This window comes from Legionella pelazae (assembly GCF_052527395.1).
Genome location: NZ_JBNVZS010000003.1, coordinates 57,672 through 267,542, shown reverse-complemented (window position 1 = coordinate 267,542; position 209,871 = coordinate 57,672). Strand labels below are relative to the sequence as shown.

Below are 209,871 nucleotides of genomic sequence, written 5' to 3'. Positions count from 1 at the left end.
CTTCGCTGCTTCTTAATGAACTCTGCCCCGAAGGCGTGATGCGTATTCTACTCATCTGCACCTCCTTGTCAAATACTTTTTTCCTTTTTTTTATTTTATTTATCCAGCGTGCTTTTTTAATAAGCGAACTTTTAGGAAAGTGCTTATTGCCCGGCTGGGATAAAATAAGGTTGAGTAGAGAAAATACTGCAGAAGGGTTGTTAATTCTTAATTTTTAATCCTTAACTTCTTAAACTTTACTGCATTATCAATGCTTTTATAGCACCCTAATAATATATAGACTTTGCTCTTTATTTTGTCAAGCTGATCAGATAAAAATTGTAAATAAATTCATCTTCCTTATATTATTATAGTCCTTCTTTAAAGAGGCTGTCCTGCTAGGTAAAACTATTAATTAAATCGCCTTTTAGCTTTGCGTCAAGCAAACTTTTGCAAAGCGTCTTTTTCCTATCTGCATAATATAGGTTTCATTAGGGCTTAATACTAAAGAAGGGTTACTAATTCGCTCATTATTAATCCGTACCGCACCCTGACCAATTAACCTAATAGCTTCTGAAGTACTTTTGGTCAAATTTAATTGCTTAAGAATTTGCGCAATGGTTAAATTTTCTAAGTACTCAAGTCTTTGCTCTTTTAAATCTTGTGGTATCTCACCTTTTTGGAACTGTTCTATAAAAGCTAGATGTGCCCGCTCTGCCTGATCTTTGTTATGGAAACGAGTAATAATCTCTTTAGCAAAATCTATTTTTACATCACGCGGATTTAGACCTTGCGCTACTTCTGTTTTCAATTTATTGACATGTTCAATTGAGTTAAAGCTCAGTAAATCTATATAACGCCACATTAATTCATCAGAAATAGACATTATCTTGCCAAACATACTCTCAGCGGGCTCTGTAATCCCTATATAATTATTTAGAGATTTAGACATTTTCTTAACGCCATCTAATCCTTCGATTAAAGGTGTCATAACGATGACTTGTGGTTCTAAGCCGTAATGCTTTTGTAATTCTCGTCCCATTAGCAAATTAAATTTTTGATCAGTACCGCCTAACTCAATATCAGCCTTTAAAGCGACTGAGTCATAACCTTGCACTAAAGGATAAAGAAATTCATGAATTGCGATAGGTTGTTCTGCTTTGTATCGCTTATTAAAATCATCACGCTCTAACATTCTTGCTACTGTTGATGTTGCAGCTAGGCGAATTAAGTCTGCAGCATTCATTTTGCCTAGCCATTGAGAATTATAAGTAACAATTGTTTTATCTGGATCTAGTATTTTAAATACTTGTTGCTGATAAGTTTTAGAATTTTCTAAAATAGTTTCTTGGCTTAATGGTACTCGGGTTACATTTTTACCGGTGGGATCACCAATCATTGCAGTAAAGTCACCGATTAAAAATACAATTTGATGACCTAACAATTGAAATTGACGCAACTTATTTAGTAAGACGGTATGTCCTAGATGTAAATCAGGCGCCGTAGGATCAAAACCTGCTTTAATAATTAATGGTTTATTTTTAGCTAACTTTGTTGCAAGTTCTTGTATTGGAATAATTTCTTCACATCCTCTTTGTAGCTCTTCGCTCACTGTTTCTGCAATAAACATACACGTAAAACCTTTTAATGATTGACCTGACTTCTTACAGCGGGTATCTTAGCCCGGTTATTACATTCTCGCTAGAGGACAAACACGCTGTTAGGATTTAATGATGAATGCTCTAAACCAAACGTGATTTATTATAGCTAATTTGTTAACAAAAATGCTATTAACTGGCTCATAAAGCAATTTGAAATAATAAACCAGGAAGAAATAAATCGATGCTCAAAATAATTAGATGTTGTATATACGCAATCATAACGAACGTTATGTATGATTAAAAAATAATATTTTCGTATGTGGGTATTCGGAAGAGAGGCAAATTATCTGCATGAGCTTTAAATCGACATTAAGGGTATGTGTTTTATTGTTTAGTCACAGCCAAAGTATTTAGTAGGTAGAGTTTTAAAAGAGCGCTACTAAACACTTTAAGAATAAACATAATAAGAGGTATACAAAAATGGCATGGCTCTTCGCATGGATTGTCACCCGGACTTACTTAATTACCATTTTACAGATGATAGTAGTAAAGGCGAAACATGGATCAACAACCCAATGTCTCATTAGATAAATCAAGTAAGCCTTCAAAAATATTGGCGTTAATGGCAATCTTAGTCGCATTTGCATTGCCTTTTATTTTAGTAAAAACATTTCATAATAAACAAAAACCACCTTCTAATGATCACGTTAATTTACCCTTACCTAGCATAGAACCTGTAATAGAAGAAACAGCTAAGCCGGCAGAACCGTCGCCAGAATCACCTATCGATACACCTGCAGAGGTTGCCGTCAATCCAACCGAGATAGAAAAATCTGCTTCATCGCCCACAACTGATAGAGATGCCGCTAAACCCCCGCCGTTAACAGCACCGCCTAAACAAGTAGTAACTGAAATAAAACACTCTGCATGGCAAATTGTCAAAACACGTGAGCGTGACTCGCTAGCTAATGTATTTAGCCGAGTTGGTTTAAGTGCTAAAACACTACATACCATTATGCAAGATGTTACACAAAAACAAGCGCTAACTAAGTTAAAGCCAAATCAGGAGTTACAATTTTTAATTAAAAATCAACTTTTAGAAAAAATGATTCTTCCCTATACTGATACCCAGTATTTAGTTATTTATCGCGATAACAAACACTATAAAAGTGAAATTAAATTACGTAAGATGAATAGCTATAATCATTTCTTGACAGCAACTATTAAAGGCTCTTTATACACTACTGCAAAAAGACAAAATATTCCCTATAAATTAATTCAACAAATGACAGAAATTTTCACTTGGGATATTGATTTCGCTAAAGACGTCAAAACAGGTGATCAATTTACAATTATGTATAAAGCATTCTATGTCGAAAATAAGCTAGTAGGTACAGGGGATATTATTGCTGTTTCTTATAGAAATGGTAATAAAACTTTTCAAGCAATTCGCCATACTACACGCTCAGGACAAACAGACTATTATACGCCACAAGGGACAAGCTTAAAAAAAGCGTTTACCCGTTATCCTTTGAAATTTAGCCATATTAGTTCCACTTTTAGCTTAGCTCGTTATCATCCTGTTTTACATTATACTCGTGCTCATAAGGGGATTGATTTAGCAGCTCGAATTGGCACGCCCATTCAAGCGACCGGTGATGGTCGAATAGAGATTATCGGCCGTCAAAATGGTTATGGCAATATGATTAAAATTAATCATAATAAACAATTTAGCACCATCTATGGGCACATGCTAAAATTTCAAAAGGGATTAAGTAAAGGCGATTTCGTTAAACGTGGGCAAATTATCGGTTATGTCGGTCAGACAGGGTTAGCTTCAGGCCCTCATTGTCATTATGAATTCCATATTAATAATCGACCTAAGAATCCAGCGACAGTAGATTTACCTCGCGGTAACCCCATTGCTGGAAAAGAATTAGCAACGTTTCGCTCGAAAGCAACCACACTGCTTGCGCAGTTAAAACTTTTTGAAGAAGCTCGACTTGCCAGCGTTACGAAAGAAGGATTAGCTAAAACTAATTCTAGTAAAGCTTAATCTTTATAATTATTTTAAGTACAGTTAAATAAATAGAAGTCGGCAAACCATAACACTTGCTATAACCCCGGCTAAATCAGCAAGAAGACCTGCAGCGATAGCGTGTCGTGTTCGTTTAATACCAATAGCGCCAAAATAAACGGCAATAACATAAAAAGTTGTTTCTGTGCTTCCCATCATAGTTGCTGCAGTTTTAGCAATAAATGAATCGCCACCATGTTGATGAATTAACTCAGCCATAATACCGGTGGCTGCACTACCAGAAAAGGGCCTTATTATTGCTAAAGGCAATAATTCCGTAGGCATTCCTAATTTTCCTAATAAAGGCGACAGTAAAGTATTTAATAGTGTAAAAAAACCAGATGCTCTTAACATACCAATGGCAACAATCATAGCAATTAAATAAGGCATAATATTTACACTGGTTTCAAAACCTTGCTTAGCTCCTTTTACAAAAGCGTCGAAAACGTTAATCTTTTTAATAGCAGCGTATAACGGTATACCTGCAACAAAACTTAAAAACAGGCCATTAGATAACTGATTAATAAGATTAATCATGCGCTTTTAACTCCTTTATTTGATAAACAGGAAGGCGTGCTAACCATTTCACAGCCACAATGGCAACAAGTGTGGAACAAATTGTTGCAAGTAGAGAACTAATGATAACGCTACTAGGATGCAAGCTACCATTAGCAGCGAGAAAGGCAATAGCCGTAGCAGGAATTAATTGTACGCTAGATGTATTAATTGCCAGAAAGGTACACATGGCATTGGATGCTTCATCTACATGAGTGTTTAAGCGTTGTAATTCTTTCATCGCTCTTAAACCAAAGGGAGTTGCTGCATTAGCAAGCCCTAACATATTAGCAGCAATATTTAATATCATAGCTCCCATTGCAGGATGTTCAGCAGGCACATCTGGAAATAAAGGACGCATAATAGGCTTAAGTAGGCGGGCAAATTTATTCACCAAGCCAGATTCGGCTGCTATTTCCATAATGCCTAACCAAAATGCCATAATGCCAGCTAAACCTAGTGCAATTTCAAAACCGAGCTTGGCTGAATCAGTGACCGCCTGCACAACCTGATCAAGGCGCCCTTGAATCATACCTACAATGACTGAAAGCAAAATCATACTTAACCATATTACATTCAGCATTCTTGCCCTCCAGATTTATCCTAGGTAAACTTGTTTACTTTAACTCTTCTTTGTAAAGATATGCCACTTACCTATCAATCAAAGTTTAAATACGTTGCTTTCTTGATTATTTTACTCATTTCTCTGCCGTTAGCTGCAAATGATATGGCAGAACAAGAAGCTAATGTAGCTATTAAGCAACTATACCATACCCTAAACAACAACATAAAATTGGATATGCCTTCCCGTATTGAGAAAATTAGTGCTTCTTTTCTAGGTAAGCCTTATATATTAGGCTCACTTGGAGAAGGAGCAACAGCCTTATTTGATCAATTTCCTCAATATCGTATTGACGGTTTTGATTGTGAAACTTATGTAACCACAGTAATTGCTTTAGCGCTTGCTAATCAATTGGATGATTTTACTCAATGTTTAAAGAAAATTCGTTACCATCAAGGTCAAGTTGATTACTTAACTCGGAATCATTTTACAGGTCTTGATTGGAATACTAACAATCAGCGACAAGGTTTTATTAAAGATATAACCGTTACCTTCAAAGATAAGAATAATAAACCTATAGCGCAAGTAGCAACAGCTTTAATAGATAAACCAGCCTGGTATCAATATAAGTCCCTAGAAACTATCCGTTTAAAACAACATGATGATAAGGAACAAGCAAAACGGCTCGATAAATTAAAGAAAATGGGTGGCCAACTTTCACGTAGTAAAGAACAGGTGCCCTATTTACCCCTTACAGCTTTTTTTAATGATGAAGGTAAGCCTAATTACGCCTTATTTAATCAGATTCCTAACGGAGCAATTATTGAAATTGTTCGGCCTAATTGGGATTTAAGCAAAAAAATCGGTACTCGGCTTAATATTTCTCACCTAGGATTTGCATTCCGAAAAGATGGCCAACTTATCTTTAGGCAAGCTTCTTCTGAATATGGCAAAGTTGTTGATGTTTCCTTAATTAGCTATTTAAAAAAAGCGACAGAAAGTCCCACGATTAAAGGTATTAATGTACAAATCATTATACCTAGAGAGCCATTAAATAATGGTTGCAGTTTATCTAAATAATTAGACTACTTTTTATCCGGAAGATATCTAAATTAAGCTTCTGATTGCGAAATTAGAAGCAATGCTTAATAATGGAAAAATTCACTTGTACAAGGAGTGGGGATGTTAAGTAGGTTCTTTTCCCAACAGTTAACTGTATTGAGCCTTATAACTCTAGTATTTATTAGTGGTTGCTCCCGTTACGAACCACCCTATAATAATTTTCAACCCTATAATCGTGTTGGTCGGGATTTTGCTGTTGGCGCAACTGCCGGTACTATTTTTGGCGCTGTTGTCGGTGGGACAGCCAGCACAACGCTCGCCGGTACTGCCATTGGTGCGGCCACTGTAGTTGGACATGGCCTTTATAAAAACAGTAAGCAATATATGTTAAGAGAGCTACAACGAGCAGATGTTCAATATATTAAATATGGCGATACAACGACATTAATTGTACCTACTGACAGGTACTTTCGCTTTAATTCACCTAGACTCAATGAGCTTTGTTACCGGGGATTAATGCTTATTGCCAGCGTCATTAAAATGTCTTGCCCTGTTGGCCCCGTTTATGTCGCTGGTTTCACCGATGATGTAGGTTCTCGTTATCATAAAAAGACGCTTACTCAAGCACGAGCAGAAGCCATGTTAACATTTTTATGGGCGAATAATATCCATGCTAGGCGCCTAAACGCTGAAGGCTACGGTGATAAATATCCAGTATCGGATAATCAGTTAATTCATGGCAGCGCGCAAAATCGTCGATTAGAAATTCAGTGCGCAAATACACCTATTATTTCTGCGCCGCCGGCCTATGTTGGAATGACAAAATAAAATTTTAACAGTGACTGGCTTTTAAATAACAACACTGTTAAGGTAGAGCCATACTTAATAAACTGGATCAATAATAAGAAGGATTTTTTACTAAGTAGTAGATATATGGTTAGTTGAGAGTTAAATGAATTTAAAGTTTATTGGTGGCGTCCTGCTTATTGTTGGTACATCTATTGGTGGCGGAATGCTAGCATTACCTGTTGCAACAGCAGCAGCAGGTTTTTGGTCCTCATCAATTTTTTTACTGTTATGCTGGGCTATAATGACTCTCGGTGCTTTATTTATTTTGGAAGCTAATTTATATTTACCCCCTGGTAAACATATGGTTTCTATGGCAGCTGCAACACTTGGTAATTCAGGTTTGTTAGTTGCTTGGTTAAGCTATCTTTTTTTGCTCTATACTCTCTTATCTGCCTACATTTCAGGTGGCGCAGATGTTATGGGTAGCCTGTTTTCTCAGGTTGGCATTTCTCTAAAGGAATGGCAAAGCAGCCTTTTATTCACTCTTTTATTTGGTTCAGTTGTTTATAGCGGCATACAAAAAGTCGATTTATTAAATCGAGCTCTTATGTTTGGCAAACTAGCTGTTTATTTGATTTTAGTTATTCTAATTGCACCACATGTTCATATGTCAAATTTAGCAGATGGCAATTACCGCTATATTAGTGCGAGTATTATGATTTTAATTACCTCATTTGGATTTGCCATTATAGTACCTAACTTACGAGATTATTTTAATGATGATCTTATTACTTTGCGAAAAGTCATTTTAATTGGCTCATTAATACCCTTAATTTGTTATTTAGCTTGGAATGCGGTTATTATTGGCTCCTTACCTTCGCAAGGTGATAAAGGACTAGCTGCTTTAATGCAAAGTGAGCATACTACCAGTGATTTAGCAGGCGTATTATCTACTACAGTAAAAAGTACAACAATCAATACTTTTTTTAATTTCTTCACCTCTATTTGTATGTTAACTGCTTTCCTAGGTGTTGCGCTTTGTTTAATTAGCTTTCTAGCCGATGGTCTTAAAGTAGAGCAAAAAGGCCGCAGCGGGTTATTACTATTTATTTTAACCTTTCTACCTCCGCTGCTAATTGTAATCTATTATCCAGGAGCCTATATTCATGCCCTCAATTATGCTGGAATAATTTGTGTTATTTTATTACTTCTTCTTCCAGCTTTAATGGTAGCGTATGGTAGAAAAAAGTTTACTGGGCGATACCAAGTGTTAGGCGGTCCTTATACTCCTTGGGCCATCGTAATTATTTCAATACTTCTTTTGCTTAATGCCATAACACAGTTGTTTTGATTATAAGTATTACTTAGGAAACAGTAATAAGTAGATTGACAATATAACAAATAAAAGATAGGATGTTGATTTAATGTTAAACAAAGAGATTAGTTTTGTGTCAAAGTCGAAGTTCATTGGAGGGACCTTATTAATAGTAGGGACTTCTATTGGTGGCGGGATGTTAGCATTACCTGTTTCAACAGCGGGTGCAGGATTTACAAATTCAATCTTTTTTTTAATATTCTGTTGGCTCATTATGACTATTGGCGCTCTACTAATTTTAGAAGTTAATTTGCGCCTTCCAGCTGGTAGTAATATGGTGTCTATGGCTAAATCTACTCTTGGTTTACCCGGACAAATTATCGCTTGGATTACTTACTTATTTTTACTTTATACACTTCTATCAGCTTATATTTCAGGCGGTAGCGATGTTTTTAATGGTCTATTACAGCGAGTAAATTATAATTTACCGGCCTGGATGACATCTTTGTTATTCACCTTCTTTTTTAGTTTAGTCGTTTATGCAGGCATTAGTGTTGTTGATTATGTTAATCGAGGGCTAATGTTCGGTAAATTAGGTATTTATTTATTGCTAATTATTATTATTAGCCCACATGTTGATCTTAGTTCATTAAGAGGCGGATCAGCGCAAGCTATCACCGGAAGCTTAATGATTTTAGTTACATCATTTGGTTTTGCATCAATTGTTCCAAGCTTAAGAGATTATTTTAAAGATGATATTACAAACTTAAGACGAGTAATCCTTATCGGTTCACTCGTTCCTCTTGTTTGTTATATTATTTGGGATGCTGTTATTATGGGTGTGGTCCAGAGGGACGGTGAAAATGGACTTTTAGCTCTTATGAATAGTGGCCATGCTACCAGTGGGCTTACTGAATCATTAAGTAGTGTTGTACATAGTTCTTGGATTACAGGTTTTTTTGGGTTTTTTACCTCTATTTGTATGATCACAGCTTTTTTAGGTGTATCAATAGGTTTATTCGATTTTTTAGCTGACGGATTGACGCTAAAGAAAACGGGCATACAAGGCAAATGGGTACTAGCCCTTACTTTTATTCCGCCCTTAGCAATTGTCTTAATAAATCCTGGTATTTACTTACACGCATTGAGTTATGCAGGCGTATGCTGCGTTGTACTTTTACTGCTGCTTCCTTCTGTAATGACCTGGCGCGCCCGTAAATTAGATGCAAACCAAAACTTACAAATAGTACCTGGTGGTAACTTTACATTAATTTTAGTTATGATTATTGCAATATTATTGCTTACGATTGCTGTTTAAACTTAAAAAGCTGCTTTAGAGCAGCTTTCTTTAGCTAAGCCCTAAATTATATTAATAAGGTTTAAATCATTTTTATGCCGTTAAGACTTGGCTTTCTAAAAAACTGGGCTCAAACATATCTTCTAAAGTGAGAAAATCGCACCAATAAGTTTGCAAAAATGATAGCGCTTTAAAACCCATTTCTACATTTTTATTTATTAATTGATCCAATAAAAGGACTAATTTCATATCTTGAGTCTTATCAAACGTTTTAAGAGGTACAGCTGAATCCGCAATCATCTTAGCAAACTGTCTATTGAAACAGTCTGCTAACATTTTTGGTGCTGGCGTATTACCATCAAAGATACGATGATCACCGCTTAGTGAAACAGGAAGCAAATCCTGCTCTTCAAATTCCTTACTGACCTTATTCCAAACTAATTTACGCTCTACTTCTAGTAGTGTCCATTTCATTGATTCATTACGACGTAGAGGCGATTTACATTGGACATACCCACAATTACCAATATTACTTACTGAAACTACTGGACTGCCTATAACTGGAAATCCATAAACATCATTGACATACTCATAGGCTGCATTCTCAACCAAAGCTTGAATTTGCTCATCACTTTTTTCTAATGCCTCTCTGCGCTTATAACAATAAACCATCATTTTTAAAGCAGCACGGATTTTCCCTGTTAACTCTTGGAAAGTCAGTAGGTGGCAATTTTCAAAAACTATAGTACCCACATGGTCGCCACAGTCAGGTAATTTAACAACTAAGCCCGTATAAGCACCTTGACTTCGATATAATCGCTTATAGCTCAGATAATGACGATGTGGATCATGCTCTAATAAAAGTAAGCTTACCGCTTGTAGCATAAGTACTGTCACCGTCTCAGCTGGATATTTTTTGTTAAAAAAATCTAGGCAATTAATATTGATATTAAAATGGCCAACCATGGTAGGATCTGTTGGATTATCCCACTGGGTCATGAGTACCTTACGAAGAGGGGACATTTCAATTTCTTGATTTTTTTTATTATAAGTTCTTATTTTCGGCAATAAAGCTTCCATAAATTGCATATGGTATTGCCAATCTTGACTAGGCTCTAACCCTAACTTAGCTAATTGCTCTCTATGCTTTTTACTTAATGATTCAATGAAGCTGATACTACCTTGCACATTTAATAGCGCTAAGAGAGAAACGATATATTTATGCTGCATAAATAGATTAGTAAATAGCTGCTCTTCTAAGAAGGCAAGCTTCTCTTTAACCTCTTCTAGATTAGGTAGCCCAATGCTCTTATATAAAACGGCTTCACATACATGGCGGTGCTCATCTTCGATAATGGTATCAAACACCTTAGGTGCAATACCTGCTCGTTTTAAACTATAAAAAATTTCTTCAATCCATCCCTCACCAACTAAATTAAGTAATACAACTGCTGTTCTAGGACATTCTTCACTTCTAATAAAGTTACAAATGACTTCAATATTAGAATTATAAGGCGGAGGAAAAGCATACGGTGCGCAAAGCATATATAAAATTTTGGTAAATACAATGCCATGGAAAATTTCATCTAAAAGCTGTAGTCGCATTCGCTTTTTATGCGTTCTCGAAATCATTTTACTTTCAAATTTTAAAGGGACTTGAATAGCAAGAACCTCTAACTGCGCTAAGAGAGAAAAGGCATAAATATATAAAAGTTTATCTTGCTTGACTTCAAAAGGTAAACCGTCTTGGAATAATTTATCAACTCGCGACTTAATTAATTGCTTTTCTTTGGCTGTAATTTGCTCCCAGCCTTCTAAAATCCACTGCTCAGACCCCCAAGAAGGCCTAAGCAATTCAGTAAGCTCATCCACACTTGTCACCTAAAAAACTTGATAAAGCAATCATACATATAGCGTACTTAAAGCGTCAACCATTGTTTATTTTACTTAACATTATCTTTGCAATCTTCTTATTAAGAAGGTTTATTTTGCCGATATTAAATGCTATTTTCCTGAAAAAATAATAAAAATCTAAGTAGTGGTAACTAGTTTATTGTTAGTTTATAAATTCTCACCACTAGTACCAAACTTATACTTAGTTTTTCTTGAGATAAATTAGTTAATATGACAAAAGTTAAGCCTTTTCTTAAATGGGCTGGTAGTAAGTTTCGCTGCCTTGATACTATCCTTTCTGTACTTCCTGAAGCTAAGCGTCTAATAGAGCCTTTTGCTGGCTCTGGCGCTATTTTTATTAATTCTAATTATTCTAATTATCTACTAGCAGAACAAAACCAAGATCTTATTCTTGTTTTTCAAACATTACAGCAAGAAGGATTAGGCTTTATAAACTACTGTGAGCAATTTTTTATCCAAGGAAATAATTCAGCTGACCGCTATTATCAATTAAGAGAACAGTTTAATCACTGTAAGCGCTCACGATTAAGAGCCGCTTTATTTCTCTATTTAAATCGACATGGTTATAATGGCTTGTGTCGCTACAATAAAAAAGGAATATATAATGTTCCTTTTGGGCGCTATACTAAACCTTATTTCCCACGCGCAGAAATGTTATTTTTTTACCAAAAAAGCCAAGCGGTAAAATTTTTACAGGGCGATTTTAGAGCAACTTTTAAGCTTGCAGAACCAGGCGATATTATTTATTGTGACCCGCCTTATGTACCGTTATCGTCTAGTGCAAACTTCTCCTCTTATACCCAATTTAAATTTAGTGAGCAGGATCATATAGAGCTTGCACAATTAGCAAAATACAGTGCCACACAAGGAATTACCGTTATTGTTTCTAACCATGATACAGCATTTACCCGATATCATTACCAAGACAGTAATATCATTTCTTTTCCTGTTAAACGCTTTATCAGTTGCCAATCATTAAACCGTAAACCTGCTCAGGAGCTTATGGCTATTTTTAAAGGTTATTCATAAAGCTAATAAACTGGCTTTCGAAGTATTCACTTAAACTGTATTTGAACGAAAATCTTTCATAAAAAATGCTAATATCGTCACTAATAATAATGAAATGGGTAGAACTGATAGAGCTAATTGATAATCAACAACGGTATAAATATGCTCGCCAGCAATAACGTTACTGTCCCCAAACATATCAAGCAATTTACCAACTAAAGGCTGAAAGATAACACCACCTAAGGTTACAATCATATTAACTGCTGCAAAAACAGTTCCTGATAGCTGAGCACCACTGTTTTCTTTGGCCATGATAAAAACAATAATTTCAGTGGAGCTAAAGACACCATATAAAAACAGTAATACATTAAGAGCAAAGTAAGATAGGCCTGGATAATACAACACTAAACTTATACAAATTAAACCCATAATAGCGCCGACTACCAATGGCAGTACACGCCGCCCACTTTGATCTGATAAATAACCTACTAAAGGAGCCCCTACAGCCCATCCTAAGAACATGGCTGAAACAGTTTTTGCAGCCTCAACCTTTGTTAAGTGATGAGCTTGCTCTAAGTAACTTTTACCCCATAGCTCACCGAAAACAGATAAGGAAGTATAAAGACATGCGCCCACAAACCCAATTAACCATACCTGTGGCGAAGATAGCACATGCCACACTTTCTTAAAAAATTCTGGCAAAGGATAACCATGCTTTCTATGACCAGTTGGGCCATCTCGTACTACAAGAGAAATAACTATTGTTAAAACAGCACCAATGATTATCATTAAACGAAGGACATGTAGCCAGCCAAAATCAACTGCAATATCCGTAATTTTCACTTCCCCATAAACTAGTCCTAACATTCCTAACGTTGTTATCAATCCGGCCATTAAGGAAAAATATTTTTTTGGTAACCAGCTCAATGCTAAAGATAAAACGCCAACAAATGCAAAAGAAGACCCAAAACCAACTAAAAATCGACCGCATCCAGCGACTAACATTGATGATATATCAGTAAACATCCATGAACCGAGAGTGCAACATAAACAAGCAAATGTTAATAACTTATGTGGCCCGTACCGATCCATTAGCATGCCTACAGGTAATTGCATTGGCGAATAGGCAAAATAGTAAAAAGCCGACAATTGTCCAAAAGTGGTTGCTGAGATATGACCAAAAGCAGCGCTCAATTCACTTTGAAGCGCGCCAGGTATAATCCTTAGAACAAATTCATAACAGTAAAAGAATGCGCCTACTGCACAAACAAGACTACCAAAAATAGCTTGGCTTTTACTGACAGTTTTAATCATTTGTAATTGCATAAGTCTCTTTCAAAAAAAAGGTTAAAATAGCAGCGATAATAATACCTAATGGAATTATCGATAATGCAAATTGATAATCATCGGCGGTGTAGATATTCTGAAGTTTATCAAAACCTAATTTATCCGTAGATACTACTATATTTGCATGAGAAGCCAGACTAAAATCTAACAATCGGCCTACTAAAGGCTGTAAAAACATGGCACCAAACATAACTATCATGTTTGTCAAAGCCATAGCCGTCCCAGCTGCTTTATTTGGACTAAGTTCCCTGCCAACGGCAAAAACAATACATTGTGCACTATATAGAAGGCCTAAAATAAACATTAGGATTTCAACACTTAATTCATTTAGATTAGGCATATAAAGTACAACCATCATAATGATAGCCGCACCTGAGGCGCCAATTAATAAAGGTAGTTTACGTCTTTTTATTTTATCTGAAATAAAGCCCATCAAAGGCGCACCAATAGTAAAGCCAAGGAAAAGAAGTGAGTTGGCAAAATCAGCGCTGGCAGATGTTAGATGATGGGCATGTTTTAAATAAGGAATGCCCCATAGCTCAGCAAAAACTGTCGTCGGTAAATAAACCAAGCAACCAATAGCGCCGTTTATCCACATTTGCTTATTTTTAATAATGATTCCAAGATCAGTCATACTTTTACGAAAGCTGGAAATAGTTCCACTAGAGCCTGCTGTTTTACTTTTATCGCGAATACCAAACCATAATACAAGTGCTAGAAATAAGCCAAAATAAGCCGTTAGCTCGACTGTAGAACGCCAACCAATTTTAGTTACAAATTCACCTAATAAGTTATCCCCCAACATAGCACCAATTGTGCCTAATGCTGCAGCAAGACCTGACACTAAGGCTAGCTTATCTTCTGGTAACCAAATAGTGGCTAATTTTAAAACCCCTACAAAGGCAAAAGCAGACCCAAAACCAACTAAAAAACGACCTAATGCTGCTACCCAGAGAATAGGCGTACTTGCAAATAGAAAAGTCCCAACAGCGCAAACAAGGCAAGCAAAAGTAATTAAACGCCTGGGACCAAAACGATCTAATAATACGCCAACAGGCACTTGCATGGGAACATAAGCGTAATAATAAAATGCTGATAAAAAACCAAAACCTGTTGCAGATAAGTGAAAATGGGCACGCAATGCAGGCTCCATCACACTGGGCGATATTCTTAATAAATATTCATAACTGTAATAAATAGCGCCAAGCCCGCAAATTAACCAAGCACTGAGAAAATACCTTTTACTATTACTATTATTACTATGCAAAATAAGCTCCTTAACGTGAGGTTAAGTACCATATCCCTTGGTTTAAAATCAAATTATATTAATACTGTTAGCCTTCCAGCTAATTACGGTTGTATAGAGCGGCTTACACCACTTGCTATTGCTGCTTTTGCTACAGCTTGAGTTACTCGTTCTCTTAAGCGAGGATCAATGGGCTTTGGAATAATATAGTTAGGCCCAAATTCCCATTCTGAAACACCAGGATAATTATCTTTAACAATTTGCGGCACAGGTTCTAAGACCAATGACCGAATTGCATCAACTGCTGCAATTTGCATCGTCCGATTAATGCATGTAGCGCGAACATCAAGTGCGCCACGAAAGATATAGGGAAAACAAAGTACGTTGTTAACTTGATTAGGATAATCACTACGGCCAGTTGCAATAATAAGATCATTACGAATCTGGTGAGCAAATTCTGGTTTAATTTCTGGATCAGGGTTAGATAAAGCAAAGATAACAGGTTTGGCTGCCATTAAGTTTAAAAGATCGGCACTCAAAAGATCCGGTTTAGCAACGCCAATAAATACATCAGCGCCTACTAAGGCGTCTGCAAGCGTACGCTTATCTGTTGTGCGAGCAAAAGCAAATTTATAAGCATTTAAATCTTCTCGACCTGCATGGACAATGCCCTTAGTATCAAGGAGATAAATATTTTCTTTACGTGCTCCTAATGCCACTAGCAACTGCATTGAAGCGATACCAGCTGCTCCTGCACCAATACATACTATACGTGCATCTTTTAGAGATTTATTTTGTAAATCTAAGGCATTGAGTAAGCCTGCGGCAACGACAATAGCTGTACCATGTTGATCATCATGAAAAACAGGAATATCTAATTGCTCCATGAGCGCTCTTTCAACTTCAAAACATTCTGGCGCCTTAATATCTTCCAAATTTATACCGCCAAAGGTTGGTGAGATACGCTTAATTGTTGTAATAAACTCCTGTGGATTTGCAGCCTCAATTTCAATATCAAACGCGTCAATGTCAGCAAATCGTTTAAATAATACTGCTTTTCCTTCCATCACAGGCTTACTTGCTAAAGCGCCTACATCCCCTAGTCCAAGAACGGCTGTACCATTTGTAATAACCGCAACTAAGTTGCCTTTAGAGGTATAGCGAAATGCATTATCTGGATTTTCTACTATTGCTAATACAGGTTCAGCAACACCTGGCGTATACGCTAACGATAAATCGTCTTGCGAATTAGTCGGTTTCGTAATATGCATACCAAGTTTTCCTGGTGTTGGAAATTCATGATAATGCAGTGCACGTTGAGCTAATAAATTTTTATCCAATGTGCTTACTCTCTTTTCATTGAACTCAGCGAAAAATCATATAGAAAAATAATAAATATGAACAGTCATTTTCAGGAAAAAGGCACATTTTATTGTGCCTTTAAAAGTGTATGTAAATATAACATACAAGAAACAGCTAATTTTTTACATTAGTGATTCAATTTTTGATCATAAAAGCTATTTCAATTAACACTATTTGAGTAAACTATGTCTACTTACGTAGATAAATTACTATGCTAAGTACGTTCGGCTTCACGTTTTTTGTACCGATCACGGAATTTTTGTACGCGACCACCTGTATCAACAAGCTTTTGCTTGCCAGTATAAAAAGGATGACATTCTGCGCACACTTCAACACTTAAATCGTGACATAAGGTTGAGCGTGTTTCAAAAGAATGGCCACAACTACAAGTAACTTTAATAGTTTCATATTTAGGATGAATTGAAGCTTTCATAGACGTATCTCTCTTACAAATCGAATATCGCCACCTGAACCTATGTCGGGCACCATACTCTTAATAAATGACGGCAGAGATTAGCAGAAATGGCATTATAAATCAATTTTTCAAAATTGTTTGCTAAATTAAGCACTAGTTTCTCTAATTGACTATCAGCTCCTCATTATTATAGTTCAATTTTTGCTCAATACTCTCGGGCAGCAGGACAAAAATTGAAGTACTGCTAAATAGGCTGATTTCCCTGCCAGCCAACGTTTCGCAAATAAGTCGTGGTGAGCTATTGGCGGAAGGTTAAATGGCTATTTAATTTAGATCTAGTTCGACTAACACAGGTGCATGATCAGATGGCCTTTCTACTTTTCTCGGAAGTTTATCGATATAAGCAGAAACACAATGTTTTGCTAATTCTGTGCTTAATAATATATGGTCTATGCGTAAGCCACGATTACGTCTAAATCCTGCGGCACGATAATCCCACCAACTAAATAACTTTTCTTCTTGCGGAAAAAGTCTAAAGCTATCATGTAAGCCTAATTCTAATAAAGCGACAAATTGTTGACGCTCTTGGGGACTAACTAAAACACTTCCCTCCCATTCAATGGGATCATGGACATCTTTATCCTCTGGCGCAATATTAAAATCGCCAACTACAGCAAGCTTAGGATAGTTTATTAATTCCTGACGAATATAGGCGTTCACCTTGCTTAGCCAGTTCAACTTATAGTGATACTTATCGCAGCCTACGGCTGCGCCATTAGGTACATAAAGATTAATTAATCGTAACTCTCCAATCGTGGTGATTAAGATGCGCCGTTGCGGATCATTAAAGTCGGGTATATCTTTTATAATATCCTTAATGGGCTGCCGACTTATAATAGCAACGCCATTATAAGTTTTCTGTCCAGAATAAACCGTGTAATATCCCCGCTCCATAAAAACCACATGAGGAAAATTTTCATCGGGAAGCTTAGTTTCCTGCAGGGCTAAAATATCAATTTGATTCTCTTCAAACCAAAGTAATACTTGTTCAAGTCGAATTTTAAGTGAATTTACATTCCAAGTGGCTAGTTTAAGCACACCAATCTCCTTGATAATCAATAATTAATGGTGCATGATCTGACCAGCGGTCTTCACGATGAATAGCGACTCGATATACACTATCGATTAAACCTGGGGTAATAACTTGATAGTCAATCCGCCACCCAACATTTTTCTCCCAAGCCCTACCTCTATGAGACCACCAAGTGTATTGCTCCTGCTCTTGATTAATTAACCGAAAAGCATCAGCAAATCCTAATACACCAAATAGCTCATCCATCCAGGCCCTCTCTTCTGGTAAAAAGCCAGAATTTTTTTGATTACTTCGCCAATTTTTAAGATCGATTTCTTTATGAGCAATATTATAGTCACCACAAATAATTAATTCTTTTCCTTGCTGCTTTAATGTAATTAAATGCTCTCGAAAATGCTTGAGAAAATTAAACTTAACTTCCTGACGCAGAGCGCCACTTGTTCCAGATGGCAAATACAGTGAAACAACACTTAATTTAGGGTAATCAAATTGGATGTATCGTCCTTCTTGATCACAAAAATCAAATCCCAATCCTTTTATAACAGCATGAGGTTTATTACGAGCATAAATAGCAACGCCACTATATCCTCTCTTTTGGGCATCATAATAGTCGCAATGATAACCACAGGGATAATAAGTTACATCAGATAATTGGTGAATTTGAGCTTTTGTTTCCTGAATACAAATGAAATCAGCCTCTTGCTGAGTTAACCACTCATAAAACCCCTTCCGGGCTGCTGATCGGATGCCATTGGCATTAAAAGTAATTACTCTCACAGTGACGCTCTTAGATGTTTAATTAATACAATTAAGCTTAACCGAAGAAGTTCTCATGCCTTGTTTGTAGAAACGCTTAACAATCTGTTAAGAAGTAATAATAAATTAGCATAGATTCCCATAGGCTTTATAAGCAGGCAAACTATAACAACATCTATTTAAGGAGTAAATGTAAGATATTTCTTGAGTTAGAAATATACTAATTAAGGCTCATTTAACATAGAAGAATCTTCATCTTTGCTATTGGGTTTAATATAATTGGCGGGTTTTAAATTAGAAAAATCAATAGTATCTGATACCTTATCAAAAATAAGCGTAATAAATTTTAATTTTTCAATTTTTAAAGGTTGGCCATTAAGCACTGAAATTTGATAACTTAAGGTCTCTTTAACCAGACTAGGATTAGCAATAATTGCACGAACGCTTTGTTGTCCATTTGCCGTCACCATCATAAGAACGGCCTGCGGTGGGTTATCAGAAAAATTGTTTCTTAAAGTTTGATTACGCCAAAGGGAGATGAAGTTCTCTAAGGCAATCAAACCAGTACTTTTTCGACTAGGCGTAAAATAAATAATGTAGTTAGCTGGCTTTTTTAAATTTAACATATAGTGGTTTTTATGCAGGGGCGCTATATCAGCATCTGATGATGTAAGAAAAAGCAATGAATTATTGGATAGAGCAGAAACACAGCTGCTTAACCCAAACAGTAAAAGCGCCATGATTGTCTTCATTATCGTCCTGTATTATTTTCTAGCCTATTTATTAGCTTAAGTTCCTAATGCAATGCTTAGTTCTACTAATTAGCCTTCCCTTCAACAAGCTTACTCTCTTCCTTAATTTTCTGAATCTTCATTAAATTAATATAGTTATTAAGTTCCTTTTTCTTCACAACCCAGATATTGGCTATCTTTTCAAGAGCTGTATAAATATTAATAATACGCATCATCTGCTCTTTCATCTTTTCTAAGACATTTAACTTTGTAGTTAAATCAATAATAGCTTGCTCTTCTTTTACTATTTCTTTCTTTGTTTTTTCAGCTTCTTCATCACGTAAGAAAAGTTTGTAATTACTATAAGCATAGGACAAGGCGTAATAAATTGTTAAAGAGACCGCAATACTAAATTCAATTAGCCGAGCACTTGGATTTCTTAGCGCTTGAGCGAGTGAATGTAGACCTAGTTCTCTAGCTAAGTTAGGTCCACCGGCAAGAAATACGAACATAGAGGCAAAGCCCCCCATTAAGGTTGGGATAACACCTGCAATTAGCGCTAATAAGTTTTTTCTTACCCACGATTTTTGTTTAATAAAAGGATCCCGCTTGTTAACAGGATTTGATAAAACTTGTATAAAGGAGCTGTTATCATCAGGTAGAGATAAACTCCAACCTTTCTTTTCCATTAAATCAACAACAGAAATATCGCCATCAGCATTAGTAATCCAATGAGTAGTTAATAACCCATTTAAGTTATTTATAATTTCATTAAGTCTATCGCCATAAAACTCATAAATGCTTTCTGATTTTACTTCCTCGCATTTCTTGTGAATTACAAAACATAAATCATTAATCCAATCAATAAAATCGCTATTTTCATTAAAATCACAATAATCGAGCGATGGATTACGACCTACGCTAGGTGTATTTTTGTAAAGATAGTTAAGCGAATGATTAAGGTATTTAGTTATTGACTCAATCTGTTCTTGCTTTCTATTTAAAATCAAGCGAGTAACATGTAATTGGACGTTAAGGATTTTCTGGGTATTAACTGCTGATTGCGCATTTTGTGCTGTTAGTTTAAAACTAAAGTATCCTACTAAGCTGCCTGTTAAAAGCGCAATAGATGTAATACCTGCAAGGATAATAAAAGAATTAAGATGAAGATCCATAAAACCTGAGAAACCCATCCAGGCGCCAAAGGTACTGGTAATAATACAATTAAGGACTAAGGCGACATTACCTGATTTTTCTCTACCATCAGATTGAATATTATTGCGTTGAGTAAAATTAAGAGAGCCTAATTGCAATAAGCTTTTAAATTGTCTTTTATTTAGGTTTTTCTTTAAATGAGCTTCGCCTAAACGTAAATGACCCAAGAGAATTTCAAGCTCAACAATATTTAAATCTTCTAAATTAACAACAGCCATTTTATACAACTAGCTTAATTGATTAAGTAATCAAAATAAAACAACAGTTTAACATAAAAAGAAACCTAATTTACAATGAATAATAAATTGTTAACTTATTAAGCTTAAATAAAATCTTAGCTTTTAAAATTATAGACATTATCAATCTAAGTAATTAATTGTAGCAACCTTCTATCCCTCTATCTACATACCGCGACTTGTTCGCGGTATGTAGGTGTAAAGATATGTTCTATTGACAGCAGTATCGTCTTGGATGCCGTGATCAAGCCGTAAGTTGCAATCGAATGTTAACAACTAAAAGCTACTTAGGTTCTTGTCTTGCAAGTAATTTCAGGGCAATAGAACCGAGCCGCTTACCTAACTGTTTAGCTAATACCATCTCATCCTCACTAATTGGGTAACTATTATCGATTCCTGCAACATGAGACATACCATATGGGCTACCGCCTGTTTTAGTTGTATTTAACACAGGCTCAGTATAAGGAATACCAACAAGGATCATGCCATGATGAAATAGCGGAAGCATCATACTTGTTAGGGTCGTTTCTTGGCCGCCATGAATAGTAGAGGTTGATGTAAAAACACAAGCTGGTTTATTAGCTAGCTCACCTGTGAGCCATAAAGCCGTCGTGCTATCTAGGAAATACTTAAGTGGCGCTGCCATATTGCCAAATCTCGTTGGACTGCCTAATGCAAGCCCACTACAATGCTGTAAGTCTTCTAAGGTAGCATAGGGCGCGCCCTGCTCAGGTATTGCTTTTTCTGTTGCCTCACAAACCGTGGATACAGGTGGTACTGTTCTTATCCGGGCTTCAATTCCTGCGACACTTTCTACTCCTCGAGCTATGTATTGCGCTAATTGTGCTGTTGCGCCATTTCTTGAATAGAATAAAACAAGAATATAGGGCTTCATTATACTTTATTTCCTTCCTCTTTAATGCTAAAAGCCTGATAAATTATAACGATATTATAATACTCTGTTAACTTTGTTATATGACTATTAAAGTAATAAATATCCATAATATTGCTTTAAGCACAATAATAGCAATTAATTTTTAGAGTAGCCCGTGTCGCAATTTTTTTACTAATATGAATCATAAATTAAGTTAAATCTTAGCCTAAATCGTTTTCATTTATTTCTATATGCTTAGTTAGAATCCTTACATTAATGGCCTAAAGTTAATTTTAAACTTACCAAGCCACCTATTGTCGTGTTGATATTTTTCCATATAAGTCCATAAATAATGTCTCTAGTTATCACTCCTCTTTGGTAATAGGTAACTTGAAGGAAATTTGGTCTATAAGAATAATTTCTAGTTTAATCTTTGCTTAACATAAAAGTGTTATACTTGTAATTATTTAAATCTAGTTGTTCATTATGAAATCAAAAGCAACATTATTTTTTACACCTGCAGACTCTGTCAACTGTAATCATATGCAAGGCTCGCCTTTAGATGAGATCAAAAAATACATTGACGCTCAAATTGAGTATAATGAAATCTTATTAAAGCAATTACAAGAAAGTGAAAATAAGCATGAAGCCTTTGAAATTATTGTGTCAAATTGTATAAGTTTATCTGAAATGCCCCAATCTTATACTTTACCTAATGATGATATACTAGAAGACATGAAACAAGGCTTTATAGGAGACATACAGAGAGATATAAAAGTTTACGAAAAACTTAAGGCGCAGTTAAATATAACTGATATCCAAAATGTAGATCATTTGTATTTAATCATTAATTTTGCCTACCAAGAGAATAAATTATTTGCTTTTAACACAAAGCCAGAGGGACTCAAACAAATATTTTCTTATGTTTATGGTAAAGATGCCGCAAAAAAGATTAATAGGGCCATAATAGATGCAAGGAGCTCCAAGTCTCCCCTGCTGACTGAAGCAAATACTTTAAAAGAAATGCTAGACATTTTAGTGCCTTATGTTAGCCAACATAGCCAACGGTTCAAAGATGATGCACAAATCACCTTAACAAAGAATTACTCCGTTTCAATCGCCCTAGGTGAAAGCGAGCATAGACCAAGTATTTATAAAAGATTGTGTAGCTTCTTAGATAAAAACCCTGATAATGTTGAAGCTCAAGCTTTAAAAAGAGAATATTTAGAGATCATAAAGGTCCTAAATAAAACAAAAACCGTATCTACAGATATGTGTGATATCTATAGAGAGTTATTTGAAAACTTGCAAGCTAAATATCAGATAGAAGATAAGATAACAATCTTTTTACGTGCAATCATTCAAAAGAAACTTTTAGAACAATCGTCTGATACTACAAAATATACAGAAAGTCAGTTGATACCGTCGCCAATAACGAATACAACAGTAAGGAGACCAGACTCTACTCCACATGTAAGTGAATTACATGAGAAAGAACAATCATCCACCTCTTTAAGTCCCATACTAACTCAGGATGAGCTGCCTAAAACAACAGCAGAGCAAATAGAACCGTCTCTATCGCCGGAAAATCCGAAAGTAGATATTAAAAATAAACATCACTTAACAAAGACTAATGAACTTGATGACTTTAGTACAACTTCATCACAGCTAGGCAAAGAGGAGGAAGGAAATGGGCAAGAAACAAGAGAAGACCAACTAGGAAATGAAAAAGAAGAAAAAGGATTAGAGAGTAATGAAAAAATAGACGGCGAGCAAAGTAAGTCTTCTTATAATGACTACCAACTCTTTCCTAAAAGTAAGAAAAAGAAAGCCAGAGCGCCTGCTAGTTCTTCAGTAGAGTCTAAGGTAGAAAATAAGCATAATACCTTAAATCTTAATAAAGAGCATCAAGACACTTTTAGAAAAATATGGTCATCGAAAGTAAAACACAACGCTAAAGGTGACCATGAGACAATTGATTTAAGGGCGCTGATTAGTCTTTTGCATAAACTCGGAGGAACATTAGAGACTACCGGGAGAAACCGAACCGTTTTGAAAATAAAAAATATTTATGCCCATCTATTAGTGCCTGCGGAGAAAGTAGAGGGCTGTAATACAGCGTCTGTGAAAATGCATGGTGGGGGGCATCGCAGTAAGCGCAGCCAAAATAGTGATAGCGCAGCACCTGGCTATCTTGTCGAGCAGACTCGAAAGGCTTTGGAGCGAGCAGGTTATACACCAGTTAATTTAGGTCTTATTGATGCTCAAACTACTAGTGAGACTTTGGTATATCAATATAATAGTTAACTTAATTTTAATTCTACTATTTAGGCAACATCCCTAAAGTTATTTTCAGGCTGCGGGATAAACTGGCCAAAGGAATGCTTCCCCTCGTCAAAATAAAGCTAGCTATTCTCCTCGATCAAGCAGTCAGTTTGTCTTATTAATTTCTCCCATTGCCCCCTCTGAAAGACTTTATAGACATTGGCTAGTCATCCCGAAAAATGTTTAGATAAAAATTAATTATTAATCTAATTCATATCTTTAAATTATCCCATCTAAATTAATGACATTTAAAAGGGCTTTCTGTACAATTAGAGCTCTAATTCTTACTTGGCTATATTGGAGTAGTGATATGGCACATCCATTAATTAATATTTCGCGGAAGCAAGCCCTATCTTTTGCTAGTTTTCTCGTGCTTTATCAATTTTTAACCTATATTGCCAATGATATGATCATGCCTGGTATGATTCAGGTTATTACTTCTTTCCATGGGCCTGAATCTGCAATTGCTACTTCATTAACGGCTTATATTTTAGGTGGCGCTAGTTTGCAACTTTTTCTTGGACCAATCTCCGATCGAATTGGTCGCAGGCCAGTTATGCTAACAGGAGCAATATTATTTTTTGTATTTACCGCTTTTATTGCCTGCTCTGATTCAATTGGCCAATTTTTATTAGCTCGTTATTTCGAGGGAATGGGCCTTTGTTTCATTGGTGTCATAGGTTATGCAACCTTACAGGAGATTTTTGATGAAATGGACGCTGTTCGACTAGTAGCAACGCTAGCAAATGTCGCATCATTAGCGCCCTTATTAGGCCCTCTGGCAGGTGCAACCTTTATTCTTTATTTTCATTGGCGTGGTATTTTCATTCTCATTGGCTCTTTTGCCTTGCTAGCATTATGGGGTTTATGGCGTTTTATGCCGGAGCCTGTTGGTGCGCAAAAGAAAGATGGGCAAATCATTCCGCGTATCTCCTTAGCGCCACGAATTGTTTTTAGAAACTATATACAACTGTTAACAAATCCGGGTTTTATGATAGGTGCTTTGGTTGCTGGTATGGTTGGTGTTCCCTGTGTTGCTTGGATTGCCATTTCACCTATTATTATTGTTGCTGACGCAAAATTAAGCGTTATTGCTTATGCTCTTTGGCAGTTACCTATTTTTGGTGCAGGATTATTAGGCAATTGGTATTTACATAAATTAACACGCAAGAAGGCACTCAAACCGATTATTTTCTTTGGCTCAATGTTATCTACAGCAGGCTTACTCGCTACATTTTTATTACCTAGCCTCATTAATTCGAACTTTGAATGGCTTTTACCTGGTTTAACTTTATATGGCTTTGGTTTAGGGGTGACAGCAGCACCACTAAACAGATATGTCTTATTTTCAACGCCCATAAGTAAAGGAACAGCTTATGCCATGATTAGTTTAATCAGCATGATAGCACAAGCTGTTGGTGTGGAAATTGCAAATCATATCTATGCTCAACATAATAACAATTATTTTGGCTTATACTGTGCAATAGCTGGTTTAATCTATTTATTAGGTTTAGTAGGCGTTTTCGCTTTGTCTTTAAAGTCAAAAGAAGAGCTTTCTATCTCTGCACCAGCCGTTTAAGTGAGCTAAGGAGTATGGCCTTAGCTTCTGCAACTTCAAGGGAAATAGAAATCTAGAATACTCATATATACATCAAATAAGGGCTAAGTACTTCCAGCATATAATAAGTAACTAAGTCAATAGATATTATATGCTTCATATTGTTAAAATGATGAAAACATTTAATCAAATCAATAAAATTTAACCCAATTTGCTCTAAAATAAAACTTTATTGTTATTTATTAAATTTTGTTTTATGAAACATAGACAGCTTATTGGAATTTGCCAAGCGCTCGGATATACACAACAAACCTCAGAAGGGATATGTCATGGTTTCTCTGCTATGTGGGCCCAAGCTGTATGTAGTAATGATTTAGCTACTTTTAATAAGAGACTAAACTATCTAGAGCGCTTTAAGGATAAACCTGAGCACTTAAAAGACCTTATTGAACAAGCTCAGAGAAATGTTGCCAAAGGTAAATTTAATGATAATGATGAATTTTTAATTGAAATTCAGGCTTTCTTTCAAAATGTGGCCCTACATTTGGCTCCATCCACAGGTATTAATATATTTAATAAGGCCTACCAGCATAATGAAGTTAAAATAGCTCCCTATACGCAATCCGCTTCTTTAGAGAAAATGGGTGGCTTATCTCGAACCTTTTTTCGCGTAGATCAATATAATGAAACCACCCTTAAAAATTATTTAGTTAATTTAAGTGAGCAATTAAAAGATAAAAATAATGCAGCTATTTTATTAAGTGCTAATCGACATACTGTCAGTGTACGCGTTCTAGGCAAAAATCAGTTCGAACTATTGGATACAAATTACTTAGACGAAAGAGGCAAGCGATACACAGCTGAAGAACTGGCGGCTAAGTTAGATTACCAAAGTTTTAACAATAATAATCGATTAATAAGCTGGCTTACTGGTACGAAAAATCCGTTAGTTATGAAGACTGCTGTTTTTACAGCTGAAGATAATCAATTTGAGCTGGATATTCCAGCAACTGAAGTAGAAGTAAAAATCCTTCATCCTTCCTCTGGTTCTCTTTTACTACATACAGCCGCTTTTAGTAATGATGTAGCTACTTTGAAGCATATAAATTTTAATTGTATTGATGTTAATTTACCAAACTCAGAGGATATGTCACCTTTAGCAATTGCTTGTGGGACAGGCTCTAAAGAGGCGGTTGAATATTTATTAACTATTCCTGATATCAATATTAATCTTGAAACTAAAACAGGTAGAACCCCACTTTCCTTCGCTATTGAATCAGGAAATGAAGCAATTGTAGCATTACTTTTAAACAGAGGTGCGAAAGTTAATAAAATTGATTCCTTAGGCTATACCCTACTACACCAAGCGCTGTTAAGCGGCAACCCGCGATTAATTGAAGAGATGTTAGATGATCCTGATATTTCGATTAATCAAAAAACAAATAGGAATTTAAGAACGCCTTTACACCTAGCCTGTTATATAGGAAACCGAGATATTGTACAAAAATTAATATCTCGACCAAATATTGACTTTAATGCACTTTGTTCAGAGGGCCTTACGCCTTTAATGGTCGCCTGTAGAATGAACCATTCTGAATTAATTCCTCTTTTAATCGATAAAACAGATTTATCTATTAAAGACATTGCGCCTGACTCACCATTAATAAAGTTAATACCAACTTGTCATCCTGAAATTCAATTAAAATTTTTACAGAAAGCCATTAGTTGTTATATTGCTCATCGACAAAAAGAAGCAGTTTACACTAATCAATGGCAGCGGGGATTTTCAAGGGAAGAGAAACTTACGGCAGCTGAAGCCTTACGTGATATTGTTGATGGTAAAAAGGTAGATATTACTAGTCACGAAAAGGTATTAAGTAATGGGCGTTTAGCTGCTTTATATAATTTATATACTAATAATCTGCAAGGACTAGAGCTTGATAAAAAACCAAAACAAACCTACGTTTCTGTAGGAGAAAGTTTAGGCGTCACTAAGCAACAAAATAAAACTTCTAAATTAAGTGATAATACATCTACAAGGAGGCACCCTGCGGTGACATCCACTTCAAGTGCAGATGACCCCAATATTTTATTATTAACAGAATGTGACTCTAAAAGCGCTCCTGATTCTGAGAAATCTCTTTCACTGATATCTTCACCAGAGACAATAAGCCCAACTGTGTCAAGAACACCTACACCTTTCTCTTTTAAGCCTGAGCTTGTAAAGTAAATTCTCTATTTAGGGCTATAATAACAAAGCTATTATACCAGCTTAATGTAAAATAAATTACAACTATGATTCACAAGGCAAGACTTATCAAGTGCGTTTAAATTTGCAGTAAAATTTACCGTTGAGGATCAAACGGACCTTTATGTATCCTCCTGATCACTTAAGGTACTTTATCAGCTCAAATAAATCTCTCTTGTGTATTTTTTGCCTTACTGTTATAAAATTTGTTTATAGAAGAGATAGAATTAAACTAATTGCAATTTAATATCCAAATTAACTTTAAATAATTAACAAGATGAGCAATGAAAATAGGCAATAAGAAGTTAATATAAGGTCCGGATTTTTTACAATACTTTGTAAGCTTCTTATTTCAGATCCAGATTATCGAGTGCCTCATTAAGGCAAAAGAGCCTACAAGGCGATATAAAACTTAGTATACATATAAAAGAGCCTATTTATTCTATAAAAATAAATTACTCTATTACTTAAATGGAAATAGTTATGGATTGGAGAAGAGCCATCAATTTAAGGTGGGATAGGTTAGAGCGATTTATTCGCTTTGTTGTTAATCATTTTATTGAGGATGATTGTGCTTATCGTGCTTCTGCCCTGGCTTTTACTACATTATTAGCCATTGTCCCCTTAATGACAGTCGGTTTTTCCATCCTATCTTCTTTTCCGGTATTTCATAACTTTAGTGGTCCTGTCCAAGATTTTATCTTTGAAAATTTTGTCCCTGCTACTGGTAAAATAGTGCAAAATTATGTTCAAGATTTTTCAACGCAAGTTTCTAAACTTTCCATATGGGGTGTGGCTTTTTTATTTATAACAGCCATACTTGTTATGGTTACTATTGAGCGTGCTATGAATAAAATATGGCGTGTATCTAGCGCTAGAAAAGGTGTAGCTGCTTTTTTATTATATTGGGCTATATTATCACTTGGCCCTATTTTTTTAGGTTTAAGTTTAGCAGCTAGCTCTTATTTGATTTCTATTCCTTTCCTAAAAGAGCAACAAGCGCCTTCTTTTATTTTAAGTATGCTGCCTTTTTTGCTTTCACTTACAGGTTTTACTTTTTTATATGTCATAGTTCCTAATCGCCCTATTCTGTTTTGGCATGGCTTCCTCGGTGGTTTATTTGCAACAATTTTATTTGAATCAGCTAAACAGGCATTTGCTTATTATTTATCACACTATGATACCTATCAATTACTTTATGGTGCTTTTGCCATTGTACCAATTTTCTTTGTTTGGATTTATTGGGTCTGGTTTATTACCTTATTAGGGGCAGAGGTGAGCTATGCACTTTCTGTTCATCATAAAAGACGTAGCGGAAAACCCATTGACGGCTTTTCACATGCCTTACTTTGGTTACAATTACTATGGTTAAAACAAAAAGAAGGCCAAGGGCTATGTCTTGATGAACTCATTCAAGCAAGCACTCAACCTTTTGAAATTGATAGTGATCATATGATTAGTGAATTACAAAGAATCAATTTAATTCATATAGGGATTGATGGACAATATTTATTAAGTCGAGATTTAAATGAGATTTCTTTATACTGGTTAAGTAAGCATCTACCCTATAATTTGCCCGATCAATATGATTTTGAAGGCATAGCAACCACATTCCCTTGGGAAAATATATTCAAAGAAAATGATAAGCTTTTACAACAGTCTTTATCAATAAGCTTAGCCAAATTATTTAGCAGTGGCCCACCTACCAACAAGAATATAGTGGTTGTTAATCGATCTGATACTTGATAGGTAGAGCGGATAAATAAGTCGCCGCTTTTGTTAAAACCTTAGGAATAATAGATTTTAAGAGCAGGGATCTAAAAATATAAAAGCTTAACCTAGATCAATTGTAGGTAGAAATAGCTAGATTCCCGCAAGGGAATCTTAACTATAAAATGTATCGAGCTAAATCTTCATCTTCTACTAATTTACCGAGATGGGCGTCAACGTAAGCTTTATCAACATGAACAATTTCACCCGCTTTATCTGTTGCTTCAAAGGATACAACCTCTAAGAGCCGCTCCATCACCGTGTAAAGTCGACGAGCACCAATATTTTCTGTACGCTCATTAACTCGCCAAGCAACTTCAGCAATTCTTCTAATTCCCGTTTCATCAAACGTTAACTGTAATCCTTCAGTAGCCATGAGTGCAATATACTGCTCCGTTAAGGAATTGCTAGGTTCGGTTAATATACGCACAAAATCGTCTACAGTTAAGGCGCTTAATTCTACCCGAATTGGTAGACGGCCTTGTAACTCGGCGATTAAATCAGAAGGTTTGGCAACATGAAATGCACCTGATGCAATAAATAATACATGATCAGATTTAACAGGTCCGTATTTAGTTGAAATGGTTGAGCCTTCAACTAAAGGTAATAAATCTCGTTGAACTCCTTCTCGAGATACATCGCCACCACTACCATGTTCGGCGCGCTTAGCGACTTTATCTATTTCATCTATAAAGACAATGCCATTTTGTTCAACACTTTCGATTGCTCGTGACTTGATATCTTCTTCATTAATGAGTTTTGCTGCCTCCTCTTCGCGTAGTAACTTCATTGCTTTAGCAATTGTTAATTTGCGAGTCTTTGTCCGATTACTACCGACCTGATGAAACATAGCTTGTAATTGACTGGTCATTTCTTCCATACCAGGAGGAGCCATAATTTCTATGCCGACTGGCGTTGCAGCTAAATCAATCTCGATTTCATTATTATCCAGCGCACCTTCACGTAATTGTTTACGAAAAGCCTGCCTTGTTGTACTGTCTTTTTCTGCAGGCGTTAAACTACCTCGTGGTGGCGGTAAAAGGGCATCAAGCACACGATTTTCAGCAGCTTCTTCCGATAAGTGCTCAACCTTTTTCATCGCTAATTGTCGCTCTTGTTTGATCGAAACATCGACCAGATCACGCATAATTGAATCAACATCACGACCTACATAGCCTACTTCAGTAAATTTAGTTGCTTCTACTTTAATAAAAGGTGCTTGTGCCAACTTTGCTAAGCGCCTTGCAATTTCTGTTTTGCCTACGCCTGTGGGCCCAATCATTAGAATATTTTTAGGCATTATCTCATTACGTAAATCAGGATCTTTAATTTGCATACGGCGCCAACGATTGCGTAGAGCAATGGCTACAGCACGCTTTGCTTCCTCCTGCCCAATGATATGTTTATTTAACTCCTCAACAATTTCACGCGGAGTCATAGTCATCGTGGTAATCATATTATTCACTGTCACTTTCCAATTCTTCAATAGTTAACTGATGATTAGTATAAATACAAATTTCACCTGCTATATTTAGACTTTTTTCTACTATTTCTCTAGCGGACAAATCCGTATTTTTTAATAAAGCCCTCGCTGCAGCCTGAGCAAAAGGCCCACCTGAGCCAATTGCTATTAATCCGCCTTCTTCTGGCTCAATAACATCACCATTTCCTGTGATAATTAAAGATGCTTTATTATCTGCTACTGCTAGCAAGGCCTCTAAGCGGCGTAACATTTTATCTGTACGCCAATCCTTTGCTAACTCTACAGCAGCTCGTACCAAATGGCCTTGATGCATTTCAAGTTTGCGTTCAAAGCGCTCGAAAAGTGTAAAAGCATCTGCGGTACCACCTGCAAACCCTGCAATTACTTTATCTTTATATAAACGTCTAACTTTACGAGCATTTCCTTTCATGACCGTATTACCCATAGTGACCTGACCATCCCCTCCAATAACGACTGTATGTCCTCGCCTTACTGATAGGATAGTTGTACCGCGATATTGTTCCAAAACTATTACCTCTAGATTAAGTTAAATTCATCAAGTGGGGACTTATTATAAAAATTCAATAGGATATGGTAAAAATTTCCACTATTTGAACATTAAGCTCATAAACATAAATTAAGCTTTCTCCTTATCCCAACACCTTTTACAAATCCCTTTGAGTTCAATAGCTTCCTTGCTTATTAAAAAATCATTCACTTTAGCTAAACTCTCTACAACACTTAATATTTCCTTATCATGAACTTCATTCACTTGATGACACTGGCTACATACCAATAAAAGCTCTACAGACGCCTGTTTAATAGGTGTATGACAAAGCATATAGGACTGAATTGATTCAATTTTATGTACAATGCCACAAGCAATAAAATAATCAAGAACACGATAGACAGTTGAAGGCTTGGAATTACCTTTTATCTGTAATAAATAATCTAAAACTTCATAAGCTTTTAAAGGTTTTTTTGTATGCCATAAAATATATAAGACAGTTTTACGCAAAGACGTCATTTTGTGTCTAATTAATTTACAGTACTCAATAAAGGAAGACGGGTAAATCATATTATATCGCCTTCATAAAACGAATAACTCTAAAATATTCAAACTTAATCCTTAAATAAAAGATACCCCATGTAATAGAGGTTCTATCTCTAAATAGTGGGCTAAACTTTGGCCAATATCAGCAAATGTTTCTCGTCGTCCAATAAATTTGCTCTTTATTTTAGGGCCGAAAGCTAAAACAGGAATATGTTCACGTGTATGGTCTGAGCCTGGAAAAGTAGGATCACATCCATGATCAGCTGCAATAAGAACTAGATCATTAGGCTTTAATTTTGCTTGTAGTTCTGGAATTCGAGCATCAAATTCTTCCAGTGCATGAGCATAGCCAGCAATATCTCTTCGATGCCCATAAGAAGAGTCAAAATCTACAAAATTTGTGAAAATTAAACTCCCGCCAGGTGCTCTATCTAAAGCACCTAAAGTAGCATCAAATAAGGCCATATTGCCCTCAGCTTTAACTGTTTCAGTTAGACCTTGATGAGCAAAAATATCAGCTATTTTACCAATAGCAATGACGTCTCGGCCCTGTTCTTTTAAGAAGTCAAGCAAGGTAGGTGCAGGAGGAGGCGTTGCATAATCGTGGCGATTACCTGTGCGTTTAAATGAACCCGGCTTACCTATAAATGGTCTTGCAATCACTCGGCCAATGTTATAGTCATCAACAAGTTTACGAGCAATTTCACATACTTTATACAGTTTATCTAAACCGAAATGTTCTTCATGCGCCGCAATTTGAAACACACTATCTGCAGAAGTGTAAACAATAGGTTTTCCAGTTTTAATATGTTCTTCGCCGAGCTCTTCAATAATAACAGTGCCTGAGGCATGCTTTTGGCCAAGTACACCGGGCAGGCCTGTTTGCTCTAAGAAGTCAGAAATTAATTTTGCAGGAAAGCAAGGAATAGTTTCTGGAAAATAGCCCCATTCAAACAGGACTGGGACACCGGCTATCTCCCAGTGGCCGCTAGGTGTATCTTTTCCTAAACTCTGCTCAACAGCATAGCCATAATACCCAGACGGTTCAGCCAATTCATCAAGCGATAATAACTTAACACCTGTGCTTGCTAAAGCGGCATGATAAAGACCTAGTTTAGTTAAATTAGGGATAAATAATGGCCCTTCTCGAAGGCCATTAATGTTAGCCTCTCCTTTTTCGCAAGCCAGATGAATATGACCAAACGTATTAGCGCCCGTATTACCATAACGATGAGCATCTAGACTTGCGCCAAGTCCAAAAGAATCCATTAATAAAATACATATCCTTCTTTCTGTCATGAATTAATCTTCCAAATTCTTTCCATATGTTTCTCTTAAACCAAATAAACCAAGGAAAGCAATTATAAGGCCAATAGGTAACATACAAGCAGCAAACTGATAATCACCTAAAGAATATACAGGAATATTATTTAAAAACTTAACTTCGCCATGGCGGATTAAAAAGTAGCTATATAAATTTTGATAAAGAATATAGCCTCCTTGTACTAAAACAGATACTGAACTTACTGCTGTTGCAGTCATAGTGCTAGGGCTATTTTCAGCAACTACAGCATAACTAATAATCTGTGCTGCGGTAAAAAAGCCCAGTAAGAAAAAAAGAATCTTCATCACTTGAGCACTTAAAGGGAAATATAATATTAGACAAAGAGTTAATAAGGATAACAGTGCCGCTATCTTCATCGGTAAGATGCGTAGTCCTTGTTTATCAGATATCCAACCTATGAATGGCCCGCCTATGATAGCACCTAAAAACAACATAGAGTTAATAACAGCAGCGTCCTCTTTCGTAATATCTAGCCGCTGCATTAAATATAAAGAACCCATCATTGCACCAAAAACAGCAATAGCCATATTCATTAAGCTTGCATACAAAGCAGCACGAATATTTTGGCTATTTAGATAAGTCTGCTTTGCAATTATTAATAATTCTTTTCCATTTTTTACTGCTACGGGCGGGTTAATATTTTTCTTATCGACAATACCAAAATACATAACAATAAGCATGCCTAAGCCAAGCCAGCCAACTTGTAATAGCGAATCTCGCCAGCCAATTTGACCTACCAATTTAGCTAATGGATACTGCGCTAGCATACCGCCAGTCATAGCAATTGTTACGATAATGCCGGTAATCATGGCCATTCGCCTTGGTGGAAACCATCGTGATGCAATGCGAACGGGCCCAAGGAAACAGAATGCACTACCAACTCCTGTTATAAAGCGACAAAGTAATGCTAAATAAAAAGAGTGCGCATGCGCTAAAACAAATGTACTTAATATACAAAGTAACATGGCTACTAAAATTGTATTTTTAGCAGAATACCTATCAAGAATAACACCAGCCACTAATAGAAAAACGACATTTGCTAAATAATAAATGCTTGATAAGTAAGCCATCTTATCTGCTTGAATATGAAAATCTTGCATAATGTTGTCAGCAATAGAGGCAAACATATTACCTTGAATACATTCATAAAAGAAAAATAATGAGGCACTAAAACAAACAACCCATGGCCATAACTTACTTCCAAAATTAGCTACTTGATTAGATTGCTGTGCGATGTGCATTACATTTTCCTCTATCATTGCCACTTTTAACTACAGTTATTATTCTTTGCCTTTACAGTTTGTTTCTTTAGCTAACAACACTGCAATCAATGCAGCGATAGCTGTTAGAGGAAACATCCACATGGCGTATTGAAAATCAGCGACAGAATAATGATTACTAGCTAAACCAGCATGATGCTGCATTAGTATACCAAATAAAACTTGGCCAATCCCTCCTCCGCCCATAATTAGGACTGAAGCAAGTCCAGTTGCAGCGCCCGTATTGTCCTTTCTATTACTTTCCGCGATTAAAGGATAGCTAATGACTTGCGTGCTTGTAAAAAAGCCTAAAGTAAAAAACAGAATACTTAATTGCAACTGGCTAAGTCTAATACCCAGGAAAAAAGGCAATACAGTAATTAAAGTGACTAATGCGCCTAATATCATCAGTGGCTTTCGCTTACCTTGATGATCAGATAACCAGCCTGCAAGTGGACAACCAATGATGCTACCAATAAATATTAAGCTGACGATATTGCTCGCTGCAAGTTCTGAAACTTGATGAACGACCTCTAAATAACTTGCGCCCCAAAGCGCGCAGAGAACCATGATAGGTAAATTTAAGAGAGAAGTGTAAAGTCCTGCTAACCAGTTTTGCCGATTTTTTAAAGCACGTACAAAGCTTGTCATAATATGCGTTTGTACTTCTCCTTTGATTACTGCTCTTCCTTTAGGTCTATCCTGGACGATGGCAGCAATCCATCCTAGTAATAATATGCCTAAAGCACCATCGAGTAATAAGGAATTACGCCAACCATATAACTCATTTAAACGGGCAAATGGCGTATGGGCCATCATACCGCCTAAAAAGGCCATTGTTACAAGCAAACCAATTACAAATGCTTGCCTTCGAGGTGGAAACCAGTTAGAAACTAAAACAACGCAAGCTAAGAAACAAAATGCATTACCAATGCCTGACAAAAAATGAAAAAAACAAGCCCAGTAAAAAGAGTTAGTAAGTGCAAAGCCAAAAGTACCTATAATGCATAGAAACATTGCAATAAGAATAGTAAGGCGTGTTGAGAATCGATCTAAAATAATGCCTGCTGGCAGTAAGAAAAGTATATCAGCCCATAAATAAGTACTAGACATCCAGCTAAGTTCAGTAGCGTCTAGATGAAAATCATGACGCAGGGGCAGATTGATTACATCAAAAATATTAAGCTGAAAAAATTCATAAAAGAAAAATAGGCCAGCCGATAAACAAACAAGCCATGCCATTATACTACTTCGAGGTAAAACATCCCCCGCATCAATTGTCACTGAACTAGACAATAGCTACTCCTTCGCATGGTCTGCAAAAATTGCCCAGCATTATAACAAATCACCATTAAATTTGGTATCTTTTTTGAACAAAAAAAAATGACTGCCTGAATTCATCTGTAGAAAACTTTATTTAAGGATCGCATAAGATTTTATCGATTAATAAGTATACATTGTTACTGATATTAACGAAGGTACTCATTTAGAAGAGAAGTCTACCCTTCTATATTATCTTTATTACTTTCTAGTATTAGCTTTAATATAGCAAAACCTCCCTTTATCACTTATAGTGCTAAAAGATTAATTTATAGAGGATGACTTATGATAAAAGCAAAAGGTTACGCCGCCGAGACAGCTAAAGCACCCTTAACACCTTTTTCTTTTGAACGCCGAGATGTTGGTGATTATGACATTTTAATTGATATTCACTATTGCGGTATTTGCCACTCAGATATTCATCAGGTACGAGACGAATGGGGTGGCGCCATATTTCCTATGGTCCCCGGGCATGAAATTATTGGGACTGTTGCTCAAGTTGGCTCTGCTGTAACCAAATTTAAAGAAGGTGATAAAGTAGGCGTCGGTTGCCTTGTCGATTCTTGTAGACACTGTGCGCCCTGCGATAATCACTTGGAACAATTTTGTATAGAAACGCCAACGTGGACTTACAACAGTATGGAGCGTGATGGCAGTAAACTTACGCACGGTGGCTATTCAACTTGTATAGTAGTTGATGAAAATTTTGTTCTACATATTCCTGAGAATCTGTCTATGGCAGAAGCAGCGCCCTTATTATGCGCTGGTATTACATTATATTCGCCTTTACGCCACTGGCAAGCCGGACCTAATAAAAAAGTTGCTATTGTTGGCTTAGGCGGTCTAGGACATATGGGCATTAAGCTAGCTCATGCAATGGGAGCTGACGTATCGGTTCTAAGCCATTCACCCTCTAAAGAAGAAGATGCTAAACGACTTGGTGCTGATCATTTTTATGCTCTAAATAGTGAGCAAGCTTTTCGTGAGTTACACAACGCCTTTGATCTGATCATTAACACTGTTTCTGCGCCCATTGATTGGAATAAATATCTACAGCTATTAAAATTAGAGGGAACCATGGTTTTAGTTGGTGTGCCAGAGAAAGATATTCCTGTTAGTGCAGCTACATTGATTGGAAATCGACGTAATTTAGCAGGGTCCTTAATTGGCGGTATTAAGGAAACGCAAGAAATGTTAGATTTCTGTAGTCAACATAATATAGCAGCCGATATTGAAATTATCCCTATTCAACAAGTTAATGAAGCTTATGAACGTGTACTGAAAAGTGATGTACGTTATCGCTTCGTCATTGATATTGCTTCTCTTAAAAACGATTAATTCTCACTATTTTACCGCAAGTCATTTTTCACTTACTTGCGGTTTTACTAAAATTAATGATATGCAAGCTAAGCACGCAACTACAATTAGATAAAAAGCAGGTGCTGTACTTATACCTGTATAATAAATAAGAGAAAATGAAATAAAGGGTGTCAAGCCGCCAAAGAAAGCAAACCCTAAATTATAACTCACTGCGATGCCACTGTAGCGAATAGAAGTTGGAAATAGTCTACTTAAAAAACCAGGAATAGCGCCTGCCGAAAATCCCATTAAAAGTGCACTGAGTAATAATGATATGATGTAATATGGCGTTAAATACACATAAATAGCAAAAATAGGATAAGCCAATACTATTAATAAAATACTAAGCATTAAAATTAATTTTTTAGTATTAAATTTATCACTAAGAAAGCCAAAAGGGATAGCAAGACAAGAACCTAGAGCTACTGAAGCTGTACGTTCCCAAAGGTAAGTAGTTGCAGATAAGTTTAATACTTCATTAAAAAAAGAAGGAATAAACAAAAAAAGAGAAGTAATAATTGCAGCACAAAGTGCCGTAAGAAAGGCTCCGTTTATAGTATTTTTACCTTGCTCTCTTATAACAGTCAAAAGAGGAATTTTTTCTGTTTGCTTCTCAATTGCTTGAAATTGCAATGACTCATGTAACTTACGCCGCATTCTATAACTAAATAAACCCATTATACCGCCCATAATGAATGGCAATCTAAACCCGTATGTTTGCATCTGAACATCATTAAGTAAGCTTACGATAACTGCATAAACTATCGAACCTATAACAATACCCATTGTTAAAGCACAAAAAATTATTCCACAAGCAAGTCCCCTTTGGTCCGGTATAGATTCGCTAACATAAGTAATAGCGCCTGGGATTTCTCCACCAACAGACAAACCCTGTAAAATTCGAAAAATTAATACTAATATGGGTGCACTAAGACCTATTTGATTATAAGCAGGCGTACAACCTATCCCCAAGGTGGCTATAGCCATTAAGAAAATAGAGATAGTGAATGTACTTTTTCGGCCGAAGCGATCGCCAAAATGGCCAAAGATAATGCCACCAATTGGCCTAACAATATAGCCAATAGCAAATGTAGCAAAAGTAATCATTAAACTAACAAGAGGATGTGTTACAGGGAAGAAAACTACTGCTAGATAGCTAGCAAAAAGAGCATAAATGATAAAATCATAAAATTCTAAGACGCCCCCTAAACTAGAGAGAAATAATAGTCTTTTTTGGCTTTTGGTCATATATCCCTATGTTTATAGTAAATCCCTTTTGCGAAAGACAAACAGTCAACTTTAACCTAAAGACTTCCCCAATCTGGCACTGGCACTGTTTGCTTTATAACAGAATCAATTAATCTACAATTTAATAAAACTAATATCATTAAAAGAAAAATAATGTAGCGGTTCAAATAATACAGGAATCCTCGATGCTGGGATTCGACAATATAATTATTTTGTAGCCAGTTAAATATGGCAACACATACGGGTAGATAAATTAAAACAACGATTTCAGCAAAGATGCGAGTCTCTGCAACTAATCCTACGAATAGCAATCCTAAAAAATATAAAAAAGTAATATAGCGAATAGGACGATACTTTACTGGAATATAGTCGTAAAATCCAAACCAAAACAAGGGTAATCCTGCAAATGCAAACATAAACATAAGAATATTCTGATTGGCAAAAAGCCACTGCATATTAACTAAAAAATTAGTTAATGAAGTACCGTACCGATGCCAATGGGTGTATGAGCCTGGTAGATTTAAGGTCAAGTAATAGATGCACAAACGAGCTAAAATATAAGCGCCTAAACTCGAAAAAAATGGCATTAATAATTTAAACGCATCTTTTAAAGAGCGCAGATATAAGGCTGGAGTTAACAGGACAATTAAAATACTACTTTCGCGGTTTAAGGTTGCAAAAAAAACACATATTACCAACCAAGACCAGTTTTTTCTTAAACATACATAAAAGCCAAAAATAATAAAAAAGAGAGATGACGTGTCATAAGGATAAAAAATAGCAGCCTCGCCGCTTTGTAAACTAAATCGATAATTTATAATCGTACACAAAGGTAACAAAAGAAAAAAAAGCCAACTGAGCAAAAGAGCTAATTTATTATTAAATTCTAACTGTAATAATTTTTGTAGAGCAAAAAATGTTAAAATAACGAATAAAAGTTCTAAAATAGAAAAAATTTCATAGGCCTGCAATGAAGTCACGTTCAATAGTAAGCGAGCTAAAAATGGAACAAGCTGACGCTGGCCGAAAGGAAGGGGCGCTGTGAAATCTAACCAACTCTCTAGCGGTATTTTATAGTAAAGACCTGTTAATTTCACATGAATATAAGTATACCCTACTAGTAAAGCACCTGTAATAAACCAACGTTTATAACGCAAGATATCTCTATTTAAGCTTTCCGTCGTTTCTGCCATGGTTTAACCCTGAATTCCTTTCCCTTAGCATAAAGCAAATAAATTAGTTTTTCATAGAAAAAGAGAACTTCAATACTTAAATTTGATTTATTAAATAACTACTTACATAGTTGCTATGACATGTAATTTAATATTTCTATAATAAATTAAGTATCCATAGCGATATCTATCTTATTTAACCACACAAATAAAATATTTATTTTTATAAAAAGATATGTTATTGCTTAGCAAAAGCCTAGACAGCAAATAAGATGATTAGCTTAGAAAATTATTTACAGAAAATAAATGTTAGTGCGAAGCCCCTCACCTCTTTGCCTTCTACCGAAAAAATTAAATTTCTGGAGGAGATTTATTTTGCGCATTTAAAGGCGTTTCCTTATGAGAATTTTGAATTAAGATCCATCGCCAAACAACATCTTTTAAAAAGGAATTCATTAAATTTCTTTAGTTACGGTAAGCTACTTAGTGATAATCGAGGTGGCTACTGCTACCAAACAGCTATGCTTCTTTATGATGCTTTAACTCAGATAGGCTTTTCTATTAAACCTTGTATTGCTCGTATATTAAATGGCGCGCCGGTTAATGCTCCTCAAATTTTACAATTACCTGCCACCCATATGTTTTTAGTCGTGTGTATTGAAAACCAAGAATTTTTACTTGATCCAGGTCTCGGTGCAAGCGCGCCAAGGCAGCCGCTCTTAATTACACATTCTGAGCAAATAGTTACTCAATACCCTGATCAATTTAAATTCTATCCCATCGATGATCTTTATATCCTTGAACGGAAAATTAACGGAGAATGGATGAGATTGATGCAGACTGATTTACAAGAGGCAAGTTTAAAACAACTACAATGTAACCTATTAAAACTTGAACGTTATCCATCTATTTTACCCATTCGTGATGAAAAAACACTCGTTGGCGTAATAACCAACGAAGGCCGCAAATCTCTAATATGGGATGTTAGCTCAAATGAATTAAAATTTTCAAAACAAATAGGGGAACTCTATATTAAAGAAACATTGCCAAATTTTGAAAGTGGACAAAAAAAACTAGTTGACGAGTTTAATATTACCTATATTTCTGTATCTGCTTTAAAAGATTATTGTAAAGAAACAATCTTACCAAAACCTATTCGCCGTTGGGAAATCAATTTACCTATCGAAGAGACAGAGATAGAGAGCTTAGAAAAGAACTTAAGTTTTAGATGATAAAATATTTGAGTAAGTACTAAAATGCTTGTTTAGTTCTGGGCTAAACATAGTTATCAGGAGGCTGCGGAACTTCTCTAAGCTCATTTAAATAGATAAAGTGGTTAAATAAACTATTTACCGTTTTAAGTTCCCTAGTCGAGATTAACGCATCTTCTAAATTCCCCCGGTATTTCTTGTCTCTTAATAAATTTCCAATCGTCGCTATAAATCCTGGGTCTCTTTTCAAGATTTCTCCATCTTCTTTAGAAAAAGAAGACGGCTTTCCTTCCAATGCATTAATAAGTTCTTCCGCTGCACTTTTTTTACTCTGAGCACTATCGCGGTGAAAAAAGAGAGGAGGAGAAGATTTTTTATCTTCTTTAATGGATTGCTCAATACAATGTCTAATTACTTTAATTAAAGTAGTAATAGGCTTTTGATTTGCTCCCTTAATAATTTCTTCTAATTTTGTATCATTCAGCCGAACATCGTCATTAGGCTCTCCTTCTACAGGCCTTGCAGCTTTACTACCCTCTTCTTCCCAACGGTCAGACAAAGTAATAATATATTTAGCCACTTCTTTAGGAATTCTAGCTTCAGAAGCAATTAACATACTTATAACTTGCCATGAATCAACACTCATTCGATGATCTAAATCTTTTAATACCTCTCTTTCCAAATTATCTATTAACTCTTTTATTAACTCTCTTTCCAACCAGTTTACTATGTCGCTAGGGAGATTAGATAGAAGTTCATCTCTTTTAGGCACATCGAGGTCAACCAGTTGTAATTCAATTTCTAACCTTTCTATTAATTTGATTGGGAAATCAGATAAACGTAAATTTTTATGTATTAGTTCACCTTCTTCTGTGGTAATTAGGAGAGTGGAAAGAGATGAATTTTCCGGTGAGATTGCCAATAATTTTTGCTTATAAGCCGCGTCTATAACATCTTTATTGTTCATATCGACGCTATCCTCAGCTATTTTAATATATACAACCATTAGCCCTAACATGTAGGTAGCAAAATCATCAAAAGACACATTTTCTTCGTTTGCAAATTTTTTATATGCCTTTTCAATAACGCCAAAATAAAATTCTAGTTCCAATTCTACCTGTAATTCTTTATCTACAACTAAACCCAAGCCTAAAACTGCATCTGCATCAGGATCTAAATTTGCATTTAAATTACAAGCTGGATCTGGACTTATATCTGAATCATTCTCGGACATATCTGTATACATCTGCTTAGTTCGAGCCTCAATTAAAACATTGAAGCAAGCATCTAAAAATTGAGCTGCTTCCTTTCTTTGATGGGGAGATATTTTATCAATCACAGGCTGTAATGCTGCAGTATACCAAGGCATAATAATTTATCTGACTGTCACAATATATATTTAGTTTAGTACAAATAAATTTTACTGTTTTTAAATTGAACAAGTGCTGAAAAATTAAAGAAATATTGCATTAATTTTGATAATAAACTTTAGTATACCCTGTTAGCAAAAATTTAGGCTAAATTAAGTTATTTAATAATTTCTTAATATTTTGTTTTTATAATGCCCACAATATCCTCTATTTAGCCACAAGATGGAAACATTTGAGCATAAAGCTGCGGGTGATCAAATACGAATTGAAACATTCAACAATCCTTATCTGCGCGGAAGTAGCACTCTCAATCCAAATCCTCGCAATAAATTAGATATTATTGTTATGCAGATGGTAGATGGCGTTCCTGTACCTCTTAATTTAAATTTAAGTGCAGGAGATATCGTGGCCCTCGCTGGTGATTATTATACTAAAACAGGATGGGGTAATGAATTAAAGCTTCCATGTCGCCTAAATCAAGGTTCCAATATTGATGAAAACAGGCAATTAATTGATTTGCCTATCGGATTATCAGAACAAAACGCCTTTAATGAAGCCTACCATGATTTAGCCTCTCCTTTTGTAAAAAAAACTGATATAGAGCGTATTTATAAAATAGAGGAAACGCTACCCAGCTTACTTCAACAACTGGTCTACTCCTTTACTGTCAGAAATTATGGCGCTAAATTAGAAAATAATGAGGCTCATTTTGCACCTTGGTCCCTGCGAGCCTATTTAGTTGGCCATAACGCGACCTTAAAGATGGCGCGCTTCGCTTACATTTGTGGGCAATTAGCTAAAGGAGAAATAACTTTAGAAAGCGACGTTATTCCTTTAGAAATAAAAGAGACAATTCACAAAATCAAGTCTAACCCAAATAAATACCAAGTTAAATTAGAAAATTTAGATGACAGTTTAATTTATGAGGAATTAAAGAACCGTTATCACGCTTTAGCTGTCAGCTACGAATTATTTACGCTTCATTTCTACTCCGATCACTTTGCTGGTGGGCACTTAAGCCGTATAGGCTTACTGCGCCAGACAATGCCCAAACAGTTTGGTATTTGGGGCAGTATTTTAATTAACAATATGCATAACGAAGATAATACAGATGGCGTCACAACAACGAATTCGTTTCAATTTGTAAAGTATAGAAAGCATAAAAGATTTCTCGGCAGTCATCATCAGGAAGATTCTTTTGTAGCACTTCATGCAGATTGCCAAGCTTATGGTGATGGAACATATTCAAAGCGAAATAATGACGAGAATAGTAATATGTTAATTAATGGGATGGATAACTCATTAGGAGACATTGCCCATGTTATAACAACTGGACATGTTCGGAAACCTGAAGCCTATGGCGGCTTAACCTTTTTACCTGAAATTGACTATACCAAGCGCCAAGCTCAACCACTGCTTATTCAAGGAAAAGATGGAAAAGTGTATTTTCGTAAAGATGTCCGAACGATCAAAATACTCTCACCTACAGAATATAAAGATATGCTAGATAAACCCGGTAATTATGGTTATCGAGAATTAACAAAATTTAGAGCATTTCTCCTTGTCTTTAAATTAAGAGTACTTAGTTTTTATTATTCGCCTAAAGTAAGAGACTTCACTTCTGTTAGGGAAGCTACAGTTGAAGCGCATGAGCAAAAACAAGCAAAACCTAAGCCTCTAGGCATAGAAGCTGATTTTAAAGTTCGCCGCAGTAATCCGATATCAATACCTAGACAATCTGTTAAACAATCAAACGCATTACCAACACCAAAAGCCACCCAAATTTTAGCTGGATTTCATCCGTTTTGGCGCCCTCATACTGATTATCTTAGTAAAACGCCAGTGCCATTAATAAAATCACAGCAAGAAGAGGATAGCCTAAGTCATCCTGGGCCAATATAAATAATACTCTAATTTATCATCTAGTGTACGTTTTAACTGGTCAAAATTAACACTATTTTATCATTCATAACATTTATGGTTTATAGTTTTGTTAAGAGATCTTATTAAAGGATGAAGATATGAATGGTGCAGAGCTCGTTGTTAAGTGTCTCGAAGCTCATGGGGTTGAATATGTTTTTGGCTTACCAGGCGCCAAGGTTGATGGAATATTTAACGCACTACTTGATTCAAAAATTAAGCTTATTTTATGCCGGCATGAACAAAATGCCGCCTTCATGGCTGCAGCCTATGGCCGGCTTACCCAAAAGCCAGGTGTCGTTTTAGTTACTTCGGGACCTGGGGTAGCCAATCTGGCTACAGGGCTATTAACAGCTACAACAGAAGGTGATCCAGTTGTTGCAATTGGTGGCAATGTAGCACGTGCAATGCGCTTTAAAACATCACATCAAGCGGCGAAAAATACCAAATTAATGGAAGCTGTTACAAAATATAGTGTAGAGGCAATGAGTACAAGTCATATTGCTGAAGTGATAGCAATGGCCTTTCAGCATGCTGTAATGCCTCGTGCTGGCGCTTGCTTTATCAGCTTTCCGCAAGATGTACTTCATGAAGATGCACCAGAGGTTGCTATAGCGCCACGTTCCGAACCTGAAATAGTATTGGCCTGTGAAAGTACGATTAAAAAAGTAGCTAATGTCATCGCCAAGGCCAAATTTCCTGTTCTTTTTCTAGGCGAAGAAGCAAGTCAGCCCCAGAATGCCGAAGCAATCCGTTCTCTACTTAACCAAACTAAATTTGCAACTGTCAGTACCTATCAAGGCGCAGGGGTTATTTCGCGCGAACTTTATCCCTGCTTTGCGGGGCGTATAGGTTTATTTTGTAATCAGCCAGGCGATCAAATGCTAGAACAAGCAGATGTTATCATTACCATTGGTTATAACCCTGTTGAGTATGATCCTGAAGTTTGGAATTCGCAAGCTGATAAAGTAATTTTACATATTGATGCAATATCACCTGATGTTCGCTACTGTTATCAGCCTCAGTATGAAATCTTAGGCTGTATTGCTAGAAATATAATTTTACTCAAAGAAGCGCTTGCCCAATTAAAGGTTACTGGCGATATTACCCAGGCTAAAAGCTTTCATGAAGCGCTTAATAAAAAAATTGCTCAAGGAAAAAAAGAAACAGGGTTTCCTATTCATCCTCTACGCTTTATCTATGATTTACGCCAATATTTAGATGATGAAACAATTGTAACTTGTGATATCGGTACTGTATATATCTGGATGGCGCGCTATTTTCTTTCTTATCAACCTCATCAATTACTATTTAGTAATGGTCAACAAACGCTAGGTGTAGGTCTTCCCTGGGCAATAGCAGCTAAATTTGCTTTTCCTGATAAGAAAGTTATTTCTATTTCCGGCGATGGCGGATTTTTATTCTCAGCTCAAGAGTTAGAAACCGCTGTTCGTGAAAAAATTCATTTTGTTCACTTTGTGTGGCGGGATAGTAGTTACAATATGGTGTTAGAACAAGAAAAAATAAAGTACCAGCGCGTTAGCGGCGTTTATTTTGGCGATGTTAATTTAATTCATTATGCTAAGGCCTTTGGCGCTAAAGGCTATGAATTAGAAAGCGCTGATGAACTTATTCCAATCCTAAAAGAAGCACAACAACAAACGGTGCCTGTTCTTATCGATGTCCCTATTGATTATCGTGATAATTCAGCCCTATTCGCTATGGTTAACCCAGATAGTCTACATTAGGAGCTTATTATGTCTATAATAGCCTGGATAGTTTTGCGTTTTGTTTTCGCTGGCTTTTTTTTATATCCTATTTATGGATTTCTTCAGAACTGGGAAGGTGCGAAGCAAACTGTGCTCCTACTTTATCCTCGCTATGCAGATTTACAGGTTGTACTGATGGTTATTGTAATGATTATTATTAGTATATCTATTTTGTTTGGAATCTATGGCCATATTGGTGGCTTGCTTGCTTTTGTTTATTGTTTATTTGGCATACGAGTACATTTGGCTTTAGCAGACAAATTAAAAGCCGCGAGCTTATCTCAGCAAGCAACAGCTGAAGATCAAGCTATGTTAACCGATGTTGTCTCAATTGGTAGAGTAGGCCATCTTACTTCTGCTCAAAAAAATATTGTTATTGCCGCTATCGCTTTCTTTTTTATGTTACAGGGTACAGGGCCACTTAGTCTAACTACTTAGGGAGAGCAGATATGAATCGATATGAAAAGGGTCTAGAAGTAATTCGTGAACATTTAGGGAAAAAAGAAGCTGACGAATACATAGAAAAAATTAAGGAAGTCGCCCCTTTTTTTGCTACAGTAAATGTAGAATTTCCTTTTGGAGAGCTCTATGCTCATAAAAGCAGCTTAGCTTCGAGCACCAGAGAACTAGCTACTATTGCTGCTTTAACAGTATTGGGTTATGCCCATCCACAATTAAAATTACACATTAAAGCTGCGTTAAATTGTGGCGCGACCAAAGAAGAAATCGTTGAAGTTATTACGCAAATGATTGCTTATTGTGGTTTTCCAGCCGCAACTAACGCTATCTTACTAGCAAGAGAGGTGTTTAACTCTCTAGATAATAAATAAAATATACCTAAACTCTTTAAACTATAAATATTTAGTTTATTAGTGATAGGAACTAACTAATATATTTTATTAGCTTTTGCTTAATTAAATCTAATTAACTGTAGAAGCTGTTTATTGTCTAATTAAGCGCTTATTCTTATCAATATTTAAAGTATTTTCTGTGGATCGATAAGGATTAATATCTAAACCACCTCGCCTTGTATAGCGCCCATAGACAGTTAGTTTTTCAGGCTTGCAATAAGTCATAATGTCCACAAAAATCCGCTCAATACATTGCTCATGAAACTCATTATGATTTCGAAAAGAAATAAGATATTTTAATAGGCCCTCGCGATTAATTTTCTTACCTTTATAGGCAATCTGTACACTACCCCAATCTGGTTGGTTGGTAACTAAGCAATTTGATTTTAATAGATCAGAATAAAGTATTTCTCCTACTATTTCATCCGTGACCGATAAAAAAGAAGGCTCAACCTGATAAATAGAGCATTCAATATCAAGATTATCAATAGTTTCACCATCAAAAGATTCAATAATTTTAAACTGTCTTGCCTCTTCAAGTGAATAAATAGTCACTAAAACTTCAGCATCAATTCGTTTTTCTAAATCACTTTTTACAATATTTTCTAGCGCGAATTTATCTTTAATTTTTGTATTATTAAATGAATTAAAATAGAGCTTAAGCGATTTAGATTCAATTAATTTAGGTGAGTGACAATCATAAATAATTTCAGCTACACCAACCATTGGTTTTCCTTTTTCATTAAGCCAAGAAACTTCATAATGATTCCAACAATCAAAACCAAAAAAGGGCAAATCAGTTGGATTGAGACCTATTTCTCGCCGTTTACCAGCTCGCGGTATTGGATAAAGCCTATCGGGATTATAAGTCAAATCATAGTCTGATTTTTTTCCTAACTCTGATTCTCTACTAATCGCCTCGTATTTGCTAAGTATTTGATTACTCATTGTATTTAACTCCAACATTTCAATAATTTTTGCTGTGCTTTGCCAATTTACCGAGCTGCCCATTTCTATTTGACTAGCAATATACGTTAGTAATGAGGCAGCTTCATTGATTCTTGCGGCTTTTGCGCGTAATTCATCGGCTTGAATTTTAAGAGAAGCATTTAAATTAAAATTAGGATTTTCAATAAACTTTTTTATTTCATCTAAAGAAAATCCCAAGTATTTTAAAGTTATAATTTGCTGTAGAATTAATAAATCTTTTTCAGAATAAAGACGATAACCGGAAACTGACCGTTTTGTAGGCCGCAGTAAACCAATCTCATCATAATATTGTAGCGAACGAACAGTAAGGGATGTCATCCGACTAACTTCTTTAACCTGATAATATTTCATACAGCCCTCTCTTTTATACAAATTTTAACCTATTACGCCACGTGAGGGTCAATGGTTTTTAAAAATGTCCAATAACTTTATGAGTTATAGTAAGATAGCTGAAAAGACAGGCTTCTTCAGCTAAAAATGAGAGTAGTAGGAATATCACTAAATGATTGAAGCAATTATTTTTGATTTTGATGGCGTTATTTTAGATAGTGAACCATTACATTATAAAGCATGCTGCCAAGTCTTAGCGCCTTTAGGCCTAACTTTAAGCTATGACGATTATCAAAAAAACTATTTAGGCCTATCTGATAAAGAAATGTTTCCTCAATTAATGCATGATATAAATTATGCTATTTCTATAGAAGATATTGCCGAGTTAATACGTAAAAAAGTTGCAGCTTACCAAGAAATAATTTCACATTGCCCTGCCTTACCTATTATTGATGGATTTCCAGAATTTCTAAGCAAGATTGCAACACAAGTTAAAAAAATAGCAATTTGCAGTGGTTCTACCAAAAATGAAATAAACTCAGCTTTGGCAAGAATAGTGCAAGGTAAATTACAAACTTATTTTAATACAATTGTAACTTCTGAAGATGTAAGCCATGGCAAGCCTTCTCCAGAAGGTTATCTATTAACCGCGCAGAGAATAAACATTACTCCCAAGCACTGTTTAGTTATCGAAGATACCCCTTTTGGTATACAAGCAGCTAAAGCTGCAGGAATGCAAGTTATTGGACTACTTACTAGCTATAAGAATAAATATGATTTAAAGGTAAATAAAACTGCCAGCAATTTTAATCAGTTACTGCAAGAAAATGTTTTAAATTTAATTTAGAAGTGATGCTGTTAAACATGGTAAATAGATTACGCTAAATAACGCGTAATCTATTTATAAACTAGATAGCAAAATTATAAGATGAAGAATAAGGCTGCTCTTCCTTAGGTTGGCTAACTTTATCTTTAATAGTGGTAAAACTACGAGTACCTAACTTTATTAGGTTCTCAGGCGCTGAGACTGCTGTCATAATTGCTAAAGCAACTGTTCCTATTGCAGATACGCCAGCTAAAATACCTAGTTGTTTTGAAATTGACAGATAACCTGAAGACGCTTCTTTTTTTCCTGCCAAACGAGCACCACCAGACATGATTAGGTAACCTACGCTTGCAAGAGCACTTACGGCTGCAACTGCTGCTACAGCAGCACTAAGCACACCCCAAGCTAGAGGCGCATAAATAGGTGATGTAATTGCCTTTGCAACATCTGTAAGGCCTTTATAGGGCGCAAAGAAATTAGAAGTAGTATTAGAACGGACAGGACCTGTTAAAAAATTATAAGCTGGGATAACAAATTTTTGTGCTTTAAAGTTTTTATTAAGCTTAAGATTTTCTAGTGTCTCAGGATTAATATATTTATCAAGCCTAACGTTAGCCATGTTAATTCTCCTTATTGAAATTTGGAATCACAGTGTGCATTATGAAGGCAAGTCAGTCAACCTAATCTTTTGTTAAATATATTAATTAATAGTCAAATCTAAGCTTTAATTAAAATTAAATTAGCTTGGGTTAAAATATGAAAATCATGGGAATAATTTTAAGAACAATTTTAATTTCAATCATCCTGACACAAGATAAATAAAGCCTGTAACTTTATAGCTATACTTAATAAGGAACTTTTTTATGCAGGAAATTAAACTCTATTAGTCATAAGCTGCAGGTTTTTTTCTTAATGACTTTATTTGGCTTTGCTTGGATTTTTCCGCCAATATTTTTTGTTTTGTTCGTCTTGATCGGCGCTTCTTTTGGCGCTTTATTTTCTCAATCTCTTGCTGTATTTTAGATTTTTCATCACTATAAATAGCATCTAATTTTTCACAAAGCCTTATTCTGGCAAAATAGCGATTGTCCTCGCGGCTGCGTGTTTCTTGGCATTTTATTTCAATACTTAAAGGCAGGTATTTTAAATAAACTGTCGAAGCAGTCTTATGTAAATTTTGGCCACCTTTGCCACTACCGATAATAAATTTCTCAATTAGCTGGGAATCTCGAACGTTAAGCTTTTGCATCCAATGTTTCAAATTATCCCACTTTTCTTTACTGATCATGACTCCTCATTCCTAGAATGATTTATTAAACTACGAAATTTATTTACCAACGCTTTTAAATTTTTAACATCTTTGAGAAATTTAGTCTAATCTAATAAAACTTAACTATGATATAAAGCTAATAATTCCTTGCTGGTGTGACAGCCTAGTTTTTCCATCACTTTAGCTAAAATGCCTTCTACTGTCCGATAGGAAGTTTTTAATTCTTTAGCAATTTCTTTAGATGCTTTACCTTGAGCCAATAATTTAACGCATTTTGCCTGCTGTATAGTTAAAGGAATGGGTATATGCAGGGTCTTATGAAATAGAGTTAAATCTTTTTTTTCTAAATTTACCTGTGTACTTGGCTTAGTGGATTTAATATCACTTATACCTTCTTGTATGGTACAAATGTGATGTTCTAGATTGTTATCATCACTATTAACCGTAAGCATTGCTAAGTTCTCATACAATGTATCACGTTGGCGATGGAGAGCTTGAAGAAAACAGCTAACTTCTGTGGATTTTAGCAGTAGCGGCACTGGACTGCGTGATAACCGCTCTACTTGGGTAGAGAAGCTTACTTGTAAATAGATTAAGTATTCTTTTTCTAAAAGTTTAGCAATCTCTTTGCTTTCTATAATACTTGCATCAGTCACTACAACAATATTCTCTCTTTTTAAGAGATTAGATAAAACACCCTTTTGACAACTAAGGAAAGAAGCTGCCCCTTTAGGTCCCATAATTTCATGCACAGTACGGCCAATTTGATACTCTAACCCTAAATCTGCATCAATAAAGTCCCAACCAAGCCTAGTTGCTAATGTCTGCGCAAGCAATGTTTTCCCTGCGCCTGGGTGTCCTATAATAAAGATACGTGCGTATTTTTTCATTTCATTAACCTCAAATTAATAACTTTAAATATTGTTTATTATTTAACCAATATTATAATTATTAATACAAAACAACTGCAATACGTAGAACTACGTATCCTTTTATGATGCTAATAGAATTTATCTCAATTTAAATAATCCATTATTAAGTTTAATAGCTTAATGCTAATATCGGGGCAATTGAAGTCATAGATCCACAAGAAAGATCATACCTTTCAAAAGATACTTATACCGTGCTTGCAATCTTAAAAAATCATGCTTAAGCGCTGTTTCCTGTTTTCTTGTTACATAGCTTTTTATATTCGATTTCTAATTGCTTTAACTCTTCATCATTCAATTTATCTAAATCAATCGAAAAATTATTAGCACGGTGATTCGATTTAATTAATTCATCTAGTTTTAAATTTAAAATTTTTGTATCTCGATTTTGAGTATGTTGAATTAAAAAAACCATTAAGAAGGTAATAATAGTTGTACCTGTATTAATAATTAGCTGCCAGGTATCTGAATATTTAAAAATAGGGCCCGTTATCGCCCAGATAATAATTAATACCAATGCAACGATAAATGACCAAAGGCTACCTGCTATTTCGCATGTTACTGTAGCAAATTTATTAAATACTTCATTAACTTGCTTATCCTTATTTGTATTTTTCATAAATTGGCTATTAAAATTAAACTTATACTTTAATCTTTATATAAAATAATTTTCAATAGCGTTAAGGTATATTTATACTAAATATCTTACAGCTATAAATAATGTAATCTAACAGTTTAAGGAAGAACAACTTTATGACAATAATCACATACCAGTCAAAAAGAATAGGACCTGTTGTCGTTAAAATAGAAAACAATCAAGCAACAATTTACTCTCAGCGTTTAGAACTTAAATCGCTTAACCAATGTGATGTATTAAATTTAATTGAGCAATATAAACTCCTTTTATCTAATCCTGAAAACACAGAATTATTTGGTAGAGGCAAAGTCTGGAGCACCCAAGAAGTAGAAGCATTTATCTTACAAGAAATAAAGCACTGGAATGAAGGAAAGAATTTTGGCGTTTTTAATGTCTATGATGCAAAAACAAAAACCTTTCTTGGAAGTTTATTTCTCCATCAAGCAATAAATGACTTTGCTCATATTGGTGCTGGCCATAATCAGGCCATGGAGATTGGTTATATGATTGATAAACAGTTTAATGGTAAAGGCTATGGAACAGAAATCGCTATCTTAGGAAAAAAATACATAAAATACCTTGCTGCAAGAATAGCAAATCAAAATGAAACAAATAAAATCAAAGAAATTGTTGCTACTGTTCACCCACTGAATATAGGCTCATTAAAGATTTTACAAAAGACGCTTAAACAACAAGAGCCAGAAGAATTTAAAAAATTCGGCGGCCAACCACGGCTATTATTTTTTAAACCCTTAAAAGCAGAAAAAATAGCTCCTATAGGGTTAGAATGTAGCGCAAAACTGTAATAGCGTAATAAATTACGTTTAGCTACCAAGATATTCAACTTTTTCGGAGATCTAGTATTAAGTTGCCATTGATAATTCTTAAGGCAAATGCAGAATGATGACGTAGCCTTAGTCGAGCAGATTGTTAACGTTCTTAGGGAAGTAGATTACGCCTGGAACATGCAGGAGATGCAAGTTAGGTTAGGTCTGCAAGAGCCTTGGGAGAAGCAAATTTTTTATGAAGAGGTGTGTGTTGCTTTTGGTTCCGATAAATTACAAGCATCTACTCCAATACCTAGTAAACTAGAACAATTTCAATCAGATGTTAAGGAGGCAGTTCAATTAATTACTGCAGCTGATTCTAAGTTTGCTCATGAAATAGAAACCTTTGTTTCTACACTTTATTTAGTTGATAGTAAAGTTAATGTAGGCGCAACCTCGCCTAAATTTTTTGGTGCTATCTACCTTTCGTTACCAAGTAGCAACTTAGCCGATTACTCTATGCTTTTTCTATTAGAGCTTTTAATTCATGAAACCTCTCATTTATTTTTAAATACAATTATCGCCTACGATCCACTTATATTAAATGAGGAAACAGAGCGATTTAATTCTCCTATAAGAACTGACTTAAGACCTTTGCTTGGTATTTATCATGCTACTTTTGTATTAAGTAGAGTATTAAGATTATTTAAAAAAATAAAAGAATTAAATTTGTTTTCCAATCATTTAATACTTACAGAGGCAATTATAAATTTAGCTAAAAAATATGAAGCAGCCTATAAGATAACTTACCAAAAAGCTAAATTTACTCCTGTAGGCAAGAGCATTTTTTTAACTACAAGAGAATGTGCGCTACTAAGCTAATTGCATGTGTTGAAAAGCTAATGACATTTAAGAATAGTGAATAAATAACTAGCTGTTAATTATCAAAAATATATTTTATTTTTAAGGCTTCATAGTAGCAATTTGCTCACGTAAATCTAGCGGCAAACTAGAAATTTTATCATTTGAAAAAAAGTTTATATTGTTTTGGATATACGTAGAGAGTTCTTCTTTTAATGATGATACTGCTAGTGTGAATTTTAAATCATTATTAAGTTTTAAAATCTCTTTTAAGGATTGCACCATTTGCGAAGAAAAGGAGTGAATCTTACTAATTTCGATTAATATAATCTCTAATTGTTCTTTGGTAGCAACCAACCCATTATCATAAATAGTACAACGTAAAAATTGAGCAGGCCAACCATTTTCTTTAGTATGCCACGCAATACTATTTGCTGATATTCTATTTACTTCGCAAGGTATATCTAATTTAACCAAACTAGCTATTAAACTATTTAATTGCTGCTCATCATTAGTAGAGAATGATAAATAAAATTTTCCTGTTGCAAATTTTACTAATTTTAACGTATTTAGTGATGCAGGTAATTTTAATTCAAAACTATACTCTTCAAAGAAAGCAGTAAAAAGATCTGGAGACATTTCGAATTCTGGATCATAATCGTAAATATAACCCGCAAAAGATTGGCCTTTTTTCATGGGCGCTATTTGCCATTTTTGCATAATTATTCCTATAAAAATTCTAATGAAAATATCAAATGTAAATAAATCCAAATATTTTATAGCAAGAAAATAACTAATACAATATGACAAACATACAATCATTTATTATCTTTTAACGTTTTAAATACCTTCTCATTCTTATTGTTAATTTCAATTTCTACATTTGCCTAAAAGTAGAAGGGATATCTGGTTTTTATCGCGAGATAAAACTTAATCAACGTAGCGCCTATGGCTTTAGAAATTTTGAAAATTACAGAACACGTGTTAAGGTCCTCTGCGGATGATTAAAGCTGCCCCCGTAAATGGGAAAGACCCAATTATTGACTTAAATGAGATTTAAATTTTATGATGCAACTCGTTGATTATTAAGGGGGTTTACTGGTCGGGACGGTAGGATTTGAACCTACGACCACTAGCACCCCATTCTTTCTACTTTAGATATCAAGTAATTTCATCTCATATCAAAAAATATTTTTATTCCTTGATTTATATATGTTTTCACCCTATTATCACGCTCAAACGATCACAAACAATTTCATCTAAGAACAAGATTAAGTGTACCCCAAAGTGTACCCCGATAATTAAGAAGAGAATATGGGTAATTTTACTGATACATATATTAAGGGATTGAAACCAGAAGCGTTACGTTATGAAAAGTACGAAGGGGGCGGTTTTGGCATTCGTGTAACTCCCAATGGCATTAAAAGCTGGATTTATCGTTATAAGATAGCTGACAGAACTGACAAAATTACCTTAGGACATTATCCTGCTATGAGCTTGGCTAATGCTAAAAAGCAATTCATTGAATTGAGCCAATTACGTCGTGATGGAAAAAACCCTAAAGACATTATTGCTCAGGAGAAAGAATCGCAAAACAATACTGTAAATAAGCTAGTGCTTTCTTGGTACGAAAACTACATTAAAAAAGAACGCAAACAACCCCAACAAATTAAACAGCTCATAGATGCTGATATTATTCCCTTGCTCGGCGATATTGAATTAGCCAAACTCTCCCCTGCTTTGATCACTAAAGCGCTAGATAAGATTGTAAAGCGTGGCGCACCAGTTCATGCGAATAAAGTACTAGCAGCCTTAAAACAAGTATTGAGCTATGGCGTACGACGTGGTGCTTTGAGAGAAAATCCTGCTTTATTATTACAAGGTCGTGATATTGGAGGAATTGAGAAGCCACGTGAGCGTTATTTAACAATTAATGAAATTAAAGAATTGCTATTGTTCTTAAATAACAGCAAAAGCCGCATGTCTATTCAAGTCAAATTGGCTATCAAACTCATTCTATATACTGGAATAAGATCGGGAGAACTTAGGCTAGCTACTTGGTCAGAAATAGATTTTGAAAATAACCTTTGGACTATCCCTAAAGAACATACTAAACAAAATGAAATTATGAGAATCCACTTAACAGAACCCGTAAAGGCAATGTTTCAAATACTCAAATCTGTTTCACAATCAAACTTTATACTCTCAGCAACTCAACGTGAACCGCTCAGCCCAAAAGCTCTATCACGGGCAATTAATCGCATTCAAGAACGTGTTGGGATCCCCCATTGGACAGCACATGATTTAAGACGAACCTTTTGTACTCAGCTTGGCCAAACTCTCCAAATTGATCCAGTAGTAATTGAAAAGTGTCTTGGTCATAAAATGCCTAAAATTATGGCTACTTATAATAGGAATGAAATGCTTCGCCAACGTAAGGAAGCCTTAGAAACATGGAGTTATTTTTTAGAAGAGTTATTAGTTGAAAATGTTGTTTATTTTAGAGAATACAATACAAATTTTATTTAAGGCTTTTACTTAATAACTGATTACAATATAAAGCGAGCTAGAAATAATATTTAATCTGAGGTGATAAAGTAAATATTTAAATTCACTATCTCTGAATATTTCAAAATAAAACAGTGGCTTTGAGGTATTTTATGAAAACACTCTTTTGGAATTAGTTTATTATCGGTAATTTCAGAAGAAAATTGGCCACTAAGGGTTCGCTTGGCAGATCTAATTATAAGTGTTGAAATATTACCATCAGAATCAAAAAAATAATCTTTTAAAATTCCGTAGTACAAAAAAGACTGACCAGCAGTTTCAACTAAGGCGTAAATCTCAACTAACTCAATTGTTTCATCTTTATAACCGTACCCTTTAAAAAAATAAAACCACTCATTATTAAATCTTAGCCCCAAAAACTTTTTATCGAGCTTAAAAATAGTAGTTATTAGCCATCTTAGCAAAATTCCTAATAGGAACCCGACCATAGAGGTTAACAGTAAATATTTAATCACAGCTTTTGTTTCAGCAATACTAATTGAAATATCTTCTTGCGGATTTGAAAGAAATTCCATTAATTTTTCAGCGTTTACCGTAAGACCCATACTAGCTGGTAAGGCTAGGAAACAAAGATGAAGAACTAGGGCAGCGAAAAGAGATAAAGTGGTTTTATGAGTAAATGGAATTAAATTTATAGCGCTGGGTTCGAATTTATAATATCCGCTTACAAAGAAAAGACCTGGCAATAATAGTAAAAGTATTAATAGGGTCGGTAATGCAATATTCATTATTCTCCCTTATTATTTTTTTAAATCTACCTCGCTGGCAAATTTAATTCTAAATTTTTCAATATCTTTTATATTTACTTCGATAGGCCGATCCTCGGCGTGTAGCCTTTCCAAAGCATCAATTAATACCTTCTCTTTTTCAGGATCACTTAATATTTTTTTAATTCTGTCGCTCATTACTGCTTTCATTTGTACACTCCAACCCTCTCTTTATTTATAATTATAGCTAAGCATTTAGAACTACCAAATTTCTATTATTAAAATCTATAAAAGCCCCCTAGCATGGTCCTTAAGGGTTTCGTCATAACGTGAAGGCAACTATAATAGAGCCGCCAAGCTATCTCGACGGAGAGAACTAAGGGCCTCATCACCTCTTTTGCTTGGCACATTTAGTGATGATATTGCTTTGATGGAGTAATAATCTGTGACATTAAGTAAGCAATTTGTTGCTCAAATAAAAATTTTTCCACTATTAAAAACCTTTTGTACTTTAAATCCTGTAAAAATTGATGTTCATAAGTTATCCGAATCCACTTATCCCGCGTTGTCACTTCTTGAAATAGCTTGGCTCCAGAGTATTTCTGAAATGAATTATAATTTTTTAGAGCTAATTGATTGGGAGTCACCAGTTTTATTAGCTCAAGTAGAAGAAATTCAAACATATTTGTTCCTTCTTTCCCAAAATAACGAGATAGAACAAGATCTTTTTGATTATACCATTGAGGAAACTCAGACTTACATGTTACATACTTTTGTTTCACCGAAGGAAGCTATTGCTTACTTTGATTCAATTAAACTCGTGAATCGTATTACTGATCAAAAAATAAAAAAGGACAGCTTTTTAAAAGGGATTAGACGTTTAGAGCTGTATAGACTTGCTACAACAAATTTAACTTATGAATCACTAAAAAGTTTAAGAAGTTATTGCAAAAATAATCCAGTAACCTTGATACCAACACAGCTACCAGAGAGTATTTGGTTAAAGGAGTTAGCTCTCTATTTAGCAATTTCAGCTAAAGGTCGTTATGAGGATTATGGTGATATCGATTATGACGATAAAAAGCTATTACATAACCGTATAAGTATACACCGAGCGCTTATAGGCAAGCTTCAAGAGATATTGGGTTTTCCATTGGGAGAATGGTCTCTAATGTTACCTGAACATCAAGAAAGAGCCAAAAGAGAAGGTATTTTAGACATTGCAGCTATAGCAACAAACTCTCAGCTTGAAGTGCCTGATTATTGGAGTTTTAAAGTTTCAAAAGAATTAGCCTTACGAATCTATCAGGAGCTGCCAGAATTTAATTATTTATTTGATGGCACTAAAAAGATAGACAGTGAGCCTACAACAAGCCAAACGTTGATTCATCAAAATAAAAGATCAAAAAATATAATCCGAGCTGCTCTAGAAATATGGGTTAGGCACCTAATTGAAGCAGATATCTGTACTACTTATACTCAATTCAAACAACTTATGATAAATACATATTACAAAAAGACGCTACGGGATGAAGGTGAGGAATATGATGAGGGTCCAATAGTAAAAAATGTTTATTGCTTGCTTGATAAAAATGGTAAAGACAAGATTTATTTTAAAATAGAAAATCAACTTGGGGTTACAGGATCTACTAACAACAGGGCTTTATCCTCTTTTAAGCAAATTTTTGACAACATTTTATCTGAACTCAAAAAAGAATTATCTAGTTTAATTATTTCGGGTAGTCCCTCACAAAGGTAAATTACGGGTAATTTATGGGTAATTTACCGTAATTTACCGTAATTTACCGTAAATAAGAACATCATTTCCCAATTTAAAGCACAATATTTATACAAAAAATTTCCTTATTTCATATTCCTAATTCCTATATGAGACCATTTTTACTCGGTTGAATAGATAGGAAATCAAAATGCCACAAGAACTAAAACAAGTGCTGCTTTACATCACAAATGTAGAGCAAATGACAGGTCGTAATCGATTAACGCTAAGGCGCTGGTGGAATAAAGGAATATTTCCACGACCTTCAAAGATTAATTCTGTGCTTGTTTGGCGCACTGAAGTAATTGAGCAATGGATTAAAAGAAATATATAAGGAAATGAAAATGAACAATGAGACAGGAACAAAAGCATTTAAATGCCTTCAAGCTCTACTTAAAGGTGAAACTCTTCATCGAAAAATATTGGGCGATATGGGGATCGCAGATAACAATGATTCCCTACATTCATATGCTTCATATCTGCGACATCAACGATTCATTCCAGTAGAAAGTACTAAGAACTCAGATGGTACATGTGATTATTTTATGTCGCCAAGAGAGATAGCTCGTTTTAAGGATCCTCTGCTTCGAATCCAGCAGAAAGAAGAAATGCGTAGTCTGATTGAACGTGAGCGTCAAGAAAAATTGGTTGAGGAATTTATTCGGTTTCTCATTCGTTTAAACGAGTTCCCTATCTTGTGGAACTTTTGGTGCGATCTTCCTTTTCGCCTTAGTGAGATTTCAACGGAGATTAACGCCTTACTCAAACACGAGGAAAGCGTTAATCAATAAAGCTTGGTTAAAGGGGGTGACCGCCCCCTTTCTTTAGGAATTTACCATGAATAATTTTATAACAATTTTAGAAAATACTGTAGTCGCATCGACAAATACAGGAATTACTATCACTAATGAGTTTGAAAACATTAAAGGCAATGAACTGCTTACGAAGTTAAGAGAGTTAAAAATTGGCAATAAGGATGGCAGCCATTTTCTGAGAAGTGCGTTAAAAACTGCAATAGACGGTAGATGTATGCCACGCGGAGATCTTAATACTCATAGCCGTGCTGAGCTTCTTATTATTGATTGCGATAAACGTGTTGACGACGATGGATGTGAGTTAGAGGGCGCGCCTTCCCCTCTAGCCGTTCACCAAGCTTTAAAAGAGATGAATATCGGACATATTATTTATGGCTCTTATTCACACTACACTGGAACTAAAGGTAACAGGTATCGGATTATCCTAACTACTAATCAACCTTATACCAAAGAGCATCTCGCGCCAACAATAGAAGCTTGCATTTTACTCATCAACAAAACAATCAATGGATATACACTTGCGTATGCCAAAGAAAATAATGTATTTGCTCAAGGCTGGTATTATCCGCGCCGCCCAGCAGAAAGCACTATTAATCATTTATATTTCGAATTTCTAGAAGGAGAACCGATCCATGTTGCCGTAGCGCAAATCTTACCCTCTATTAAACATTTATCACGGCCAGAGCAACTGAATAAGAACGGCAGGGTATCACCTATCCAAATGTTTAATGAGCAAAACCCTCTTCCGGCCCTTCTTACTCAATATGGTTATAAGCGAAAATTAGTCAATAATGGTTACGAAAAATGGTTATCACCTGAATCTTCCACAGGTATCGCAGGAATAACAGTAAAAGACGGTAAATTTTTTAGTCATCACAATGATCAATTTAATGATGGCTACTGGCACGATGCGTTCGATCTAATGAGGATAAGAGAAAGCTTAACAGAGCGTGAGGCATTTACTATAGCTTCAAATCTAACTGTTTCACTTGGTGTTAGATCGGTGTCTGAAGATTTCAGAGACACATTTAACCCACTATTAAATGACGCCCCTAGACCATTGCCAGAATCAAGACCACCCGTGTTGCCCCTGTTACCCAAGATGTTACCGGAAGCCATTCGAGATTATATATTTGATGTCGCTAATCGCCAACAAAGTTTACCTGATTTTGCTGCTGTAGCCGCGATCGTAGGCTTATCAGCACTGTTAGGACGCAAAGCGATAATATATCCTAAACAACATGATGATTGGGCAGTAACTCCGAACCAATGGGGTGCAATTATTGGACGTCCTTCTGCTATGAAGAGTCCGAGTATGAAGGAAGCTCTTAAACCTTTAAAGCAATTAGATATAAGCGCTGCGCAACAATTTGAAGAAGAGGTAAAAAATTATGAGGAAGAATGCCAATTAATAGAGCTCGAAAAGCTGGAAGCAAAAAATAAAGCCAAAAATGCATTAAAAAAGGATAATCGAGAGGCAGCCAAAAAAGCACTGAAATTCCTAGAATGCGCGCCCAAGCCCGTCCGCAAAAGATTGATAGTCAACGATGCCACTATTGAAAAACTAGGTGAATTATTAAAAGAAAATTCTAATGGTTTGTTATTAGTTCGTGATGAACTGTCAGGCTGGCTAGGTAAATTAAACAAAGAAGAATATCAAACCGAGCGCGCATTTTATCTTGAGTGCTTTGACGGTAATGGAAATTACTTCTATGATCGTATTGGACGTGGCACAATTGTCATTCAAAACTGTACTCTATCAGTTATTGGCGGTATTCAGCCGAGTAAAATAGCCGCACTAGTCCGTGATGCCATCAAAGGAACCGGTGATGATGGTTTGATTCAACGTTTTCAATTTGCAATTTTGCCAGATGATATAGGCTGCTGGGAGTGGATTGATCGCGCCCCAAATCAACAAGCAAAAGAAAAATATGATACCATTTTTCAAAGCCTCCACGAGCTTAGCTTTGACACGGCAGGCGGAGAACCTCGCTATTTTCGATTTACCAATGAGGCACAGCAGTTATTTATTAATTGGATGAAAGAAATCCAGGACGCTGCCCGTTGTGCTGATATCCATCCAGTCCTTGAAAGCCATATGCTTAAAATGCCTCAGACTATTGCAGGATTAGCGTTATTATTTGAAATAATTGATGGAGGGCGTGATGCTGTTGGGATAGAGGCCACATCTAAATCATTAGATTGGGCATCTTATTTACTTAGTCATGCTAAACGACTCTATAGTATTGCATTAAATGATAGCCTGGATGGAGCAAAGCTCATTCTGAAGCGTAAATCTAATCTAGATGATCCGTTAACTGCTCGTACTATACAACGTAAGGGCTGGTCTGGTTTAAATAGCATTAAAGAGGTTAATGACGCTTTAACTTGGCTAGTTGATTATGGGTATATTGTACCAAAAATATTAAGTTCAGCAGATACAAACGGCCGCCCCAAAGTTGTTTACTACTGGATCCCTTCAACAAAATCAAAAATCAATTCAAGTAATGCCTTAGCTGAAAAAATTAGATGAAGTAGCCAAACATGCCGACAAAACTGACACATTATTATGTCGGTTTTGTCAGTACGTTTTGGAAGCTTTTTTATAGAATAAAAGTAAAAGTTTGACTCAAAATAGGAAAAATATTAAGAAAATTATATCGAAAATTGCAAAAAAAGGGCGAAATTCCATTTTTTTATAACGAAATTGTGAATAAAAAAATATTTTCCAGTCAGCTAATCAGTGAGAACACCATTACTATGAATAACTTAGCAGTAATTTAATTTGATAGGTGACACTATAAAAAGAGTAATGATTGAATGTTTTTTACCCTGGTTTAATAAAAATAAATAGAAGAGTAGTAACGCTAGAGTTATCTTTAACGATTCCAAACTAAATCTATGGAGGTTAAACAATATTAAATACATGCCGATAACTTAATTAAATTAATAAATTTAAGCCAAAATGTATAATTTTGAACACAATGATTTTAAAGTCCTATATAAAAACTTAATTCAATTGATTTTCGCAAATGGAGAGGACGTAATTGTTAATAAGAAAAGGACAAAAGAAGTTATTAATTGTTCTATTTGTTTAAAGGATATTAACAACCACGTACTAGATTTTACAAATATAGATGACAGAAGACAGTTAAAATACCAAAAGTATCTTCACGAAGAAATTAAATGGTATGAGTCAGGTTCTCTAATTGCTGAACAGGCTCCAAGCTCTTTCTGGAAAAAAATAGCTGATCCCGATGGAAAAATCCAATCCAACTATGGGCACATGATTTTGTTTGAAAGAAAGCCTTATTCTAAATCTGGTATAACTTCATTCCTTCACGCTATTAATCTTCTTAAAGAAGATAAATTATCACGACAAGTGATTTTACATTATAACTTGCCTCAACATTATGATACAGACACAAAAGACATACCATGTACTATTTCAACTCAAATTTTAATCCGTGATGATTTTTTACATTTTATTGTATTTCAAAGATCCTCGGATTTATTTAGAGGGCTGACTTATGATTTACCTTGGCACTGCCATTTAATGAATAAATTTATCGACGAGCTTAATAAGATACCTAATTATAATATTAATGCGGGAAGTTTAACTATGCTGCTAGGTAGTGCCCATATATATCAAGCAAATATTCCTTTTTTTAAAAAATACTTAAATAAGGTAAATTTATGATGCTGAGAGAAAACACTATTTATACTTCCACAGAGCTATTAAAGTTGTTTGGAGGTAATTTGCAGTCATCCATGCCTTTGGTTAAAGGCAGGGTTTTATATTGTAAGTTTAATCCTCGGATAAATCCTAACTTTCCTGAAGAAGCATGGATTGAAGAAGGTCCATATAGAAAAAAATCTGCTCATTACCTTATAAATTGTAACTTAGAAGTTCCCATATTTAAAAAAATTAAATCTAATAATTGGCAATATGTAGGTAAGGCCACGATTTCAGATTCATCTGATACGAATAGGATTAAAAATATTAACGTAAGCCCGCCTAGAAATCCCGTTCAGATAATTCTTAAATTACACTTTAATAAAGGGAACAAGGTTCCTGTTTAAATACCGGTATAAATTAGCAAAAGTTATTAAAGAATTTTAAATTAATACAAATATTCTTTCTTTTTCAGTCTATTTGCCATTTATCTCAACATGTCCTGTAAAACAATTTTTAAGATTAAGTTTCTCGACAAGCTTAAATACTAAAGGGTCATCACAAATCATTTTATCAACAATTAAAAGGGGGTTTGTTTCATTTTTATTTGTAAAAGAAAAGATAGGCAATGAGAGATGCTGAAGTAATTTTATACTATTATTATCATTTATAAATATTTTCTCTTTTTCTTCTTCTTTGAAAGTAATTATGCTTCTTTTATCCAAATGGAGTTGCCAATCATAAAAATTAGGATGATCGCCCTTCCACTTATCAATGAGAATTTTAGCTTCATCATATTTAGTAAAATCTATTTCGTAGGTAATAGGAATTTCACGTTTATATATTTTTTTCGCTATAACACTATAATCATTTTTTTCATGGCTAGGATCATTTACCAACATAGTGATTAGAATGTCTAAATCATAATCACAAATATAAATGTATTCATCTAAACATTTTTCTAAATTTTGCTTTTTTTTAAGTTGGGAAAGATATTTAATTATTGGCTGATTTTTATAACTAATACTTTTCTCAAGCTCATTAATTTTTTTGAATACTTGTTCTATAAATTTGGAACAAATAAATTCCAGTGCTACTATTTTTCGATGCTTATAAACACAATTTGTCATTAACCTTCTTGCAATTAAATAATTTTCAGCCACTCCAATTGCTTTTTTATTAATACATAAATAATTATGCGATTCTTCTGGATATAATTCGATACTATGAATCAGCCACTTTAAATCATAATTACCGTAAGTTACTCCACAGAAATGACTATCACGGAGTAAATAATCCATTCTGTCAGTATCTAATTGAGAAGATACAAGCCCGCGAATTAATGAAAGATCTTTTAGAAGGGTATTTTTTTTATTTAAAATTTGTATAGCTTGGGTTAAACATTCTCTTTCTTCATTATTAAAAATAGAATTAGCACAAATCCTTTCAATAATCAGAAGAGTCATTTCTTCATGATTAAATTTTATTTCGATACCTTCATATTCAGCTTTTTCAAACATATGAGAATATGGGCCATGTCCAACATCATGTAATAACCCGCAAGCTATTGCCAATAGTTTTAATTTTTCTATTTTAGATTTTGGATAATCAGCCTGAAGTTTTTGGATAATTCTCTTACTTAAATAAGCTACGCCTATAGAGTGACTGAATCGATTATGCGTTGCTCCGGGATATATATAAAAAGCCATACCTAATTGTTTAATATGCCGTAGCCTTTGAAATTCTGCCGTTTGGAGTATTTTTTTTACAAATATTGCTTCATCATCACGAAATTGTATTAAGCCATGGATAGGATCATTAATAGAAAATGTATTTTTTGGCACGGCTCCCTCCGGCGACAATTCCAAGCAACCTATTTATCAAACTATAGCATAATCAACAAAATTTACTCAAATTGATTTAATTTTAAACGATATAATTTCCTTTAACAATATGGAGAGGCTTATAGCCTTTTAATTTGGTTAAAGGTTGTCTTAAAAAATACCGATAGATAATAAAACTGCTTGGCTGCCAACATGAAGAGATTTATTAGAAATAAACCCTTATGGTCTTCTTTTATATTGCTTATCATTATTACAGTAATTTTTGTAGGAGTTTATTTCTATTTAAAACTAAACGATGAACATCAAAATTTTGAAACAGGTTTAACTTACTCAGTGTTAGCACTTTTTGTTTCAGCAATTTTAATATTACTAGCATATATAAAGACTCAAGAAGCAATTGAACAATCAAGAATAAGCTATTTATTACGAATTGATGAACGGTGGGCAAGTCCTGAAATAATCAGGGCCAGAGAGGTTATTCATAAGCTATACCTTGATGCTAAAACAATGCATCCACAATACGAAAATCAACAAATAAAACCTCTTATTGCTCAAAAAATCATGGATCTGAATGATGATGAAAGTCAAATTGAGGAATTTATTAAGCTATTAAATTTCTTGGATTTTTTAGAGACTATTGGCTATTTACATTCGCGCAAGGCAATAACTACAGAGGAAGTAACTGAGTTATTAGGAAATTCCATTATTTACTTTTATGATATTTTTAGCATCTACATAGCTTATAGACGCAAAACAAAAGACCCTGATTTCTATATTAAATTTGAAAAACTTTATTTGGAAGTAAAAACAAATTGTATATCATTAAAAGAGAGATCACTTTTTAATAAGTGTACCCCAAAGTGTACCCCAAAAAATTAAATTGAAAAAATGAAGTAAAAATTTTAATTGCAATCTGCTGATTTATAAGAGGTTTTACTGGTCGGGACGGAAGGATTTGAACCTTCGACCACTAGCACCCCATGCTAGTACGCTACCAGGCTGCGCTACGCCCCGACTCGGTTGTGAAGAATAGCTTGTTTTTCTAGGAATAACAAGCTGTTTGATAGTCAATAACTAAATTTGCAAGTGCTTAGTAAATTCAAAATCCGTTAGCTGTAAATTATTACCACTACAGGTTGGGCTTGCCCACTTATCAGCGCAAGGTTTATCACGAGCAATTGACCACATTGCCAACATACCTAGCTCCTTTTCTTTAGCAAATTGAGCTAATCTGTCGGCATTTTGAAGTGTAAATTGCTCAACATTAACATCATTAACCCCTATCATGGGTGTCACTTCAACTAAACGCCAAATATTTGCATCAGATTGAGATGGATAAAGAGTTAGTAGATAATCATGCAATGCTGTAGCGGCTTGAATGGCATATTCTCCCATATCACCTATGTAAGCTGGCCCATAATCCATAGCCATAATATTGACATGAAAATTGAGGCCGGCATTTTTTGCTGCTTCCACAATTGATTTACCTTGTGAAGTAAGACCTTCAGGAAGAACAGGTAAAGTAAAGCTTAATTGAATCTTAGGATTTTGCTGCTGAAATGCCTGTAAAGCTTGCATTAACTTAGACACATTTGCTGTTCCATTTTCAATATCAAAGTCTAGTGTCTTAGCTTGATAAATATTAACTGTATTCTTAAATAAAGCTATAAGCTCATCTTTACTACAATTTAAAGATACATCATTTCCACTTGCTCCACCAAAGGATACGGCTACAGCAATATGGTTTGTAGCTAATTTATCTGTTAAATGCTTTCCCCATTGATTGGCAATGCTATAAGTTTCTTGCCCGCCCCAAGCAGGTTTGCAGGTACCGCTGTCAGTAATAAATGCTAGATGATAAGCTTGAATACCTTGATTTAAAGCAATAGTTGTTAAATCCATAGGTTCCATATCCTGATATTCGGGATCCCAATGGGTATTAATAGTTACATCAGCGTAGGGGCTAAATAAGGTCGGTGAAACGCCAACTGCTGCAAAGCTAGGTGCTTGACTAATAAAAAAAGAGCTTAAGGCAATAATAAATTTCTTCATAATAAATTGACTAATATTGAACAGGATGTCAATTATAAAACAATTGTAATAACAAATTAACATTTTAACGGAAAAATTACCTCAAAAAGTATTTTTTTTGACAAAAATAGATAAAGACGGTTTTGCCGCTTACCTGTAAACTTAAATTTTATAGCGTAGAGCCAGCGTGTTCAAACTAAGAAACCAAATAATTTGGTGCCTTTTCCATACTTGAACTGACTTATCTAGTCCCTGGATTTTTTTTTGCTTCAATATGATTTTGGACTTCATTTATGGGATGCTCTACACCGGTAGTCTGGTAGCCAGGAACGCCATTACCTAATAAATTACCCATATCTGCGCCAAGAAATTGCTTCTGGGTTAACTCGTTGTTGGTTCCGGAAAGAGCAAGATCATTTTTTACTTTTTCAGCTAATTCAGCTGCGCCTTCCATAGGTCTTAATGGATCAACAGTTAATTTATCTAATACTAAAGCAGGTGAATCTGACTTGTTATCTTTAGTATTTTTATACCTTTTTTTAAATGACTTGCTTCCATCTTTATTATTTATCTTTTCTTTAGTTTTATGCTCTGCCATAGTAAATACCTTTAATCATGGATTGTTATAAGTATACTACCTATGCAGTAAGTTGGATCCATCTACCTACTGTCTTATTTAATGCTCATCTAATGAGCTAAACAGTAAATGTCTTATAGCTTCTAATTTAAAATAATTCAAGTAACTTAAATTAACTCTATAGACCTATATAAAAAACTTTAATGATATTAAGATAAATTTCTACTTAATTTTCTGGCACTTTATACAACTTTTATATAAAAATATTTTACCTACAAAAGCTATTGCCTATAACAATATACATTGTATTGACTTACTTACTTTAAAGAAATTTTTATTATTAAATAATATTTATAATCTCGATAAAATTGGCTACTAATATTTTCCTATTTCAAAGTCTAATGCCTTGATAAATAATCTGATTTACTGTGATAATTATGAAAGGAAAAATAGCAGAGTTAGGTCAGAATGATTTAGGTGATACCTTATCGTAATAATTACGAATCATTCATACTACTTATAAAAAATATAATTTAAAGCATAACGCTGAGCTAGCATTGCAAGGAGAAGTACTTATTCAAGATTGTATTTTGCATGAATTAAAAAAGGAGGATGAATTAGAGCGAATAGATTTATCTAGGCCTGATAATGGTTTTTCATACTCTATTTAATAAGATAAAAGCATCTTATTAAGAGCAATAAAAATGCTCGATTACTTAGGCAGTATCCCTAAAGTTATTTCGATGAATTAATATTGCTCATCGAAATAACCAATTGCTTTATAATTAAAATTTTAGCTAGTTAAAAGCATTAATTCCCGTTATATGGCGACCCAATATTAGAGTATGCACATTGTCTGTACCTTCATAAGTAAACACTGATTCTAAATTTAGCATGTGGCGAATCACATGATATTCTAGACTAATCCCATTACCTCCTAAAAGGTTGCGGCATTTACGGGCAATATTTAACGCTTCACGACAGCCATTTCGTTTTGCTAAAGAAATCATGACAGGCGTTTCGCGTCCTTGATCTTTTAATCTTCCTATTTGTAAATTTAAACACTGCGCTTTAATAATTTCGCTATACATCTGTGCTAATTCAGCTTGTATTAATTGGAAGGAAGCAAGTGGCTTATTAAATTGTTTACGTTCTAATAAATAATCTTTTGTTATGTCAAAACAAGCCATAGCCGCGCCCATAGCACCCCAGGCAATACCGTAGCGAGCTTGACTTAAACAGCTTAACGCAGCACCTAGGCCTTTTCCAGTTCCTGCTAAAAGATTTTCATCAGGCACAAAAACATCTTCAAAGACAAGCTCGCCTGTTATAGATGCTCGCAAAGACATTTTATGCTTAATTTCAGGTCGACTAAATCCTTTAAAATCTTTCTCAACAATAAAACCTCGAATGCCTTCGTCAGTTTTAGCCCAAACAATAGCAATATCAGCAATAGGTGCATTAGTAATCCACATTTTAGCGCCACTTAGCCGCCAGCCACCCGATACTTTTTTAGCATAAGTGCGCATACTTCCTGGGTCTGATCCTGAATCAGGCTCAGTTAGACCAAAACAACCAATAATTTCACCAGCAGCCATCGCAGGTAGGAATCTCTGTTTCTGCTCTTCATTACCATAGCGAAAAATAGGATACATACATAAAGAACTTTGTACAGATACAAAACTACGCAAGCCACTATCACCGCGCTCCAGTTCCTGACAGACTAAACCATAAGCGATATAGGAAGCACCTGCTCCACCATAGTCTACTGGTAAGGTTAAACCCAACAAGCCTAGATCGGCTGATTCTTGAATAAGTTTTTTGGGAAACTCACCTTTCTCAAACGCCGCTGCCATTAAAGGTACTACATCGTTATTAACAAAGCGGGTTACGCTTTCTCTAATTAGTCGCTCATCATCTTGTAATTGCTCATCAAGAAACAACAGATCGTCCACGCTCTTTCTCCCCATTAATAGAGTGTAATGCTAGTAATGCCGCAATAATAGAATCGCGGCTTGGTAATAAATACTGCCAAGCATTGCCTAATGGAATAAAGCAGTCCTCACCTGTTATACGCTTTATTTTTAAATTGGGCGCTGCCTGTTCAACTAAGAGTGTAATTAATCCTTCGCTTATAGAAGCGCTACGTCTTCCTTCATCAACAATGAGAATTTTTTTCGCACCAGTTACTTCTCGCAGGATTGCTTCTGCTGGCAGAGGACTTAGCCAACGCAAATCAATAACTTTGACTGCAATATTGTGCTCTTCTTTTAAAATTTTAGCTGCTTGTAGGGATAAATAAAAACCGTTAGCGTAGGTAAGAATAACTGTATCTCCTTCACCTGCAACACCAACCTCACCTACTTCAATTGTCTGGTCTAGGGCAGGATATTCAAACAACCAGCCATTATCACCAGATGTGTGTAAGTCCTTGGTCATATACAAGGCAATGGGTTCTAAAACGACGACCACTCGCCCCTGCTCATGTGCTAAGCGTAAACAAGTACGTAGTAGTTTTGCCGCGTCAGGCCCATTAGACGGGCAAGCAACGACAACCCCGGGTAAATCTCTTAATACGGCAATTGAATTGTCATTATGAAAATGACCGCCAAAACCTTTTTGATAAGCCAGCGCGGCAATACGAATAACCATAGGGTTTTGATATTGGCCTGAAGAGAAAAATGATAAAGTCGCCGCTTCACCACGTAATTGATCTTCTGCATTATGCAAATAAGCTAAAAATTGTATTTCAGGCACAGGCAAAAAGCCATTATGAGCAAGCCCAATAGCACTACCTAGAATGGTTGTTTCATCTAGAAGAGTATCAAAGACGCGACGCTGACCAAAGCGTTTTTGCAAATCAGCTGTAACACGATAAACACCCCCTTTTTTCCCAACATCTTCCCCAAAGATAAGCATGTTTGGATACTGCAACATTAAATCTGTTAAGGCAAAATTAATATGTTGCGATAGATTACGTTTGATGCCTAATTGATTATAAGAGCTGCCAAATACTTCTTTACGTTGTGGCTCTGCCGGTGGTAGATAGACAAATTTATTATGAGCTTTTGGTATAATTGATCTCATAATTTCATCAGCACTACTTAATTTGGGTAAGCGTACTACCTCCAGCGCTTTTGCTTCAATTAAAGAGCGATTAGTTTGATAAAGCTCGATAATAGACTCAAGCTCCATGAAACCTTCTTCATAGAGCATTCTAGCAGTATGTAGCAAGGGATCATTAGCTTCTGTTGCATCAATTTCGGCTTGTCGCAAATATTGCGACTCAATATCAGAGCCAGCATGCCCTAATAACCTTACACACTTAAGATGCAAAAATACAGGCTGTTTTTTTAGGCGAGCTAAGTTATGTGCTTGCATTGATTTAAGATAGACATCGGCAATATTTAAACCGTCACAAGCTAAATAATGTAACCCAGACCGATATTTGATGGAAGATTCAATCCAAGCTGTGGGTGTAGGTACAGAAATACCAATACCATTGTCTTCACAAATAAAGACAAGGGGCAGCGGATAATTTTGTGCCGCAAGCCAAGAACAAGCATTAAATGTGGTCTGCGCTGCGGCATGATTAGTGGAGGCGTCACCAAAAGAACATAAAATGACTGAATCAGTTGCAAGTTTACTATTAATCTTTAACTCTTTCGCACGTGTAATCGATACTGCAGTGCCTAGCGCTTTAGGTAAATGGGAAGCAATGGTTGATGTTTGTGGAGGAATAGTTAGCACAACGCTACCGAAAACCTTATGGCGCCCTCCTGAAATAAGATCATTAGCTGAAGCAACTAGAGATAATAAAATATCATTGACGCCATCACAGCTTGCAACCTGCTTTGCTCGCTGAAGATAAAAAGCACCACTTCGATAATGCAGAAATGCCATATCTGTATAACGAAAAGCGTAAGCAACAGCAGCATTTCCTTCATGACCGCTGCTACCTATTGTATAAAATGATAGACCTTTTTCTTTAAGTTCTCTGGCAATAATATCGAGTAGGCGTGACTTAATTTGTGAATCGAAGAGATCAATGACGATTTTTTTATCTAGTCCTGTTGACAGCAGCGTAGTATTACTTCTTGGACTAGGAAAGTTACCTTCCTTGACTCGTTTAATAAATTGCTCATCAACTACACTTGCTCTATCTAACATATTTACACCCTGTAGTTTAATCTTTCCAAAATATATTTGCTTTACCTAATTAATAGTAAATTTCACTTTTTAAACAAATTTAATTTTGAAAAAATCAATCCCTTATAATCCTTCTAGCAGCTAGCTGGAAACACTAATTCCATTCATTTAATGAATTAGCAATATTGCTCGGCTGTCAGTATAGTGAAAGGAGTTTACCCCTGACAAGTAAATTTACATGAGTTCGACTTAAAAGAAACGAAGACTCTTTTAAGTCCTAACGAATGTTATCCCGTAAAATGCAAAGCATTTGTGCGGATCTATATTAAAATAGACTTTCGACTTAAAAGAGATGAGAGCTCTTTAAGTCTTAATGATGATGAAATTAAATTAGGTTAATTAATAGTAATTGTTCATGGCTTAATAAGCATAAGCACATAATATATAAAGGTTTTGATACTAAGTAGAAAACGTTTTTATAATGGCTAAATTTATAGTTGCATCCTATAAATATAGGGTAGATCGTCAATATACTTCTTAATATTAAGAAGTTACACAATTGGCATGTCTTAAGCAAGTCACCTACAATTTATACAAAGGATTGCTGAGGATTATTTCATGAAATGGATAATATTATGCCCCATAGTTCTGTTAACTGCTTGTTATTATAATTCTGAAGTCGTTGATTATAAAGAAGTCGTTGTAACACCTCCTCCTTATGAATCAGTAACGTATGTCGATGAAGAGCCCCTTAATGTGACAACAACTGAAATTAGTCGTTACTAGAGCTTTATTAGTATGTCACTAATTTAACAGCATTAAAATAATAGGCAAATTGTGTCAAATTTTTTACGTATTTATTATGACTAATTTGTCTTTTATTTTTTGCCATTATATATAAAATAAATTTATATCAACTGTTGACATGCATGTCATTTGTGGTAAGTTAATCATTAACACTTATTGTTTGTCTAAATATGTCAATTATATTTTGACAATAGGTGTTTATTAGTAAATTTAATTTAAGGAGAATTATATGACTGGAACAACTCAAGGTGGTAAAAAAGCAGCAGCAAGCCGTGGACATGAATCTTTAAGTGCGGCGGGAAGAAAAGGGGGTCAACAATCTGATCATCGTCAAGCAGCAAAAACACGCGGCCACGACAGCTTAAGTCAAGCTGGCAAGAAAGGTGGTAGCCGCAGTAGAAAGAATGATGATTCAGAATAGACAAATTCATTTTAGCTTTAAAAAGCCCTTCCAAGCTACGGAAGGGTTTTCATTTTATACCTAAACTGCAATATTTACAATAGTAACTACTTAAGTCTTTATAAAGGTAGAAATAGATATTATATTCTTAACTTTTAATTCGGAATTAAATAATTTCTCAAATTATTAACTATGTTAGCTTTATACAACTGTATATCCTCCGTATAGCTGTATGGATGATAATATCAAATAGTCTACAGTAACATTTATTAATAAAAGTTATCTATTTATTATTAACTAGGGCCTGTAACATAATTTGTTAGAACGTTTATAAATTTAAGGTAAATTGTAATTTAAAATGCCAAACTCATGTTATTATAAGCCCATGAAATTTATGGTAATACTATTAATCAACAGCTAGCAAAATCTAGAATGGGATTGGTCTTAAAGGAATTCTAGTGATAAAAATAGTTAAAAATATAATCGACATTTATTTAGGCGTTCCAAGCCTAACTAAGAGATTGTTACCTGTAGTTATTACAGAGCATTTAGTTATATCTTTTTGTTTAAATATATCAGTATATTTTAAGAAAGTTGATCATTATCATTACAGTCAGATAGGTCAATTTATATCAAATTATTACTGGGGATGTTTGTTAGGCGCACTTGTTGGTGGAACTTTAACTCTGTACTATAGAACAACTAAAATTTCTGGTTTGTGTTTAATCGCTCTCAGTGGCTGCTTATATAGTTTGTTTAGTTCATCAAGTCCAGGGATGATAAATTTAGCTATGTTTTGCCTGGGCGGAATAGGAACAATAGCAGCTACTAGTAATATAACAAGTCTTATTAGATCCGCTAGAGGCAATAATAATTATATATTAAAAATCATCAGCTTAGAATTAATTTTATTTAATCTAAGCTTTTCTTTTATTACCTTTATTTTATTAGATTTAAATATTGAATACTTAACTAATTTTATTGAATCTTTAATAATTTTGCTTGTTATTAGTGGCTTATGGGCATTTACCTTTAACCATGCTATTTTTAGAAACTCTAAATCTAAGAGAGCACAAAATTTCGTATTTTTACCTGAATATAAATTAGAGTTCTTTATTTTAGTAATCATGATTCTTTGCTTTGGTTTGATTTTTTCAATGGTAAAAGTAATTTTTACACCAACACTAATAGACAGATTTGGAAGTAATTTACTATCAGTTACAGCTGCTTCAATTAATCCATGGATAATTTTTTGCATTCAACCATTAATTATCGAGCGAGTCAAAAAAACAAATTCAACATGGTTTTTAGGCCTTGGTGGCTTGTTGGTAGGTTTGAGTTACTTTTTATTTGGAATAGCTACTTCCTTTGTATTAACTACCTTATCATTAATTTTATTAACGTTTGGAGAAATGTTGTTCTCCCCATTATCTAAGCATTTTGCTGTTCAATTATATGACGAAGGTCAAGAAGGCGTTGCATCTGGATTATGGAAAGCAGTATTTTTAGGCAGTGGCGTCCTAGGCCCAAAATTGTCAGGTTATGTCGCTGAGTATTACAGCAACTATATAGTTTGGAAATGTTGTGCATTATTAGGGATGATATGTTTTATCCTTTCATTATTTTTACGTAAAGAGAGATTAAAGACTTCACATAATCGAGTAATTTTAAATAATTGAAATTTCAAAGGCTAAATATGAGCATTTATAATAAATTAATATATATGGCTGCCAATCCTTATTATAAAGAAATAATATTATGTAATGAAAAAGGAGAAGAATTAAAGTCTTCAAAAGCAATCTTAAAAGAAATTAAAAAAGAATTTTCCATTGGTTCTTCACAATTGTCAGTTGACTTTAGACAAGCGTGTGAGACAAGAGTAATTGATTAGTAATTTTTAGGCGCAAATATTGAACAAATTATTTATTGCTGGGTGTGGCATAAAATTTTTATCTCATATTACATTAGAGACACAATCTCTAATTAGAAAAAGTGATTGCGTTGTTTATCTAGTTAATGATCCAGCTATGAAGAGATGGATCATGGAGAATAGTAAAAAAGGTGTATCTTTAGATTCAATTTACTTTAGCTTTAAGGAGAGAAAAAAAGCCTATAGTGGTATATGCCAAGAAATTATTAATATAGCTAATATATATTCAATTACTTGTTTTGTAACTTATGGCCACCCGCTAATTTTATCCAGCTGCTCTCAGCAATTAATTAAGGATATTGAAGAACAATCACCTAATATTCAAGTAGAAATAGTTCCTGGGATTTCTAGCTTGGATAGTCTTTTCTGTGATTTAAGAATTGATCCAGGATTGGGTGGTATCCAAGCATATGAAGCAACAGAGTTCTCAAATAATAATTATAAAATTAATTCTAATAGTCATTTAATTCTATGGCAGATAGGCGTCGCAGGTATAAAAGCAATAATTAATAATGACAAAGAACTTAAAAATAATATAGAAAGAAAAAACACAATCGTTAAGATCAAACATAAGCTACTTAATTTTTATAAAGAAAATCATACAATTGTTTTGTATGTTGCATCTATGTATCCTTCTATACCCTTTGAGAAAATAGATGTGTTGCTTACTTTCTTAGATGAGATTAATATTCCTCGATTATCTACAGCATACATACACCCAATCTAACTTGTTAAATGCTGCAAGTTGACTTTATCTGAACACATCCCCTTAAAAATTGGCCTTCAAAACTAAACCCATTATAATTATTTTGATGAAAACAAAAATTAAATCTTGGATCAAGCTCTGAAAGATGCCGGGAATTCTGAATCAACTCACTATCTTTAGGAGGATAATTGTGAAAATAGTTAAAGCTAATATTTTTAGAAAGTTTAGCAAATACTGTATCTGATAGTAGTGAGTTCTCCTTAGACATTTCTTCAATAAATTTACTTAAAATACTATGAATCACATCTATTTCTTGATTTGCAGTAACTCTTTCATTCTTCTTTGTTAGAAAATGCGGAGTAGTTGGGTATTGCATAGAATAATAAATAGGGTATTTATCACTCTCATAGATTAATGAATGAGGAACCATAACAGTAGGAACCTTCCGCAATTTAAATGCTTCAGCAACTAAATATTGGATACTCTTTAAAGGTAGTAAGCACTCTGTTGTAGCTGGCATATATCCTGGATGTTGTCCCAGAGCAACTTTTATTAAATGAATAGCTGTGTTTGTCAAATAAGGACTAGATGTTCTTAAATTTCTATCTTTCTGCACTTTTGAATAAAAAATATCAAAGTAGGTACTGTTTACATTGAAAGAATCAGTATTATTTTTTCCTTCAAGGATATAATTTTTAATTTCTCTCCATGCTGGATCAGAAAGTAAATAATTTATCCAGCGTTCAGAGAAATAAGCAAGGCAAGCCATCCATTTTTTATCACTTTGTTTATTTATAGCTCTAAATAAGTTAAAATGTTCAGTTAATTTCCGTGGCGTAGTTAAATCATAGTTAGTTAATTTTGAAAGTCTATTTATTCCATTATGACTATTTATGCTTGGAAGCATAAACGCGGTTCTCGCGCCTGCCGTTGCTTTAAGGATACCATTTGGGCTGTAGTTTCTTCTATTAATTTTTTTAAGCAAAATACCTTTATTGAATATTGTTCCTGGTCCATCAACTTGATATGGGAATACTTGCTCGTCGAATTCAATAAAGTATTCAATATACTTATCAAGAATAATTCCTAGCGGCGAAGAATACATGCCATAGCCCAGATCCTGTGCAATAGTTTTATCTATATTAGAGTCAGATAATTTAATAAAACTATCATTAGATAAAGGTAAAAAGGAACTACTTGTATCTCCTTTTAACATACCATAAGGAAAATAAATCAGATAAACTGGGATATTTTTATTTGGTGAAACATTATCTATTAATTTTGTGAATTCTAGATTAATCGATTCAAACCTATTTCTTATCTCACCCCAGTTAGTTCGTACAATTCCTCTTCCTTCATCCAGTGCTGAAAACATAAGTTTATCTATTCCATTTATAAAAACCATTTTTAAAGGTGGTTTTTATTAACAATTAATAAAATGGCTTTTTAAAATAGTTTGTAATTAAAGTCAATCATGATTAAATCCTTATGGTTAGCTAGCACTTAATGCTGAAATGAACATAAATGCAAAATGGACTTCATAAACAATTTCAGCGTACATGCAAAATTAGCAGAGAAATTAAGTTCTTAGTGAGACTACAGAGTCTGGCTTTGGCCTAAACCGCAATATTTAAAAAATAACTTAATAAAAATATTAATAGATATTAATAAAAGGTTTAAAAGGTTAATTTAGGATAAATAAAATGAAGTTATGGAAAAAATATAGATTGCATCATTATAAGCTTTCTTCAAATAAAAAACTTATAAAAATGAATCCAAAAAATGCGTCAAAAACCCAAATTGCAAGCATACAAAAAAGATTAATGTCCCAAAGGCCTCTTTCTCAATTTTTAAAATGGCTTAAAACGCAAATAGATTCGGGAGACGAAAAATTCTCTTTAGATGCTCAAGAACTTATACTGTCTAAACCTTTGCATGCAAACACAAAATTTATCTTTATTTTACCAGAAGTATTTGAATGTTATTATAATTATTCAGGGATTCCTGCCGAGTTAATACAATCGGAACTAAAAAAAGCTTTGATGATAACATTTAATTACACCATTGTTAGAGAAGACAAAATTATAGAGGTGTTTCCCTGTCATTTTTTTTAGAATTTAAGATTAAATTATTTAGCTTAGCTAAAGAATTTATACTCTTATGTCCATTTGACACTTTCCTGAAAGGTATGCTTTCAACTAAGTTACGCCATAATAGGCGTAATTTGCAAAATACTATTTAAAATCAATTAAATGTTCAAAAGCATTTATTTAATAAGTATCAAAGCATATCAATTTTCTCTTCCCTTACATTTTAAAATGACGATTAAGAAAAGTACTTATTGCTTGTAATACTGCTCGTTTATCATGATTTATGGGTGAGTGACCAGCATAAGGTAATTTGATATCAGTAAAGTCAGATATGAATGCTTTAATTTGTTTCACTTCACTATCATTAACTAAGCTGCCAATTTGAGGATTACCTCGAATAATTAAAAGAGGACATTTTATTTTAGGAAATAGTTCATCAATACTGTATTGATGAAACGTTGCTTCGAAATCATTAATCATAGCATGTAACATGTCTGGGTCGCATTGGGCTAAACTCTCAGGCATATGTATATTATTAAAAGCAGAAATATTTAAAAGACGGCTAACTTTAAGCCATTGGATTAACTGATTAGCAAATTCACCCTGCTCTGTTATAAGCCTTTTTAACGAGGCTGTCGTTAGAGGCGCATCAAGCATGATTAACGCCCGCACAAGACTTGGATAATGCGCTGCGGTCATTAAACCAATCATTCCGCCTAACGAGTGTCCTAGAATAATCGTAGGTTGTTTAATATATTCATTGATAAAGCATTTTGTATCTAATAAGTAATCTTGTAACTTATAAGCGCCGGGCACATGCTTAGATTTACCATGACCGCGAAAATCAATAGCCATTACATGCAAATATTGCGAAAGCTCATTAACTACAGGATTAAAAACTTGCCAATTTTTAGTCGCCCCATGAAGTAGTAAAATGGGTAAACCATGCTTTGGCCCTTCTACCACGTTAAGCTCAATATCATTATACTGAAATCTCTTTTCTTTCATTAAAATTCCTACACAATGTCATTATTCAATATAGTAGAAAGCTTACATAAAGTTAATTTTTAAAATTAAAATAACAAAGCCTAGTAAGGTAAGAATAGCTAACTTTCTAGTGTTTAACTTGTAAAATAAGACTTTAATTTAATCATAAAATGACCTTAACTTGTTATCTTAAATTATTTTAAACTAAAAAGACTATTGACAGACATGGTGTAGTTTACATAACATGCCTACGCTGTAAATTAAATGCTCACAGCTTTATGGAAGTAAATATAAGGAGTTTATGTAATGAAGATTTCAAAATTAGTTTTTGCTCTTCCCCTGGTAATATCTCAATCTGTATTTGCCGTAACATCCGATAAGCCCGACGCCTGCCCTACTGTTAAGGCGCTTTCATCTATAGGAGTCAGTAATGCTGAGTTTGTAGAAGATGGCGATGCGTGGGTAACTTATCGTCCAAGCAATAGCTTTGAAACAGCTGATAAATGGACTTTAGTAGTCTTACCTATAGAAGCTAAAAATGCTTCTGAGGCTGTTAGCAAGGCAAATAAATCGCTACCAAGCTTAACTTTATTAGAAGGTCCTAGAGAAGAAGACGGTATGTGGGGCTGCTTATATACCAATAATGATTATTCTTTAATGGCTATTGCCGTAACACCTCCTTTATTTGGTAACTGGAAAGGCTTAGCTCATAAATTTAATTTAAAATCAACTCATTAAAATTTCTAAATTCGATGCCTGCTTTAAGTTCTATTTTAGATAAACAACTTCTATCAGAAATGTAAGCAGGCATTCATTTCTTACCTACTAAGCGCTTTTACTTTTAAAGAAGTAGGTATTATTTTTGTTAAAACAACTTCATCCTTTATAAAAAAGCGTATTTTCAACTTGCCGCTTCACGAATTGTCCATATTCGTTGTGTCTTTGGTGGCAATAATGCCGACTCAATCCATAAGAAAAAGCTTTTGCCATTTACTATTGGCATTGATTTAGAAGCTAAAGCGACTGAGAAAGGATATCTTTTACGTGCCGCTTGTAAAACAGCTAATACATGACCAATATCGCCATGATTATCTTGTAAAACTAGTTCATGATTTCGATAAATCACTGTTACAGGCTGCCCCTTAAGTGCTTGTTTGATTACTGTCTCAAGCCGTCGCCATTTGGCTTGTTTTCCTCGCTGCTGTTCTGCTTGAGTTGGGTTTTGTTGAAATTTAATTCTGGTATGTGGCATGAGAACATTAGCCCAGGTATTATTTGTTGGCTTTTGTTGTAAAAAGTAAGTGCATAAAGCATCTACTAAATAACGATATTTTCCAGAAATGTCAGGACTTGTACCACGCCGAGTATTGATATAAATAGCAAAGGCCAGAGTATGCGCATTTGCTGTATATAAGTATCCAGATAAACTAATTATCCCTCGCATGGTTCCTGTTTTAGCCCGAACCAAATCTTGTTGATTGGGTTTTTTAAAGCGTTTTTGTAAGGTTCCATCTCGCCCAGAAACAGGTAGAGCCGCTATATACTCGTAAGCTAATGGGAAGCGGGCAAAGAGAAAACGAAGTAAATTAACTGTTTGATTAGGAGTCAGCAAATCATAACGAGACAAACCCGAACCATCTGTTAAAACAGCCTGCTTAAGGGCAATCCCTGTCTGTTGTTGTAAAAATTGTTTGATAATCGTTTGTGCCTGATCCCAGTTAACAGGCGCCCCATTTAATTTGTCCGCTGCGTGTAAAAATAGACTATCAGCGTATAAATTATCTGAAGGTTTTAACGTATCTGCTAATAATTGCGCAATGGGTTTTGAGGTATCGGTAGCAATTAGCAAGGTACCCACAGGCGCTCTACCTAACAATACATCACCTTCAAAGGTAATATTCGCTCGCGATAGTTGCTGCCTTAATAAGCCTTGAGCATACTTAAGCGGATTACGAATAGCCATTCTCTGTTGAATTGCCCATTGCCCAATGCCAACGCAGCCATAGACATTAAGATGATTCTCTTTGTCCATGATAAAGCTAATGCCACAATGTCCGGTCTTATCTTTGGTAATAACTTGGTTACTTACTATAATACTGCCACTATCATCCTCTACTTCCACGATTGCAGGTAGGGATGGTTTATTAGCAGGATTAACCGTGACAGTCATCCTATTTGCATCTACCATAACAGGCGCTAATGGTGCTCCATAGCTGTAAGCTAAATCCTCAATCATCCAGCCAGGCGCATAGGGATCAACACCTGCGTGACTACTATCAATAATGACATTGCCTTGAATTCGATTGATATGCCAATTCTTTAATTCAGCGATCAGATCTCTTAAACGTTCTCGGCTAAAAGAAGGATCGCCTGATAAATGAAGATAGAGGTTACCTTTTAATATACCTTGCTGAATCTGGGCAGAATTAATACTTAGCTTATTTTTAAAACGGTAATCCGGTCCAAGTACCATTAAAGCGGCAGCATCTGAGAACAGCTTCATATTACTGGCGGGAATAAATGACTGCGCTGAATTTCTCTGATATAGAGTAACACCGCTGGTTAAGTCAACTACTTCTATGCCGATATTAATTTTAGGATCAATCTGATTAATTAACTTATCAGCACCACTTTGAATACTAGCATATAAAATTGCTGGGCTTAATAGTAAAGCCATGTGTGTGAAAATCCTTTTCATTAATTAAATATCCTTATTTAAGAATTACGCTTAATCATAACGTAAGCCCATTCGCTCCAGAAGACCAGCTAGCGTATCATTATCAAAAAATTGGATTTGTAATAAACCTCCAACGTTGTGTGTAACAATTTGTACGGGCGCGCCTACTTGCTCAGCTAATTGTGTTTCTAAATATTTAATATCTAAATTAGAAGTAATCTTATCTCTTACAATTGATTTTTTTAATCCTTTCACACGTTCTTCTAAAGCGCGAACAGACCAATCTTTATCAATAACTAGCTGTGATAGTTCATTTTGTACTGTAGGAGTAAGACCCACTAGTAAACGTGCATGACCTAATGTTAGCTTACCAGAAATAATTTTTTCTTGTACATTCTGGCATAAGGTCAGTAAACGTAGAATATTGGCAATATGACTACGGGATTTACCAACTAAAATTGCTATCTCATCTTGATGAAAATTAAATTCGTCCCTCAAACGGCGATAACCTCGTGCTTCCTCAATTAAATTTAACTCTTTACGTTGAATATTTTCAACCAGTGTAAGTGCTGCTGCTTGTTCATCAGTATAATCACCAACAAGACAGGGAAGCTCAGTAAGATTGACAAGCATTGCGGCTCGCCAGCGCCTTTCACCGGCAATAATTTCATAACGATTAGAGACAATCTCACGAACAATTAATGGTTCAATTAAACCCTGGGCTTGGATAGATTTTGCCAATTCTTGTAATGATTGTTCATCGAAATGAAGCCTAGGTTGATAACGGCCTCTTTGCAACATTTCAATGGGTAGGATCTTGTAAACTGTCGCCATTTGGCTCCCTAAGATAGCTTAATACCTTAAGCTCTATCATAAAAGTACCAACCTAAATAGAAAAGCATATGCGCAAAAATAGCAGACAATAATCCATAGTGCCAAAAAATCCAACCGAAAATAATTGCCTGAGTCATATGAAGTAACAACATAACATAAATAAAGCGCTGAGTTGTTAAACAGCCGGCTGCAATAAAAGCAGGTAAATGTCCGACTGTGACGACTAAGCCACTAATTATAATAGCAGCCCAAATTAACAGAGGCTGTTTTTCACCTGTATATAGGAAAGCAAAAAAGGTAATCACATTGATTAGGCCCCAACGGACTAAAATTTCTTCAACTACACTGCCATATAAAAGGCAGCCGTCAATGCCAAAGGTCGTACGTAATGTTTTCATTACAGCAAGCGTTGGCTTATCAAGAAGTTTGCTAGCTACGCCATAATAAAGAAAAAGAAAAAAAATGAGCCCCAATGTAGTAGCAATCAAAACAGGGACAATGTCAATTAAGTCTAAAATAGACTGTCCTTGTAGCAAACCATTTAAAATGGGATCCCCTAAACCGGTTACTAACGACAAAATGCTTCCTGCTGCACTCATTAATAAAACCATAATTAAAGTTTGCACTGTAATAATACGTATAAAGCGACTTTTTAATTCCTTACTGTTATGAGGTAGGAGTAAATGAATTAACCGCGGGATAGCAATGTAAACACCCGGTAATGCTAAGAAAAATAAAAAGAATGTAATTGACCAATTAAATACCATGGTTTCCTTTACTCAATACACTATAGAAAAAGCCATCACAATTGTTTATTCCGGGTAAAAGTTGGTAACCATAATCTGTTGCGACACCCCATGGCTGTTTTTCCATAATGTAAAAAGCATCTTTTTGACTCCCTATAAAATTAGCAATTTGATTAGTATTTTCTTGCTTTAAAACAGAGCATGTTGCATAAACTAAAATGCCACCTGGTTTTAGTACCTGCCAAATCCGTTGTAGTAAAGCTGCTTGTAATGTTACAACCGTATTAATCTCAGCTTGAGTTCGCAGTAACTTAATATCAGGATGCCTTCTTATTACGCCTGTTGCGGAACAAGGCGCATCAAGAAGGACACGGTCAAACAATTGCCCATCCCACCAAGCTTCAAGGTCAAGCACATCACCCTGACGAAGGGTCGCTTTTAAACCTAGCCTGTTTAAATTATCTTGTACACGTTGTAGGCGCTTAGCATCAATATCTAATGCAATACATGCCTTTAAGTGAGGTTCAGACTCTAAAATATGGCATGTTTTTCCACCTGGTGCAGCACAGGCATCTAAAATTCGTAAATTAGGTTTGAGCATTAACAAAGGAGCAGCTAATTGCGCTGCTTCATCTTGTACTGCAACCTCACCTTCTGTAAAGCCGGGTAACTCATGCACATCGCAAGGTACATCTAGCTCGATTCCTACAGGCGAGTATTGATGTGCTTTGGCATTAAAACCAGCCTGTTTTAAGCGCTGTAAATACGAATCACGGTCAATGCGCTGCTGATTGACTCTTATACTCATCGGTGGATGTGCATCGTTATTAGTTAAAATTGTTTGCCAATCGTTGGGCCAGTCTTGCTTGACTTGTTTAACAAACCATTCAGGATGACCATATATAAATTTAGCTTGCTTTGCTAAGTCAGACAAAATTGTTTCTTTTTCGCGGCAAAATCGCCTTAAGACTGCATTAACTAAACCCTTCGCCCAACCTTTTCGCTCTTTATCAAGCATAGCTACTGTTTCTTGTACCACTGCATATTCAGGCTTATTTAGAAAATTCAGCTGATAGAGTCCTATCAATACAGTTAGCCACACATCTAATTGCTTAGGCCTTTTTGTAAGCAAATAATCTGCTATTGCTTCAAGGCGATAATAATGGCGACAAACGCCAAAACAAATGGCTTTCGTTAATGAAGCTTGCTCTATATCATCTTGTAATAATTGCGTTAGAGACACTTTATTTTTTAATAATTTTAACAAAACATGTAAAGCGTTTAATCGTGGGTTATTCATCGAAGAATCTGGCCAATTTCAAGTTGAGAACGTGCTGAATTAAGCCAATCGGCTACTGATAAGATTTTACCGCCAGCAAACTGTAATCGTTGAATACGTATAGATTGATCGCCGGTAGCGACGATAATACCTTTTTTATCGATAGAAATAATTGTTCCCGGGCTTTGAGTAGTAGTCATAGGTTCAATTTCTGCTTGATGAATACGAACAACTTCAGAGCCGGTATAAGTATAAGCAATAGGCCAGGGATTATAAGCTCGTATCTGCCTATCAATGATAGTTGCTGTTTGATTCCAGCTAATTAAAGCATCTTGTTTATTAATTTTTCCAGCATAGGTCGCTAGGGAATGCTCTTGCGGTATAGGCTGGCTATATCCCTCTGCTAGAGCATTTAGCGTTTCAAGTAAAGGCGCTACAGCTAATTGCGCTAACTCATTATGCAAAGAACCGGCCGTGTCTGTTGGTTTAAGTCGGTAAGAAACCTTATTAAGCATATCACCTGTATCCATACCAACGTCCATTTGCATAATCGTTACCCCTGAATAATCATCACCATGCAAAATAGCATGTTGAATAGGAGAAGCACCACGCCAGCGTGGTAATAAAGAGGCATGAACATTTACACAACCTAAGCGGGGTATGGACAAAATACTTTTAGGCAAGATCAAGCCATAAGCAATGACAACTAATAGATCAAGGTTTAAAGCAGCTAATTTTTCAACCTCTTCTGTATCTCGGAAATTTATCGGTTGATAGACAGGTAATTGATGCTCTAAAGCCCAATTTTTTACTGCAGAAGGTTGCAGTTTACGACCTCGCCCCGCTGGTCTATCAGGCTGAGTATAAACAGCCAAAAGTTCATGTTTAGAATTAAGTAAAGCATTAAGGCAAGGTAAACCAAACTCTGGCGTACCAGCAAAAGCTATTTTAAAACTGGTCATTATTTATTACGCGCCTGCAATTGACGTTTAAATTTATCCAATTTTCTTCTTGCCATAGCGCGCTTTAAAGGAGAAAGAAGATCAACAAAGAGCTTGCCATTTAAATGATCAATTTCATGCTGAAAACATTCACCTAAAACGCCTTCACCACTCATTTCATAAAATTCGCCAAAGCGGTCTTGAGCACGAACAGTCACTTTTTTAGCTCTTTTAACAGTATCATAAGCGCCCGGTACTGATAAGCAACCTTCTTGATACTCAGCAACACCCTCTGAGGCAATGATTTCAGGATTTGCTAAAATCAATTGTTCTTTCTTATCGCCAACAATATCGATGACAGATAAACGTAGACTTACACCAATTTGTGGCGCAGCAAGACCTACACCATCAGCAGCGTACATGGTTTCAAACATGTCTTCGATTAACTCATGAAGTCGCTCGTCAAATTTTTCTACTGGTTTTGCCACTTGCCTTAAACGAGCGTCGGGTAAATAAAGAATTTTCCTAATAGCCATATGGATCTATGTTAATAATAAGAATGCATGGTATTATCGCCAATACATTTAGTTGCTGCAAGATAATTAGGCTTTAAACCACTTAACTAGCTTTATTTAGAAGTTAAAGCAGTAAACTTTGTTATGGGCAAAACATTAAATAAAATTAACAATTATTAAAATAAGCAGCCAGAGTGTTAAGACTAAACCTCTTGCTTCAAGGATTGATTAATGCAATATGTGCTGATTATAGTTTGTCTATTATTATCTTTTTGCGCTGAAGCACTTTCCCTTCGTGCTGATTATCCTAAACGCTATATTGTTAAGCCTGGGGATACATTATGGAGTATCGCTAATTGCTACCTTCATCGTCCCTGGGAATGGAAAGAATTATGGTATGCAAACCCTCAAATTAAAAATCCTGATCGCCTTTATGCAGGAGCAATACTTGAACTTCGATTTTTTAAGAAAAACCCTTATATTCGCGTTTTGGCTAACGGAACTATTAAACTATCGCCTTATGTTCGCCCTTATCTTTTAGGTGAGCCAATTTTACCCATTCCACTTGCAGACATTAAGCCCTTTTTAAATGATTCTTTAATTATGGATGATAATCGTTTAGCTAAAGCACCCTATGTTGTTGCTTATGTAGGAGAGCGCATGCTAGGAGGACAGGGCGATGAAATTTATGTAAGAAGACTACACCGGGCACCTGAAGCCTGTGACGATACAACAATTGCCTATGCTATTTATCGACCTAATTGCCCTTACAAAGATCCAAAGACCAAAAAGATATTAGGTTATAAAGCTAACTTAGTTGGCTATGGACAATTAGTAAAAGGCGGGGAGCCAGCAACAGTATTAATTACTGAAGTAATTGAAGGTGTACGTATAGGCGATCGGGTTTTGTTTAACGATTTTCCTGCATTTAATCTTAATTTTTTACCTAAAACGCCTGTCTACCCTTTACGAGGTGTCATTATTGATGTTTTACCTGAATATACGCAAGGTGCTGTAGGCCTAGTGACTGTTATCAATCGAGGTCAAGATGCAGGTCTTGAACCTGGCGATGTATTAGGAATTTATTCACCTGCTCACTTAATTCGCGATCCTAAAGATTGTTATAACCCGCTAAAATGCTCTAAATCAGTACTTTTACCGCGCGAGCGGCTAGGTGAAGCAATGATCTTTCGTGTATTTACTCAGACCAGTTTTGCCTTAGTAGTACGCTCTATACGAGCAATTCGTCTAGGAGATATAGTTACAAATCCATGAATAACAAACATTATTTACTTGCGCTTAATCAGATTCCTAGTATTGGGCCTCGTACTATAAAAAAATTTTTAACACGCTGGCCGTTACTTGCAGATATGTTTGCTTTATCCCAACTTCAATTGGAAACAGCAGGTATACCAACTAAATTAGCTAGTGCTATCAAAAAATTTGATTTAGGAAAAATTGAGTTAGATTTAAACTGGGAAAAGCTGACCAGTCATCATTTAATCACTTGGGAAGATGATCACTATCCTAATTTGCTTAGACAAATTTATGATGCTCCACCTGTCTTATATGCTAGGGGTGATCTAACCTGCTTAGAACACTTAACTGTAGCCATCGTTGGAACACGGAAGCCCTCTGTAACAGGCTCCCAAGCTGCATGGCAATTTGCTTTTGATCTTGCGACAAATGGCATTACCGTCGTTAGTGGGCTAGCCCTAGGAATTGACGCTCAGGCTCATAGAGGGTGCCTTGTTGGGGGTGGAAAAACGATTGCAGTATTAGGGACAGGTGTTGACTGCGTCTATCCTAAAAGCCATACGGGTCTTGCAGAAGAAGTTGCTAATAATGGCTTACTAATTTCTGAATTTCCTTTAAAAAGTCAGCCAACAGCTGGACATTTCCCTCGTAGAAATCGTATAATAAGCGGTTTATCTTTGGCCACACTGGTCGTAGAAGCTGCAATTCAAAGTGGTTCACTGATTACAGCGCGTTTGGCTTTAGAACAAAATCGAGAAGTTATGGCAATTCCTGGCTCTATTAATAACCCGCAAGCTAGAGGTTGTCATCATTTACTACAACAAGGGGCAAAGCTGGTTACATCAATTAATGATATTCTAAGCGAATTAGGCATTAAACATGTTTCTTCAAAAAATAAAGAATCCCCAATTAATCTTGCTACAAATCATAAAAACCTAGTAAAGTGCTTAGGTTTTGAAATAGCAACCATTGATCAAATTATACAGCGAAGTGGATTAAGTGTTGAAGCAGTCACATGTGACTTAGCAGAGTTAGAATTACAAGGTATTATTAAAGCGGTGCCTGGTGGCTATATAAGGTGTTGAAATGAAAGATAATTTATTAGAACTATTGATGAATTTTTTTGAAAAAAGCTTATCTAAATTAACAAAAAGTCAAACTAATATTGCTGAGGATGACTTAGCGAACAATAACGATGTCGAACCGACTGACAATACAGCACTCATTGTAAGAGCTGCACGTGATACATCGATGCGTATTTTTACAATAAATGAGAAAATTAAATTTACTAAGGCAAGTTATCAATTTTTAACTCGTATGTTATTGTGGGGCGTAATAGCGCCTGAGACCTTAGAACTTGTGATTAATCAACTTGTTAACTCTGAATCAAGATTTGTAACGTTAGAAGAGACTAAATGGGCTATTCGCAATTTTTTGGCAGAAAACTTAGATGATTCTCAACTTGCTTTCCTTGATCTTGTGCTATATCAGAAGGAAGATGGATTATCCTTGCATTAAATTCTTTAGGTTATCTTTAAAACTTTAGAAGAATAAAATTAAATTTTAGTCTATAAAATAATCAGTATATAGCAGCATATTGTTCGTAGATACTACGAGCAATCTTTAGAATCATAAAAAAGGTTAACTATGAGCAAACATTTGGTAATCGTTGAATCGCCTGCCAAAGCTAAAACGATTCAGAAATATCTAGGAAAGGATTATGAGGTATTAGCTTCATATGGCCATGTTCGTGATTTGGCACCTCGTAAAGGCTCAGTAGATCCTAATAAAAATTTTACTATGTCTTACACGCCTGTTGAGAAAAATATAAGGCATATCGATTCTATTGCTAAAACCTTAAAAAAATCACAATCACTCTTACTCGCAACAGACCCCGATCGCGAGGGAGAAGCTATTTCTTGGCACATATTTGAACTTATGCGTGAACGTAATTTATTAAAAGATAAAGAAGTTCATCGAATTTTTTTTAATGAGATTACTAAAGCAGCTATTCAAGAAGCTATTAATAATCCACGTGATATCTCAATGGACTTAGTCAATGCTCAGCAAGCAAGGCGAGCTCTAGATTATCTAGTTGGGTTTAACCTTTCACCTTTGTTATGGAAAAAAATTAGACGAGGATTGTCTGCAGGCCGGGTTCAAAGTCCTGCTTTACGTTTAATTGTTGAGCGTGAGGAAGAAATCGAACGATTTGTTCCACAAGAATACTGGAAAATTTTGGCTAAATGCGAATACAAAGATTCAAACTTTCTAGCTAAACTTACTCATTACGAAAAACAAAAATTACAACAATTTACTATTCAAGGCGAAGAACAAGCAAAACAGATTCGCGATAAGCTTCTTCAATTAGCACAAGGCGAACTGTTAGTTACCAATGTTGAGAAAAAACAACGGAAGCGTAAACCGGCATCGCCCTTTATTACCTCTACTTTGCAGCAGGAAGCAGCACGTAAGCTAGGCTTTACAGCGCGTAAAACCATGATGGTCGCACAGCAGTTATATGAGGGAATTGATATCGGGACAGGTACTGTTGGTTTAATCACTTACATGCGTACTGATTCAGTTAATTTATCTCAAGAAGCAATTACAGAAATTAGAGAATTTATAGAAAAACGCTATGGTAATAATAATTGTCCCCCAAGCCCACGTATTTATAAAACGAAATCTAAAAATGCTCAGGAAGCTCATGAGGCTATTCGTCCTACTTCTATCTTACGAACGCCTGAAACAATTGAACAAGCCTTAACGCCTGATCAGTATAAATTGTATAATTTAATTTGGCGCCGTAGCGTTGCCTGTCAAATGGAAGATGCTCTAATTGATACTGTTGCTGTTGATTTCGCCTGTGGTGAAGAAAATATTTTTCGAGCCAATGGCTCATCCATTGCCTTCCCAGGTTTTCTTTCTGTTTATGAAGAAAGCTTAGATGACATAAATGATGATGAGCAACAAGCTATTATCTTACCTAATTTAAAAATAGGTGAGAAAGTTACTCTGCAAGATATTACTGCTAATCAACATTTTACCGAACCTCCACCACGCTATTCAGAAGCAACCCTAGTTAAGGCATTAGAAGAATATGATATTGGTAGACCTTCAACTTATGCCACTATTATTCATACCTTACAACAACGTGAGTATGTTGTAGTGGAAAAGAAACGGTTTGTCCCCACTGATGTGGGTCGAATTGTTAATCGCTTTCTTACGGGTCACTTTACCCGCTATGTAGACTATCAATTTACAGCTCAACTTGAAGATACATTGGACGCTATTTCTCGAGGCGAAAAAGAGTGGATTCCAGTTTTAAAAGAATTTTGGCAACCCTTTAATCATCAAGTTCATGTCATCGATGAAAATATACAGCGCAAAGATGTAACAACTGAGACCCTTGAAGAGACTTGTCCAAAATGTAATAAGCCTTTATCAATTCGACTTGGTAAGCGTGGTCGTTTCATTGGTTGTACGGGCTTTCCGGAATGTGATTACACGCAAGCTCTCAATAATGAAGGCGAAAAAAATGAGCCAGTTGTTGTTGAAGGACGAGTATGCCCTGAATGCTCAAATCCACTTTATATTAAATCAGGTCGATACGGACGATTTATTGGCTGCAGTAACTATCCTGAATGTAAACACATGGAGCCATTAGAAAAGCCGGCTGATACTGGCGTTGAATGTCCACAGTGTCATTCGGCAAAAATTCTCCAACGCAAATCTCGCAAAGGAAAAATCTTTTTTTCATGCGGCAATTATCCAAAATGCAATTATGCTCTCTGGAATGAGCCTATTAATAAGCCCTGCCCTCAATGTCATTGGCCTTTACTCACCATTAAAGAAACCAAACGCAGTGGGCGACAAATTATATGCCCTAAAGAAGGCTGCAGTTATTCTACATCGGAAACTGCCCTTTAGGGACAAAGTAGAATCAGTAAATGCTAATAAAGTGAGCTCCTAGATAGCCCGATTAGCATTGATCATTACCACATGGCCGCTTTGAAATAAAACTTCATAAATGAAGTCATTAGGTGATGGCTGATAAGTCCATACTTCATACACGTTAGAGGCGATACCATAGGGGACATTAAATTGATTAATCAACACAGTGGGATCTTGGTAAACATCTTTTGCTAAAGGTTCACCACATTTCTTAAGTACCAAATATTTGCTATCTCCTTCATAAACTAATGAATTGCCACAACGTAAGGCGAAGCTATAACTACCATTTAATAATATAACTGTTGCCACTATAAACTTAGAAATAGACATATAAATGAAATTAGTAGTTCTTTGTTTGAGTATAGTCCAGCCTATATCAATACGAAATTCAGGCCCTAGATCAATACTATCTTGTTTAGCAAAAAAACTATTTGGATCAACTTTCCATGCGATGTATAGATAATAGTTTTAATAGGATTATTATACGAAGTTATCTAAATTCCCTAACTTATTTAAGTTGCTGCTTATAAAGGGTTTGTAAAATTGGCTGTTTTACTTTTAACAAATGTAAAATGGCTTCTGTTGCTAGAATTTCTTGCTTAAAATTTTTTTGAATTACATATAGATACCATAAAAGCCAGCTTTGCCAGATTAAAACCCAATATCCTTCAGGTATGGTAGGAATAGTTGCTTTGACTTGACGATAACCTTGCAATACCGCCACAAATAAATGATCTAGGAAATAACCTCTAGTTAACCCTGCGCAGTTACATGCAAGGCCTATTAATTCTATACCAGGATGAATTAGGCCAGCACTTTCCCAATCTATGAGATGCACTGTATCAGGATTTTGCCAAACAAGGTTTGAGGCATGAATATCACGATGACTAACTATCCACGACTCAGTAGGTAATATTTCATTGCACTCAGAAATAACTACTTTTAACCAAGGCGGGCAGTTGAATTCTTGTGGCCAATTGATTGCTGGGAAGGGCGACGCGTCAATATTATTGATATTTAATGAATGAATATGGGCCAGAACCTTACCTAAAAGCTGAGCTTGACTAGGCGTTACCATGGCACTGGTCTTTCCTGCAAAAAATGGACGAATGATGCCATAGCCTTCTTTGAGTTTTAAAATAGGCGAGTCACTTTCAAGGCATAATGCTTTATAAGTTAGTCCTAACTGATCAGCCACTAAATTAGCTATTTTTTCTGATATCAATATTTGTTGATAAGTGATCTCGCCTAACCAGGTTTGATTAGTAAACTTCTTACATACCCACTTACTTGAATCAATTAGCTCAATTAAATCAAGATAATGTTGCATTCCACCTTGTAAAGAGGTAATGGAGGAAATATCTTGCTTTAGAAAATTACATGCCCAATGTTCACTAATCATTCATTAATTGCTCAATATAGCGGCGGCAAGTTAAAGGCCTCTGTAGAAAATTAATAAAATGTTTTGTGCCACCCGTACCTATAATAGTAAGTGCACCATAGCCAAAAATACTACCTAATAAAGTTTGACGAATATCGATACTTTCAATTTTAGTTAAAGGAATATCAACTGTTTGCCTGACTATAAGTCCAGTACGTAAAATAACTTGCTTCTTTTTAATAGTTACTGAAGAAAAGTGATAATGAACCCAGGTAATAAATAGCCAAATTACCCCAATGATTACAAATACTAAAGCCACTTCTTTAAGCTGTTCTACTTGTATCCCTAAAAATAGCCCAAATCCAGTTAATACAAGAGGCCAGAAAAATAGAAGCCAATGAAGTTTTGCTATATACACGACGTTCTTATCCGCCATTTCCGCCATTATCAATCTCTCTTTTATCTTAATCCATATAGTCGCAATGATGCATTTTTAAAATAACATTCCTTTAACAATATAAAGAGTTTTTGTCTCTTTTATGTCGAATTTGTTTATTCTTGATCTGGAGCCTGCATAAATGCTTCGCATTTTACGGGATAACGTTCACTTAGTGATACAAAAGAGACATCGTTTCTTTTATATCGAACTCACCTTAATTAAGGTATGATAATTTAGATGTTTTAAATTTACTACTAAATAACAAGACTTTCATTTAATTTGTAGAATTTAAAATTAATAAAAATTTGCTTAGAAGCATTATACTAAAATTTGTAGGTCAGACGTTAGCGGTTATTCGATTTTCATGTTAATTAGAAAGGTACTTATGCGTCCTATTAACTATTGTCTAAATAAGCAGTTAGCTGACATTTGTCAGCAAGTTATCCAGTTGGATAAACTTAACTCTTTATTAAAACCTCTTCTACCTATTCATTTACAGGCATATTGTCAAGTCGGTAGCTTTAATAAAGGCTCTTTGCTTATTAGCCTTACCGATGCTGCCTTCGCAACCGAACTTCGTTACTATTTGCCTACCTTACGTGACAAGTTAAGAAAAGAAGCAGGCCTCTATCAACTAATGAATATTAAAGTTCAACTTGTCACTGCTGATAACACAAAGGAAGCCAAGAAACTGAAAAAGAAGCAATTACTGTCGCTTAAAGCTCGCAGTATTATTCGGGAAGTAGGAGATTTATGTGCCTATAGACCTTTAAAAGAAGCACTCCATCATTTAGCAGAATAGAAATCTTATAACTTAGTAGGTAGATTGTAAAAGATCAGGGGGTATATTAATATCTTGGTGAACGGTTGGATTTGAGCGCAGCATAGCTATCTATGTGAGCATTTTGAAGTATTAATTTCGCGCAAGATGCGCCAAATACAGCCGTTCGGTGGTAAGGTCTGATCACTTGCGGTAAACAGCGAGCTAGCTTAGCTTAGCTCACTGCCCTAACTCAGGCTTCAAGAGCGATCGCATTAAATCCAAAAGATGGCTGATAAATTTCTGCATCAAAATAAGTATATTCCCACGCATCTTCGCGAACCATTAATTCTCGTAATAAGCGGTTGTTTAACTCATGGCCTGACTTGTAGCCTTCAAAAGCGCCAATTAAACCACAACCTAAGAGATATAAATCTCCAATTGCATCTAACACCTTATGAGCAACAAACTCACTTTCAAAACGCAAACCGTCCTCATTTAGAATACGATATTTATCAACAACAATCGCATTATCTAAACTTCCACCTTTCGCTAAATTACCTTCACGTAATTTTTCATAATCAGATAAGAAGCCGAAGGTTCTAGCGCGGCAAACTTCTTTTACATAAGAGGTTGTAGAAAAGTCAAAGTTGGCTATTTGAGGCTTATCTGTAAATACAGGATGATTAAAATCGATAGTAAATGAAATTTTATAACCGTTATAGGGAATAAATTGTACATATTTACCTTTTTCTTCAATTTTAATAGGTTTTAAAATGCGAATAAAGCGCTTTGCAGCACTTTGTTCACGAATACCTGCTGCTTGAAGTAAAAATACAAAAGGAGCCGAACTTCCATCCATAATTGGAATTTCAGGGCCATTCACATCAATATAGGCATTATCAATACCTAAACCAGCTAAAGCTGAAAGTAAGTGCTCGACAGTAGCCACTTTAGCATTATTGTAATGTAGTGACGTACATAACATAGTGTCACTAACATTTTTATAACAGGCTGGAATTTCAACAACTGGATCTAAATCAACACGTCTAAAAACAATACCGGAATTAATAGGAGCAGGTCTTATTTTAAGCTCGGCAGTTTCACCTGAATGTAAACCAATGCCTGTCAGTTGAACCATTTTCTTAGGAGTTCTTTGTTTCATCATTCGGTGATCACCTTATTGATAACCTATTTTAGGCAACAGACAGTCTCAGAATAGCAAAAAATTATTAACTAGTCTAATCTCTTAATTGTAAAGCGCGGCTCATACCGCAGCTTTAATCCATCCTTTCCTCTTGCCGACGTAAAAAGGCCGGAATATCTAGATAATCTACATCTGGCACAGTAGCCTCAGTCGCTTTTTTAGCAGGTGTTGAAGCAATTGACGCTTGCTTACGCATTACCGCAGGCCTGTCTAGTTGATGATAATCTAGCGAGCCATCCATTCTTGTAGATTCATTAATCTTTACCTTAGAATTGCTTATCTGAGTTCTTCCTCGCTCATTGCCACCTAAGCCTGTCACAATAACTGTAACACGCATTTCATCTGTCATATCAGGGTCAATAACAGTTCCTACTACAACTGTAGCGTCATCAGAGATAAATTCTTTAACAACATCACCAACTTCTTCAAATTCGCCAATAGACATATTTAAGCCAGCTGTAATATTGACTAATATTCCTTTAGCACCAGAGAAATTAACATCTTCTAATAAGGGTGATGCAATTGCTGCTTCAGCTGCTTGCCGGGCTCGCTGTTCACCTGTCGCACTACCAGTTCCCATCATTGCCATACCCATTTCAGACATAACCGTGCGTACGTCAGCAAAATCGACATTGATTAAACCAGGCCGTGTTATTAAATCAGCTATCCCCTTCACAGCGCCAAGTAAAACGTTATTAGCAGCTTTAAATGCATTTAGCAGTGTAATATTTTTGCCTAAGACACTTAATAATTTATTATTAGGTATGGTTATTAAGGAATCAACATGCTCTGCTAAGCGCCGGATACCATCTTCAGCCGCAAGTGCACGTTGCTTTCCTTCAAAGGAAAAGGGTTTAGTTACTACAGCGACAGTCAAAATATTAAGTTCTTTAGCAACTTCTGCAAAAACAGGTGCAGCCCCTGTACCTGTACCGCCACCCATACCAGCTGTAATAAATACCATATCTGCGCCTTCAAGAACTTCTCTAATTCTCTCTTTATCCTCTTCTGCTGCCTCACGGCCAATTTTAGGATTAGCACCAGCGCCTAGCCCTTTAGTTAATTCTTCGCCCAGTTGAATATGAATTTTAGCACTTGAATTTTTTAAGGCTTGCGCATCTGTATTTGCACAGATAAACTCAACGCCATCAATATTCTCACTAACCATGTGTTCAAGTGCGTTTCCACCGCCACCACCAACTCCTACTACTTTTATAATGGCACTGTTTTCCTGGCATTGCGTCAATTCAAACATTACTGCCTCTCCTCTAAATTCTGTCTATTTGTTAAACCTAATTCCCTAATTTATGTTGTACTTACAAGAATTAAGTTAAAAATTCCCTTGAAACCAATCACGCATTCGCGACCATACACTTTTACTTGTATCATTTAATATCGGCGTACTATAGCCGCCTTCATATTGCTGCTTATAACCATGTAATAGTAAGCCAACACCTGTTGCTAAAGCCGGATTTGTAGTTGCTTCAGCTAAACCAGAAATATGATGCGCACAACCATGGCGAACAGGCATTGCAAAACACATTTCAGCTAGCTCCATGCCTCCGCGCACACTTGCACCGCCTCCAGTCATTACCATGCCTGCAGCAATTCTATCTTCAAAACCACTACGAATTAATTCATTTCTTACTAAGTAAAATAATTCCTCATACCGAGCAGAAACAACTTCAGCAAGCGATTTAGCCGATATTTTACGCCCAGGACGCTCATTTACACTCATAACCTCAATCATCTCATTATCACTTGCTAATTCAGGCATAGCACAAGCATGCTTTATTTTAATGGCTTCTGCTGCCTTGGTAGGTGTACGCAGAGCCATAGCAATATCATTAGTTACCTGATCGCCTGCAATAGGAATCACGGCCGTATGTTGAATTGCACCTTCGGCAAAAACGGCAATATCTGTTGTACCTCCGCCAATATCAATCAGGCAAACACCAAGTTCTTTTTCATCTTCAGTCAATACTGCATGACTTGAAGCCAGTTGCTCAAGAATAATATCATTGACATCTAGCCCGCAGCGCCTTACACATTTGGCAATATTTTGCGCAGCACTTACCGCGCCGGTAACAATGTGAACTCGTGCTTCTAGACGTACCCCGGCCATACCGGCAGGTTCACGTATACTGCCTTGATTATCAATAATAAATTCTTGTGGGAGAATATGTAATATCTTCTGGTCAGCTGGAATCACAACTGCCTTTGCTGCTTCAATGACGCGCTCAACATCAGCTAAAGAAACTTCATGATCGCGTATAGCAACAATCCCATGCGAATTTAAACTCCGTATGTGACTACCGGCAATACCAGCATAAACAGTACGTACTTCACAACCTGCCATAAGTTCAGCTTCTTGTACAGCTCGTTGAATTGAATTGACTGTTGCTTCAATATCGACAACGACACCTCGTTTTAATCCACGGGAGGGATGACGACCTATACCGATGATTTCAATGACACCATCCTGTGTTACTTCGCCTATCAAAGCAACAACTTTTGAGGTACCGATATCTAAACCGGTGATGATATTTCTTTCTGATTTTTTAGCCATTATCTTTCCGTCATTTTCTCCATTGCACCGCCATACCGCGCGGATAACGTAAATCAACGCTCGCCATTTGTTCTGGCTTATCTGATAAAACGCCTGCAAAAACGGCAGGATATGCCTTACAGAATCGGTTTATTCTTGTTTCAAGATCGCGTTTACCCAATCGCAACTGAATCCCATTAGAAAGCGTAAGCTCCCAAGCACCATTATTACGCCACTCTAATACTGTTGCATGTAAATCATAATTATTTAATATCTTACTCATTTTTTTATAAACTTGTAAGACTTGTTGATGCTGATTCTTAGGTCCTTTTAATTGTGGCAATGAAGTGTCTATTATTTCAGCTCCACCATCAAATATTTCGCCTTCTGTAGTCATCATCATATTGTTCCAAATTGCAATAGGTTTTTTTTCAATTAATTTAATTTTTAAAGTATCCGGCCATACTCTTTCTATCTGAACATTTTTAACCCACGCCAGGGAAGATAAGGCATTATGCAAGTGACCAACAGGCAATGAAAAAAAACTAGCATCGCTAAATTTTTCTAAAGTAGACTCGAGTTGTTTATGAGAAATATGGTTATAAGAAGCTGCAATCTTAATAGTATTAATTGGAAAACGTTGTGGGTCAGCAATAAATAAATAAATTAATCGGGCGATAAGACAAAGTGCACAAAGAATCAAAAAAGTTAGTAAACTTACATAACGTAATTGACCCTTATATGCACCCATTTTCACCTTGCCTATTAATATTATATTTAAGAATTATTACTTATCTAAACGTAATAAAATTCAATAGCTTATTGATAATTTGTTATTAAATTTTTTCGACAATTTTGATGTATAATTGCTAAATTAATTAGCTGATCTAATAAGGCGGAATAGGTTAAACCGCTTGCTTGCCACAATTTAGGGTACATACTAATTGACGTAAAACCAGGTAATGTATTTATTTCATTAAAATAAATTTTACCTATTTCTTCATTAACAAAGAAATCAACGCGAGCCATTCCCTTACATTTTAAATACGTAAAAATATCTGCTGCTATGGTCTGTAATTGATTTAAAATCTCGGAATTTAAATTTGCAGGTACCGCTAATTCTGTTTGATGACTCTCTAAATATTTAGCCGTGTAAGAATAAAACCCATCTGGATGATGAACTTTAATCTCGCCAGCAATACTAACTTGAGGCGCGCCATGAGGCTTTGCATTTTCAAGCACAGCAAGCTCAATTTCACGGCCCTTAATATATTCTTCTACAATAATTTCTTCATCATAGCGCAATGCATCTTCAACTGCTGAAGTTAATTCATCTAAGTTATTTACTTTATGTGTGCCTACACTTGAACCAAGTGAACAGGGCTTAACAAAGAGTGGCCATCCTAATTCATTGCTCACTTTTTCACAAAACTTTTGTCTCTCAGCACTATTAGTATGCCAAGACAATACCTGATATCGAGCATAATGAATATTATTACAAGTACTTAGGATTCGCCTGGTCATATCTTTATCCATACCAATTGCTGAAGTTAATACATCGCAACCAACATAGGCAATGCCAGCAAGTTCTAATAAACCTTGCAGACAGCCATCTTCGTATAAAGGGCCGTGCACAACAGGGAAAACGACATCCACATCAATAGCAGGATGTCCATCTATGAGGAAATTAGGAATTAGTTTAGAATGAGGGGTTATAACAGGCAGACTTTCTTTAAAAGCTAATAAATTCTGATAATCGTTTAAATAAAAACGCCCTTCTTTATCCATTCCTATAGGAATAATATTATATTTATTACTATCAAGCTCAGACAGTACCGATGCGGCAGAAATTAAGGAAATTTCATGTTCACCTGATTTACCGCCATACAAAAGAGCTAGATTAAGAAATTTCGACATTAATGGTCTCCAATGATATGTACTTCCTGGATAAGTTCAATTGAGGTTTGTTGACTAACAGTGTCGCGAATCAAAGTAATTAAAGATTCAATATCTTGCGCACTCGCTTGCCCCTCTTGATTAATAATAAAATTTGCATGCTTTGTTGATACAGCTGCTCCACCAAGTCGTTTACCCTTAAGGCCACAAGATTCAATAAGCCTTGCTGCATAATTGCCAGGAGGATTTCTAAATACTGAGCCACAATTATATTCATTAGTTGGTTGAGTATTTGCCCGATGTGTTAATAACTCTTTAATGAGTTGTAAGGATTTCTCCTTTTCTCCTGATGCTAACTTACAAGTAGCGGCAGTGAACCATTCCTCTTTTTCTAAACCATCAACGTGGCGATAAGCGATAGTAAATTCTTCTGGTTTCCGTTTACGGCTTATACCTTGGCGATTTATAGTTTCTACTTCTACAACCGACTGCCATGTTTCACTGCCAAAACAACCAGCATTCATTCGCAAAGCACCACCCATAGTTCCTGGAATACCAGCCCAAAACTCACCGCCAGAAAAATTATTGCGAGCACAAAATCTTGCCATCGTTGCACAGGAAACACCTGCCTCAACTCGGATATGATTATCATCAACGATATGTATTTCTTTTAAGCAACCCTGGGTTAGTATTACAGTACCAGCAAAGCCGCCATCTCTAATTAAGGAATTACTACCTAAACCTAGCCAGATAATAGGCTCATCTGCTGGCAACTGCTGTAAAAATAAAGCTAAATCGTCTATATTAATAGGTTTATATAATTGCTTCGCTATACCACCTACACGCCAAGTTGTATAGGAAGCTAACGATTCATTAAACAGCAATTTACCTTGATAGGCCATTTTACTTTCAGAAGCTAGATTAATATTGTTCATGCTGTTTCTCGTGAAGTTTGCATTAAATTAATTGCTAACTGCCCTACACTACCTGCTCCTTGCATCAGAATGACATCATCTTTTGTAATTAGTTCATCTAATGTCTGACTAAGATTTTCTTCATTAACGAGTCGGGCATTTGGACGCTTTATATGTATTTGCTGAAGTAAAGCCTGACTTGTAATCTCTGGAATCGATGTTTCACCGGCTGAATAAATATCTAATAATAATAGTTGATCTGAAAAGCTTAACGCGTTAATAAACTGCTCAAATAAAGCCTGAGTACGAGTATAGCGGTGAGGTTGAAAAACATGTACTAAGCGCTTGTTAGGCCAAACCTGACGAAAAGTCTCAAGAGTAGAGAGAATCTCTTTTGGATGATGGCCATAATCATCTACAATAATGGCAGTGCCTTTTTCAAATTTTCTCTCTCCTAGGACTTGAAAGCGGCGGCCAACACCTTGAAATTTTAGCAAGCCTTGAACAATAGCATTATCATCAACCCCTAGCTCCGTTGCTATAGCAATAGCAGCTAGTGCATTTAAGACATTATGGCGCCCCGGCCATTGAAATTTAATTGCTAAAGGTTGATAGGATTTTGGCCGTTGTACAGTAAATTCACTTAAAAGACCATTTTGTGCCCAGTTTAAAGCACGATAATCAGCGTCTTCACAAAAGCCATAGGTTAAAGTGGGCCGCTCAATTGCGGGTAGGATTCTTCTTACTTCTTCATCTTCAAGGCAAACGACTGCTAAACCATAAAAAGGTAAATTGTGCAAAAATTCAATGAAAGTATTACGTAAGTTATCAAAATTATTATTATAGGTTCCCATATGATCAGCATCAATATTAGTTATCACAGCCATCATAGGTTTTAAGTGAAGAAACGAGGCATCACTTTCATCTGCTTCAGCAACCAAATAGGTCGATTTCCCTAATTTGGCATTTGTACCACAGCTATTTAATTTACCCCCAATAATGAAGCTTGGATCATAACCACCTTCACATAATAAACTACTTACCAAACTTGTTGTTGTTGTCTTACCATGTGTGCCTGCAATAGCAATTCCATAACGAAAGCGCATTAATTCAGCTAGCATGGCTGCACGTGGTATAACAGGAATATGTCGCTCATAAGCAGCATGAATTTCTGGATTATCAGCATCAATGGCTGTTGATCGCACAATAACATCAGCATTCTCAATATTTTGAGCTTGGTGGCCAATAAAGATTTTAATACCTAGTGCTTGTAAATGTTGAATAGCGCGATTTTCATTAATATCAGAACCTGTAATTTGGTACCCATCATTATGTAAAACTTCAGCAATACCACACATACCTGCGCCACCAATACCAACAAAATGAATTTGCTTTACACGCCCCATCCTTGGCGAGAAAAAATGTCCTAAGCTTTCCACAACATTCCCCTTTTATGAAGTCGGCGATCGCAATCCCAGTGATTGCCAACGATTCTCATGATCAATACGTAACAATAGAGCAATGATCATACAATTAACTACCACACTAGCGCCCCCATAACTTAACATTGGCAGTGTTAATCCCTTTGTTGGTAGCAACCCTGAATTTACGCCCATATTAATAGCCGCTTGTAAACCTAGCCAAAAAGTCAAACCATAAGCAATGAAAGCAGCAAAGAACCTCTCCTGGCTATAGGCGGTATAACCAATTGATAAACCTCTAAACACTAATATACTATAGAGAACTAAGACCAAAAGAGCTCCAAAGAGCCCTAACTCCTCAGCCAGTACAGCAAATAGAAAATCAGTATGAGCCTCAGGTAAATAAAATAATTTTTGTACGCTATCGCCCAATCCCACACCAAACCAGCCGCCTCGCCCGAAAGCGATTAAAGATTGAGTTAATTGATATCCGCTATTAAATTGATCTGCCCAGGGATCAAGAAAAGCTGTTAGACGAGCAACCCTATAGGGTGACGAAACAGCCAGCATAGCCAAGCAACAAATTACAACTATAAGCAAACCTACATAATAACGCAATTTTACGCCCGCTAAAAATAGCATAGCCATAACTGTTCCAGCAATCACTACTGTCGCGCCAAAGTCAGGCTCTAATAAAAGCAAAAAAGCAATTAAACTTAAAATGAGCATCGGTTTAATAAAACCAAAAATAGATTTTTCAACTGTTTTCTGTTGCCTGACTAAATAACCAGCCACATAGAAAATCATGATTAGTTTAGTTATTTCAGAAACTTGAATACCGATAGGACCTAATGATAACCATCTACGACTTCCATTGACTGTATGACCAATACCAGGGATTAAAACAGCAACTAACATCATTAAGCAGATAAAAAGCAAGGGCATACTGCTTTTTTCCCAAACGCTACTGTCTATACGCATGATAATTAAAGCAAGAAAAAGGCCTGCAAAAAGAAACACAAACTGGCGAATGAGAAAATGAAAAGGGTTATGATAATATTTGGTTGAAACCATGACAGAACTTGAGGCAACCATCATAAGACCAATAATAATTAGTCCAAGTACAGCACTCATTAACCACTTGTCATAAAGAGATAGTGGCTTATGCGTTGGCTTGCCTCGCTGGGTGTAGTGACGCGGCTGCATAATCACAATTCCTCTACTAAATTCATAAATACCTCACCGCGATGATTAAAGTCGCGAAACATGTCTTGGCTGGCACAAGCAGGTGATAATAGGACTACATCCCCAGAATGAGCCTGTTCAGAAGCGATACTGACAGCTTGTTCTAAACTTGTAGCATGAAATGCCGGGACAACCCCTTTAATAGCCTGCTCAATTTTAGTAGCATCTGCTCCTATGAGAACCACGGCGCGAACAAATTTCATGACAGGCATTTTTAATTCACTAAAATCAGCTCCCTTACCTAAACCCCCTGCAATTAAAACTATTTTCCCCTGCATTGCACCACCAATTCCTAAAATGGCGGAAACAGTTGCTCCAATATTAGTGCCTTTTGAATCATTAACCCAATCAACGCCATTTAGGTTCCTTACCCATTGACAGCGATGAGAAAGTCCTAAAAAAGTTTTCAAAACAGAAGTCATTACATCTAAACTTATACCTGCTGCAGAAGATAAAGCACAAGCAGCCAAGGCATTCTGCCAATTATGTTTACCTTTTAAACGCAATAAGTCGACAGCAAGAAACGGTAAGTTACCATGGGCTAAAAAATAAGTATTATCTTTATAAATTATACCCCAATTTCCTATTGTGGCTGTGTCTAGGCCAAAACTAACCAAATCAGTATTAGTATTTTCTATATCTGAAGATGGATAAGTTTGTTTATCATCTCGATTGTAAATTAAAAATTGAGCGCCCAAATACACGCGTTGCTTTGCTTTGCGATAAGCTTCAAGACTGTAATGTCTATCCAAATGATCTGGAGAAATATTTAATATAGTAGCAGCCACCGGTGCTAGTGAAAATGTTAAATCTAATTGAAAGCTAGATAACTCAAGTACCCATAAATCGTACTTTTCTTTATCATCAAGCAGATCCAGAACTGGTAAACCTATATTGCCAGCTACGGCAACGTTTAACCCAGCAGCTTTGGCTATCTCACCTACTAAGGTTGTTACAGTTGATTTACCATTAGTTCCGGTTATAGCAATAACAGGCGCACTCACTTCCCTAGCAAAACATTCAATGTCTCCGATAATAGGAATACCCCACTGCCTAGCTTCTGTAAAAACTGGAATATCGAGTGCCACGCCAGGGCTGGCAATAATTTCTTTCAGTTGGGGATAGATACTCGTAGGTAAATCACTAAGAAAAATCTCAACTCCAGGAAATTGTTGCTTGAATTCAGCTAGATTATTCACTTCTTTTCTAGTGTCATAGAAAACAAAAGGTAAGTTGCGGCGTTGTAAATAACCCGCAATAGAGTGGCCAGTTTTACCTAGGCCTACAACTAGATAAATGGATTGACTCATTGTTCACCTAACGCAATTTTAAAGTTGCTAAACCACATAAGACAAAAACGACAGTCATAATCCAAAAACGCACTATAACCTTAGGCTCTGTCCATCCCTTAAGTTCAAAATGATGATGAAGAGGAGCCATTCGGAATAATCTTTTTCCACCTGTATATTTAAAGTAACCAACTTGCAAGATAACGGATAAAGTTTCAATCACGAATAAACCGCCCATGATTAGCAATACTAGTTCTTGTCTAACCATAACCGCAATGATCCCTAAAGCAGCGCCTAAGGCAAGAGAACCAACATCACCCATAAAAACTTGAGCCGGGTAAGTGTTATACCAAAGGAAACCTAAACCAGCACCAACAATTGCTGAACAGAAAATGGTAAGTTCACCCATATTAGCTAAATAGGGGATACCTAAATAATGAGCATAAACGCTATTACTGCTTGCGTAGGCAAATACGCCTAAAGCACCCGCAACCATTACAATGGGTACAATTGCTAAACCATCTAAACCATCTGTTAAATTAACTGCATTACTACTACCAACAATGACAAAATAAGCTAAAACCGGGAAAAATAGTCCAAGATCAATTAGCCAGTTTTTAAAAAAGGGAATACTAAGCTGAGTTTGTAAAGGCATACTAGAGCTAAAATAAAGAATCAAAATGGCAACTATTGCAATAACAGATTGCCAGAAATACTTCCAACGGCCTGATAAGCCCTTACTATTTTTGCGTACAACTTTACGATAATCATCAACCCAACCGACAATACCAAACCCGAGAGTCATTAATAATACTAACCATAATGCAGGTTCACCTAAATCACCCCAAAGTAGACAACTTACTGTAATCGCAACGAGAATAAGCACCCCTCCCATAGTTGGAGTACCCGCTTTCGTTAAATGAGTCTGTGGACCATCTTCTCTTACTACTTGACCAAGCTGTAGGTTTCTAAGCCACCTAATCATAAGAGGACCACAGAAAAGACCTACTAAAAGAGCAGTTAAAGCAGCTAAAATGGACCGAAAAGTTAAATATTGAAAAACTCGAAACGCATGATACTGTCCTTGTATTAACTGCGTTAGCCAATAAAGCATATCTCTTCCTCTTGCGAAAATTAAAGTATTTAAGTTGATCAGCTATTTGATCGTACAAAAATTAGCAAGCATATCACATGCCTAAAGTGTTAACCCACTAGTTCATGCACAATTTTTTCCATACTGGCTGAGCGAGATCCTTTCACTAGCACAGTTGTGTCTTTATCAAGCCAAGATAATAAATCTTTTGTTAATTCTTCTTGAGATGCATAATGACGAGCGCTACTACCAAACGCTTTACTGGAAAAAACGCTATGCTTACCGCATGTCATTAATAAATCTATTCCTTTACGTCGCGCAACATAACCAATTTCTTCATGATGCTGCTGGGTCCATGTACCTAATTCACCTAAATCACCGAGAACTAGAATACGACGGCCTTGACGCCTAGCTAACACTTCAACAGCAGTTAAAACAGAGCGTAAATTTGCGTTATAAGTATCATCAATAACTAAGGAGTCATTTTTACCTTGTAAATAAGTTAACCGCCCGGATACACCTTTAAAGTTTTGTAGTCCCTGAGCTATTTCTTCTAGAGAAATACCTACCGCAAGGCAGCAGGAAGCTGCCGCCAGAGCATTACGCGCCATATGTTCACCAGGAACCTGTAATGTGATACTACGCTCATCTAAAGCCGTTACTAGTGTAAATGAGGCAAAACCCGCCTCATTTAGAGAAAAATTCTTCGCATAAACATCTGTTTGCTTGGCCAATGAAAAACGAATAGTTTGTTTGTCGGCTAATAAATTATCCCAAAAATGCGCATAGTCATCATCGTCATTAACCACAGCAGTACCATTTGCTGCAAGCCCGGCATAAATTTCACCCTTAGCTCGAGCGACTCCATCAATTGAGCCAAAGCCTTCAATATGAGCTGGCGCGATATTGTTGATTAAAGTTACTTGTGGTTGTACTATTTTTACTGTATGAGCAATCTCGCCTATATGATTAGCACCTAATTCAAAAACAGCATAACGATGTTCGGGTTTTAGCTGTAAAACACTTAAAGGCACGCCAATATGATTGTTTAAGTTACCTGGGGTTGCATGAGCAGGTTTAGGTAAAATACTAGCTATCATCTCTTTTACAGATGTCTTACCATTACTTCCTGTTAGAGCAATAACTGGACAAATTACTGTTTTACGATGCAGCTTAGCCATTTCAGTCATGGCTCGTAGAGTATCTTTAACAACAAATTGTGGCATACTAATATCATCAATTTGCCTCTCACACAAAACTGCAACAGCACCTTTAGCTTGCGCCTCAGCCATAAAATGATGGCCATCAAATTTTTCACCACGTAAGGCAATAAATAAATGCCCCAGTAAAACTTTCCGACTATCAATAGAGATACCTGTTACAAAAAGAGGTTCACTATACTGACATCCTAATTGTTGGATTAAAGTTGTAATATTCATAGTATTATATAAGGAAGGAATTAAAATAAAGTGTAGTGATTATTAACCTTACACACCAATGCTAGTAAAATGCAATATAAATTATTAAGGAAAGACAGCTATTGCTTTAATTACTTTCCTCTTAATTAAGAGTAAGATCAGTTTAAGCAATTTCGTACTCCTTAGATTCTGTTATATCGGGTATATCAACAATATTTAGCAACTGATAATAATGCCTTAAACTTTCTGCAGTTAATGGCCGCTTTTTTTCATCGAGCAAAAGTGTATCTAATTCATCACTTAACTGCTTGGCCGTATTCAGCATGATAATAAACCGTTCTTTATCGATAGTGGGATTCCCTGACGAGTGCATGAATAAGCACAAACCTCTTACTGAAAAACCACCAATATTTTGTAAATCGAAAACACCTGTTGGCGTTGCCGCGGCAAGACTGCATAGAATTGGGCCTTGACCATTTGAATATTGATGCCGATGAAACAAGTGGCCTTCACCAAACCTCAAACCAGCTGCTAATACAGTTTGCAATAGTTCATATCCTGCAAGTTGCCGGTTTTCTTTCGCTAGTAAAAACATCATGACTGAAGGGCCTGCTTCATTGTTAGCATCAGAAGCTGAGTCATTATCTAGAAGCTCATTACCTAAAATAGATTTTCTATCATCATTTTCACTGGCACTAATTTTTACATTAGCTAAATTTTCTTCTTCATTTAACAAGTTAGAATTAACTTTGCGTACAGCAATAATATCATCAAACGACTTATTCTCCACTTTACCTAAAGGTGGCTGATAGCTTGCTAAACGATTGGCTTGCCGTTTGGTTTTCATTAAGCGCCCTATTGCAATGACCACGCCAATAAGTAATATTACATTGAGTACTAGACTTAAGTTTGCCTGCATATTGACTCCTATTAACTGTCCGCTACGTTTATTACTAATACTTTTAGCGTATTAAAATTAAAATTTTTATTTAAGCCTCTGTTACTGCTAAGGCTTGCTCTACATCAACTGAAACAATTCGCGAAACGCCGGGCTCACGCATCGTTACACCAATTAAATGATCGGCTAGTTCCATCGTTATCTTATTATGCGTTATAAATAAAAATTGTACTACTTGAGACATTTCCCTTACTAAACTACAAAATCGTTCAATATTTACATCATCTAGAGGCGCATCTACTTCATCTAACATGCAAAAGGGAGAAGGATTTAATTGAAAAATTGCAAATATTAGCGCCACTGCTACCATTGCTTTCTCTCCTCCAGATAGCAGATGGATAGTATTATTACGCTTTCCTGGCGGCTGCGCTGTAATTAAGACACCTGCTTCCAATAAATTATCACCAGTTAACTCTAAGGCAGCTTGCCCTCCACCGAAAAGGCGTGGAAAAAGAGATCGAAACGTAGCATTAACAGCATTAAATGTTTGTTGGAAGCGCAACTTTGTTTCTTTGTCTAATTTTTCAATTGCAGTCTCAAGCATTTCTAGAGCATTAGTCAAATCGTTGTACTGCTCGTCTAAGTACTGTTTCCTTTGCGCTTCACTGGTATATTCTTCAATAGCCGCAAGATTAATAGCACCGAGCCGATTTATTTTTTCAACGATTTCCTCAATATGCTGCTCACGCACCTTAATAGTTATATCAGGCGCTATTACCTGAAGGAGGGCTTGCGCTTGAAACCCTTGTTCCTCTAACACATCTAATAGATTACCGATTTGCACTCGGAATGTCTGTAGTTGTAACTGCAGTTGTTGAATTTTTTCTTGTAAAATTTTAATTTGCTTTTCTTCTGCTTTAATTTTAGTTTCTTGCGCAGTAAATTTAGCTTTATAATCATTAAGCTCTTCACGTGTGATTTTTAAAGTTTGCTCTATCGTTTTATGCTCTCCTAATCTTACTTCTAAATTTTTTTCGCAAGAAGAATTAGATTGTGCAAGTATGGCAAGCTGTTTATCATGTTCTTTTTGACGCTCCTCTAATAAAAGTAACTTGGTTTGTTTAAGAGCAACATTAGCAATCACCTGTTTATAAGTTAATTGACTACGTTCGTTTTCTATCTCTAATTGATGCACCAAATTACGTGCTTCATTTAAGGATTTTTCTTTTTCAATGAAGGTATTATCGAAATTAAGTTTGTCTGTATTAACTTGCTCCTGCTCAGCTTGAAATTGCTGCTTTAAAGGAAGAGCCGTTGCAATGGCTTGTTCTATAGTAAATCGTTGCTCAGCTAAATTTACTAAACGTTGTTCTAAATACCCATTGTCTTTTAACAGCTCTTTTTTCTTAATATCAAGCTGATCAAGTTTCAACTGTACAGAATCAATTTTGGTTCTTTCTGATCTCATTTCATCATGAGTAATAGTTAATTCTTCTTGAGAAATAAGCACCTTCTCTTGCTGTTCTTTTAAAATTAAATAAAGTTCATCGCGCTTTTGTTTTAAAATATTTAAGTTCGTTTGGGCTTGTTTAAGTTCACTATTTAAGTAGTTTAATTCCTCTTGCTTAACTAATAAGCTAAAGCTATCTGTTGTGGCTCTTCCAGCAATTCGAATCCATCCTTTAGCAAGCCAGCAACCCTCTCTTGTAATGATTGATTCATCCTCAGCAATTTGGGGCAACCACTTAGAGGCTTCTAAAATACTTGAAGCTGTAAATATTTTATCTAAGTTAGGTAAAAAGTACGGAACAAAACCGTTTATTTTTTCTGCTAAGCATGGAAAAGATTTTTCCTTTGCAGAAGTTAGATAAGCGACAGCAAAGCTTTGCGGTTTATCCATTGATTCATTCAGGCTCGCTAAAATAGGTTCAAGCGATGTTACAACGGTTGCTTGTAAATAATCTTTTAAAACGATCTCACATGCATATTGCCACTCTTTATCAATGGTTAGATTTTCAAAAAGTCGAGGTTGATCTTTTATAAAGCTATCATTTTGCTTTTTAACAGTAGCTAAGGTGGCTACAACTGACGCATGTTCTGCTGTTAACTGATGCATTTGATCTTGAGCGCGATGTAGCTCTGTTTCAGTTTGTATTAATTGCTGACGCGTCTCACTTAAGCTATTTGATAGCCTTTGATAATTTTCTTCTTGCTCTGTCTTTTTACTTTCTAATTGTATTAAATTGGTTTGCTGCTGCGCCAGATTGATAGCATTAACTTCTTGGGTGAGTGAATATAACCAATCTTTGTTTTTATCAAAGCGTATTTGCACATTTTGCTGCTCATGGATTATATGCTGATAATGCACTTGCTGAACTCGTACTTCTTGCTCTATTTGCGCTAAATCAGTTTGTATTTTTTTAATTTTTGCTTGCCACTCCACTTGTTCTTGCTGCGCGGCTTGATATATCTGCTGCTTTTGTATTAACTGATGTTTAGCATCTTTTAAATTGGACTCAATTTGATCAATATTACATTGATAATCTTTTAATAATTCTTGTTCGTGGTTTAATTGATTAATTAGCTCCTGCTGTTCTTTATCAATGCATTGTCTATTAATTAGTAATCGCTGGTGTTCTTGATTCTGCCGCTGTAGCTGCTCTTCTAAGCGAGCAATCTCGGTTGTCAATTGATAAAAATGGGCTTGCTCTGCTTCAAATACATCCCGTACTTGCTCTATCTTTATTTTTAAAGAAGTATTTTGATTATATGTTTGCGCAATACTAGCCTGATATTGTTCATAGTCTAAAGTAAATTGGTTTAGTTGTTCTTCTAATTGTGATGCCTCTCCACTTAAACTCTGCCATTTGAGCGCTACTATTTCTGCTTTATAAGTTCGCTCCAAATGCTTTAATTCCTGATAATGTGCAGCTGCTTTTGCTTGCCGCTCAAGTCGCTGCAATTGTTTAGCAAGTTCATCTCTGATATCGCTTACCCGAGCTAGATTTTCACGAGTATGATTTATACGCGTGACAGTTTCACGCCTTCGCTCCTTATATTTAGAGATCCCAGCTGCTTCTTCTAAATGAGCACGTAATTCCTCAGGCTGTGCTTCAATTAGTCTTGATACTGTCCCTTGTCCAATAATAGAATATTGGCGAGCGCCTGCTCCCGTACCTAAAAAAAGATCAGTAATGTCGCGGCGTCTACACCGAGTTCCATTTAAAAAGTAAAAAGACTCTCCTGCGCGAGTCACTAATCGCTTAATAGCAATTTCTTGATAATTACTGTATTGACCGCCGAGTCTTCCTAAAGAATTATCAAAAATTAATTCAGCTGACGCTTGTCCTACCGCTTTACGGTTAGTTGAGCCATTAAAAATAACATCAGTTAAAGATTCACCTCGTAAGGTTTTAGCTGAGCTCTCTCCTAATACCCATCTAACTGCATCGATAATATTTGACTTTCCGCAACCATTAGGTCCAACAACGGCCACTAAATGACTAGGAAAAGGAATAGTTATTGGCTCAACAAATGATTTAAATCCAGCTAGTTTTAATTGTCTTAGATGCATCAGTAACAAGATAGAAAAAGATTACAAAATTGTACCTTAAGGCTATTAAGAGGAGAAGATAAAAAATATGGCTCTAGGTAGTTTGTTTTGCAGTTGTTATTTTAACGTAAATTCGATATTAAAGATATTAATAATATTCGCTTAGCGACCCAAAGAATTTTCGTCTCTTTTATGTCGAACTCACGTTATTTTAAATCATTTTGGTTTATTTTATCTAATAACTTTTCGATAAAATCCGTACTTTGCTTATAGTCATTGACTAAATTATTATAAGCAATTTGCAGCGCGTCATACTCCTTATGAGCTGTATCTTTTATAGATTGATTTGTCTGCTTATTCAAATTAACTAACTTAAGCCTTAGCTCTTGAATTTCATGTTGTAATTTTAAACGTTCTTGCTTTAATTTCTGAATGCGCCTAAGCATAATTTGATAATACCTTCTACCAAGTAAAATTATAAGTAAGTTACTAATAATAAGTGGGAAAACCCATATAGGCCAAGCTGTAAAAAAGAAATGGAATCCAGGCCTAGAATGCATTATCGGCTTGGCTGACTCCTGAAAGCCACCTAAAAAATGGGCTAATAAATACTGCTCCCAAAAATAAAATGCACTGGACAGAAAAGTTACGACTACAATTAAGATTAAATATCCTATAATTTTATTAATTGTTGCGTTACGCAATTCTTTTTATCCACTGTTAAATAAAGTTACTTGCCAATGTACCTCAAATCACGTGAAAATAAAAAGTATTCGTATTGCTTAGGAGATAGGATGACCGCCGATACTGAATTAAGTCAACTCATGCAATCAGTTGCTGAAAAAAGCATTCAAATGGTAGAGAGCTTTCGTAATCAGCCACCTCAGCTTCCTCATTGGATTAATCGCTTTATTGATTTAACAAATGATTTTCAAGCGCTCATGGCAACTATATTTAAAAACCCAGAAAAAATTTGGCAATCTCAAATTGCTTACTGGCAAGATGCAATGAGCCTTGCCCAAGATCAATTTGCTTATTGGCTGGAAGGGAAATCCATGCCAATTGAAGATAAGCGATTTAGTAGCGATGAATGGGTTAATAATCCCTTTTTTAATTTATTGAGTCAGCAATATTTGTTAGCCAGTGAACATTTTAATGCGCTGCTTGAGAGGCTAGATTATGGTGATAAACGATTAGCTAAACGAGTACAATTTTTTAGCCGACAATATTTAGACGCTTTATCGCCAGCTAACTTTATTCATACTAATCCACAATTAATGGCAGAAACGATACAAAGTCATGGAAAGAATTTACTGCGTGGATTGCAAAATTTATTAACAGATATGGAATCTGGCTCAGCGCGTTTAATTATTAAAATGACTGATATGGATGCGTTTAAAATTGGTGAAAATCTAGCAACTACGCCTGGAAAAGTGATTTTTCGTAATGAGATGATGGAATTAATCCAATATTCTCCATGCACTGAAAAAACGTATACCATTCCCTTGTTAATGATTCCTCCCTGGATTAATAAGTATTATATCCTTGACTTAAGTGAACATAACTCATTCATTGGCTGGCTTGTTAAACGAGGCATCACAGTCTTTGTTATCTCTTGGGTTAATCCAGATGCCACTTATGCAAAGAAAGGGCTGTATAGCTATTTAAGCGAAGGGCCAATGACTGCTATTGAAGTGATTAAAGAACAATTACAAGTAAAAAAGGTCAATACCTTAGGCTTTTGTATAGGAGGAACCTTATTAGCCTGCCTCCTTGCATACTATAAAGCGCATAATAAAAAATCTATTCGAAGTGCTACGTTTTTAGCCTCAATGATTGATTTTAGTGACCCAGGCGATATCTCTGTTTTTATTGACGAGCATCAAATTAGACATTTAGAAGAACAAATGAAATTAAAAGGTTATTTAGATGGACGCTTTATGGCTAGTACCTTTAATTCACTACGAGCAAATGATTTAGTCTGGTCCTTTTTTATAAAAAATTATTTGCAAGGTCAAAATCCCGTTCCTTTTGATATTCTTTACTGGAATGCTGATGCGACCAATATGCCTGCTAAAATGCACTCTCAATACTTACGCTGGATGTATTTACATAATAATTTAATCAAACCTGGAAAAATTAAATTAAATCATACACCTCTAGATGTTACTAAAATTGATGTGCCAACTTTTTTTATATCTACAAAAAAAGATCACATTGCCCCTTGGAAAACAACCTACATAGGTTTTCAAGCGATGAAAGGTGAAAAACACTTTCTCTTAGGAGGCTCTGGTCATATTGCAGGTATTATCAATCCGCCTTGCGCTAATAAATATGATTACTATATAAATCCCGCAACTGATCAGACGCCAGATGAATGGGTTAATAATGCAACTAAGTACCCAGGCTCATGGTGGCCTACTTGGTTTAAATGGCTAAAGAAGAAATCTGGCCGTCTAAAGCCTGCCCCTAAATTTGATGAGCTTCCTTATAAGCCTTTAATAGATGCACCTGGCAAGTATGTCTTTCAAACAACCTCACGTCCTGAAGTTGAAAAAGAAACGGAGACTATAAAGTAATGGTATAAGTTATTTTTTATTCAATACCAAACCAGCCGCCAGTATCGCCGCCTGCCCAGCACGATGCATTACGACAAGCAGCAATTTTATTACTACACAAGTCTTTAAACAACTGTTCGGCGCTAATATCTTGATTCTGGTAACCTTGTGGTTGGCAGACGCGATTGCTATAACTACCTTTAACACGAATTTGGCCCATAACCGATATAGAAGGTGAAACTGCATAAACACCAGGATTATGTGAATAACAGGCAATATAACATCCAGGTATACCGGTATAACTATTATCAGTAGGAATTAAAACTTTCATTGCCCCTGGATAAGGGTGGTTTACCACGGCTGCATTAGGTATGACATACACTGGAAAAGGAGATGGTAACAATCTTTGATTAATAGATGCAGACCTACTTTGATTAGATTGTAATACCTGATTGGCACTATAAGCTGCTATCATAAATGAGATTAATGGAATACTTAATGCGCTTACTATTAGCTTTTTCATAATGCTTCCTTCTTAATAGTTCGCTATTTTTAGTATAGACTTCCTCGTATACAGATATTTTATTTGTAATTCTTTAGTTAGGTTATAGGTTCAATTAATAAATATGATTCGAGCAGATTTAATTATTCAACAGACTAAAAAGTGGATTACCTCGTTTATCATCCCTCTAAAACTTTGCCCTTTCGCTAAATATGTTATTGATAATGATACAATTCGACTTAGCGTTAGTCCCGCTCTAACTAAGCAACTCGCGCTAAATAATTTGCGCAATGAAATTGCTATTTTGGAAGATAATAGGACTATAGAAACAACTATCGTTATATTTCCAACGTTATTTAAAAGCTTTCTAACCTATATAGATTTTACCGCGTTTGCTGAGAAACAGCTTATGAAAAACCAATATGAAGGTATTTATCAGCTAGCAACCTTTCATCCTGATTATTGTTTTGCTGATGCTGAAAGCCAAGACGTCGCTAATTATACTAATCGCTCGCCTTATCCAATGGTGCATATTTTACGTGAAGAAAGTATAGAGCAAGCCATTGCCTTCTATGGCAATACGAACCAAATACCGCTTAATAATATTACCCTTTTACGCAAACTTGGTCTAGAAAAAGTAGTCGCGCTTATTTCTAAAGCAAACGCTATCACCCATACCAACGAGATAGAGTCATAATGGCTCTGTCAAATAAAAAATTGCTGAAATTTTCTGATATAGAATAAAGAGGAACCCACAAATTTAAACTTTCATTAGGTTAGAGAATATGAAAATGCATGATCAGGCATTCAGTATGAATAATAATTATTATCAATTTAAGCTAGATTAAGGCTATCGCAAATAGTGAGTTTGCGATAGCAAAATAAAACTACTTACTATTTTTTGTTATCCGCCTTTTTTGCTTCCTCAACTACAGACAGCATCGCTCTTTCAAAAATCTCAAACGATTTTTGCATATAATCTAAAGCTTTATGGCCATTTTCAACAGCAAGATTAATTTGTTTTTCTAAAAATTCTTCAGGCTTTTTAATTTTTGCGAGCTCTTCAGGCTTTAAATACTTAAAATTTTGTAATGTTTTAGCATTTAATTCAGCGATAGCTTGCAAAGGTTCCTGAGCTTTTCTTGCTAGCTCAGTCCAGCGTTCTAAGTATGCTTGGTTCATAATAAACCTCCTTATGTTGCACTGCACAATATTAGATTAGTCCTTTTAGCTTTTATTGTCAATTAATAAAATATCTTTTTTGCATGGCAAAATAAATACTAATAAATTAACCAGACAAACAAATTTAATAAACAAATATTGCTTATTTTTTTATTTCAAAGTAGCCTATTTAACCTTAAATAAGGATTGCCATTGATTAAATATCTCACCAAACTGCTGTTGCCAAAGCTGGGCTGTTTGCTGATAGTCCTGTAAATAAGGGCTTTTTTTGATTGATGCCTCAAATGAAGCAAATAATTGTTCTAAAATATTTTTATAGGCCTGGCTCATTGGATGACTAGCTAATACAATCAACTGTCTTAGCATATCCGCTGATAGAAACTGACTAGTCGTATTTTCCATCTCCACTAGAATTTGTAACAAAGTAGCGCTCGTTATATCCTTATTAGTGCTACTGTCCTCTACTCGAAAGGCAATACCCTTAACGACATAACCTTGTAATTCTTCAACAGTAATATATTGACTTCTTTCAGTATCATATAGGCGGCGGTTTTTATATTTTTTTATTAATCTCACCATTTCTCCCTAGTTAATTCTCATTTAACTTTTAATACATGTGTAAACCACCATTGATACTTAAATTTGCGCCCGTAATATATCGACTCTTCTCATGAGTTAAAAACTCCACTGCCCAAGCAACTTCTTCAGGTTCTGCTAAACGCTTAGCGGGGATTAAATTAATAATTGCCTCTAAAATATCTGGCCTAATACCTTTCATTAAACGTGTATTAACATATCCAGGTGAGATGCTATTTACAGTAATATTAAAGGCCATTAACTCTTGTGCCAAGCTTTTGGTAAACCCATAAATACCTGCCTTCGAAGCTGCATAATTAGCTTGAGAAAATTGACCTTTCTGTGCATTGACTGAAGAGATATTGACGATACGACCATTTTTTTGGGCACGCATGGTTTCAACTACTTGCCGGGTCACGTTAAACATACCATCTAAATTAACGCGTAAGACTTCATCCCATTGCTGTTTGGTCATTTTATGAAAAACTGCATCACGCGTGATACCCGCATTATTGATAAGCACATCAACTCGACCAAATTCACCAATAAGTCCTTTGATAACTTTCTCGCACTCATTAAAATCAGTTACGTCCATATGTCGAAAATGTAAATGGTTATAACCTTGCTTATTTAATTCTTGTTGCCATAGATCACCTTGGTTATCAGCAACTACATCAAGTGCAATGACATGGCCATAGCAGGGAGCTAACTGCTTGGCAATAGCAGTACCAATATCACCTGTTCCTCCAGTAATTAATATTACTTGTTCATTTTGCATTTTCTTTAACCTTATACATATTTAACGTAACTGATTTAACATAATTAACTTATTTTACATATATTGACCGCCATTTATATCTAGATTTGCACCAGTAATAAAACTAGATTCAGGAGATGCAAAAAAAGCGACAGCTTCAGCAATTTCAGTTGGCTTACCTAGGCGACCTACAGGAATATTAGCGATAATTTTGTTTAAAATATCTTCCTTCATGCTAGCAAGCATACTTGTTTCGATATAGCCAGGTGAAATAGTATTTACTGTAATTCCTTTACTTGCTACCTCTAGAGCTAAGCTTTTACTGAAACCAAAAAGTGCGGCTTTTGTAGCTGCATAATTACATTGTCCAAATTGCCCTTTACGACCATTAATGGAAGAAATATTTATAATACGACCATAGTTTTGATCTATCATATGTGGAATGATATTGCGGGTCATATTAAATACACTTGTTAAATTAGAATCCACTACATGTTGCCATTGCTCGGGTGTCATTTTTTTAAGACTACAATCAGCAGTAATACCGGCATTATTGACTAAAGTATCAATACGTCCATAACGCTCAATAATAAGCGCCGTTAATTTTTCACAATCTGAAAATTTACAGATATCAGCATAAACAATATCAATATTAAAGCCTGCTTCCTGCTGAGCTTTTTGCCACTGCTTTGCTTCTTCGTGCTTACCATTTTTAAAATAACAGGCAATAACTTGGTAATCTTTTGCCAGACGCTGACAAATTGCTGAGCCAATACCACCTGTACCTCCAGTAACGACAGCTATTCTTCCATCCATAGAAAAAGACCTCTTGCAAGTTAGTGGATACTTATAAAGTAAATATATTTATTACTTTATGCCCAAATATAAAGCAAATCATCTTATATTCCTATACTCTAAAAAAGTATTAAATGCAAAATAAAGGCCAAAGTTACATAAAATTTTTCGCCTACGTGAAATCTCTATTAGAAAAACTTAATACTTCTTCGCCAAAACTAAAAGAGCACTTATGGCTCATGGCTTTAAGAGACAGTTATTTTGGGTATATATTTAATTAACTCATGAAAAAGACTTACTGTTCCTTGTAAAATTTGAGGTTATTTATAGCAATTTTATAGCGCATGGCTAAACAAAATACAAAATAGATTTTAATGGCTTAAGCTGAAAAACTAACTTATTTAGAGCTATTTTCTTTATTAAAAAGCACTAATTACATAAGCTCGATATAAAAGGGAATCACTTCTTGTATACCAAAATTAAGTGAATAAGCGTTTTAAATTCAATAGATTAGGCAATAATTAACATAAATTAACAATAGGAGTTAACTTTTAAGTTAACTCCTCAAAACTATAAACCCTCAAATCTTAATTTGTTTTGGTACAAAATTTTTAATTTGCTGAGCGAATTGATGTAAGACTTCTAAACCAGACTCTTCAGCTTGCTTGCACCAGTGTTGTAGCGCTTCTACCAATTCCTTTTGTGAAGTAGCTGTTTTTAGCCAAATATTTTGTAGGGATTGACGATAAGAATAAACAACTTGTAAACGTTCGCGCTGCGCTAATAAAGCCTGAAGTTTAGCTTTAGCACGAGGGGACATTAAACTATCTTGTAAGCGCAATAATCGACCAGCCCGCTGAAATAGCTTTCTCTTCGCTTTATCATCTTTAACTAAACGCTTTTCCATTTTTAGTGTTGGGAGAACGACTCGCTTATAATAGAACGACATAATTTGAAAGCGATTGCTAATTACAGCCCTAACTGTGTCTAAATCGACGTGAAGCTTGCCTTCATCAGTCGCTAGTTTTGGTGGTAATTTTTTAACTTTGGCTAATCCTAACCAGGATAAGCAGCGAATATACATCCATCCTAAATCAAATTCCCACCATTTTACTGAGAACTTAGCAGATGAGGCAAAAGTATGATGATTATTATGCAGCTCTTCGCCCCCTATCCAAAAACCCCAGGGGAAAATATTGGTCGCTGCATCAGGACATTCAAAATTCCGATAACCCCAATGATGACCTATACCATTAACAACGCCAGCAGCATGAACCGGAATCCAAAGCATTTGGAGAGCCCAAATAGTAATACCGGGAATCCCAAAGAGTAGTATGTTAATGATAAACATCAACAAAATACCTTTGGAGGAAAAACGACTATAAAGATTACGCTCTATCCAGTCATTCGGCGTACCATGCGAATATTTCGCAATCATAGCTTTGTCTTTTGCAGCATTTCTATAAAGTTCTGCGCCTTCCCAAAAGACCTTTTTTATGCCTAAAACCTTAGGACTGTGTGGATCGCCCTCTATATCGGTAGTCGCATGATGTTTACGGTGAATAGCTACCCATTCCGCTGTAATCATACCTGTAGTTAACCATAGCCAAAAACGAAAGAAATGACTCACAATAGGATGCAAAGTTATTGCTCTATGTGTCTGACAACGGTGAAGATAGAGGGTAACTCCAGCAATTGTAATTTGAGTTAATATTAGTGTGGCTATAACATAGCCCCAAAAAGAAAGATTTAATAATCCAAACATCATAAACTGCTCCTCGCAAAGATTTGATGCCAAATAGTTTCAGTATTATGCTGTTAGATACAAATAGAAGCAACTACTGCTAAACTTTAATATTTAGAATTTTTTATACAGTAAGCGTTAATTTCAAATGATTACTATTATAATAGTAACACAGAATCATATTTATTACTGGATATCCTATGAATAAAAGATTAAATTACCTTTTTCAAACGCTCATTCCCTTTTTAATTATTGGCATAGCTATTGCTATGTTACTCGGGTTACTTATCATGTTTTCTTACGTTTTAATGTGGGGAATCTTGATTGGTGGTATTCTTTGGCTTGTCTCTGTAATTAAGAATTTTCTTTTCCCTAAAAAGGTTCTGGCCAAATCAGAGGGACGGATTATAGAACATAATGACCAGAAATAATGCCTGAATTACCTGAAGTTGAGACAACTCGCTTAGCTATTAGTCCTTATTTGATTAATCAAATTATTAAACAAGTTGCAATTAGAAATTCACAGCTACGGCTACCTGTATCTACTGAGTTACAGAAAGTTTGTCCAGGTCAAAAAATAGAGGCTGTACATCGGCGAGCTAAATATTTAATTCTTATTCTTTCCAAAGGATATATACTTATTCATTTAGGTATGTCAGGCCATCTACGCTTAGTTACCGCCTCAACACTACCTGATAAACATGATCACATTGAGCTTACCCTTAAAAATGGGGTGGTCATACGCTATTATGATCCACGGCGCTTTGGTCTTTGGCTCTACTTAACCGAAGATCCAGCTGGCCATAAGCTATTAAGCCATTTAGGTCCTGAGCCTTTAACAGATGACTTTAATGCAAATTACTTATTTAAAAATTCTCAAGGAAAAAAACAAAGTATTAAGTCTTTTTTAATGGACAATCAAATTGTAGTTGGCATTGGCAATATTTACGCCACAGAAAGCCTTTTTTTAACAGGTATTCATCCATCTAAGCCGGCGGGCATGCTAACAATCGAGCAATTAACGAAATTAGTTAACTCTATTAAAAGAGTATTACAACAAGCCATTTGTTATGGCGGTACTACTTTGCGTGATTTTTACTCTCTAGGAAATCCAGGGTATTTTATTAACCAATTAAAGGTATATGGTCGTAAAGGGCAAGCCTGTTTTGAATGTAGCACTATAATTGAAGGCTTAAAAATTGCCGGTCGTACGTCAACTTATTGTCCTAAATGTCAGCCATTAAAACAGAATTAATTTTGCAAGACATGACACATGCATTATTATCAGCTACTGACGGGTCAGATGGCCTGCTTATGTATTTTTTATGAAGGTTATTCTATAAATGCATTAAATTTAGATTGAAAGTAAATAATAAGCTAGCTTTTAGCAAGATGAAGATATTTGCTGCTAGCAACTTGGGTTAAATAAAATTATAAGTAATACATATGAGAATAAGTAAACTTCATACTCAATGGATCGCTCTGCACTCGGCGCTATACACAGCAAAGATTTGTGGCCAAGCCGTCTTTAAGCGACTTTTTGGCACCATTAATCGACCTTGGGTTGATGCGACTATTATTAAATGGTCAACTAAATTACTTGATTTAGTGGGCGTTAAACTTGAAGTATTTAACCCATATAATGTAGAGCCAGAATCTGGAAAAGCAACTATTATTATGTGCAATCATACTAGCCTTTATGACATTCCGATTAGTTTTAAAGCATTCCCTAACCACTCCATTCGCATGTTAGCTAAGAAAGAGCTATCTAAAATCCCTATTATGGGTAAAGGCATGTCAGCAGCAGAGTTCCCGTTTATTGATCGCAAGAATAGACATCAGGCAATTAAAGATTTAGCATTTGCACGTCAATTAATGGAGAGTGGTATTATTATTTGGATTGCCCCAGAAGGCACTCGCTCTAAGACAGGTAAATTAGCCCCCTTCAAAAAAGGCTCATTTATTACGGCAATTGAGGCAAAAGCAACGATTATTCCTATTGGTATTCGTGGAGCTTACAATATTTTACCCCCAAAAACCATGCGATTTAACTTAAACCAAAAGGCGGAAATTCATATTGGTAAACCTATTGATGCAGCGCAATACTCTTTAGAAAATAAAGATGAACTAATAAACAAGGTTCATCAAGCAATTAAGGAATTAGTAGAGGGGCCTTCATAAATTGACTAACTAACATCCTATACCCTTAATATATTAAGCCATAACCGCCATGGTCTTTATTAACAGAAACTGATAAACCTATGCCTCGAGGATCAGAGGCAGCAGTAAGTAAATTCATCTTTTTATCCCAGCTTATTGCCTGCATATCACCATAATTTTGCCTTAAAGCCATTAACTGATAACCCATTGCTTTAAGTTGCGCCTGCAAAGCAGGTGAAAAAGTTTCAGGTTCAAATTGTAACCAGTCTGGCAAATATTGGTGATGAAAACGCATGCCAGAAACCATGCTGATAGCACCTTTATAATTAAAAAATGATAGCGTACTAAGTAAAACCATGGTTGGTATACGGCTACCACCTGGCGTTCCTAAAATAGCTGTACGGCCAGGCATCTCTAAAAATGTGGGTGACATACTAGACATAGGCCGTTTGCCTGGCACAATACTATTTACTGCATGACCTACTAAACCGAATTGATTTCTAACCCCTTCTTTAGCTGCAAAATCATCCATTTCATCATTTAATAAGACGCCTGTACCTGCAGCAGTAACACTTGAGCCAAAAATATAGTTTATGGTTAAGGTCGCTGAAACACGGTTTCCTTCGGCATCAATAATACTAACATGAGTTGTATTATCATGATTATTATTTACATTTTGATTTAAACCAAGTTTTGAACTGGGTAAAGCTTTATCAGTAGGAATTAAGGCCCGTAATTGTTTAGCATTTTTAGATGATAATAATTTATCTAAATTAAATTGAGTAAAATCTGGATCAGCAATGGTCTGATTACTTTGCCAGTAAGCAAGCCGCATAGTTTCTATTAGATAATGAACGAATTGAGCTTTATTAAATGATTGTAATGGCAAACCCTCAAGGATATTTAACATTGTAAGTAATATTACACCACCGGCTGAAGGTGGCGGAGCTGTAATAATAAGCATATTATGGTAAGCACCTTGAAGTGGCTCTCTTAACTTAATCTGATAATTAGCAAGATCATCTAATGTCCAAATACCACCAGCAGCACGTATACCAGCAACAAGCTTTTCAGCAATGTCTCCATAATAAAAGCCAGCATGCCCTTTTTCAGCTAATATCTTTAGTGTCCTAGCTAAATCTGGCTGCTTGAGAATTTCGCCAATTTTGTAAGGACGGTTATTATGTAAAAATATGGCTGCCGTTGCTGGAAAGCGTAGCATCACCTGCATCCTATCACTCATTTGCGAAAAATAATTTAATTGCGCGTCTACTGCAAACCCTTGCTCTGCAAGGCGAATGGCTGGCGCTAAAGATTGACTTAATGGTAGGCGGCCATAATGCTTTGCAATGTAGACAAGCGCGGCAGGCTCGCCAGGAATAGCAGCAGCTAAACCACCATTAAGTGATAATCCTGGTATAATTTCACCATTTTTATCTAAAAACATATCTTTATGTGCCGCTAAAGGAGCTACTTCACGGCCATCAATCATAATATTCTTTTTAGTTTTGGCGTCATACAGTAACCAAAAGCCACCTCCACCCAAGCCAGAATGGTAAGGTTCTACTACTGCCAATGTGGCGCTCACAGCAACTGCCGCATCAAATGCATTACCGCCGGCGGAAAGAATTTGTAAGCCTGCATTCGTCGCTAATGGATGAGCACTTGCTACAGCATAACCTGGGGGCGTTTCAAAAATTAAATCACTTGCTTGCCCTAAATGAATACTACTAATCCCTATAGCAAAACATAGCAAAAATTGTGGTTTATTCATGTCCCTTGCTTAATTTTTTCATTAAAAGCTTCTACAACATTTGATGGTACAAATTGAGATACGTCTCCCTTTAATCTTGCTATCTCCCTTACCAAAGTTGATGAAATAAACATTAAATCCTCGGAAGGTGTTAAAAATACAGTTTCAATATCTGCATTTAGCTTACGATTCATGCCAGCAAGTTGAAATTCATACTCAAAATCATTTACCGCCCTTAATCCACGCAGAATAATATTTCCTTGTTGTTCCTTTACAAAATCAATTAATAATGTATCAAAACCAATTACTTTAACGCCTGGTATTTCTTGTAGAGCTTGCTTAGTTAAGTTAATGCGAGTCTCTATTGGAAAAAAAGGGTTTTTAGCCTCATTACTTGCAACACCAACTATAATTTCTGGAAAAATTTGGGCCGCTCTTTTTATAATATCAATATGTCCATTGGTGATAGGATCAAAAGTTCCAGGATAGATAGCGCGCTGTTTCATGAATTAAGTATTAATTATAAATAAATAACAGCAGTCTAACGTATTGTTTTGAAAAAGACTATTATCCTATCGATTTAGAAATTCTAATAAAAAAATTTATATAAAAATAATTTTGAGGAATAAGTAGTGTTTAAGTGTCTTTCTAGTTTATACCTCTTGCCTTTGAAGAGACTGGTTTTTTTACGATTTAATTTTTGTTTCTAAGCGATTTTAAAAAGCGCATAATAGTCATTCTATTGTAAGTTTTTTAAAATTGCTTAGAAGCAAAAAGAAAAAGTAAAAATCCAGTACCTTCAATGGCAAGAGGTATAGATTAAACAAATGACAAAAATTACTCCTATTTAAATTAGTGCAAAGTAAAAGAAATTAGTCTATTAATATCAAATATAGTTTGCTAACCGATATTACCTAATTGTGATGATTAATGGATTAATAAAGAATAAAGGAATAACAATAAAGGAATAACTATGAAACAACTTAAATATGTCAGTCTCTTTACATTATCTTTCTTAACAGCTTGTGTTTCTACTAGACCACCTATGAATTCTGAATTTATGCCACCTCAATATAGTATGCCTACTCCTCAGAATGAAAGAACCATTATTAAAAATGGTAGGCAACAATCTAAGTTTGCATTGGATTCACAAGATACAAGCACTAATCTAGCGCAAAATAAAAATAGGATTAATGACAAAAATTTAGCAACTGATAGATTAGTTGAAACAAATCCTAAAGCGGACAAAACTCAAATAACAGGTAAACAAATTACTCAAGTTTCAAAAGGTGCACCTTCTTCATGGAATTTATCTGGCGCCTTAGCAGTAAGGAGTGCAAGAAAATCTGCAACAGCCTCTATTAATTGGTATCAACGAGGCCCTGGTAGCTATCAAATTCGCCTCTTTGGCCCTCTTGGCAGTGGTACCATCATGATTGCTAAACGTGGTGGAGTAATAGTTTTACAAGATGGGCCAAAAAAAGCAACTTCTTCAAATGCTGAGCAGCTACTACTACAGCAAACAGGTATTCGCTTACCTGTAAATAATTTATACTATTGGGTACGTGGTTTGCCTGCTCCTGGTGCAGTACAATCAGCAAAACGCGATGCAGGTAATCGTTTAATGCTTCTTCGTCAAGGTGGTTATACAATTCAATACTTAGGGTATCGAAGCGTTGGTAAAGCGGTATTACCGTCTCACATACGTTTACAAGGGAATGGTGTTTTTATTAAATTAGTTATTAATCGCTGGAGTATTTAATACGTTGCGTGTGAGTAAATTCTTAGCTTACCGTGGTTAAACCGCGGTAGGCTAAGTATACATTTTAGTATTTTCTAAATAGTAAATTGACATGGTTACCACTTGAACTTTCATCAATTCTATACATTTATATCAAACAGACTATTTATTAGATTATTTTCAAAACTTAGCGTTGACATTAAACCAATTTCTCTGCAAAATACCCACCGTATTGCAGCGTTGGTGTAATATATTCATGGAAGAGATGGAATCTACAGCTTTTGGGGTGTAGCCAAGCGGTAAGGCACAGGGTTTTGATCCCTGCATACCTAGGTTCGAATCCTAGCACCCCAGCCACTTCTTGTTGAAGGACTAAATGTAAAAAATTTAGGTTAGCGAATACGGATAATAAATTTCATAATGTTTAAAAATAGTTATGGATAGGTTTATTAGCTTCAACAAAGAAAAAGTACAATTGAAGGCGCAACATGTCGGTTCAAGTAAACAGACGGCAGAAGATATCTGGAAAGGATGCGTTGCTCAATCGCTCAAATAATAATTATATCTTTTTGGCTGTCTTCTGCTATGTGTTTAAGTGACTGATTAACTGAATCAAAGGCTTCACACATGTCTACAATGATGATCTTTACTGGCAATGCTAATCCGGATCTTGCTTTTAAAATAGCAAGCCATTTACAAGTGCCACTTGGCCAAGCTTTAGTTGGCAAATTTAGTGATGGCGAAACTATGGTTGAAATATTAGAAAATGTACGTGGCAAGGATGTATTTGTCGTGCAGTCAACCTGTGCTCCTGCTAATGATAACCTAATGGAACTATTAACGATGTCAGACGCCTTAAGGCGTTCTTCGGCTGGGAGAATCACAGCTGTAGTTCCCTATTTTGGCTATGCCAGGCAAGATAGAAGAGTCCGTTCAGCGCGTGTGCCTATTACAGCAAAAGTGGTTGCTGATATGATGGCTACTGTTGGAATTTGTCGAGTATTAACGGTAGATTTACATGCTGATCAAATTCAGGGCTTTTTTTATATGCCTGTCGATAATGTTTACTCTACTCCAATTTTACTTGAAGATATTAAACAACAAAATTTATCTCAACTTATGGTTGTTTCACCTGATGTAGGCGGTGTTGTACGAGCGCGGGCAATGGCTAAACGTTTAAACGATGCTGAACTTTCTATTATTGATAAGCGTCGCACCGGGCCAAACAAATCTGAAGTTATGCATATCATTGGTGAACCAGCTGGCAGAAATTGTATCGTTATTGATGATATTGTTGACACAGCGGGAACCTTATGCTCTGCTGCCCAGCAACTTAAACGTCATGGCGCAATGAGCGTTCGCGCTTATATTACACACCCTGTTCTTTCTGGGCCCGCCTTAAATAATATTATTCATTCCGAATTAGATGAGGTTGTTGTTACAGATACAATTCCTTTATCAGATCAAGCAAAACAATGCCGCAAAATTCGAGTGGTTAGCTTAGCAGAAATGCTAGCCCAAGCAATTAAGCGAGTAAATGTTGAGGAATCTGTAAGTTCTATGTTCGCTGAATAATTTCTTTTAGCCTCAAATTTATTTAATTTACCCGCTGATTATAATTAGCGGGTAAATTAACCTATTTTTGATTTAGATTCCGCAGAAATAATACTAATTTTACGAAAACTATCATTTCCCTATACCGAGTCTTTACCTCTTTTATATAATTAAGTTTATTTACTCTGGCTCTCCTATAAATGCTACTCTCATTTTATTAGGATAATACTGATTTACCGACACAAAAGAGACAAAGGCTCTTTTGTGTCGAATGAACATTACTTAAGAAGCTGTTGAATCTAGGTCGCTATAAGATAAATTGGGCAAGGAGCGAAGTTGAGTATTAACAACACTCCTGCAATGCGAACTGACCGATAAAGTTAATCACGCGTTCCAACATATTTATCATCAAAATAACGTCGTAGTTTTGTCCTTAAAGTACCACGACTTATGCCAAGCATAACAGCTGCACGAGATTGATTATATTTACAATGCTCCATAACAGCGCGAAATAATGGGGTTTCAATCTCTTCTAAAACAAACTGATAAAGATCAACAGGATCAGTTCCCTTCAGCTCGGCGAAATATTTCTGCACAGACTGAGTTACACTAGCTGCTAATGATGATGATGCAGTATTATCTCCGACTTCATTACTGATTGTTGTCATTCTTATTAACTCCTCCTTAAAATGCAGCATCTTATCGAATTGGACAATTCCTGACAAGTAAAAGGCAAGTATTTGTTTAAGTTCAATTAATTCAAATAACTAGCCAGTTTGTCCAATTTCAATAAGGCTGGTGTTATAATTTAAAATTTAAGCATTGCAGAATTAAATGGTTTACCATTTACCTGTAGCTGTCCCTGCTGTAAAGCTACTTCTATAACATAATAATTTCCACTCACAGTCAACACACCTGACTGAACTAATGAAGCTAACTGAGCATTAGTCATAGTAGCTGATTGTTGGGCTATATCAACCTGCGGTACAGTCTGTGTAGTTGAAGTAGCTTGCTGAATAGATTGATTTGTAGTATTTGTCGTTGGCTGCATTTGTGTATTATTGCCTACAGGCTGTTCTGTCGTTGTAGTAACATTGGTTGTTGTAGAATTTGCATTTTGCTGTGTTGCCGCATTTTGCTGAGCTACTAGCTTTTGACGATTTGCTTCAGTCAGAACCCTTCTAACTATTTCCGCTGGCACTTTTAATCTGCCTTTACCTTGGACTTTCTGCATTAGTTCTACAGGATTATTATGTTGCCCTTGAGGTAAAGAAATTTGGACGTTTCCTTCTATAGTACCTTCAGGCATGACAAAATTTAACTCTGAAATTTCGAATTCGGCTCCTCGGCTTAATAGCTTTGGTATTTCGGGTAATATAGCAAAGACAGCTTGCTGCTTTTCTAAATCAGTAGAGCTTTGCTGAATATGTTTAGCTTGCTGATTGATCCGTCCTAATGCATTAGCATCAAGATTGCGAATAGCCATTTCTAAATTACCAGGGCCAAATTTCTTACCATTAGCAACAATTCTATCGATAGATGATTTGAAGTGAGAGTTAAACAGTCCATCTTCAATATCACTGCTTGTATGCATGTCAAAATCACTTAGTTCAAATAAGCGCTGTCCTCTGTCATTTATGACAAAAGAAGGTACCGTTATACTGGCGGTGCCTAAATAGAGACCCGCTTCAGTATTATGTAAATTATATTCGCTGGTCACTTCACTTAAAACAGCAGCCTTATCACCTTTTTTAACCTGCATTCCATTAATATTAAAATCACCATTTATCTTATCTGCATTAGATGTAATATTAACCGTACCATTCATCCCCATCCAGTCGAACTCAGTTTGATCTTGGCGAGTAATTAATTTAAAGCTAGGAACGGCCATTTCAAGCTGACTATTATTTAAATAAGTCACAAATAAGCTTAAGTTCAATTTAGGCTGAGTAGAGCCATTCATAAAGTAGTTATTAAATTGCTGCTGATATTCCACAGGTAATAAAATATCTGTACTACCGTAACCCATACCAAATTTCACTGTTTTATTGGCAAAAATAATAGGCCCATGATAAATCTTTAAAGGCATATTAAGTGTAAGATTTTGTGCAGGAATTGTTTGTATTTGACCATTAGCATCTTTTATTTGACGCGCAGGAACCGTAATCTGCCAATTTAAAAGCGCATTGGAAGTAAACCATCCACGGTGATATTTTACGATCTGAGCGTTGATGCCATTAGTTCTATTAACGGTTGCAATATTACGCTTTATAGTCCTTTCTGTAACAGCGCCCATAGCATAATAGCCGCCAAGGACTAGTATCGCTAGAACAACCACTAATACCACTAATTTTCTCATTCTTATCTCCGGGTTGAATTCTTACTTTTAGCAGTTTATCTAAATGAGTGTAACAAGAAATATCATGCTAATTAAAGCATGAGTTGTTATTAACTTAAAACCCACTAATTATTTCTATAACTTGCTTAACTAAGCGATTGTAATTGTTAAACTTACCAAGATTAATATAATTTAGGCAAGCTATAAAATAAGAATATTTTATATGTTTTAATAAAACTTATTATTAAACTACTAAAATAAAATTGAGCAGTCTAACATCTATAGGTAATTTAATTGAATAAGGTTATGCCTGGTTAAATTCTACTATCGATTATCAATATTATTAAAAAGATAGTAGCTTGGTTATGATTAAGGAATTTCAGTATACTGTCTAAATTTTGTTACATTTATATATTAAATTAATTTAAAGCTCATGAAAGGAATAATATGCAAGAAATAATTACCTACTTATTAACTAATTTCACTTTAACCCTTTTTATTTTAAGTTTAATTTTTGCTCTGGTTTCGTTATTCATGAAACGAGGGCAACTCAACAAAGCCCGAGTTATCAAGATAATTTTTTCTCATTTTTTACTTTTTAATATTGGCTTTAGCTTCCTATATAATTTTGTAATGCACGTATTCTTTGGTGAAATGGTAGCACGATTTATTGGCTGGGAGAATAGCCCATTTCAAAATGAAGTAGGCTTTGCAAGTTTAGGCTTTGCTGTTATAGGTATTTTAAGTTTCTGGTCTCATTTAGGATTTCGAGCCGCTACTGTTATTGCACCAGCTGTATTTTTATGGGGAGCAGCAAGTGTGCATATCTATAATATGATTACTACTCGTAACTTTGCTCCTGGAAATGCTGGGATAATTTTTTGGTCAGATATTTTTATTCCTCTGATCGGTTTTATTCTTTTATATTTACAATATAAAGTTCGTGAATCAGCGGTAACTGAGAATATTACATAAGCCTGTTTATATTTTAAACTAAGTTAAGCACCATATCTTTATGTGGTATACCTGCATCCATATATTCATTACCATACACTTTGAAACCAAGCTTTTCATAAAATGAAACAGCATGGCTTTGAGCGCCCAATTTAGCGGTAGTAATTTTTTTATCTTGTTTGAGCTCGGCAATAATAACCTGCATAAGTTGGTTGCCTAATCCTTGACCTTGATAATCTGGTAAGATTGCAACTCGCTCAATTTTGGCAGTATTGTTTAAATAGCGAACCCTCGCAACGCCTACCGGAATCTGATCTATCGTTAAAAGGTAGTGCGTACTTTTATTATCTTTTCCGTCAAGTTCTTCGGCCAACGGTACTTTTTGGCCTTCAACAAATACTTTTTTTCGGATAGCTAAACATTTCTTTAACTCAGCTGGCGAGGTAATTTTTTGAACAGAGATAGGCATATAAGCTTTAAAAATTATAATAAGATTAATTAATGATTATAGAGAGATTATAGAGAAAAGTTATGCTATCTGGCTAGCCATATCCTTGTAGGATTTGTCCTAATAATCGGAAGTAGGCTAATAAATCATTTTAGGAAAAAATAAAAAGTAGATACTTCTGTAAAAACTAACACTATTTAAGTACAAGTTACAGTTTACCTAATTTAAATCCAAATTAACTATAAGACTAATCTTATTGTGCTTTATAAACTGGCTTACAATAGGTTTCTTTTACAGTAAACGCTAAAACTAAAGCAATCAGTGAACACAGAGGTAGAATTTGTAATCCTGCCTGAAAATCAGAAAGGAGTAATTTCTCTACATTATATCCTCTTGCGCCAGAAACTAAATCTACTAGCCATCCTACTAAAGGTTGCATCAAAGCGCCAACAAAAATAGAAATCATGTTAGTAAAAGCAATTGAAGTCCCAACTACCTTGCGGTCATGTAATTCTGTAGAAACCGCATAAGCAATAGCAACGCCAGTATTTGTTAATCCGAAAGCAAAAAATAAAATATAAGCCATCGGTGTATTAATATGTGGGTAAAAAACGAATAAAGTTGTTAAAACCACACCAAATAGAGCTGAAATAATCATTAAGGGTTTGCGGCGTCCTATTCTGTCAGACAACCAACCAGAAATAGGTCCACTAATACCCCAACCAATAAAAATTAACCCTGTTGCAAACGCCGCAGAATGCGCCTCTAAGCCCCGTCCAAATTGGAGATAAGCAGGCCCTATAGACTCACCTATAACAGCAGTTGGCCCAAATAAGAAACCTGCATAAAGCGCATTTAACCAAGTCTGACGATGAGACAAAATAATTCGTAAACTGTCTAAAATACTTAAACGTTGCTCTTGCTTAATTTCTCTTCTTTTTGTACCAGGTTTGTCTTGTACGAATTGATACAATAGCCCCGCCAGAGCAATAAACAAAAATGCAATAATTAGCATACTATGACGCCAACCTACGTTGGCAACCAAGAAAGAAACTGGCGCTTCACCTGCAGCAGCTCCAAGCATGCCTAATGCTTGTGTTAATCCTGCAAGTAAACCTAACATAGCTGGAGGAAACCATGAAGTTGCTAGACGCAATGCGCTAATGAAAGCGAATGCTGCACTAAAGCCAATTAACATCCGACCAACAGACGCCATTAATAGCCCATCAGCTAAACCAAAAACGCCACAACCTAGAGCCGTAATTAATGACATAACAGTTAGTATGCCTCGAATACTTAATCTGTCTACTGTCAACCCTACGGGAATTTGCATAATAATATAGGGAACATAAAAGGATGCAGTTAAAATACCAAAACCGACTTCATTGATACCAAAGTCAATTTGTAAACTTCGATGCATTACACCTGGCGCTACGCGGGCAAGATAATCAGAAAAATAAAAGGCGGCTGCCAAACCCCAAACAATCCAGGCAAAGCCCAATTGGCCTATACGGTTTGTTTTTGTATCTAGAGACACTGCTATCCTATTCATAATTTCACTATATTAATAATTATCAAGTTATCATATTAGAAAGCTCTAATATCTTAAGTTCATAAAGGTATTTTGGTTAGTAATTAAACGGTATTACTCTTGCTTAGAGGAAAACTCCTTTTCGGTTACTTAACAAACATATGCCTACTTCCAACGTTGAAATACTTTTTAAAATAACATACTGATCAAAAAAACTGCAATGTTAGTGCTACATTATACTGCGAGCAAGGCATATTTCAACCTATTCAACCATATAAGTACAAAGATATATTACAACTTATTAATCTAATTTAATTTATTTATTTAATAAAATAATCATTCTGAAGTATACAAATATAGTAATCCGGCTTTAGTTAATACTTTAATGTTTATGAGATAATTATTTTTAATTGAGCTTTTAGTCGTTAAAATGCCAATTTTATAATTAATGAGCCTATTATAAATGAATCCTTTAGAAGAAGCGATTAAGCAAGCGCTGGCCTTATCTGGCAGCCCACATGAGGCCAATAAAGCTTATCTTGAATTTATTAAAGCTAACTTTATTATACCTATTGATAAAAATTCAGCGCCAGATAAGCCAGAAGTGCTCTATCTTGAAGAGAAGAATCATTATTTTTTACCTGTCTTTACTGAAATGCATCATTTTGACGCATGGGCAAAAGATATAAGTCATGCAGTTAGTATACTTAGGCTTTCAGGCGTTGATCTATTAAAAGGAATAGGCGAACATGTAACTGTTTGTTTAAATGTTGGCAGCACTATTTATAAGGAATTTAATCCTGCTGAGATTGCAAGAATGCGAAGCATGGTTTTAAAAATATTTAAATAGAACAATTTAAGTCTGCTGCGCAGAAAGCGCAGCAATAAAATAATTACTCATATTAAGCAACTAAATCAAGGACTTGATAGCCGACTACGGCTGTTGCTGCTAAGGCGCCACTTAATCTAAGTAGACTTGTTATAAAACCGGTATATAAGGGATGATAAGTTTGATCATTAGCTGCACGTCCTACTGCAATGGATTCCCCTTTATTTTCCTCTTTAATATTGCTTTCGCCAAAACTAAAGAGCGGCTCCTCACCATAGAATCCAGCCCACCAACCCTCTTGCCATTGCTCATATTCAACTGTACCGACTGAAAATGGATTCTCTTCTTCAGGAATTTCAGCTTTAGCACATTCATATCCGTAAGCATAACATTCTTCTAAATCTGGATGGTCAATATTAAAACGCAACTTTATATATGGTAGCAAAGAATTTAAATTTTCCATGTCGATATCCTCTTAAGCGTTCAATTCTCTAAGTAATTAGTGCCTAAATTTAAAGCTAAAGCTTAATTATTTACTTTACTACTTACTTCTAGGTTCTATTTTACGCCTATTCCATTTCAAGAATTCACACGACTAGTAATTTTACAATTTTTTGACAATTATGCTAAATCTAATACTTTAGGGCGCTAAACGCTGATAAAGCCATTGATCATTTTTTTTATAATATTGTAGACGATCATGCAACCTTTTATCACGTCCTTGCCAAAATTCTATTTCGTCAGGAATTAAACAGTAGCCTCCCCAATAATCTGGTCGTTTTATCATATGACTATGTTTAAAATCTATTTCTAAACGCCTATAGTTCTCTTCTAATTCTTGTCTATTTTTAACAGGATAACTTTGTGATGAAACAACAGCGCTTAATTTACTCTCTAGCGGACGGGTGGCGAAATAAGCATCTGATTGCTGAGGCGTGGTTTTTTTTACCTTACCTCGTATCCGAACTTGTCGCGCCATCTGCGGCCAGTAAAAATTAAGTGCAGCATAAGGCATTTGCTCTAGCTGGCGAGCTTTATTACTTTGATAATTTGTGTAAAAAATAAATGTTTCATTTTCGCATCCTTTTAATAGAACAACTCGTGAGTCAGGATGCCCCTTTTCATCTACTGTAGATAAAACCATAGCAGTAGGATCACTTTTCTCAACTTTAAGAATCTCATTAAACCAATGTACAAATAAATCAAAGGGATTTTGTGCAATGCTATTTTCATTTAAGCTTAAATTGCCATACTCTCTACGAATATCTGCTATAGTTGGCCAATTATTCATTTTTTCTGCACAAATTAGAAAAACGTTACTTGTAGTATAAAGGGAAAACTTAAAGATAACCAAGCAAATTGAAATCGGATTTTCTATTTATAAGATTTAAAAATAAACAAAAAGATATAACTACATCCAATAGTTGTGCAAAAATTGTCTTGTGCCTATTCTAAGAATCGATTAAACTGTCCCGAATTAACAATTTGCTTCTTTTATATGCGTTTAGTAAATGAAAATATTTTATTAAATCAGCTTAAATTATGTGCCGGTAAAGTAGATTAAATTAACTTAAATGGCTATAGGAATTCTTATAAAGAGTACATTCTAAAACTAGATGATAGGATTTAACTTAACAGTTATACAGTTAACGGAGACTTTAGATTAGGGATTTATACCAATAACAAAATTTAGGTTATCTAATGCTAGAGTACTATATACAGATAATTGAATCTTTTAAAAAACACCAGATTTCTATTATTCTTCGTACTATACGAGAAAAAATTATAGATTTTCTAGAAAGTGAGCACTTTGCTAGTCAAGCACAAGGATTTTTTAGTGATATAACTGGTTGTCGCTTAATGCTAATGCCTTCTACTCCTACAAAGGAAAGCATTAATCCCCAAATTAACGTAGCGTATATTCTCACTAACGATAATAAACTCTATTATTTTAATAGAGAGCAGCAAGAACCTCTTATTGAAATTCCCATTTCAAGCGAAAATTATAATGCGTTGAAAGACACATTACCTATTAAATCTTTAAACGAAGAACAAACAGCTAAAATAGTTACAAATGCTTTATCACAGGAACAGCTGGATTTAATTAGTAAATATTCTGGTCATGAGCATATCGCTCATTGTCGTTTATTTTTTATGCCCGCAATTCCTAAAGTTACCGATTTTGATCAATATACTCATAAAGCTTATATTTTTACTGCTGATAACAAACTTTACTATTTTAACCGCGAACTTTCACCATCAATAAAAGAAATATCTATCGCGCCGAAAGATTATGAAGCATTAAAAGCTAATTTTGAATTAGATTCTGTAGAAGCAACTAACCAGGCTAATAAAGAAATTATTCATTCTTTAACACTTGCACAATTATCTACTATTACTAAGCACTCTGGCCATCAGTATAAAGAAAATGATCCGCCTATCCCTTTTACCGATTTTGCTTCCCAGCCAAGGCAAGTCGTGCAATTTAAAGAAGTTATTAATGCACTTTATCATGCAGAACTAGCTTTTCAGGATTTAGAAAGCGTTAATCTCCGCGATGGTAAAAATCGAGTAACGGATACTGGTACACTTTATTACCATACGATAGAGCATGGCTATATGGCGTGTTACCTTTTAACTCATCTTGATTTACAGACTCAGCAGGTATTTAGCCAAGAAATAGCACTCATATTAAAGTTACTGGCCCAAGTGCAAAAATATGCCACAGATTATGGTGATAAAGCCTCAACAAAAATTGCTGAAATCGTAGAAACTTACCCTATTAGCTATACTGCTGGCAATATTGCTGGTATTGCAGTCGATCAAATGCAACCCTCTACAGGTAATATAGATTACAATTTTTTAGCTCAATTTAGCGCGGTCCTTCCTAGATATATTCAGCAGCTTACTGAATATATCCATAAATACACTAATCAAATTACAGACTTAGAGCCAACTTTAGATAAGAAAAAAATTAATGAATTAGAAGATAATGCAATCAAGTTATTACAAGCTATTAATGATACCCAAAGTAATACATTTCTGTTTACTTTTAAAGGAATTAGTTATCTACATATTATTCAGCATGTTACGACGCTGGCCTTATCAACGCTTGAACAAATGGGTCATATGAGTGAAGCAACTCAAGATGTTATCCGCGATAATTTAAGCACTTTAAAATATAATCTATTAGTTGAACTGTTTGCGCTAGTCGATAAAGTTGAAGATGAAGCACTGCTTACACCAGGTGCATTATCAACACCACTTATGCAGGTTGTTATACCTTTTTATCAGAAAATAATTCAATATGCATCTAAGCCGGTTGATTTTTCAACTAAAGGTAAAGAATTATTAACTTTAGAAGATCAGAAATTTATTAATCTTCGTATTGATAAAGTCCAACAAAGAATTAATTCTGCTGAGAAACAATTATTTAAAACCCAAGAAATCCAAGTTGCATTGAACGCCTTTTTTACTATCCTAGAAAACCATAAGGGATTTAGGCGAATGATTGATTTACCTGACGAGATTAAAAAGGAATTAAGCGAGTATTATGTTTATATTCAGCCTTACTTTGAAAAAATTGATGTAGACTTACATAATGAAATTTTACGTGGCCTACAAACTATTTCAGGAAGCCGTTATGATCAATTACGCAATATATATTTTCAGCTTCGGGGCCATACCACTGATCATTTAGAAAAAATTATCAATTTAAAACCTAAACTTTGCGATTCACTAAAAAGTGATATCGCTACTTATAAATTTCACATCGAATTTAATAAGCGTTTAATAAGTAGTATTCAAGTACGTGCTGACTTAGCCCTTTATCCTACTGAGTTATCAGATAAGGACATTAATTCTGCAAAACCTGTTATATTCTTATCAGAATCAGAGCCACCATTAAGAGCGCCTCCTGTGGAAACAGCTACAGCGAGCCAGCCAGCTTCTCAAACAATCTTAAATACAAAAAATAATAAAAAAAGGCAGCCTGTATTACAATTATTAAACTTTAATGAAATAGCAGCGATTAATTTAGAGGCTAATTCAGAAATTGACTTAGGCTTACAGGCCGAAGGCAATGCAACAGTTATTACAAAACATGATGAACTTACAGTTGAGCAGACATTAGATTTATTACAATATTATCAAACAGAAAGAGCAAAAATCATTACTGCTAAAGAAAAGTTTGATCTATTTTTAAATGCTTTAAATGATGGCAAAAGTTTAATTGATAAAGAAAATAAAAAAGAACTTAGCCGTTGGTATGCAGAATTTCAACCTTATCTTTTAAGAATATTTTTAACGGACAAGATATTTAATATACGTCATTTTGATAGGTTAATTAACTCAAATCTAACTAGTGCCGCAGGCAAAACGTCTAAAGCCAAGGTAGGAGTTAATAAAGAAAATTTCCTTTATCTTAATCATTTATTTAATAGTAAGCTGAATGCTGCCATTGCATTTTGTACAAAACGAATTAAGGTTTATCAAGAGCTTTCTAGTAAGAAATTTAAAGTAGAAACAAAGAGAAAAGTATTACATCCTAATTATACTTATGGTAATAGGGCGCACTATTTAATTAAACATACTAATTACTCTAAGGCTGTCTCTGAATTTAGGCAGGCAATTTTTAACTTAACTGAATTATTTACTGACCCGCTACGCACAGAGCTTAAAACTGCAAAATCTGGAATTCCTTTTCCAGAGCTAGAAACTCAAGATGGATTATGGGCCCAAAGTAAACAAGCACTAAGTATTAAGCAAATATATAACAGTTTATATCATTTAGAGCAGATTTGTTTACAACTTGAAGCGTTAAATAACAAAAGCTATCAAAGTATCTATGTTAAACATTTAGTTGAAGCTTATAATCATATTGACGAAATTTATAAAGCAGCTAAGGGACTTTATGAAGATCCTTACTTAAGGTTACTTGCTCAAGATATTCTAGAAAAAGCAAGTAAAATACAGCAGGAATTTCTTACTCAGACTGAAGCTTATAGTGTTGATCCGGAATCCGTCACTGATGTTAAAGGTCAGATAAAACAAAATTCCATTTGGTATACATTACAAGCATTTATGCTTATACCAGCGCATATCAAGGCACTTTCTAAACAGCAAAATATTTCTCCCGAAGAATTAAAAGAAACTCAAAATCATACTAAAGAAATTACTCTTAAAATTGAGCGTATTATTGCTAAATCTAACTCTTATTTTAAACTTTTGTTAGAAACGCCTACCATGTATGGGTTGTTTAAAGAGTTAAAGCAAAAATTAGCTGAATTTACTACTACGACACATCACTCGGTAGTAGATAATATAAGAGAAATAAATACTGTTCACTTCACGAATATACTTATTGAGACAGATAAGTGGGAAGATAGGCTAGGTTTAAAACCGGGCTTATTATCAGGTCCCATGAAAGAAATATTAGATGAATTTTATAGAGGACTTGTTGAACCTTTAGGCTTTACGTCAGATAACTATTTTGACCTAATTACTGATGTAACGCCTTTTATAAAACGTAAAGAAGCTTGCAAAAAAGTAGGTACTGACGCACATAGCAAAATTACTGAGAAGGATTTCAACAATAATTATGCCGTCCTAAATGATCTATGTCAGTCTATAAACGCCTATAATAATTTTACTACGGGCCCTATCCCGCCTAGTCATCCACATATAATTACTTTTACAAAAGATAAAATTTTAGCAGGTAGCCTTGCCATTAAGCGCTTTCTTAAAGAGCAAAGCAATTCTAATACTTTAAAGGATAATCAGCTCCTTTTAGATAAGCTCAAAGATTGCATTGATATAAGCCGCCTTGCTAAGTTAATTAAGTTAATTAATACCTATAATACTTTAAGTGATGAGAACGCTTTGCATGATCAGCGTGTGAGTGAACAAGGAAATATATCTAATAATCCAAATAACGAAAATATACAGGCCCAGCAAGTTATAAAATTAAAGCAACAAATTATTGATCATTATAGAGCAATAACAAAAAATTTAACGACTCAAAAGCAACTTGCCTATAATCTTTCGTCATCACTTACTGATATTGAGATTCTGCAACTTAATTCAGACAGTCTCTGGCAAGTAATGGTTAAACAGCTACCTATAATGAAAACAGTTTTTAGTTATTATAAAGGTATTTATTCTACTTATAAGGCCACTGCGGAAACAGCCCAGAAGAAAGAAGAGTATATAGAAAAGTTAGCAGCTGACCAAGCCAAGATAAATGAAAAAGTTAAGCAAGATTATATTCAAAGGGAAATTAAGAAAAGAGTAGAAATTATTATTAATCAACAAACAGACTTAATTAATTTAAATGGCGAATATAATAATGCGTTAAAAAAAGACTTATTAAATAAAGAATTTCAAGCAGCGCTTATTAAACAAGTTTATAACGAAACAGATATTAAACTTGCAATTAAAGTCAAGTTACTTGAGCGCGCCCAAAAATTTAAAGCTGAGAATTTAGATAAATATGCAAGATTAGATTATGTTTTAACAGCCATTACCGATTTTCAACTTTATTTAAGAAAGTCAAGCGATGCTTATGAGCGAGGAATGTCTATTTTTGAAGATAAAAAAACCATAACCGTTAAAAAAGAACAAATTAATATTCTACATGATCTTGCACAGAAAATACGGTCAGATGAAAGTGTAGAAGAGCGCTTTATGAGAATTCAAAAACATGTTGATACCGGCGTTTTTAAAGCATCTATGCTAACTTACAGAAGATTTGACCGTATTAGTTTTAACTGGCTTGTTAATTGTTTTCTCTCGCTGCTACAAGCGTTGCATCTTTATAAACCGACGTCTTTAAAATGCTTTGAACAAATTAATGACGCTGTGTCTGATAAACCTAAACATATGCCGCGTTATGGCTTTTTTACCGAGTCAGCGCGCGAACAACACCGCTATAATTTACCGTTTAACTTTAACTCTGGCGCACAAGAAACGCCAAGCGACATAGAACTTACAGAAGGTATCCCTGTTCCACCTTTGGCAACTTAATTTCTCAATAAGAAATTACTCTGTTTTTGAATAAAAATGAGCACTAAAATATATTTTTCCATTTTTTTAATACTATTAGGATTATTTATGGCAACGTCGACTTTTTCCAGTGATATTATTACCATTGAACAGGGAACCAATAAAAAAATGTTAACTAGCCCTGCTGAGCCTGTACATTTTCCGCTTACAGCGGAAGTTTTAGAATTGGTTAATACCATGAAAGAGAAATTGCTTGCTTTGGAAGGTTTAGGTTTAGCTGCTCCCCAAATAAACCATTCAAAGCGCATCATTGCTATCTATATTCCTCCAAATGCAGCCTTATTACGTAATGAAGTAAAGCCCTACCCTTTACATGTATTATTTAATCCCGCTTATACACCCCTTAAGGATAATGAAAAATTTGCTGACTTTGAAGCATGTTATTCTGTTGCTAGTAAGTCTGGGAAGGTGCCGCGCTATAAGGCAATTAAATTAACTTATTTTGATGAAACTGGAGCCCAGCATGAAACTATTGAAGAAGGCTTTTATGCACGAGTATTACAACATGAAATCGATCATCTTAACGGTACATTAATTATTGATAGATTAACGCCTGATTGTGTTCAAGGGCCAATTGAAGAAATGATGCAACTACGTCGAAGTGAATTATCTGACGAACAAAAAAAGTTATTTGATGACTTATTACGCAAAAAGCAATTAAAAAAAGATTAAAGTAAGTGTTCAGGGGGAAATACTAAAATTTGGTGAACCGTCGGATTTGAGAGTAGGTTGCGAGAAAAATTGGCAAAAAAAGCACAGCATAGCTGTCTATGTGAGCAGTTTTTTGCCGATTTTTCTCGCAAGATGCGCCAAATACGGCGGTTCGGCGAATAAGGCTAAACGGTTACTTCCAGCCAGCTGCTTCACCAATTGCGTCACCTAAGTCAGCAGGCGATCGTACTGTAACAACGCCAGCTGCCTCAAGGGCGGCAAATTTTTCAGCAGCAGTTCCTTTACCGCCAGAAATGATAGCGCCAGCATGGCCCATACGCTTGCCCGGAGGCGCTGTGACACCAGCAATATAAGAAACAACAGGTTTTGTGACATTAGATTTAATGAACTCTGCCGCCTCTTCTTCAGCAGAGCCGCCGATTTCACCCACCATAACAATTGCTTCTGTCTGAGGGTCTTGCTCAAACAACGCTAGGGCATCAATAAAACTTGTGCCAGGAATAGGATCACCGCCAATGCCAATACATGTACTTTGGCCAAAACCCTTGTCTGTGGTTTGTTTAACAGCTTCATAAGTCAATGTGCCTGAGCGGGAAACAATACCAACTTTACCGGGTAGATGAATTGAGCCGGGCATAATTCCTATCTTACATTCACCTGGGGTTATGATACCTGGGCAGTTTGGGCCTATTAAGCGAGAATCTGTATTATTTTCTAGATAAACTTTAACTTGTAACATATCTAAAACAGGAACACCTTCGGTGATGCAAACAATTAATTTAATACCTGCATCGGCAGCTTCTAAAATAGAATCCTTACAGAAAGCAGCAGGAACATAGATAACCGATGCATCTGCGCCTGTTTCTTCTACAGCTTCTTGGACTGTATTAAAAACGGGTAGGCCAAGATGCTGCTGCCCACCTTTGCCCGGCGTTACACCACCCACCATTCTTGTACCATACTCTATTGCTTGTTCAGAGTGGAATGTACCTTGTTTGCCTGTAAAGCCCTGACAAATTACTTTTGTATCTTTATTTACTAATACACTCATTGCTTGCCTCAAATTATTTAATAGGTTTTTAAACCTTGCCTAAAAACACTTGCTTATTCTTGATCCCGCACAAATGCTACGCATTTTACGGGATAACATTCGTTTAGCGACACAAAAGAGACTTCGTCCCTTTTATGTCGAACTTATGTTACTTAGCAACTGCCGCTACAATTTTCTTCGCTGCGTCAGTTAAACTATTAGCAGCAATGACATTTAAGTCACTCTTATTTAAAATTTCTGCTCCAAGTGTGGCGTTATTTCCTTCAAGGCGAACAACCACTGGAATTTTTACATCGACTTCTTTAACTGCAGCAAGTATTCCATCAGCAATTAGATCACAGCGGACGATACCACCAAAAATATTAACCAATATTCCTTTTACCTTCTCGTCAGATAAAATGATCTTAAATGCTTCAGTGACCCGTTCTTTCGTCGCGCCACCGCCAACATCTAAGAAATTAGCTGGCTCACCACCATGTAACTTAATGACATCCATAGTAGCCATGGCTAGCCCTGCGCCATTGACCATACAACCAATTTCGCCATCGAGTGGAATATAATTTAGCTCCCAATCGGTTGCCCTATTTTCACGTTCATCTTCTTGTGATGGATCACGCATATTTTTTAATTTAGGTTGCCGATATAAAGCATTGCTATCAACATTGACTTTACCATCTAAGCAAATTATCTCACCTGTCTTAGTGACCACAAGTGGATTAATTTCAAGTAAACTTAGATCACATTCAACAAACATCTTACCAAGTCCTATCATTAATTGAGTAAATTGTTTAATTTGATTGTTATCTAAATCAAGTTTGAATCCTAAATCACGACATTGATAAGGCATAACACCTACGAGAGGATCAACAATAATCTTGAAAATTTTTTCAGGTGTTTCATGAGCGACTTTTTCAATTTCTACACCACCTTCCGTTGAAGCCATAATAACCACACGTTGACTTGCTCGATCAACGACAGCGCCTAAGTATAGCTCACGGCCTATATCACATGTTTCCTCAATTAAAACTGCATGAATGGGTTGACCTTTGGCATCTGTTTGGTAAGTTACTAAACGAGTACCTAATAATGATTTAACATAAGTGGCTAATTCATCTTTATTAACGACCAATTTTACTCCACCCGCTTTACCTCGCCCACCTGCATGTACTTGCGCTTTAGCTACCCATTTCGGTGTAGAAAGTAGTGATGCAGCTTGGATTGCATCTTCAACATTATAAGCAACATGCCCTTTAGGTGTAGGTAAGCCATAACTGGCAAATAATTGCTTAGCTTGATATTCATGTAAATTCATTCTTACTATCCCACTCTTTCTAACATCTTTAAATTAAAAGTGGCAGAATTTTAACATGGTTTTGCAGCTACGGACATAGTCTACTTTGAGTGGATACTTATCAGGCAAGAGATGCGCCTATGCTGCAGTAAGCATAGGCAGAAAAACGAGATCTTACTAAACATTAAGTAATAAACGAGCAGGATCTTCTAATAATTCTTTTACATTTACAAGAAATTGAACAGACTCTCTACCATCAATTAAACGATGATCATAAGACAGAGCAATATACATCATTGGCCGAATAACAATCTCACCTTTTTCAACGATAGGTCTATCTTCAATTTTATGCATACCTAAGATACCTGTTTGGGGTGGATTAATAATCGGGGTTGCTAATAAGGAACCAAATACACCGCCATTAGTAATAGTAAAAGTGCCACCTTGCATTTCTTCCATGCCTAATTTACCTTGACGAGCGCGGGTTGCTGTATCAAGGATCTCTTTTTCAATTTCCGCCATTGATAATTGATCAGCATTTCTAATAACAGGAACAACTAGACCTCTTTCTGTTGATACCGCAACACCAATATCGTAATAGCCATGATAAATGATATCATGACCATCAATAGAAGCATTGACGGCTGGAAAACGCTTTAGTGCTTCAACAACAGCCTTAGTGAAGAAAGACATAAAGCCTAAGCGAACGCCATGCTTTTTCTCAAAAGAATCTTTATACTGAGCTCGCAAATCCATCACAGCTTTTAAATTAACTTCATTAAAGGTCGTTAACATGGCAGCATTATGTTGCGCCTGAACTAAGCGCTCTGCAATCTTAGCTCGTAACCTAGTCATTGGAACACGACGTTCTTCACGAGCGCCTGAAGATACAGACTGAGTATTTATGCTTGGCTGTGCTTCTGTTTTTACCTCGGGCGTTGCCGCTTGCGATTTTCCTCGATTTGCGGTAATAAATGCCTCAACATCTTCTTTAGTTAACCGCCCATCTTTACTTAAGCTAGGAACTTCAGATGCCTGCAAATTATTTTCAGTTAACAAACGACGCACAGCTGGACCCGCTACTTTTTCACTTGTACTGCTTTCAGCCTCAGCAGATTTAACACTAACACTTTCATCCGATTTCTTTGGTGCAGCTTGAGCATTCTTAACACTCTCACCTTCTTCAATACGTGCTAATAATTCACCTGAAGTAACAGTATCTCCTTCTTTAAAGAGAATTTCTTTAATTACGCCATCTGCCGGAGCAGGAACTTCCAAGACAACTTTGTCAGTTTCTAAATCAAGAAGATTTTCATCTCGGCTTACTTTATCGCCCACTTTCTTATGCCAGGTAGCAATAGTTGCATCAGCAACCGACTCAGGCAAATTAGGTACTTTAACTTCTATAGACATGGTTAGACCTTCTTAAGATTATAATTTTGATAAGTTAATCCAATAATGCTTGATTGACCAATTCTCGTTGCTGCTGGGCATGTAAAATTGGACTACCAACAGCGGGTGACGCTGCAAAGCCACGGCCAGCATAGCGCAAATGCTGATCAACTTGTAAACAGTCCTTAATATTATGCTGAGATGCAAACCAAACGCCCTGGTTTTGCGGCTCTTCCTGACACCATACAATATCTTTTGCTAGAGGATAATTAGCTAGTATGCTACCCAACGACTTTCTAGGGAAAGGATATAATTGTTCTATACGTACGATAGCAACATGATTTAATTGCTCATCTCGGCGTTTTTGTAAGAGATCATAGTAGACTTTTCCACAGCATAATACGATCCTTGTTACTTTCAGCGGATCAAGCTCATCAATTTCAGGTATAACATTGTGGAATTGGCCATTTAAGAGATCACTAACTGGTGATACAGCTAACTTGTGTCGTAATAAGCTTTTAGGCGTCATAACAATTAAAGGCTTTCGAAACTTACGTAATACCTGTCGACGTAGCAAATGAAAAATCTGCGCCGGCGTTGTGGGCACACATACTTGCATATTATGTTGGGCGCATAATTGCATATAGCGCTCAAGTCTTGCAGATGAATGTTCTGGACCTTGCCCTTCATAACCATGTGGTAAAAACATCACTAAACCACATAATCGGCCCCATTTTTGCTCACCTGAGCTAATAAACTGATCAATGACAACTTGTGCCCCATTCGCAAAATCACCAAATTGAGCTTCCCAAATAACTAAAGAATCGGGTGCTGATGCAGCATACCCATATTCAAAAGCAAGTACCGCTTCTTCTGATAGCACTGAATCAATAACAACAAAATGGGCCCCATTCGTTGCTGTCTTCTCTAAAGGAATATAAGCTTCACCGGTTTGCATATCATGTAATACCGCATGGCGGTGAGCAAAAGTACCACGGCCAGAATCCTGGCCAGATAATCTTACCCAATGACCTTCGTGCAAGAGGCTTGCATAAGCCATGGTTTCGGCATAGCCCCAATTCATTTGCACATTCCCACTCGACATTTTCTCACGTTCACTTAGCAATTTTTTGACCACAGGGTGAACTTCAAAGCCCTTAGGTAAATCATGTAGTTGTTGGGAAAGCGTTGTTAAAGTTTGTTCACTAATTGTGGTATCTACCTTATCTGTCCATTTGGCATTTAAGTAAGGTGACCAGTCAATCGATATCTTACCTTCATAGTTTTCACGAGTAACATTGATAACAGGCTGACCTTTATCAAGCTTATTCCGATAAGCTTCCATAAGCTCATTGACTTTTTCTTGAGTAACTATACCCTCTTTAATCAATTGCTCAGCATAAATTTCACGTAACGGCCACATGCTTTTAACTTTTTTATACATGGTAGGCTGAGTAATAGAAGGCTCATCAGCCTCATTATGCCCGTGACGGCGGTAGCACACCAAATCGATAACCACATCACGCTTAAATTTCATACGAAAATCAAATGCAATCTGCATTGCAAAGACGACAGCCTCTGGATCATCACCATTAACATGCAGTACAGGTGCTTGAACCATTTTAGCAACGTCAGTACAATATAGTGTTGAGCGGGCATCTAACGGGTTACTGGTAGTAAATCCAATTTGGTTATTAATAACGATATGAACTGTACCACCAGTAGAATACCCTCTTGCCTGGGAGAAGTTAAATGTTTCCATAACAACGCCTTGCCCAGCAAAAGCAGCATCACCATGTACTATAACCGGCACTACAGTATTTTTTCCTACTATATCATTACGACGCTCAAGTCTTATTCTTGCAGAGCCTTCCACTACAGGGCCAATAATCTCTAAATGTGAAGGATTAAAAGCTAGTGCTAAATGTATAATAGGTCCCCTCTTAGTTTGGATATCCGAGGAAAAACCCATATGATATTTAACATCACCTGTTCTTTCAGATATCACTTTACCTTCAAATTCCTGGAAAAGTTGATCAGGCGCTTTACCTAACACATTAACCAAGACGTTTAAACGGCCGCGATGAGCCATACCAATAACAATTTCTTTTACACTTTTTTGACTACCTTGGCGAATAATTTCCTTCATCATAGGAATAAAGGCATCACCACCTTCTAATGAGAAACGTTTCTGCCCAACGTAGCGTGTACCTAAATAGCGCTCTAAGCCGTCAGCTGCGATTAAATCATTAAGTATCGCTTGTTTTTTATCTATATCAAAATTAGGCCGTCCACGTGCTGTTTCTAATTTTTCTTGTAGCCATTGTGTTTCTTCTAGGTTTGAAATGTGCATATATTCAATACCTATACTACCGCAATAGGTATCTTTTAATGCCTGTAAAATATCTTTAAGTGGCATTTGTTGCCCTGAATGAAAATAATCGCCAGCACAAAAATTATGATTTAAATCTGCTTCAGATAAATTATGATGACTTAATTCCAAGCTAGGAACATGTACTCGCTCTGTCATACCAAGCGGATCTAATTTAGCCGCATGGTGTCCATAAGAACGGTAAGCATTAATTAATTGAGCTACTTGAAATTGTTTACTATCTTCGAAAGCGACACTACCTTGATTAAAATATCTTTTATCTGTATTTTCTAGAAAGTAATTACGTATATTGCGATGAGAAATTTCTTTTGCTACTGAATCAACCTTAGGTAAAGCTTCAAAAGCTAATCGCCAATCGGTAGGTACAGAATTAGGATCTGCTAAAAAGTCTTCATATAATGCATCGACATAGGCCATATTGCCACCCGATAAGTAAGAAGAAGCCCATTGTTTTTGCAGATTACTACTCATGTTTTTGTCTCCAAAGAGTTCACTTGCTACTTAAAGCAACTCAGAAAAAATTATTTATGTTTCCTGATTCAACATTTGCAGGCGAATATGACTAATCGCTTGCGCCGGATTGAGTCCCTTCGGGCAAACATTTGCACAATTCATAATAGTGCGGCAACGAAATACACTAAATGGATCTTTTAATTTCTCTAGGCGATGTACTGTTGCAGTATCACGGCTATCAGCTAAAAATCGACGTGCTTGTAAAAGCCCCGCAGGGCCGATAAATTTATCTGGATTCCACCAATAGGAGGGGCATGAGCTTGTACAGCAAGCGCATAAAATACACTCATATAAACCATCTAATAAGGAGCGCTCTGCAGGCGTTTGTAAGCGCTCTTTTGCTGGCATAACATCGTCATTTTGTAAATAAGGCTCAACACGCTCATATTGTTCATAAAATTGAGTCATATCGACAACGAGATCGCGAATCACTGGAAAACCCGGTAAGGGACGAATGACTATTTTATCTGTATTAAGCTGTGAGAGCGTCGTAATACAAGCTAAGCCATTAGTTCCATTAATATTCATACCGTCAGAGCCACAAACACCTTCACGACAGGAGCGCCTATAAGCTAGAGTAACATCTTGCTCAGCCTTAATTCGCTCAAGCAGCGTTAAGAGCATAGGATCACTTTTGGCAGGAACTTCCAATATATAATCCTGCATATAAGGCTTTTCATTACCTTCAGCTTCTGGATTATAACGATAAATGGATAAGGTTAATTTTCTATGATCAGCCATAATATACCCTCTTAATAAACGCGTTCTTTCGGCGCAAATGGCTCGACGTATTTAGGTGTTGTATTTACAGGTCGATAGTCAATACGCTCCCCTTCCTCAAAGTACAATGTATGTTTTATCCAATTAGCGTCATCTCGCTTAGGATAATCTTCACGGCTATGAGCACCTCGACTCTCAGTTCGAGTCAGTGCCGAATGGGCACTAGCATAAGCTGTGGCCATTAAGTTATCTAATTCTAAGGCAGCAATACGTTCTGTGTTAAAGATGTGACTTTTGTCACTTAGTTTAGCATGTTTTAAGCGCTCTCGAAGTGCTTGTAAGCGATGCAAGCCCTCTTCCATCACTTTACCAGTACGGAAAACGCCAAAATCTTCTTGCATAACCCGCTGCATGGCATCTCGAATTGCAGCAGGGCTTTCTCCATCCGTTGAATTCTCCCAACGGAAATAACGCTCTAATGCTGGCGCAAGATCATCATCAGAAACATAAGCCATATCAGGTAACGCATTAGCATGCCATAATTCTTCAACATGCAAACCAGCAGCACGGCCAAAAACGACCAGGTCAAGTAAAGAATTACCGCCTAAACGATTAGCGCCATGTACAGAAACACAAGCGCATTCACCGACAGCATATAATCCTTCAACAATTTGATCACTGCCATCTTGGTGAATCAGAACCTGCCCATGAATATTAGTCGGAATCCCACCCATACTGTAATGGCAAGTGGGCACAACTGGGATCGGTTCAACAATAGGATCAACGCCTGCAAATTTTAAAGATAATTCTCGAATACCAGGTAAGCGAGACATAATCAAATCCGCACCAAGATGATCTAATTTTAATTTAACATGATCAATACCGTTAGGATCAAAGCCTCGACCTGCACGGATTTCTAATGCCATTGAGCGAGCAACGACATCTCGCGAAGCTAAATCTTTTACACGGGGTGCATAACGTTCCATAAAACGTTCCCCATCCTTATTAATAAGATAGCCACCTTCACCGCGGCAACCTTCGGTAACGAGCGTTCCAGCGCCAGCAATACCTGTTGGGTGAAACTGCCACATTTCCATATCTTGTAAGGGAATTCCTGCTCTTAATGCCATACCGAAACCATCACCGGTATTAATATGGGCATTGGTTGTCGATTGAAAAATACGCCCTGCTCCACCCGTCGCTAAAATACAAACTCGAGTTTGATAAAAAACAAGTTCACCTGTCTCTATCGATAAAGCAGTAACACCAGCAATTCGCCCATGAGCATCTTTAACAAGATCGAGCGCATACCATTCGCTAAAAACATGCGTTTTGGCCCTTAGGTTCTGTTGATACAAAGTATGTAATAGTGCATGCCCCGTTCTATCAGCTGCTGCACAAGTTCGTGCAGCCTGCTCTCCGCCAAAATTTTTCGACTGTCCACCAAATTGCCGTTGGTAAATTGTACCATCATCCCTACGTGAAAATGGCAATCCCATATGCTCTAATTCATAAACTGCTTCAGGACCTGTCTTACATAAATATTCAATGCAATCCTGATCACCAATATAATCAGCACCTTTCACAGTATCATACATATGCCATCGCCAATCATCTGGATGAGCATTTCCTAGTGCAGATGTAATACCCCCTTGGGCAGAGACAGTATGTGATCGGGTTGGAAATACTTTAGAGAGTAAAGCCACTTTTAAACCCGAATTAGCAAGCTGTAAAGCAGCACGCATACCAGCGCCACCAGCGCCAACAATAACTGCATCAAATTTATTTCTTGCAATTGGCATATTCATATTATTGCCCCCATACAATCATTAAACCCCAAATAAATTGGGCACTAAGCCAAAGTAGAACAATCATTTGCAAAAATAAGCGCACGGTCATGGATTTAACATAGTCAGTCGTAACAGTCCATACGCCTATCCAAGTATGCAGGGACAAGGCCACTAGTGCCATAATAGTTGCAGTTTTAAAGAATACGCTAGCAAATAAAGTATGCCATTGTTGATATTGTAAATGTGGATGAAAGAGTAAAAAGCCAAATAAAAAAAGGCAGTAAAGTGCAAAATAGATGGCGGTAGCTCGCTGAATTAACCAATCTTTTAAGCCATCTCCTGTTAAACTAGTGACATTGCTTACCATATCCAAAATCCTAGAAGTAGAGTTAAAACAATTGCAGCTATAATCACAAAAATAGCACTTTTACGGCCTGAGCTTAGGTGCTCGCCATAACCTGCATCCATAACTAAATGTCGAATGCCCGCTAGTAAGTGGTAGATTAGAGCTGCACCAAAGGCCCAAAGAATTAATTTTGCCACCACACCCGCCAATATAGATTGCAAAGTAACAAATGAAGTAGGACTAGCTAAAGATAAATCAAGATAATAAAGGATAATAGGAAATAGCAAAAACAAGGCAAGGCCTGAAATTCGATGTAAAATAGACGCAATGGCCATGGGCGGAAATTTTATTGTGGTTAAATCAAGGTTTACTGGTCTCTTCTTATTCACGTTATAATTTATCCTTTAGTAATAATAAAATGGTTAGTCAATATCTTAATTTTTTAACCTCAACCTTTAGCTTAACTACCTAACTATAGATGTTGTAAGCTTATAAGCCTGCATTATTTTAAATAAACTAATTACTAACCGCTGGCTAGATGTCAGCCTTACATCACATGTCATAAAGTAAACTAATGGCAGTATTTAAATTGAATCGCTGTTTCTCGCCTCAAGGCGTAGCAAGAATTAGAAGTATACCACTCTGTTTTTTTAGCGCAAAGTGTATGTGCAAAAAGAGAAATAATTGTTATTAATATGAGTTCGACATAAAAGAAGCAAAAGCTCTTTTATGTCGCTAAATGAACATTATCCTGTAAATGCGTAGTATTGGTGCAAGAAGCCGGAGTAGAATAGGAAACAGAAATGGTATTTAGAGTTATTCTCGCTAGTTTTTATGATTTATTAATTATCTTAGCCCTATTAATTTTTACAACAGCAGTTTATATAATTTGCCTTCATCAATCATCTATTCCTGCTGGTACGCGATGGTATCAATTTTTACTATTAACCATCATAATTTTCTATTATCTCTTATGCTTTAAATTTGGTGGGCAAACAATAGGTCTAAAAACTTGGCGACTACAACTGATAACTAGTAGAGACTCTATCACTCTATTGCAAGCTTTTCTATGGTTATTTTTAGCCCTGCCAGCAGTAGGTTATGGATTTATAAGATTCAAAAACCCACAATATTTTCTCTTTAAGTGGACAAAAATTAAGTTAAAATCATTAAAATAACGCGAGCTTGCCATAAAGGGTCTTTAAACATTACCGCGAAACTTTAGGGCCAGAACTAGCATGTTGTAAATAGGGTTGGCGAGGTGATTCCGCTGGATAGCCATAACCCTTGTCATTTAAGGTTTTAACCAACTTGAGATAACGTTCTCCCCAAGTACCAGGATCAAAATTTGTTACCACAACGTTATAATTTAAATTGATAATTGACTCAAAAGCCTTCCGTTGAGCTTTTTCATGACCGCCAAAAGCAACTTGCACTTCAGTTTCAGCACTAATTCCGCCCGATTTTAAGCGCTCAATTAGAAGAAAGATCATTTTTTCAATAGTAAAATACAACTTACACATAGACATACCGGCTGTATACATGTCTTGTGCTTTAGATGTACTTAATCTGTGGCCCCGATCTAAAATAGGGTAAACATATTCATATTCGTTGCCATCCCCTATCAGCTCAGGCTCAATAATTAAAGCAGGTGAAATAGGCTCAATAACAGGATTAATAATGAAAAGCTCAAAATTAGCCCAATGCCACCAAAGTTGATAGACTCTTTCAATAAGCACAACAGGATCGTCATAGTTATCAGCTACAATCTGTTGCCGCATCTCTTCCATCTGCTGCTCAAAATTTGGATCCGAGATGTCTATTTCATTGGCCATTATCATTACCCGTTTTAACGTATAACCGTATCTTAGCCTAAAATTAATACTTAAGCATGAAACGCTATAACTAAAAAATAGCAAAAAAAGTGTAAATTTAGCGAATTTTTTTAAAAATTAAGAAGTCGTGTATTTAATTTATTATTTTATAATAGATTACTGTCTGCTTGCGACAACTTTTAAGGCAACTTTTCTGACAAGAAGCGTCATTCTGACAAAGAGCAATTACACCGCGTTTTAGCCATACATCAAGCATAGGCCCTAAAGCCATTAAGTCTAAATCAAATTCACGGGCTAGTTGCTGATTACTGGCTATCCCTTCACGGCGTAAATAATTAAGAATCTGTAAGAGCATGCTTATTTCCCGAAGAAAAATGTTGATAGTGAAGTTTACCTATGAATAGTCCGATACTTATTAACATTAGCGCAATCCAAAACGAGGAAAACGCTGGATGTTCACTAAAGCGAGCAACTTGATAGAAAATGACAGCCGAAGCATAAGCAATTAATAACGACCAGCTTACAGAAAACCACATAATTTTTCGATTTGCTTCTTGTTTAATTGCAGCCATGGTAGATACACAAGGAATATAAAGTAGCACAAACAGTAAATAGGCAAATGCGCCTGCTTGACCATCAAAAAGCTGCGCCATTTTACCATATACCGATTGTGATATCTCGCTGTCAGGTGCACTTGCCAAAATAGGGTTTACAAAAGCATGACCTAATTCAGATAAATTCTGTGGAATCGACCAGAATGCTTCTTGTAGTGATTGCCATAAATTAAATGTTAAAGAAAGATGAGCGCTATTGAGATGTGCCAACTGAGCATAAAGTGAGTTCAAAGAGCCAATAACTACTTCTTTTGCTAACATACCGGTTAGTAAACCTACTGTTGCAGGCCAATTATTAGGCTCAATTCCCATGGGTGAAAACAGAGGCGTAAGCCATTGGCCTAATAAAGATAGTATGGATTGTGTATTTGCTTGATCACTAAAGCTACCATTAATTGTTAGTGCATTTAACCCACTTAAGACTACACAAACAGGAATAATTAATCGTCCTGCACGAATAATAAAATAGCGCAATCGAGAAAACATTTCTTTTAATAATCTTCTTATGGTCGGTCGATGATAAGCTGGTAGTTCAAGAATTAACGGCGAAGAATAACCTTGTAGAATAGTTTTACGTAATATAAAGCCTGTCAGCACGGCCAATAAAATACCCGTCATATAAAGACAAAAGACAATATTTTGTCCTCCTATAGGAAAAAAAGCTGCCACAAACACCGAGTAAATTGCTAAACGAGCGCTACAAGACATAAAAGGGCTCATGACAATAGTTAATAGGCGCTCTCTGTCTGAATCTAAAGTTCGCGCAGCCATAATCGCTGGCACATTACAGCCAAAACCAACAATCATAGGCACAAATGATTTTCCAGGTAACCCAAGCATACGCATGATCTTATCAACTACAAAAGCAGCTCGTGCCATATATCCTGATATCTCTAATAATGCTAAAAAGAAAAACATCGCTCCAATAACTGGAATAAATGCAACGGTTGTCGTAATACCTACGCCTATCCCCTGCGCAATCAAAGCAATTAACCATTGAGGGGAATGAAGTTTTACTAATAACCACTCCGGCCCTTGTATAAAAAGAGCGCTTGAAGTAATTTCAAAAAAATCCTGTAAAGCGCCACCAATATTAATTGCAAATAGAAACATCAAATACATCAAAGCAAAAAAAATGGGTAATGCAAAAAATCGATGTAATATGATACGGTCTAACTTTGCTGTAAAATGCTCACTGGAATCACTGTGTTTTTTCTGGACTAAATTTACTAATTGATGAATTGTTTGATAACGTGCATCAGCAATCACAATATCGTCATCTGGACCTTTTTCAAACAGCTCTAAATTTTCTATATCGAGTATGGTTTCTATTAAATAATGATCACCCTCTAAAGTTCGTAAAGTGTAATATTGCGCTAAATCTGAAGATAAATGATGATTTTGAATTAAATTTTGATTAATTTTATCAATTCGCTTCTCCAAGTCTAAGGGAAGATCTAGATTAAAGCTGCTAGGTTTTACTGTTTGAGAGGCTATAGCTTCTTGTAACGCCATAAGACCAATTTTTTTATGAGCTTGTATAGCTATAACAGGACAATTTAATTGCTTTGCTAAAAGCGCTGTATCAATAAAAATGCCTCTGTGCTTAGCAATATCACTCATGTTAAGTGCAATAATAATCGGTTTACCTAATTCAATGAGTTGGCTTGTTAAATAAAGATGCCGCTCTAAATGACAAGCGTCTATAACATTAACAATAATATCGGCAGGAATAGTAAGAATGGAATGGGCTGTAATCTTTTCATCTTGGCTTACTGTATAGGAAGAGTTTAATGAGTAAACGCCTGGTAAGTCAGTAATTTCTACAGTTTGATTAGCAAATTGAAAAAACCCTGTTTTTTTCTCTACTGTCACGCCAGGCCAATTACCGACCTTCTGATGATCACCAGTCAGCGCATTAAATAAAGTTGTTTTACCGCAATTGGGATTTCCTAATAATAAAATATGCGTCATACAGATTCCCACTCTAATTCAGCAGCTTCTTCTTTACGCAACGTAAGTGATGTTCCTCGTATTTCTATTTGTAAAGGGCAACCGAGCGGTGCAACTCGTATTATTTTTATTTCAACGCCGCGCGTTATACCTAAAGATAATAAGCGCTGTCGGTAAATTAAATTGGTATTACCAAAATTTACCAAACGGACACGGTCACCTTTATGTAAATCATTAATACGAATTTTTTTCATTCTATTCTTAGATAAATTACAAAATTTAAACCTTCTGCTGTATTTTAGCATAAATGATATCGATAATCATTCTCATTTTGAGCAAAAAATAGATTCTTTTAAGAAGTTAAATAGTACATAGCTCGTCGCGGATGACGTTGAATATAATCTTTTGATTGCATCTCATGTAGGCGACTTTGTGTTCTCTTAAAAGCCTGTCTCATTTCACCCTGTATATAGAGTTCATCAATAGGGGCTGCGGCTGATAACACTAAACGAATACCTTGATCATACATCACATCAATAAAATGAATTAGTAAGATAGCAAACACGGTATCACTTTCACCTAATACAGGAATATCGCTTACAAAGACGGTATCAAAGCGTTCAGCTATTTCTAAGTAGTCCAATTGACTACGGGGTAAATTACAAATGACTTTAAAATCAAACCAAACAACTCGATCACTTAGTCTAATATAAGGAATTTCGCGCTTTTGGACTATTAAAGTACCTTCAGTTTGTGCAGCAGGTGCGATATAATTAAACTGCCTATTTAAAAGATTGGTTGTTTCTTCATTCAGAGGGTAAATATAAGTTTCAAAATTTAATTCTCGACTTAAACGATAATCTTGCTTACCACTTAGGTAAATAATTTCGCAATGCTTTTTGATGGCAGTAATTGCTGGCAGAAAACGGACACGCTGTACACCGTTACGATATAAATCGTCAGGCGCTAAGTTTGATGTAGCAACTAAAACGACATCTCTAGCAAATAAAGCTTGCATAAGTTCAGCTAAAATCATTGCATAAGCAACATCGTCTACCATAAATTCATCAAAACAAAGTAATTGTGCTTTTTTTGCAATGTCCGTTGCGATACGTTGTAAGGGATTAGGTATCCCTTGCAGTTGCCGTAGTTGAGCATCTACTTGCTGCATAAAGTGATGAAAATGAAAACGTAATTTTTTTTCTAGCGGAATAGCGTTAAAAAAAAGATCCATCAAGAAGGTCTTACCAACGCCTACCGGCCCATAAATATAAATACCCTTTAACGAAGGCTTCTTAAGCCAATTAAGCCAGCTTTTTTTCTGATTGGAAAAATCAGTCATTAATCTATCTAGATGAATTAAAACTTGCCGCTGTGAAGGATTATCTTGGATATCGCCACAATCAATAGCTGCATTGTACTGCTCAAGTAAGCTCATAAGCTTAATACCTGCATACGCACTATATCCATTAGTTTAGATTTTAATAAAAGTAAATTGCCGTGAAAGAAATGCCCAGTTTTTGCAAAGCGAATGACAGGAATTTTAGGATTAGCTTGATTAGCAAAAGCAAGAACCATGTCTAATGGTGAAATATCATCTTCTTCACCTTGTAAAATAAACCACGGGTTTGGTGCTTTAAATTCTGTATAATTATAATGATGGAAAGGTGGCGCTATGGTAATTAAGAGAACTGAATCACTTTGTGCTGCCGCTCTGTAAGCTACGAAGGAACCAAAGGAAAACCCAGCAAATATAAATTGGGTATGAGGGTGATGCTGCTGCCAAAGTTGTTGTAAAATCAACATATCCCCGCTTTCACCTATGCCCGCATCATAATGACCTTCTGATTGACCAACGCCACGAAAATTAAACCGAATAGAAGGAATACCTAATTCTTTAAATGCCCGCGCCATTGTTGTTACAACTTTATTATTCATTGTACCGCCCTGCAGCGAGTGAGGGTGGCCCAATAGCGCTAAGTGGTTAAAATTTATTTCTGTAGGTAGCGTTAATATGGCCTCTAATCTGCCAACTTTGCCTTGAAAAAGAAAAGCATGCTCACCAGGCGTAGTTAAATCTGCAATAGGTAACATAATTCATTCATAACTAACTTACTAAAGTATTAATAATAACCTATCTTGCAATTTGTTGCGCGTCCTTTAAACTTATTTTGCGCTGACAAACTGCAGCGACTTAATCCTTTGGTTTTATATAAAACATAGGAAATTTTCATTAATATTTTCTGGAGGACTTGATCCATGAGACAGGTACCAATGCTTTTAATTTTTAGTTGCCTTTACTCCTTCTGCACTTTAGGGAGTAAATAGATGAATATTAGCGAATTTATTAAAAAAAAGCAGGCTGGTGAGAAAATAACGATGCTTACTTGTTACGACTACCCTTCTGCTAAAATTATTGCTGAATCAAAATTAGATTGTGTTTTAGTAGGTGATAGTGTTGCTATGGTCGTCCATGGTCATTCTAGTACGGTGATGGCAACTATCGACATGATGGTTTTACATACACAAGCAGTAGCTCGCGGGATTACACAGCAATTAATAGTAAGCGACTTACCATTTCTGTGCCATCGATTATCTCAAGCTGAAACAATAGTCAATGTTAAAAAACTCATACAAGCTGGCGCCCAAGCAATTAAAATTGAAGGTGGAGATGAGGATACTTGCCGTACTATTGCTTATCTTGTCTCTTCTGGTATTCCTATACTTGGCCATATAGGTTTAATGCCGCAGTCTATTTACCAATATGGTGGTTATAAAATTCAAGGGCGAGACCATGAGCAGGCAACCCAATTATTACAACAAGCAAAAAATTTAGAAGCGTCTGGCTGTTCAGCACTCGTTCTTGAATGCATTCCTCAAGAATTAGCAGAGAAAATCACTCACAGCTTATCTATTCCTACTATTGGGATAGGCGCAGGTGCTGTAACTGATGGGCAAGTCTTAGTCTGGCATGATATGTTAGGTTTACAACAAGATTTTATACCTAAGTTTGTAAAACAGTTTACAGATGCCAAAAGTACTCTATTAGCAGCAATTAATAATTATATTCAGGATGTTCAACGAGTTGCCTTTCCGACGGACAGCTATGCTTATTAATTAGCTCACTTTGTAAAGGCTGCCTAAAAAGGCAGCCTTATTCATTTAATTCTTTACCAGGATAATTCATGCAAGTTTTTGATAATTTAGATGAATGGATCAATTTTAGAAATAGGCTTGATTCTACCTTAAGCTTAGGTTTTGTACCAACCATGGGTAATTTACATAAAGGCCATAGCTCTTTAATAGAAGTTAGTAAGCATGAAAATGAGCTGACTGTTGTTAGTATCTTTATTAATCCAACCCAATTTAATCGGCCTGATGATTATACTCATTACCCACGTACACTAGAATTAGATCTTAAATTATTACAAGAAAACGGGGTTGATTACTGCCTTATTCCAACAGAACAAGCAATATATCCCGATGGCTACAGATATAAAGTCACAGAGACTGACTTTTCCCAGCTCATGGAAGGTGCCCATCGACCTGGCCACTTTAATGGCGTGCTTACGGTAGTTATGAAACTACTTAATTTAGTCAGACCCAAAAATGCCTATTTTGGTGAAAAAGATTATCAGCAATATTGTTTAATTCGTGATATGGCTAGTGCTTTTTTTATGCCAATTAATATAAATATTTGCCCAACAATTCGTGAAGCAAGCCAACTTGCTTACAGCTCTCGCAACAATCTTCTTACAGCTAAAGAGCGAAAATTAGCAGAACGCTTTGCTACTATATTTCATCAAGATAAACCCTACAATGAGATTTTAAAACAATTAAAGGAAAATGATTTAATTGTCGACTACTTTATAGAGTATGAGAATCGCCGGTTTATAGCAGTAAAAATCGGAAATGTGCGTTTAATAGACAATTATGTTATCAAAACGATTTTTAGCTAAGTAATTATGTATTCTATAATTTTAAGGCTATTCTTTAATAGATAAACATTTTATGAAAGGGATATCATTATGTTAAAAAAATATATATTAAATACATTATTCTATTTAACTAGCCTTTCTTTATCCTCGTTTGCTATAGCTTCAGCAGCGACAGATACTAATGCTGGTTCAACGACTAATACTACTAATTCTTCAGGCTCAGCTTCTACAGATAATCAATCAAGAAGTAAAGATGAATGGCTTTCTAAATTGCGAGAAGTAGTACCAGGTATTATTTGTAAGAACTTTACGCAAAATGATGAACTTAATAAACGCATGAAAGCAGAAAATATTGATTATGATAAATGCGTAAGCTTAATTCCTTCTAGCTTTGATAAATGTAAAGACAAATATTATTCAGATCTCCCGGCAACTGTGGATAAAGATAGTGCATCAAAGTGGGGTAGAACAATTGGTGAATGTATAGGTAATGATTTTGCTACTACTCATTTTGGTGGCGAGTCTAATGCCAGTAATTCTGATAAATCTAATAATTCTGCACAAGAAATGACTAAAGATGAATGGTTAGCAAAATTAAAAGCTGTCGTACCAGATTTAATTTGCAAAGGATTTATGCAAGATGAAGCACTTAATAAGCGTTTAACTGAAATGAATATTAATTACGATAAATGTGTTACTTTAATACCAGAAAGCGTTGATAAATGCCAAAAAGAACTTTATTCTCAAATTCCCGCAACAATTAATCAACAAAATGCAGGAAAATGGGGTCATTCTATTGGTGAATGTATTGGCAAAGACTTCGCTTTAAAACACTTATTTAATAAAAAGCCATAAGCTTTTTATCGCAATTGCATAGTTAGGCTGTCTTTATTTAATCTAAATTCGCCATAAAAATTCTTTTATGGCGAATTTACGTTCTCACATAAGGTATTAACCTATCTAATTTAATTTGCGTTTTGTTTGTTAATCTAGAAAGTTTCTTTAATAACTAGGAATTCTCCACTTATTTAGCTAACTAAACCTTATAATTGAAAGTAATGGGTTACTTTATTTGTAATCATTAAATTTATTTAATAAGCTTTAATTAAGAGAAAGATAGTTAATGAATCTATAGGAATTAATTATGAAAGAAAAACATTTCGCCTATAAAATAAGTAGTAATGTTGCAGGTTTAGTATGTACTTATGCTGAAATTGAACAAGATAAAATGTTAGATCTTTTACATTTAGTGCAACAAGATACCGAAGTTGGCCTATACTGGGTCTTTAAACAATTAGATAATCAACCGAAAGAGCCTTTATGCATCATCGACTGCACCCATAAGCGAGTTTATTATCACTATTCAGGTGAAGTAGAAGATTTAAATGATACCATCAAAAAGCTGTCTAAATAGTTCATTTAAAGTAAGCTAAAGTAATTACAAAATTAGCATACCTAGAAAATAATTTAAAAAATTGTCATTGAATTGACATTTCCCTTTAACTAAATTCGTCCTATTTTTATCGTTTTAAAGAAGAACTCTTAATATCTAAAAAGATGATTTAAGTACATGTGAGCCTAACATAAAAATATCTCTTTATATTGATCATCTTGCGCCTACCTACTGAGTATTGTTACGTAAATGAAGAAAAAATAATTAGGGATTGCAAAGAACAATTAAGTAGCTTCGGTGAAACGAAGTGAAATTCAGGCTCTGCCTCTACGGGCTTGCACCCAGGCTATCGATGCTTTTAGCTGCACATTTTAACAAATAACGTTTGTTGCGATCTAAAAGAGACTTCACCTCTTTTAGATCGCATGCATGTTAATTATATTAAGCTGTAATTTTTTTCTCACCCATCTGTCTGGTACGAGTTACGGGGAGACTTGTTGGATAATTTTGAACTATAAAATCAACTAATTTTTCTCTTACTTCACAACGCAGGTCCCAAGCATCGCTAGGAGTACGTGCACTTGATAAAATACGCAACTCCATCACTCTATCTTGTACATCACTTACTTGAATGCTACATACTTTACCATCCCACAAAGCTGAATTAGTTAAAACACGCTTTAACTCTTCACGTAGTTTATCAACAGGTAAAGTAAAATCGACATACAAATAGACTGTGCCAATTAAATTATTACTCTCTTCCCTACTCCAATTTTGAAAAGAATGCTCAAGGAAGTAATTAGTTGGGACAACTAGGCGTCGCCAATCCCATAACTTAATAATTACATTACGAAAATTAATTTCTTCGACAATACCAAACTCATTTTCAATAACGACAGCATCACCTATCTTAATAGGTTGCGTTAAGGCAATTTCCAAACTTGAAAAAAGACTTGCTAAAGAGCGCTGTGCGGTAAATGTTAATACCAAACCAATTACCCCAGCAGTAGTTAATACACTAGCACCTAATGCACGCACATTATCGAATAACATCAAAATAGCACCTGCTGTTAAAATCGCAATAATTGTCATCGCTATGCGTTTTAAAATTAACGTTTGTGTATATATTTTTCTAGCCAGAGCATTATGATCATCTTTACTGGTATAACGATGTAAAAGTAGTTGTTCAGTAATATGAACTAACTTAAATAAAATCCAAGATATAGCGCAAATAATTAAGCAACTACTTAATTTATCTAAAAAGTACGAGAATTGACTTGGCAGTCCTAAATAAGGAATTAATGCATTAAACAAAATTAAAAAAACAATTGTTTTTAATACGCTAGAGAAAAATGGTAATAAAATACTCGTTGTTTGGTGAGTAGTTAGAAAGGACGTAGACAACAAGTATTTTGTAAAAGTATTTATAATACGAGTAAATAGCCAATAAAAACTTAAAGCTAAAGTAAAATAAAAACTAAATTGCTCAATAATGTTAAGTATAGGCAAATCAGTTTTATCAACAAAAAAATAGATATATTTTTGATAAAAATAATCACCTAAGGTTGCTAGTATAATTATAAAAATCGGTGGTAAAAGAACATTTTTAAAATGAGGTGGAACCGATTTAAAATTATCTTCAATAATAATAGGTTTACTCATAGTAACAGACATATGTTTCTCCTTCTAATTATCATTGACCTCATGTCCCTAATCCTTGTTTAATTAAAACAAATTTTTAACTAAGGTTTCTAAAAATAATTAATTATCCTTAGCCATTTCATTCATTGATAGATTCGACTCATTACTGCAAACTTTATCTTGCAAAGGCATGATGGAAATATCCTGATTTGACAAAGACGCTAAATCTGTTAAATCTTTATTTTGCTTATACTTAATCCATTCCGTATCATTATTTAAAATATATTTACATGCTTCTTCTATAAAAAAGTCTCTTTTATTAATACCCGCCCACTGACAATATTGCATAACTTGCTCATAAATTTGTACACTCATTCTAATTCTGAACTGTATTTTCTTTTGAGCTATAGGTTCGCGAGTTATTAGCATATGTGCCTCCGTTAATATAGAAATTATTTGTGACAAAATTATCTAATACAATTTTGCCAGATTTTTAAAAATTATACAACACAGATTTTGTCATACTAAATTTGACAATGTATGTCACAAATTATTAGAATGTGTTTCAATAGAGGCTAGTCTGTTAAGCTACCCTATAAGCAATAAACAAAATTCAAGCTAACATCAATCCTTTTAATCTTTTTAAAATTGCTGATTAATCTACTAAGGTGGTTTTTTTAATTCATACAGGTTGAATTCTATTCACAATTGTTGAACTATACTAAGCAATTACTGCGAGATAGAATAATGACAATAATTAAACCAGCTTTAGAGGGAATTGGATCTGCCAGCGGAGTAGCCTGGCCTATATTTGGTATTTTAAGTGCGACCTTGAATTTATGTGTAGGCAGTACTCTTGCTTTTATATTAGGGAGTATTTGTAGTGCTATGTTTTTACTTATAAGTGTTCCTCTTGCCTATTTGGGATACCAAGACTTGAAAAAGCAACAGGAAGAGCTAAAAAGAAAAAAAGAGAAGTACGAAAACGCTTTATTAAGTAATCTTATTGCGTTCTTTGCCTTACTAAATCAATATAAGAAGTTAAATACAACATTAACTTTAACAGACTTTCTAGAAAAGAAGGCTCAAGAATTTGAGCAAAGAAATACAGATGAAGATAAGTTATGTGCTAATTTCTTGCGTTATTTAAATTCTCAAGCAATCTATAATTTCTATAATCCATTAAAACCAAAGTTATTTAATCATGTGCTACAAAAATATGTTAAGCAATTTTTGATCAATCAATTAAACAAAAACCCTTATTCAGCTATTGAGAAGACAAAAATAAACGTAGCTGCTTTTCAAGCCTTTGTTGGTACATTTGGTACTATTGCTGGTGGATCTGCTGGATTAACTGGTTTATTAATGGGTTTAGGATTAATGGCAAGTTTTAGCATTGTTCCTTGGTTAGGGGTTGCTATTATACTTACAGCGACAATTGTTGCTATATATATGGCCAATGTAGCAGCAAGAAATGCAGAGTTAAATATTGATAAAACGTTTTGGTGCAAGCAAGCCAAAAATTTAAATCAGCAAACCCAAAAATTAAATGCTGATATGCGCAAGCTAGTTGAATTAAATCAAACGATAGATAACGAGCCAGTTTCTAATACTTCATCTGCTGATCGTCCTGAAGTAGACATTAAGCTTCAAGATTCTAAAGTCATAATTACAGAAGATAGGTCTATAAATAACCAAACTATTTCTAATAAGAAAATAACTAAGGATAACGAAAACGAAAAGCAATCTCACCAGCAAGATTCTTCTACTTATACTTCTAGTTGTTCTACCTACCAAAGTAGATTTTTTAATTCTTCAAACTTAACTAAAGAAAATATAACGGACCAACCTCAAGAACTTTTTAATGTAGTTTAGGCGTTTGTAAAAGTATCTAAATTAAATTTAGATATTTTTACAAACTAATTCTTTAAATCTAAAGGAGTTTAATCATATATGCACAAACTTATCCACAGATTTAATAAAGAAGCAAATGACTTCTATCCTTATTAGGATAAGCAAAAAACCTTATTTAATAAGGAATAGGGTTATAAAAAATAATAAGTGGAGAGAATTTAATAGGATTATTTAAAAAGATATCCACAGAAGATAAAAAAATTCTACTTAGGGCCCTTAATATTACCTTAATAATATTATAAAAAACAGTCTTGACTTTATTTTGTTAAACTTAAGTGTTAAGAGCGCTAGCTTTCTAAGAAGGGGGAAAGTTAGGAAAATTAACGTATCATAAAATAGAGCTTGCGGTAATTATTGTAAGGCAAGCTCTAACATAGTTTATACAATGTGATTTACTACATCACTGCTCTGCTATAGTTAACGTCACAAAACTATCATCTTCTTTTATCGATTGACTTTGTAAGTCAACTACTTTTTGTTTACTTTGTTTATAGTTATTCCATTTTTTATCATGAGCCAGAATATATTTACAAGCCTCTTCAATAAAGAAATCTCTATAAGTAATTCCCGCCCATTGACAATATTCCATTATTTCTTCATGCGTCTTAACATTCATGCGAATACGAAACGCAATTTTCTTTTGTGTAGCTGGTTCTGGGACAATAAGCATAATATCCTTACTCTTAATTAGTGACAAAATAAAGACAAAAAATGTCTTATACCATGAAAAAATTTCATTAACAATATTTTTTAAATTTTGACTAAAACTATTTGACATGTATGACTCAAAGGTGTAACTTAAAGTTGTCACTTTTATTTGAGAATAAACCTGACTCAGTAACTTGTTGTAACGAAAGGAGTAACTATGAAGAAAAATATTGCCAGTATACTAGTGGGATGTTCATTGGTCATACTATCAGGCTGTCAAGTTATGTCCGGTGAAAGAAGTGTTAATCAATATAGCTCTGATGCAGCAATCACTACTTCTGTAAAAGCAGCTCTTATGAATAATACAGGCTTACCTGCTTCACGTATACATGTTGAAACAGATAAAGGCACTGTACTTTTAAGTGGCTTTGTTAAGACATACCAGCAGAAGATTAAAGCAGGTCAATTAGCTAGCCAGATAGAAGGAGTTAGGGTAGTTGAGAATAATCTTGTTGTTCGTCGATAAGATAAATTTTACAAACTTTACTGTGTTAACTTAAGTTAACTAAGGAAATAGAAATGACTAATAATAGAGCAGCTTTTGAAAATGAGAAAGAAAAAGTTAATAACTTATATGAAAATAGTAAGCATAAGGCGGAAGCAGCTTATCAACAAGGTGAAAAAAAACTAAACGATGCAATTGAGCAAGGCAAAGAGAAATCTCAAGATTTCTATCATCAAGCAAAAGAATCAGCTAGCGATTTCTATAATGAGAGCAAAAAAATGGTTAACGAAGCAAAAGATTATTTGCAAGCTAACTCAGATGAAATTATAAATGCTGTTAAAGAAAAGCCTTTAAGTTCATTATTAATTGCAGGTGGCGTAGGCTTTATACTTTACAATTTATTAAGAAGATAACAAAAACAAAATTGATTAGATGTATATATAAATAAGAAAGATTAGGAGTTGTGATATGAAAATAAGAAAAATAAGCGCATTACTATTAGGATCAAGTGTTCTTTTTGCAGCCAATGCATTTGCCGGACAAGAGGAGCTCATTAGCCGATCGAAGGGCTATGATTTAATGCCTCATGAGGAACGTACTCTAGAAGGTAATTGGTTTAGTACCCGCACTCTCCACTGTAAAGTTCGGGCCAAGGGCACTGAAGCTAATCCAATTTCCGTCACTGCTTTAAAAAAGAGAGCTGTGGTCAATGGATTAATTCTTCCTGAAGGTAACTCAATGACAGTTATCGTCCATCTAGGTGATAGTATTCACTTTGAATTAGATAACCGAGCTAAATTAGGATTAATTAATAATGGTGATCAACTTGTTAATTTAAATTGCTCCTAAGTGAGTACAATTTAAAATATCTTAACGCCAACTCAATTGAGTTGGCATTTTTTTATCCCTATTCATTTTCAATCTAATGCAGAATATTTAAGTGTATCTAACAGAGTTTAATTAAGCGCTTTTGTGTAAGCTTCTTCAGCTAAAGTTAATTTTTTTTGTAGCTGTCCTAATTCTGCTTTAAGCTTTAATACTATTTCATCTCTTAATTCTCTAGATTGAGAGAGTCGATTTATTAACGCTTCTTTTTGATTTCTTAGCAGGATAATCTGCGCTTCTAGATTCTGTAACCACTGTTGACGCGTGGTTAATTTATTTATAGTGAAATCAGTATCAGCTGCGAGTATTTTTTGATTTGCCTGCTGCTGACAAAAACTAACCAATACATTGATCTTCTGATTAATCTGACGAGCTAAATAATGGGCCACTTGATTATTTTTTTGCTGACTTAAAATCTTAATATCGTCTTTAATTTCCTTACTATAAGCTTGAATATCATCTTTAGGATAACAGCGAAATAATCCTGGAGAAAATAATTTGGCAGAAAATGCCAGCCCAAATTTACTTAGCTGCCATTCTAATTCAGGAAGACGCGTTAAAAGGCTAGCTAATAGGGAATCGATCGACATAATTAATTATTACTCTCAATGCTTACAAAGGTTCTCATTGCCTAAGCGACTTCCAGACTTTCTCTTGCATCAGTTTCACCTCGATAAAATTTCGCACTAATAAAAGGTGGCAAGCACATTATAATTAAGCCAGAAATTAACGTTAGTTCGTAGCGAGTAATACTGCCAATATTAATATTTTCAGGTGGCATGAAGCTAACTATTAGAGTAATTAATACACCAATAATCCCTACTCCTGAAACAGTTACCAATCCTAATAAACCGCCAGGAATTTTAAAAAGGCGCTGTTGTTTAGGATAACTTATCCGTAATTTAATTGCAGCAGCAAACATAATTAAATACATTAACATATATAATTGGGCAGCTAATGCAGTTAACAGCCAATATGACCCATTCACGCTTGGCATAAAGAGAAAGAGAGCTGATAATCCAGTAACAATTACTGCTTGCGTTATTAAAATAACAATAGGCGCGCCAGACGCATTAGAGCGTCTAAATACCTGAGGTAGATTTCCTTCAGCTGCAGCAACCATTAAACCTTTTGTTGGCGCTATTATCCAGTTACTTACGCCTCCTAAGCCACCCATAATCAACATTAACGCAATAACAGGCATAATCCATAGTAAATGATAACGGGCAAAAAAGGCGTCGAAAGCCTGCATAATACCAGCAACTAAATTAATATCTTGATTTGGCAAAACTACAGCAATTGCTAACGATCCAAGAATTAGAGTGACTAAAATAATTGCCACTGAAATCACTAAAGCACGCGGAAAGGCATATTGTGGATTATGGACATCATTTGCATGTACAGTAGCGATTTCAATACCACAAAAAGACATCATAATAGCTGTCAAAGAAACCCATAAGGATTGGTCATGCCACTGTGGAACAATACTATGTAGATTAAATTGAATTTGAGAAGGATTACCACCTCCTAACCAAAGAATTCCCAGCGCAATAATTAATGTCATTGGAATAATTAAACCTGTAATTGCGCAGATATTACTAAAAAGAGCTGCTGACTTCATTCCGCGAATATTAATACCTGTTACAATCCAAAAAGAAATAGTGATAACCAACCATAAAAATAATGAATTAGTTACGAGTGAAGGGTTAATTAAATACCCAATTGTACCAGCGACAAAAGATAAAATAGTTGGATACCAAATAACGTTCTCGATCCACTGTAACCATATAGCTAAAAAACCAGCTTTTTTACCAAAAGCCTCTTTTACCCAAATATAAATTCCACCTTGCCGAGGCCATCCAGAAGCTAATTCTGCAGAAACTAATGCTGTAGGAATTAAAAAAAATAATGCGCCAAAAAAAAAGAAAAAAATCAATTGACTACCAAATAATGCTGTAGCAGGTAAATTACGAATACTATCAACTGATCCTACAGTTATCATAGTGAGACTAAAAATACTCAACACGTGCTTGTTACTACTCATTGCATTCCTTCTTGCTATTTAAAACTGGCAAATAATTATTATACGAGGATTAGCTTAAGAAAACCTTAATAATAGAATAAAAAATAAACAAAGTTCCTAACTTTACTGTACTCAGAGAAATTTGTAAATTGTACTATACCTTTCACTAATGAAGATATTGGTTTTTTTACCACTTAATTTTTGTCAGTCTTTTACTTTAAAAAACGAGGAATAGTTATTCTATTGCGAGTTTTTTAAGGTAAAAGAGAGACAAAAAGAAATAGTAAAAATCCAATATCTTCATTGGTGAGAGGTATATGCATTATTCTTGCTTTAATTCGATTAAATTGCTTAATTTTAAGGAAATAGGTTACCTTAGAGGAATTAAAAACCCTATTATACTTTTCTAGATAACTAATGGCCTTAAAAGCTAATGAATAATAATTTTCTCACGCATATTTTTATTTTTTTGGCTGCAGCTGCCATTATTGTCCCTATTGCTAGTCGGTTTAAACTAGGTTCTGTATTAGGCTATCTTGTCATTGGTGTATTAATAGGCCCTTATGGTTTTAAACTGTTAGGTAATGCTGAGCAAATTATGCATTTTGCTGAGTTTGGTATTGTTATGATGCTCTTTTTAATTGGCTTGGAACTTGAACCTGAAATGCTTTGGCGATTAAGAAGGGCTATTATTGGTTTAGGCAGTTTACAAGTTATTTTAACAACAACAATGCTTACCTTAATAGGTATTTTATTACAATATAAATGGCAAGAAAGTCTAGCGGTTGGTATGGCGCTTGCCTTATCGTCTACCGCACTCGTTTTACAAATGCTTGAAGAAAAAAATTTATTACGGACAGTAGAAGGTGAAACATCTTTTGCTGTCTTATTATTTCAAGATATTGCTGTTATTCCTATTTTAATTATTTTACCGCTGCTTGCTCCTGTCAGCTTATCTCACCTTTCTCAATTTCCAAATGAATTTATAGTCTCTCCTAGATGGCTCCATGCTCTCTTTGTTATTGGTGTGATTAGCGCCATTATATTGATGGGCCATTACTTATCTCATCGTTTATTTTTTATTATTGCTAAAACTAACTTGCGAGAAGTTTTTACAGCGACCTCTCTAGCGATAGTTACGGGTATTACTTTACTTATGCAAACTATAGGTGCCTCACCTGCACTAGGTGCTTTTATTGCCGGTGTTGTTTTAGCAAATTCGCAATATAAGCACACCTTAGAAATGGATATTGAGCCTTTTAAAGGTTTGCTATTAGGTTTATTTTTTATTTCTGTAGGCATGGGTATGGATTTTAGCCTTTTTAAAGAGAATCCATTAACCATTATAATTACGGTCCTTATTATTATTACTATAAAAGCTTGCATATTAATTCTTTTAGGTCATTTATTTGGCTTGATTGGAGCGCAGCGAATCGGATTTGCGCTTGCTTTATCACAAGTAGGCGAATTTGCATTTGTCCTTTTTCAATATGCGGGTAAATTGAGAGTTATATCAACTGAAACTGCACATCTGTTTAACTTGATAGTTGCCCTTTCAATGGCATTTACACCGGTGCTTATGTTAATTTATAGTCGTTTTGTTATTCCAAAGTACCTAAGTAAAATTCCTAATAGAAAATTTGATGAAATTGAAGAAAAAAATCCTATAATTTTGGCTGGCTACGGGCGTTTTGGTCAGATTATTGGTCGTTTCTTACGTGCTCAAGATACAAACGTAACTATTTTAGAAAAGGATCCTGAGCAAATTGAATTGCTACGCAAATATGGTTTTCAAGGTTATTTTGGTGATGCGACTCGGCTTGATATTTTACGCCATGCGGGCGCAAATCGGGCCAAAATACTTATTGTGGCTGTAGGTGATATAGAAGTTTCTCTCAAAATCATAAGATTAGCTAAACAGTATTTCCCTAATTTAAAGATTTACGCACGCGCCCGTAATAGACGCCATGCCTATGATATTTACAAAGAAGGCGTAGATTATTTTAAACGTGAAACATTTGATTCTTCATTAATTATGGCTCGTGATATCATGATTGACTTAGGGCATAGCCCAGAGAGTATCCGCCGTAAAGCAAAGCTTTTTGCTAAATTTGATGAGAAATCGCTACATGAATCTTTTGATTTCTTTGAAAAAGAACATGAGTTAATCCGCCATTTACGCCATTCACATATTGAACTTGAGCGTATTTTACAAAGTGATCAGCAAATTGATAAATTATATAGTCGCCACCATAAAAGTACTAAAGCGGGGCAATAGCCCCACATTAATAAATACGAATTTAACCCAAAAATAAAAGCTTCTAAACGCTATCTTTTGCAAAGCGCTCAATACTTTCCATAACTTCTTTATGGGCTGCATCAATACCATCCCAACCATCTACTTGAACCCATTTACCTTCCTCTAAATCTTTGTAGTGCTTAAAGAAATGTTCAATGGATTGTAGTAGATGTTGCGGTAAGTCTTCATAAGTTTCGACGTTAGCATAAATTTTAGTTAGCTTATTAGTAGGTACTGCTAATAGCTTTGTGTCTTCGCCGGCTTCATCGGTCATTTTCAACATACCAACTACTCGACAAGCAATGGCAGAGCCATTTAATAGAGGGACAGGTGCGACTACTAGTACATCAACAGGGTCACCATCTCGTGATAAAGTACTAGGAATATAGCCATAGTTCACAGGATAGAACATAGCTGTACTCATAAAGCGATCAACAAATAAAGCGCCACTTTTTTTATCAACTTCATATTTAACTGGCGCGCCATACATAGGGATTTCAATGATAACATTAATCTCATGCGGTACATTACGACCACTAGTAATATTTATTAAGCTCACTTTACTTCATCCGAATTTCAAAAATAGCGTATTATGCGCAAAACTCATTTAAAAGGCAAAAATTCTTACATTTATTTTTGAATAATTAATTTAAATTAATCAGTAAAAGAATTAACTTATAAAGGCTTTCTATGACTATAATTTAATATGTCGAATTTGTTTATTTTGCTTGGGAGCCCGCACAAGTGTTGCACATTTTACGGGATAATGTTCGTTTGGCAACACAAAAGGACTTCGTTCCTTTTATGTCGATCTCACGTTAATTTAAATACTTTTTCTTCTTCTCTTTCTAAGGGTATAATGCCCTTTTACTTATTGGCCCTGGATACTTATGGATTGCTTGTTTTGTAAAATTGCCCAAGGTGAAATTAAAGCAAACACTGTTTATGAAGATAAAAATATGGTTGCTTTTCATGATATTCATCCCCAAGCGCCTACACATATTTTAATTATTCCTAGAAAACATATTACGACAATTAATGATGTAGAACATGCTGATGAGCAATTATTAGGGCAGATGATTCTAAAAGCGAAGGATATAGCGAAAGCTCAACAACTTAGTGACAGCGGATATAGATTAATCTTTAATGTTAACGCTGGTGGTGGACAGGCAGTTTACCATATTCATTTACATTTACTTGGCGGTCGGCAAATGATGTGGCCTCCAGGATAGGGTTTTTTCCATGGATGATTTATACAGACAAATTTTAGAACAAATTGGTGAAGATCCAAGTCGAGAAGGCTTAATCGATACACCTACGCGCGCAGCGAATGCCATGCATTACCTAACGAAGGGATATCATGAAAAGCTAGAAGATATCATTAATAATGCACTCTTTATTTCTGATATGAGCGAAATGGTTATCGTAAAAGATATTGAGTTATATTCGATGTGTGAACACCATTTATTACCTTTTATTGGCAAATGTCATATAGGTTATATTCCACATGGTAAAGTCTTAGGGTTATCTAAATTTGCAAGAATTGTTGATTACTACGCAAGGCGCTTGCAGATCCAAGAACGATTAACTTCTGAAATTGCCCACTGTATTGAAGATATCACTAATGCGCGAGGTGTTGCCGTCGTAATCGAGGCTAAGCATTTATGTATGATGATGCGTGGAGTTGAAAAACAAAACTCAGCAATGGTCACTTCAGTCATGTTAGGTGAGATGCGTGAACATTCAATCAGCCGCGGTGAATTTTTAAAATTAATCAACTAACAAAATTCACTTGAAAGCTAACTTAACTTTCTAGTTAGGCTTACCGACTACCATCTTAACAAAAAATGATGCACTGCCGTAGAAGCAGTGCATACTCAACTAATCTTCTTTCGGAGAGAACAATTCCTCTGGCTCTGTAACATTACTTTGCCCATCTAAATTAGATGTTTTATCTTCTTGATTATTTATCGCATCTGAATTTAAAGGCGTCTGTCCTTGGTCTTCCGACAAAGCTGGTTCTGGTTGGCTTGTCGCAACAGCTTGTGGCTTATCTTTCCATTCAAGTTTAATGCGATTTTGCTTGTCAATACCTGCAACATAGACCTCAATTTCTTGACCTTCGCTAAGTACTGACTCAACTTTTTGATTTCTATCACTGCAAATTTGTGAAATATGCAATAGACCATCTTTTCCAGGTAACAAATTAATAAAAGCGCCAAAGTCTACAATTTTGCTCACTTTGCCTTTATACGTTTGACCAACTTCAACCTCAGCAACTAATGCTTTGATTTGCCGTTGAGCGTCCTCTAAAGCTTCAGCATCAGGTGAAAATAATTGAATTGTACCCGAATCATCTATATCAATAGAAACACCTGTTGATTCAATTAAACCTTTGATTGTCGTACCACCTTTTCCAATAACAGTGCGAATTTTATCCTCTGCTACTTTCATAGTAGTAATACGTGGAGCATGTTTAGAAAGCTCTTCACGATGTTCAGAAAGTGCATTATTCATAACACCTAAAATATGAATTCGCCCTGCTAACGCTTGATCTAATGCTTGTTGCATGATTTCTTTGGTAATACCTTTGATTTTGATATCCATTTGTAGAGCAGTAATACCTTTCTCAGTACCTGCTACTTTAAAATCCATATCGCCCAAATGATCCTCATCACCTAAAATATCTGTTAAGACTGCAAAGCGCTCACCTTCTTTAATAAGCCCCATAGCAACACCAGCTACAGGTGCTTTTAATGGAACGCCAGCATCCATTAATGCTAAACTTGTACCACAAACAGTAGCCATTGAGCTTGAGCCATTGGACTCTGTAATCTCTGAAACAACACGTAAAACATATGGAAATTCATTAGGTTGCGGTAAAACAGCCATTAAGCTTCGTTTAGCAAGACGTCCATGACCAATTTCTCTACGCTTAGGACTTCCTACCATACCAGTTTCACCGACTGAATAAGGAGGAAAATTATAATGCAGCATGAATCGCTCTTTACTTTCACCGATTAAACCGTCTAAAATTTGTGCATCTCGCTCGTTACCTAGTGTAGCAGCGACAATGGCTTGAGTTTCACCCCGGGTAAAAATAACTGAACCATGTGCTCGTTCTAAAAACTTAGTGCGAATAGCAATTGGCCTAACGGTTTGGTTATCCCTACCATCGATACGCGGTTCGCCATCTAAAATTTGCTTCCTAACCAATTTTTTCTCTAAATCACTAATAAAATCAGTAATATTTGCTTGATCAATATCGGGTTGCTCGGTAACAATTGTATCGATAATTTGCTGTTTAATATCTGATAATTGCTGTCGTCTTTCCTGCTTATCTTTAACTAAATAAGCCTGAGTAATAGCCTCTGTGGCAAGCTCTTCGATACGATTTCTTAATTCCTCATTGCTAGTCGGAGGTACCCAATTCCAAGGCGTTCTATTCACCTCAGCCGCTAGTTCTTTAATTCCTTGAATAACCCCTTGAATCATTTCATGACCAAATAAAACAGCACCGAGCATGATTTCTTCGCTTAATTCGCGAGCTTCTGACTCAACCATTAAAATAGCATCATTAGTTCCTGCAACTACTAAATCTAAGTCAGATTGCTGAATCATTTTATAGCTTGGATTAAGTAAATAAATACCATCCTTATAACCTACCCGCGCAGCACCTATTGGTCCTTGAAAAGGAATACCTGATATAGCAAGTGCCGCAGAAGCACCAATCATAGCTATGATATCTGCTGGAACTTCTGGATTTAATGACATGACTGTAGCAATAATTTGTACTTCATTGTAAAAGCCATCTGGAAATAGAGGGCGCAGGGGGCGATCCATTAAACGAGAAATTAATGTCTCTGACTCTGATGGGCGGCCTTCTCGCTTATTAAATCCGCCAGGAATTTTTCCTGCAGCATAGGTTTTTTCTTGGTAATTCACTGTAAGAGGGAAAAAACTGCTATCGCCAGCACTTTCTTTATTTCCTACCACAGTCACCAAAACTTGAGTGCCACCCATACTTGCAAATATAGCGCCATCAGCTTGACGTGCTATTTCACCCGTTTCTAGAGACAAACTATGTTCACCAAATCTTATCTCTTTAACAATTTTTCTACTCACGTAACTTACCTCATTAGAAATTAAAAAAAAGGCGCAGAATAACTGCGCCTTTTATGATGTAAACAGCAGATGTCTTATCCCTAAGTAAGATAGACTTTTAATAAGAATCACGCAGTCCAAGACTTTGAATAAGATCCTGGTACCGTGCTTGATCTTTACTCTTTAAATATTTTAAAAGCTTACGTCTTTTATTAACAAGTGCTTGTAAACCCCGACGTGAATGAAAATCTTTTCGATTTACCTTAAAGTGTTCTGTTAAATATTTAATACGCTCAGACATGAGTGCAACTTGAACTTCTGGTGAACCAGTATCTTGGTCAGCGCGTTGATACTGTTTTACAACTTCTGCTTTTTGTGCGCTAGCTAGCGACATAGGCTTACTCCCAAATATAAGCTAAGTATATTTCAATAAAGTTGTGTATTCTAGCAAGGCCTCTGCTAGGACACAAGTACTAAACTATAATTATAGTTAATATTTTGCTCAGTCCTGAAATGAGATAATTTACAAAGAAGCTTATAAATTAACCAGTTTATGTAAATAACTAACAATTTATTTGCTTAATTATTGTTTAAAACACAAGGTATTAATTAAGGCTATTTAAATTTTTAGCTAATAAACGCTTCACTTTAAGCGTTTTAGTGTCACTTAATTCACCTAATCCTATAAACTGTGCCTGATGATTGTGCAAACGCACACAGCCATTCTCTATATTAGTATCTATGTTCGTGAGCACTTTTCCCTGTCGTAAGTGTAATTCTTGGTAATCATCAATAGTAAGAACTGGCAAATACTTAACTGCATATTCACAGGGGATTAGGCAGTTTGCTAATGAGTCAGAATCAAGGAAAGTTAAGTCGCTCAATTCATACATAGGCTTATCTTTAAAATGATCGATATAAACTCTATGCAGCTGAGTTAAATGAGCATATACACCTAATTTTTCTCCAATATCCTCAACTAAATTGCGGATATAAGTACCCTTACCGCAATGCACTTTAATAGTAAAATATTGGCCATCGAAAGCAAGCAACTCAATTGAGAATATATTTATTGGTCTTGCTTCTCGCTCTATAGTTATTCCAGCACGTGCAAACTTATAAAGCGGTTGCCCTTTAAATTTCAGTGCTGAATACATAGAAGGTACTTGCAGCGTTGCACCAACAAATTGGTTAATAATTTTCTCTAATGCTTGCTTTTGAACTATATAAGTATCAACAGCTGCGATGATTTTCCCCTCAGCATCGCTTGTATCTGTTTTAGCACCTAATAAACCTGTGGCTATATAGACTTTATTATCACTTAATAAATACTGACTAAATTTAGTCGCTTCGCCAAAACAAATAGGTAACATACCAGTAGCGAGCGGATCTAAGCTGCCCGTATGACCTGCTTTCGTTGCTTTAAAGAGGTGTTTTGCTTTTTGCAAAGCAATATTAGAAGTAATTCCTTGCGGTTTATTTAAAAGCAATATTCCGTCTACTGGCCTCTTAGCTTCATTCAGGCTCATGATCTTGGCGGGGCAAATTGACATCATCAATAAGCTTACTTAGGCGCCGGCCATATTCTATTGATTCGTCATAGACAAAATGCAACTGAGGGACAGTGCGTAAATTTATCGTACGTGCTAGGGCTGTTCTTAAATAACTAGCTGCAGTATTTAAAATTTGCGCTGTTTGTTCGATATCACTGTTTAAAACAGTGAAATAAACTTTTGCATGTCCTAAATCAGCAGAGACTTTTACTGCTGAAATAGTAACAAAAGCGGGCATGCGCGGATCTTTAATCTCTTGCTGAATAATCTGTGATAGCTTGCGCTGAATCATTTCTGCTATGCGATCGGTGCGCTTAAAGTTATTACTCATAAATCTCGCTTGATTTCTACTGTCTCAAATACTTCAATTAAATCACCCACTTTAACGTCGTTATAATTTTTAACACCTATACCACATTCAAAACCTTGGCGCACTTCAATAACGTCATCTTTAAAGCGTCTTAGAGATTCTAACGTACCTTCATAAATAACAACATTATCACGTAATACGCGGATAGGGTTGTTTCTTTTTATTGTACCCTCTGTAACCATACAGCCTGCAATAGCACCTAATTTAGGTGAGCGGAAGACATCCCGTACTTCGGCAATGCCAATAATTTCTTCTTTAAATTGAGGTGCGAGCATTCCTGATAGTGCACCCTTGACTTGATCAACAATGTCGTAAATAACACTATAATAATGGAGAGAAACAGACTCTTGCTCAGCAAGTCGTTTAGCACCACTATCTGCACGAACATTAAAGCCTATAAGAATAGCATTGGAGGCAATAGCAAGATGTACATCAGACTCAGTAATACCGCCAACGCCGCTTGCAACAATTTGTACCTTTACTTCTTCATTAGATAACTTAACTAAAGCATCAGCAATAGCTTCAACTGATCCCTGTACGTCGGCTTTGAGTACAATACCAAGCACCTTAGTCTCAGCCATAGCCATATTCTCAAAAATACCTTCAATACTTGACTTTTGTCGGCGTGCCAATTTTACATCTCGGAATTTTCCTTGGCGGAACAAAGCAACTTCTCTAGCTTTCTTCTCATCAGTAACGACAACGGCCTCATCACCAGCATGAGGAATAGCAGATAAACCTAGTACCTCTACCGGAATTGATGGACCAGCGCTGTCAATTTGCGAACCATTATCGCTAATCAACGCTTTGACACGGCCATATTGAAAACCAGCTAATAATATATCACCTTTATGGAGCGTGCCATTTTGCACTAATACAGTCGCAACAGGCCCTCGTCCCTTATCAAGCCTTGATTCAATGACAACACCTCGAGCAGCGCCATCTGTATGCGCTTTTAATTCTAATACTTCTGCTTGCAGTAATACAGAATCGAGAAGCTCATCAATACCCATACCTGTTTTTGCAGAAATATTGACAAACATTGTATCACCGCCCCATGATTCAGGAATAACCTCATAGTTGGACAGTTCATTCATTACTCGCTCAGGATCGACATCAGGCTTGTCCATTTTATTAATGGCAACAATCATAGGAACTTTCGCAGCTTTAGCATGTTGCACTGCCTCAATAGTTTGAGGTTTTACACCATCATCACCAGCGACTATCAAAATAACAATATCAGTTGCCTGTGCTCCGCGGGCGCGCATTGCAGTAAATGCAGCGTGGCCGGGGGTATCTAAGAAAGTAATATTTCCTTTAGGCGTGCTTACATGGTATGCACCAATATGTTGAGTAATACCACCTGCTTCACCAGCAGCAACTCGAGTGCGGCGAATGTAATCAAGTAATGAAGTTTTACCATGGTCTACGTGGCCCATAATAGTAACTACTGGTGCACGAGGCTCTTGGTTACTACCTTGTGTTAAAGTATTACCTAAATCCTGTTCAATAGCATCTTCTTTAAGCACTTTTGGCCGATGTCCCATTTCCTCAACAACAATAACAGCTGTATCTTGATCAATCACTTGGTTAATTGTTGCCATAGCACCAAGGCCCATCATAACTTTGATAACTTCCGCTGCTTTAACCGACATCCGTTTAGCTAACTCAGCGACAGTAATTGTTTCAGGGATAACCACATCACGAATTACAGGTGCAGTAGGCATAGCAAAACCATGCGTTAAGGCTTCTTCTGCTTCACGATATTTTTCGGATTTTTCACTACCTTTACGTTTTTTCGCTTTATTTCGCTTAAAGCGAACCTGTCCATGTTCATCCTCAATTTGAGGCGGTTGATATTTATTTTTCTTTTTACCTTTTTTCTCAGGTTTATCACTTTCTTCATAGTCAAAGTGCTTTTTCTTAGACGCTTTTTCTATTTCCGTCTTTGTAGTGACCAACGCTGGATCTTTTACAAATAATTTAAGAGCCAAATCATCTTCTAGCTCTAACTCTTCTGTACTTGTTTCATCCATCTTATTAGAAGTAGTTTCAGTGTCTTGCTCCTCATCACTGGCTAATTGTTGTTCTTCAACGCTAGGCGCTTCTTCTTCAGCTATATTGGTATCAGGGGCTTCAGCTGCTTCAGAAGATGTAGTTGAAGCAACTTCACCTATATTTTCTGCTTCAGCCTCAGTAGGCGGAGCCGTTAAATTATCTTCTAGCATGGAATCTGTAGCTTGCTCTTGTTGTATACCTTCATTAGCGCTGAGTTGCTCTTTTGTAGGTTGCTCTGGTAACGCTGAGCGTTTTACATACGTTTTCTTTTTTCTAAATTCAACATTTACTGTTTTAGATTTGTGAATATCATTACCTACAGGTATCTGTGTTAAGCTTTTGCGTTGCAAAGTAAAGCGCTCCGGTGTAGTACGTATATCACGTTTACCACTGCTTTTTAAATAATTTAGCAAGATTCGCTTTTGGTCTTCATTTACTGTTTGAACGTCATCAGTAAATGATAAACCCGCTTCCTGCAACTGGTTCAATAAACGCTCAACTGGAATTCCCACAACTTGAGCCAATTGTTTAACCGTTACATCCGCCATATTCATGATCCTCGTTCAGCAATTATTTCATCGCTTATGTTCATATTTTTTGCCTGTTGTTGCATTATAGAATAAGTAATGAACAACATGCTTTAAAACCTTAATAACTAACTGCAAATTTAAAGATAAGATCCTCGATTTATTTTAGTTTAATTTTAAGCTGTCATTTTAAAAGCAATTTAATTATATAAATTTCTTATGACGCAGCCTAAATTTATCAAAGTTAAGATTAGATATTTAACTCGTAGTTAAATATCTAATCTTTCTTTTTAACTTCAAACCTTTTAAATTCCATACAGGTTTTTCAGTCTTTATGTTAGTACAATTTCTATCCTTTTAAAGGAACCAAGGCTCCCGAGCTTTCATAATTAAAGCACCGGCCTTTTCCTCAGTCATTCCTGGGACATCTAATAATTCATCTACAGAAAGCTCAGCTAGCTCTTCGATTGTATTAATTCCTTTTGAGCGTAAACTAGAAGCAATATCCTCTGTCATTCCTTCTAAAGTCAGTAAATCACTACTTGAGGAATCTGATGTATTATTTCCAGATGTTAATGCTTGCGTTAATAAAGTATCATTAGCACGATTTCTTAACTCATCAACAATTTCCTCATCAAATTCTTCGATAGCTAAGAGTTCTTCTTTCGGTACGTAAGCAATTTCTTCAAGAGAAGAAAAGCCATGAGTCACTAATAGCGTAGCTAATTCTTCGTCAATATCTAGTGCTGAGGTAAATAAATTAATACTTTTTGATGTTTCTTCTTGATTTTTATTATTAAATTCTTCGACTGTCATGACATTAAGCGTCCAGCCCGTAAGCTGACTAGCTAATCTTACATTCTGACCGTTACGGCCAATAGCTTGTGATAGTTGCTCTTTCTGTACGGCTAAATCCATCGTATGAGTATCTTCATCCACAACAATCGAGGAAATCTCTGCAGGCGCCATTGCATTAATCACTAATTGAGCAGGATTATCATCCCACAGAACAATATCAACTCGCTCACCACCTAATTCACTTGATACCGCTTGTACTCGAGCACCACGCATGCCTACACAAGCGCCCACAGGATCAATTCGTCCATCATTCGTCTTAACAGCAATTTTAGCTCGTACACCAGGCTCACGAGCAGCTGCCTTAACTTCAATAATATTTTCACCAATCTCTGGTACTTCAATTCTAAACAACTCAACAAGCATCTCATTACGAACCCGGCTAACATAGAGCTGTGGGCCCCTAGCTTGCGGAGTAATATCATATAAATAGGCCCGAACTCTATCATTTGTTCTAAACATTTCATTAGGGAGCATTTCTTGCCGTGGTAAAAATGCTTCTGCTTTACCACCTAGATCAATAATGATATTGTCCCGAGTAACTTTTTTAACTGTACCATAAACGAGCTGTCCTAATTTACTTCTAAATTGATCAACAACTTGTTGCCTTTCAGCTTCTCGTACTTTTTGAGTAATAACTTGTCGCGCAGTTTGAGCAGCAATTCTACCAAATTCAATAGAGGGCATTGGCTCTTCTAATGTATCGCCGACTTGAATAGATGGTGAGCGCTCTTTAGCTTCACTTAATGAAATCTGACCCTCTGTCGATTCAAGTTCATCGTCCGGAACAACTTCCCAATAACGAAATGTCTCATAATCACCGGTTCGGGGATCTAATTTAACACGAACATTAATATCAGCTACTGATAATTTGCGGGTTGCCGATTCTAACGCGGACTGAATAGCTTGCAATACTACCTCTTTGCTTACCCCTTTCTCATTGGATAATGCCTCAGCAATTAATAGCACTTCTTTACTCATTCTTGGCCTCACTCGCCTATCAAATTTGCTTTTATAATTTGGGAAAACTGCACTTCATATTCTTCACCGTCCGCGTTTAAGATAAACGTATCTTCATTTACAGACTGGATTGTCCCTGTTACCGTACGTTTACCTTTGATAGGTTTATGAAGTTTCAACTTTATATCATAACCTATATATTGTTGATAATGTTCTTTATCAAATAAAGGGCGCGGAATGCCAGGTGATGAAATTTCTAAATTGTAATGTCCTTGAATTGGATCTTCGATATCTAAAAGTGCACTTACCTGCTTACTTACTCGTTCACAATCCTCTATATTAACGCCATTTTTCTTATCAATATAGATTCTTAACAACGAATATTTGCCTTGTGATAAATATTCGCAGCCCCATAATATGTAGCCTAATTGATTTACTAAAGGCTCTATTAAATCTTGAATATCCTTTCTAATCATAACATACTCAATTTACAAAGTATTTGAATAAACTACCTAAGGCTTAATTCCAGATTAACTTTACTTAGTAATCCTTAGTCAGGCAAACAACCTATCTTTAATACTCTAATTTGCTAATAGTAAAATTTTCTCTGTGGGTGTAAAAATATCCAATATTAAAAGTTATTCATTATGAATAGTTATCGGCTTGCATCACTTGAATATCAATAATTCAATAAAATTCATGTCAAAATGCAAGGAAGATGACTACCGACTAATTTTAATTATTAAATATATCTTTAAATTTTATTTAGTAGCCGGTCACATTAATAACGCAAAGCTTAAATCCTAACTAAGCAAATTAGGTAGAATCTGTTTAACCTCTATACGTCGAGCTAACTTATACATAATAAAAAACCCCATAAATGGGGCTTTCAATAGTGGTAGCGGGGGCAGGATTTGAACCTACGACCTTCGGGTTATGAGCCCGACGAGCTACCAGGCTGCTCCACCCCGCATCAACTGAGGCAATTATAAGCATGCATCCAAAATATAGCAAGTTTTTTTTATTAGACTTCTTCGGAAACTCGCTACAGAGAGTGCAGTGCGAGAAGACACGGCGCGCAGAACCGGAGTGTACAACATGAGTACATGAGGATTCGAGCACCGTATTGACGAAGCAATGCGCCTCTGTAGTAGAGTTTCCGAAGAAGTCTATTATTTCCTATACTGTAAAGGCATTGATACAAGCATTGATTAAGCCGGAAGGAAATATACCTAAAAATAAAAGAGACAAACAGTTTAGGGAATAGATAAAAGTAGATGATCTTGAGAAAAATACCTCGGATGTTTCAGCAGGCTCATCAAAATACATGAATTTCACAATCCGAATATAATAGTAAGCACCTACTACAGCAAAAATTAACCCTAATACGGCCACCCACGTCATACCGACGTCAATTAACGCTTTTAAAACAAGTAATTTTGTAAAAAAACCTACCGTTGGCGGAACGCCAGCCATTGAAAACATCACAATTAACATCATAAATGCTAGCCATGGATTACGCTTATTTAGTCCTCGTAAATCATTTACTTCTTCAATTTCAAAGCCGTTTTTTGAAAGTAAGACAATAAACCCAAAAGCAGCAATCGTCATTAAAGAATACACAAGAATATAATAGGTTGCTGCAGCATAACCTGCCGCACTGCCAGCCAATATGCCAAATAATGTGTAACCAACATGCGCAATGGCTGAATAAGCAAGAAGTCGCTTAATATTAGTTTGACTCACAGCGATAAAATTACCTATTGCTGTAGATAAAAGGGCCATAACTAAAATCACTTGTTGCCATTGGGGAGCCACATTAACTAAACCAATAGTAAGTAGCCTTAAGGCCATCCCTAACGCAGCAATTTTAGGTGCAGAACTAATAAACAGAGTTACTGAAGTGGGCGCCCCTTGATAGACATCGGGTGCCCACATATGAAAAGGTACAGCAGCTAGCTTAAAGCCTACTCCTACAATAATAAATACTAAGGCAAAGGAAATAAGCATATGTTGCTGATTCCAATTAACGGCGATAGCATTAGCAATATCAAGTAGATCTAATTTGCCAGTAGCACCATAGAGGAGAGAAAACCCATAAAGTAGCATGCCAGAAGCTATCGCGCCCATAATAAAATATTTTAAAGCAGCCTCAGCAGCATCGCTATCTGTTCTTCTTATAGCTGTCATAGCATAAAGAGGTAAAGATAATAATTCTAACCCTAAATAGATAGTCAATAGTGAATGAGCTGAAACAAGTACCATCATTCCTAAAGTCGAAAATAAGCCAAGAATATAGTAGTCACCTGCTGGCATTTGGCGCTCATCAATATAAGCACTTGAATAAACAAAACAGATAAATGCACTAATTGCGATAAAAATTTTCATCAACTGGGCAACATCATCACTAATAAATAAACCATTTAAAATAAGAATTTTAAAGTTTCCAAGCAACATAAAGCTAGTTAGTGCAGCTAAAGCGAGCCCAATTAAGCTAATTGATAAAGTGATATTTTTATAATGGTGCCTAAAAAATAAATCAGCTAACAAAGCAATCGATGCAGTGATTAAAATTATTATTTCGGGGAAAGCAAAATTAAGGTTATCGAGTAGTGAAATCATGTAATTAACCTGCCATTATAATTTAGATTTATCAGCTTGGGCCAGTGTGTAACTGACAGATTGGTGCACGTAATTAAGTATCGGCTTTGGATAAATGCCCATTGCTAGAACCATCAATGCCAGTAACACATAAGCACTTAACTCAAAACCAGATAAATCTTTTAAAGCAGCAACTTTCTCATTTGCCACTCTGCCAAATATCACTCGTTTGTACATCCATAAGGTATAAGCTGCGCCAGTAATTAGGGTTGTTGCAGCCCAGAAAGCAATCCAAAAATTAGCTTTGATGCTCCCAAGAATAATCATAAATTCACCTACAAAGCCCGAAGTTCCTGGTAATCCCGCATTAGCCATAGCAAAAAGCATGAAAAATGAAGCAAAAATTGGCATTGTATTTACAATTCCACCAAAATCCTTCAACTGTCTAGTATGCATACGGTCATAGAGATACCCAACACCTGCAAACATCGCGCTTGAAACAAAGGCATGCGAAATCATTACAACAATAGCGCCCTCAAGGATTAAACCTGCATTGGCTAAACCGGAATGGCTGGCAATTGCATAGATAGCAAAACATCCTAGCGTTACGAATCCCATGTGTGAAATAGAAGAATAAGCAATTAACCGCTTCATATCTTTTTGAATAATTGCAATTAGCGCAATATAGACAACTGCTATTAAAGATAAAGCGATCATGACTGGCGCAAAATAACGACAAGCGTCAGGTACAATAGGAAGCGCGAAACGAATAAATCCATACCCACCTAACTTAAGCAAAATCGCTGCTAACACAATTGATCCACCCGCTGGGGCCTCAGTATGTGCATCAGGAAGCCAAGTATGAACAGGAAACATTGGTATCTTAATTGCAAAGCCGAGAAAAAAGGCGATAAAAATTAATAATTGTGCTGTCATAGTCAAGTTAGCAGCATAAAGCATTTCAATTTTAAAAGAACCTGCTTGAAATCCAAGATAAATAAAAGAAGCTAGCATTAAAACTGAACCTAAGAAGGTAAAGAGGAAAAATTTTATTGCAGCATAAACTCGATTATCAGAACCCCAAATACCAATAATAAGATACATGGGTATAAGGGTTGCTTCAAAGAAGATATAAAATACAATTGAGTCTGTCGCTGAAAATACACCGACTAAGAAGCCTTGCATAATCAAAAACGCAGCTAAATACTGACCTACGCGTTTATGAATGCTGTCCCACGTTGCTAAAACAACAATTAAATTAGTAAAAACGCTAAGTACAATCATTATCAATGATAAGCCATCAATACCGAGGGTATAATTAATACCAAAAGCAGGCAACCAAGGTAATTCTTCTACATATTGCATACCAGCTAAATTAGGATCAAACCCAATTATTAAAGGAATACAAAGAATTAAGGTTAGCAAAATAGTAAATAATGCTAAAAAGCGAGAATTATTTGGGTTTTTATCATCACCAGTCAAAAATACAAATATTCCGCCAATAATAGGTAACCAGATTAATAAATTAAGCAAATAATGCATTTCCTCACCTTCTATTAGCCAAGTAACAACCAGCATAAAAAGACAAACAGACCCAATACCATGACAGTAGCGTAATGATATAGATACCCACTTTGCAGCGCACGTCCTTTTCCAGCGACCCAGCGTACCATACGACCAGTCCCATTAACAAAGAAACCGTCAATTAAAGTTTGATCGCCACCTCGATAAAATAGGCGTCCTAGCGCCCTAGAGCCACGTACAAAAACTCTATCGTTGAATGTATCAAAGCCATATTTATTTAAAAGCAGCTTATAAACTCCTGAGAATTTCTTTGCCAAGACCGCAGGCGTATTTGGAAAAGCAATATAACAAAGCCATGCTAGGAAAATACCAGCTAAAGTGACCCAAAAAGTAAGTGTTAGCGGAGAATGAATTGCACTCATTAAGGGCGATGTTACTTCATGCGCTAACTCAGCTAATACATTGTGCTCTGGTAAAACAAATAATGATTTGTCTAAGAGTGAGGGTCTATTAAACAGTATGGGCATATACAATATATAACCAATAATCACTGAAGGGATAGCCAGAAGAACTAAAGGTATCCATACAACAGCTGGTGATTCACTCAGGTGTGACCATGTATGATCATCCATACGCGGCTGACCATGAAATGTCATAAACAAAGCACGAAAAGTATAAAGTGCTGTAACCATAGCGCCTAGAGTAACGCAAAAATAAGCATAGCGCGCGCCTGGGACAGTGGCCAATTTAGCTGCTTCAATAATCGTATCTTTAGAATAAAACCCTGCAAAAGGGGGAATAGCACATAAAGCAAGGCTGCCTATAATAAAAGTCACATAAGTAATTGGCATTTTTCGCCACAAGCCACCCATCTTACGCATGTCTTGCTCATGGTGCATGCCGATAATAACTGAGCCTGCGCCTAAGAATAATAATGCCTTAAAGCAAGCATGAGTTAACAGATGAAATATACCAGCACTATAGGCTGAGGCGCCCATAGCAACCATCATATAACCTAATTGGGATAAAGTTGAATAAGCAACAACGCGCTTAATGTCATTCATAACAATGGCAAGAATACCGGTAAAAAGAGCACCAGTAGCACCAATAATTAAAACAACACTTAGCGCAGTATTTGAAAATTCAATCATGGGCGAAATACGAGCAATCATAAACACGCCAGCAGTAACCATGGTAGCAGCGTGAATGAGCGCAGAAATAGGCGTAGGGCCTTCCATCGATTCAGGCAACCAAACATGCAACGGTACTTGTGCTGATTTACCCATTGCACCAATAAACAGTAGGATACAGATTACTGTAAGTAATGACCAACTATAACCACTATAAAGCTGAATAGATTGGCCAGCTAAAAACTTAGCACTTCTAAAAACGGTTTCATAATCTAAACTGCCTGTATAGGCAAGAATTAATCCTATACCTAACACAAAGCCAAAGTCACCAACCCGATTAACTAAGAAAGCCTTTAAATTACCTTCTATAGCTGACTCTTTTGTATACCAGAAACCAATAAGCAGATAAGAAACTAAACCTACGCCTTCCCATCCAAAGAACAGTTGAAGAAAATTGTTAGCTGTTACTAACATTAACATCATAAAAGTAAATAGCGAGATATAGCTAAAAAAGCGTTGATAGCCGTCATCATCAGCCATATAGCCAATACTGTAGATATGCACAAGCAAGGATACAAATGTAACGACTACTAGCATCACAGACGTGAGAGGATCAATAAGAAAACCAATATGAAAAACATAAGGAAAAAAAGCGCCACCACTCGCCCATGTATAAAGATTGGCGTTCAAGTCATCAGCTTGACCAGTAAAAATAGCCGTAGCTACGATAATAGATAAAATAAATGAAATACCAACACCAGCAATGGTTACGGTGTGAGCACCAACACGCCCAATTTGATTACGAAAAAACCCAGCAACCATTGAGCCAATAAGCGGAGCAAGAACAAGTAAAAGACATAGTTGTTGAATATGCACGTTATTAACCTTTTAAATGATTCATTTTATCGATATCAATGTTGCCTCGATTTCTATAAAGCAACACAACAATAGCTAAGCCAATTGCGGCCTCAGCAGCAGCAACGGTTAAAATAAAGAAAACGAAAACTTGACCTGCTATTCCATTATAATAATGGGAAAAAGCAATAAAATTTGTATTGACTGCTAAGAGCATTAATTCAATGCAAACAAGAAGAAGAATAATATTCTTTCGATTTAGCATAATGCCAACTAAACTTAGGCCAAATAAAAGGGCAGCTAAGATTAGGTAATGATTAACTGGTATCATGAGTTTTCCTGCTACTTATTTTTCAGATTTTAGCGAAACAAGTCTAACCCTATCCTCAGGTCGAGTCATAATTTGTTTTTTAATATCTTGTCTTTTCGAACGTATAATACCACGGTGCGCTAATGTTATAGCTGAAATAATAGCAACCAGTAAGAGAACTGCTGCTAACTCAAACGCTAAGACATAATCAGTATAAAGAACCATGCCTATCTGTTCTGTATTTGACAATCTTTTCGCCAGCGCGCTTACATCTGCTATATTATGTAAATCAATAGGCTGAGCGGCAGGTACAAATGGCGCGACAGCTTGCGTGTACCATGTATCCGGTAAAACAATTAGCAATAACCCAACAAGTAGCGCAACTAAAATCATGCCAAATGGCAAGTACCTAGCAAAGTGTGACTTTAGCGACTCTGTATCAATGTTTAACATCATAACGACGAACAAAAATAGGGTCATAACCGCGCCTACATAAACTAATACTAAAATTAACGCTAAGAATTCTGCCTCTAATAAAATCCACAGTACTGAACTTGCAAAAAATGTTAAAACGAGAAACAAAACACAACGAACAGGATTATTTTGTGTAATGACCATGATTGCAGAGAACAAAGCAAGCGCTGCAAAGACGTAAAAAATTACTTGAACTAATAAATTTCCCATCATTACCCCATTATCGCCATTCTTTATCAGCTTCCCGATCGGAAGCGAGTCTTTTTTCCATCAAATCACCAATGGCCAAGAGCTTTTCTTTTGTCATAATATTTTGGCCACGCTCACTAATATGGTAATGCTGTATAGGTGTTAACACGATTGAATCGACAGGACACGACTCTTCACACAAACCACAATAAATACATTTAAAGGCATCAATATCATAGCGCGTTGTACGTCTTGAACCATCTGCCCGTTCTTCAGACTCAATCGTAATGGCCAAGGCAGGACAAACAGCTTCACATAATTTGCAAGCTATACAACGCTCTTCACCATTTGGATAGCGTCTTAGCGCTAACATATGCCCACGAAAACGGGGAGAAATTGGCGTCGCTTCTTCGGGAAATTGGATAGTTACTTTTTTCTTAAAAAAGTATTTTCCTGTTAGTTTTAAACCCGCCAATATATCTAGGAGTAGAAAGCTACGAATATAATATTTTATGACTCGGTATATGTTTTTCATTAATTTACTCAGTTACTAATTAAACCACGGTTTTAGCTGTGCCAATACCATTAAAGCAGTAACAATAACCCATACAATAGTTACAGGAATTAAAACTTTCCAGCCCAAACGCATTAATTGATCATATCGATAGCGAGGAAGTGTGGCACGTACCCATAGATAAACAAAAAGAAAAAATGAAATTTTTATCAACAACCACACAAAACCTGGAACCACATAGAAAATATCGCCTAAAATTGGAATACCTTCAAAAGGTGACAACCAACCGCCTAGGAATAGAAGCGAGATTACTGTTGAGATTAATACCATACTTGCATATTCTGCTAAGAAAAAAATCATAAAGCCCATACCAGAATATTCAACATGGAAACCCGCTACAATTTCTGACTCTCCCTCTGCTAAATCAAACGGCGCACGGTTAGTCTCTGCGAGAGCTGCAATCCAAAAGATAACAAACAGAGGAAACAAAGGCACAAACCACCAATGCCAAATTCCACCTTTTTGAGAGAGAACAATATCAGTTAAATTCATACTACCAGCAGCAAGTAATACGCCTACAAAAGCAAATCCCATAGCTATTTCGTAGGAAACAGTTTGTGCTGCACTTCGTAGAGAGCCAAACATTGCATATTTAGAATTAGATGCCCAACCAGCAATTAATACCCCGTAAACTGCCAAAGAGCTTAGGGTAAAGATAAGTAAGACGCCAGCGTTTATATTGGATAAAACAAGTCCTTGGCTAAAAGGTATCACAGCCCACCCAGCAAGCGCCGGCGCTAATGCAAATAAAGGCGCAATAACAAATAAATATTTATTAGACTTATTAGGAACTACAATTTCTTTGTGTATCAGTTTAATTAAATCAGCAAAGGGTTGTAATAATCCTTTTAGTCCAACACGATTAGGGCCCACACGCGCTTGTATGTAACCAATAACTTTACGCTCTGCAAAAGTTAAATAGGCTACAACGAGCAATAATGGAACTACAATAACTAGGATTTTAATAATAATCCAAATCAAAATGCTAATATCATGAAGCATGTTCTTACCTATTTAGCGCTTAATGGTGATTGCTGCAAATGAATGCCCTAAATCTAACGTTTCTGGTACTGCATTTACGACCCAGACTGCATCTAAAGCTATCCGTTCGTCGCGTTCAAGTGGCAATGTTATCTCAATATCTCCTTGAGAAACAGTAGCAACATTATCTAACTTCAAGCGGTTAGCGGTTTCTGGGTGAATTCTAATACAAACAGGATCAGCAGCAGCACAGTGCTGTAACGCTTCTGCATTACGAACAATATAATCACTGCGATAAAGTGGCCATTCTCCAATTCGAACTAACTGCTGATTTAACACAGGCAAAGACTCAGGGTAATAAGGTTGATATTTTATCTCACTCATCATATTTACGTGTGTTTTAATTTCATTTAGTACTTCTTCTGAAGAAGTATATTCAAAACCTTCACAATCTAATAAATTTCCTAAAACTCTAAGTACTTTCCAAGCAGGTCTGGCTTGTGCAAATGGTTTACATACACCTTTAACTGATTGCCAAATATTATCAATATTAATGTAAGTCCCTGATGTCTCAGCATAGGGTGCTATAGGCAATATGACATTTGCATAATCTTTCATAGAATCATGACTAAACGCTGAGAGCATCACTACAAATTCAGCGCCCAACATGGATTGACGAGCCCCATAAGGATTAGCGAAATCAAAACCAGGTTCAAGACCAAGCAAAAAATAACCTTTAAGTTTATTATCCAACGCTGTTTGAATATCCAAGCCAGGATTATCTATTATTTTACCTGCAGCCCCACGGTGTGGCAGCATGCCTGCCAGTTGAGCGCCTGCAGTATTTGCACCTGTTGTAAAACGAATTACCTTCACATCAGTTAATTGCTCTATAGCATAGACTAGCGTTCTTATTAATGCTGCATGTGGATGATTCTCAGCAATTGCTCCTAAAACAATCACAGACTGTGATTGCTTTAGACCATCCCCTATTGCTCGTGAATTTTCACTAGGATTAAGTCCAATCAATAATCGCTGTACTTCTTTTGAAAATTGCGAAATATCAGGTGAAATTGCCAGTAACACTTGAGCAATTTGCTGAGGTATTTCTAAGGGAGAGACGATTTCTTTAGTATCTACGACAAAGTGGTAATCGTAATCAACTGAATTAATTGCATAAATTTTTGCACCATCTCGATAAGCTTTACGAATACGCGTACTAGCTAAAGGCACTTCTCGGTTAATATTACAACCTATTAAAAGAATATGCGCTTGTTTTTCCAACTCAGCATACGTTAAGGTATTATTTACTACGACAGGTAAATTATCCTGATCACTAAAATCCGTTTGGTGAATCCGATGATCAAGGTTGTTAACACCTAAATTACGCATCAACTTTTGTAATAAATAAAATTCCTCTAACGTTGAAGAAGGCGAAGCAAAAGCAGCAAACTGTTCTGCGCCGTATTGCTTTATAATACGACTAATCCCTTCAGCCGTAAATTTTAAGGCAGTTGGCCAATCAACTTCTACCCATTGTCCATCCTTTTTAATTAAAGGATTTGCTGCGCGACCTGGCCCAATTAAACCTAAGTAACTAAAGCGATCTCTATCTGAAAGCCACATTTCATTAATCTGTTCATTTTCACGTGGAACAGCTCGCATTAGCTGGTCATTACTTCTTACATGCAAATGAACGTTTGACCCTAAGCAATCATGCGGCGCAACACTGTCATGTTGTATAAGCTCCCAAGGTCGAGCCTTGAAACGATAGGGTTTAGACGTTAAGGCTCCTACAGGACATAGTTCAATAACATTAGCCGATACTTCTGAGGTCATGCTATGGTCTATGAACGTGCCAATTTGCATCTTTTCACCACGTCCTAAAGCACCAAGCTCACGAACACCTGCTATTTCAGTACCAAATCGTACACATCGAGTACAATGAATACAGCGAGTCATTTCAGTTGCAATTAAGGTTCCCAAATTGTCATCTACAACGGCTCGCTTAGTTTCCTCGTATTCAGAATTTGAATAGCCAAAGCCCAATGAAATATCTTGTAATTCACACTCGCCGCCTTGATCACAAATGGGGCAGTCTAGTGGGTGATTAATTAATAAAAACTCCATAACGGCTTGTTGAGAGCGAACCGCCTCTTCTGATTTTGTAAACACCTTCATACCATCAGTAATGGGTGTAGCACAAGCTGGGACAGGTTTGCGGCCATTTTCTACTTCAACTAAACACATCCGACAATTTGCCGCTATTGATAACTTTTTATGGTAGCAAAAACGAGGAATATAAATGCCTGCGTCATCGGCAACCTCTATAATCATTTTACCGTTTTCCGCTTCTAGCGTTTTTCCGTCAATTTCAATAGTAGCCATTTTTAAACCTTATCAATTATGCCGCAATCATTGAGCGTTTATGCTTGATGAAATAATCAAATTCATGATAGAAATGTTTCACAAAGCTCTGCACAGGCCAAGCTGCTGCTTCTCCTAGTGCACAAATCGTACGGCCTTCAATCTTATCAGCAACATTAACTAATTTCTCAATATCTCCAGGTTCACCATGACCATGTCGGATACGATGAATTAAGCGCACCATCCAACCTGTACCCTCACGACAAGGCGTACATTGACCACAGGATTCATCCATATAAAACTCAGAAATCCGATAAAGGGCATCAACCATACATGTTGTTTCATCCATAACAATCACTGCCCCTGAACCTAATCCTGAACCTGCTTTTTGAATACTGTCATAATCCATATCAAGCTGCATCATAACATCCCCTGGCAATACTTTCATTGATGTTCCCCCAGGGATGACAGCTTTAATACGATTACCATTAAGCATGCCGCCAGCTAATTCTAATAGTGTTTTAAAAGGGGTACCGAGTGGAATTTCAAAATTCCCTGGCTTATTGACATGGCCACTCACACTAAAGCACTTAGTACCACCATTATTAGGCTTACCCAGTTTTAAAAACCAGTCACCGCCTCTTTCTAAAATAACCGGCACAGAAGCAAAGGTTTCCGTATTATTAATTGTTGTAGGTTTGCCATATAATCCGTAGTTAGCAGGAAAAGGTGGTTTGAAGCGAGGCATTCCTTTACGACCTTCCAGTGAATTTAATAAAGCAGTTTCTTCACCACATATATAAGCACCAGCGCCTAAATGGTTATACAAATCAAAATCAATTCCACTACCAAGAATATTTTTACCTAATAAACCTGCGTCATAGGCTTCTTTTAGAGCTCGTTCACAATGCTGGAATGGTAGCCAAAATTCGCCGCGAATATAATTATAACCAACGGTTGCTCCCATGACATAACCAGCAATAGCCATACCTTCTATTAATTGATGCGGATTATAAATAAGAATATCTCTGTCTTTGCAAGTACCAGGTTCACCTTCATCTGAATTACAAACCACGTACTTTTGTACAGGTGAGTTGCGATTCATAAAGCTCCATTTAAGCCCTGTTGGGAACCCTGCACCACCTCGGCCTCGTAAAGCGGAGGTTTTTAATTCATCAATAATTTGTTGAGGCGGCGTTTGTTCAGCTAAAATACGTCGCCATGAACTATATCCTTCTAAACTTTCGTAAGACTTTAATGTCCACGGCTCTTTAAGATGAAGCGTTCGGTAACACACTTGATTTAGTTGAATCATCGCTACGACCTCACTCACGAATATTGTTCTAAAACCTGATCAATTTTCTCTTTGGTCAAGTTTTCGTGATAATCCTTGTTCACTTGCATCATAGGCGCATTGATACATGCACCTAAACACTCAACTGAACGAATAGTAAAACGCCCATCAGCTGTAACTTGGCCTAATTTTATCCCAAGCTTCTGTTGTAAATGGTCAACCACTTCTGCCGAACCTCTTAGTTGGCATGAAATATTGGTGCAGACATTAACTATATTTCGAGCTGTTGGTTTATGTTCATACATCGAATAAAAAGTAGATACCTCATATACAGCAATCGCAGGCATATCTAAATAATCAGCAACAGCATCCATTAACTCGGGTGTCAAGTAACCGTACTGGTCTTGTACAATATGCAAGGCACTCATAACCGCAGATTGCTTTTCATCAGGCGGGTATTTTGCTATCCAACTATCAATTTCTGCTATTCGCTCAGGAGTTAAAAATTGACAAAGTAGTTTTGCTGAATTCTGAGACATATTTTAACCTTAAAAATATTTAACCTAGCATTTGACTATTAGCCAATATTAAGCATTACAGTTAATTTTCAGTTTCTTTAATATTGAACAAAACCTAGCGCTAAAACTTAATTCAATTCTTTATAATTATATTTCAAGAATGTAGTAGCTCTGATTACATATTAAGTCAATACTATACATCATCGCTCTATTATTAAATGATAAATATACTATTAGCCTAGAAGCTAGTTTTGCCGTTTTAATTTTAATTAACTTTAAAGTAGACAAGTAATTACTAATTACCGATCTACCTCCCCAAATACAATATCCTGACTCGCCAAAATTGCCACGCCATCTGCTAGCATATGTCCTTTAACCATTTCATCATAACTTGATAAATGAGCAAAACCAGGCGCACGAATCTTTATTCTATAGGGCTTATTTGCACCATCTGACACTAAATAGATACCAAATTCACCTTTAGGCGCTTCTACGGCTGCATAAACTTCACCACGCGGCAAACAAAAGCCTTCTGTAAAAAGTTTAAAATGATGAATTAAAGCTTCCATATCATGCTTCATTTCAGCCCGGTTGGGCGGTGTTATCTTATGATCATTAACTCTTACAGGCCCTGGATTTGCTCTTAACCATTCTATACATTGACGAATAATACGATTGGACTGACGCATTTCTTCTACGCGAACTAAATACCTATCATAACAATCGCCTGTCTTTCCTACTGGAATATCAAATTCCATCTGGTCATAAGCAGCATAGGGCTGCTTCTTACGTAGATCCCAAGCAATGCCAGAGCCACGTAACATAGGACCTGTAAATCCCCATTGCAATGCATTTTCAGGCGAAACAATACCTATATCAACTGTGCGTTGTTTCCAAATACGATTATCAGTTAGTAACGTTTCATATTCATCTACCCGTTTAGGAAAACGTTCTGTGAAAGCCCATAAAAAGTCTAATAAACTGCCTTCTCTATCCTGATTCATTTTATCTACTTCCCGATCACTATGCCAACGAGAAGGTTTGTATTTTGGCATGCTATCAGGTAAATCACGGGCAACGCCGCCAGGACGATAATATTTGGCATGCATACGTGCACCTGAAACCGCTTCGTAGCAGTCAAATAAATCTTCTCGCTCACGAAAACAGTATAGAAAAACGGTCATTGCGCCAATATCAAGCGCATTGGCGCCCATCCATAGTAAGTGATTTAATATTCGAGTTACTTCATCAAACATCGTGCGGATATATTTGGCTCGAATTGGGGGCTCAATACCTAGTAATTTCTCAATGGCCAAAATATAGCCATGTTCATTACACATCATGGACACATAGTCAAGGCGATCCATATAACCAACATTTTGGAGATAGGGTTTGGTCTCTGCCAGTTTTTCAGTAGCACGGTGTAGTAAACCTATATGGGGATCAGCTCTTACTATGGTTTCCCCTTCGAGTTCTAATACTAAACGTAGAACGCCATGCGCAGCAGGATGTTGTGGCCCAAAATTGAGTGTGTAATTTTTAAGTTCAATCATTAACCACCCCTTTCACATCAAAATAGCGATTATCATTACGTATTACTTTAGGAACAAGGACTCGAGGCTCTAAATCGACTGGCTCATAAATCACTTTTTGTGTAGCAGCATCATAACGCATTTCAACATGGCCACTGAGTGGAAAATCTTTTCTAAAGGGATAACCAATAAATCCATAATCCGTAAGAATACGTCTTAAGTCAGGATGATTTTCAAACAAAATACCATATAAGTCATAGGCCTCGCGCTCAAACCAATTAGCAACTTTCCATAAGTCATGTACTGAGGGAACAATTAAATGTTGTTCCTCTACAAATGTTTTAACCCGAATACGATGATTAAGTGTTGTAGACAATAAATGATAAACGACTGCAAATCGAGGTTTATCCATAACATAAGCCCTCGATTCAAATCGTTCAACGCCACGTGAGAATCCATATTCTGTTGCTTCTTGGGTTTCCCAGTCATATAAACCATAGTGCAGATAATCTACACCACAGAGATCAATTAGCTGATCACAAGCAAATAATTCATTAGTCTTTAGGGTATTTAATACAAATTTGAGGTTAGCTACCTCTGCTTCTAGTGTAATTTCATCAAACTCAGTAGAAATTAAAGCTATTTTGCCATTTAATTCGTTTTTAATACTTTCCGTTAAAACTGCTAATTTTGTCATCTGATTTTACTGTCCTAATCTAAACTTCAATCACAGATTTATGCTTAATTTTGTTCTGAAGCTGGATTATGCCATATAAGAGTGCTTCAGCTGTAGGTGGACAGCCAGGCACATATACATCTACAGGTACAATCCGATCACAACCCCGGACAACTGAATAGGAATAATGATAATAGCCACCGCCATTAGCACAAGAGCCCATAGAGATAACCCACCTGGGCTCTGGCATCTGATCATAGACTTTACGTAATGCGGGTGCCATTTTATTACAAAGCGTTCCTGCTACGATCATCACGTCAGATTGCCTAGGACTAGGCCTAAAAATTATACCGAAGCGATCTAAATCATAGCGAGAAGCGCCCACGTGCATCATTTCAACAGCACAACACGCTAAACCAAATGTCATCGGCCACATTGAACCACTACGCGCCCATCCCACTAATTGGTCAATTGAGGTAGTGATAAAGCCTTTTTTTTGCAATTCTGCAACTGCCATAGAAGCCTCTAGAAAAATCTTATTTCGTAACTATGCTCACTCTAAAATATGGGTTTCGAAGCCAGCTCATTTAGTTTTAAACTATGCCTCAGCATAAATGCTGCAGTTTATAAGCAATTAAAAGAGGATGCAAACACAGTTAACTAAGTATAAAGCCAAAGAAACGATTTCGAAAGGTGTCTACTCCCATTCAAGAGCGCCCCGCTTCCATTCATATATAAAGCCTATTACTAATAAGCCTAGGAAAATCATCATTGCCGAAAAACCGAACCATCCAATCTTTCTTAAAACTAAAGCCCATGGAAAGAAGAAAGCTGTTTCTAAGTCAAATATAATAAATAGTATAGCAACTAAATAGAATCTTACATCGAAAGGAATATGAGAACTTTCAAAAGCATTAAATCCACATTCATAAGGGGCATTCTTAGCTGGATCTGGCGCATGCTTAGAAAGCAGAGCACCAGCTGAAAATAAAGCTACGCCTAAACCTATGGCGATAACAATAAAAACAAGTACTGGCAAATATTGTGATAGCATAGTTTCATTTCGCTTAAGATTGGTGCCGAAGGCCGGACTCGAACCGGCACAGCTTGCGCTACCGCCCCCTCAAGACGGCGTGTCTACCAATTCCACCACTTCGGCAAGTAATTATTGTTTTCCTTTGCTGCTATCAACCGGTACAGGAATTTTAGTTTCCGGTACACTGGTTTGTTGAGGTATTGCTTGTTGCGATGCTTTTTGATATTGCGTTGAAACAAGGTAGGATAAAGTCAAACTTGTTATGAAAAAAATCAGCGCTAATCCACCTGTTAATTTAAACAAAAAGCTACCAGTTCCTTGGCTTCCAAAAACAGTATTTGATGCTCCTGAGCCAAAAGCTGCGCCTATATCGGCGCCCTTACCATGTTGTATGAGTACAAGGCCAATTAAAGCAATTGCTACTAATACGTGAATCATTAAAATTAGCTGATACATTTAATAATTTCCACAAACTGCTGTGCATTAAGGGATGCACCGCCGATCAATCCACCATCAACATCAGGCATTGCGAACAATGCTTTTGCATTTTTTTCATTGACACTTCCTCCATATAAAAGAGGAACTGTATTTGCATCATCCTCGCTAAATTCAGCAATAATGGACCTGATAGTCGTATGTGCCATCTGAACTTGTTCAGGAGAAGCAGTATGGCCTGTACCTATAGCCCAAACAGGTTCATACGCGACAACACAGCTGCTAAAAGCATGTGTATTATTCATTGCTATTGCTTGTAACTGGGCAGCTAAGACTTGTTCTGTTTTACCCTCGTCACGCTCTTTTAGCGTTTCTCCCACACACAAGACCGGTATCATACCATGATCTTTAACATGGTGGAATTTATCTGCAATAAATTTTTCACCTTCGTCAAACAAGACTCGCCGTTCAGAATGTCCTACTAAAACATACTTACAATTATAATCTTTCAACATTGGCCCAGATAACTCACCTGTATAGGCTCCTGAGTCTTTGGGATATACATTTTGTGCACCCCATTTAATATTACTTTTATTTAAAGTACTACTTATTACAGGTAAATAAATAGCCGGTGGCATAACAACACATTCTGTAGCTGATGGATTTGGTAATAACTCTAGTAAGTCACGTAGTAACGATTCAATTGACGCTAACTGGCCATTCATTTTCCAATTACCAGCTACAATTTTCTTCCTCATTTATACTCCATAATAAACGGTCGCAAATATACCTTAAAGATTAAGCATGCGTCAATCATTGAATTTTACACTATGAATGTTGTTCACTTTAGCATCCTGTTTAGAACAAACGCAAAATTACCATTAATAATCTAGATCAATTTGCATAATATTATCCCTTAACTGCTCAGCATAAGTATTTACGAGCTCCTTATCTTCGCCTTCAACCATTACTCTTAGTAATGGCTCTGTGCCAGAAGGTCGCAAAAGCACTCGGCCTTTTTGATTCAATTTCTTAGTTAATGTATCTACTAAATCAATCACTTGCGGGTTTTTCGCTAAAACTAACGCATTAGGTGTTTTAATGTTTAATAGCACTTGCGGATATAATTCAATTCCCTGCGTGAGTTCTTCTAATGTTTTGCCATGCATAATCATACAAGCTAAAACTTGTAATGCAGCAATAATACCGTCCCCTGTCGTCGTTTTATCCAAACAGACAATATGTCCTGAAGATTCGCCGCCAATCTTCCAGTTTAATTCTCTAAGTGTCTCCAAGACATAACGGTCACCAACATTAACTCGCTTAAAAGGAATATCTAAAGCTGATATAGCTTTTTCCAGGCCATAATTACTCATTAGTGTACCGACTACACCGCCTTGTAGTATGCCTCGTTGTTGTCTATCACGAGCTAGGATATATAAAATTTGATCACCATCAATAAGGTTTCCTGCAGCATCTATCAAAATGACTCTATCACCATCGCCATCGAGAGCAACGCCTAAATCAGCGCCATAGTGTAAAACTTGTTTTCTTAGCTCAGCTGGCGCGGTTGAACCACATTGATGATTAATATTAAGACCATCAGGCTCGTTACAAATAGCAATGACCTCTGCCCCTAATTCATTAAAAACATTAGGTGCAATATGATAAGTGGCGCCATTAGCACAATCAACTACGAGCTTAATTCCAGTTAAACGAGTTAGCGATGATATTGAAGATTTACAAAATTCAATGTAGCGCCCTGGCGCATCACTAATACGCTTTGCTTTACCTAATTTGTCAGAACGTACGATTTCTAATGGCTTATCTATTTCTTCTTCAATGGCATGCTCAATATGATCAGGTAATTTGCTGCCATCAGCTGAGAAAAATTTAATGCCATTATCTTCATATAAATTATGTGACGCGCTAATAACAATACCAGCGTCAGCTCGTAAAGTTTGAGTTAAATAAGCTACAGCTGGCGTAGGCATAGGGCCTAATAAGTTAACATCTACTCCTGCAGCTGATAAACCTGCTTCTAAAGCTGACTCCAGCATATAACCTGAAATACGCGTATCTTTACCAATAATGATTTTATTGCGGTAACCATTCGAAAGTATACGTCCTACAGCCCAGCCCAATTTTAATACAAATTCAGGATTAATATTTGATATCCCTACTTGCCCACGAATACCATCAGTACCAAAATATTTACGTTGGCTCATTCCCTATTACCTTTTAAATTGTTATTAACCTGCATAATAGCATCTAACATAACTAATGACTGTTTTGTTTCTACTACATCATGCGTCCTGATTATATCTACCCCCTTTAAACTAGCAACTATATTTAGTGTAATGCCGCCAATTAATCGCTCATCAACTTTTTTATTTAGAATAGATCCTATTGTACTTTTCCTCGATACACCTAACATTAAAGGCAAATTATGCTGCTTAAATTGGGTTAAATCCTTAATGAGGTGTAAGTTATGCTCGACAGTTTTACCAAAGCCAAAACCAGGATCAATTATGATATTGTTGCGTTGAATTCCTGCTTTTAGACAATTCTCAATTTGTTTTTGAAAAAATAGGTTAATTTCAGCAGTAATATCTTTGTAGCTTATCGGTAAGGCTTGCATAGTTTGTGGTATTCCTTTCATATGCATTAAACATACAGGAACTTGTAATTTAGCTAGTAAATCAAGTGCGTCTTTATCCCTTAAGGCCGTTATATCATTAACTAGATCAGCGCCAGCTTCTACAGCTGCACGCATCACAGCAGCCTTTGTTGTATCTACAGAAATACAACAATCCGTTTCACGCCGTAGTTGTTTAATAAGTGGAACTACGCGAGCTATTTCTTCATCAACACTAATCGGTTTTGCGCCAGGTCTTGATGATTCACCTCCAATATCCAAAATATCAGCGCCTTCAGCAAGTAGTCGCTGTGCATGCGCTAGGGCCTGGTCCAAATTTAAATAGCGTCCGCCATCAGAAAATGAGTCTGGTGTTACATTAATGATGCCCATAATCAAAGGAGATTGATATTGGTTAGTTTTTAAATTTAATTGCTGACGCCAGCTACGAAATTGCTGATTATTCATTTATAACCTTCATTTGGAAACAGGACTTAAAAGATAAAAGCTAATTAATATAAAAGAAGTTTAAAAAAGTATTAGGATTTATAACTAAAAACTCTCACAACTTCTTAATTAAGGTAAATCTCCGCCTAGCCTAATGGCGGAGAAAATTTTTAAAAGAAAAAACTAATGTTCCTCAGCTGGACGATCTACAGGTTTGCCATTAATGACTTTAGTATCAGATTTAGGTGTATTATCTGAATCAAAAGACTTTAATGATTCCCAATCATCAGGAGGAGAAGGTGGTTTACCTAACATAATTTCATTAATTTGTTTAGTATCAATTGTTTCATATTTAATGAGAGCTTCTGCCATTAAATGTAGGATATCCATTTTAGCCACCAGAATGTCTTTGGCACGCTGGTAATTTCTGGTAATAATGTTATTAACTTCTTCATCAATCAACTGGGCAGTTTTATCAGAAATCTCTTTGTTATGGCTCACACTACGACCTAGGAATACTTCACCTTCTTCTTCACCAAAGGTTAATGGGCCTAAGTCTGATAATCCCCAACTGGTTACCATCTTACGAGCAATTTCTGTAGAACGCATAATATCATTTGATGCGCCTGTAGTAACATTTTCAGCGCCAAAAATGAGCTCTTCTGCAATACGACCACCAAATAAACTAGATAATTGACTCTCTAAACGTCGTTTACTATGACTATAACGATCTTGCTCAGGTAGGAACATTGTAACGCCCAGCGCACGTCCTCGAGGAATAATAGTCACTTTATAAACAGGATCATGTTCTGGAACAGATAAACCGACAATAGCATGACCTGCTTCATGGTAGGCTGTTAGTTTTTTCTCATTTTCATCCATAACCATTGAGCGACGCTCAGCACCCATCATGATTTTATCTTTAGCTTTATCAAGTTCTTGCATACCAACTTTACGTTTATTGGCCCGTGCTGCAAATAAGGCTGCTTCATTGACCAAATTAGCTAAATCCGCGCCTGAAAATCCTGGCGTTCCACGCGCAATAGGTAATACCTCAACTTGTTTATCAACAGGCACTTTACCTAAATGAACTTTAAGAATTTGCTCTCGACCACGTATATCAGGTAGTGGTACAACGACTTGACGGTCAAAACGGCCTGGACGTAAAAGAGCAGGATCGAGCACATCTGGCCTATTTGTCGCAGCGACGACAATGACTCCATCATTACCCTCAAAGCCATCCATTTCTACAAGCAACTGATTAAGGGTTTGCTCTCGCTCATCATGACCGCCACCCAAGCCGGCGCCACGATGTCTTCCTACCGCGTCAATTTCGTCAATAAAGATAATACAAGGCGCTTGTTTTTTTGCTTGTTCAAACATATCACGAACACGCGAGGCACCTACACCGACAAACATTTCCACAAAGTCTGAACCCGAGATTGTAAAGAAAGGAACTTTTGCTTCACCCGCCACGGCCTTAGCTAAAAGTGTTTTACCTGTACCTGGCGGTCCTACTAACAATACGCCTCGTGGAATACGGCCACCTAAATTTTGAAATTTGCTTGGATCGCGTAGAAAATCAACTAGCTCTTTAACTTCTTCTTTTGCTTCATCGACACCTGCTACATCAGCGAAAGTAACTTTAACTTGATCTTCGCCTAATAAACGCGCCCGCGAACGGCCAAAAGACATAGCACCACGGCCACCGCCACCTTGCATTTGTCGCATGAAAAAGATCCAGACACCGATAAGCAGGAGCATTGGAAACCAATTTACAAATAAATGGAGCAAGAAACTTTCCTGAGGTTTTTCTTGCCCACTTACTTCAACCTTATTTTGTAGTAACTGACCTAATAAAGCATTATCCTGCATAGGGATGTAGGTCACAAAACGCTGGTTATTTTTTGTCGTTCCTCGAATAACTTTATTATCTTCAACAGTGACAGAATTGATCATGCCCTGATCAATTTCTGTTAAGAACTGGCTGTAAGGAATTTTTTCTGTTGTGCCATGGCGAGGTCCAAAGTTACTAAACACAGACACTAGCACGATAGCTATAACAAGCCACAAAAATAAATTTTTTACCATGTCGTTCAAAACATTAACCTCGATATGTGCGAATTTCTACGCTAAGCAATAAAGTTACTATAAATTATAGCCCTTCGCCAGCATATAGGTTTCATGCGAGCGTGAGCGAGACGCTATAGGTTTACGAATAACTACCTTACTAAACTGTTGGCGGGCTAATTTAATAAGGTTATCAAACCCAGCACCATGAAAAATCTTTATTAGCATAGCACCACCTGGCTTAAGCATTATATCCCCAAAATCAAAAGCTAACTCTGCTAAATACATTGCTCTTGGAATATCAACTATCCTTGATCCACTCATATTTGGGGCCATATCTGATAAAAGCAAGTCTAAACCTCTTTTGGGTACCAAATTTATTAATTGCTGAAAGACATTTTCTTCTCGAAAATCACCTTGAATAAAATTGACACCTGGTAATTCAGCCATAGGCAATAAATCTAAAGCAACAATTGTTCCATTTCCATTTAATTTTTGTGTAACAAATTGGGTCCAGCTGCCTGGCGCTGCACCTAAATCTACAATAGTCATTCCTGGCTTAATAATATTTTCTCTTTCATCAATTTCTTTTAATTTATAAACAGCACGACTACGATAGCCTTCTGCCTGTGCCTTTTTGACAAAAACATCATCAAAGTGCTCCTTTAACCAACGATTACTGCTTTTAGAACGAGGCATACGGAACAGAACATATTAACTTATTATTATAATACTCAAATTTACTACCGTTTCCCAGCAAAACGTGCAATAATTTAACATTTAAATGAGATTTCGTTGTGGATAGTACATTTAAACAAACTCTTAAAGCTAGAGCCCATCATTTAAGACCGGTCGTTTTATTGGGTGCTAAGGGTTTAACTACAGCTATTGTTGCAGAAACAGATGTTGCTTTAAACGCTCACGAATTAATTAAAGTCAAAATTAATGGCGCTGAGAAAGAGGATCGGCAGAAAATGGCTACCGAACTTTGCCAGCAATTAAATGCAGAGCTTATTCAACTAATTGGCAATACTGCAATTATCTATCGGCAAAAGACTGATTAACAGCTAAGCTCATTAAAATTAATTTTTTAAGACAAAATAATAAAGCCTACTTTAATTACGGTACAGGTCAGTACTCCTCAGAAAAAATTTATTGTGAGAACTGCTGTGAAAAGTACCATCACGGTGGTCGGATTGAGTATTATCACCTCAAAAAATGCCTATTACATTATGCGAGCAGGCCGCTCTCGGTGTTGTATCGAGAATGAAACCTTTAATACCCTGAAGAATTAGGGTGCAGCTTCGAGCACAATTATGGGTATGATTACAAAATCTTTGTTCTGTGATAACTATGTTGATGATGTTGGCTTTTTAATTGACCAAATACAGCAGCTTTGCTGTAAAACTTAGCAAAAGCCAGACAACATGCAGGACGATTAAGTACGCTCTCTGAAGGAGTACGTTCTTTTTATGCAATAGGAGTATGGAGCAGTTGCCAAGCGTTGCACACTTTTATTGGAGAACCTTCATCCAGATCACCTCTGAGCAAGGCTGGATAAACAGTAGTTAGCTCAGGGCGTGCCTTTTTTGCTAAAGCGCTTACCTACTATTGCTAAGCGAAAATTGGTTTTAATTCAAGCAGTATCAATTTGCTTTTAAAAATAGGATGATACTCTAAAAACCCATTCTATTTTTTTTGTCTAGTGCAGCCTTTGGCAATGCTTAATTTAACTTAGTGGGAATTGCTGGAGTAGACATTGTTTTATCGATATATAAGCAGTAAAATGCAAAAATCAGTAAAAGGATGTAGTTTATGCGAAATCATATGTTTAACCAAGTGTACTCATATATAAATTGGATAAGAGTTAGCTATAAAGCTATCGCCAAAATTAATGCCTCAATACCAGTATTGCGACTTATTTCAGAAGAGCGTGATAAAAAAGAAGATGAGGTATGTTTTAGAATTCAAATATCTGGAAAAAATATCTTTCCTATAGTATCTGTAAAAGATCTTAATAATCCCTTTATGATCTCAAATTTCAGCAAAGGTGATCAGGATATCATCCGGAGTTATATTTCTGATGTTAGGAGCCGCATACGCAAAAGAATTGTGGCGAGGACATATGACAGGGAAACGAAATTATTTAAGTATACTATTGAATATCTTGAGCCTGGTTCAAAAGTAAGAAGCATAATTATCAATAACTTAGCTTTATTATCAAATGAAATATATAATTTTGACAAAGATGATGCTCAGCTTATTGAATTCGAACTAAAGAAAACGACGTTAGAGGGTTAGTTTACCCGCATATGCGGGTAATTTTAATTATATTTCAAACCCTATTTTTGAGTTATCAACTACAAAATTAGGAACTTCATTATTTTTAGTTGAAGCATAAAATCCAAGCGTCTTACGGGCGGCTAATTCAGAGTGCTTAATCTGAGAAACTCTAGTTAGCTTATTTATAATAAAAGTATGTTCAGGATATTTTTCAGCAAGCTGATCTCTTTCAGCTAAAGAAAAATCACTATATTCAAACCCTGGTGAAACTATACAACCAATCAAACCGAAAGATGTTTTGTCACGTACTTCTGCTGCAAACCATAAACCTGCTTCAATAATTACTTGAAACGAAGCTCCTTCTGTAAGAAGAGGATTACCAAGAGTACGTGTAACTAATTGACCCTCATTATCAATAATATATATATCAATTGGACTGCCACCATCGTAATAATGCCATATTTCATCAGATTTTAAACAATGCCAAGCCGAAAACTCTTGCTTGTCTAAGAGAAAATAAATGGCAGTAGATGCTTTCCTATAAACTTCTGTAGATTCGTCCTTATATCTAACATGTTGTGGCATTACAATATCTCTTGAAGCGTACGTTTCACAGAAGTATCCACCTTCTTGATGGCGCTCTAGTTTAAGTTTCTGAATATACTCTTTTGCAGTTAACCTATTTCGAGCAAAAGGAACATTATGATCTTGTCTATTATCATTTGATTTATTAATATTTGGATTAATAAACTTATTGATTATGTAAGTAGGAATTGTAGAACATAATTCTATTAACTCTTCTCTATGAGATTGCGCTAATTCAAAATCTTCATATTCAAATGCTGGTGAGACCGAACAACCTACTAAACCGAAAGATGTTTTATCACGGACTTCTGCCGCAAACCATTCACCTGCTTTTATTACAATTTGAAATGAAGCATCTGCTACGATACCTGGGTTTCCAAGTGTGTAGGTCTTTAGCAGCCCATCTTGATCAATAACGTATATATCTATTGGGCTACCACCATCATAATAATGCCATATCTCATCAGATTTTAAACGATGCCAGGCAGAGAATTCTTCTTTTTCTAATAAAAAATAAATTGAAGAACCGGCATTACGCTCTGTAATTATAGAACCTTGAGTCTTATTATCAGACTTTATTGTTTGATATCTCTCATCAAACGGAATTATTTTATCTGATGATTTATAAAATAAACCAAAATAGCCCCCTTCTTGATGGCTTTCTAAATTTAGCAGTTTAATGTAATTCGGCATAATTATTTACCTCTTTTATTTGAAACTAAATGGGTTAAAATTCGTGTGAGTATCGTAAACATCCAGACCCTCTTTAATTTTTAGAAATCCAGAAATTAACCCAGCCGGCCATGCCAGAATACATGCGTATAGTAATTCTAATATATATATTGAAAAAAACATCTTAATTGCAGCATTAAAATCGATTGTACCTGAGTAACCAAAAATCATAATTATGGCCACTAAGACAAAACCTCCGAGGGCAGAGGACCCTATACTTCTAATCCAAAAATATTTTCCCTTTAATAAAATTTTCCATTTAGAAAAGACATAAATATTTATAAAGTGACTACTTAAAACAGCTAAAAATCCAGCACCTACAAAACGCATAAGATTACCAAATACTTGATCATAAGCATCCTGCATTGCCCAAAAATCAGGAGAAGAAAGCTTAAGGATAGCTGTAACAAAAATGGCATATATAAATTGGAATAATAAAGTTAAAAATAATATTCTCTTTGCTTGTGTGTAACCATAGATTTCTGCAATTATATCTGCCACAGTATAAGAAAGCGGGAAAATACAAGGAGGCCCAGGTACTAATAAAGGCCCCAAAACTACCATCTTGTAAGCTACAGAGTCTGCAGCAAGATAAATAGTGAGGAACAATAATGACAATGGAATAATATATGTCAGATTTATTTTTTTAGGTTCTCTTGATAGCATTATAATTCCCTCTATACTTTTGTATCTTTTCTAATTTGCATCAATACACCTATAAAATGGTAACTTTCATCAAATAGGGTAGGCTGAAAATGAGGATTGTTAGATTGTAAATATATTCTTTCTTCATCAACCAGAACTTGTTTTAATATTGGTTTGAGTTGTTCCTTTCTATATACAATTGCATAGTCTTTATGTGCTGGAGTAAGCTCTGTATTTATAATCAAAATTGAACCTTTAGAGATAGTAGGCCAATCGTTATCCTCTACTTTTAATGCAAAATCATTTCTACCAACATCAATATCTACTAAAACATATGAATTTACTTTGATCTGATTTTCTGGTTTTAGCCAATCTATAATTTGATTCCACTCAATAAGTGGAACTTTGATCCAGTAATCTTTATTTTCTACATAACCTATGATTCCAGTCGGTAGTTGATTACTAATCAGATGGCTGATAGTTATGCCAAAAAAGTTTGCTATAGGCAATAGGGTTGTTATGGTCGGGTTCGTTGTTGGATCAGTTTGTAATCTTTTTATTGTTGGAATAGCGATGCCTGTATTTCTATGGAGTACACTTAAAGAAATATGATTATCGTCCATTAATTTAGAAAGATTTCGATTTAAATTTATTCCAATTTTGTTGATGTCTGTCTCTTTGCTCAAAGTTAGTTCTTTCCAGTCTTCTTTAAAAAATGCAAATTACTATACCATTTTTTCCACAGATATAAAAGTTTAAAGTAAATTATAAAAAAAGCAGTATTAATTGACATATATGGAAAAAATTATTAGTATTTTTTCCATATATATTAAAAAATACTGTATGAATTAGTTTTATCTAGAAAATAATTTGAAATCGAATAGCAATAAATATGCAAAAGGCTATAAAAATCAAAAGCAGAATTATCACTAAAAGCTTATTTGAATTGAGCTCGCCATATATTTGAAGTAAATCGGACAGTTTTAAGTTAAATAAGGTAAAACAGATGAGCCCATAAGTCTTAAGAGTAATTTTTCTTAAAGTTGTTTTTTTAAGAACTAACAATTTTAAGCTATAGATTTATGCTAGCAAAATTAATAACTTAGAATGGGAAAATTACATTTCGAAAAATATTGAAAATTTATTTAGATAATTCTGATGGAACATTTTTAACAATTTAGTTTTACATTATTGGAGTATTGTTATGGCTTTACAAAAAGCTTTTAGGGATTCAGAACTAGAAAATAAACCTTTTATAAAAAAAATAAATGTTCTGAATCAGGACAATTTAAAATGGGAGGACTCTAATTTATCTTATAAAGAACGATCAGAATTACTAGATTATCTACCAGAATTCTTTATTTGGCTTAATGAACAAATTAAACTAGGTAATCGACATTTTATTCTAGGTAAGATACCAAATGCTTCAGAGAAAGAAGATAACTTTCCACAAAAAACACTCATCTTTCTATTAGTTGAATTATTACAGCAATATTCAGACTATTCTGGTGTTGCTGCCTTGACTATTCATCAAGCACTCAAACAGGCACTTTCAATAAGCTATATTTATACAATAGAGAGGAATAATGAAATTATTGAAGTTTCGCCGTGCCTATATCCACTTTATCATAATCTCTGCACTGGATAATCGTACTTATTCAACATCGTCTGGTTTACTCCTAAGTCAATGGCAGTGCAGCTCACTCCTGCCATTAACCATTCAAAGATTTTGACATACCCCTTAAGCTATTACGATAATATTCATTTAGCGACACAAAAGAGCTTTAAGCTTGTACTTAAATTTATCTTTTTCCTTTATTTATCAAATTTAAGCTAATTTCTTCTTGCAAATGAGAATGATTATCATTTATATTGAATTATTTTCATTAAAGAGACAATTATGGCTTTAGCTTATAACCAATTTGAAGAATTAAGTCATCAGTTACGTTTTCTCCTTTTTGAAATAGGAATAGGTCTGCCGCAACAAGCGATAAAAGCAGTCATCAATGATACTCATAAATCATGCTTAGCTCGTTTACAATATGCTGCAATAAAGGAAGAGCTAATTGATAAAACTCTCTACAGTTATCATGTCTCTGATTTTATAGAACAGTTACAGTTAAGATTAAATACGCTTAAGCCAGAGAGTCGTTTTTATCGATGGATATTATTAGAAAAGGAGTTAAATGAGTCAATCGCCAATGAAGCAATGGCTGTCATTTATCGCAAACGATGGCAGGCAGAATTAATTAAACAAATGCAAGGTGAACGCTCCTTTTGGTCTTGGTTGACCAAACAAGAAAACAAATACACCTTGCCTTTTCTTGAACAGTGGAGCTGTATAGGACATCCTTATCATCCTAATTTTCGTGCTAAAATGGGTCTAAGTCGGCGCGAAGTGTTGCAATATTCACCTGAGTTTAATGCTGAAGTTAGTCTTCATTGGTGTGCACTACATCAGCAAAAAGTATATGCAACCTCTATCGATAAATCTTACTTAGAGTTAATGGCTAGTTGTTTCCCTAAAGACTATGCTCTCTGGCAAAATAGGCTTCGATGTCAACAACTAAACCCTAATGACTTTTACCCCATTCCTGTACATCCTTGGCAATGGCGCAATCAACTGCAGACATCTCTGGCTGATTTAATCGATAAAAAGCAACTTATTTTGACTCCGCATCATCAAGTAACGCAACCTTCGATGTCATTAAGAACAATGATACCTGCTTCTCAATATTCACATCACTTAAAATTGGCTATGGCAGTTCATACAACCTCAGCTACTCGCACAGTTTCTCCAGCATCTGTTACAAATGGTCCCATCTTCTCTAAGTGGTTAACTCAGATACTGAAATCACACCAATACTATGAAGATACACTTTTTGTTGCTCGTGATATTGCAGGCGCCCACTTACAAGATTCCAATGTTTCTTCTACTTTATATAAGCAATTTGCTTTTATTTTACGAGAAAGCCCATTACAGTTAATTAAAGATAATCAACGAGTTATCCCTCTTGCCGGGCTATTCGTAAACTCTCCTCTTTCTAATCAACCTTTACTACTTGAAATAATTCAGGCTAGTGGTATTACTATAGAAGATTATTTTAGCCAATATTGTCGTTGTGTCCTTAAGGGACAATTACATTTACTATTACGTTATGGTGTTGCTCTTGAGGCACATCAACAAAATACGCTTGTTGTTTTTGAAAATCATCAGCCTCAATCTCTTATTATTCGTGATTTAGGAGGAATTTATGTTTACCAAAATACTAATTTGCAAGACTTTAAAAGCCCAACGCTACATCCAGACTCAACCATTATTACAGACAATTTAGTTGATACTTGTAACAAATTTATTCATGGCAATTTACAGAGCAACTTAGCTTACTGGATTAACTGTCTCAGTCGCTTCAGTAATCTTACTGAAACAAGTTTATGGAAAATTGTATTTAATACAATAAAAAGGGAGTTAAAACAAATGGCAGCAGAGATTACGCCAGGAATCCTGGCTTGGCACCGGGAACGTCTATTAACAGCCGCTTGGCCACATAAAAGTCTTCTACTTATGCGTCTGTCACCTAGTAAAAGACATAATCAATCCATCTTAATACCTAATCCACTGAGTCAATTTAATGACTAAATCATTAGCGAGAACGCTTTTTATCATTCAATTTCTTATGCTACTTGCGTTAGAGATGGGTAATCCTTTTTTACCTTTGTTTATTGCGCATCAGAATATTCCTTTTGATAAAGCAGCCTTTTATAGTGCTTTAGCATTCACTCTTCCCATGATTGCTAATATCCTTATGGGCCCTTTATGGGGCATATTAGCTAATCGTATTGGTTACAAAAAAATGTTAATGCGAGCTGCTTTAACACTTGTGATTACCCAAGGATTAATGATATTTGCTAATAGCATTTCAGCTGTACTAATTATTCGATTTATTCAAGGTGGTTTTGCAGGCTTTATTGCGGCCATGCAAATGTATGTTCTATCGCTTAATATAACCAGTAGCAAAACGCAACAATTAGGGCACTTACAATTTAGTAAAGCGCTAGCAACGAGTATGGCGGGTCTTATCGGCGGTAGCTTATTAAGCTTGCTTGATTTTAAGGGTTTATTCCTTGTAGCAATGGCTTTATGTTTGACTGCTACATTTATGATTTATAAAAAATTACCAACTACAGAAAAGGCTATTGTTTCTATTCAGAAGAGAAAGCAATTCCTTTCAATTCATTCTTTTTTCCACTTTATAAATTTAGGTTTACTAATTACACTTACCCAAATTGTTAAATTTCTTCCTGAGCCAATCTTTATCTTATCTATTAGTGCCTCAATTACTCATAATACGATTACCCTAGGCTTGTTATATTCTATGCCTGCTATTGGGCTTTTTTTAAGTTCAAACTACTGTAGTAAACAATTTGATCAGTGCCGTGAGGTACCTAAAAAAATTAAAACTTATTTAGTATTTTATAGCTCTTTAGGCATTTTAATTATGCTAGGTCATGCATTTTTTTCACATTATACCATTCTACTAATACTCATTCGTCTTCTATGGGGAATTGTTCTTGCAGCTCTTTTGCCCGCTTTATTCTGTTTAATGAGTGATC

At 35.8% G+C, this 209,871-nt stretch carries 191 protein-coding genes, 4 tRNA genes and 4 pseudogenes (1 of these 199 cut by a window edge); 70 read left to right on the top strand and 129 right to left on the bottom strand.

Features of this window, described 5'->3' with window-relative positions; genetic code table 11:
• A partial coding sequence (locus tag ACQUW5_RS05760) for a hypothetical protein (RefSeq protein WP_444990255.1) occupies positions 1–218 on the top strand: 218 nt, incomplete at its 5' end.
• A gap of 188 nt (positions 219–406) precedes the next feature.
• Here ACQUW5_RS05760 and tyrS read toward each other — a convergent pair.
• Positions 407–1,609, bottom strand: coding sequence for a tyrosine--tRNA ligase (gene tyrS / locus ACQUW5_RS05755; protein ID WP_444990254.1), 1,203 nt, complete (start codon positions 1,607–1,609; stop codon positions 407–409).
• Between the two features lie 530 nt (positions 1,610–2,139).
• Between tyrS and ACQUW5_RS05750 the strand changes: the two genes are divergently transcribed.
• Positions 2,140–3,636, top strand: coding sequence for a M23 family metallopeptidase (locus tag ACQUW5_RS05750; RefSeq protein WP_444990253.1), 1,497 nt, complete (start codon positions 2,140–2,142; stop codon positions 3,634–3,636).
• Between the two features lie 24 nt (positions 3,637–3,660).
• On the opposite strand, the gene ACQUW5_RS05745 is transcribed toward ACQUW5_RS05750, so the two are convergent.
• Both ACQUW5_RS05745 and ACQUW5_RS05740 read right to left on the bottom strand, forming a co-directional pair.
• Positions 3,661–4,194 (bottom strand): spore maturation protein, encoded by a 534-nt coding sequence (locus ACQUW5_RS05745; protein ID WP_444990252.1) that lies wholly within the window; start codon positions 4,192–4,194, stop codon positions 3,661–3,663.
• On the bottom strand, positions 4,187–4,795 hold the full coding sequence (locus ACQUW5_RS05740) for a nucleoside recognition domain-containing protein (protein WP_444990251.1): 609 nt from the start codon (positions 4,793–4,795) through the stop codon (positions 4,187–4,189). Before ACQUW5_RS05740 ends, ACQUW5_RS05745 begins: the two co-directional genes overlap by 8 nt.
• 30 nt (positions 4,796–4,825) lie before the next feature.
• Between ACQUW5_RS05740 and ACQUW5_RS05735 the strand changes: the two genes are divergently transcribed.
• The 4 genes from ACQUW5_RS05735 (at position 4,826) to ACQUW5_RS05720 (ending at position 9,258) form a co-directional block, all read left to right on the top strand.
• Positions 4,826–5,854 carry an N-acetylmuramoyl-L-alanine amidase-like domain-containing protein gene (locus ACQUW5_RS05735; RefSeq protein ID WP_444990250.1) on the top strand — a complete coding sequence of 343 codons (1,029 nt, stop codon included), beginning with the start codon at positions 4,826–4,828 and terminating at the stop codon, positions 5,852–5,854.
• A 102-nt stretch (positions 5,855–5,956) separates the two neighbouring features.
• The gene (cmpA, locus tag ACQUW5_RS05730; protein WP_444990249.1) at positions 5,957–6,664 is read left to right on the top strand and encodes a C-OmpA-like family protein CmpA; all 708 of its coding nucleotides are present in this window, start codon (positions 5,957–5,959) and stop codon (positions 6,662–6,664) included.
• Between the two features lie 124 nt (positions 6,665–6,788).
• Positions 6,789–7,976, top strand: coding sequence for an amino acid permease (locus ACQUW5_RS05725; RefSeq protein WP_444990248.1), 1,188 nt, complete (start codon positions 6,789–6,791; stop codon positions 7,974–7,976).
• A 97-nt stretch (positions 7,977–8,073) separates the two neighbouring features.
• On the top strand, positions 8,074–9,258 hold the full coding sequence (locus ACQUW5_RS05720; protein WP_444990266.1) for an amino acid permease: 1,185 nt from the start codon (positions 8,074–8,076) through the stop codon (positions 9,256–9,258).
• A gap of 72 nt (positions 9,259–9,330) precedes the next feature.
• Here ACQUW5_RS05720 and ACQUW5_RS05715 read toward each other — a convergent pair whose 3' ends face one another.
• Positions 9,331–11,109, bottom strand: a complete 1,779-nt coding sequence (locus tag ACQUW5_RS05715) for a hypothetical protein (protein ID WP_444990247.1) — start codon at positions 11,107–11,109, stop codon at positions 9,331–9,333.
• A 252-nt stretch (positions 11,110–11,361) separates the two neighbouring features.
• Here ACQUW5_RS05715 and ACQUW5_RS05710 point away from each other — a divergent pair, with 252 nt between their 5' ends.
• The gene (locus ACQUW5_RS05710) at positions 11,362–12,180 is read left to right on the top strand and encodes a Dam family site-specific DNA-(adenine-N6)-methyltransferase (RefSeq protein ID WP_444990246.1); all 819 of its coding nucleotides are present in this window, start codon (positions 11,362–11,364) and stop codon (positions 12,178–12,180) included.
• Positions 12,181–12,210: 30 nt separating this feature from the next.
• On the opposite strand, the gene ACQUW5_RS05705 is transcribed toward ACQUW5_RS05710, so the two are convergent.
• The 9 genes from ACQUW5_RS05705 to wrbA form a co-directional block, all read right to left on the bottom strand.
• Positions 12,211–13,485: an MFS transporter gene (locus ACQUW5_RS05705; RefSeq protein WP_444990245.1), complete on the bottom strand. Its 1,275-nt coding sequence runs from the start codon at positions 13,483–13,485 to the stop codon at positions 12,211–12,213.
• Complete coding sequence (locus ACQUW5_RS05700; RefSeq protein ID WP_444990244.1) at positions 13,466–14,773, bottom strand: MFS transporter; 1,308 nt, start codon at positions 14,771–14,773, stop codon at positions 13,466–13,468. The genes ACQUW5_RS05705 and ACQUW5_RS05700 overlap by 20 nt, the downstream gene beginning before the upstream one ends.
• Before the next feature lie 83 nt (positions 14,774–14,856).
• Complete coding sequence (locus ACQUW5_RS05695) at positions 14,857–16,092, bottom strand: malic enzyme-like NAD(P)-binding protein (protein ID WP_444990243.1); 1,236 nt, start codon at positions 16,090–16,092, stop codon at positions 14,857–14,859.
• A gap of 236 nt (positions 16,093–16,328) precedes the next feature.
• Positions 16,329–16,547: a 50S ribosomal protein L31 gene (gene rpmE / locus ACQUW5_RS05690; protein WP_444990242.1), complete on the bottom strand. Its 219-nt coding sequence runs from the start codon at positions 16,545–16,547 to the stop codon at positions 16,329–16,331.
• A 306-nt stretch (positions 16,548–16,853) separates the two neighbouring features.
• Positions 16,854–17,627 carry an exodeoxyribonuclease III gene (xth, locus tag ACQUW5_RS05685; RefSeq protein ID WP_444990241.1) on the bottom strand — a complete coding sequence of 258 codons (774 nt, stop codon included), beginning with the start codon at positions 17,625–17,627 and terminating at the stop codon, positions 16,854–16,856.
• Positions 17,620–18,399, bottom strand: a complete 780-nt coding sequence (locus ACQUW5_RS05680; RefSeq protein ID WP_444990240.1) for an exodeoxyribonuclease III — start codon at positions 18,397–18,399, stop codon at positions 17,620–17,622. The genes xth and ACQUW5_RS05680 overlap by 8 nt, the downstream gene beginning before the upstream one ends.
• A 203-nt stretch (positions 18,400–18,602) precedes the next feature.
• The gene (locus ACQUW5_RS05675) at positions 18,603–19,130 is read right to left on the bottom strand and encodes a hypothetical protein (RefSeq protein ID WP_444990239.1); all 528 of its coding nucleotides are present in this window, start codon (positions 19,128–19,130) and stop codon (positions 18,603–18,605) included.
• Between the two features lie 65 nt (positions 19,131–19,195).
• Entirely contained in the window at positions 19,196–20,542 is a 1,347-nt protein-coding gene (locus tag ACQUW5_RS05670) for a hypothetical protein (RefSeq protein ID WP_444990238.1), read from the bottom strand.
• A 301-nt stretch (positions 20,543–20,843) separates the two neighbouring features.
• Entirely contained in the window at positions 20,844–21,458 is a 615-nt protein-coding gene (wrbA, locus tag ACQUW5_RS05665) for an NAD(P)H:quinone oxidoreductase (protein ID WP_444990265.1), read from the bottom strand.
• Positions 21,459–21,920: 462 nt separating this feature from the next.
• Between wrbA and ACQUW5_RS05660 the strand changes: the two genes are divergently transcribed.
• The 4 genes from ACQUW5_RS05660 to ACQUW5_RS05645 all read left to right on the top strand — a co-directional run bounded on the left by ACQUW5_RS05660 (position 21,921) and on the right by ACQUW5_RS05645 (position 29,311).
• On the top strand, positions 21,921–23,741 hold the full coding sequence (locus ACQUW5_RS05660; RefSeq protein WP_444990237.1) for a hypothetical protein: 1,821 nt from the start codon (positions 21,921–21,923) through the stop codon (positions 23,739–23,741).
• Positions 23,742–24,069: 328 nt separating this feature from the next.
• Positions 24,070–25,338, top strand: coding sequence for an MFS transporter (locus tag ACQUW5_RS05655; protein WP_444990236.1), 1,269 nt, complete (start codon positions 24,070–24,072; stop codon positions 25,336–25,338).
• A gap of 235 nt (positions 25,339–25,573) precedes the next feature.
• The gene (locus ACQUW5_RS05650) at positions 25,574–27,547 is read left to right on the top strand and encodes an ankyrin repeat domain-containing protein (protein ID WP_444990235.1); all 1,974 of its coding nucleotides are present in this window, start codon (positions 25,574–25,576) and stop codon (positions 27,545–27,547) included.
• 501 nt (positions 27,548–28,048) lie between these two features.
• A complete protein-coding gene (locus tag ACQUW5_RS05645; protein ID WP_444990234.1) occupies positions 28,049–29,311 on the top strand; it encodes a YihY family inner membrane protein in 1,263 nt (420 codons plus the stop codon).
• A gap of 142 nt (positions 29,312–29,453) precedes the next feature.
• Here ACQUW5_RS05645 and hslU read toward each other — a convergent pair whose 3' ends face one another.
• From hslU to ACQUW5_RS05615, 6 genes are all read right to left on the bottom strand, one after another.
• Complete coding sequence (hslU, locus tag ACQUW5_RS05640) at positions 29,454–30,779, bottom strand: ATP-dependent protease ATPase subunit HslU (RefSeq protein WP_444990264.1); 1,326 nt, start codon at positions 30,777–30,779, stop codon at positions 29,454–29,456.
• A 13-nt stretch (positions 30,780–30,792) separates the two neighbouring features.
• Complete coding sequence (gene hslV / locus ACQUW5_RS05635; protein ID WP_444990233.1) at positions 30,793–31,344, bottom strand: ATP-dependent protease subunit HslV; 552 nt, start codon at positions 31,342–31,344, stop codon at positions 30,793–30,795.
• Positions 31,345–31,455: 111 nt separating this feature from the next.
• Positions 31,456–31,896, bottom strand: coding sequence for a Fur family transcriptional regulator (locus tag ACQUW5_RS05630; protein WP_444990232.1), 441 nt, complete (start codon positions 31,894–31,896; stop codon positions 31,456–31,458).
• A gap of 51 nt (positions 31,897–31,947) precedes the next feature.
• Entirely contained in the window at positions 31,948–33,171 is a 1,224-nt protein-coding gene (locus tag ACQUW5_RS05625) for a phosphopentomutase (protein ID WP_444990231.1), read from the bottom strand.
• Between the two features lie 3 nt (positions 33,172–33,174).
• Positions 33,175–34,458: an MFS transporter gene (locus ACQUW5_RS05620; protein WP_444990230.1), complete on the bottom strand. Its 1,284-nt coding sequence runs from the start codon at positions 34,456–34,458 to the stop codon at positions 33,175–33,177.
• Positions 34,459–34,497: 39 nt separating this feature from the next.
• Complete coding sequence (locus ACQUW5_RS05615) at positions 34,498–35,718, bottom strand: MFS transporter (protein WP_444990263.1); 1,221 nt, start codon at positions 35,716–35,718, stop codon at positions 34,498–34,500.
• Between the two features lie 363 nt (positions 35,719–36,081).
• Here ACQUW5_RS05615 and ACQUW5_RS05610 point away from each other — a divergent pair, with 363 nt between their 5' ends.
• Entirely contained in the window at positions 36,082–37,134 is a 1,053-nt protein-coding gene (locus tag ACQUW5_RS05610; protein ID WP_444990229.1) for an NAD(P)-dependent alcohol dehydrogenase, read from the top strand.
• 21 nt (positions 37,135–37,155) lie between these two features.
• Here the strand turns inward: ACQUW5_RS05610 and ACQUW5_RS05605 are convergent, their stop codons facing one another.
• Both ACQUW5_RS05605 and ACQUW5_RS05600 read right to left on the bottom strand, forming a co-directional pair.
• Positions 37,156–38,403, bottom strand: coding sequence for an MFS transporter (locus ACQUW5_RS05605; protein WP_444990228.1), 1,248 nt, complete (start codon positions 38,401–38,403; stop codon positions 37,156–37,158).
• Between the two features lie 56 nt (positions 38,404–38,459).
• Positions 38,460–39,596 (bottom strand): hypothetical protein, encoded by a 1,137-nt coding sequence (locus tag ACQUW5_RS05600; RefSeq protein WP_444990227.1) that lies wholly within the window; start codon positions 39,594–39,596, stop codon positions 38,460–38,462.
• Between the two features lie 251 nt (positions 39,597–39,847).
• On the opposite strand from ACQUW5_RS05600, the gene ACQUW5_RS05595 reads away from it, so the two are divergent.
• The gene (locus tag ACQUW5_RS05595) at positions 39,848–40,807 is read left to right on the top strand and encodes an arylamine N-acetyltransferase family protein (protein ID WP_444990226.1); all 960 of its coding nucleotides are present in this window, start codon (positions 39,848–39,850) and stop codon (positions 40,805–40,807) included.
• 43 nt (positions 40,808–40,850) lie between these two features.
• Here ACQUW5_RS05595 and ACQUW5_RS05590 read toward each other — a convergent pair whose 3' ends face one another.
• Positions 40,851–42,125, bottom strand: coding sequence for a hypothetical protein (locus ACQUW5_RS05590; RefSeq protein ID WP_444990225.1), 1,275 nt, complete (start codon positions 42,123–42,125; stop codon positions 40,851–40,853).
• Between the two features lie 253 nt (positions 42,126–42,378).
• On the opposite strand from ACQUW5_RS05590, the gene ACQUW5_RS05585 reads away from it, so the two are divergent.
• The 4 genes from ACQUW5_RS05585 to ACQUW5_RS05570 all read left to right on the top strand — a co-directional run bounded on the left by ACQUW5_RS05585 (position 42,379) and on the right by ACQUW5_RS05570 (position 46,675).
• The gene (locus ACQUW5_RS05585) at positions 42,379–44,058 is read left to right on the top strand and encodes a hypothetical protein (protein WP_444990224.1); all 1,680 of its coding nucleotides are present in this window, start codon (positions 42,379–42,381) and stop codon (positions 44,056–44,058) included.
• A 119-nt stretch (positions 44,059–44,177) separates the two neighbouring features.
• On the top strand, positions 44,178–45,824 hold the full coding sequence (gene alsS, locus ACQUW5_RS05580; RefSeq protein ID WP_444990223.1) for an acetolactate synthase AlsS: 1,647 nt from the start codon (positions 44,178–44,180) through the stop codon (positions 45,822–45,824).
• Between the two features lie 9 nt (positions 45,825–45,833).
• Positions 45,834–46,283 (top strand): hypothetical protein, encoded by a 450-nt coding sequence (locus tag ACQUW5_RS05575; RefSeq protein ID WP_444990222.1) that lies wholly within the window; start codon positions 45,834–45,836, stop codon positions 46,281–46,283.
• Between the two features lie 11 nt (positions 46,284–46,294).
• The gene (locus ACQUW5_RS05570; RefSeq protein WP_444990221.1) at positions 46,295–46,675 is read left to right on the top strand and encodes a carboxymuconolactone decarboxylase family protein; all 381 of its coding nucleotides are present in this window, start codon (positions 46,295–46,297) and stop codon (positions 46,673–46,675) included.
• A gap of 111 nt (positions 46,676–46,786) precedes the next feature.
• Here ACQUW5_RS05570 and queF read toward each other — a convergent pair whose 3' ends face one another.
• Positions 46,787–47,644, bottom strand: coding sequence for an NADPH-dependent 7-cyano-7-deazaguanine reductase QueF (queF, locus tag ACQUW5_RS05565; RefSeq protein ID WP_444990262.1), 858 nt, complete (start codon positions 47,642–47,644; stop codon positions 46,787–46,789).
• Positions 47,645–47,884: 240 nt separating this feature from the next.
• Positions 47,885–48,004: pseudogene (locus ACQUW5_RS05560) on the bottom strand (MerR family DNA-binding transcriptional regulator); the annotation flags it as partial.
• Positions 48,005–48,188: 184 nt separating this feature from the next.
• Here ACQUW5_RS05560 and ACQUW5_RS05555 point away from each other — a divergent pair.
• On the top strand, positions 48,189–48,863 hold the full coding sequence (locus ACQUW5_RS05555; RefSeq protein WP_444990220.1) for an HAD family hydrolase: 675 nt from the start codon (positions 48,189–48,191) through the stop codon (positions 48,861–48,863).
• Between the two features lie 61 nt (positions 48,864–48,924).
• On the opposite strand, the gene ACQUW5_RS05550 is transcribed toward ACQUW5_RS05555, so the two are convergent.
• From ACQUW5_RS05550 to ACQUW5_RS05535, 4 genes are all read right to left on the bottom strand, one after another.
• Complete coding sequence (locus tag ACQUW5_RS05550) at positions 48,925–49,461, bottom strand: hypothetical protein (protein WP_444990219.1); 537 nt, start codon at positions 49,459–49,461, stop codon at positions 48,925–48,927.
• Between the two features lie 264 nt (positions 49,462–49,725).
• Entirely contained in the window at positions 49,726–50,130 is a 405-nt protein-coding gene (locus tag ACQUW5_RS05545; protein WP_444990218.1) for a peptide chain release factor family protein, read from the bottom strand.
• A gap of 101 nt (positions 50,131–50,231) precedes the next feature.
• Entirely contained in the window at positions 50,232–51,002 is a 771-nt protein-coding gene (locus tag ACQUW5_RS05540; RefSeq protein WP_444990217.1) for a shikimate kinase, read from the bottom strand.
• A 259-nt stretch (positions 51,003–51,261) separates the two neighbouring features.
• Positions 51,262–51,660, bottom strand: a complete 399-nt coding sequence (locus ACQUW5_RS05535) for a low affinity iron permease family protein (RefSeq protein WP_444990216.1) — start codon at positions 51,658–51,660, stop codon at positions 51,262–51,264.
• 134 nt (positions 51,661–51,794) lie between these two features.
• On the opposite strand from ACQUW5_RS05535, the gene ACQUW5_RS05530 reads away from it, so the two are divergent.
• On the top strand, positions 51,795–52,484 hold the full coding sequence (locus ACQUW5_RS05530) for a GNAT family N-acetyltransferase (protein ID WP_444990215.1): 690 nt from the start codon (positions 51,795–51,797) through the stop codon (positions 52,482–52,484).
• A gap of 87 nt (positions 52,485–52,571) precedes the next feature.
• Positions 52,572–53,327 (top strand): aKG-HExxH-type peptide beta-hydroxylase, encoded by a 756-nt coding sequence (locus tag ACQUW5_RS05525; protein WP_444990214.1) that lies wholly within the window; start codon positions 52,572–52,574, stop codon positions 53,325–53,327.
• An 81-nt stretch (positions 53,328–53,408) separates the two neighbouring features.
• Here ACQUW5_RS05525 and ACQUW5_RS05520 read toward each other — a convergent pair whose 3' ends face one another.
• A complete protein-coding gene (locus ACQUW5_RS05520; protein ID WP_444990213.1) occupies positions 53,409–54,026 on the bottom strand; it encodes a hypothetical protein in 618 nt (205 codons plus the stop codon).
• Positions 54,027–54,196: 170 nt separating this feature from the next.
• Between ACQUW5_RS05520 and ACQUW5_RS05515 the strand changes: the two are divergent.
• Positions 54,197–54,310: pseudogene (locus ACQUW5_RS05515) on the top strand (transposase); the annotation flags it as partial.
• Positions 54,311–54,620: 310 nt separating this feature from the next.
• Positions 54,621–55,835, top strand: a complete 1,215-nt coding sequence (locus tag ACQUW5_RS05510) for a tyrosine-type recombinase/integrase (protein WP_444990212.1) — start codon at positions 54,621–54,623, stop codon at positions 55,833–55,835.
• Positions 55,836–55,885: 50 nt separating this feature from the next.
• Here ACQUW5_RS05510 and ACQUW5_RS05505 read toward each other — a convergent pair whose 3' ends face one another.
• On the bottom strand, positions 55,886–56,602 hold the full coding sequence (locus ACQUW5_RS05505; RefSeq protein ID WP_444990211.1) for a hypothetical protein: 717 nt from the start codon (positions 56,600–56,602) through the stop codon (positions 55,886–55,888).
• A gap of 12 nt (positions 56,603–56,614) precedes the next feature.
• A complete protein-coding gene (locus ACQUW5_RS05500; protein ID WP_444990210.1) occupies positions 56,615–56,791 on the bottom strand; it encodes a hypothetical protein in 177 nt (58 codons plus the stop codon).
• Between the two features lie 235 nt (positions 56,792–57,026).
• Here ACQUW5_RS05500 and ACQUW5_RS05495 point away from each other — a divergent pair, with 235 nt between their 5' ends.
• The 6 genes from ACQUW5_RS05495 (at position 57,027) to ACQUW5_RS05470 (ending at position 63,256) form a co-directional block, all read left to right on the top strand.
• Positions 57,027–58,340, top strand: a complete 1,314-nt coding sequence (locus tag ACQUW5_RS05495) for a hypothetical protein (RefSeq protein ID WP_444990209.1) — start codon at positions 57,027–57,029, stop codon at positions 58,338–58,340.
• Between the two features lie 169 nt (positions 58,341–58,509).
• Entirely contained in the window at positions 58,510–58,692 is a 183-nt protein-coding gene (locus ACQUW5_RS05490; protein WP_444990208.1) for a helix-turn-helix transcriptional regulator, read from the top strand.
• Positions 58,693–58,702: 10 nt separating this feature from the next.
• Complete coding sequence (locus ACQUW5_RS05485; RefSeq protein ID WP_444990207.1) at positions 58,703–59,149, top strand: hypothetical protein; 447 nt, start codon at positions 58,703–58,705, stop codon at positions 59,147–59,149.
• A 46-nt stretch (positions 59,150–59,195) separates the two neighbouring features.
• On the top strand, positions 59,196–61,706 hold the full coding sequence (locus ACQUW5_RS05480; RefSeq protein WP_444990206.1) for a YfjI family protein: 2,511 nt from the start codon (positions 59,196–59,198) through the stop codon (positions 61,704–61,706).
• Between the two features lie 432 nt (positions 61,707–62,138).
• Complete coding sequence (locus ACQUW5_RS05475) at positions 62,139–62,873, top strand: thymidylate synthase (protein WP_444990205.1); 735 nt, start codon at positions 62,139–62,141, stop codon at positions 62,871–62,873.
• Positions 62,870–63,256, top strand: coding sequence for a hypothetical protein (locus ACQUW5_RS05470; RefSeq protein ID WP_444990204.1), 387 nt, complete (start codon positions 62,870–62,872; stop codon positions 63,254–63,256). Before ACQUW5_RS05475 ends, ACQUW5_RS05470 begins: the two co-directional genes overlap by 4 nt.
• A 69-nt stretch (positions 63,257–63,325) precedes the next feature.
• Here ACQUW5_RS05470 and ACQUW5_RS05465 read toward each other — a convergent pair whose 3' ends face one another.
• The gene (locus ACQUW5_RS05465) at positions 63,326–64,693 is read right to left on the bottom strand and encodes an HD domain-containing protein (RefSeq protein WP_444990203.1); all 1,368 of its coding nucleotides are present in this window, start codon (positions 64,691–64,693) and stop codon (positions 63,326–63,328) included.
• A 192-nt stretch (positions 64,694–64,885) separates the two neighbouring features.
• Between ACQUW5_RS05465 and ACQUW5_RS05460 the strand changes: the two genes are divergently transcribed.
• Positions 64,886–65,572 carry a DUF4760 domain-containing protein gene (locus ACQUW5_RS05460; RefSeq protein WP_444990202.1) on the top strand — a complete coding sequence of 229 codons (687 nt, stop codon included), beginning with the start codon at positions 64,886–64,888 and terminating at the stop codon, positions 65,570–65,572.
• A gap of 58 nt (positions 65,573–65,630) precedes the next feature.
• Here ACQUW5_RS05460 and ACQUW5_RS05455 read toward each other — a convergent pair.
• The 5 genes from ACQUW5_RS05455 to ACQUW5_RS05435 all read right to left on the bottom strand — a co-directional run bounded on the left by ACQUW5_RS05455 (position 65,631) and on the right by ACQUW5_RS05435 (position 71,471).
• Positions 65,631–65,707 (bottom strand) — tRNA-Pro (locus tag ACQUW5_RS05455).
• A gap of 60 nt (positions 65,708–65,767) precedes the next feature.
• Positions 65,768–66,745, bottom strand: coding sequence for a chitinase (locus ACQUW5_RS05450; protein ID WP_444990201.1), 978 nt, complete (start codon positions 66,743–66,745; stop codon positions 65,768–65,770).
• Positions 66,746–66,965: 220 nt separating this feature from the next.
• Positions 66,966–67,322, bottom strand: coding sequence for a hypothetical protein (locus tag ACQUW5_RS05445; protein ID WP_444990200.1), 357 nt, complete (start codon positions 67,320–67,322; stop codon positions 66,966–66,968).
• 776 nt (positions 67,323–68,098) lie between these two features.
• The gene (locus tag ACQUW5_RS05440; protein WP_444990199.1) at positions 68,099–69,256 is read right to left on the bottom strand and encodes an acyl-CoA dehydrogenase family protein; all 1,158 of its coding nucleotides are present in this window, start codon (positions 69,254–69,256) and stop codon (positions 68,099–68,101) included.
• Positions 69,234–71,471 (bottom strand): thiamine pyrophosphate-dependent enzyme, encoded by a 2,238-nt coding sequence (locus tag ACQUW5_RS05435; protein WP_444990198.1) that lies wholly within the window; start codon positions 71,469–71,471, stop codon positions 69,234–69,236. The genes ACQUW5_RS05440 and ACQUW5_RS05435 overlap by 23 nt, the downstream gene beginning before the upstream one ends.
• Before the next feature lie 597 nt (positions 71,472–72,068).
• On the opposite strand from ACQUW5_RS05435, the gene ACQUW5_RS05430 reads away from it, so the two are divergent.
• The 5 genes from ACQUW5_RS05430 (at position 72,069) to ACQUW5_RS05410 (ending at position 75,314) form a co-directional block, all read left to right on the top strand.
• Positions 72,069–72,236, top strand: coding sequence for a hypothetical protein (locus tag ACQUW5_RS05430; RefSeq protein WP_444990197.1), 168 nt, complete (start codon positions 72,069–72,071; stop codon positions 72,234–72,236).
• A gap of 250 nt (positions 72,237–72,486) precedes the next feature.
• A complete protein-coding gene (locus tag ACQUW5_RS05425; protein ID WP_444990196.1) occupies positions 72,487–72,678 on the top strand; it encodes a hypothetical protein in 192 nt (63 codons plus the stop codon).
• 437 nt (positions 72,679–73,115) lie between these two features.
• Positions 73,116–74,336 carry an MFS transporter gene (locus tag ACQUW5_RS05420; RefSeq protein ID WP_444990195.1) on the top strand — a complete coding sequence of 407 codons (1,221 nt, stop codon included), beginning with the start codon at positions 73,116–73,118 and terminating at the stop codon, positions 74,334–74,336.
• Positions 74,337–74,353: 17 nt separating this feature from the next.
• A complete protein-coding gene (locus tag ACQUW5_RS05415; RefSeq protein WP_444990193.1) occupies positions 74,354–74,548 on the top strand; it encodes a hypothetical protein in 195 nt (64 codons plus the stop codon).
• A 19-nt stretch (positions 74,549–74,567) separates the two neighbouring features.
• Positions 74,568–75,314 carry an SAM-dependent methyltransferase gene (locus ACQUW5_RS05410; RefSeq protein ID WP_444990192.1) on the top strand — a complete coding sequence of 249 codons (747 nt, stop codon included), beginning with the start codon at positions 74,568–74,570 and terminating at the stop codon, positions 75,312–75,314.
• Positions 75,315–75,318: 4 nt separating this feature from the next.
• Here ACQUW5_RS05410 and ACQUW5_RS05405 read toward each other — a convergent pair whose 3' ends face one another.
• Positions 75,319–76,668 (bottom strand): hypothetical protein, encoded by a 1,350-nt coding sequence (locus ACQUW5_RS05405; protein WP_444990191.1) that lies wholly within the window; start codon positions 76,666–76,668, stop codon positions 75,319–75,321.
• 328 nt (positions 76,669–76,996) lie between these two features.
• Here ACQUW5_RS05405 and ACQUW5_RS05400 point away from each other — a divergent pair, with 328 nt between their 5' ends.
• Positions 76,997–77,407, top strand: coding sequence for a hypothetical protein (locus ACQUW5_RS05400; RefSeq protein ID WP_444990190.1), 411 nt, complete (start codon positions 76,997–76,999; stop codon positions 77,405–77,407).
• 192 nt (positions 77,408–77,599) lie between these two features.
• Here ACQUW5_RS05400 and ACQUW5_RS05395 read toward each other — a convergent pair whose 3' ends face one another.
• Complete coding sequence (locus ACQUW5_RS05395; RefSeq protein WP_444990189.1) at positions 77,600–78,391, bottom strand: alpha/beta fold hydrolase; 792 nt, start codon at positions 78,389–78,391, stop codon at positions 77,600–77,602.
• 285 nt (positions 78,392–78,676) lie between these two features.
• Here ACQUW5_RS05395 and ACQUW5_RS05390 point away from each other — a divergent pair, with 285 nt between their 5' ends.
• Entirely contained in the window at positions 78,677–79,108 is a 432-nt protein-coding gene (locus ACQUW5_RS05390; RefSeq protein ID WP_444990188.1) for a DUF4949 domain-containing protein, read from the top strand.
• 163 nt (positions 79,109–79,271) lie between these two features.
• Here the strand turns inward: ACQUW5_RS05390 and dacB are convergent, their stop codons facing one another.
• From dacB to def, 6 genes are read right to left on the bottom strand one after another with little or no spacing between them, the layout of a single operon-like run.
• Positions 79,272–81,068 (bottom strand): D-alanyl-D-alanine carboxypeptidase/D-alanyl-D-alanine endopeptidase, encoded by a 1,797-nt coding sequence (dacB, locus tag ACQUW5_RS05385; protein ID WP_444990187.1) that lies wholly within the window; start codon positions 81,066–81,068, stop codon positions 79,272–79,274.
• A gap of 30 nt (positions 81,069–81,098) precedes the next feature.
• Positions 81,099–81,881: a ParB/RepB/Spo0J family partition protein gene (locus ACQUW5_RS05380; RefSeq protein ID WP_444990186.1), complete on the bottom strand. Its 783-nt coding sequence runs from the start codon at positions 81,879–81,881 to the stop codon at positions 81,099–81,101.
• Positions 81,882–81,907: 26 nt separating this feature from the next.
• Entirely contained in the window at positions 81,908–82,648 is a 741-nt protein-coding gene (locus tag ACQUW5_RS05375) for a CPBP family intramembrane glutamate endopeptidase (RefSeq protein WP_444990185.1), read from the bottom strand.
• Positions 82,638–83,927 carry a 16S rRNA (cytosine(967)-C(5))-methyltransferase RsmB gene (rsmB, locus tag ACQUW5_RS05370; protein WP_444990184.1) on the bottom strand — a complete coding sequence of 430 codons (1,290 nt, stop codon included), beginning with the start codon at positions 83,925–83,927 and terminating at the stop codon, positions 82,638–82,640. Before rsmB ends, ACQUW5_RS05375 begins: the two co-directional genes overlap by 11 nt.
• Positions 83,924–84,868 carry a methionyl-tRNA formyltransferase gene (gene fmt, locus ACQUW5_RS05365; protein WP_444990183.1) on the bottom strand — a complete coding sequence of 315 codons (945 nt, stop codon included), beginning with the start codon at positions 84,866–84,868 and terminating at the stop codon, positions 83,924–83,926. Before fmt ends, rsmB begins: the two co-directional genes overlap by 4 nt.
• Positions 84,868–85,383: a peptide deformylase gene (gene def / locus ACQUW5_RS05360; protein ID WP_444990182.1), complete on the bottom strand. Its 516-nt coding sequence runs from the start codon at positions 85,381–85,383 to the stop codon at positions 84,868–84,870. Before def ends, fmt begins: the two co-directional genes overlap by 1 nt.
• Positions 85,384–85,593: 210 nt before the next feature.
• Here def and ACQUW5_RS05355 point away from each other — a divergent pair, with 210 nt between their 5' ends.
• From ACQUW5_RS05355 to topA, 4 genes are all read left to right on the top strand, one after another.
• Positions 85,594–86,637 (top strand): LysM peptidoglycan-binding domain-containing protein, encoded by a 1,044-nt coding sequence (locus ACQUW5_RS05355; protein WP_444990181.1) that lies wholly within the window; start codon positions 85,594–85,596, stop codon positions 86,635–86,637.
• Positions 86,634–87,704 (top strand): DNA-processing protein DprA, encoded by a 1,071-nt coding sequence (gene dprA / locus ACQUW5_RS05350; RefSeq protein ID WP_444990180.1) that lies wholly within the window; start codon positions 86,634–86,636, stop codon positions 87,702–87,704. The genes ACQUW5_RS05355 and dprA overlap by 4 nt, the downstream gene beginning before the upstream one ends.
• 1 nt (position 87,705) lies before the next feature.
• The gene (locus ACQUW5_RS05345; protein WP_444990179.1) at positions 87,706–88,137 is read left to right on the top strand and encodes a DUF494 family protein; all 432 of its coding nucleotides are present in this window, start codon (positions 87,706–87,708) and stop codon (positions 88,135–88,137) included.
• 129 nt (positions 88,138–88,266) lie between these two features.
• Positions 88,267–90,549 (top strand): type I DNA topoisomerase, encoded by a 2,283-nt coding sequence (gene topA / locus ACQUW5_RS05340; RefSeq protein ID WP_444990178.1) that lies wholly within the window; start codon positions 88,267–88,269, stop codon positions 90,547–90,549.
• Positions 90,550–90,588: 39 nt separating this feature from the next.
• Here topA and ACQUW5_RS05335 read toward each other — a convergent pair whose 3' ends face one another.
• From ACQUW5_RS05335 to ACQUW5_RS05325, 3 genes are all read right to left on the bottom strand, one after another.
• Entirely contained in the window at positions 90,589–90,882 is a 294-nt protein-coding gene (locus ACQUW5_RS05335; RefSeq protein WP_444990177.1) for a DUF2845 domain-containing protein, read from the bottom strand.
• Positions 90,883–91,081: 199 nt separating this feature from the next.
• Entirely contained in the window at positions 91,082–91,975 is an 894-nt protein-coding gene (locus ACQUW5_RS05330) for a phosphotransferase (protein WP_444990176.1), read from the bottom strand.
• On the bottom strand, positions 91,968–92,399 hold the full coding sequence (locus ACQUW5_RS05325; RefSeq protein WP_444990175.1) for a PH domain-containing protein: 432 nt from the start codon (positions 92,397–92,399) through the stop codon (positions 91,968–91,970). Before ACQUW5_RS05325 ends, ACQUW5_RS05330 begins: the two co-directional genes overlap by 8 nt.
• Positions 92,400–92,778: 379 nt before the next feature.
• Here ACQUW5_RS05325 and ACQUW5_RS05320 point away from each other — a divergent pair, with 379 nt between their 5' ends.
• Positions 92,779–93,195 (top strand): DciA family protein, encoded by a 417-nt coding sequence (locus tag ACQUW5_RS05320; RefSeq protein WP_444990174.1) that lies wholly within the window; start codon positions 92,779–92,781, stop codon positions 93,193–93,195.
• Positions 93,196–93,406: 211 nt separating this feature from the next.
• On the opposite strand, the gene lpxC is transcribed toward ACQUW5_RS05320, so the two are convergent.
• The 14 genes from lpxC to ACQUW5_RS05250 all read right to left on the bottom strand — a co-directional run bounded on the left by lpxC (position 93,407) and on the right by ACQUW5_RS05250 (position 111,339).
• A complete protein-coding gene (lpxC, locus tag ACQUW5_RS05315) occupies positions 93,407–94,321 on the bottom strand; it encodes a UDP-3-O-acyl-N-acetylglucosamine deacetylase (protein ID WP_444990173.1) in 915 nt (304 codons plus the stop codon).
• 112 nt (positions 94,322–94,433) lie between these two features.
• Complete coding sequence (ftsZ, locus tag ACQUW5_RS05310; RefSeq protein WP_444990172.1) at positions 94,434–95,615, bottom strand: cell division protein FtsZ; 1,182 nt, start codon at positions 95,613–95,615, stop codon at positions 94,434–94,436.
• 75 nt (positions 95,616–95,690) lie between these two features.
• Positions 95,691–96,929: a cell division protein FtsA gene (ftsA, locus tag ACQUW5_RS05305; RefSeq protein WP_444990171.1), complete on the bottom strand. Its 1,239-nt coding sequence runs from the start codon at positions 96,927–96,929 to the stop codon at positions 95,691–95,693.
• 10 nt (positions 96,930–96,939) lie between these two features.
• Positions 96,940–97,659, bottom strand: a complete 720-nt coding sequence (locus ACQUW5_RS05300) for a cell division protein FtsQ/DivIB (RefSeq protein ID WP_444990170.1) — start codon at positions 97,657–97,659, stop codon at positions 96,940–96,942.
• A 68-nt stretch (positions 97,660–97,727) separates the two neighbouring features.
• A complete protein-coding gene (locus tag ACQUW5_RS05295; protein WP_444990169.1) occupies positions 97,728–98,825 on the bottom strand; it encodes a D-alanine--D-alanine ligase family protein in 1,098 nt (365 codons plus the stop codon).
• Positions 98,825–99,739 carry a UDP-N-acetylmuramate dehydrogenase gene (murB, locus tag ACQUW5_RS05290; protein ID WP_444990168.1) on the bottom strand — a complete coding sequence of 305 codons (915 nt, stop codon included), beginning with the start codon at positions 99,737–99,739 and terminating at the stop codon, positions 98,825–98,827. Before murB ends, ACQUW5_RS05295 begins: the two co-directional genes overlap by 1 nt.
• Positions 99,736–101,124, bottom strand: a complete 1,389-nt coding sequence (murC, locus tag ACQUW5_RS05285; protein WP_444990261.1) for a UDP-N-acetylmuramate--L-alanine ligase — start codon at positions 101,122–101,124, stop codon at positions 99,736–99,738. The genes murB and murC overlap by 4 nt, the downstream gene beginning before the upstream one ends.
• A 45-nt stretch (positions 101,125–101,169) precedes the next feature.
• Positions 101,170–102,345: a putative lipid II flippase FtsW gene (ftsW, locus tag ACQUW5_RS05280; RefSeq protein WP_444990167.1), complete on the bottom strand. Its 1,176-nt coding sequence runs from the start codon at positions 102,343–102,345 to the stop codon at positions 101,170–101,172.
• 2 nt (positions 102,346–102,347) lie between these two features.
• Positions 102,348–103,694, bottom strand: coding sequence for a UDP-N-acetylmuramoyl-L-alanine--D-glutamate ligase (gene murD / locus ACQUW5_RS05275; protein ID WP_444990166.1), 1,347 nt, complete (start codon positions 103,692–103,694; stop codon positions 102,348–102,350).
• 7 nt (positions 103,695–103,701) lie between these two features.
• Positions 103,702–104,787 (bottom strand): phospho-N-acetylmuramoyl-pentapeptide-transferase, encoded by a 1,086-nt coding sequence (mraY, locus tag ACQUW5_RS05270; protein WP_444990165.1) that lies wholly within the window; start codon positions 104,785–104,787, stop codon positions 103,702–103,704.
• An 89-nt stretch (positions 104,788–104,876) separates the two neighbouring features.
• Positions 104,877–106,205 (bottom strand): UDP-N-acetylmuramoyl-tripeptide--D-alanyl-D-alanine ligase, encoded by a 1,329-nt coding sequence (locus ACQUW5_RS05265; RefSeq protein WP_444990164.1) that lies wholly within the window; start codon positions 106,203–106,205, stop codon positions 104,877–104,879.
• A gap of 142 nt (positions 106,206–106,347) precedes the next feature.
• The gene (locus ACQUW5_RS05260; protein WP_444990163.1) at positions 106,348–107,103 is read right to left on the bottom strand and encodes a cell division protein ZipA C-terminal FtsZ-binding domain-containing protein; all 756 of its coding nucleotides are present in this window, start codon (positions 107,101–107,103) and stop codon (positions 106,348–106,350) included.
• A 70-nt stretch (positions 107,104–107,173) separates the two neighbouring features.
• A complete protein-coding gene (gene smc, locus ACQUW5_RS05255; protein WP_444990162.1) occupies positions 107,174–110,656 on the bottom strand; it encodes a chromosome segregation protein SMC in 3,483 nt (1,160 codons plus the stop codon).
• 185 nt (positions 110,657–110,841) lie between these two features.
• Positions 110,842–111,339 carry a hypothetical protein gene (locus ACQUW5_RS05250; protein WP_444990161.1) on the bottom strand — a complete coding sequence of 166 codons (498 nt, stop codon included), beginning with the start codon at positions 111,337–111,339 and terminating at the stop codon, positions 110,842–110,844.
• A gap of 90 nt (positions 111,340–111,429) precedes the next feature.
• Here ACQUW5_RS05250 and ACQUW5_RS05245 point away from each other — a divergent pair, with 90 nt between their 5' ends.
• Positions 111,430–113,214: a PHA/PHB synthase family protein gene (locus ACQUW5_RS05245; protein WP_444990160.1), complete on the top strand. Its 1,785-nt coding sequence runs from the start codon at positions 111,430–111,432 to the stop codon at positions 113,212–113,214.
• Between the two features lie 16 nt (positions 113,215–113,230).
• Here the strand turns inward: ACQUW5_RS05245 and ACQUW5_RS05240 are convergent, their stop codons facing one another.
• Positions 113,231–113,716: a hypothetical protein gene (locus ACQUW5_RS05240; protein WP_444990159.1), complete on the bottom strand. Its 486-nt coding sequence runs from the start codon at positions 113,714–113,716 to the stop codon at positions 113,231–113,233.
• Between the two features lie 103 nt (positions 113,717–113,819).
• On the opposite strand from ACQUW5_RS05240, the gene ACQUW5_RS05235 reads away from it, so the two are divergent.
• Positions 113,820–114,392 (top strand): DUF1415 domain-containing protein, encoded by a 573-nt coding sequence (locus ACQUW5_RS05235; protein WP_444990158.1) that lies wholly within the window; start codon positions 113,820–113,822, stop codon positions 114,390–114,392.
• 197 nt (positions 114,393–114,589) lie between these two features.
• On the opposite strand, the gene ACQUW5_RS05230 is transcribed toward ACQUW5_RS05235, so the two are convergent.
• From ACQUW5_RS05230 to ACQUW5_RS05210, 5 genes are all read right to left on the bottom strand, one after another.
• Positions 114,590–114,877, bottom strand: a complete 288-nt coding sequence (locus ACQUW5_RS05230; RefSeq protein WP_444990157.1) for a phasin family protein — start codon at positions 114,875–114,877, stop codon at positions 114,590–114,592.
• A gap of 165 nt (positions 114,878–115,042) precedes the next feature.
• A complete protein-coding gene (locus ACQUW5_RS05225; RefSeq protein WP_444990156.1) occupies positions 115,043–115,456 on the bottom strand; it encodes a polyhydroxyalkanoate synthesis regulator DNA-binding domain-containing protein in 414 nt (137 codons plus the stop codon).
• A 28-nt stretch (positions 115,457–115,484) separates the two neighbouring features.
• A complete protein-coding gene (gene phbB / locus ACQUW5_RS05220) occupies positions 115,485–116,231 on the bottom strand; it encodes an acetoacetyl-CoA reductase (RefSeq protein ID WP_444990155.1) in 747 nt (248 codons plus the stop codon).
• A 54-nt stretch (positions 116,232–116,285) separates the two neighbouring features.
• On the bottom strand, positions 116,286–117,026 hold the full coding sequence (phbB, locus tag ACQUW5_RS05215; RefSeq protein WP_444990154.1) for an acetoacetyl-CoA reductase: 741 nt from the start codon (positions 117,024–117,026) through the stop codon (positions 116,286–116,288).
• A gap of 559 nt (positions 117,027–117,585) precedes the next feature.
• Positions 117,586–118,773, bottom strand: a complete 1,188-nt coding sequence (locus tag ACQUW5_RS05210; protein WP_444990153.1) for a DesA family fatty acid desaturase — start codon at positions 118,771–118,773, stop codon at positions 117,586–117,588.
• A 176-nt stretch (positions 118,774–118,949) separates the two neighbouring features.
• On the opposite strand from ACQUW5_RS05210, the gene ACQUW5_RS05205 reads away from it, so the two are divergent.
• The 3 genes from ACQUW5_RS05205 (at position 118,950) to ACQUW5_RS05195 (ending at position 120,930) form a co-directional block, all read left to right on the top strand.
• A complete protein-coding gene (locus ACQUW5_RS05205) occupies positions 118,950–119,180 on the top strand; it encodes a hypothetical protein (protein ID WP_444990152.1) in 231 nt (76 codons plus the stop codon).
• A complete protein-coding gene (gene mutM, locus ACQUW5_RS05200) occupies positions 119,180–120,004 on the top strand; it encodes a bifunctional DNA-formamidopyrimidine glycosylase/DNA-(apurinic or apyrimidinic site) lyase (protein ID WP_444990151.1) in 825 nt (274 codons plus the stop codon). The genes ACQUW5_RS05205 and mutM overlap by 1 nt, the downstream gene beginning before the upstream one ends.
• Before the next feature lie 191 nt (positions 120,005–120,195).
• A complete protein-coding gene (locus ACQUW5_RS05195; protein ID WP_444990150.1) occupies positions 120,196–120,930 on the top strand; it encodes a lysophospholipid acyltransferase family protein in 735 nt (244 codons plus the stop codon).
• A 25-nt stretch (positions 120,931–120,955) separates the two neighbouring features.
• Here ACQUW5_RS05195 and ggt read toward each other — a convergent pair whose 3' ends face one another.
• Together ggt and coaD are read right to left on the bottom strand one after the other, a co-directional pair.
• Positions 120,956–122,683: a gamma-glutamyltransferase gene (gene ggt / locus ACQUW5_RS05190; RefSeq protein ID WP_444990149.1), complete on the bottom strand. Its 1,728-nt coding sequence runs from the start codon at positions 122,681–122,683 to the stop codon at positions 120,956–120,958.
• Positions 122,680–123,168, bottom strand: a complete 489-nt coding sequence (coaD, locus tag ACQUW5_RS05185; RefSeq protein WP_444990148.1) for a pantetheine-phosphate adenylyltransferase — start codon at positions 123,166–123,168, stop codon at positions 122,680–122,682. The genes ggt and coaD overlap by 4 nt, the downstream gene beginning before the upstream one ends.
• Positions 123,169–123,635: 467 nt before the next feature.
• Here coaD and lolB point away from each other — a divergent pair, with 467 nt between their 5' ends.
• The 3 genes from lolB to ACQUW5_RS05170 all read left to right on the top strand — a co-directional run bounded on the left by lolB (position 123,636) and on the right by ACQUW5_RS05170 (position 125,978).
• Positions 123,636–124,424, top strand: coding sequence for a lipoprotein insertase outer membrane protein LolB (gene lolB, locus ACQUW5_RS05180; RefSeq protein WP_444990147.1), 789 nt, complete (start codon positions 123,636–123,638; stop codon positions 124,422–124,424).
• 261 nt (positions 124,425–124,685) lie between these two features.
• Positions 124,686–124,760, top strand: a tRNA-Gln gene (locus ACQUW5_RS05175).
• 270 nt (positions 124,761–125,030) lie between these two features.
• The gene (locus tag ACQUW5_RS05170) at positions 125,031–125,978 is read left to right on the top strand and encodes a ribose-phosphate pyrophosphokinase (protein ID WP_444990146.1); all 948 of its coding nucleotides are present in this window, start codon (positions 125,031–125,033) and stop codon (positions 125,976–125,978) included.
• 359 nt (positions 125,979–126,337) lie between these two features.
• Here the strand turns inward: ACQUW5_RS05170 and ACQUW5_RS05165 are convergent, their stop codons facing one another.
• Positions 126,338–126,625, bottom strand: a complete 288-nt coding sequence (locus ACQUW5_RS05165; RefSeq protein WP_115332234.1) for a helix-turn-helix domain-containing protein — start codon at positions 126,623–126,625, stop codon at positions 126,338–126,340.
• Between the two features lie 140 nt (positions 126,626–126,765).
• On the bottom strand, positions 126,766–128,316 hold the full coding sequence (locus tag ACQUW5_RS05160) for a YdgA family protein (protein WP_444990145.1): 1,551 nt from the start codon (positions 128,314–128,316) through the stop codon (positions 126,766–126,768).
• 426 nt (positions 128,317–128,742) lie between these two features.
• Here ACQUW5_RS05160 and ACQUW5_RS05155 point away from each other — a divergent pair, with 426 nt between their 5' ends.
• A complete protein-coding gene (locus ACQUW5_RS05155) occupies positions 128,743–129,270 on the top strand; it encodes a DUF6790 family protein (RefSeq protein ID WP_444990144.1) in 528 nt (175 codons plus the stop codon).
• 13 nt (positions 129,271–129,283) lie between these two features.
• On the opposite strand, the gene ACQUW5_RS05150 is transcribed toward ACQUW5_RS05155, so the two are convergent.
• A complete protein-coding gene (locus ACQUW5_RS05150; protein ID WP_444990143.1) occupies positions 129,284–129,718 on the bottom strand; it encodes a GNAT family N-acetyltransferase in 435 nt (144 codons plus the stop codon).
• Between the two features lie 232 nt (positions 129,719–129,950).
• Positions 129,951–131,249 carry an MFS transporter gene (locus ACQUW5_RS05145; protein ID WP_444990142.1) on the bottom strand — a complete coding sequence of 433 codons (1,299 nt, stop codon included), beginning with the start codon at positions 131,247–131,249 and terminating at the stop codon, positions 129,951–129,953.
• A gap of 442 nt (positions 131,250–131,691) precedes the next feature.
• Here ACQUW5_RS05145 and ACQUW5_RS05140 point away from each other — a divergent pair, with 442 nt between their 5' ends.
• Complete coding sequence (locus ACQUW5_RS05140) at positions 131,692–132,078, top strand: SseB family protein (protein ID WP_444990141.1); 387 nt, start codon at positions 131,692–131,694, stop codon at positions 132,076–132,078.
• 52 nt (positions 132,079–132,130) lie between these two features.
• On the opposite strand, the gene ACQUW5_RS05135 is transcribed toward ACQUW5_RS05140, so the two are convergent.
• Together ACQUW5_RS05135 and pdxH are read right to left on the bottom strand one after the other, a co-directional pair.
• Entirely contained in the window at positions 132,131–132,520 is a 390-nt protein-coding gene (locus tag ACQUW5_RS05135; protein WP_444990140.1) for a transmission trait enhancer LetE, read from the bottom strand.
• A 177-nt stretch (positions 132,521–132,697) separates the two neighbouring features.
• The gene (pdxH, locus tag ACQUW5_RS05130; protein WP_444990139.1) at positions 132,698–133,348 is read right to left on the bottom strand and encodes a pyridoxamine 5'-phosphate oxidase; all 651 of its coding nucleotides are present in this window, start codon (positions 133,346–133,348) and stop codon (positions 132,698–132,700) included.
• A 410-nt stretch (positions 133,349–133,758) separates the two neighbouring features.
• Here pdxH and ACQUW5_RS05125 point away from each other — a divergent pair, with 410 nt between their 5' ends.
• Positions 133,759–139,080 (top strand): hypothetical protein, encoded by a 5,322-nt coding sequence (locus ACQUW5_RS05125; RefSeq protein ID WP_444990138.1) that lies wholly within the window; start codon positions 133,759–133,761, stop codon positions 139,078–139,080.
• Positions 139,081–139,167: 87 nt separating this feature from the next.
• On the top strand, positions 139,168–139,791 hold the full coding sequence (locus tag ACQUW5_RS05120) for a peptide deformylase (protein ID WP_444990137.1): 624 nt from the start codon (positions 139,168–139,170) through the stop codon (positions 139,789–139,791).
• A gap of 172 nt (positions 139,792–139,963) precedes the next feature.
• On the opposite strand, the gene sucD is transcribed toward ACQUW5_RS05120, so the two are convergent.
• The 8 genes from sucD to sdhC form a co-directional block, all read right to left on the bottom strand.
• On the bottom strand, positions 139,964–140,842 hold the full coding sequence (gene sucD, locus ACQUW5_RS05115; RefSeq protein ID WP_444990136.1) for a succinate--CoA ligase subunit alpha: 879 nt from the start codon (positions 140,840–140,842) through the stop codon (positions 139,964–139,966).
• Between the two features lie 148 nt (positions 140,843–140,990).
• Positions 140,991–142,154 (bottom strand): ADP-forming succinate--CoA ligase subunit beta, encoded by a 1,164-nt coding sequence (gene sucC, locus ACQUW5_RS05110; protein WP_444990135.1) that lies wholly within the window; start codon positions 142,152–142,154, stop codon positions 140,991–140,993.
• Positions 142,155–142,310: 156 nt separating this feature from the next.
• A complete protein-coding gene (gene odhB, locus ACQUW5_RS05105) occupies positions 142,311–143,546 on the bottom strand; it encodes a 2-oxoglutarate dehydrogenase complex dihydrolipoyllysine-residue succinyltransferase (protein ID WP_444990134.1) in 1,236 nt (411 codons plus the stop codon).
• Positions 143,547–143,580: 34 nt separating this feature from the next.
• Complete coding sequence (locus ACQUW5_RS05100; protein ID WP_444990133.1) at positions 143,581–146,388, bottom strand: 2-oxoglutarate dehydrogenase E1 component; 2,808 nt, start codon at positions 146,386–146,388, stop codon at positions 143,581–143,583.
• A 54-nt stretch (positions 146,389–146,442) separates the two neighbouring features.
• Positions 146,443–147,171: a succinate dehydrogenase iron-sulfur subunit gene (locus ACQUW5_RS05095; protein WP_444990132.1), complete on the bottom strand. Its 729-nt coding sequence runs from the start codon at positions 147,169–147,171 to the stop codon at positions 146,443–146,445.
• 11 nt (positions 147,172–147,182) lie between these two features.
• Positions 147,183–148,952: a succinate dehydrogenase flavoprotein subunit gene (sdhA, locus tag ACQUW5_RS05090; protein ID WP_444990260.1), complete on the bottom strand. Its 1,770-nt coding sequence runs from the start codon at positions 148,950–148,952 to the stop codon at positions 147,183–147,185.
• 7 nt (positions 148,953–148,959) lie between these two features.
• A complete protein-coding gene (gene sdhD, locus ACQUW5_RS05085; protein WP_444990131.1) occupies positions 148,960–149,307 on the bottom strand; it encodes a succinate dehydrogenase, hydrophobic membrane anchor protein in 348 nt (115 codons plus the stop codon).
• On the bottom strand, positions 149,301–149,675 hold the full coding sequence (gene sdhC / locus ACQUW5_RS05080; protein WP_444990130.1) for a succinate dehydrogenase, cytochrome b556 subunit: 375 nt from the start codon (positions 149,673–149,675) through the stop codon (positions 149,301–149,303). Before sdhC ends, sdhD begins: the two co-directional genes overlap by 7 nt.
• A gap of 414 nt (positions 149,676–150,089) precedes the next feature.
• Between sdhC and ACQUW5_RS05075 the strand changes: the two genes are divergently transcribed.
• Positions 150,090–150,464: a hypothetical protein gene (locus ACQUW5_RS05075; protein ID WP_444990129.1), complete on the top strand. Its 375-nt coding sequence runs from the start codon at positions 150,090–150,092 to the stop codon at positions 150,462–150,464.
• Between the two features lie 30 nt (positions 150,465–150,494).
• Here ACQUW5_RS05075 and ACQUW5_RS05070 read toward each other — a convergent pair whose 3' ends face one another.
• The 6 genes from ACQUW5_RS05070 to ACQUW5_RS05045 all read right to left on the bottom strand — a co-directional run bounded on the left by ACQUW5_RS05070 (position 150,495) and on the right by ACQUW5_RS05045 (position 155,782).
• Positions 150,495–151,121: a virulence factor gene (locus ACQUW5_RS05070; RefSeq protein ID WP_444990128.1), complete on the bottom strand. Its 627-nt coding sequence runs from the start codon at positions 151,119–151,121 to the stop codon at positions 150,495–150,497.
• A 133-nt stretch (positions 151,122–151,254) separates the two neighbouring features.
• Positions 151,255–151,476 (bottom strand): FeoC-like transcriptional regulator, encoded by a 222-nt coding sequence (locus tag ACQUW5_RS05065; protein WP_444990127.1) that lies wholly within the window; start codon positions 151,474–151,476, stop codon positions 151,255–151,257.
• Positions 151,457–153,709 carry a Fe(2+) transporter permease subunit FeoB gene (gene feoB, locus ACQUW5_RS05060; protein ID WP_444990126.1) on the bottom strand — a complete coding sequence of 751 codons (2,253 nt, stop codon included), beginning with the start codon at positions 153,707–153,709 and terminating at the stop codon, positions 151,457–151,459. Before feoB ends, ACQUW5_RS05065 begins: the two co-directional genes overlap by 20 nt.
• Positions 153,706–153,942, bottom strand: a complete 237-nt coding sequence (locus ACQUW5_RS05055) for a FeoA family protein (RefSeq protein WP_444990125.1) — start codon at positions 153,940–153,942, stop codon at positions 153,706–153,708. The genes feoB and ACQUW5_RS05055 overlap by 4 nt, the downstream gene beginning before the upstream one ends.
• Positions 153,943–154,040: 98 nt before the next feature.
• The gene (gene zapE / locus ACQUW5_RS05050) at positions 154,041–155,126 is read right to left on the bottom strand and encodes a cell division protein ZapE (RefSeq protein WP_444990124.1); all 1,086 of its coding nucleotides are present in this window, start codon (positions 155,124–155,126) and stop codon (positions 154,041–154,043) included.
• Positions 155,123–155,782, bottom strand: coding sequence for an alpha/beta hydrolase (locus ACQUW5_RS05045; RefSeq protein ID WP_444990123.1), 660 nt, complete (start codon positions 155,780–155,782; stop codon positions 155,123–155,125). The genes zapE and ACQUW5_RS05045 overlap by 4 nt, the downstream gene beginning before the upstream one ends.
• A 234-nt stretch (positions 155,783–156,016) precedes the next feature.
• On the opposite strand from ACQUW5_RS05045, the gene panB reads away from it, so the two are divergent.
• From panB to ACQUW5_RS05025, 4 genes are all read left to right on the top strand, one after another.
• A complete protein-coding gene (gene panB, locus ACQUW5_RS05040; protein WP_444990122.1) occupies positions 156,017–156,805 on the top strand; it encodes a 3-methyl-2-oxobutanoate hydroxymethyltransferase in 789 nt (262 codons plus the stop codon).
• A gap of 68 nt (positions 156,806–156,873) precedes the next feature.
• Positions 156,874–157,647 (top strand): pantoate--beta-alanine ligase, encoded by a 774-nt coding sequence (gene panC, locus ACQUW5_RS05035; protein ID WP_444990121.1) that lies wholly within the window; start codon positions 156,874–156,876, stop codon positions 157,645–157,647.
• 69 nt (positions 157,648–157,716) lie between these two features.
• Positions 157,717–158,481 (top strand): hypothetical protein, encoded by a 765-nt coding sequence (locus tag ACQUW5_RS05030; RefSeq protein WP_444990120.1) that lies wholly within the window; start codon positions 157,717–157,719, stop codon positions 158,479–158,481.
• Positions 158,482–158,770: 289 nt separating this feature from the next.
• On the top strand, positions 158,771–159,040 hold the full coding sequence (locus ACQUW5_RS05025; protein WP_444990119.1) for a hypothetical protein: 270 nt from the start codon (positions 158,771–158,773) through the stop codon (positions 159,038–159,040).
• A 420-nt stretch (positions 159,041–159,460) separates the two neighbouring features.
• Here the strand turns inward: ACQUW5_RS05025 and ACQUW5_RS05020 are convergent, their stop codons facing one another.
• Complete coding sequence (locus tag ACQUW5_RS05020; RefSeq protein ID WP_444990118.1) at positions 159,461–160,693, bottom strand: mechanosensitive ion channel family protein; 1,233 nt, start codon at positions 160,691–160,693, stop codon at positions 159,461–159,463.
• 87 nt (positions 160,694–160,780) lie between these two features.
• On the bottom strand, positions 160,781–161,089 hold the full coding sequence (locus ACQUW5_RS05015) for a hypothetical protein (protein ID WP_444990117.1): 309 nt from the start codon (positions 161,087–161,089) through the stop codon (positions 160,781–160,783).
• Between the two features lie 318 nt (positions 161,090–161,407).
• On the opposite strand from ACQUW5_RS05015, the gene ACQUW5_RS05010 reads away from it, so the two are divergent.
• Positions 161,408–162,535, top strand: coding sequence for a hypothetical protein (locus ACQUW5_RS05010; protein ID WP_444990116.1), 1,128 nt, complete (start codon positions 161,408–161,410; stop codon positions 162,533–162,535).
• Between the two features lie 439 nt (positions 162,536–162,974).
• On the opposite strand, the gene ACQUW5_RS05005 is transcribed toward ACQUW5_RS05010, so the two are convergent.
• Positions 162,975–163,352: a hypothetical protein gene (locus tag ACQUW5_RS05005; RefSeq protein WP_444990115.1), complete on the bottom strand. Its 378-nt coding sequence runs from the start codon at positions 163,350–163,352 to the stop codon at positions 162,975–162,977.
• An 87-nt stretch (positions 163,353–163,439) separates the two neighbouring features.
• Between ACQUW5_RS05005 and ACQUW5_RS05000 the strand changes: the two genes are divergently transcribed.
• From ACQUW5_RS05000 to ACQUW5_RS04990, 3 genes are read left to right on the top strand one after another with little or no spacing between them, the layout of a single operon-like run.
• Positions 163,440–163,748 carry a BON domain-containing protein gene (locus ACQUW5_RS05000; RefSeq protein ID WP_444990114.1) on the top strand — a complete coding sequence of 103 codons (309 nt, stop codon included), beginning with the start codon at positions 163,440–163,442 and terminating at the stop codon, positions 163,746–163,748.
• A gap of 53 nt (positions 163,749–163,801) precedes the next feature.
• Positions 163,802–164,140, top strand: a complete 339-nt coding sequence (locus ACQUW5_RS04995) for a hypothetical protein (RefSeq protein WP_444990113.1) — start codon at positions 163,802–163,804, stop codon at positions 164,138–164,140.
• A 55-nt stretch (positions 164,141–164,195) separates the two neighbouring features.
• The gene (locus ACQUW5_RS04990) at positions 164,196–164,576 is read left to right on the top strand and encodes a hypothetical protein (protein ID WP_444990112.1); all 381 of its coding nucleotides are present in this window, start codon (positions 164,196–164,198) and stop codon (positions 164,574–164,576) included.
• A gap of 107 nt (positions 164,577–164,683) precedes the next feature.
• Here ACQUW5_RS04990 and ACQUW5_RS04985 read toward each other — a convergent pair whose 3' ends face one another.
• On the bottom strand, positions 164,684–165,202 hold the full coding sequence (locus ACQUW5_RS04985) for a hypothetical protein (protein WP_444990111.1): 519 nt from the start codon (positions 165,200–165,202) through the stop codon (positions 164,684–164,686).
• Between the two features lie 41 nt (positions 165,203–165,243).
• Complete coding sequence (locus ACQUW5_RS04980) at positions 165,244–166,656, bottom strand: APC family permease (RefSeq protein ID WP_444990110.1); 1,413 nt, start codon at positions 166,654–166,656, stop codon at positions 165,244–165,246.
• Between the two features lie 412 nt (positions 166,657–167,068).
• Between ACQUW5_RS04980 and ACQUW5_RS04975 the strand changes: the two genes are divergently transcribed.
• On the top strand, positions 167,069–168,913 hold the full coding sequence (locus ACQUW5_RS04975) for a monovalent cation:proton antiporter-2 (CPA2) family protein (RefSeq protein ID WP_444990109.1): 1,845 nt from the start codon (positions 167,069–167,071) through the stop codon (positions 168,911–168,913).
• 43 nt (positions 168,914–168,956) lie between these two features.
• Here ACQUW5_RS04975 and ppa read toward each other — a convergent pair whose 3' ends face one another.
• On the bottom strand, positions 168,957–169,493 hold the full coding sequence (ppa, locus tag ACQUW5_RS04970; protein WP_444990108.1) for an inorganic diphosphatase: 537 nt from the start codon (positions 169,491–169,493) through the stop codon (positions 168,957–168,959).
• Between the two features lie 331 nt (positions 169,494–169,824).
• Here ppa and ACQUW5_RS04965 point away from each other — a divergent pair, with 331 nt between their 5' ends.
• Both ACQUW5_RS04965 and folE read left to right on the top strand, forming a co-directional pair.
• The gene (locus ACQUW5_RS04965) at positions 169,825–170,166 is read left to right on the top strand and encodes a histidine triad nucleotide-binding protein (protein WP_444990107.1); all 342 of its coding nucleotides are present in this window, start codon (positions 169,825–169,827) and stop codon (positions 170,164–170,166) included.
• 10 nt (positions 170,167–170,176) lie between these two features.
• Positions 170,177–170,716, top strand: coding sequence for a GTP cyclohydrolase I FolE (folE, locus tag ACQUW5_RS04960; protein ID WP_444990106.1), 540 nt, complete (start codon positions 170,177–170,179; stop codon positions 170,714–170,716).
• Between the two features lie 99 nt (positions 170,717–170,815).
• On the opposite strand, the gene pnp is transcribed toward folE, so the two are convergent.
• From pnp to rlmE, 30 genes and pseudogenes are all read right to left on the bottom strand, one after another.
• The gene (gene pnp, locus ACQUW5_RS04955; protein ID WP_444990105.1) at positions 170,816–173,059 is read right to left on the bottom strand and encodes a polyribonucleotide nucleotidyltransferase; all 2,244 of its coding nucleotides are present in this window, start codon (positions 173,057–173,059) and stop codon (positions 170,816–170,818) included.
• Positions 173,060–173,156: 97 nt separating this feature from the next.
• A complete protein-coding gene (rpsO, locus tag ACQUW5_RS04950) occupies positions 173,157–173,432 on the bottom strand; it encodes a 30S ribosomal protein S15 (RefSeq protein ID WP_444990104.1) in 276 nt (91 codons plus the stop codon).
• A 211-nt stretch (positions 173,433–173,643) separates the two neighbouring features.
• A complete protein-coding gene (gene truB, locus ACQUW5_RS04945) occupies positions 173,644–174,567 on the bottom strand; it encodes a tRNA pseudouridine(55) synthase TruB (protein ID WP_444990103.1) in 924 nt (307 codons plus the stop codon).
• Positions 174,554–174,922, bottom strand: a complete 369-nt coding sequence (gene rbfA, locus ACQUW5_RS04940; protein ID WP_444990102.1) for a 30S ribosome-binding factor RbfA — start codon at positions 174,920–174,922, stop codon at positions 174,554–174,556. Before rbfA ends, truB begins: the two co-directional genes overlap by 14 nt.
• Positions 174,919–176,904, bottom strand: a pseudogene (gene infB / locus ACQUW5_RS04935) (translation initiation factor IF-2); the annotation flags it as partial. The pseudogene infB and the gene rbfA, both read right to left, overlap by 4 nt.
• A 338-nt stretch (positions 176,905–177,242) precedes the next feature.
• Positions 177,243–177,567, bottom strand: a pseudogene (locus tag ACQUW5_RS04930) (translation initiation factor IF-2 associated domain-containing protein); the annotation flags it as partial.
• A gap of 336 nt (positions 177,568–177,903) precedes the next feature.
• The gene (gene nusA / locus ACQUW5_RS04925) at positions 177,904–179,382 is read right to left on the bottom strand and encodes a transcription termination factor NusA (protein ID WP_444990101.1); all 1,479 of its coding nucleotides are present in this window, start codon (positions 179,380–179,382) and stop codon (positions 177,904–177,906) included.
• 8 nt (positions 179,383–179,390) lie between these two features.
• Positions 179,391–179,837 (bottom strand): ribosome maturation factor RimP, encoded by a 447-nt coding sequence (gene rimP, locus ACQUW5_RS04920; protein WP_444990100.1) that lies wholly within the window; start codon positions 179,835–179,837, stop codon positions 179,391–179,393.
• Between the two features lie 420 nt (positions 179,838–180,257).
• Positions 180,258–180,334: transfer RNA gene (locus ACQUW5_RS04915), tRNA-Met, on the bottom strand.
• Between the two features lie 206 nt (positions 180,335–180,540).
• Positions 180,541–181,983 (bottom strand): NADH-quinone oxidoreductase subunit NuoN, encoded by a 1,443-nt coding sequence (gene nuoN, locus ACQUW5_RS04910; RefSeq protein WP_444990099.1) that lies wholly within the window; start codon positions 181,981–181,983, stop codon positions 180,541–180,543.
• Positions 181,984–181,998: 15 nt separating this feature from the next.
• The gene (locus ACQUW5_RS04905; protein WP_444990098.1) at positions 181,999–183,504 is read right to left on the bottom strand and encodes a complex I subunit 4 family protein; all 1,506 of its coding nucleotides are present in this window, start codon (positions 183,502–183,504) and stop codon (positions 181,999–182,001) included.
• A 14-nt stretch (positions 183,505–183,518) separates the two neighbouring features.
• A complete protein-coding gene (gene nuoL, locus ACQUW5_RS04900; RefSeq protein WP_444990097.1) occupies positions 183,519–185,492 on the bottom strand; it encodes an NADH-quinone oxidoreductase subunit L in 1,974 nt (657 codons plus the stop codon).
• 4 nt (positions 185,493–185,496) lie between these two features.
• Complete coding sequence (gene nuoK / locus ACQUW5_RS04895) at positions 185,497–185,802, bottom strand: NADH-quinone oxidoreductase subunit NuoK (RefSeq protein ID WP_444990096.1); 306 nt, start codon at positions 185,800–185,802, stop codon at positions 185,497–185,499.
• Between the two features lie 15 nt (positions 185,803–185,817).
• The gene (locus tag ACQUW5_RS04890; RefSeq protein WP_444990095.1) at positions 185,818–186,465 is read right to left on the bottom strand and encodes an NADH-quinone oxidoreductase subunit J; all 648 of its coding nucleotides are present in this window, start codon (positions 186,463–186,465) and stop codon (positions 185,818–185,820) included.
• Positions 186,466–186,475: 10 nt separating this feature from the next.
• Positions 186,476–186,979: an NADH-quinone oxidoreductase subunit NuoI gene (nuoI, locus tag ACQUW5_RS04885; protein WP_444990094.1), complete on the bottom strand. Its 504-nt coding sequence runs from the start codon at positions 186,977–186,979 to the stop codon at positions 186,476–186,478.
• Between the two features lie 15 nt (positions 186,980–186,994).
• Positions 186,995–188,020 carry an NADH-quinone oxidoreductase subunit NuoH gene (gene nuoH, locus ACQUW5_RS04880; protein WP_444990093.1) on the bottom strand — a complete coding sequence of 342 codons (1,026 nt, stop codon included), beginning with the start codon at positions 188,018–188,020 and terminating at the stop codon, positions 186,995–186,997.
• A gap of 12 nt (positions 188,021–188,032) precedes the next feature.
• On the bottom strand, positions 188,033–190,387 hold the full coding sequence (nuoG, locus tag ACQUW5_RS04875) for an NADH-quinone oxidoreductase subunit NuoG (RefSeq protein WP_444990092.1): 2,355 nt from the start codon (positions 190,385–190,387) through the stop codon (positions 188,033–188,035).
• A 16-nt stretch (positions 190,388–190,403) separates the two neighbouring features.
• Positions 190,404–191,681, bottom strand: coding sequence for an NADH-quinone oxidoreductase subunit NuoF (gene nuoF, locus ACQUW5_RS04870; protein WP_444990091.1), 1,278 nt, complete (start codon positions 191,679–191,681; stop codon positions 190,404–190,406).
• Positions 191,682–191,695: 14 nt separating this feature from the next.
• A complete protein-coding gene (nuoE, locus tag ACQUW5_RS04865; RefSeq protein ID WP_444990090.1) occupies positions 191,696–192,199 on the bottom strand; it encodes an NADH-quinone oxidoreductase subunit NuoE in 504 nt (167 codons plus the stop codon).
• A gap of 278 nt (positions 192,200–192,477) precedes the next feature.
• Entirely contained in the window at positions 192,478–193,731 is a 1,254-nt protein-coding gene (locus tag ACQUW5_RS04860) for an NADH-quinone oxidoreductase subunit D (RefSeq protein WP_444990089.1), read from the bottom strand.
• Entirely contained in the window at positions 193,724–194,407 is a 684-nt protein-coding gene (locus ACQUW5_RS04855; protein ID WP_444990088.1) for an NADH-quinone oxidoreductase subunit C, read from the bottom strand. Before ACQUW5_RS04855 ends, ACQUW5_RS04860 begins: the two co-directional genes overlap by 8 nt.
• A 19-nt stretch (positions 194,408–194,426) precedes the next feature.
• Positions 194,427–194,903, bottom strand: a complete 477-nt coding sequence (locus tag ACQUW5_RS04850; protein ID WP_444990087.1) for a NuoB/complex I 20 kDa subunit family protein — start codon at positions 194,901–194,903, stop codon at positions 194,427–194,429.
• Positions 194,904–195,083: 180 nt separating this feature from the next.
• Positions 195,084–195,440, bottom strand: coding sequence for an NADH-quinone oxidoreductase subunit A (locus ACQUW5_RS04845; protein ID WP_444990086.1), 357 nt, complete (start codon positions 195,438–195,440; stop codon positions 195,084–195,086).
• Positions 195,441–195,460: 20 nt separating this feature from the next.
• Positions 195,461–195,545 (bottom strand) — tRNA-Leu (locus ACQUW5_RS04840).
• A gap of 6 nt (positions 195,546–195,551) precedes the next feature.
• Positions 195,552–195,878, bottom strand: a complete 327-nt coding sequence (gene secG, locus ACQUW5_RS04835; RefSeq protein ID WP_444990085.1) for a preprotein translocase subunit SecG — start codon at positions 195,876–195,878, stop codon at positions 195,552–195,554.
• Entirely contained in the window at positions 195,866–196,615 is a 750-nt protein-coding gene (gene tpiA, locus ACQUW5_RS04830; RefSeq protein WP_444990084.1) for a triose-phosphate isomerase, read from the bottom strand. The genes secG and tpiA overlap by 13 nt, the downstream gene beginning before the upstream one ends.
• Positions 196,616–196,738: 123 nt before the next feature.
• A complete protein-coding gene (glmM, locus tag ACQUW5_RS04825) occupies positions 196,739–198,085 on the bottom strand; it encodes a phosphoglucosamine mutase (protein ID WP_444990083.1) in 1,347 nt (448 codons plus the stop codon).
• On the bottom strand, positions 198,082–198,963 hold the full coding sequence (gene folP, locus ACQUW5_RS04820; RefSeq protein ID WP_444990082.1) for a dihydropteroate synthase: 882 nt from the start codon (positions 198,961–198,963) through the stop codon (positions 198,082–198,084). Before folP ends, glmM begins: the two co-directional genes overlap by 4 nt.
• A gap of 162 nt (positions 198,964–199,125) precedes the next feature.
• Positions 199,126–201,033: an ATP-dependent zinc metalloprotease FtsH gene (gene ftsH / locus ACQUW5_RS04815; RefSeq protein ID WP_444990259.1), complete on the bottom strand. Its 1,908-nt coding sequence runs from the start codon at positions 201,031–201,033 to the stop codon at positions 199,126–199,128.
• A gap of 57 nt (positions 201,034–201,090) precedes the next feature.
• Positions 201,091–201,711: a 23S rRNA (uridine(2552)-2'-O)-methyltransferase RlmE gene (gene rlmE / locus ACQUW5_RS04810; RefSeq protein WP_444990081.1), complete on the bottom strand. Its 621-nt coding sequence runs from the start codon at positions 201,709–201,711 to the stop codon at positions 201,091–201,093.
• A 98-nt stretch (positions 201,712–201,809) separates the two neighbouring features.
• Here rlmE and yhbY point away from each other — a divergent pair, with 98 nt between their 5' ends.
• Both yhbY and ACQUW5_RS04800 read left to right on the top strand, forming a co-directional pair.
• Positions 201,810–202,076: a ribosome assembly RNA-binding protein YhbY gene (yhbY, locus tag ACQUW5_RS04805; protein WP_444990080.1), complete on the top strand. Its 267-nt coding sequence runs from the start codon at positions 201,810–201,812 to the stop codon at positions 202,074–202,076.
• A gap of 751 nt (positions 202,077–202,827) precedes the next feature.
• Entirely contained in the window at positions 202,828–203,313 is a 486-nt protein-coding gene (locus ACQUW5_RS04800) for a hypothetical protein (protein ID WP_444990079.1), read from the top strand.
• Between the two features lie 27 nt (positions 203,314–203,340).
• On the opposite strand, the gene ACQUW5_RS04795 is transcribed toward ACQUW5_RS04800, so the two are convergent.
• The 3 genes from ACQUW5_RS04795 to ACQUW5_RS04785 are packed head-to-tail and all read right to left on the bottom strand — an operon-like array spanning position 203,341 to position 205,943.
• Complete coding sequence (locus tag ACQUW5_RS04795) at positions 203,341–204,573, bottom strand: cupin domain-containing protein (RefSeq protein WP_444990078.1); 1,233 nt, start codon at positions 204,571–204,573, stop codon at positions 203,341–203,343.
• 15 nt (positions 204,574–204,588) lie between these two features.
• Positions 204,589–205,278, bottom strand: coding sequence for a queuosine precursor transporter (locus ACQUW5_RS04790; protein WP_444990077.1), 690 nt, complete (start codon positions 205,276–205,278; stop codon positions 204,589–204,591).
• Between the two features lie 11 nt (positions 205,279–205,289).
• Complete coding sequence (locus ACQUW5_RS04785; protein ID WP_444990076.1) at positions 205,290–205,943, bottom strand: S24 family peptidase; 654 nt, start codon at positions 205,941–205,943, stop codon at positions 205,290–205,292.
• A 518-nt stretch (positions 205,944–206,461) separates the two neighbouring features.
• Here ACQUW5_RS04785 and ACQUW5_RS04780 point away from each other — a divergent pair.
• The 3 genes from ACQUW5_RS04780 to ACQUW5_RS04770 form a co-directional block, all read left to right on the top strand.
• Complete coding sequence (locus tag ACQUW5_RS04780) at positions 206,462–206,905, top strand: hypothetical protein (RefSeq protein WP_444990075.1); 444 nt, start codon at positions 206,462–206,464, stop codon at positions 206,903–206,905.
• 252 nt (positions 206,906–207,157) lie between these two features.
• Positions 207,158–208,897, top strand: coding sequence for an IucA/IucC family protein (locus tag ACQUW5_RS04775; RefSeq protein ID WP_444990074.1), 1,740 nt, complete (start codon positions 207,158–207,160; stop codon positions 208,895–208,897).
• A protein-coding gene (locus tag ACQUW5_RS04770) for an MFS transporter (protein ID WP_444990073.1) crosses the window boundary here: on the top strand, positions 208,890–209,871 show its 5' portion. 227 nt of this gene lie beyond the right edge of the window; 982 of the gene's 1,209 nt are visible here — the first part of the coding sequence; it begins with the start codon at positions 208,890–208,892; the stop codon falls past the right edge of the window. Before ACQUW5_RS04775 ends, ACQUW5_RS04770 begins: the two co-directional genes overlap by 8 nt.

Coding starts and splice junctions, on each gene's coding strand:
- ftsA (WP_444990171.1), bottom strand. CDS start 96,929: ATGGCTAAAAAATCAGAAAGAAATATCATCACCGGTTTAGATATCGGT.
- sdhD (WP_444990131.1), bottom strand. CDS start 149,307: ATGGTAAGCAATGTCACTAGTTTAACAGGAGATGGCTTAAAAGATTGG.
- sucD (WP_444990136.1), bottom strand. CDS start 140,842: ATGAGTGTATTAGTAAATAAAGATACAAAAGTAATTTGTCAGGGCTTT.
- ftsH (WP_444990259.1), bottom strand. CDS start 201,033: ATGGTAAAAAATTTATTTTTGTGGCTTGTTATAGCTATCGTGCTAGTG.
- ACQUW5_RS05210 (WP_444990153.1), bottom strand. CDS start 118,773: ATGATGTTTGGATTATTAAATCTTTCTTTTTGGGGCTATGTTATAGCC.
- zapE (WP_444990124.1), bottom strand. CDS start 155,126: ATGAGCTTACTTGAGCAGTACAATGCAGCTATTGATTGTGGCGATATC.
- ACQUW5_RS05015 (WP_444990117.1), bottom strand. CDS start 161,089: ATGCTAATAACTCGCGAACCTATAGCTCAAAAGAAAATACAGTTCAGA.
- ACQUW5_RS04995 (WP_444990113.1), top strand. CDS start 163,802: ATGACTAATAATAGAGCAGCTTTTGAAAATGAGAAAGAAAAAGTTAAT.
- ACQUW5_RS05675 (WP_444990239.1), bottom strand. CDS start 19,130: ATGAAGACAATCATGGCGCTTTTACTGTTTGGGTTAAGCAGCTGTGTT.
- ACQUW5_RS05070 (WP_444990128.1), bottom strand. CDS start 151,121: ATGGCCAATGAAATAGACATCTCGGATCCAAATTTTGAGCAGCAGATG.
- def (WP_444990182.1), bottom strand. CDS start 85,383: ATGGCTATTAGGAAAATTCTTTATTTACCCGACGCTCGTTTAAGGCAA.
- ACQUW5_RS05445 (WP_444990200.1), bottom strand. CDS start 67,322: ATGGCAGAGCATAAAACTAAAGAAAAGATAAATAATAAAGATGGAAGC.
- ACQUW5_RS05670 (WP_444990238.1), bottom strand. CDS start 20,542: ATGGCTGTTGTTAATTTAGAAGATTTAAATATTGTTGAGCTTGAAATT.
- ACQUW5_RS05620 (WP_444990230.1), bottom strand. CDS start 34,458: ATGCACATCGCACAGCAATCTAATCAAGTAGCTAATTTTGGAAGTAAG.
- ACQUW5_RS05490 (WP_444990208.1), top strand. CDS start 58,510: ATGCCACAAGAACTAAAACAAGTGCTGCTTTACATCACAAATGTAGAG.
- ACQUW5_RS05170 (WP_444990146.1), top strand. CDS start 125,031: ATGTCTACAATGATGATCTTTACTGGCAATGCTAATCCGGATCTTGCT.
- tpiA (WP_444990084.1), bottom strand. CDS start 196,615: ATGAGGAAGAAAATTGTAGCTGGTAATTGGAAAATGAATGGCCAGTTA.
- ACQUW5_RS05325 (WP_444990175.1), bottom strand. CDS start 92,399: ATGGCGGAAATGGCGGATAAGAACGTCGTGTATATAGCAAAACTTCAT.
- ACQUW5_RS04965 (WP_444990107.1), top strand. CDS start 169,825: ATGGATTGCTTGTTTTGTAAAATTGCCCAAGGTGAAATTAAAGCAAAC.
- ACQUW5_RS04855 (WP_444990088.1), bottom strand. CDS start 194,407: ATGACAAAATTAGCAGTTTTAACGGAAAGTATTAAAAACGAATTAAAT.
- nuoN (WP_444990099.1), bottom strand. CDS start 181,983: ATGATTTCACTACTCGATAACCTTAATTTTGCTTTCCCCGAAATAATA.
- topA (WP_444990178.1), top strand. CDS start 88,267: ATGAGCAAACATTTGGTAATCGTTGAATCGCCTGCCAAAGCTAAAACG.
- ACQUW5_RS05300 (WP_444990170.1), bottom strand. CDS start 97,659: ATGGGTGCATATAAGGGTCAATTACGTTATGTAAGTTTACTAACTTTT.
- ACQUW5_RS05505 (WP_444990211.1), bottom strand. CDS start 56,602: ATGAATATTGCATTACCGACCCTATTAATACTTTTACTATTATTGCCA.
- nuoK (WP_444990096.1), bottom strand. CDS start 185,802: ATGATACCAGTTAATCATTACCTAATCTTAGCTGCCCTTTTATTTGGC.
- ACQUW5_RS05000 (WP_444990114.1), top strand. CDS start 163,440: ATGAAGAAAAATATTGCCAGTATACTAGTGGGATGTTCATTGGTCATA.
- ACQUW5_RS05295 (WP_444990169.1), bottom strand. CDS start 98,825: ATGTCGAAATTTCTTAATCTAGCTCTTTTGTATGGCGGTAAATCAGGT.
- ACQUW5_RS04905 (WP_444990098.1), bottom strand. CDS start 183,504: ATGCATTATTTGCTTAATTTATTAATCTGGTTACCTATTATTGGCGGA.
- ACQUW5_RS05535 (WP_444990216.1), bottom strand. CDS start 51,660: ATGAAAAATACAAATAAGGATAAGCAAGTTAATGAAGTATTTAATAAA.
- ACQUW5_RS05065 (WP_444990127.1), bottom strand. CDS start 151,476: ATGCTCTTACAGATTCTTAATTATTTACGCCGTGAAGGGATAGCCAGT.
- mutM (WP_444990151.1), top strand. CDS start 119,180: ATGCCTGAATTACCTGAAGTTGAGACAACTCGCTTAGCTATTAGTCCT.
- ACQUW5_RS05205 (WP_444990152.1), top strand. CDS start 118,950: ATGAATAAAAGATTAAATTACCTTTTTCAAACGCTCATTCCCTTTTTA.
- ACQUW5_RS05605 (WP_444990228.1), bottom strand. CDS start 38,403: ATGACCAAAAGCCAAAAAAGACTATTATTTCTCTCTAGTTTAGGGGGC.
- ACQUW5_RS05435 (WP_444990198.1), bottom strand. CDS start 71,471: ATGTTAGATAGAGCAAGTGTAGTTGATGAGCAATTTATTAAACGAGTC.
- ACQUW5_RS05260 (WP_444990163.1), bottom strand. CDS start 107,103: ATGCAGGCAAACTTAAGTCTAGTACTCAATGTAATATTACTTATTGGC.
- ACQUW5_RS05630 (WP_444990232.1), bottom strand. CDS start 31,896: ATGATTTACCCGTCTTCCTTTATTGAGTACTGTAAATTAATTAGACAC.
- ACQUW5_RS04990 (WP_444990112.1), top strand. CDS start 164,196: ATGAAAATAAGAAAAATAAGCGCATTACTATTAGGATCAAGTGTTCTT.
- ACQUW5_RS05230 (WP_444990157.1), bottom strand. CDS start 114,877: ATGAACCAAGCATACTTAGAACGCTGGACTGAGCTAGCAAGAAAAGCT.
- ACQUW5_RS05010 (WP_444990116.1), top strand. CDS start 161,408: ATGACAATAATTAAACCAGCTTTAGAGGGAATTGGATCTGCCAGCGGA.
- ACQUW5_RS05150 (WP_444990143.1), bottom strand. CDS start 129,718: ATGCCTATCTCTGTTCAAAAAATTACCTCGCCAGCTGAGTTAAAGAAA.
- ACQUW5_RS05550 (WP_444990219.1), bottom strand. CDS start 49,461: ATGGCTAACGTTAGGCTTGATAAATATATTAATCCTGAGACACTAGAA.
- ACQUW5_RS05345 (WP_444990179.1), top strand. CDS start 87,706: ATGAAAGATAATTTATTAGAACTATTGATGAATTTTTTTGAAAAAAGC.
- smc (WP_444990162.1), bottom strand. CDS start 110,656: ATGCATCTAAGACAATTAAAACTAGCTGGATTTAAATCATTTGTTGAG.
- ACQUW5_RS05095 (WP_444990132.1), bottom strand. CDS start 147,171: ATGGCTGATCATAGAAAATTAACCTTATCCATTTATCGTTATAATCCA.
- ACQUW5_RS05415 (WP_444990193.1), top strand. CDS start 74,354: ATGAGCATTTATAATAAATTAATATATATGGCTGCCAATCCTTATTAT.
- ACQUW5_RS05655 (WP_444990236.1), top strand. CDS start 24,070: ATGGCACATCCATTAATTAATATTTCGCGGAAGCAAGCCCTATCTTTT.
- ACQUW5_RS05395 (WP_444990189.1), bottom strand. CDS start 78,391: ATGAAAGAAAAGAGATTTCAGTATAATGATATTGAGCTTAACGTGGTA.
- ACQUW5_RS04790 (WP_444990077.1), bottom strand. CDS start 205,278: ATGCTATCAAGAGAACCTAAAAAAATAAATCTGACATATATTATTCCA.
- ACQUW5_RS05555 (WP_444990220.1), top strand. CDS start 48,189: ATGATTGAAGCAATTATTTTTGATTTTGATGGCGTTATTTTAGATAGT.
- phbB (WP_444990154.1), bottom strand. CDS start 117,026: ATGGATGGAAGAATAGCTGTCGTTACTGGAGGTACAGGTGGTATTGGC.
- murB (WP_444990168.1), bottom strand. CDS start 99,739: ATGAACAATATTAATCTAGCTTCTGAAAGTAAAATGGCCTATCAAGGT.
- odhB (WP_444990134.1), bottom strand. CDS start 143,546: ATGTCTATAGAAGTTAAAGTACCTAATTTGCCTGAGTCGGTTGCTGAT.
- ftsW (WP_444990167.1), bottom strand. CDS start 102,345: ATGCAGCCGCGTCACTACACCCAGCGAGGCAAGCCAACGCATAAGCCA.
- alsS (WP_444990223.1), top strand. CDS start 44,178: ATGAATGGTGCAGAGCTCGTTGTTAAGTGTCTCGAAGCTCATGGGGTT.
- sucC (WP_444990135.1), bottom strand. CDS start 142,154: ATGAATTTACATGAATATCAAGCTAAGCAATTATTTGCCAGTTATGGC.
- ACQUW5_RS05135 (WP_444990140.1), bottom strand. CDS start 132,520: ATGGAAAATTTAAATTCTTTGCTACCATATATAAAGTTGCGTTTTAAT.
- phbB (WP_444990155.1), bottom strand. CDS start 116,231: ATGCAAAATGAACAAGTAATATTAATTACTGGAGGAACAGGTGATATT.
- rimP (WP_444990100.1), bottom strand. CDS start 179,837: ATGATTAGAAAGGATATTCAAGATTTAATAGAGCCTTTAGTAAATCAA.
- ACQUW5_RS05485 (WP_444990207.1), top strand. CDS start 58,703: ATGAACAATGAGACAGGAACAAAAGCATTTAAATGCCTTCAAGCTCTA.
- ACQUW5_RS05330 (WP_444990176.1), bottom strand. CDS start 91,975: ATGATTAGTGAACATTGGGCATGTAATTTTCTAAAGCAAGATATTTCC.
- nuoF (WP_444990091.1), bottom strand. CDS start 191,681: ATGATTCAACTAAATCAAGTGTGTTACCGAACGCTTCATCTTAAAGAG.
- ACQUW5_RS05460 (WP_444990202.1), top strand. CDS start 64,886: ATGAAGAGATTTATTAGAAATAAACCCTTATGGTCTTCTTTTATATTG.
- ACQUW5_RS05660 (WP_444990237.1), top strand. CDS start 21,921: ATGAAATCAAAAGCAACATTATTTTTTACACCTGCAGACTCTGTCAAC.
- ACQUW5_RS05055 (WP_444990125.1), bottom strand. CDS start 153,942: ATGAAAAAAATTCGTATTAATGATTTACATAAAGGTGACCGTGTCCGT.
- cmpA (WP_444990249.1), top strand. CDS start 5,957: ATGTTAAGTAGGTTCTTTTCCCAACAGTTAACTGTATTGAGCCTTATA.
- folE (WP_444990106.1), top strand. CDS start 170,177: ATGGATGATTTATACAGACAAATTTTAGAACAAATTGGTGAAGATCCA.
- dprA (WP_444990180.1), top strand. CDS start 86,634: ATGAATAACAAACATTATTTACTTGCGCTTAATCAGATTCCTAGTATT.
- ACQUW5_RS05540 (WP_444990217.1), bottom strand. CDS start 51,002: ATGAAAAAATACGCACGTATCTTTATTATAGGACACCCAGGCGCAGGG.
- ACQUW5_RS05355 (WP_444990181.1), top strand. CDS start 85,594: ATGCAATATGTGCTGATTATAGTTTGTCTATTATTATCTTTTTGCGCT.
- ACQUW5_RS05240 (WP_444990159.1), bottom strand. CDS start 113,716: ATGAAAAAGCTAATAGTAAGCGCATTAAGTATTCCATTAATCTCATTT.
- ACQUW5_RS05225 (WP_444990156.1), bottom strand. CDS start 115,456: ATGGTGAGATTAATAAAAAAATATAAAAACCGCCGCCTATATGATACT.
- ACQUW5_RS04795 (WP_444990078.1), bottom strand. CDS start 204,573: ATGCCGAATTACATTAAACTGCTAAATTTAGAAAGCCATCAAGAAGGG.
- hslU (WP_444990264.1), bottom strand. CDS start 30,779: ATGACTATGACTCCGCGTGAAATTGTTGAGGAGTTAAATAAACATATC.
- queF (WP_444990262.1), bottom strand. CDS start 47,644: ATGAGTAATCAAATACTTAGCAAATACGAGGCGATTAGTAGAGAATCA.
- ACQUW5_RS05520 (WP_444990213.1), bottom strand. CDS start 54,026: ATGCAAAAATGGCAAATAGCGCCCATGAAAAAAGGCCAATCTTTTGCG.
- ACQUW5_RS04775 (WP_444990074.1), top strand. CDS start 207,158: ATGGCTTTAGCTTATAACCAATTTGAAGAATTAAGTCATCAGTTACGT.
- dacB (WP_444990187.1), bottom strand. CDS start 81,068: ATGAAAAGGATTTTCACACACATGGCTTTACTATTAAGCCCAGCAATT.
- ACQUW5_RS05390 (WP_444990188.1), top strand. CDS start 78,677: ATGAAGATTTCAAAATTAGTTTTTGCTCTTCCCCTGGTAATATCTCAA.
- fmt (WP_444990183.1), bottom strand. CDS start 84,868: ATGACCAGTTTTAAAATAGCTTTTGCTGGTACGCCAGAGTTTGGTTTA.
- ACQUW5_RS05075 (WP_444990129.1), top strand. CDS start 150,090: ATGGTATTTAGAGTTATTCTCGCTAGTTTTTATGATTTATTAATTATC.
- ACQUW5_RS05425 (WP_444990196.1), top strand. CDS start 72,487: ATGACTGGAACAACTCAAGGTGGTAAAAAAGCAGCAGCAAGCCGTGGA.
- ACQUW5_RS05450 (WP_444990201.1), bottom strand. CDS start 66,745: ATGAAGAAATTTATTATTGCCTTAAGCTCTTTTTTTATTAGTCAAGCA.
- lpxC (WP_444990173.1), bottom strand. CDS start 94,321: ATGATGAAACAAAGAACTCCTAAGAAAATGGTTCAACTGACAGGCATT.
- ACQUW5_RS05650 (WP_444990235.1), top strand. CDS start 25,574: ATGAAACATAGACAGCTTATTGGAATTTGCCAAGCGCTCGGATATACA.
- nusA (WP_444990101.1), bottom strand. CDS start 179,382: ATGAGTAAAGAAGTGCTATTAATTGCTGAGGCATTATCCAATGAGAAA.
- ACQUW5_RS05610 (WP_444990229.1), top strand. CDS start 36,082: ATGATAAAAGCAAAAGGTTACGCCGCCGAGACAGCTAAAGCACCCTTA.
- ACQUW5_RS05750 (WP_444990253.1), top strand. CDS start 2,140: ATGGATCAACAACCCAATGTCTCATTAGATAAATCAAGTAAGCCTTCA.
- ACQUW5_RS04985 (WP_444990111.1), bottom strand. CDS start 165,202: ATGTCGATCGATTCCCTATTAGCTAGCCTTTTAACGCGTCTTCCTGAA.
- ACQUW5_RS05160 (WP_444990145.1), bottom strand. CDS start 128,316: ATGAGAAAATTAGTGGTATTAGTGGTTGTTCTAGCGATACTAGTCCTT.
- ACQUW5_RS05140 (WP_444990141.1), top strand. CDS start 131,692: ATGAATCCTTTAGAAGAAGCGATTAAGCAAGCGCTGGCCTTATCTGGC.
- ACQUW5_RS05475 (WP_444990205.1), top strand. CDS start 62,139: ATGTATAATTTTGAACACAATGATTTTAAAGTCCTATATAAAAACTTA.
- ACQUW5_RS05430 (WP_444990197.1), top strand. CDS start 72,069: ATGAAATGGATAATATTATGCCCCATAGTTCTGTTAACTGCTTGTTAT.
- pdxH (WP_444990139.1), bottom strand. CDS start 133,348: ATGAATAATTGGCCAACTATAGCAGATATTCGTAGAGAGTATGGCAAT.
- truB (WP_444990103.1), bottom strand. CDS start 174,567: ATGAGCCTGAATGAAGCTAAGAGGCCAGTAGACGGAATATTGCTTTTA.
- rpmE (WP_444990242.1), bottom strand. CDS start 16,547: ATGAAAGCTTCAATTCATCCTAAATATGAAACTATTAAAGTTACTTGT.
- ACQUW5_RS05595 (WP_444990226.1), top strand. CDS start 39,848: ATGATTAGCTTAGAAAATTATTTACAGAAAATAAATGTTAGTGCGAAG.
- ACQUW5_RS05645 (WP_444990234.1), top strand. CDS start 28,049: ATGGATTGGAGAAGAGCCATCAATTTAAGGTGGGATAGGTTAGAGCGA.
- ACQUW5_RS05625 (WP_444990231.1), bottom strand. CDS start 33,171: ATGACAGAAAGAAGGATATGTATTTTATTAATGGATTCTTTTGGACTT.
- ACQUW5_RS05265 (WP_444990164.1), bottom strand. CDS start 106,205: ATGAATATTACAACTTTAATCCAACAATTAGGATGTCAGTATAGTGAA.
- ACQUW5_RS05030 (WP_444990120.1), top strand. CDS start 157,717: ATGTTAAAAAAATATATATTAAATACATTATTCTATTTAACTAGCCTT.
- ACQUW5_RS05195 (WP_444990150.1), top strand. CDS start 120,196: ATGAGAATAAGTAAACTTCATACTCAATGGATCGCTCTGCACTCGGCG.
- ACQUW5_RS05155 (WP_444990144.1), top strand. CDS start 128,743: ATGCAAGAAATAATTACCTACTTATTAACTAATTTCACTTTAACCCTT.
- rpsO (WP_444990104.1), bottom strand. CDS start 173,432: ATGTCGCTAGCTAGCGCACAAAAAGCAGAAGTTGTAAAACAGTATCAA.
- nuoH (WP_444990093.1), bottom strand. CDS start 188,020: ATGCTTCATGATATTAGCATTTTGATTTGGATTATTATTAAAATCCTA.
- ACQUW5_RS05705 (WP_444990245.1), bottom strand. CDS start 13,485: ATGCAATTACAAATGATTAAAACTGTCAGTAAAAGCCAAGCTATTTTT.
- ACQUW5_RS05005 (WP_444990115.1), bottom strand. CDS start 163,352: ATGTCAAATAGTTTTAGTCAAAATTTAAAAAATATTGTTAATGAAATT.
- panB (WP_444990122.1), top strand. CDS start 156,017: ATGAATATTAGCGAATTTATTAAAAAAAAGCAGGCTGGTGAGAAAATA.
- ACQUW5_RS05570 (WP_444990221.1), top strand. CDS start 46,295: ATGAATCGATATGAAAAGGGTCTAGAAGTAATTCGTGAACATTTAGGG.
- ACQUW5_RS05530 (WP_444990215.1), top strand. CDS start 51,795: ATGACAATAATCACATACCAGTCAAAAAGAATAGGACCTGTTGTCGTT.
- murC (WP_444990261.1), bottom strand. CDS start 101,124: ATGGGGCGTGTAAAGCAAATTCATTTTGTTGGTATTGGTGGCGCAGGT.
- ACQUW5_RS05600 (WP_444990227.1), bottom strand. CDS start 39,596: ATGGCAGAAACGACGGAAAGCTTAAATAGAGATATCTTGCGTTATAAA.
- murD (WP_444990166.1), bottom strand. CDS start 103,694: ATGAGTCAATCCATTTATCTAGTTGTAGGCCTAGGTAAAACTGGCCAC.
- sdhA (WP_444990260.1), bottom strand. CDS start 148,952: ATGCCAATTGCAAGAAATAAATTTGATGCAGTTATTGTTGGCGCTGGT.
- ACQUW5_RS05025 (WP_444990119.1), top strand. CDS start 158,771: ATGAAAGAAAAACATTTCGCCTATAAAATAAGTAGTAATGTTGCAGGT.
- ACQUW5_RS05725 (WP_444990248.1), top strand. CDS start 6,789: ATGAATTTAAAGTTTATTGGTGGCGTCCTGCTTATTGTTGGTACATCT.
- ACQUW5_RS05545 (WP_444990218.1), bottom strand. CDS start 50,130: ATGATCAGTAAAGAAAAGTGGGATAATTTGAAACATTGGATGCAAAAG.
- folP (WP_444990082.1), bottom strand. CDS start 198,963: ATGAATAATCAGCAATTTCGTAGCTGGCGTCAGCAATTAAATTTAAAA.
- mraY (WP_444990165.1), bottom strand. CDS start 104,787: ATGCTTTATTGGCTAACGCAGTTAATACAAGGACAGTATCATGCGTTT.
- ACQUW5_RS05245 (WP_444990160.1), top strand. CDS start 111,430: ATGACCGCCGATACTGAATTAAGTCAACTCATGCAATCAGTTGCTGAA.
- glmM (WP_444990083.1), bottom strand. CDS start 198,085: ATGAGCCAACGTAAATATTTTGGTACTGATGGTATTCGTGGGCAAGTA.
- ACQUW5_RS05710 (WP_444990246.1), top strand. CDS start 11,362: ATGACAAAAGTTAAGCCTTTTCTTAAATGGGCTGGTAGTAAGTTTCGC.
- ACQUW5_RS05615 (WP_444990263.1), bottom strand. CDS start 35,718: ATGGCATGGCTTGTTTGTTTATCGGCTGGCCTATTTTTCTTTTATGAA.
- ACQUW5_RS04845 (WP_444990086.1), bottom strand. CDS start 195,440: ATGCTATCACAATATTTGCCAGTACTTGTTTTTATTGTTATCGCCATA.
- rlmE (WP_444990081.1), bottom strand. CDS start 201,711: ATGCCTCGTTCTAAAAGCAGTAATCGTTGGTTAAAGGAGCACTTTGAT.
- rsmB (WP_444990184.1), bottom strand. CDS start 83,927: ATGAATAACCCACGATTAAACGCTTTACATGTTTTGTTAAAATTATTA.
- ACQUW5_RS04975 (WP_444990109.1), top strand. CDS start 167,069: ATGAATAATAATTTTCTCACGCATATTTTTATTTTTTTGGCTGCAGCT.
- tyrS (WP_444990254.1), bottom strand. CDS start 1,609: ATGTTTATTGCAGAAACAGTGAGCGAAGAGCTACAAAGAGGATGTGAA.
- ACQUW5_RS05145 (WP_444990142.1), bottom strand. CDS start 131,249: ATGAATAGGATAGCAGTGTCTCTAGATACAAAAACAAACCGTATAGGC.
- ACQUW5_RS05525 (WP_444990214.1), top strand. CDS start 52,572: ATGCAGAATGATGACGTAGCCTTAGTCGAGCAGATTGTTAACGTTCTT.
- ACQUW5_RS05375 (WP_444990185.1), bottom strand. CDS start 82,648: ATGGTATTTAATTGGTCAATTACATTCTTTTTATTTTTCTTAGCATTA.
- lolB (WP_444990147.1), top strand. CDS start 123,636: ATGAAACAACTTAAATATGTCAGTCTCTTTACATTATCTTTCTTAACA.
- ACQUW5_RS04800 (WP_444990079.1), top strand. CDS start 202,828: ATGCGAAATCATATGTTTAACCAAGTGTACTCATATATAAATTGGATA.
- nuoG (WP_444990092.1), bottom strand. CDS start 190,387: ATGGCTACTATTGAAATTGACGGAAAAACGCTAGAAGCGGAAAACGGT.
- ACQUW5_RS05745 (WP_444990252.1), bottom strand. CDS start 4,194: ATGATTAATCTTATTAATCAGTTATCTAATGGCCTGTTTTTAAGTTTT.
- ACQUW5_RS05235 (WP_444990158.1), top strand. CDS start 113,820: ATGATTCGAGCAGATTTAATTATTCAACAGACTAAAAAGTGGATTACC.
- panC (WP_444990121.1), top strand. CDS start 156,874: ATGCAAGTTTTTGATAATTTAGATGAATGGATCAATTTTAGAAATAGG.
- ACQUW5_RS05500 (WP_444990210.1), bottom strand. CDS start 56,791: ATGAAAGCAGTAATGAGCGACAGAATTAAAAAAATATTAAGTGATCCT.
- feoB (WP_444990126.1), bottom strand. CDS start 153,709: ATGACGCATATTTTATTATTAGGAAATCCCAATTGCGGTAAAACAACT.
- nuoE (WP_444990090.1), bottom strand. CDS start 192,199: ATGTCTCAGAATTCAGCAAAACTACTTTGTCAATTTTTAACTCCTGAG.
- ACQUW5_RS05100 (WP_444990133.1), bottom strand. CDS start 146,388: ATGAGTAGTAATCTGCAAAAACAATGGGCTTCTTCTTACTTATCGGGT.
- ACQUW5_RS04980 (WP_444990110.1), bottom strand. CDS start 166,656: ATGAGTAGTAACAAGCACGTGTTGAGTATTTTTAGTCTCACTATGATA.
- ACQUW5_RS04860 (WP_444990089.1), bottom strand. CDS start 193,731: ATGATTGAACTTAAAAATTACACACTCAATTTTGGGCCACAACATCCT.
- ACQUW5_RS05405 (WP_444990191.1), bottom strand. CDS start 76,668: ATGTTTTCAGCACTGGATGAAGGAAGAGGAATTGTACGAACTAACTGG.
- ggt (WP_444990149.1), bottom strand. CDS start 122,683: ATGAATAAACCACAATTTTTGCTATGTTTTGCTATAGGGATTAGTAGT.
- ftsZ (WP_444990172.1), bottom strand. CDS start 95,615: ATGTTTGAATTGACGCAATGCCAGGAAAACAGTGCCATTATAAAAGTA.
- nuoI (WP_444990094.1), bottom strand. CDS start 186,979: ATGAAAAACATATACCGAGTCATAAAATATTATATTCGTAGCTTTCTA.
- ACQUW5_RS04890 (WP_444990095.1), bottom strand. CDS start 186,465: ATGGGAAATTTATTAGTTCAAGTAATTTTTTACGTCTTTGCAGCGCTT.
- ACQUW5_RS05585 (WP_444990224.1), top strand. CDS start 42,379: ATGGAAACATTTGAGCATAAAGCTGCGGGTGATCAAATACGAATTGAA.
- coaD (WP_444990148.1), bottom strand. CDS start 123,168: ATGAAACAGCGCGCTATCTATCCTGGAACTTTTGATCCTATCACCAAT.
- ACQUW5_RS05470 (WP_444990204.1), top strand. CDS start 62,870: ATGATGCTGAGAGAAAACACTATTTATACTTCCACAGAGCTATTAAAG.
- rbfA (WP_444990102.1), bottom strand. CDS start 174,922: ATGAGTAATAACTTTAAGCGCACCGATCGCATAGCAGAAATGATTCAG.
- secG (WP_444990085.1), bottom strand. CDS start 195,878: ATGTATCAGCTAATTTTAATGATTCACGTATTAGTAGCAATTGCTTTA.
- ACQUW5_RS05125 (WP_444990138.1), top strand. CDS start 133,759: ATGCTAGAGTACTATATACAGATAATTGAATCTTTTAAAAAACACCAG.
- ACQUW5_RS05400 (WP_444990190.1), top strand. CDS start 76,997: ATGAAGTTATGGAAAAAATATAGATTGCATCATTATAAGCTTTCTTCA.
- ACQUW5_RS05020 (WP_444990118.1), bottom strand. CDS start 160,693: ATGTCTGTTACTATGAGTAAACCTATTATTATTGAAGATAATTTTAAA.
- ACQUW5_RS05045 (WP_444990123.1), bottom strand. CDS start 155,782: ATGTTACCTATTGCAGATTTAACTACGCCTGGTGAGCATGCTTTTCTT.
- ACQUW5_RS04850 (WP_444990087.1), bottom strand. CDS start 194,903: ATGGCAGTTGCAGAATTGCAAAAAAAAGGCTTTATCACTACCTCAATT.
- ACQUW5_RS05575 (WP_444990222.1), top strand. CDS start 45,834: ATGTCTATAATAGCCTGGATAGTTTTGCGTTTTGTTTTCGCTGGCTTT.
- ACQUW5_RS05740 (WP_444990251.1), bottom strand. CDS start 4,795: ATGCTGAATGTAATATGGTTAAGTATGATTTTGCTTTCAGTCATTGTA.
- ACQUW5_RS05120 (WP_444990137.1), top strand. CDS start 139,168: ATGGCAACGTCGACTTTTTCCAGTGATATTATTACCATTGAACAGGGA.
- ACQUW5_RS05380 (WP_444990186.1), bottom strand. CDS start 81,881: ATGGCGACAGTTTACAAGATCCTACCCATTGAAATGTTGCAAAGAGGC.
- ACQUW5_RS05510 (WP_444990212.1), top strand. CDS start 54,621: ATGGGTAATTTTACTGATACATATATTAAGGGATTGAAACCAGAAGCG.
- ACQUW5_RS04780 (WP_444990075.1), top strand. CDS start 206,462: ATGGCTTTACAAAAAGCTTTTAGGGATTCAGAACTAGAAAATAAACCT.
- ACQUW5_RS05480 (WP_444990206.1), top strand. CDS start 59,196: ATGAATAATTTTATAACAATTTTAGAAAATACTGTAGTCGCATCGACA.
- ACQUW5_RS05165 (WP_115332234.1), bottom strand. CDS start 126,625: ATGACAACAATCAGTAATGAAGTCGGAGATAATACTGCATCATCATCA.
- ACQUW5_RS05320 (WP_444990174.1), top strand. CDS start 92,779: ATGCGTCCTATTAACTATTGTCTAAATAAGCAGTTAGCTGACATTTGT.